At 71.3% G+C, this 228,687-nt stretch carries 187 protein-coding genes and 13 pseudogenes; 96 read left to right on the plus strand and 104 right to left on the minus strand.

Features of this window, described 5'->3' with window-relative positions:
- Positions 1–807 (minus strand): annotated as a pseudogene (locus tag ACIQ7Q_RS09350) (DNA primase); the annotation flags it as partial.
- Positions 808–1,437: 630 nt separating this feature from the next.
- Between ACIQ7Q_RS09350 and ACIQ7Q_RS09355 the strand changes: the two are divergent.
- On the plus strand, positions 1,438–1,662 hold the full coding sequence (locus tag ACIQ7Q_RS09355; RefSeq protein WP_403858273.1) for a hypothetical protein: 225 nt from the start codon (positions 1,438–1,440) through the stop codon (positions 1,660–1,662).
- On the opposite strand, the gene ACIQ7Q_RS09360 is transcribed toward ACIQ7Q_RS09355, so the two are convergent.
- The 13 genes from ACIQ7Q_RS09360 to ACIQ7Q_RS09420 all read right to left on the minus strand — a co-directional run bounded on the left by ACIQ7Q_RS09360 (position 1,656) and on the right by ACIQ7Q_RS09420 (position 16,334).
- Positions 1,656–3,251: a polyamine aminopropyltransferase gene (locus ACIQ7Q_RS09360; protein WP_403858275.1), complete on the minus strand. Its 1,596-nt coding sequence runs from the start codon at positions 3,249–3,251 to the stop codon at positions 1,656–1,658. The two genes, ACIQ7Q_RS09355 and ACIQ7Q_RS09360, sit on opposite strands and share 7 nt — an antisense overlap.
- A 7-nt stretch (positions 3,252–3,258) precedes the next feature.
- Positions 3,259–3,696: a DUF350 domain-containing protein gene (locus tag ACIQ7Q_RS09365; protein WP_403858277.1), complete on the minus strand. Its 438-nt coding sequence runs from the start codon at positions 3,694–3,696 to the stop codon at positions 3,259–3,261.
- Between the two features lie 51 nt (positions 3,697–3,747).
- Entirely contained in the window at positions 3,748–4,152 is a 405-nt protein-coding gene (locus ACIQ7Q_RS09370; RefSeq protein WP_403858279.1) for a DUF4247 domain-containing protein, read from the minus strand.
- A complete protein-coding gene (locus tag ACIQ7Q_RS09375; RefSeq protein WP_403858281.1) occupies positions 4,149–4,643 on the minus strand; it encodes a DUF2617 family protein in 495 nt (164 codons plus the stop codon). The genes ACIQ7Q_RS09370 and ACIQ7Q_RS09375 overlap by 4 nt, the downstream gene beginning before the upstream one ends.
- 191 nt (positions 4,644–4,834) lie before the next feature.
- Positions 4,835–5,605, minus strand: coding sequence for an FkbM family methyltransferase (locus tag ACIQ7Q_RS09380; RefSeq protein WP_403858283.1), 771 nt, complete (start codon positions 5,603–5,605; stop codon positions 4,835–4,837).
- A complete protein-coding gene (locus tag ACIQ7Q_RS09385; protein WP_403858285.1) occupies positions 5,602–5,811 on the minus strand; it encodes a Trm112 family protein in 210 nt (69 codons plus the stop codon). Before ACIQ7Q_RS09385 ends, ACIQ7Q_RS09380 begins: the two co-directional genes overlap by 4 nt.
- A 42-nt stretch (positions 5,812–5,853) precedes the next feature.
- Complete coding sequence (locus tag ACIQ7Q_RS09390) at positions 5,854–6,735, minus strand: hypothetical protein (RefSeq protein WP_403858287.1); 882 nt, start codon at positions 6,733–6,735, stop codon at positions 5,854–5,856.
- Between the two features lie 4 nt (positions 6,736–6,739).
- A complete protein-coding gene (locus ACIQ7Q_RS09395) occupies positions 6,740–7,459 on the minus strand; it encodes a class I SAM-dependent methyltransferase (RefSeq protein ID WP_403858288.1) in 720 nt (239 codons plus the stop codon).
- Complete coding sequence (locus tag ACIQ7Q_RS09400) at positions 7,456–8,775, minus strand: condensation protein (protein ID WP_403858290.1); 1,320 nt, start codon at positions 8,773–8,775, stop codon at positions 7,456–7,458. The genes ACIQ7Q_RS09395 and ACIQ7Q_RS09400 overlap by 4 nt, the downstream gene beginning before the upstream one ends.
- Complete coding sequence (locus ACIQ7Q_RS09405; RefSeq protein ID WP_403859160.1) at positions 8,775–13,262, minus strand: alpha-(1->3)-arabinofuranosyltransferase family protein; 4,488 nt, start codon at positions 13,260–13,262, stop codon at positions 8,775–8,777. Before ACIQ7Q_RS09405 ends, ACIQ7Q_RS09400 begins: the two co-directional genes overlap by 1 nt.
- Positions 13,259–13,978, minus strand: a complete 720-nt coding sequence (locus ACIQ7Q_RS09410; protein WP_403858292.1) for a class I SAM-dependent methyltransferase — start codon at positions 13,976–13,978, stop codon at positions 13,259–13,261. The genes ACIQ7Q_RS09405 and ACIQ7Q_RS09410 overlap by 4 nt, the downstream gene beginning before the upstream one ends.
- Entirely contained in the window at positions 13,975–15,180 is a 1,206-nt protein-coding gene (locus ACIQ7Q_RS09415) for a glycosyltransferase family 4 protein (RefSeq protein WP_403858294.1), read from the minus strand. Before ACIQ7Q_RS09415 ends, ACIQ7Q_RS09410 begins: the two co-directional genes overlap by 4 nt.
- A 170-nt stretch (positions 15,181–15,350) precedes the next feature.
- Positions 15,351–16,334: a DUF3068 domain-containing protein gene (locus ACIQ7Q_RS09420; protein ID WP_403858296.1), complete on the minus strand. Its 984-nt coding sequence runs from the start codon at positions 16,332–16,334 to the stop codon at positions 15,351–15,353.
- Positions 16,335–16,518: 184 nt separating this feature from the next.
- On the opposite strand from ACIQ7Q_RS09420, the gene ACIQ7Q_RS09425 reads away from it, so the two are divergent.
- Both ACIQ7Q_RS09425 and ACIQ7Q_RS09430 read left to right on the plus strand, forming a co-directional pair.
- Positions 16,519–16,671: a hypothetical protein gene (locus ACIQ7Q_RS09425; RefSeq protein WP_403858298.1), complete on the plus strand. Its 153-nt coding sequence runs from the start codon at positions 16,519–16,521 to the stop codon at positions 16,669–16,671.
- Positions 16,668–17,876 (plus strand): helix-turn-helix domain-containing protein, encoded by a 1,209-nt coding sequence (locus tag ACIQ7Q_RS09430; protein WP_403858300.1) that lies wholly within the window; start codon positions 16,668–16,670, stop codon positions 17,874–17,876. Before ACIQ7Q_RS09425 ends, ACIQ7Q_RS09430 begins: the two co-directional genes overlap by 4 nt.
- A 160-nt stretch (positions 17,877–18,036) precedes the next feature.
- Here the strand turns inward: ACIQ7Q_RS09430 and ACIQ7Q_RS09435 are convergent, their stop codons facing one another.
- The 4 genes and pseudogenes from ACIQ7Q_RS09435 to ACIQ7Q_RS09450 all read right to left on the minus strand — a co-directional run.
- Positions 18,037–18,723 (minus strand): HAD family hydrolase, encoded by a 687-nt coding sequence (locus ACIQ7Q_RS09435; protein ID WP_403858302.1) that lies wholly within the window; start codon positions 18,721–18,723, stop codon positions 18,037–18,039.
- A 25-nt stretch (positions 18,724–18,748) separates the two neighbouring features.
- Complete coding sequence (locus tag ACIQ7Q_RS09440; protein WP_403858303.1) at positions 18,749–19,231, minus strand: Lrp/AsnC family transcriptional regulator; 483 nt, start codon at positions 19,229–19,231, stop codon at positions 18,749–18,751.
- A gap of 95 nt (positions 19,232–19,326) precedes the next feature.
- Positions 19,327–22,047, minus strand: coding sequence for a SpoIIE family protein phosphatase (locus ACIQ7Q_RS09445; RefSeq protein ID WP_403858305.1), 2,721 nt, complete (start codon positions 22,045–22,047; stop codon positions 19,327–19,329).
- A 206-nt stretch (positions 22,048–22,253) separates the two neighbouring features.
- Positions 22,254–22,798: pseudogene (locus tag ACIQ7Q_RS09450) on the minus strand (galactose-1-epimerase); the annotation flags it as partial.
- Between ACIQ7Q_RS09450 and ACIQ7Q_RS09455 the strand changes: the two are divergent.
- The 3 genes and pseudogenes from ACIQ7Q_RS09455 to ACIQ7Q_RS09465 all read left to right on the plus strand — a co-directional run.
- Positions 22,778–23,070: pseudogene (locus ACIQ7Q_RS09455) on the plus strand (LamG-like jellyroll fold domain-containing protein); the annotation flags it as partial. The pseudogenes ACIQ7Q_RS09450 and ACIQ7Q_RS09455 sit on opposite strands and share 21 nt — an antisense overlap.
- A 306-nt stretch (positions 23,071–23,376) precedes the next feature.
- Positions 23,377–24,894, plus strand: coding sequence for an FUSC family protein (locus tag ACIQ7Q_RS09460; protein WP_403858307.1), 1,518 nt, complete (start codon positions 23,377–23,379; stop codon positions 24,892–24,894).
- 111 nt (positions 24,895–25,005) lie between these two features.
- Entirely contained in the window at positions 25,006–26,055 is a 1,050-nt protein-coding gene (locus ACIQ7Q_RS09465) for a lactonase family protein (protein WP_403858309.1), read from the plus strand.
- A 167-nt stretch (positions 26,056–26,222) separates the two neighbouring features.
- Here the strand turns inward: ACIQ7Q_RS09465 and ACIQ7Q_RS09470 are convergent, their stop codons facing one another.
- Positions 26,223–27,143 carry a sirohydrochlorin chelatase gene (locus tag ACIQ7Q_RS09470; protein WP_403858311.1) on the minus strand — a complete coding sequence of 307 codons (921 nt, stop codon included), beginning with the start codon at positions 27,141–27,143 and terminating at the stop codon, positions 26,223–26,225.
- 97 nt (positions 27,144–27,240) lie between these two features.
- Positions 27,241–28,221: an N-acetylglucosamine kinase gene (locus ACIQ7Q_RS09475; RefSeq protein WP_403858313.1), complete on the minus strand. Its 981-nt coding sequence runs from the start codon at positions 28,219–28,221 to the stop codon at positions 27,241–27,243.
- A gap of 138 nt (positions 28,222–28,359) precedes the next feature.
- Here ACIQ7Q_RS09475 and ACIQ7Q_RS09480 point away from each other — a divergent pair, with 138 nt between their 5' ends.
- Positions 28,360–29,037 carry a uracil-DNA glycosylase gene (locus ACIQ7Q_RS09480; protein WP_403858315.1) on the plus strand — a complete coding sequence of 226 codons (678 nt, stop codon included), beginning with the start codon at positions 28,360–28,362 and terminating at the stop codon, positions 29,035–29,037.
- A gap of 359 nt (positions 29,038–29,396) precedes the next feature.
- The gene (locus ACIQ7Q_RS09485; protein WP_403858317.1) at positions 29,397–29,771 is read left to right on the plus strand and encodes a hypothetical protein; all 375 of its coding nucleotides are present in this window, start codon (positions 29,397–29,399) and stop codon (positions 29,769–29,771) included.
- A 95-nt stretch (positions 29,772–29,866) separates the two neighbouring features.
- Here ACIQ7Q_RS09485 and ACIQ7Q_RS09490 read toward each other — a convergent pair whose 3' ends face one another.
- Positions 29,867–30,547, minus strand: a complete 681-nt coding sequence (locus ACIQ7Q_RS09490; protein WP_403858319.1) for a hypothetical protein — start codon at positions 30,545–30,547, stop codon at positions 29,867–29,869.
- 302 nt (positions 30,548–30,849) lie between these two features.
- On the opposite strand from ACIQ7Q_RS09490, the pseudogene ACIQ7Q_RS09495 reads away from it, so the two are divergent.
- Together ACIQ7Q_RS09495 and ACIQ7Q_RS09500 are read left to right on the plus strand one after the other, a co-directional pair.
- A pseudogene (locus ACIQ7Q_RS09495) lies at positions 30,850–31,002 on the plus strand (GntR family transcriptional regulator); the annotation flags it as partial.
- A 438-nt stretch (positions 31,003–31,440) separates the two neighbouring features.
- Positions 31,441–31,629: pseudogene (locus ACIQ7Q_RS09500) on the plus strand (cytosine deaminase); the annotation flags it as partial.
- Positions 31,630–31,651: 22 nt separating this feature from the next.
- Here ACIQ7Q_RS09500 and ACIQ7Q_RS09505 read toward each other — a convergent pair.
- The 4 genes from ACIQ7Q_RS09505 to ACIQ7Q_RS09520 all read right to left on the minus strand — a co-directional run bounded on the left by ACIQ7Q_RS09505 (position 31,652) and on the right by ACIQ7Q_RS09520 (position 37,462).
- Positions 31,652–32,884: an NAD(P)/FAD-dependent oxidoreductase gene (locus ACIQ7Q_RS09505; protein ID WP_403858321.1), complete on the minus strand. Its 1,233-nt coding sequence runs from the start codon at positions 32,882–32,884 to the stop codon at positions 31,652–31,654.
- A 769-nt stretch (positions 32,885–33,653) separates the two neighbouring features.
- The gene (locus tag ACIQ7Q_RS09510; RefSeq protein WP_403858323.1) at positions 33,654–34,895 is read right to left on the minus strand and encodes a DUF2993 domain-containing protein; all 1,242 of its coding nucleotides are present in this window, start codon (positions 34,893–34,895) and stop codon (positions 33,654–33,656) included.
- 210 nt (positions 34,896–35,105) lie between these two features.
- Positions 35,106–36,191 carry a WD40/YVTN/BNR-like repeat-containing protein gene (locus ACIQ7Q_RS09515; RefSeq protein WP_403858325.1) on the minus strand — a complete coding sequence of 362 codons (1,086 nt, stop codon included), beginning with the start codon at positions 36,189–36,191 and terminating at the stop codon, positions 35,106–35,108.
- 191 nt (positions 36,192–36,382) lie between these two features.
- A complete protein-coding gene (locus ACIQ7Q_RS09520; protein ID WP_403858327.1) occupies positions 36,383–37,462 on the minus strand; it encodes an NADH:flavin oxidoreductase/NADH oxidase in 1,080 nt (359 codons plus the stop codon).
- A 164-nt stretch (positions 37,463–37,626) separates the two neighbouring features.
- Between ACIQ7Q_RS09520 and ACIQ7Q_RS09525 the strand changes: the two genes are divergently transcribed.
- Positions 37,627–37,977, plus strand: coding sequence for an ArsR/SmtB family transcription factor (locus tag ACIQ7Q_RS09525; protein ID WP_403858329.1), 351 nt, complete (start codon positions 37,627–37,629; stop codon positions 37,975–37,977).
- Between the two features lie 48 nt (positions 37,978–38,025).
- Here ACIQ7Q_RS09525 and ACIQ7Q_RS09530 read toward each other — a convergent pair whose 3' ends face one another.
- Entirely contained in the window at positions 38,026–39,399 is a 1,374-nt protein-coding gene (locus ACIQ7Q_RS09530; protein WP_403858331.1) for an FAD-dependent oxidoreductase, read from the minus strand.
- 150 nt (positions 39,400–39,549) lie between these two features.
- Positions 39,550–40,215 carry a DUF305 domain-containing protein gene (locus ACIQ7Q_RS09535; protein WP_403858333.1) on the minus strand — a complete coding sequence of 222 codons (666 nt, stop codon included), beginning with the start codon at positions 40,213–40,215 and terminating at the stop codon, positions 39,550–39,552.
- A 179-nt stretch (positions 40,216–40,394) separates the two neighbouring features.
- Here ACIQ7Q_RS09535 and ACIQ7Q_RS09540 point away from each other — a divergent pair, with 179 nt between their 5' ends.
- On the plus strand, positions 40,395–41,906 hold the full coding sequence (locus ACIQ7Q_RS09540) for an LVIVD repeat-containing protein (protein WP_403858335.1): 1,512 nt from the start codon (positions 40,395–40,397) through the stop codon (positions 41,904–41,906).
- Here the strand turns inward: ACIQ7Q_RS09540 and ACIQ7Q_RS09545 are convergent.
- From ACIQ7Q_RS09545 to ACIQ7Q_RS09565, 5 genes are all read right to left on the minus strand, one after another.
- The gene (locus tag ACIQ7Q_RS09545) at positions 41,882–42,535 is read right to left on the minus strand and encodes a TetR/AcrR family transcriptional regulator (protein WP_403858336.1); all 654 of its coding nucleotides are present in this window, start codon (positions 42,533–42,535) and stop codon (positions 41,882–41,884) included. The genes ACIQ7Q_RS09540 and ACIQ7Q_RS09545 overlap by 25 nt on opposite strands.
- Positions 42,536–42,726: 191 nt before the next feature.
- The gene (locus ACIQ7Q_RS09550; RefSeq protein WP_403858338.1) at positions 42,727–43,437 is read right to left on the minus strand and encodes an HAD family hydrolase; all 711 of its coding nucleotides are present in this window, start codon (positions 43,435–43,437) and stop codon (positions 42,727–42,729) included.
- Positions 43,438–43,455: 18 nt separating this feature from the next.
- A complete protein-coding gene (locus ACIQ7Q_RS09555) occupies positions 43,456–44,148 on the minus strand; it encodes a phosphatase PAP2 family protein (RefSeq protein WP_403858340.1) in 693 nt (230 codons plus the stop codon).
- A 28-nt stretch (positions 44,149–44,176) separates the two neighbouring features.
- Entirely contained in the window at positions 44,177–45,112 is a 936-nt protein-coding gene (locus ACIQ7Q_RS09560) for a M56 family metallopeptidase (RefSeq protein ID WP_403858342.1), read from the minus strand.
- A gap of 117 nt (positions 45,113–45,229) precedes the next feature.
- Positions 45,230–45,793: a DUF5134 domain-containing protein gene (locus ACIQ7Q_RS09565; RefSeq protein ID WP_403858344.1), complete on the minus strand. Its 564-nt coding sequence runs from the start codon at positions 45,791–45,793 to the stop codon at positions 45,230–45,232.
- 206 nt (positions 45,794–45,999) lie between these two features.
- On the opposite strand from ACIQ7Q_RS09565, the gene ACIQ7Q_RS09570 reads away from it, so the two are divergent.
- Positions 46,000–46,560 (plus strand): GNAT family N-acetyltransferase, encoded by a 561-nt coding sequence (locus ACIQ7Q_RS09570; protein ID WP_403858346.1) that lies wholly within the window; start codon positions 46,000–46,002, stop codon positions 46,558–46,560.
- Between the two features lie 130 nt (positions 46,561–46,690).
- Here the strand turns inward: ACIQ7Q_RS09570 and ACIQ7Q_RS09575 are convergent, their stop codons facing one another.
- Complete coding sequence (locus tag ACIQ7Q_RS09575; protein WP_403858348.1) at positions 46,691–47,374, minus strand: glycerophosphodiester phosphodiesterase; 684 nt, start codon at positions 47,372–47,374, stop codon at positions 46,691–46,693.
- A gap of 388 nt (positions 47,375–47,762) precedes the next feature.
- Here ACIQ7Q_RS09575 and ACIQ7Q_RS09580 point away from each other — a divergent pair, with 388 nt between their 5' ends.
- From ACIQ7Q_RS09580 to ACIQ7Q_RS09595, 4 genes and pseudogenes are all read left to right on the plus strand, one after another.
- Positions 47,763–49,160 carry a DUF6421 family protein gene (locus ACIQ7Q_RS09580; protein ID WP_403858350.1) on the plus strand — a complete coding sequence of 466 codons (1,398 nt, stop codon included), beginning with the start codon at positions 47,763–47,765 and terminating at the stop codon, positions 49,158–49,160.
- A complete protein-coding gene (locus ACIQ7Q_RS09585; protein WP_403858352.1) occupies positions 49,157–49,939 on the plus strand; it encodes an SDR family NAD(P)-dependent oxidoreductase in 783 nt (260 codons plus the stop codon). Before ACIQ7Q_RS09580 ends, ACIQ7Q_RS09585 begins: the two co-directional genes overlap by 4 nt.
- Positions 49,918–50,997 carry a threonine aldolase family protein gene (locus ACIQ7Q_RS09590; RefSeq protein ID WP_403858354.1) on the plus strand — a complete coding sequence of 360 codons (1,080 nt, stop codon included), beginning with the start codon at positions 49,918–49,920 and terminating at the stop codon, positions 50,995–50,997. Before ACIQ7Q_RS09585 ends, ACIQ7Q_RS09590 begins: the two co-directional genes overlap by 22 nt.
- Before the next feature lie 114 nt (positions 50,998–51,111).
- Positions 51,112–51,264, plus strand: a pseudogene (locus ACIQ7Q_RS09595) (cytoplasmic protein); the annotation flags it as partial.
- A gap of 53 nt (positions 51,265–51,317) precedes the next feature.
- Here the strand turns inward: ACIQ7Q_RS09595 and ACIQ7Q_RS09600 are convergent.
- A complete protein-coding gene (locus tag ACIQ7Q_RS09600) occupies positions 51,318–52,040 on the minus strand; it encodes a lysophospholipid acyltransferase family protein (RefSeq protein WP_403858356.1) in 723 nt (240 codons plus the stop codon).
- Between the two features lie 318 nt (positions 52,041–52,358).
- Here ACIQ7Q_RS09600 and ACIQ7Q_RS09605 point away from each other — a divergent pair, with 318 nt between their 5' ends.
- From ACIQ7Q_RS09605 to ACIQ7Q_RS09630, 6 genes and pseudogenes are all read left to right on the plus strand, one after another.
- Positions 52,359–52,649: a TlpA family protein disulfide reductase gene (locus ACIQ7Q_RS09605; RefSeq protein ID WP_403859162.1), complete on the plus strand. Its 291-nt coding sequence runs from the start codon at positions 52,359–52,361 to the stop codon at positions 52,647–52,649.
- 244 nt (positions 52,650–52,893) lie between these two features.
- The gene (locus ACIQ7Q_RS09610) at positions 52,894–53,400 is read left to right on the plus strand and encodes a flavin reductase family protein (protein ID WP_403858358.1); all 507 of its coding nucleotides are present in this window, start codon (positions 52,894–52,896) and stop codon (positions 53,398–53,400) included.
- A 194-nt stretch (positions 53,401–53,594) separates the two neighbouring features.
- A complete protein-coding gene (locus tag ACIQ7Q_RS09615) occupies positions 53,595–54,380 on the plus strand; it encodes an electron transfer flavoprotein subunit beta/FixA family protein (protein ID WP_403858360.1) in 786 nt (261 codons plus the stop codon).
- A gap of 55 nt (positions 54,381–54,435) precedes the next feature.
- Positions 54,436–55,398: an electron transfer flavoprotein subunit alpha/FixB family protein gene (locus ACIQ7Q_RS09620; RefSeq protein WP_403858362.1), complete on the plus strand. Its 963-nt coding sequence runs from the start codon at positions 54,436–54,438 to the stop codon at positions 55,396–55,398.
- A gap of 168 nt (positions 55,399–55,566) precedes the next feature.
- Positions 55,567–56,856, plus strand: coding sequence for a DUF6986 family protein (locus ACIQ7Q_RS09625; protein ID WP_403858364.1), 1,290 nt, complete (start codon positions 55,567–55,569; stop codon positions 56,854–56,856).
- A 495-nt stretch (positions 56,857–57,351) separates the two neighbouring features.
- Positions 57,352–57,582, plus strand: a pseudogene (locus tag ACIQ7Q_RS09630) (serine/threonine protein kinase); the annotation flags it as partial.
- A gap of 19 nt (positions 57,583–57,601) precedes the next feature.
- Here the strand turns inward: ACIQ7Q_RS09630 and ACIQ7Q_RS09635 are convergent.
- A complete protein-coding gene (locus tag ACIQ7Q_RS09635; protein ID WP_403858366.1) occupies positions 57,602–58,582 on the minus strand; it encodes a LacI family DNA-binding transcriptional regulator in 981 nt (326 codons plus the stop codon).
- A gap of 236 nt (positions 58,583–58,818) precedes the next feature.
- Between ACIQ7Q_RS09635 and ACIQ7Q_RS09640 the strand changes: the two genes are divergently transcribed.
- The gene (locus ACIQ7Q_RS09640) at positions 58,819–59,778 is read left to right on the plus strand and encodes an ROK family protein (protein WP_403858368.1); all 960 of its coding nucleotides are present in this window, start codon (positions 58,819–58,821) and stop codon (positions 59,776–59,778) included.
- 100 nt (positions 59,779–59,878) lie between these two features.
- Here ACIQ7Q_RS09640 and ACIQ7Q_RS09645 read toward each other — a convergent pair whose 3' ends face one another.
- On the minus strand, positions 59,879–60,058 hold the full coding sequence (locus ACIQ7Q_RS09645) for a hypothetical protein (RefSeq protein ID WP_403858370.1): 180 nt from the start codon (positions 60,056–60,058) through the stop codon (positions 59,879–59,881).
- A gap of 159 nt (positions 60,059–60,217) precedes the next feature.
- Between ACIQ7Q_RS09645 and ACIQ7Q_RS09650 the strand changes: the two genes are divergently transcribed.
- Positions 60,218–61,255: an NUDIX domain-containing protein gene (locus ACIQ7Q_RS09650; RefSeq protein WP_403858372.1), complete on the plus strand. Its 1,038-nt coding sequence runs from the start codon at positions 60,218–60,220 to the stop codon at positions 61,253–61,255.
- A gap of 194 nt (positions 61,256–61,449) precedes the next feature.
- On the opposite strand, the gene ACIQ7Q_RS09655 is transcribed toward ACIQ7Q_RS09650, so the two are convergent.
- On the minus strand, positions 61,450–62,814 hold the full coding sequence (locus ACIQ7Q_RS09655; RefSeq protein WP_403858374.1) for a dipeptidase: 1,365 nt from the start codon (positions 62,812–62,814) through the stop codon (positions 61,450–61,452).
- A gap of 146 nt (positions 62,815–62,960) precedes the next feature.
- Between ACIQ7Q_RS09655 and ACIQ7Q_RS09660 the strand changes: the two genes are divergently transcribed.
- The 3 genes from ACIQ7Q_RS09660 (at position 62,961) to ACIQ7Q_RS09670 (ending at position 66,445) form a co-directional block, all read left to right on the plus strand.
- The gene (locus ACIQ7Q_RS09660) at positions 62,961–64,190 is read left to right on the plus strand and encodes a geranylgeranyl reductase family protein (protein WP_403858376.1); all 1,230 of its coding nucleotides are present in this window, start codon (positions 62,961–62,963) and stop codon (positions 64,188–64,190) included.
- A 363-nt stretch (positions 64,191–64,553) separates the two neighbouring features.
- On the plus strand, positions 64,554–65,783 hold the full coding sequence (locus tag ACIQ7Q_RS09665) for a sensor histidine kinase (protein WP_403858378.1): 1,230 nt from the start codon (positions 64,554–64,556) through the stop codon (positions 65,781–65,783).
- The gene (locus ACIQ7Q_RS09670) at positions 65,780–66,445 is read left to right on the plus strand and encodes a response regulator (RefSeq protein ID WP_403858380.1); all 666 of its coding nucleotides are present in this window, start codon (positions 65,780–65,782) and stop codon (positions 66,443–66,445) included. Before ACIQ7Q_RS09665 ends, ACIQ7Q_RS09670 begins: the two co-directional genes overlap by 4 nt.
- Positions 66,446–66,584: 139 nt before the next feature.
- Here ACIQ7Q_RS09670 and ACIQ7Q_RS09675 read toward each other — a convergent pair whose 3' ends face one another.
- A complete protein-coding gene (locus ACIQ7Q_RS09675; RefSeq protein WP_403858382.1) occupies positions 66,585–68,063 on the minus strand; it encodes an MFS transporter in 1,479 nt (492 codons plus the stop codon).
- Between the two features lie 87 nt (positions 68,064–68,150).
- Between ACIQ7Q_RS09675 and ACIQ7Q_RS09680 the strand changes: the two genes are divergently transcribed.
- Complete coding sequence (locus ACIQ7Q_RS09680; protein ID WP_403858384.1) at positions 68,151–68,561, plus strand: MarR family winged helix-turn-helix transcriptional regulator; 411 nt, start codon at positions 68,151–68,153, stop codon at positions 68,559–68,561.
- Positions 68,562–68,602: 41 nt separating this feature from the next.
- On the opposite strand, the gene ACIQ7Q_RS09685 is transcribed toward ACIQ7Q_RS09680, so the two are convergent.
- The 3 genes from ACIQ7Q_RS09685 to ACIQ7Q_RS09695 form a co-directional block, all read right to left on the minus strand.
- Positions 68,603–69,346 (minus strand): maleylpyruvate isomerase family mycothiol-dependent enzyme, encoded by a 744-nt coding sequence (locus ACIQ7Q_RS09685; protein WP_403858386.1) that lies wholly within the window; start codon positions 69,344–69,346, stop codon positions 68,603–68,605.
- A 71-nt stretch (positions 69,347–69,417) separates the two neighbouring features.
- The gene (locus ACIQ7Q_RS09690; protein WP_403858388.1) at positions 69,418–69,762 is read right to left on the minus strand and encodes an SCO4225 family membrane protein; all 345 of its coding nucleotides are present in this window, start codon (positions 69,760–69,762) and stop codon (positions 69,418–69,420) included.
- Positions 69,763–69,827: 65 nt separating this feature from the next.
- Positions 69,828–71,051: an MFS transporter gene (locus tag ACIQ7Q_RS09695; RefSeq protein WP_403858390.1), complete on the minus strand. Its 1,224-nt coding sequence runs from the start codon at positions 71,049–71,051 to the stop codon at positions 69,828–69,830.
- A gap of 97 nt (positions 71,052–71,148) precedes the next feature.
- Between ACIQ7Q_RS09695 and ACIQ7Q_RS09700 the strand changes: the two genes are divergently transcribed.
- Together ACIQ7Q_RS09700 and ACIQ7Q_RS09705 are read left to right on the plus strand one after the other, a co-directional pair.
- On the plus strand, positions 71,149–72,363 hold the full coding sequence (locus tag ACIQ7Q_RS09700) for an ROK family protein (protein WP_403858392.1): 1,215 nt from the start codon (positions 71,149–71,151) through the stop codon (positions 72,361–72,363).
- A 142-nt stretch (positions 72,364–72,505) separates the two neighbouring features.
- Positions 72,506–73,351, plus strand: coding sequence for a YhjD/YihY/BrkB family envelope integrity protein (locus tag ACIQ7Q_RS09705; RefSeq protein WP_403858394.1), 846 nt, complete (start codon positions 72,506–72,508; stop codon positions 73,349–73,351).
- A gap of 106 nt (positions 73,352–73,457) precedes the next feature.
- Here the strand turns inward: ACIQ7Q_RS09705 and ACIQ7Q_RS09710 are convergent, their stop codons facing one another.
- The 5 genes from ACIQ7Q_RS09710 to ACIQ7Q_RS09730 form a co-directional block, all read right to left on the minus strand.
- On the minus strand, positions 73,458–75,863 hold the full coding sequence (locus tag ACIQ7Q_RS09710; protein ID WP_403858396.1) for an ATP-binding cassette domain-containing protein: 2,406 nt from the start codon (positions 75,861–75,863) through the stop codon (positions 73,458–73,460).
- 219 nt (positions 75,864–76,082) lie between these two features.
- Positions 76,083–76,499: a VOC family protein gene (locus tag ACIQ7Q_RS09715; RefSeq protein ID WP_403858398.1), complete on the minus strand. Its 417-nt coding sequence runs from the start codon at positions 76,497–76,499 to the stop codon at positions 76,083–76,085.
- Between the two features lie 5 nt (positions 76,500–76,504).
- Entirely contained in the window at positions 76,505–76,930 is a 426-nt protein-coding gene (locus ACIQ7Q_RS09720; RefSeq protein ID WP_403858400.1) for a helix-turn-helix transcriptional regulator, read from the minus strand.
- 83 nt (positions 76,931–77,013) lie between these two features.
- Entirely contained in the window at positions 77,014–79,407 is a 2,394-nt protein-coding gene (locus tag ACIQ7Q_RS09725) for a glycoside hydrolase family 65 protein (RefSeq protein WP_403858402.1), read from the minus strand.
- Complete coding sequence (locus ACIQ7Q_RS09730) at positions 79,404–80,147, minus strand: HAD family hydrolase (RefSeq protein ID WP_403858404.1); 744 nt, start codon at positions 80,145–80,147, stop codon at positions 79,404–79,406. Before ACIQ7Q_RS09730 ends, ACIQ7Q_RS09725 begins: the two co-directional genes overlap by 4 nt.
- A 143-nt stretch (positions 80,148–80,290) precedes the next feature.
- Here ACIQ7Q_RS09730 and tkt point away from each other — a divergent pair, with 143 nt between their 5' ends.
- The 4 genes and pseudogenes from tkt to ACIQ7Q_RS09750 all read left to right on the plus strand — a co-directional run.
- On the plus strand, positions 80,291–82,381 hold the full coding sequence (gene tkt / locus ACIQ7Q_RS09735; protein WP_403858406.1) for a transketolase: 2,091 nt from the start codon (positions 80,291–80,293) through the stop codon (positions 82,379–82,381).
- Positions 82,378–83,415, plus strand: a complete 1,038-nt coding sequence (gnd, locus tag ACIQ7Q_RS09740; RefSeq protein WP_403858408.1) for a phosphogluconate dehydrogenase (NAD(+)-dependent, decarboxylating) — start codon at positions 82,378–82,380, stop codon at positions 83,413–83,415. Before tkt ends, gnd begins: the two co-directional genes overlap by 4 nt.
- Positions 83,412–84,878 (plus strand): glucose-6-phosphate dehydrogenase, encoded by a 1,467-nt coding sequence (gene zwf / locus ACIQ7Q_RS09745; RefSeq protein WP_403858410.1) that lies wholly within the window; start codon positions 83,412–83,414, stop codon positions 84,876–84,878. Before gnd ends, zwf (ACIQ7Q_RS09745) begins: the two co-directional genes overlap by 4 nt.
- Before the next feature lie 191 nt (positions 84,879–85,069).
- Positions 85,070–85,314 (plus strand): annotated as a pseudogene (locus ACIQ7Q_RS09750) (hypothetical protein); the annotation flags it as partial.
- 35 nt (positions 85,315–85,349) lie between these two features.
- On the opposite strand, the gene ACIQ7Q_RS09755 reads toward ACIQ7Q_RS09750, so the two are convergent.
- Both ACIQ7Q_RS09755 and ACIQ7Q_RS09760 read right to left on the minus strand, forming a co-directional pair.
- Entirely contained in the window at positions 85,350–85,886 is a 537-nt protein-coding gene (locus ACIQ7Q_RS09755) for an ATP-binding protein (protein ID WP_403858412.1), read from the minus strand.
- Between the two features lie 182 nt (positions 85,887–86,068).
- Positions 86,069–86,392, minus strand: coding sequence for a hypothetical protein (locus tag ACIQ7Q_RS09760; RefSeq protein WP_403858414.1), 324 nt, complete (start codon positions 86,390–86,392; stop codon positions 86,069–86,071).
- 181 nt (positions 86,393–86,573) lie between these two features.
- Here ACIQ7Q_RS09760 and ACIQ7Q_RS09765 point away from each other — a divergent pair, with 181 nt between their 5' ends.
- Positions 86,574–87,710, plus strand: coding sequence for a PLP-dependent cysteine synthase family protein (locus ACIQ7Q_RS09765; RefSeq protein ID WP_403858416.1), 1,137 nt, complete (start codon positions 86,574–86,576; stop codon positions 87,708–87,710).
- A 52-nt stretch (positions 87,711–87,762) separates the two neighbouring features.
- On the opposite strand, the gene ACIQ7Q_RS09770 is transcribed toward ACIQ7Q_RS09765, so the two are convergent.
- The 3 genes from ACIQ7Q_RS09770 to ACIQ7Q_RS09780 all read right to left on the minus strand — a co-directional run bounded on the left by ACIQ7Q_RS09770 (position 87,763) and on the right by ACIQ7Q_RS09780 (position 89,607).
- The gene (locus ACIQ7Q_RS09770) at positions 87,763–88,245 is read right to left on the minus strand and encodes an SRPBCC family protein (protein WP_403858418.1); all 483 of its coding nucleotides are present in this window, start codon (positions 88,243–88,245) and stop codon (positions 87,763–87,765) included.
- A gap of 73 nt (positions 88,246–88,318) precedes the next feature.
- A complete protein-coding gene (locus tag ACIQ7Q_RS09775; RefSeq protein WP_403858420.1) occupies positions 88,319–88,768 on the minus strand; it encodes an SRPBCC family protein in 450 nt (149 codons plus the stop codon).
- Entirely contained in the window at positions 88,765–89,607 is an 843-nt protein-coding gene (locus tag ACIQ7Q_RS09780; RefSeq protein ID WP_403859164.1) for a DeoR/GlpR family DNA-binding transcription regulator, read from the minus strand. The genes ACIQ7Q_RS09775 and ACIQ7Q_RS09780 overlap by 4 nt, the downstream gene beginning before the upstream one ends.
- A gap of 220 nt (positions 89,608–89,827) precedes the next feature.
- Between ACIQ7Q_RS09780 and ACIQ7Q_RS09785 the strand changes: the two genes are divergently transcribed.
- Positions 89,828–92,335 carry a hypothetical protein gene (locus tag ACIQ7Q_RS09785; protein WP_403858422.1) on the plus strand — a complete coding sequence of 836 codons (2,508 nt, stop codon included), beginning with the start codon at positions 89,828–89,830 and terminating at the stop codon, positions 92,333–92,335.
- Here ACIQ7Q_RS09785 and ACIQ7Q_RS09790 read toward each other — a convergent pair.
- From ACIQ7Q_RS09790 to ACIQ7Q_RS09800, 3 genes are all read right to left on the minus strand, one after another.
- A complete protein-coding gene (locus ACIQ7Q_RS09790; RefSeq protein WP_403858424.1) occupies positions 92,305–94,719 on the minus strand; it encodes a right-handed parallel beta-helix repeat-containing protein in 2,415 nt (804 codons plus the stop codon). The two genes, ACIQ7Q_RS09785 and ACIQ7Q_RS09790, sit on opposite strands and share 31 nt — an antisense overlap.
- Positions 94,720–94,874: 155 nt before the next feature.
- Positions 94,875–95,480: a hypothetical protein gene (locus tag ACIQ7Q_RS09795; RefSeq protein WP_403858426.1), complete on the minus strand. Its 606-nt coding sequence runs from the start codon at positions 95,478–95,480 to the stop codon at positions 94,875–94,877.
- 357 nt (positions 95,481–95,837) lie between these two features.
- Positions 95,838–96,290, minus strand: coding sequence for a DUF6643 family protein (locus ACIQ7Q_RS09800; RefSeq protein ID WP_403858428.1), 453 nt, complete (start codon positions 96,288–96,290; stop codon positions 95,838–95,840).
- Between the two features lie 251 nt (positions 96,291–96,541).
- Between ACIQ7Q_RS09800 and ACIQ7Q_RS09805 the strand changes: the two genes are divergently transcribed.
- On the plus strand, positions 96,542–97,798 hold the full coding sequence (locus tag ACIQ7Q_RS09805; RefSeq protein WP_403858430.1) for a TerD family protein: 1,257 nt from the start codon (positions 96,542–96,544) through the stop codon (positions 97,796–97,798).
- A 31-nt stretch (positions 97,799–97,829) separates the two neighbouring features.
- Here the strand turns inward: ACIQ7Q_RS09805 and ACIQ7Q_RS09810 are convergent, their stop codons facing one another.
- Positions 97,830–99,026: a glycosyltransferase gene (locus ACIQ7Q_RS09810; protein ID WP_403858432.1), complete on the minus strand. Its 1,197-nt coding sequence runs from the start codon at positions 99,024–99,026 to the stop codon at positions 97,830–97,832.
- Positions 99,027–99,084: 58 nt separating this feature from the next.
- On the opposite strand from ACIQ7Q_RS09810, the gene ACIQ7Q_RS09815 reads away from it, so the two are divergent.
- From ACIQ7Q_RS09815 to ACIQ7Q_RS09840, 6 genes are all read left to right on the plus strand, one after another.
- Positions 99,085–99,882, plus strand: coding sequence for a glutamate racemase (locus tag ACIQ7Q_RS09815; protein ID WP_403858434.1), 798 nt, complete (start codon positions 99,085–99,087; stop codon positions 99,880–99,882).
- An 83-nt stretch (positions 99,883–99,965) separates the two neighbouring features.
- Complete coding sequence (locus tag ACIQ7Q_RS09820) at positions 99,966–100,526, plus strand: hypothetical protein (RefSeq protein WP_403858436.1); 561 nt, start codon at positions 99,966–99,968, stop codon at positions 100,524–100,526.
- A 90-nt stretch (positions 100,527–100,616) separates the two neighbouring features.
- Positions 100,617–102,248 (plus strand): apolipoprotein N-acyltransferase, encoded by a 1,632-nt coding sequence (lnt, locus tag ACIQ7Q_RS09825; RefSeq protein ID WP_403858438.1) that lies wholly within the window; start codon positions 100,617–100,619, stop codon positions 102,246–102,248.
- Between the two features lie 186 nt (positions 102,249–102,434).
- The gene (locus tag ACIQ7Q_RS09830) at positions 102,435–102,917 is read left to right on the plus strand and encodes an NUDIX hydrolase (RefSeq protein WP_403858440.1); all 483 of its coding nucleotides are present in this window, start codon (positions 102,435–102,437) and stop codon (positions 102,915–102,917) included.
- Between the two features lie 61 nt (positions 102,918–102,978).
- Complete coding sequence (locus tag ACIQ7Q_RS09835; protein ID WP_403858442.1) at positions 102,979–103,800, plus strand: 3-hydroxybutyrate dehydrogenase; 822 nt, start codon at positions 102,979–102,981, stop codon at positions 103,798–103,800.
- A 56-nt stretch (positions 103,801–103,856) separates the two neighbouring features.
- Complete coding sequence (locus tag ACIQ7Q_RS09840) at positions 103,857–105,785, plus strand: helix-turn-helix domain-containing protein (protein ID WP_403858444.1); 1,929 nt, start codon at positions 103,857–103,859, stop codon at positions 105,783–105,785.
- A gap of 183 nt (positions 105,786–105,968) precedes the next feature.
- Here the strand turns inward: ACIQ7Q_RS09840 and ACIQ7Q_RS09845 are convergent, their stop codons facing one another.
- The 4 genes from ACIQ7Q_RS09845 to ACIQ7Q_RS09860 all read right to left on the minus strand — a co-directional run bounded on the left by ACIQ7Q_RS09845 (position 105,969) and on the right by ACIQ7Q_RS09860 (position 110,968).
- Entirely contained in the window at positions 105,969–107,372 is a 1,404-nt protein-coding gene (locus tag ACIQ7Q_RS09845) for an MFS transporter (RefSeq protein ID WP_403858446.1), read from the minus strand.
- 209 nt (positions 107,373–107,581) lie between these two features.
- Positions 107,582–109,543, minus strand: coding sequence for an ABC transporter permease (locus ACIQ7Q_RS09850; RefSeq protein ID WP_403858448.1), 1,962 nt, complete (start codon positions 109,541–109,543; stop codon positions 107,582–107,584).
- 122 nt (positions 109,544–109,665) lie between these two features.
- On the minus strand, positions 109,666–110,469 hold the full coding sequence (gene modA / locus ACIQ7Q_RS09855) for a molybdate ABC transporter substrate-binding protein (protein ID WP_403858450.1): 804 nt from the start codon (positions 110,467–110,469) through the stop codon (positions 109,666–109,668).
- 100 nt (positions 110,470–110,569) lie between these two features.
- Positions 110,570–110,968 (minus strand): molybdopterin-binding protein, encoded by a 399-nt coding sequence (locus ACIQ7Q_RS09860; protein WP_403858452.1) that lies wholly within the window; start codon positions 110,966–110,968, stop codon positions 110,570–110,572.
- A gap of 298 nt (positions 110,969–111,266) precedes the next feature.
- Between ACIQ7Q_RS09860 and ACIQ7Q_RS09865 the strand changes: the two genes are divergently transcribed.
- Complete coding sequence (locus tag ACIQ7Q_RS09865; protein ID WP_403858454.1) at positions 111,267–111,686, plus strand: molybdopterin-binding protein; 420 nt, start codon at positions 111,267–111,269, stop codon at positions 111,684–111,686.
- Between the two features lie 564 nt (positions 111,687–112,250).
- Here the strand turns inward: ACIQ7Q_RS09865 and ACIQ7Q_RS09870 are convergent.
- Positions 112,251–112,790 carry a TetR/AcrR family transcriptional regulator gene (locus ACIQ7Q_RS09870; protein WP_403858456.1) on the minus strand — a complete coding sequence of 180 codons (540 nt, stop codon included), beginning with the start codon at positions 112,788–112,790 and terminating at the stop codon, positions 112,251–112,253.
- Positions 112,791–112,897: 107 nt separating this feature from the next.
- On the opposite strand from ACIQ7Q_RS09870, the gene ACIQ7Q_RS09875 reads away from it, so the two are divergent.
- On the plus strand, positions 112,898–113,809 hold the full coding sequence (locus ACIQ7Q_RS09875) for an oxidoreductase (protein ID WP_403858458.1): 912 nt from the start codon (positions 112,898–112,900) through the stop codon (positions 113,807–113,809).
- Positions 113,810–113,864: 55 nt separating this feature from the next.
- Here the strand turns inward: ACIQ7Q_RS09875 and ACIQ7Q_RS09880 are convergent, their stop codons facing one another.
- The 7 genes from ACIQ7Q_RS09880 to ACIQ7Q_RS09910 form a co-directional block, all read right to left on the minus strand.
- The gene (locus tag ACIQ7Q_RS09880; RefSeq protein WP_403858460.1) at positions 113,865–115,277 is read right to left on the minus strand and encodes an aminobutyraldehyde dehydrogenase; all 1,413 of its coding nucleotides are present in this window, start codon (positions 115,275–115,277) and stop codon (positions 113,865–113,867) included.
- The gene (locus ACIQ7Q_RS09885) at positions 115,270–116,622 is read right to left on the minus strand and encodes a flavin monoamine oxidase family protein (protein WP_403858462.1); all 1,353 of its coding nucleotides are present in this window, start codon (positions 116,620–116,622) and stop codon (positions 115,270–115,272) included. Before ACIQ7Q_RS09885 ends, ACIQ7Q_RS09880 begins: the two co-directional genes overlap by 8 nt.
- A gap of 47 nt (positions 116,623–116,669) precedes the next feature.
- Positions 116,670–117,779 (minus strand): ABC transporter ATP-binding protein, encoded by a 1,110-nt coding sequence (locus tag ACIQ7Q_RS09890; RefSeq protein WP_403858464.1) that lies wholly within the window; start codon positions 117,777–117,779, stop codon positions 116,670–116,672.
- Positions 117,780–117,784: 5 nt separating this feature from the next.
- Positions 117,785–118,633 (minus strand): ABC transporter permease, encoded by an 849-nt coding sequence (locus ACIQ7Q_RS09895; RefSeq protein ID WP_403858466.1) that lies wholly within the window; start codon positions 118,631–118,633, stop codon positions 117,785–117,787.
- Positions 118,630–119,658, minus strand: a complete 1,029-nt coding sequence (locus ACIQ7Q_RS09900; protein WP_403858468.1) for an ABC transporter permease — start codon at positions 119,656–119,658, stop codon at positions 118,630–118,632. Before ACIQ7Q_RS09900 ends, ACIQ7Q_RS09895 begins: the two co-directional genes overlap by 4 nt.
- 4 nt (positions 119,659–119,662) lie before the next feature.
- Entirely contained in the window at positions 119,663–120,805 is a 1,143-nt protein-coding gene (locus ACIQ7Q_RS09905; protein WP_403858470.1) for an extracellular solute-binding protein, read from the minus strand.
- Between the two features lie 229 nt (positions 120,806–121,034).
- The gene (locus ACIQ7Q_RS09910) at positions 121,035–122,261 is read right to left on the minus strand and encodes an aromatic ring-hydroxylating dioxygenase subunit alpha (RefSeq protein WP_403858472.1); all 1,227 of its coding nucleotides are present in this window, start codon (positions 122,259–122,261) and stop codon (positions 121,035–121,037) included.
- Between the two features lie 399 nt (positions 122,262–122,660).
- Between ACIQ7Q_RS09910 and ACIQ7Q_RS09915 the strand changes: the two genes are divergently transcribed.
- The 9 genes from ACIQ7Q_RS09915 (at position 122,661) to ACIQ7Q_RS09955 (ending at position 131,752) form a co-directional block, all read left to right on the plus strand.
- Positions 122,661–123,071, plus strand: coding sequence for a hypothetical protein (locus ACIQ7Q_RS09915; protein ID WP_403858474.1), 411 nt, complete (start codon positions 122,661–122,663; stop codon positions 123,069–123,071).
- A complete protein-coding gene (locus ACIQ7Q_RS09920; RefSeq protein WP_403858476.1) occupies positions 123,068–124,552 on the plus strand; it encodes an NADH-ubiquinone oxidoreductase-F iron-sulfur binding region domain-containing protein in 1,485 nt (494 codons plus the stop codon). The genes ACIQ7Q_RS09915 and ACIQ7Q_RS09920 overlap by 4 nt, the downstream gene beginning before the upstream one ends.
- Positions 124,553–124,575: 23 nt before the next feature.
- On the plus strand, positions 124,576–124,767 hold the full coding sequence (locus ACIQ7Q_RS09925; RefSeq protein WP_403858478.1) for a ferredoxin: 192 nt from the start codon (positions 124,576–124,578) through the stop codon (positions 124,765–124,767).
- A 1-nt stretch (position 124,768) separates the two neighbouring features.
- A complete protein-coding gene (locus tag ACIQ7Q_RS09930) occupies positions 124,769–126,856 on the plus strand; it encodes an acetate--CoA ligase family protein (RefSeq protein ID WP_403858480.1) in 2,088 nt (695 codons plus the stop codon).
- Positions 126,857–126,939: 83 nt separating this feature from the next.
- Positions 126,940–128,112 (plus strand): acyl-CoA dehydrogenase family protein, encoded by a 1,173-nt coding sequence (locus ACIQ7Q_RS09935; protein WP_403858481.1) that lies wholly within the window; start codon positions 126,940–126,942, stop codon positions 128,110–128,112.
- Positions 128,113–128,168: 56 nt separating this feature from the next.
- Complete coding sequence (locus ACIQ7Q_RS09940) at positions 128,169–129,341, plus strand: acyl-CoA dehydrogenase family protein (RefSeq protein WP_403858483.1); 1,173 nt, start codon at positions 128,169–128,171, stop codon at positions 129,339–129,341.
- Between the two features lie 142 nt (positions 129,342–129,483).
- On the plus strand, positions 129,484–130,398 hold the full coding sequence (locus ACIQ7Q_RS09945) for a 3-hydroxybutyryl-CoA dehydrogenase (RefSeq protein ID WP_403858485.1): 915 nt from the start codon (positions 129,484–129,486) through the stop codon (positions 130,396–130,398).
- Positions 130,399–130,533: 135 nt separating this feature from the next.
- Complete coding sequence (locus ACIQ7Q_RS09950) at positions 130,534–131,145, plus strand: TetR/AcrR family transcriptional regulator (protein WP_403858487.1); 612 nt, start codon at positions 130,534–130,536, stop codon at positions 131,143–131,145.
- Between the two features lie 148 nt (positions 131,146–131,293).
- Positions 131,294–131,752, plus strand: coding sequence for an SRPBCC family protein (locus ACIQ7Q_RS09955; RefSeq protein ID WP_403858489.1), 459 nt, complete (start codon positions 131,294–131,296; stop codon positions 131,750–131,752).
- A gap of 96 nt (positions 131,753–131,848) precedes the next feature.
- Here the strand turns inward: ACIQ7Q_RS09955 and ACIQ7Q_RS09960 are convergent, their stop codons facing one another.
- Positions 131,849–132,118, minus strand: coding sequence for a hypothetical protein (locus ACIQ7Q_RS09960; RefSeq protein ID WP_403858491.1), 270 nt, complete (start codon positions 132,116–132,118; stop codon positions 131,849–131,851).
- Between the two features lie 105 nt (positions 132,119–132,223).
- Positions 132,224–133,282 (minus strand): NAD(P)/FAD-dependent oxidoreductase, encoded by a 1,059-nt coding sequence (locus ACIQ7Q_RS09965; protein ID WP_403858493.1) that lies wholly within the window; start codon positions 133,280–133,282, stop codon positions 132,224–132,226.
- A 632-nt stretch (positions 133,283–133,914) separates the two neighbouring features.
- On the opposite strand from ACIQ7Q_RS09965, the gene ACIQ7Q_RS09970 reads away from it, so the two are divergent.
- Positions 133,915–134,352, plus strand: a complete 438-nt coding sequence (locus ACIQ7Q_RS09970; RefSeq protein ID WP_403858495.1) for a nitroreductase family deazaflavin-dependent oxidoreductase — start codon at positions 133,915–133,917, stop codon at positions 134,350–134,352.
- A gap of 211 nt (positions 134,353–134,563) precedes the next feature.
- Positions 134,564–135,109 (plus strand): DUF6328 family protein, encoded by a 546-nt coding sequence (locus ACIQ7Q_RS09975; RefSeq protein ID WP_403858497.1) that lies wholly within the window; start codon positions 134,564–134,566, stop codon positions 135,107–135,109.
- A gap of 219 nt (positions 135,110–135,328) precedes the next feature.
- Here the strand turns inward: ACIQ7Q_RS09975 and ACIQ7Q_RS09980 are convergent, their stop codons facing one another.
- Positions 135,329–136,045, minus strand: coding sequence for a TetR/AcrR family transcriptional regulator (locus ACIQ7Q_RS09980; protein WP_403858499.1), 717 nt, complete (start codon positions 136,043–136,045; stop codon positions 135,329–135,331).
- Between the two features lie 112 nt (positions 136,046–136,157).
- On the opposite strand from ACIQ7Q_RS09980, the gene ACIQ7Q_RS09985 reads away from it, so the two are divergent.
- Positions 136,158–137,369, plus strand: coding sequence for a saccharopine dehydrogenase family protein (locus ACIQ7Q_RS09985; RefSeq protein WP_403858501.1), 1,212 nt, complete (start codon positions 136,158–136,160; stop codon positions 137,367–137,369).
- 155 nt (positions 137,370–137,524) lie between these two features.
- Here ACIQ7Q_RS09985 and ACIQ7Q_RS09990 read toward each other — a convergent pair whose 3' ends face one another.
- On the minus strand, positions 137,525–138,451 hold the full coding sequence (locus ACIQ7Q_RS09990) for a LysR family transcriptional regulator (protein WP_403858503.1): 927 nt from the start codon (positions 138,449–138,451) through the stop codon (positions 137,525–137,527).
- An 84-nt stretch (positions 138,452–138,535) separates the two neighbouring features.
- On the opposite strand from ACIQ7Q_RS09990, the gene ACIQ7Q_RS09995 reads away from it, so the two are divergent.
- The 3 genes from ACIQ7Q_RS09995 (at position 138,536) to ACIQ7Q_RS10005 (ending at position 142,556) form a co-directional block, all read left to right on the plus strand.
- Positions 138,536–139,456, plus strand: a complete 921-nt coding sequence (locus ACIQ7Q_RS09995) for an EamA family transporter (RefSeq protein WP_403858505.1) — start codon at positions 138,536–138,538, stop codon at positions 139,454–139,456.
- 257 nt (positions 139,457–139,713) lie between these two features.
- On the plus strand, positions 139,714–141,819 hold the full coding sequence (locus ACIQ7Q_RS10000; protein ID WP_403858507.1) for a SpoIIE family protein phosphatase: 2,106 nt from the start codon (positions 139,714–139,716) through the stop codon (positions 141,817–141,819).
- Entirely contained in the window at positions 141,816–142,556 is a 741-nt protein-coding gene (locus ACIQ7Q_RS10005) for a flavodoxin family protein (RefSeq protein WP_403858508.1), read from the plus strand. Before ACIQ7Q_RS10000 ends, ACIQ7Q_RS10005 begins: the two co-directional genes overlap by 4 nt.
- A 16-nt stretch (positions 142,557–142,572) precedes the next feature.
- Here ACIQ7Q_RS10005 and ACIQ7Q_RS10010 read toward each other — a convergent pair whose 3' ends face one another.
- Together ACIQ7Q_RS10010 and ACIQ7Q_RS10015 are read right to left on the minus strand one after the other, a co-directional pair.
- Positions 142,573–144,105 (minus strand): flavin-containing monooxygenase, encoded by a 1,533-nt coding sequence (locus ACIQ7Q_RS10010; protein ID WP_403858510.1) that lies wholly within the window; start codon positions 144,103–144,105, stop codon positions 142,573–142,575.
- A gap of 60 nt (positions 144,106–144,165) precedes the next feature.
- A pseudogene (locus ACIQ7Q_RS10015) lies at positions 144,166–144,477 on the minus strand (diiron oxygenase); the annotation flags it as partial.
- Positions 144,478–144,822: 345 nt separating this feature from the next.
- Between ACIQ7Q_RS10015 and ACIQ7Q_RS10020 the strand changes: the two are divergent.
- The 3 genes from ACIQ7Q_RS10020 (at position 144,823) to ACIQ7Q_RS10030 (ending at position 148,793) form a co-directional block, all read left to right on the plus strand.
- Entirely contained in the window at positions 144,823–145,956 is a 1,134-nt protein-coding gene (locus tag ACIQ7Q_RS10020) for a cation diffusion facilitator family transporter (protein WP_403858512.1), read from the plus strand.
- Between the two features lie 329 nt (positions 145,957–146,285).
- Positions 146,286–148,415, plus strand: coding sequence for a SpoIIE family protein phosphatase (locus ACIQ7Q_RS10025; protein WP_403858514.1), 2,130 nt, complete (start codon positions 146,286–146,288; stop codon positions 148,413–148,415).
- Between the two features lie 216 nt (positions 148,416–148,631).
- Positions 148,632–148,793, plus strand: coding sequence for a hypothetical protein (locus ACIQ7Q_RS10030; RefSeq protein ID WP_403858516.1), 162 nt, complete (start codon positions 148,632–148,634; stop codon positions 148,791–148,793).
- Between the two features lie 66 nt (positions 148,794–148,859).
- Here ACIQ7Q_RS10030 and ACIQ7Q_RS10035 read toward each other — a convergent pair whose 3' ends face one another.
- Positions 148,860–149,519: a TOPRIM nucleotidyl transferase/hydrolase domain-containing protein gene (locus ACIQ7Q_RS10035; protein WP_403859166.1), complete on the minus strand. Its 660-nt coding sequence runs from the start codon at positions 149,517–149,519 to the stop codon at positions 148,860–148,862.
- A gap of 219 nt (positions 149,520–149,738) precedes the next feature.
- On the opposite strand from ACIQ7Q_RS10035, the gene ACIQ7Q_RS10040 reads away from it, so the two are divergent.
- Both ACIQ7Q_RS10040 and ACIQ7Q_RS10045 read left to right on the plus strand, forming a co-directional pair.
- Positions 149,739–151,958 carry an NADP-dependent isocitrate dehydrogenase gene (locus ACIQ7Q_RS10040; protein WP_403858518.1) on the plus strand — a complete coding sequence of 740 codons (2,220 nt, stop codon included), beginning with the start codon at positions 149,739–149,741 and terminating at the stop codon, positions 151,956–151,958.
- Between the two features lie 204 nt (positions 151,959–152,162).
- Positions 152,163–152,591 carry a pyridoxamine 5'-phosphate oxidase family protein gene (locus ACIQ7Q_RS10045; protein ID WP_403858520.1) on the plus strand — a complete coding sequence of 143 codons (429 nt, stop codon included), beginning with the start codon at positions 152,163–152,165 and terminating at the stop codon, positions 152,589–152,591.
- A gap of 97 nt (positions 152,592–152,688) precedes the next feature.
- Here ACIQ7Q_RS10045 and ACIQ7Q_RS10050 read toward each other — a convergent pair whose 3' ends face one another.
- Entirely contained in the window at positions 152,689–153,612 is a 924-nt protein-coding gene (locus ACIQ7Q_RS10050; RefSeq protein ID WP_403858522.1) for a glutamate ABC transporter substrate-binding protein, read from the minus strand.
- A 172-nt stretch (positions 153,613–153,784) separates the two neighbouring features.
- Positions 153,785–155,863 (minus strand): neutral/alkaline ceramidase, encoded by a 2,079-nt coding sequence (locus ACIQ7Q_RS10055; protein ID WP_403858524.1) that lies wholly within the window; start codon positions 155,861–155,863, stop codon positions 153,785–153,787.
- Positions 155,864–156,126: 263 nt separating this feature from the next.
- Here ACIQ7Q_RS10055 and ACIQ7Q_RS10060 point away from each other — a divergent pair, with 263 nt between their 5' ends.
- Positions 156,127–157,185 carry an AraC family transcriptional regulator gene (locus ACIQ7Q_RS10060; protein ID WP_403858526.1) on the plus strand — a complete coding sequence of 353 codons (1,059 nt, stop codon included), beginning with the start codon at positions 156,127–156,129 and terminating at the stop codon, positions 157,183–157,185.
- A gap of 62 nt (positions 157,186–157,247) precedes the next feature.
- Here ACIQ7Q_RS10060 and ACIQ7Q_RS10065 read toward each other — a convergent pair whose 3' ends face one another.
- Together ACIQ7Q_RS10065 and ACIQ7Q_RS10070 are read right to left on the minus strand one after the other, a co-directional pair.
- Entirely contained in the window at positions 157,248–157,700 is a 453-nt protein-coding gene (locus ACIQ7Q_RS10065) for an acyl-CoA dehydrogenase family protein (protein WP_403858528.1), read from the minus strand.
- A complete protein-coding gene (locus ACIQ7Q_RS10070) occupies positions 157,697–157,861 on the minus strand; it encodes a hypothetical protein (protein WP_403858530.1) in 165 nt (54 codons plus the stop codon). The genes ACIQ7Q_RS10065 and ACIQ7Q_RS10070 overlap by 4 nt, the downstream gene beginning before the upstream one ends.
- A gap of 153 nt (positions 157,862–158,014) precedes the next feature.
- Between ACIQ7Q_RS10070 and ACIQ7Q_RS10075 the strand changes: the two are divergent.
- A pseudogene (locus ACIQ7Q_RS10075) lies at positions 158,015–158,134 on the plus strand (ATP-binding protein); the annotation flags it as partial.
- Between the two features lie 96 nt (positions 158,135–158,230).
- Positions 158,231–159,334, plus strand: a complete 1,104-nt coding sequence (locus ACIQ7Q_RS10080; RefSeq protein ID WP_403858532.1) for a GyrI-like domain-containing protein — start codon at positions 158,231–158,233, stop codon at positions 159,332–159,334.
- A 229-nt stretch (positions 159,335–159,563) separates the two neighbouring features.
- On the opposite strand, the gene ACIQ7Q_RS10085 is transcribed toward ACIQ7Q_RS10080, so the two are convergent.
- Positions 159,564–162,086: a SpoIIE family protein phosphatase gene (locus ACIQ7Q_RS10085; protein WP_403858534.1), complete on the minus strand. Its 2,523-nt coding sequence runs from the start codon at positions 162,084–162,086 to the stop codon at positions 159,564–159,566.
- Between the two features lie 109 nt (positions 162,087–162,195).
- Here ACIQ7Q_RS10085 and ACIQ7Q_RS10090 point away from each other — a divergent pair, with 109 nt between their 5' ends.
- Positions 162,196–162,672 (plus strand): VOC family protein, encoded by a 477-nt coding sequence (locus ACIQ7Q_RS10090; RefSeq protein WP_403858535.1) that lies wholly within the window; start codon positions 162,196–162,198, stop codon positions 162,670–162,672.
- Between the two features lie 213 nt (positions 162,673–162,885).
- Here the strand turns inward: ACIQ7Q_RS10090 and ACIQ7Q_RS10095 are convergent, their stop codons facing one another.
- Complete coding sequence (locus tag ACIQ7Q_RS10095) at positions 162,886–163,401, minus strand: GNAT family N-acetyltransferase (protein WP_403858537.1); 516 nt, start codon at positions 163,399–163,401, stop codon at positions 162,886–162,888.
- Between the two features lie 149 nt (positions 163,402–163,550).
- Between ACIQ7Q_RS10095 and ACIQ7Q_RS10100 the strand changes: the two genes are divergently transcribed.
- A complete protein-coding gene (locus ACIQ7Q_RS10100; RefSeq protein WP_403858539.1) occupies positions 163,551–164,438 on the plus strand; it encodes a hypothetical protein in 888 nt (295 codons plus the stop codon).
- A gap of 176 nt (positions 164,439–164,614) precedes the next feature.
- Here ACIQ7Q_RS10100 and ACIQ7Q_RS10105 read toward each other — a convergent pair whose 3' ends face one another.
- The 3 genes and pseudogenes from ACIQ7Q_RS10105 to ACIQ7Q_RS10115 form a co-directional block, all read right to left on the minus strand.
- Positions 164,615–165,733, minus strand: a complete 1,119-nt coding sequence (locus ACIQ7Q_RS10105) for an acetate/propionate family kinase (RefSeq protein ID WP_403858541.1) — start codon at positions 165,731–165,733, stop codon at positions 164,615–164,617.
- Entirely contained in the window at positions 165,730–168,057 is a 2,328-nt protein-coding gene (locus tag ACIQ7Q_RS10110; protein ID WP_403858543.1) for a phosphoketolase family protein, read from the minus strand. The genes ACIQ7Q_RS10105 and ACIQ7Q_RS10110 overlap by 4 nt, the downstream gene beginning before the upstream one ends.
- 4 nt (positions 168,058–168,061) lie before the next feature.
- A pseudogene (locus ACIQ7Q_RS10115) lies at positions 168,062–168,668 on the minus strand (flavodoxin family protein).
- Between the two features lie 155 nt (positions 168,669–168,823).
- Here ACIQ7Q_RS10115 and ACIQ7Q_RS10120 point away from each other — a divergent pair.
- Positions 168,824–170,665, plus strand: coding sequence for a thiamine pyrophosphate-requiring protein (locus ACIQ7Q_RS10120; RefSeq protein ID WP_403858545.1), 1,842 nt, complete (start codon positions 168,824–168,826; stop codon positions 170,663–170,665).
- Between the two features lie 137 nt (positions 170,666–170,802).
- Positions 170,803–172,422 carry a cytochrome bc complex cytochrome b subunit gene (locus tag ACIQ7Q_RS10125; RefSeq protein ID WP_403858546.1) on the plus strand — a complete coding sequence of 540 codons (1,620 nt, stop codon included), beginning with the start codon at positions 170,803–170,805 and terminating at the stop codon, positions 172,420–172,422.
- 36 nt (positions 172,423–172,458) lie between these two features.
- Here ACIQ7Q_RS10125 and ACIQ7Q_RS10130 read toward each other — a convergent pair whose 3' ends face one another.
- Positions 172,459–172,848 carry a cytochrome c oxidase subunit 4 gene (locus tag ACIQ7Q_RS10130; protein WP_403858548.1) on the minus strand — a complete coding sequence of 130 codons (390 nt, stop codon included), beginning with the start codon at positions 172,846–172,848 and terminating at the stop codon, positions 172,459–172,461.
- Entirely contained in the window at positions 172,845–174,530 is a 1,686-nt protein-coding gene (gene ctaD, locus ACIQ7Q_RS10135; RefSeq protein ID WP_403858549.1) for a cytochrome c oxidase subunit I, read from the minus strand. Before ctaD ends, ACIQ7Q_RS10130 begins: the two co-directional genes overlap by 4 nt.
- Before the next feature lie 133 nt (positions 174,531–174,663).
- On the opposite strand from ctaD, the gene ACIQ7Q_RS10140 reads away from it, so the two are divergent.
- Positions 174,664–175,776 carry a glutamate--cysteine ligase gene (locus tag ACIQ7Q_RS10140; RefSeq protein ID WP_403858551.1) on the plus strand — a complete coding sequence of 371 codons (1,113 nt, stop codon included), beginning with the start codon at positions 174,664–174,666 and terminating at the stop codon, positions 175,774–175,776.
- On the opposite strand, the gene ACIQ7Q_RS10145 is transcribed toward ACIQ7Q_RS10140, so the two are convergent.
- A complete protein-coding gene (locus tag ACIQ7Q_RS10145) occupies positions 175,763–176,527 on the minus strand; it encodes a 2OG-Fe dioxygenase family protein (RefSeq protein WP_403858553.1) in 765 nt (254 codons plus the stop codon). The genes ACIQ7Q_RS10140 and ACIQ7Q_RS10145 overlap by 14 nt on opposite strands.
- A gap of 485 nt (positions 176,528–177,012) precedes the next feature.
- A complete protein-coding gene (locus ACIQ7Q_RS10150; RefSeq protein WP_403858555.1) occupies positions 177,013–178,713 on the minus strand; it encodes a hypothetical protein in 1,701 nt (566 codons plus the stop codon).
- 298 nt (positions 178,714–179,011) lie between these two features.
- On the opposite strand from ACIQ7Q_RS10150, the gene ACIQ7Q_RS10155 reads away from it, so the two are divergent.
- Together ACIQ7Q_RS10155 and ACIQ7Q_RS10160 are read left to right on the plus strand one after the other, a co-directional pair.
- The gene (locus ACIQ7Q_RS10155) at positions 179,012–179,503 is read left to right on the plus strand and encodes an SRPBCC family protein (RefSeq protein ID WP_403858557.1); all 492 of its coding nucleotides are present in this window, start codon (positions 179,012–179,014) and stop codon (positions 179,501–179,503) included.
- Positions 179,451–181,094 (plus strand): phytoene desaturase family protein, encoded by a 1,644-nt coding sequence (locus ACIQ7Q_RS10160; RefSeq protein WP_403858559.1) that lies wholly within the window; start codon positions 179,451–179,453, stop codon positions 181,092–181,094. Before ACIQ7Q_RS10155 ends, ACIQ7Q_RS10160 begins: the two co-directional genes overlap by 53 nt.
- Positions 181,095–181,096: 2 nt before the next feature.
- On the opposite strand, the gene ACIQ7Q_RS10165 is transcribed toward ACIQ7Q_RS10160, so the two are convergent.
- Entirely contained in the window at positions 181,097–181,480 is a 384-nt protein-coding gene (locus ACIQ7Q_RS10165; protein WP_403858561.1) for a VOC family protein, read from the minus strand.
- 312 nt (positions 181,481–181,792) lie between these two features.
- On the opposite strand from ACIQ7Q_RS10165, the gene ACIQ7Q_RS10170 reads away from it, so the two are divergent.
- Positions 181,793–184,177 carry a SpoIIE family protein phosphatase gene (locus ACIQ7Q_RS10170; RefSeq protein ID WP_403858563.1) on the plus strand — a complete coding sequence of 795 codons (2,385 nt, stop codon included), beginning with the start codon at positions 181,793–181,795 and terminating at the stop codon, positions 184,175–184,177.
- A 71-nt stretch (positions 184,178–184,248) separates the two neighbouring features.
- Positions 184,249–185,253, plus strand: a complete 1,005-nt coding sequence (locus tag ACIQ7Q_RS10175) for a DUF3048 domain-containing protein (protein ID WP_403858565.1) — start codon at positions 184,249–184,251, stop codon at positions 185,251–185,253.
- Positions 185,254–185,271: 18 nt separating this feature from the next.
- Here ACIQ7Q_RS10175 and ACIQ7Q_RS10180 read toward each other — a convergent pair whose 3' ends face one another.
- Positions 185,272–186,534, minus strand: a complete 1,263-nt coding sequence (locus tag ACIQ7Q_RS10180; protein ID WP_403858567.1) for a Tm-1-like ATP-binding domain-containing protein — start codon at positions 186,532–186,534, stop codon at positions 185,272–185,274.
- 225 nt (positions 186,535–186,759) lie between these two features.
- Between ACIQ7Q_RS10180 and zwf (ACIQ7Q_RS10185) the strand changes: the two genes are divergently transcribed.
- The 6 genes from zwf (ACIQ7Q_RS10185) to ACIQ7Q_RS10210 all read left to right on the plus strand — a co-directional run bounded on the left by zwf (ACIQ7Q_RS10185) (position 186,760) and on the right by ACIQ7Q_RS10210 (position 196,108).
- Positions 186,760–188,319 carry a glucose-6-phosphate dehydrogenase gene (gene zwf, locus ACIQ7Q_RS10185; RefSeq protein ID WP_403858569.1) on the plus strand — a complete coding sequence of 520 codons (1,560 nt, stop codon included), beginning with the start codon at positions 186,760–186,762 and terminating at the stop codon, positions 188,317–188,319.
- A complete protein-coding gene (gene opcA / locus ACIQ7Q_RS10190) occupies positions 188,316–189,263 on the plus strand; it encodes a glucose-6-phosphate dehydrogenase assembly protein OpcA (protein WP_403858571.1) in 948 nt (315 codons plus the stop codon). Before zwf (ACIQ7Q_RS10185) ends, opcA begins: the two co-directional genes overlap by 4 nt.
- Before the next feature lie 505 nt (positions 189,264–189,768).
- A complete protein-coding gene (locus ACIQ7Q_RS10195) occupies positions 189,769–189,987 on the plus strand; it encodes a type A2 lantipeptide (protein ID WP_356635802.1) in 219 nt (72 codons plus the stop codon).
- A gap of 154 nt (positions 189,988–190,141) precedes the next feature.
- Positions 190,142–190,948 (plus strand): HlyD family efflux transporter periplasmic adaptor subunit, encoded by an 807-nt coding sequence (locus tag ACIQ7Q_RS10200; RefSeq protein WP_403858573.1) that lies wholly within the window; start codon positions 190,142–190,144, stop codon positions 190,946–190,948.
- Positions 190,945–193,248 carry an NHLP family bacteriocin export ABC transporter peptidase/permease/ATPase subunit gene (locus ACIQ7Q_RS10205; RefSeq protein WP_403858575.1) on the plus strand — a complete coding sequence of 768 codons (2,304 nt, stop codon included), beginning with the start codon at positions 190,945–190,947 and terminating at the stop codon, positions 193,246–193,248. Before ACIQ7Q_RS10200 ends, ACIQ7Q_RS10205 begins: the two co-directional genes overlap by 4 nt.
- A 1-nt stretch (position 193,249) precedes the next feature.
- Positions 193,250–196,108: an NHLP bacteriocin export ABC transporter permease/ATPase subunit gene (locus ACIQ7Q_RS10210; protein WP_403858577.1), complete on the plus strand. Its 2,859-nt coding sequence runs from the start codon at positions 193,250–193,252 to the stop codon at positions 196,106–196,108.
- 59 nt (positions 196,109–196,167) lie between these two features.
- Here ACIQ7Q_RS10210 and ACIQ7Q_RS10215 read toward each other — a convergent pair whose 3' ends face one another.
- A complete protein-coding gene (locus ACIQ7Q_RS10215; RefSeq protein WP_403858579.1) occupies positions 196,168–196,551 on the minus strand; it encodes a hypothetical protein in 384 nt (127 codons plus the stop codon).
- A 328-nt stretch (positions 196,552–196,879) separates the two neighbouring features.
- Entirely contained in the window at positions 196,880–197,803 is a 924-nt protein-coding gene (locus ACIQ7Q_RS10220; RefSeq protein WP_403858581.1) for a MurR/RpiR family transcriptional regulator, read from the minus strand.
- A 119-nt stretch (positions 197,804–197,922) separates the two neighbouring features.
- On the opposite strand from ACIQ7Q_RS10220, the gene ACIQ7Q_RS10225 reads away from it, so the two are divergent.
- Positions 197,923–200,505 (plus strand): SpoIIE family protein phosphatase, encoded by a 2,583-nt coding sequence (locus tag ACIQ7Q_RS10225; protein WP_403858583.1) that lies wholly within the window; start codon positions 197,923–197,925, stop codon positions 200,503–200,505.
- Positions 200,498–201,271 (plus strand): uracil-DNA glycosylase, encoded by a 774-nt coding sequence (locus ACIQ7Q_RS10230; RefSeq protein WP_403858585.1) that lies wholly within the window; start codon positions 200,498–200,500, stop codon positions 201,269–201,271. Before ACIQ7Q_RS10225 ends, ACIQ7Q_RS10230 begins: the two co-directional genes overlap by 8 nt.
- Here ACIQ7Q_RS10230 and ACIQ7Q_RS10235 read toward each other — a convergent pair.
- The 4 genes from ACIQ7Q_RS10235 to ACIQ7Q_RS10250 all read right to left on the minus strand — a co-directional run bounded on the left by ACIQ7Q_RS10235 (position 201,252) and on the right by ACIQ7Q_RS10250 (position 206,507).
- Entirely contained in the window at positions 201,252–203,378 is a 2,127-nt protein-coding gene (locus ACIQ7Q_RS10235; protein WP_403858587.1) for a xanthine dehydrogenase family protein molybdopterin-binding subunit, read from the minus strand. The genes ACIQ7Q_RS10230 and ACIQ7Q_RS10235 overlap by 20 nt on opposite strands.
- Positions 203,375–204,382, minus strand: coding sequence for an FAD binding domain-containing protein (locus ACIQ7Q_RS10240; RefSeq protein WP_403858589.1), 1,008 nt, complete (start codon positions 204,380–204,382; stop codon positions 203,375–203,377). Before ACIQ7Q_RS10240 ends, ACIQ7Q_RS10235 begins: the two co-directional genes overlap by 4 nt.
- Positions 204,379–204,933 (minus strand): 2Fe-2S iron-sulfur cluster-binding protein, encoded by a 555-nt coding sequence (locus ACIQ7Q_RS10245; RefSeq protein WP_403858591.1) that lies wholly within the window; start codon positions 204,931–204,933, stop codon positions 204,379–204,381. Before ACIQ7Q_RS10245 ends, ACIQ7Q_RS10240 begins: the two co-directional genes overlap by 4 nt.
- A 74-nt stretch (positions 204,934–205,007) precedes the next feature.
- Positions 205,008–206,507, minus strand: a complete 1,500-nt coding sequence (locus tag ACIQ7Q_RS10250; protein ID WP_403858593.1) for an FAD-dependent oxidoreductase — start codon at positions 206,505–206,507, stop codon at positions 205,008–205,010.
- Positions 206,508–206,768: 261 nt separating this feature from the next.
- Here ACIQ7Q_RS10250 and ACIQ7Q_RS10255 point away from each other — a divergent pair, with 261 nt between their 5' ends.
- The 3 genes from ACIQ7Q_RS10255 to ACIQ7Q_RS10265 are packed head-to-tail and all read left to right on the plus strand — an operon-like array spanning position 206,769 to position 207,834.
- On the plus strand, positions 206,769–206,924 hold the full coding sequence (locus ACIQ7Q_RS10255) for a hypothetical protein (RefSeq protein ID WP_403858595.1): 156 nt from the start codon (positions 206,769–206,771) through the stop codon (positions 206,922–206,924).
- A gap of 37 nt (positions 206,925–206,961) precedes the next feature.
- A complete protein-coding gene (locus ACIQ7Q_RS10260) occupies positions 206,962–207,324 on the plus strand; it encodes a DUF3040 domain-containing protein (RefSeq protein WP_403858597.1) in 363 nt (120 codons plus the stop codon).
- A gap of 12 nt (positions 207,325–207,336) precedes the next feature.
- Positions 207,337–207,834, plus strand: coding sequence for a DUF6328 family protein (locus tag ACIQ7Q_RS10265; RefSeq protein WP_403858599.1), 498 nt, complete (start codon positions 207,337–207,339; stop codon positions 207,832–207,834).
- A 28-nt stretch (positions 207,835–207,862) separates the two neighbouring features.
- Here the strand turns inward: ACIQ7Q_RS10265 and ACIQ7Q_RS10270 are convergent.
- The 4 genes and pseudogenes from ACIQ7Q_RS10270 to ACIQ7Q_RS10285 all read right to left on the minus strand — a co-directional run bounded on the left by ACIQ7Q_RS10270 (position 207,863) and on the right by ACIQ7Q_RS10285 (position 210,854).
- Positions 207,863–208,539: pseudogene (locus ACIQ7Q_RS10270) on the minus strand (DUF6766 family protein).
- 117 nt (positions 208,540–208,656) lie between these two features.
- On the minus strand, positions 208,657–208,890 hold the full coding sequence (locus ACIQ7Q_RS10275) for a hypothetical protein (protein ID WP_403858601.1): 234 nt from the start codon (positions 208,888–208,890) through the stop codon (positions 208,657–208,659).
- A gap of 252 nt (positions 208,891–209,142) precedes the next feature.
- Positions 209,143–209,535, minus strand: coding sequence for a DUF6479 family protein (locus ACIQ7Q_RS10280; RefSeq protein WP_403858603.1), 393 nt, complete (start codon positions 209,533–209,535; stop codon positions 209,143–209,145).
- Between the two features lie 302 nt (positions 209,536–209,837).
- Positions 209,838–210,854 (minus strand): LacI family DNA-binding transcriptional regulator, encoded by a 1,017-nt coding sequence (locus tag ACIQ7Q_RS10285; RefSeq protein ID WP_403859168.1) that lies wholly within the window; start codon positions 210,852–210,854, stop codon positions 209,838–209,840.
- 413 nt (positions 210,855–211,267) lie between these two features.
- Here ACIQ7Q_RS10285 and ACIQ7Q_RS10290 point away from each other — a divergent pair, with 413 nt between their 5' ends.
- Genes ACIQ7Q_RS10290 through ACIQ7Q_RS10315 form a run of 6 tightly spaced genes read left to right on the plus strand, consistent with a single transcriptional unit; the run spans position 211,268 to position 220,840 of the window.
- Positions 211,268–212,551 (plus strand): ABC transporter substrate-binding protein, encoded by a 1,284-nt coding sequence (locus tag ACIQ7Q_RS10290; RefSeq protein WP_403858605.1) that lies wholly within the window; start codon positions 211,268–211,270, stop codon positions 212,549–212,551.
- 12 nt (positions 212,552–212,563) lie between these two features.
- On the plus strand, positions 212,564–213,535 hold the full coding sequence (locus ACIQ7Q_RS10295; RefSeq protein ID WP_403858607.1) for a carbohydrate ABC transporter permease: 972 nt from the start codon (positions 212,564–212,566) through the stop codon (positions 213,533–213,535).
- A complete protein-coding gene (locus tag ACIQ7Q_RS10300) occupies positions 213,532–214,392 on the plus strand; it encodes a carbohydrate ABC transporter permease (protein WP_403858609.1) in 861 nt (286 codons plus the stop codon). The genes ACIQ7Q_RS10295 and ACIQ7Q_RS10300 overlap by 4 nt, the downstream gene beginning before the upstream one ends.
- A 43-nt stretch (positions 214,393–214,435) precedes the next feature.
- Complete coding sequence (locus ACIQ7Q_RS10305) at positions 214,436–215,734, plus strand: glycosyl hydrolase (protein WP_403858611.1); 1,299 nt, start codon at positions 214,436–214,438, stop codon at positions 215,732–215,734.
- Between the two features lie 31 nt (positions 215,735–215,765).
- Positions 215,766–217,778 (plus strand): endo-beta-N-acetylglucosaminidase, encoded by a 2,013-nt coding sequence (locus tag ACIQ7Q_RS10310; protein WP_403858613.1) that lies wholly within the window; start codon positions 215,766–215,768, stop codon positions 217,776–217,778.
- Positions 217,779–217,810: 32 nt separating this feature from the next.
- Positions 217,811–220,840 carry an alpha-mannosidase gene (locus ACIQ7Q_RS10315; RefSeq protein ID WP_403858615.1) on the plus strand — a complete coding sequence of 1,010 codons (3,030 nt, stop codon included), beginning with the start codon at positions 217,811–217,813 and terminating at the stop codon, positions 220,838–220,840.
- 44 nt (positions 220,841–220,884) lie between these two features.
- Here ACIQ7Q_RS10315 and ACIQ7Q_RS10320 read toward each other — a convergent pair.
- Both ACIQ7Q_RS10320 and ACIQ7Q_RS10325 read right to left on the minus strand, forming a co-directional pair.
- Positions 220,885–221,352: pseudogene (locus ACIQ7Q_RS10320) on the minus strand (hypothetical protein); the annotation flags it as partial.
- Between the two features lie 283 nt (positions 221,353–221,635).
- Complete coding sequence (locus tag ACIQ7Q_RS10325; protein WP_403858617.1) at positions 221,636–222,907, minus strand: DUF6777 domain-containing protein; 1,272 nt, start codon at positions 222,905–222,907, stop codon at positions 221,636–221,638.
- A 160-nt stretch (positions 222,908–223,067) separates the two neighbouring features.
- On the opposite strand from ACIQ7Q_RS10325, the gene ACIQ7Q_RS10330 reads away from it, so the two are divergent.
- Positions 223,068–224,351, plus strand: a complete 1,284-nt coding sequence (locus ACIQ7Q_RS10330) for a streptophobe family protein (RefSeq protein WP_403858619.1) — start codon at positions 223,068–223,070, stop codon at positions 224,349–224,351.
- Here the strand turns inward: ACIQ7Q_RS10330 and ACIQ7Q_RS10335 are convergent.
- Genes ACIQ7Q_RS10335 through ACIQ7Q_RS10345 form a run of 3 tightly spaced genes read right to left on the minus strand, consistent with a single transcriptional unit; the run spans position 224,345 to position 228,558 of the window.
- Entirely contained in the window at positions 224,345–225,379 is a 1,035-nt protein-coding gene (locus ACIQ7Q_RS10335) for a serine/threonine-protein kinase (protein ID WP_403858621.1), read from the minus strand. The two genes, ACIQ7Q_RS10330 and ACIQ7Q_RS10335, sit on opposite strands and share 7 nt — an antisense overlap.
- Positions 225,379–226,158, minus strand: a complete 780-nt coding sequence (locus ACIQ7Q_RS10340; RefSeq protein WP_403858623.1) for a hypothetical protein — start codon at positions 226,156–226,158, stop codon at positions 225,379–225,381. The genes ACIQ7Q_RS10335 and ACIQ7Q_RS10340 overlap by 1 nt, the downstream gene beginning before the upstream one ends.
- A gap of 12 nt (positions 226,159–226,170) precedes the next feature.
- On the minus strand, positions 226,171–228,558 hold the full coding sequence (locus ACIQ7Q_RS10345; protein WP_403858625.1) for an FHA domain-containing protein: 2,388 nt from the start codon (positions 228,556–228,558) through the stop codon (positions 226,171–226,173).
- Positions 228,559–228,687: the final 129 nt, after the last annotated feature.

Below are 228,687 nucleotides of genomic sequence, written 5' to 3' on the forward strand. Positions count from 1 at the left end.
GTGGTCGTCCTTGTCCCAGTCCTTCTTGTCGTAGTCCTTCTTGTCGTGGTCGTCGTCCTTGTCGGACTTCTTGTCGTAGTCCTTGTCGTCCTTGTCGTCCTTGTCGTCCTTGTCGGACTTGGACTCGTCGTCCTTGTTCCAGTCGTCCTCGTTCAGGCCGGCAAGGGCGCCGCCACCGGTGTGGATGCCACCGTTGGGCTTGTCGTTGTCCTTGTCGTCCTTGTCGTCGTCGTCCTTGTCGTCGTCGTCCTTGTCGTAGTCGTCCTTGTCGTGGTCGTCCTTGTCGTGATCGTCCTTCTTGTCGTGGTCGTCCTTGTCCCAGTCCTTCTTGTCGTAGTCCTTCTTGTCGTGGTCGTCGTCCTTGTCGGACTTCTTGTCGTAGTCCTTGTCGTCCTTGTCCCAGTCGTCGGACATGACTCCGGCAAGGGCGCCGCCACCGGTGTCCATGCCACCGTTGGGCTTGTCGTGGTCGTCGTCGTCCTTGTCGTCGTCGTCGTCGTGGTCGTCGTCGTCCTTGTCGTGGTCGTCCTTGTCGTGGTCGTCCTTGTCCCAGTGCTTGTGACCCTTGTCGTGGTCGTCCTTGTCGTAGTCCTTCTTGTCGTAGTCCTTCTTGTCGTGGTCGTCGTCCTTGTCGGACTTCTTGTCGTAGTCCTTGTCGTCCTTGTCGGAGTCGTCCTTGTGCTCGCTGCTGTACGAGGAGTCGTCCTTGTCCCAGTCTTCGCTCACCTGGGCGTAGACGCTGGGGGCTGCGATCGCCATGGCCGCTGTGGCGGTAGCTGCGGCGAGCAGAATGCGGGCAGAGCGCATTTCACGTTTCCTTTCGTCGCGACTGCGTCAGCTGACATCCCGTCGGCTCATCGGTCCGCAGGGGCGACGTGATCCACCGTCAGTCAGCAGGCAAGTCCGCACCACTCGGGATGCTCCTTGTGGGGAAGGTTGTGGGCTCTTCGGGTGACGCCGGCCCGACAGTGCGGCGTGGGACTCGAGCATGGGCGGCGGAGAGCCGATGGCGGGCGGCCGGCGCCGCCCAGCGGTGATGCGCGGGGTCGGATCCAGGCGAAGGCCTCGTCCGGGAAGGGACCTTGACCGGGGCCCAGCGCTCCGTCGGGTCCCGCCACGCGGTCGGACGATTAACCCGTTTGCCGCGACGCGTGGGCCGATATGCGTCTTTCTGCACGATCGGCCGCATCGATCTGCTTGTCTGCTGCGCGTCGACGTCGCTTCCCGGTGGTGTCCGGAACGGGGCGGAGACGTGGATGCGCAAGGCAGCGGTCGCCCTCACGCCGGTCGCCTCGGTGATGGCCGTTCATCCGGCCATGGACGTCGCCCTGCTCCTGAACCACAACTGACATAGGGCGACGCGATCGCGACGACCGGTTGCTCCTGCCGGGGCATCCCTCGGACATCTCGCCATCGGCCCGGAACGCGAGCGACGACATGGGCACACACACCGAGTCCTGGAGCAGCACCCAGATTCCCGGCCTCGAGGTCCGCAAGGACGGAGCAGGGCTGGTCGCCATGAGGCTGTGGGGCTGGGAGGGCGTCCTGCCTCTGTCCCTCATCCGCACGACCAGCGCCCTGTCCACGGATGTCGCGCCCGCCGGTCACACGACCACCCTGCCGAACGGGGACGAGCGCCGGAGCACCGACTCATCTCAGTAGTTCTGCCACTCGTGGCGGGTGTACTCCAGGACCATGGGATCCATCAGCGTGCTGGCACGCACGTCCTGGGGGCGGCGGTCCACGGGGAAGACCGTGGCGGCCTCGAGGACGGCGTCGTCCAGGAAGCGCAGCGGCGGGGCGTCCTTCGCCAGCCGCAGCGGCGGCGGAGCGCCGGCGCCGGGGGTGGCCAGGACGTAGCCCCAGTTCCCGAAGCTCGGGACGTCCACCTGGTACTCGGTGGTGCGGTAGCCGGCCGTGCCGATCGTCTTGGCGATGGACCAGTACGACTTGGGGGCGAAGAACGGGGAGCCGCCCTGCACCACGACCTGGCTTTCCGGCTTCAGAACGTGCTTGAGCAGGTGGTAGAACTCGACGGAGTACAGCTTGGCCAGCGCCGCCGTGTCCGGGTCCGGGAAGTCGATGAGGACCGTGTCGAAGCGCTGGCCGGCGTCCCGCAGCCAGTTGAAGGCGTCGGCGTTGACGGCGGTGACGCGGGGGTCGGCGAGCGCGTCGCCGTTCAGTTCGCTCAGCGGCCCGAACGAGCGGGCGAGCCGCGTCATGGCCGGATCGAGATCGACGAGCGTGACCTTCTCGACGTCGTCGTAGCGCAGGACCTCCCGCAGGGCCAGCGCGTCGCCGCCGCCCAGGATCAGCACGGAGGAACGCTTCTTGGACAGGGCGGGGTGGACGAGCGCCTCGTGGTACCGGTACTCGTCGACCGACGAGAACTGAAGGTCGCCGTTGAGGAACAGCCGGGTGTCCTGCTCGCCCGTGAAGGCGGTGGACCGCGTGACGACGATGTCCTGGTACGGCGTGGTCTCCGCGTGGACGATCGGGTCGCGGTAGAGCTGCTGCCGGGCGGTGACCTCGATGTCGTCCGCCAGCACGTACACCGAGCCGAGCACCGCGAGGACGGCGGCCACCCCGGTGAGCAGCGCGTTCCGCACGGCGCGGCGGGTCTGCCGGCGGAAGATCCACAGGACGACGATCACGCCGGCCACCGCATTGACCGCCCCCACCACCAGGGCGCCCTTGAGCTGGCCGAAGGCCGGCAGGAGCAGCAGCGGGAAGCAGAGACCGCCGACGAGCGCTCCGATGTAGTCCACCGCGAACATGTCGGCAACGGCGCTGCCCGCCTCCTGACGCCTGATGCGCTGAAGCAGTGTCATCAGCAGCGGGATCTCGGCCCCGATGAGCAGGCCCACCAGGAACGAGACCACCACCATCGCCGGCATGTAGATCCGCAGCCAGGCGAACGCCACGTAGAGCACGAGCACCGACAGTCCGCCGGCGAGCGCGAGCAGTGTCTCCACGAGGGCGAAGGCGCCGACCGCGCGGCGTTGCAACGGCTTGGCCGCCAGCGAGCCGATGCCCATCGCGAAGACCATCACGGAGATGACGACGGAGGTCTGCATCACCGAGTTGCCGATGAGGTAGCTGCCCAGCGCGGTCAGTGCCAGTTCGTAGACCAGGCCGCAGGCCGCGCAGAGGAACACCGAGAACAGCAGCAGGAAACGCGCCGCCCGCGAATACGTCACGGGCGGGGGAGGCGCGGCGGGGGTGGTGCGGTCGAGCAGGGTGGTGCCCATGGTGTGGCTACGAGACCGCGGCGCCGACCATGAAGGCCGTGCCGATGTACATGGCAGCCTGGACCCAGGCGGCGGGATGGGGGCGGTCACCGTTGTCGTCGAGCACGGCGTGGCCCAGGCGGCCCGGGGTCAGGAGACCGACGACGACGGAGATGAAGGTCATCACGGCGACACCCGCGAGACCGTACAGCAGGGTGCTGAACAGGCCCAGGCCGAGCCCCTGCTCCGATTCGCTGGCCCTGATGGACTGCTCGATGACAAGACCGATGGCGATGGTCTGACCGGCGAGGAGAACGGCGGCGCCGCGGTTGCGCTCCGTCCACACGACATGCAGGAGTTTGCCGGGGGTCACGAGGTCGAGGGCGATGAAGCCGACCGCCATCACGATGAAGCCGACCAGGCCGTAGAGCAGGGCGTTCCCTGCCGACTCGAAGATCTCTGCCACGGGGATGCCTTTCGGGGACGTCGAGGAGTGCGAACGGATGATCCGGAGGAGTTACTTGCCTTCGCCGGGGCCGCCACCGCGGAAGGCGGCGCTGTCCGGGTCGGGCCACACGGACCGGATGCTGGACTTCCAGCGGTAGTAACCGGTGCCGTAGTCGTCGATCTCGATCCGGCTGCCGCCGCTCTTGTACGGGGTGACCGCGACGATGTCGTCCCGGTAGCGGAGCAGGACCGTGTCCCCGTCGTCGATGCGGTCACGGGCGGAGGTGTGGCCGTCGATCTCCTTGGCGACCTCGGACGTCGAGTCGCTGCTGTCGACGTAGGCGGTGCCGGTGGCGCTGTACTCCTGGCGGATCCAGGACGCCGGCACGCTGTTGCCCTCGTCCGGCTCGCTCGAACAGGCGGTGAGCAGGGCCGTGGCCAGAATCGTCACGCTGATGAGTCGGGCGGTCTTCATCGGGCCTCCAGCCGGGTGTGCGTCGCCACGATCTGGCGGCTCTGCGGGTACGTGTGCCAAGTGCGCCAGCCCAGTCCGGTGCCGTGCCGCTCGACGATCAGGGCGGTGACGGCTTCCGGGGAACCGGGGAACACCCCGTACAGCGCCTCCGGGTCCGCGTCGGAGCGGCTGAGTATCCGCGCCACCTGGTCGCTGAATTCGTCGGCTGCGCAGTGCTGGACGCGGGCACTGAAGCGGTAGTCCCAGGCGTCGAACTCCTGCACCGCCGAGTCCGGCAGGCCTCCCGCCACGCCGGGCAGGCAGGCGACGGTCTCCCCGACCGGCCCTGCGAAGACCTGATGGGAGGCGCCCAGGAGCCTGAGCTGGACGTCGAGTCCGGCGACCGTCAGGTCCCGCACGGCCAGTGCCTCGAGCGGCGGCCGGCCCAGCGTGAAGGAGAGCTGTTCCGCGTCCGTGTCCAGGTAGGGGGTGCCGAGTGCTATACCGCTCACGTGCCGCTGCCCCGGCGGATGTCGGACACCTGCACGGCGGGGCGCTCATCCGGCACGGTCGTCCCCGGGAGGACGGCTCGGACGGCGGCGTGTGCGGCGGCGCCGGGGAGGGCGCGCTCGGACTTCAACGATGATCCCCACGACTTCGGAACGGGCAGTGAGCGCGCTGAGTATGGCACAGGGGTGAGGCGTCACTCACGTCCGGGGAGGCGGTCCTCCGGCAGGAACAGCACCGAGTTGATGTAGCGGCTGCCGCGCGGCACCACGGCCCGGCGCAGCAGCCCCCGGTGCACCAGGTGTTCGGTCCTCGCCTGGTGCGCCGCCAGGTCGAAGTCGTCCAGGGGCGCCCACGAACGAGCGGCCAGGACCCAGCCCCGGTATCCCTGACCGGCCAACAGGGCGACGACCGGCGCGATCGGGCGGATGCGTGCCTCCAACTCGACGAGCAGCGCGGGGCGATCCCGCTGCAGCAGACCCGACGCCCCCAGGAGCGCGGGCAGTTCCCCGCCGTCGACGTCCACCTTGACGAAGCGGACGTCGCGGAGTCCGAGGCTGTCGATCGTGAGGCAGGGGACGTCCAGACTGTGGGCATGGATGTCCCGGCGGGCGAGCGAGGAGACCCCCCGATCCCCTCGGTCGCCCGCCGGAAGCCACAGACAGGCCGTGCCGTTGCGGTCGCCGGCCGCCGCCCGCACCACTCGGGCGTTGCCCGGCAGGGACGCCTCGAGGTACCGGGCCAGATGGGGGACCGGTTCGACGGTGACGACGTGCGCGCAGCGGGCGGCGAGCCGGCGCGACCAGGGGCCGTACCAGCCGCCGATGTCGAGCGCCGTGCCGCCTGCCGGGCAGAAGTCGGCAAGCCGGTCCAGCTCCGGCTCGAAGCGGGGGTAGACCGCGCAGGCGGCGGAGCCGACCCAGCGGGTGGGCAGGCGGGCGGCGACCGCTGCCGCCAGGGTGGTCACTCGGCGGCCGTCCGCAGGTACCTGATGTGGTCCTCCTCCGTGACCCTGCTCCCGGAGGAGGGCAGCAGCTGGGGGATGCCGTCAATGATGGGGTAACTGAGCTGCAGCCGCGGGTTGTACAGCATGTCCTGTTCGGCCAGGAGAGTCAGCGGGCCCTTGTCGAGCGGGCAGGCGAGGATGCGGAGCAGCGGGTCTGCGGGGTCCATGGGAGCTTCCTTGCGGTCGGGGACCAGGGACGGTCGAGCAGGTCAAGGGGACGGGTCGTGGCGTGGAAGGGCGAGCAGTACCGACAGCGCCAGCGCGGTGCCGGCCACCCGTAACGTCAGCAGCAGCGGATCCTCGGGCAGCGTCTCGCCGAAGGTGAGCGTCCCGAGTACCGCCGTGAACAGGCAGGTCACCGTGGTGCAGACCGGCACGATGAGGGAGGCGCGGCAACGCTGCAGCGCCGCCTGGGACATGACCAGACCGGCCGCCGCGGTGAACAGCAGCAGATAGGGGTACGGCGAGGTGAACAGCGCGCGGGCGGTGTCACCGATGTCGGCGCCGGTCAGACGGCTCGACGCGCCCTTGATCGCCAGCGAGCTGACCCCGTAGAGCAGTCCCACGGCCACGCCGTAGCCGATGCCGTTCGTCGGCACCCGGTGCCGCTTGCGGGACTGCTCCTCGACCCGCCCGTACAGCCACACGCCCGCCGCGAGCGTCGGCACGCACACGAGAAGCACCAGTGTCCATGGAGCGCCGCTGCTCACCACGTCCTCGCCCTCACGGACCGAGGCGACGACCATCAGCAGGGCGACGAGCACCGCGCCCAGCGCGTAGCGTTCGCGCCCCGACGGCTGTTCGCCCAGGACGGCGGACGACAGCAACAGGAGCAGGACGAGACCGGAGACGAAGATGCCCTGCGCCGCGGCGATCGGCAGCGCGCGGTAGACGACGAGCTGGGCGGCGAAACCGGCCGCCAGCGCCAGCGATCCGGCGATCCACAGCGGGCTGGTCAGCAGCACCAGGACGACCCGCACCGGCCTGCGCGCGGTCAGGGCGGGCAACCGGCCGAGTGCCCGTTTCTCCAGTACAAAACCCACGCTGTACAGCAGGTTGGCCATCAGCGCGGCGCCCACGCCCCACCACATCGCGTCACCCCCGCCGCGCGTGCGCGAGCAGGATGGACGCCGCACCGGGCACGGCGCACGCCGCCCGGTCCAGAAGTCGCAGCGCACGCGGCACCCCGTGGAACGGTGCCCCTGTGATCCGTACCTCACGGAATCCGGACGCGGACAGGTAGGAGCGGAGGGCACGGGCCGTGTACAGCCGCAGATGGCCGACCACCTGCGTACCGGGCCTGCCGTGGATGCCGCGCAGACTCACCTCGGAGAACACCGGCTGTACGCCGGCCAGTAGCAGGACCCGGTTGTACCAGGCGGCGAGGTTCGGTGTGGACAGCATCAGATGGCCACCGGGCCGCAGGACGCGGCGCAGTTCGTCCAAGGCGTGGTCCGGATCCACGAGATGCTCGATGACCTCGCTGAACAGCACCGCGTCGGCGCATCCGTCGGCGAGCGGCAGTCCGCAGTCGAGCTCGCCGCGCACCACATGGCCCATACGCGGCCGGGCGCGGCGCAGCGCGTCCTGCGACCAGTCGACGCCGACCAGGTCGTGACCGGCGAGCACGGGGGCCGCCGCCCTCGCCGCGGTGCCGTCGCCGCAGCCGACGTCGACGATCAACTGCCCCGGAGTCGCGCCGAGTGCCTGCGCCAGCAGCCGCGCCTGGCGTCTGCTGCGGGCGTCGCCCGATGCGACTGGGACGGCGGGGTCCTCGTAGAAGTCCCGCAGAGTCGGCGAACCGGTGCTGCTCACGGGGCCTCCGTCGTTTCGAGGTGGTGGGCGAACAGGTCGCGGAGGCGTGCGCCGTCGTCGTCGCACAGCAGGGCGCGCGACCAGCGCAGCACCAGATGGAGCCGGCCCCCGGTGGACGCCGTGGTGACGGTGAGTCCGCGCGGCATCCGGGCCGGCGCCGAGAACCAGACCGCGCCGGCCACACCGGCGTCGCCGAAGTCCAGCGGATACGGAACACGGCCGATGTTGCTGAGCAGCGTCGTCGACGTCCATGGTGCGGCGAGCACCCGCAGTGTCCGGGTCACCAGTGCCCGAACGGCGACCGGCGCCACCGGAGCGGTCAGCAGGCCGGCCCCTCGGCCCAGTTGGGGACGCGGCCGGGCCTTGAGCGCCCGGGTCCGTTCCGCGGTACGGCGCAGCAGGGCGGCGATGTCCGCGTCGTCGGCCACCTCCGCGGCCGTGAAAGCGACCTCGACCAGCCGGGTGCCGTTGCCGATCGGCATCTCGGGGCCGCGGCTGCGGTCGTCCACCGGCATGGTGATGCGCAGCGGTCGGTCAGGCACGCCATGGGCTCGGTTCCAGTCGGCGACGGTCAGGGCGGTGGCGACCAGAAGCTGGTCGTTGACGGTGTAGGGCGCGCCCGGCTCCCGTGCCGGGACCGGCAGTTCGGCGACGAGCATCCCGTTCCCCGGCGTGGGGCCCGGCGAGCCGGCCGAGACCCGTGCGGGTCGGCCTGCCCCAGAAGCGCGGGGGGCGCCGTGCGGCGCGGCGGGTACGGACGCCGGACGGGCCGGGGGCGGTACGGCGGGGGCGGGGCGACCGCTGTAGATCTCCGCGGCCGTCGCCGCGACCCGCAGGCACGCCGGACCGTCGAGCGCGGTGTGATGGAGTGTGAACACCAGCACGCAGCCACTGCGTCCCGGCTCCTCGACGACCTCGAGCCGCAGCGGCGGTGACGACGTCAACGACGGCGCCTCGGCGAGCGCGCGCTCGCGGGCCCGGGCGAGCGCGCCGGGGGCGCGCGGCGGAAACGTCACCACCTCGGTGTCCGGCCAGTCGGTCAGCTCCCACTCGTAGCGACGCGCGAGCGGGCCCCGCGCCCGCTCGCGCATCAACGCACGCGGGTGCCGGTCGAGGGCCTCGGCGAACGCGGCCCGAAGACGGTCCGGTTCGACGCGGCCGGGGAGGTGGATCTCGATGTGCACCGTGTTGGGCTCGGTGTCCTGCGCGCAGTGCCGTGCGATCTCGTCGACGACAGGAAACGGCACCCGCGGCAGCTGCCGGCCCGACACGGCGGGAGTGGGGGCGGGGGAGGACGGACGCTGCACGGTCGCCATCAGACGCTCCCTCGGGGGCCCTCGGGCGGCCACGGGCCGCTGCTTCTCTTCCACGGCCCGGGCGCACCGGCCGGCGGCTGAGGGCGGGGACCGTCCGCGACCGCGCCGGGCGGCGGGGCCCCGGGGTGCGGTTGTGAGCGGGGTGCACCGGGCGAGCCGCTTCTGCTGCTCCCGGGCGCGCGGCCCCCGGGACGCACTTCCGAGCCAGGGTCCTCGGGCGCAGCGCCGGCCGCCCGGTTGCCGCCCGGGTATCCGGCCGGTCCCGGTTCGCCGGACGACTGCGACCAGCCCGGCGAGCCTGGATCGTCCGACGAGACGGGATCACCCGACGCCCCAGATGCTGCCGACCCCCCCGGCTCCGTCGCGCGGTGGGCGCCGGTGTGGGCGCCGCGTTCGCGGCCCACGGACACCAGTGCCGCGAACAGCGCCGTCAGCGCCAGGAGTTGGGCCGCAGGCCCGTACGCGCCCTCGCCGAGCGACGGCCGCCCCGCGCTGCCGAGTACGGCCACCGCACCTGCCCCGGCCATCGCCGCGAACGCGAACGGCGCGAGGAACGCCGGGCGCAGCCACGCCACCAGGGCCAGTACGGGCACGGCCACGGCCACCGGTCCGGCGACCGCGACGGCCACGATCGTCAGGGCGACCGTGCCCAGCAGCAGACCGGGACCCGGCGGCGGCGCGACCGGTTCCGGGTCCGGCCGGGTGCGCCGCCCGAAGAGCGCGAGACCCAGCAGCACGACGAGCAGCGCCCCGGCGCCGATCAGCCCAGCTTTGTAGACGGTCGACGGCGCGTACTCGAGCGTGATCGTGCCTCCTTGGCCTGCTGGGATCAGCCAGGCCTGCTGCCAGCCGTCGATCCGCAGCGGCCTCAGCTCCTGGCCGTCCAGCGTGGCCTTCCAGCCCGCGTTGTAGTTCTCATGGACCTGCAGATACGAAGCGTCCCCCGGCCCGACCCGCACCGAGCGCCTGTCGCCGCCGTTCTCGCCGCCCCGGATCTCCATCGGGCGTGCCGCGTCGTCGACAGCCGGCGGGGTGCCGGTGGTCAGGGTGACACCGGTGACGGCGAGGGGGCCCTCGTCCCCCGCCTCGACGGTGTGGGTGCCCTCGTCGAACTGCACACGGCTGCGGTCGGTGCACACACTGACCTCGACGGGCCGGCGTCCGGTCAGGTCCCCGACCCGTCCCTCGGCGCGCGACTCGAGGAACTGTCCGTCGACGGACAGGACCGGTCCTTTGCCGCACGGCAGTGTGAACGTCCGCTCCGGGTCCGGCTGCGGGGCCAGGAACTTCTTCAGCGCGGGGATGTGGACCTCGCTCAGTCCGACCGGCAGTTGCAACTCGTCGTCGGCGACCGGGTTGTGGAGGGTCAGCGGTGCCGCCCGGGAGATCGTGATGTCCATGCGGTCGGTGGTGATGGGAGAGAAGCGGGCCATGCCGTTCTCGTCCACGGCGGCGACCGCTGTTCCGTCGGGCGAGCTGATCTGCACCTGCTCCGGCCGGGTGGACAGTCCGCCGGCCGCCGCGAAGACGATCTCGCCGACCGAGGTCTTCTTCGGCCAGGACAGATGGAGCACGGGCCGCTCACCGGCGATCCAGGCTGTCGTGAGATCGCCGTCCGTGAGGTTGCGCGGGCTGAGATTGGTCCCAAGGTGCGCGGTGGAGTCGGCGCTCACGACGATCTTGTCACGCCGGCCGGTGAGTTCGAACAGCAGCGAGTCGAGAGCGTCGCCGGGCACGGGCAGTGCGGTGGCTCCGACGGTGTACGCGCCGGAGCGGGCGGCGGTGAACTGCCGGTGCAGGCCCACCTCCGACGGCACCGCGGACAGACCGCCGGGGTCGCTGCCGCGCCGCAGGGAGTACACGACGGCGTCCGCGCCGTCCCTGGGCGCGTCCTGCGGAAGCTCCAGCATCCGCGTCACCTGCACACCCGGGACGGCGATGTCGCTGAATCCGGCACCCGTCAGCCCGGGCCGGCCCTGCTGTGACTGAAGGATCGTCACCTTCAGCCAGGTCGCCGTCCCTTCGGGAGCGGCGACCTTCTGCACCGACCCGTCCGGCCTGAGTGGACTCGTCCTGCTGCCGAGATCGGTCTCGACACGGACGACCGTCGGAGCCGCCCGCACGTTCCCGCTGGGCAGCGGCGTCAGCAGCACGGAGGCGGGGACGGCCGTCGGGCCCGTGAAATCGATCCTGACCCATTCGCCCTTCGGGGATCCGGGAGACCCTTCGGCCCACCCGGTGTCCGGGTTGCCGTCGAACGCGTTGACCGGGTCGTACTGCGGCAGATGGAAGAGCCAGTTGCCGACGGACGACGCGCTGACCGAATCGGCGCCTCGCAGCACGGCCGTCGTCTGGTGCCGCGCTGCGGCCAGCGGCAGGATCTGCCGCGGCTCCGCCCCCGGGTCCTGGACCGACTCGGGCGCGTTGCGTTCTTGGCGGCTGTACGTGTGGGACGTGTTGGAGTTGACCAGACCGAAGCGGGTGTCCGCGCGGCGCATCCCGTCGCCCGCCGCGTACATCGCCGGGCGGTCCACTCCCGGATGCCCGTCGCCGGCCAGGACGGTGGGCCGCCCGATGACCGATCCGCCGGCGGACAGCGGCAGCAGCGACTCGGGGCCGCCGCTGACGACCGCCGTGGCCGACACAGGCGCCAGCCTTGCCCGGCCGGGCCGCTGCGTGCCTGCGGGCGGTTCGTAGATCTCCACGGCACGCTGCCGCGGGAACAGGCCCTCCACCTGCACCGGTGTGTCGTCGGCGATCCGCCCTCCGGTCAGCACCGGACCGAAGCCGGTGACACGCCGGTACCCGGACGCCTCGAGGGTGCGTTTCACGGTGGTGGTGGGGATGTGCCCCAGCTGGTCGGGGTCGAGGTCGTTGCGCACGACCACGTAGTGCAGCCCGGCGCGCTGCAGATACGCGCTCAGGCCCGGCACCTCGCCTCCGGTGGTGAGGGCCTGCTCGACGGCGTCCATCGCACGGCGGTTGCCCGGGGTGCCGAAGGGCACGTAGTCGCGCTGCGCCCAGGGCGAGCGGGCCAGGACGTCGAGGGGCTGGTCGATGGGGGAGCCCCAGGTGTAGATGCCGTGGGCGGTCGCGGGCACGACGAGTGCCCGGTCGTCGGCCGAGTTCTCGGCCAGCCAGTCCGCCGTCGTCTCCCAGTACGCGGGCAGTTGCCGGAACGAACCCGGTTGCAGGACCGACCCGTTGACGTACGGCCAGCACAGTCCCGGCAGTACCAGCACGGCGACCGCGGCCGGGGCGAAGCGCCGACCGCGCACACGGGAGGTGCGGGTGAGCACGGCCGTGACGTGCATCAGGCCCAGCACCAGGGCCAGGGCCAGACCGGTCTGGAACTTGTAGACGTTGCGGAACGGCACCAGCGGCCCGTTCAGCCAGTCCTGCACGGTCGTGTGGAACGGGCCGCCCAGCGCCCCGCCGTACCCGGCGAGTGTGACGAGGCCGACCGTCAGCGCGGTCACCACCAGCCAGCGGCGCTCCGGGAGATCGCGCCGGGCGAGACCGGCCAGACCGAGGGCGGCGGCGAGTGCCGAGCAGGTGACGACGACGGCCGAAGTGACCACGGTCCAGCCGGCGGGGAGCCAGGCCTCGCCGAAGTTGAGATGGCCCACCCAGTTCCCCGCGCCGCGCAGCACTTCGGTCGCCGACATGGTGGCGGTGGTGGTCTGCGAGGATTCGACGTAGGGCATGAAGTTCTCGCCGTACGTGCCGAGCAGGAGCAGCGGCACGATCCACCACGCGGTCGCGAGGACCACCGCGGGTGTCCACCAGGCGATGAGCGCCCGCTTGCGGGGCCCGCCCGGCCGGCACAGCAGGTAGAGGCCGACGGGAAGCAGCGAGGCCAGGGTCGACGCCGCGTTCACACCGCCCATCAAGGGGATCAGCAGCGCGGAACGGGCGGCGGCGATCCGCGGGCTGCTCCGCGGGTTCGTCAGCGGCAGCAGCACCCACGGCAGCATCGCCCCGGGCAGCGCCGCCGCGGAGGTCGACCCGACGACGATGGTGTACGTGGGCCACAGGGCGTAGACGGCGGCGCCGAGCAACCTGCTCCGGGCGGAACCGGTCCCCAGCCGCTCGGCCAGCCGCAGGGCGCCCCAGAACGCCGTGGTCACGACAATCGAGAGCCACAGCCGCTCCGCGAGCCAGACCGGTAGGTGCAGCAGATCGGCCACGGCGTGGAACGGCAGCATCGGGATCACGTAGCCGATGTACTGGTCGGCGATGCCGCCGAACCCGGCGCGGTCGTGCCACAACTGGCCCAGGTCGCGCAGGAACTGCCAGGGGTCCGCGACGACGCCCAGCTTCGTCTCGAACGTCATGCGCCCGGGCGACACCGCCAGGAAGGCGACGAACACCGCCGCCCAGAACCCCAGCAACCAGCGGCGGGACCGCGGGCCCGGCGAGCGGTCGGGGGGCGGGCCCTCGGCGGTGGGGCGGGCGGGCGGACGGGTGTGGAGCGCGCTGGTCATGAACACCGCCGGAGAATGAGGAGGAGGTTCCAGGTGGCGAACTCACGCAGCCCGGGCACACGGGGAACGAGCTCGGGGAGGACGGGCCAGTAACGCGAGCGCGCGGAGACCACGTCCACGTCGTCACGGCCTCGCACATGGCGCAGGGCCGGCCCGACACCGATCGCGAACAGGTTCTCGCCGAGCCGGTGCTTGGCGGGCCGTCCCGTACGGCGCTCGTAGCGGGCACGCGCACGCTCGGCGCCCAGATAGTGCCACGGCGCCCACTCGTGGCCGCCCCACGGCGAGAGCCAGTTGGTGTACGAGACGTAGATCAGGCCGCCTGGCCGGGTTACCCGCACCAGCTCGCTGAGGAACGTCCACGGGTCGGCGACGTGCTCCAGCACATTGGAGGAGAAGCAGATGTCGGCCGAGCCGTCGGCGAGCGGGAGGAGGTAGCCGTCGGCGACGACCGTCCCCTCGACCGGTTTCTCGGCCAGCTCGGCGGGATCGGGTTCGAACAGAAAACTGCGCGCGCCGCGCCGTGCGAACTCGGCGGTGAACCAGCCGCTGCCGCCGCCGACATCGGCGACGATCCGGCCGTCGAGCTTCATGTACCGCTCGACCTGGTCGGCGGCGTCGCGGGCGAGCAGCGCGTAGGCGGCGGCGGGGTCGGTCTGTTCCCGCATGAACGCCCGGAACAGAGCGAGGGAGCGGCGCAGCGACGGGTCCTTCACGCGAGCGCACCGCTCGCCGGCGGAGGGGTGCCGTTGCCAGGCGTACGCGTGGCACCCATCGCTTCGGCCGCCACCGTCGCGAACTGCCGTACGGTGCTGCTCCATCGGAACGCCGCGGCCCGTTCGGCGGCGGCCTTCCCCATGTCTTCGCGGCGGTCGTCGTCGAGCGCCAGCGTGCACCATGCCGCGGCGAACGACGACTCGCCACGGGACAGGACGCCCGTGACCCCGTCCTCGACGGAGTCCCGCAGTCCCGGTACGTCGAATCCCAGGGCGGGCGTCCCGCGCGCACCGGCCTCCGTGACGACCAGCCCCCAGCCCTCGACGGCCGCGGGGTGCAGCAGCAGCCAGGACTCGCACAGCAGCCGGTGCTTCTCGGCCTCTGAGACATGTCCGGTGAACTCGACGCCCTCACCGGCGAGTCGCTCGAGGCGCTCGCGCTCCGGCCCGTCGCCGACGACGACGAGTCTGCCGCCGGTCACGGGCCGCACCCGCTCCCACAGGCGCAGCAGCAGATCGATGCGCTTGTAGTCGACCAGCCGGCCGAGCGCCAGGAACAGCGGTGTCCGTGACCGCGGGCTGCGGGCGTCCGGCTCGTGAACTCCGTTGTGGACCACCCGGATCCGCCCGTCCGGCACACCGATCGCCCGCAGGGCGCCGGCTGTGGAAGGGGAGACGGCGACCATCAGGTTGCCGCGGTGGGCACGGGCCAGCGCCCAGTGTTCGAGGAGCCGTCCGGCGCGGGCGAAGGGGGCCGGGAAGCGCATGTCCCAGAGCTCGGTGTGCACATGATTGACCAGGCAGACGGTGGGGCCGCGGTGCCACAGCGGGGTGAGGTACGGCATGCCGTTGCAGACCTCGACCAGCAGGTCGCATTCGCCGACCTGCCGGGCGAAGGCGGAGCGGGCGCCCATGTAGTGGCCCAGCCGGCCGCCCGCCGACACGACGCGGTACGGCCGGTGGACGGCCGGTCCGCCGCAGAGCAGGGTGACGTGGTGACCGAGGTCGGTGAGGCCTTGGGCGAGCTGATGTATCAGCAGCTCGGAGCCGCCGGCGGCGGCGTTTCCCAGGTCGCGGTGGGCGAGGAAGACGATGCGACGAGGCGGCTCGAGTGCGTCCGGTAAGACGGGATGCCGGCCGTGGCGTTGGACCGGCGGGTGGGGCGGTGCCTGGAGCAGTGGGGGAGGTACGTGCTGGGGCATGAGCGCTCCAACTCGTTTCGGGGTGCGGAGGGGATGGGGGGACAGAATCGGGGGAGGGGAAGCGCGGGGGAGGGAGAGGGTGACCGGGGGGCCGTGCTTCGGTGGGGAAAGCCAGTTTTGGACATGCCGTCGGCGGGGGCTACTCACCGGTATGACAACTTCGGCGGCTCTCAGGCGGACGGACTCGTCACCAAGTGAGCATCCGTGCGATCCGGCGCCGGCCTGCGACCCCGCGCCACCAGAGCGGCGCCCACCAGCGCGAGCACCGCTCCGAGCGCCCCGGCACCCGCCGGTGCGGTGGTTCCGAGGGCGGCGAGCTTGTCGCTGTCGCGCGAGGCCAGGCCGACCTGCTGCCGCTGGGTCTCGGCGGTGAACGCGATCCGCTCGCTCTCCAGCAGCACGACCGCGTCCTTGTCCGATCCCGGTGCGCGCAGCGTCTTGCGGGGCCCGATGGCCGCGTACATTATGCGGCCGGTGCGCCGGTCCACGACCAGTTCGATCGCGTTGTTGGCGTACCACTCCTCGGCCAGCACCTGGGGCGTCCGGGCCCTGCCGACCAGCCGTCCCGGCACCTGCCGCACCCCGGTCCTGGTCGGCGGGACGCTGCCGGTGAACCGCAGGCCCTCATAGCCCTCGATCTTCTTGACGCCGCTGTAGCGGAGTTGGACCACGCCGCCGAGCGTGCCGTCCCACCAGCGGTAGGAGCGTTCCTCGACATCGAAGGGGAACTTCAGGTACGCCTCGCCGTCGAAGACGGGCGACTCCCCGCAGCAGTGCACGGGCTCATTGGTGGCGCGGTCGGTCACCCAGCGTTCGAGCGTCCACTGCAGGGAGTCCCGGGTGTCGGAGGCGGGCAGAGTGGCGTCGGTGTCGATGGAGGTGGACACGTCCCACACCGCGTTGCCGCTCTTCTCGCTGTCGGCCACGTCGCCCCGGACCTGCCGGGTCACCGTGATCCTCTTCCCGTGCACCGTTCTCACCTTCGAGGTGTCGAAGTAGCTGCCGGTTCCGGCGAACACGGTGGTGGTGTCGACGTCGATCGGTGTGCGTTTGGCCTGGGGCGTGACGTACCAGGCGATAAGGGGGGCCAGTACGAGCAGGAAGACCCCTGCTCCCAGCAGGAGAAGGGAGGTCGGTGAAGCGGTACGGCGCATCCGGGCACTCCTGGATCGAAGAACTTCACAGGGAGATGCACGGGCCCCGGGCCGGTCAGCCCTCGAGGGTTCACGACAGTAGGCAGCTCTTGACTATCTGTCAATGTACTGTCAACACTGTGCGTCCAGCCGGTGGGGGCCGGCTGACGGGTGGGGGAACTCTCCAGCAAGGAGCTGACCCGACATGCGCAGACTGTTCGCCGCCGCCGTCACAGCGGCGTTGGCCGCGGCGCTCGCCGTGGGCGCCGCCTTAGGGATCGTGGCGCTGCTGAACGCCACTCCCGACCAACCGAACGTCCCTCTGATCAGCTACGACACCGCCCAGCCCGGACGATGACGCGCCCCGCGTGGAGCGAGGTGCCCAAGGAAAAGGTCGACCGGTTCGCCGACATCGCGCTCGGCGAGGCGGGCGAGCTGGCGCAGCGGATCCTTCTCGAGATCCGCCGTGAACATCCCCACCTCAGGCTCGTCGAGGACGACTCGGGGGAGCCCATGGCGCTCGTCGGAATCCGCCGCGCCATCGAAGGGTTCGTACACAATCTGGCGTCGGGCGCCGGCAATCCCCGCGTACCGCCCGAGGTCTTCCAGGAGTTCGGGCGCGGCGAAGGACGCGACGGGCGCAGCCTCGACTCGCTCCAGGCCACCTACCGTCTCGGAGTGAGGCTGGCCTGGCGCCGGTTCGCCGAGATCGGTCAGCAGGTCGACATCGCGGCGCCCGCCATGTACGAGCTCGCCGAATCCGGTTTCGAGTACCTGGACGGCCTCGTGGAACAGTCGGTACGTGGCTACGCCGAGGCCGCCGCCCGCCGGGCCGGTGAACGGCTGCGTCTGCAACGCCAATTGATCGACCGGCTGCTCGTGGAGCACCGCGGTGACCCGGCCGGCACGCTCGCCGAACGGGCGGCCCGCATCGGCTGGGAACTACCCCGGACCATCGCCGTGGGCGTGCTGATGCGCCCCGCCAGGGAAGCCGTCGCCCCCGCGGTGGAGCCGGGCATCCTCCTCGACATGGAGAGCGAGCAGCCGCGCATCGTCATTCCGGAGCCGTGCACCGCCGGCCGCTCCGAGATGCTGCGCCGCGCCACGGCGGGCTGGTCCGGCGCCGTCGGCCCGCCGGTGCCGCTGGCAGCGGCGGCCAAGTCGCTGCGCTGGGCGGAGACGGCGGTCCGGCTCGTCGAGGGCGGCCTGCTGCCGGGCGGCGAGGTGCTGCACTGCACGGAACGCACGGAAGAAATGGTGTTACTGCCGTCCGCGGAGCTCATCGACGCGGCGGCCCGCCGCTGTCTGGCACCCCTCGAGAACACGGGGCCCACCCAGTCCCGCCGTCTGGCGGAAACCCTCCTCGCCTGGCTCGAAACGGCGGGTGGCGCCCCGGAGGTGGCGCACCGCCTGGGCATCCATCCGCAGACGGCCCGCTACCGGCTGCGGCAGATCCGCGAGCTGTGGGGTGAGGTGCTGGTGGACCCCGACCGCCGCTTCGAGATGCTCCTTGTGCTGCGTGCCCGCCGGCTGCGCGGCGAGCTCGGAGCCGACGGCGACTGAGCACAACGGCGGTTGAGCGCACCGGCGGTTGAGCGCACCGGCGACTGATCGCAACGGCGGTTGAGCGCAACGCTTCCGTGTCACGCCGCCTCCATGAGACCGCGCGCCGACGTCACGCCGCTTCCGTGTCGGACCGCGCCGCTGTCACACCGCTCCCGTGTCACACCGCGCCGGTGATCCACCCGTACGCGGCTTCCGCCGTGAACTCCCGCTGCCCGCCCGGGAACAGCAGGTCGGCGGCGAGGAACGCGGGCTCGTCGGCCGTCCCGGCGACATAAGGGACGGCGATGCAGCGCATGCCCGCCGCGTTGGCCGCCGCCGCTCCCGGCGGTGCGTTCTCCAGAACGACGCAGTCGCCGGGCTCCGCGTGCAGACGGCGGGCCGCCTCCAGGAAGACATCCGGTTCGGGCTTGCCCCGGCCGACCTCCTCCGCGGAGACGGTGACGGCCATGTGTGCGGCGAGGCCCGTGCCCTCGAGCACGGCCTCGATGGCGGGGCGGGACGACCCGGAGGCGACCGCCATCGGCACGCCCTCCGCGGACAGACGCTCCACGAAACTGCGCATCTCGGGGAACACATCCGTCGAGACCCGCGCCAGCTCCAGGTAGAAGCGGTTCTTCGCGGCCAGCAGCTCGTCGAGCGGTGCGTCGATGGAGTACCGGGCGCGCAGGATCTCCAGCGTCTCCCGCGTTCCGATGCCGATGAACTCCGTGTGCTCGGCCCAGTCGAAACCGAGCACGCCGTGCGCGGCCAGGACCCGACGCCCCGCTTCGAAGTAGTTCGGCTCGCTGTCCACCAGGGTGCCGTCGAGGTCGAAGATGACCGAAGGGGTGCGCACTGTGCTCATGCCGTCCAGCATGCCAAGCGCCTCTTCAGCGCTGAGCACCGGCCGACCGTCCGACCGATTCCACCAGGGGCAGCAGCCGGTACGGCACCCGCTCGCGCAGCGCCATCTCCGTGCGGGTGCGCACCACACCGGGCAGGTTGATCAGGTGCTGGATGACATCCTCGAGATGCGCGTTGTCCCGTGCCGCGACCCTGGTCAGCACGTCCCCGCCCCCGGTGATCGAGAACGCCTCGATGATCTCCGGCACGGCCGCCAGCGCATCGCCCACCTCATCCAGATGCCCCTGCGTCACCTCGATGTGGACGAACGCCAGCACGGGGTGGCCCAGCGCACCGGGGGAGAGGAACGGACCGGTCCCCGTGATCACACCGTCGCGCTCCAGCCTGTCGATCCTGGCCTGCAGCGTGCCGCGCGCGATGCCGAGGATCCTGGCGTACTCGCGCACGCTCGTGCGCGGCTGCTCGATCAGCAGCCGCAGGATGCGGGTGTCGAGTTCGTCCACCGCCATGGTCCTCGGGGCCCTTTCACGGCGGGATCAGTCACGGACTCCCACAGTACCAACGGTCCAGCCGGTGTCCTGCTCGGCGGACCACTGGCCCCGGATCACCACGCCAGGTCGTCCAGCAGTGCCTCGCCCGCGGGCGCCTGCCCGTCGGACAGGGACTGCTCGGTCCAGATCACCTTCCCGGTCGGCGTGTACCTGGTTCCCCAGCGCGCGGCGAGCCGGGCCACGAGGAACAGGCCGCGCCCGCCCTCGTCGGTGATGGCGGCCTGCCGAAGGTGCGGGGAGGTGCTGCTGCCGTCGGACACCTCGCAGATCAGAGTGCGCTCGTACAGCAGCCGCACGTGGATCGGATCCGATCCGTAGCGGATCGCGTTGGTGATCAGTTCGCTGAGCACCAGCTCCGTGGTGAATCCGACTTCCTCCAGTCCCCACTCGTCCAGCTTGCGGCTGCACTCGCTGCGGACCGGTGCGACGGCCGCGGGGTCGCGGGGGACGTCCCAGGTGGCGACCCGGGCCGGGTCGAGCAGCCGGGTGCGGGCCACGAGCAGCGCGATGTCGTCGCGGCGCGGCGAGGGGACCATGGCGTCGAACACGGCCTCGCAGATCTCCTCGGGCGGCCGGTCGGCGTAGCCGGCCAGGATGGTGCGCAGGACGTCGAGACCGGCATCGATGTCGCGGTCGCGGTGCTCGACGAGTCCATCGGTGTACAGGACGAGCCGGCTGCCCTCCGGCAGACGCATCTCCCTGGTCCCGAACGGCAGGCCGCCGAGGCCCAGGGGAGGGGAAACCGGCACTTCCACGAACTCCACGCCGCCGTCCGGATGCACCAAGGCGGGCGTGAGATGCCCGGCCGTCGACATGCTGCACACGCCGGACACCGGATCGTAGATCGCGTACAGACAGGTGGCTCCAGTGATCCCGTCACCGCCGCCCCCGCCGGGCTCGTCCAGGTCGATTCGGCTCACCAGGTCGTCGAGGCGGGCCAGCAGCTCGTCCGGCGGAAGATCGAGGGTGGAGAAGTTGTGCACGGCGGTACGCAGCCGGCCCATGGTCGCTGCGGCGTGCAGACCGTGGCCGACGACGTCGCCCACGACGAGGGCGACCCGAGCCCCGGGCAGCGGGATGACGTCGAACCAGTCACCGCCCACCCTGGCCTGCGCGGGCAGATAGCGGTAGGCGATGTCCAGCGCGCTCTGACTGGGCAGGACGTGCGGCAGCAGGCTGCGCTGAAGGGTCTCCGCCATGGTGTGCTCGCGCGTGAAGCGGCGGGCGTTGTCGATGGCGACGGCGGCGCGCGTGGTCAGCTCCTCAGCGAAGGACAGATCGTCCTCCTCGAAGGGCTCCGCCCGTTCCGAACGCCAGAAGTTGACCATGCCGAGCACCACACCGCGTGCCTGCACCGGCGCGGTGACCAGCGAGTGGACACCGTAGGCAAGCGCGTTGTCCGCCCCCTCGGGATCCTGTGCCCGCCAGCTCTGGGCGACGGTCAGATCGGCCTCGAGCGTCGCGTGACCCCCGGCCAGGGCGGCCGCCATCGGGGTGTCGCTGGACACGATGCGGATCACATCGCCGACCGGTTGGAAGGGGTGGTCCGCACGGATGCCGCACAACGCGGCCCGGCGCATCTCCGTGGGCACGCCGGACGGCTCGTCACCGTGCAGCACCGGCTCCAGCAGCTCGACGGTGACGAAGTCCGCGAACCGGGGGACCGCCACGCGTGACAGCTCGTCCGCGGTACGGACCACGTCCAGCGTGGTGCCGATGCGCACCCCGGCGTCGTAAAGCATCTTCAGCCGCCCGCGGGCGACCTCGGCCGTTCCGGACAGCGCACGGAGCTCGGTGGTGTCCCGCAGCGTCGCCACATTGCCGGTACCGCCGCCGTACGGTGCCGTCGGCCGTGTGCTCACGGCCAGCAGCCGGTCCCCGGCGGGGTGCACCTCGTCGGTCACCGCACGACCGGATACGAGCAGGTCCGCGATGCCGGCGTCGAGGTCGAGGTCGGCGACCGGGCGTCCGTCGGCGTCCGGCGGCAGCTCGAGCAGCCGACGCGCCTCGTCGTTGGCCAGCATCAGCCGGCCGTCGCCCCCGACGATCAGCACGCCCTCCCGCACGGCGTGCAGGACCGCGTCGTGGTGCTCGTACATCCGGGTCATCTCGGTGGGGCCGATGCCGTGTGTCTGCCGCCGCAGCCGGCGGCTCACCAAGGCGGCGCTGCCCGTGGCCAGGGCGAGCGCCGCGGCGCCCGACGCCAGGAGCACCGGCAGTTGACGGTCCACCGCGTTGCCCACGTTCTCGAACTGCACTCCCGCCCCGACCAGTCCGACGACCGACCCGCCGGCATCCACGACGGGGACGACGGCCCTGGCGGCGTCACTGGGCGCACCCTCGAAGATCTCGGTGAACGCCTCGCCGGCGGCGGCCCGCTCGACGCCCCTGTTCCGCCGGCCGATCAGGTCGGAATCGGTGTCCGCATGCCGGGTACCGTCCGGGGCCATCACGGTGATGAAGTCGACCCCCGAGTCCCGCGCCGCACCGGCCATCAACGGCTGCAGCGCGGCGGTGGGGTCGGCAGACCGCAGCGCCGCCACGATGCCGGGTGCGCGCGCGAAGGACGCGGCGGCCGCCAGCGACCGGTTCTCCGCCTCCTGCTCGCTGTCGTGCCGGGCCTGCAGTACGAGGGCGACCACCGCGGCCACGATCAGCAGCACCGCGACGGCGACCTGCAGGAAGAGGACCTGACCGGCGACGGTGCGTGCCCCCAGCAGGGAGTGCGCTCCCCGCCGCGGACGCCGCGACGTGTCGGGCCTGTGCCCGTTCATAGCGCTCCACTCCGGGGGTCTGGGCGGCGCCGGGCGGACGCACCGGACGAGGGACCGGCTTGCCGCGAACCTGGACTGAACGGACAGTCCGGTCATGCCTCTTTTCTAGCATCCGACGGACTGGTCGGGTCATCTGCGGTCGTGTCGGGAACCGGGCTGCGCGCGCTGATCGCGTCGAGTTCGGGCCGGCCCTCCGTGGGCACTCCCTACGCGGCCGGGCGAGGGAAACGGAAGTCCGTGTGGCTGTGGAACGCCGACCCGGGGCGCAGCACGGTGCTCGGTAGTCGCGGCGGTTGGGGGCGTCGGGGAAGTGCTGTGTCTCCAGGCAGGCCGCGCTGCGGCGCTCCAGGCAGCGGCCGGTGCCGTCCATGAGGGAGCCGTCGAGCTGGTTGGCCGTGTACACCTGCAGGCCCGGTTCCGTGGTCCACACCTCCATGACGCGAGCGGCGCCCGGAGCGGTGAGCCGGGCGGCGCGCCGCAGTGTCCCGGGGCCGGCGTCGGCGGCGGCCTCGGCAAGAACCCAGCAGTGGTCGAAACCGCCGGCCTGCCGGAGCTGGTCGTCCGCCATCAGCATCCGGTCGCCGAGGAGCTGAGGTGACATCAGGTCGAAGGCCGTGTCCGCATGGACGGCATCCCCGACGGCCCGGCCGTCGGGGATGCCGTCCATGCGGACCGGCAGATAGGCGGGGGCGTCGACCTGCAGGGTGTGCCCCAGCACGTCGCCCGTACCGGCCAGGTTGAAGCCCGCGTGGAGACCACGGCGGAACCGGGCCGCTGGTACCACCTTGTAGGTGCGCGGGACAGCGCGAGCGACGACATCAAGCTGTATCTCGACGGCAAGCCGGCGGCGACCGCCGCCGCCGGCCCGGCCGACGTCTGCACCGGCCCCCGTCGGTCGGCCGCGCGAAGTGGGGCGGTGGCAACGTCGACTTCTGGCACGGCCGGGTCGACGAGGTGAAGGCCTACGACAAGGCGCTCACCGCCGGGGAGGTGAGCGCCCTCCACGCCGAGACGACGCCATAGCCGCATCGGCACCACCCGAGATCCCCGGTGACGGTCCACATCCCTCTCGCCGGGGATCTCGCGTCCGCCGGGGATCGTGCGTCCCTCTCCCGCTTCCGGATCCGGCCGGACCGGCCGGCACCCCTGGGCGTGGTCCATTGGCATGCTTCACCACCGGGTGGCCGGTGCTCCCGGAGTGCCAATGGCACAGTTGAGCGAGAGCCGGTTGAGCCACCGGGCCCCCGGATGGTGTCATAGGGGCATCAATGGCGCTGCGGACTCCGCGGCGCCTTTTTCATGCCGACGTCGAACCAGGGGCGGGATGCAGTGCTGAAGAGGATGTTCGTGGCTCCGGATCCGGGGCGGCTGCGACTGCGCAGTGCCGTCCGGGCCGTCCTCGGCACCGGCCTGGCCGTGGCGGTGTGCGGTCTCACGGGCCACACGCTCAACGCGGTCGTCGTCGGCGGCCTCGCCGCGCTCCTCGCCCTCTTCACCGTCACCGACTCGACGGTCCGCAGCCAGATGATCACCACCGCCATGCTGCCCGCCGTCGGCCTTCCCGTACTCGCAGCGGCGGCGTTGCTGCACGACCACGCAGCGCTGCGCGACATCGTCTTCCTCACCGTAGCGGCCGCGGGGGTGTACGTCAGGCGCTGGGGCCCGCGCGGTCACTCACTGGGCGTCTTCGCGTTCATGACGTTCTTCGTCACGCAGTTCCTCCACACCGTCCCCGGGCAGCTGCCGGAGCTGTACTCCGCGGTCCTCCTCGCGGTGACCGCCTCGTCGCTCGTCCGCTTCGGTGTCTGGTGCTACGAGAAGAACGCCGCGCCGATCGTCGTGCCCGCCCTCTCCGGCGGCCGGGGTGTGGCCCGCACCACCACCCGGCAGGCCGTGCAGGTCGCCGCGGGCGGCGCGTTCGCCCTGGTCGTCGGCCAGCTCGTCTCCGGGGACCGCTGGTACTGGGCCGTGGGCGCCACGTGGTGGATCTTCGTCAACACCGCGTCGCGCGGTGAGACCCTGGTCCGCGGCTTCCGACGGGTCCTCGGAACCCTCGCGGGCATCGCGGTGAGTTTCGTCGTGGTGGTGCCCCTGCACGGCGAGCCGGTCCCCACCGCCGCCGTCGTCGCGGTCTGCGTCTTCGGGATCTTCTACACCGCCGCAGTCTCGTACACCTGGATGATGCTCGCCGTGACGGTGATGGTGGGCCTGCTCTACGGGCTCCTCGGCGTGCTGAGCCCGGCCCTGCTCGCGCTGCGTCTGGTCGAGACAGGCGTCGGTGCGCTCGGCGCCGTGCTGGCCGTGACCTTCGTACTGCCTGTCACGACCCACGCCACGACGAACGCCTGGGTCGAGCGCGCCCTCCACTGCGTACACGGCTGCACCACCGCCGCGGCCCGCCGTATCGCGGGCGACCCGGACGCGGACCCGGCCCCGCTCGCTGCCGAGCTCGAGGCCCTGCTCGGCCGTGCCCGGCTCTCCCTGGCCCCGCTCGTGCACCCGCTCAGCCCGCTGCGGGCCCGCAAGGTCCGTGCCCGGCGGGTTCTCGCGCTGCTGGACGACTGCGCGCGGGAGGTACGGGGCCTGGCCGCCGTCGCGGCCGACCCGGACGCCTCCCACGACGCACGCCTGTCCGACGCCTGCCGGCGCGTCGAGGCCGCACTCGTCGCACTGGTCGGGTCCCGCGGCCCGCTCCCGGCACTCGCCCCCGACGTCGGCGCCGGCAGCGCACGGGTGCGCCCGGGTGCCGAAGCCGCGCTGAACCACCTGCACAGCCTGGAACGTGCGCTCGCCGACCTCGCCGTGCCCCTGCGCAGCTCTCCCCGGTCCTCGCTCGCCGGCTCCTGACGGGCGGCCGCCGACGAGCCCGGCTTCCTCGATTGGTATGGACCAGCTGCTACCGTCCGGCGTGGACCGTGCAGGTTGAAGAACCGTGCAGGCTGAAGAGGGGACAACGCAGTGGCCGACCAGAGCCCGGGGCGGGCCCTCATCGGATCGTTCACCTCGGCGGGCGGGCGGGGGATCGTCGCCGCCGCCGTGGACCCCGGGACCGGAGCCTTGGCCGAGACCGGGGCGAGCGACGCCGTCCCCGACCCCTCGTACCTCGCGGCGGTGACCACGACAGCCGGCACCGCCCTCTACGCGGTCTCCGAAACGGCGGACGGTGCAGTGGCGGCGTTCGACGTGACCGGGGCCGCCCCGCGCCCGATCGGCGAGCCGATGCCCGTCGGCGGTGTGGGCCCGACACACCTCGCGGTCTCCCAGGGGCACCTGCTCACCGCCAACTACGGCTCCGGCAGCGTCAGCGTCCTGCCCATCGGCACCGACGGCGCCCCCGGGCCCGTCGGAGGCGTCATGCGGCACGAGGGCAGCGGCCCCGTCAGGGACCGCCAGGACACGCCCCATGCCCACCAGGTGCTGCCCGACCCGTCCGGCCGCTGGGTGCTCAGCGTCGACCTCGGCACCGACTCCGTACGGATCTGCGCGCTCGACACCGCGGCGGACGCGCTGGTGCTCCACGGTGAGACCGCGCTGCGCCCGGGAACCGGACCGCGGCACCTCGCCTTCCACCCGGCCGGACGCCACGCCTACGTGCTCGGCGAACTCGAGCCCACGGTGACCGTCTGCCGCTGGGACGCGGCGGCCGGGATCCTCGAAACGGTCGGCGAGACCGCCGTGCTGCCGGCCGGTACGACCGGCCCCGCCTACCCCTCCGCGCCGGTCGTCTCGCCCGACGGCCGCCGGATCTGGGCCGCGGTCCGCGGCCACGACAGCATCGCCGTGCTGGACCTGGACGAGACGGGGGAGCGGGCGCAGCTGGTCACCACGGTCCCCTGCGGCGGTCACTGGCCGCGCGACCTGGCACTGGACCCGACGGGCCGCCGTCTCTACGCGGCGAACGAGCGCTCCGGCGACGTGACCTGGTTCGCCGTCGACCAGGCCACCGGGATACCGCGGCGAACGGGCTCGCTGAGCGTCGCCGCGGCGTCCTGCATCGTCTTCGCCTGACGATCCGGAGCCGCGGACAGCCCGGACCGCGGGCGGATGCCGTGCCACGGCACGCGGGCCGGGCGCCGTGGAGACGGCACGCAGGGCCCGTACCGGGGACTCTCGTCACCCGCTACGGGCCCTGCGTGTCGATGCTCCTGCCCGGCCGCGACAGCCGTCCCGGCACGTCAGCGGGGCTGCGCCCCCTGCGACTGGGGCGCGATGCCCAGCGCGGTCGTGTACTGCGACAGCACCAGCTTGCCGATGGCCGGGTACGCGCCGAGCGCCTCGGCCGCGGCACAGCCGGCCTCCTTCGCGGCGGCGTCGAGCAGGCCGGCCGGCAGCTCGGGTCCGACCAGGTACGGTGCGAGCGCCAGCTGCACCGAGCCGGAGCCCCTCAGCTGCTCGGCGATGGCAGCGACGGATCCCGGCTCGTCGATCGCGGCGGCCATCACGGGCACGGCCAGGCGCGCGGCGAGCAGCATGCCGGTGATCCCCGCGGCCTGAACGGCCTCCTCGCCGCCGACGGTGGCGAGGATGATGCCGTCGGCCGCGGTGGCAACGGTGAACAGCCTCGCGCGGTCGGCGCGGGCGAGACCGGCCTCGGAGAGGCGGACGTGCACGGCCTCGGCGAGCAGCGGGTGCGGGCCGAGGACGTCGGTCAGCTCGGCGGCGGCGCGGCTGTCCATGACCGCCTGCCGGATGCGGCGCATCAGTGCGTTGTCCGGGCCGGCCAGCAGCGGCACCACGACGGCGGCGGGACCCTCCGGCTCCGCGACGTCACGGCCGGCGGCCTTCGCGATCTCGTACCGCTCGTTCCGCCGGCCGGCGGTGTGCGCGAGCACGGTCTCCAGCGTCGGGTACTCGGCGCCGTCGCCGTCGAGGTAACCGATGCCCACCTCGAGGCCGGGCAGCTCGGACCGGGCGATGCTTATGACCTCTTCGGCAAGGCTGCGCGTCGTGGGCGTCGGGGCGCCGGGCACAGCAAGCACGAGGGCGGGCGCGCCCTCGGGAGCCGCCACGGGCTCCGGGCGACGGTGTCGCCCGGACTGGCGGGGTCGCGGCATTCGTACAGGCAGGCCGGGTGCAGGCCCGGTGGAGGAGCTCATGGCGCCGCATGCTACTGGTTTTGGGGGCGCGGCTGTTCGGGGAGGGGGCGGTCGCGCGTCATCTGTCCATATTTATCCGCTTGACTCTGTGAACGTCTCACCCCCTTCCGTCGGGAACATGCAGCAGGGTCGGATGGGTCGGCAGACGCAGCGCGTCCTCCGCGAGGGCTCCCGCCAGCCGCAGGGCCCCGAAGAGCGGATCACCGTCCGCGGTCACCTGGCGGGCGTGCGGCAGCTGCTCGGCCAACTCGGCGCGCAGCGGGGTGAGAAGCGGCTCGCCGAGCTTCAACAGCCCGCCGGTGAAGGCCACTTCGCAGTCGCCCGGCACTTCGCCGGGCAGCGGGCACACCGCCGCGGCCGATTCGGCGATGTGCCGCGCGGCCTGCTCGAGGATGCCGGCGGCCACCGGGTCGCCCTGCGCGCACCGGGCGACCTCCGGGGCGAACGAGGCGAGTACCGCCGGCCTGTCGGTCCGGGGGTAGAGCAGTCCTGGCACCTCCCCGGCCGGGCCGAGGACCGACTCCATACGTTCCAGGAGTGATGCCGAGCCGCCGCGCCGCCCGTCGTACGCGCGCAGCGCGGCCTCGAGGCCGGCTCTGCCGATCCACGCCCCGCTGCCGCAGTCGCCGAGCAGATGCCCCCACCCGTCGGCGCGGCGCCAGGCGGTCAGGTCCGTGCCCAGCGCGATCATTCCGGTGCCGGCGGCCACCACGGCCCCGGGCCGCCCGTCGAGGGCTCCGGCGTAAGCGGTGACCGCGTCCGCGGCGAGGCCCACCCGTCGTACGCCGAGCGCGCTCTCCAGCGCCCCGGGCAGCTCGGCACGCAGCCGGCCGCCCAACGTCCCCATTCCCGCCGCTCCGACGACCACGGCCGACAACGCGCCGCCGCCGGCCCGCTCCAGCAGCGCCCGCGCCATCGGCACCAACTGGTCGAACATGTGCCCGGCGTCGATCCCCTCGCCGCCGGTGCGCACCGGTTCCCGGGAGGCGGCGGTCTCGGCGTGCTGGAGCTCCGCGGCGGGGGCGAGAGCGGCACGCAGCCCGGAGCCGCCCGAGTCCACGCCGAGGACCAGGCTCATGGGCGACCGCCCGGGCGACCTCACTTGCCTACTCCAGGAAGAAGAGGGATGACGACGGCAGAGAGCCTATCGCCGGCCTCGGCCGTATGGGACCTGCGTGTCCGACCGGGTGTGTGTGGGCCGGTAGGGTGACGTGCTGTGGCAGCACGACCGTTGAGTGAACTGGTGGAGCCCGGCTGGGCCGAGGCGTTGCGTCCTGTGGCGGGGCGTATCGCGGCGATGGGGGACTTCCTGCGAGCGGAGATCGCAGCAGGTCGCACCTACCTCCCGGCAGGGCAGCATGTACTGCGTGCCTTTCAGCAGCCCTTCGACGAGGTCCGCGTCCTGATCGTCGGTCAGGACCCCTACCCCACCCCGGGAATGGCCATCGGCCACAGTTTCGCCGTGGCGCCCGAAGTCCGGCGTCTGCCCGGCAGCCTGGAGAACATCTTCCGGGAGCTTCACACGGACCTCGGCCTGCCGCGCCCTTCCAACGGAGACCTGACGCCCTGGACCCGCCAGGGCGTGCTGTTGCTCAACCGTGCGTTGACCACGGCACCCAGCAAGCCCGGCGCCCACCGGGGCAAGGGCTGGGAGGAAGTGACCGAGCAGGCCATCCGGGCTCTGGCCGGACGTGGCAAGCCGCTGGTGTCCGTGCTGTGGGGGCGGGACGCACGCAATCTGCGCCCGCTGCTCGGCGATCTCCCTGCCATCGAGTCGGCACATCCATCGCCCATGTCCGCGGACCGCGGCTTCTTCGGCTCCCGGCCCTTCAGCCGCACCAACGAGTTCCTCGTCCGGCAGGGAGCACAGACGGTGGACTGGCAGCTGCCGTAGGAACAAGGACGCATGCCCGCAGGCGTCCCGGCGGATCCGACGGGGCCGTCCGCACTAACCGGCCGTCACGGGATCTGTTGACCGGTTCCCCACCGCCACCTGCGCTTTCTCCTTCCGACGGTCTCCGGCGGGGGTGAAGTGGGCGTGCCGTTGCGGGCGATCGTGCCGACTGTTGTGTACGGGAGGCGGATGCCGACGAATCTTTGGCGCCGTGCCGGAGATGCCTCCCGATGAGGAGCGCCATGCGTGTTTCACGAACTTGTACAGGCCTGGCCGGAGCAGCTGCCGTTCTGCTGCTTTCACCCTCTGCGCTCGCGTGGGCGGACGGTCCGACAGCGAGCGGGCCGAGGGATGTGAGAGTGAGTCCGTCGCAGGTGCACCAGGGTGCGACAGTGTCGGTCTCCGTGTCGGGCTGCACCAGCGGCGGCACGGTGAGATCGGCCGCCTTCCCCACTGTGACACTGCCTGCCGGAGCGCGGACATCGGCAACGGCGCGGGTGTACAACACCGCCACCGTCGGTGCCGCCACCCTGAGCGTGCAATGCGGCGGACGCAGCGCGAATGCCACCTTCACCGTTCTCAGGGGCGCCGCCGCGCAGGGTGGTGTCGGTGGTTCCCAGACGCCGAGCGGGGGCGAGATCGCCGCCGGCAGCGCGATGACCGGCCTTGCTGCCTGCGCGGGGGCGTTCCTCCTCGCACGCCGCCGTCGCGGTCACGGCCACGGCCACGGCTGACGGGGGTGTCGCGGCCTGCCGGCTTTTGTCGTGCGGCAGTGGCCGACCGGCCGGGGCGGCAGTCACGCCCCGGTCGAACGGCAGTGTGTCAGGTGTCAGTTGGCAGGGGCCTGGTAGAGACCGCGGCCTGCGCGGTGGGCGCGGGATGTGGCGACCAGACGGTCAAGGGTGCTGCGGACGGTGTTGATGGCGCCCGCGCTGTTGTCACGGCCGAGGGCCTCAGCGACGTCGCGGGCACGCAGCGGGGTGTCGGCGCTGCCGGTCAGGACGGCGATCACCTGCTCGGTGAGACCGCCGGCGTCCTGGACCGAGGTCGCGGCGGCAGCAGGGGCCTTGGCCGTCTTGGCCTTGACCGCCTCGATGGCGGTGGCCTTCTTCTTCGGACGGCGCGTCTCTGCCGCCTTCGGGGCGGGCTTGCGCGGGGCAGCAGCCGCCTTGCGTGTTGTGGAGGGGCGCGGGGCCGCCGACTTCTTCTGTGCGGGCACCGTGACTTCGGCTGCCTGCGGTGCCTCCGCAGCCGGGGCCGGTTCGGGTGCGGCATCGGCGACCGCTTCGGCGGGTGCCTCCTCAACGGTCGGCGCCGCGGCTTCGGCGCGGGGCTGCGGGAGCGTGGTGCCTGCCAGTGCGTTCAGCGCGGTCAGAGCGCCGCGCACGGACTCCAACCGCTCGGTCACCTGTGCCAGTTCCTTCTGCAGCGCCTGCTGGTGTGCTTCCAGTTGGGGCAGTTCGGCCTGGAGCATGGTGGTCGTGTCGGCGAGGCTGCTGGCGCTGGTCATGGTGGGCTCCCTGGGGGTGGGTTGGGCAAGGGGCATTGTTTGTTGTGATGCAGGGTACGGCCGATGCGTTTGATTTGTGGCATGGAGCCCGTGATGTGACCGCCGTCGGTTGGTTTGTGGCAGGACGCCGTGTGCAGCAGCTGTCGATGTGAGATCTTGCTGAGCCGGCCCGTATCGTTGCGACGAGCTCGGCATGCAGCGACCCTCGGGAATGTTGTGAGTTGGCGAAGGGACGGCTCGGACGGAGCCATGCCGTACGGGACATATTCTCCCCGGGGCATGTCGAGCGGAGGGCCGTACAGGTGGCGGAGAGCAGGAAGAGCGTTTCGAGTGGCGCGGACGGCGGTTCGCGTCCCTCCGCCTCGCTCAGCGCGCAGGCGCGTGAGGCCGTCCGGCAGCGCATCGTCGACCGGCGTTACCCGCAGGGCTCCCGCCTGGTCGAGCGCGAAGTCGCGCCCCCGGGGGGACGAAATCCTCGACACCCACGGCCGGTGGATCCTGCCCGGGCTGGACGACGCACACATCCACCTGAGTACCGCCGCCGAAGCCCGCGACGCGGTCCTGGGGGGCGCGACCAGCGCGCGCAGCGGATCGACGACCTTCTACCAGGACATCGCCGTACGGGAACTGGCCCGGCACACTCCCGCGCAGGCGCCCCGGTTGCGGGCCGCGGGCGTCTTCGTCACGCCGCACTCGGCGACACGGTACTGGCCGATCCGGCGCTCAGGCCGCTCGTCCGTCTGCGGGACGGCGTACGTTCGGCGGAGGCGTTGCGCCGGGTTGTCGAAGTGAACCTCGCGCGCGGCGCCGACGTCATCAAGACCCGCGTCAACGAGCGTGCGGGGCTGCCCGACCAGGGCACGCTGACGCAGGTGTACTCACACGAACAGCTCGGCGCGGACATCCTCGGGCTCGCCCACGCGGACTTCGCCCCCGGTGCCCCTGCCGACTTCGTCCTCGTGCGCGGTGAGTGCCTGCCGCAGACCGTGGTGGACATGCCGCGACGCGACATGGTCGTCCACGGTGGACGCGTCGTGGCGCGAGATGGGGAGCTCGTGGGCCCGGGGGTGTCAGGACCGTGAGGTCCTGGCGCGAGGAGGCCGCTCAGCCGAGGAGGTCACCCAGAGGTACGTCGGAATCGGCGAGCCTCGTCGGGTCGACCGGTCGCTCGGAGGTCACGAGGGCGCGGACCGCGTCGGTGACGTCCCAGACGTTGACGTTCATCCCGGCCAGCACCCGACCCTCGGCGAGCCAGAAGGCGATGAACTCTCGGGTGTCCGTCCGGCCGCGGAAGACGACCTGGTCGTAGCCGCCGGGTTCGACGTATCCGGTGTATTCCATGCCCAGGTCGTACTGGTCGGTGAAGAAGTACGGCGCCCGGTCGTACGTCACGTCCTGGCCGAGCATCGCTTTGGCGGCCGCCTGGGGCTGGTTGAGGGCGTTGGCCCAGTGCTCGACACGGATGTGCTTGCCGAGCAGCGGATGGAGGGCGTTGGCGACGTCCCCGGCGGCGAAGATGTCCGGGTGCGAGGTGCGCAGCTGGGCGTCGACGCGGATGCCGTTGTCGACGTCGAGGCCGGCAGCGTCGGCCAGCTGGGTGTTGGGGGTGATGCCGACGCCGACGACGACCGCATCGGCGTCGATGCGGCTGCCGTCGGACAGGAGTACGCCGCTCGCCCGGCCGTCGACTCCGGTGATCTCGGCGACCTGAACGCCGAAGCGCAGGTCGACCCCGTGATCGGTGTGGAGGTCGGCGAAGATCTGGGAAACCTCGCGGCCCAGCACGCGCAGCAGGGGGAGTTCCGCCATCTCCACGACCGTGACCTCGAGACCGGCCGCGCGGGCGGCGGCTGCCGTCTCCAGGCCGATCCAGCCGGCCCCGATCACCGCGACGCGGGACGCGGACGCGAAGGTCTCCTTGATGCGGTCGCTGTCGGCGAGGCGGCGGAGGTAGAGGACTCCGTCGAGGTCGTCTCCGGGCACGGGCAGTCGGCGCGGTGAGGAGCCGGTCGTCAGCATCAGCTTCGTGTAGCCGATGCGGCTGCCGTCGGCCAGAGCCACCTCGTGTCCTGCGGGGTCGATCGCGGTGACGGTGGTGCCGAGGCGCAGGTCGACATCATGCTCGCCGTACCACTCGCGGGGGTGGACGTAGACGACGTCGCGTCCGTCCTTGCCCATCAGGTAGCCCTTGGAGAGCGGCGGGCGTTCGTAGGGGTGCTCGTTCTCCTCTCCGAGGAGAACGACGTCGCCGTCGAAGCCCTCTTCGCGGAGCGTCTGCGCAGCCTTCGCACCGGCCAGGCCGGCTCCGACGATCACGAATGATCCGCTGGCGGTCATGCTCTCTCCTCTGCCGCGTTGGCTCGCCAGGCAATGGCTTCCGCTCGGCGAGCCGGCCCTGCCGTCGCCGTACCTGGCCAGGCCATGGTCCTTGATGGTGCTGCGTTGGAGGCGGTTGGTGGCTTCCTCGGTGTGTCTGCGGATCGGTGTCCGGGCCGCAGGCCGGCGGACGTATCACGGACGGAAGGCCGCTTCACGTCGACTCGCCGACCCTGGCGCCTGCCGGGGGCCTCCAGGAGTCTCCAGGTGACGATCTGATTGCGGTCACACGGTGGTGAGTTGCCTCGGCTGCGTGCCGTCCGTTGAAGCGGATATGGATGGAAGGAAAAACGATTTTGGTGGCGGCTGCGTCCTGTGCGAGGACCTTTTCAGTCGACCGAGGACCAAGCCTGCGGTGCCGGTGCGGGCCTGGTGGGTGCAGGTGCTGGGCACCACGATCGCCGCTGCTCTGATCGTGACCGGCCTGGCGGCCGTGGCCGTCACGGCCCCCTGAGGCGGCTCGCCGGGCTGCGGCTCTCGGATGGTCAGCCGTACACGCGCTTGGTCACCGCGTCACCGGCGGCCGGCGCCTCGAGGTAGAACTTTCGCGTCGCGTCGATGTGCCCCACCGGCTGGTCGACCATCCAGTCCGGAGCGTCACCCGCGAACGCAGTGTGCCCTTGTTTGCTTCAGCAGCGCGTCGGTGTTCTCCCCTTGAAGGAAGCCGGTCGCGACACGACAGACGTCCCTGCCACCGGTTGGACGAACCGGCGGCAGGGGCTGCGCGTCCTTATCGCGTCCTGGGTCGCTCCGGGCTGAGCGCTGCGCCCAAGCTCAAACCGCTGCCGGTGAGATCCACGCGGACACCGTCACGTTCCACGACGATGTCGCGCAGGCGTACGTCTCCCGGCACCGTCTTCGGCAGTGCGACGGACAGAGAGAACCGGTCGGCCAGTTCCGGCAGGCGCAGCTGCAACAGCGCTCCGACGAGGTCCGGGTCGATGCCGACCGTCTCCAGGATCACGGGGTGGTCGACGACAAGGTCGATCAGGTTGACCTTCGTCAGGCTCTGGAGGAACCGGGGTGAGCCCGTGAGCCGATGGAGCTCCTTCTCGCTTCGCAGGGCTCGGTCCATATGGGACTGGGGGATGCCGAGGCGCTCCACGACCGCAGGCAGGTTGAACAGCGCTTTGATGCGGGCTGTTTCGCGGCTGATCCGGCCGGCTGCTTCGGGATGCAGGCGCAGGCCGGCGTGATCGGGATCCTTGCCGGGCCTGTAGGTGAACAGGCGCGGGACATCGAGCCGTATGTTCTCGAGCGTGGTGGACACCGCGCGGTCACCATTTTTGCCGACGCGTGCCTGTGCCGCCACGGTTACCGTGCGGCCGGCGACAGGCAGCGATCCGGCGATGTGAACCGCATCCGGTCCGGAACTGGTGAACTCGAGGCGCGAGGCGCCCAGTTCCCGGTTGAGGTCGTCGAAGGACAGCAGAACATCGCCCTGCATGCGTGCGACGAAGGCACCTTGCACCGAGGTCGGGAGGTCACCGACCAGGCGGATGTCCCTGGCGGCTATATGCACTTCGGCGATGGAGACCTTGTCGGCGGGCAGGTCCGGCAGGTCGAGGTCGGCATGGTCGACCCGGTTGCGGGCCAGTTGCGTCAGGAAAGGGAATCCATTGATGTCGACGTCGGGCTGGGCGGCGAGGCCGAGGGAGTCCTGTATCCCTTCTTCGGCCTTCTCCTCCGCGTAGATCAGGGCGAGGCGGTCGCAGAGGACGAAGAGAGTACCGGCGACGACGACGGCGACGATGAACTTGAGGGTGATGGGGACGGCCGCCAGACGGCTTTTGCCCCGGTGATTGGGCGGAGCCCAGTGCTCTGGCTCGTCATCCGACGGGATGGCCCGGACTGGGGGTAGCCGAGGCGGGCGCCCCGGTGGAAGGATGGAATCCGGTTCTGGATCTGCGAGTTGGGCCAGTTCCTCGTACGGATTGTATGAATGAGTCGATATGCGTGTGGGGGGTCGCATCGGCACATCCCATCACGACGACCATGGTCCACCGCAAATCGGGTCGACGGGGCGCGCGTTGGGCCAGTGGCTTGCGGAGTCGATGCGCCGTGCTGCGTCTCGATGTGAGGCACCCTCCACCGTCGTTGTTCCGAACCCTGTGCCGTGTCCCGCCCCTGATGAATCACGGGCGGTACTCCAACGGCCGCTGGACCTGAGAGAACAGACGCGTCACCGCATGACGGCCGCCCGCACGCACAGCACATCCGGCAGATGCGAGGCGAGCAGCTGCCAGGTGTCGCCGTCGTCCGCGCTCGCGTACACCTCGCCGTTGCGGTTGCCGAAGTAGACGCCGGCCGGGTCCGCGTCGTCCGTGCACAGGGCGTCCCGGAGCACCGTGCCGAAGTGCTCGCCCTCGGGGAGGCCCGCCGACAGCTCGTCCCAGGTGTCGCCCGCGTCACTCGTGCGATAGACGCGGCAGCGGCGCCCCGCCGGGACGCGGTCCGCGTCGGCCGTGATCGGGAAGACGTACGCCGTGTTCGCCCGGTGGGGGTGGGCGGCCATGGCGAAGCCGAAGTCGGACGGCAGCCCCGTCCCGATGTCGGTCCACTTCGCTCCCGCGTCGTCACTGCGGAACACGCCCCAGTGGTTCTGCAGATACAGCCGGTCCGGATCGACGGCGTCCTGCGCGATCTTGTGGACGCACTGGCCGAACTCCGGATTCGGATCGGGCAGGAAGACCGCGGACACACCCTGGTTGGACGGTGTCCAGCTCCGCCCTCCGTCGCGGGAGCGGAACACCCCGGCCGTGGAGACGGCCACCGTCACCGCCTCCGGATCGCGCGGGTCGGTGATCACTGTGTGAACCGCTTCACCGCCGCCGCCCGGCACCCACTGCGAGCGGGTCGGGTGCTCCCACAGGGGCCGGACCAGCTCGAAGGTGCTGCCGCCGTCCTCCGAGCGGAAGAGCGCGGCGGGCTCCGTGCCCGCGTAGACCACCTCTTGGTCCCCCGAGGAGGCCGGGTGCAGCTGCCAGACCCGCTCCAGAGACGCTCCGGTGTCCTTCGGGAACTTGACCGCCGGCTTCTCCGGCTCGATCCAGGTCGCGCCCAGATCGTCGGAGTGGAAGACGGACGGGCCCCAGTGCGCGCTGTCGCCGCCGACCAGCAGCCGGGGGACAGTGCGGCGGGTGTCGATCCCGATCGAGTACACCGCCTGCGCGTTGAAGTGCGGGCCGTTGAACTCCCATGTGCCGCCGCTCCTGCGGCCGATGAAGAGTCCCTTGCGCGTGCCTACGGTCAGCAGAACATCGGTCATGGCCCGATACCTCCAGGACGCCTTTGTCTCGGTTATGGGCCAGTCTGCACCCGACCACTGACAGTGGCCGGTAGGACGCTTCGCGCAGGTCGACCCGGCAATGCAAGTACAGACCGCCTGCCGGGCCGAAACTCATCGGCGAACTCGTCGGCGCGACGTCGTCGCCGCGCGGCGGCGCCCGTCGGTTCTCCTCAGACGGAGCGGTGGTACTGCGGTGGGACATGGACCTCGCCGCCGAGTGCGCGCGCAGCGTGCCGGGCCCAGAAGGGGTTGCGCAGCAGCTCTCGCCCGAGCAGTACGGCATCGGCCTCGCCGTTCGCCAGGATCTTCTCCGCCTGCTGCGCATCGGTGATCATCCCGACGGCGGCGACCGGCAGGTCCGTCTCCGCCTTCACCCGCGCCGCGAACGGCACCTGGTAGCCGGGGCCGGTCGGAATATGGACCCGGACGGCGTTGCCGCCGCTGGAGACGTCGAGCAGGTCGACCCCGTGCGCCTTGAGGAGTGTCGCGAAGCGGACGGTGTCGTCCGGTGTCCAGCCGCTCCCCTCGAGCCAGTCGGTGGCGGAGATACGGAAGAACAACGGCAGCTCCTCGGGCCATACGGCACGCACCGCGTCGACGACTTCGAGTGCGAAGCGGACACGGTTCTCGAACGATCCGCCGTACTCGTCGGTGCGGTGGTTGCTGTGCGGGGAGAGGAACTCCCCGATCAGATAGCCGTGGGCGCCGTGGATCTCCGCGACCCGGAAACCGGCGTCCAGGGCGCGGCGGGCCGCGTCCGCGAACTGCCCGACAATCTCCGCGATCTCGGTGCTCGTGAGTTCGTCGGGCACGGGATGCCCCTCGTCGAAGGCGATGGCGCTGGGTGCGAGCGGCTGCCAGCCGTGCTCCTCGGGCCCGACAGGTGCACCGCCCTTCCAGGGGCGGTCGGTCGATGCCTTGCGGCCTGCGTGGGCGAGCTGGATGCCGGGAACCGTGCCCTGGCTCCCGAGGAACGCGGTGATGCGGCGGAACGCCTGGACCTGGGTGTCGTTCCAGATGCCGAGGTCGGCGGGGCTGATGCGACCCTCCGGGCTCACTGCCGTCGCCTCGACGAGGATCAGGCCCGTGCCGCCCGCGGCACGGGCGGCGTAGTGGGCGAAGTGCCAGTCGCGCACGACGCCCGCGTTCGGACCGAAGACCTCCGCGCTGTACTGGCACATCGGCGCCATCCAGACGCGGTTGGGGACGGTCAGTGACCGCAGGGTGTAGGGCTCGAACAACGCGCTCACGGCGGACTCCATTCGGGGCGGGGCCGGTGTAGTGCTCGTACGATAGCCGTCGTAGTACGGAGTTTGTCAAACTACGAAGTACATCGAACTACGGTACGCGTCGAACTACGAGATGTATCGAACCACGACGTTACGATGGGAACCCCGGACGAAGCGGAGCCGCCGTGACCACCGTGACCAGCCCCCGAGTGCTCGCCCATCCCGCGCGTGACGAGATCCGCCTCGAGGACGTGCTCCACGCGCTTGCGGACCCCATGCGGCTGCGGGTCGTGAGAGAACTCGCGGCCGGTGAGGCCGAACTGACCTGTTCGGACATCGACCTGCCCGTCACCAAGTCGACGACGACCCACCACTTCCGCGTGCTCCGGGAGAACGGCGTGATCCGACAGACCTACCAGGGCACCGCGAAGATGAACGGCCTGCGGCGCGACGACCTCGACGCGCTGTTCCCCGGTCTGCTCGACCGAGTGCTCGAAGGGGCGGAAAGCCAGGCGCGACGCCTCGGCGACGCCTGAGACGCCCCCGCCGCCCCCCGACCGGCCGCCGAGGCGACACCGCCCGCGTCACTGCTCCCGGTCGCCCGGATCGTCCGGCCCCCCGACGTGCGCCGCGCTCAGCAGCCCCGCCCAGTCGGAGATCTTGACGCGCGACCGCCCCAGGCTGCGGCCCAGTGCCGTCTCCGCCTCCTCGATGGCCAGCCATCCCGTCCACCGCACCGGCCGGTGCCCCGAGGCCCACAGCTCGGCCACGGGGTCCGCGGCGACCGGCCGCCGCGCGAGCGCCGACGCGTCGTCGAGCAGCGAGTTCACCGTCTCCTTCGCACACGGCCGGTTGCTGCCGATCACTCCGGTCGGCCCCCGTTTGATCCACCCCGCCACGTACTCGCCGGGCGAGAAGGCGCCGTCCCGCAGTACCCGCCCCGCCGCATTGGGCACCACGCCGCGCTCGGCGTCGAACGGCAGACCTTCCGTCGGCACGCCCTTGTAGCCCACCGCGCGCAGCACCAGCTGCGCCTCCACATCCTCGTACGCGCCGGTGCCGCGGATGCCGCCCGTGCCGTCCGGCACCGTCCGTTCGAAGCGGACGCCGCCGACCCGCCCGTCACGCTCCAGCAGTGCCACGGGCCGAAGGAAGAACCGCACATGGATACGGCGCGGCCGGCCCTGCGGCGGGCGGGCGGCCCATTCGCGTACGACGGTGAGGTTGCGGCGGACGATCGCGGGCACGGCCGCCGGATCGGCGTACGCAGGTTCGAGCGCGAGGTCCGCCGGGTCCACCAGTACGTCCGCGGCGGGCAGGGCGCCCAGCTCCCGCAGTTCCTTGGTGGTGAACTTGGCTCCGGCCGGTCCGCGCCTGCCCACCATGTAGACGTCGCGCACCTGGCTTGCCGCCAGTGACCCGAGTGCGGCCTGGGGGACGTCCGTCGCGCGCAGCTCGTCCGCGCCGCGCGCGAGGATGCGTGCCACGTCCACCGCCACATTGCCCACGCCGATGACGACTGCGGACCGTGCGCCGAGAGTGAAGGCGTCCGGCGCGGCGTCGGGGTGGGCGCTGTACCAGGAGACGAAGTCGGTGGCCGAGTGGCTACCGGGCAGCTCCTCGCCGGGGATGCCGAGTTTGCGGTCCCTGGCGGCGCCGACGCAGTACACGACCGCGTGGTAGAGCTCCAGGAGCTTCATGGGACCGAGGCCGTGCGCGCCCACCTCGACATTGCCCAGGAAGTCGATCCGCTCGTCCTCCAGCACGGACCGCAGATTGTTCTGGAGCGACTTGATCTTCTCGTGGTCGGGGGCCACCCCGTAGCGGACCAGTCCGTACGGGCAGGGGAGACGGTCCAGGATGTGCACCCGGACATCCGGCACGGCGGTCTGCTGGACGAGGGCCTGGGCGGCGTAGACGCCGCTGGGCCCGGAACCGACGACGGCGACGCGAAGCACGGCTGCGCTCCTTCCCGCAGGGGGAACTCCAGCATCGCATCGCATCGCATCGCTGGGGAGCCTTGGGCGGGGTCTCCTTGCGGCGTGTCCGACCCCGGGTGTCCGAGCCCGGTGCCCGCGCGCCGTGCCCGCCCGCCGTGTCCGCCCGTCTCACATCTCGCGCATCCGGCCGATCTCGGCGGTCTGCTGTGCGATCACGTCGTTCGCCATCTCCTCGACCAGGACGTTGTTGCCGTCGGAGAGGACATCGGAGGCCATGGTGATCGCCCCCTGGTGATGAGTGATCATGAGCTTCAGGAAGAGCTCGTCGAAAGCTCCGCCCTTGGCTGCCCGCAGCTGCTTCAGCTGCGCGGCGGTGGCCATTCCGGGCATCGCGCCGTGGTCGTGCGCGTGTCCGCCCGCCTTGGCGTCCCCGCTGTTGTTCTTCAACCAGCCGCGCATCGCGTCCACCTCTGGCTTCTGCGCAGCGGCTATGCGTTCCGCGAGGCGCTTCACCTGTGTCGACTCGGCGCGGCCCGGGACGAGGGCGGTCATCTCCACGGCCTGCTCATGGTGGAGGATCATCATCTGCGCATAGCCGAAGTCCGCCGAATTGGGACTGTCGTCGGGTGCCGCCTTCGCGGCCTCCTCCGCGGACAGGGTCTTGGCCGGCTCGCCGGGCTTCCCGGGCGCCACCACGGAAGGCCCTCCGGATGCCGCCGCCTTGGATGAGCCGTCGGATCCCGACTCGCAGGCGCCCAGGGCGAGTAGAGCCGCGGCGACCGCCGCGCTCACGGCGAAGCTGTGGGCCGGCCTGGTAGGGCGGCGGTTCAACACGGTTACCTCCTGGGGAGTTTGGGCCTCATCGACGACCGCCCTCACTTACTTCACGTGTGTCGTTGATCAGAAACCTTGATGACTTCCGTGTTGCCATCTGTTGAGATGTGCATGCTAGGCAACATACTGCCTGGGTCCGTGAACCGTTCAACCATGAACGGCTACCAGGGGAGGACGCAGTGAATTTGTTGCACACCACCCAAGTGCGACGCAGACGACTGGGTGTCGGCGCGGCCGCGGCCGGACTTCTCGCCACACTGCTGGCGTCGGGACCAGCGGTTGCCGTCCCCGACCCGGGCGACGCGACTGCCCGGGAGAAGGTCTCCGCCGGTCAGGCGGCGGACACCAGGTCGGCCATCCGGAACGGCGAGATACCCGGCGTGGACGAGGTCGTCCACAGCGACAACATCGAGCATGTGACGAACATCCCGAAGGATGCGCTCGCGGGCACCAACTCGGACCTGGCCTTCCAGGGCCGGTACGCCTTCGCAGGCAACTACGACGGCTTCCGCATCTTCGACATCAGCAACCCGAAGAAGCCCACAACCGTTTCGCAGGTCCTGTGTCCGGGGTCGCAGAACGACATCAGCGTCTCCGGTGACCTGCTCTTCCTGTCCACCGACTCCTCGCGGAGCGACAACTCCTGCAACAGCACCTCGCAGCCGGCGACCGAGAAGTCGTCCTGGGAGGGCATGAAGATCTTCGACATCAGCGACAAGCGGAACCCGAAGTACGTCGCGGCTGTCGAGACGGCGTGCGGCTCGCACACGCACACGCTGGTGCCGGAGCGCAGGAACGTCTACGTGTACGTCTCCTCGTACTCGCCGAACGCGGCGTTCCCCGACTGCCAGCCGCCTCACGACGGAATCTCCGTCATCAAGGTGCCGCGCAAGGCGCCGGAGAAGTCGGCCATCGTGAACTTCCCGGTGCTCTTCCCCGGTGAGGGTCCCGACGGCGGCGGCAACCCGGGTTCACCCACCAACCCCGGCGTCTCCAAGACCACCGGCTGCCACGACATCACGGTCCTGCCCTCCAAGGACCTGGCGGCGGGTGCCTGCATGGGTGACGGCATCCTCTTCGACATCGAGGACCCGGAGCACCCGAAGGTCATCGACCGCGTCCAGGACAACGTCAACTTCGCGTTCTGGCACTCGGCGACCTTCAACCAGCGGGCGGACAAGGTCATCTTCACCGATGAGCTCGGCGGCGGCGGCGCGGCCACCTGCAACGCCGAGATCGGCCCGGACCGCGGCGCCGACGGCATCTACGACATCGTGGGCAAGGGCGACCGGCGCCAGCTTGTCTTCCGCAGCTACTTCAAGATCCCGCGCCACCAGGCCGACACCGAGAACTGCGTGGCGCACAACGGCTCGCTGATCCCGGTCAAGGGCCGCGACATCATGGTCCAGGCCTGGTACCAGGGCGGCGTCTCCGTCTGGGACTTCACCAACTCCTCGAAGCCCAAGGAGATCGCCTACTTCGAGCGCGGCCCGCTGAGCGCCACCACCATCTCCAGCGGTGGATCCTGGTCCGCGTACTACTACAACGGCTACATCTACTCGAACGACATGGCCAAGGGCTTCGACGTGCTGAAGCTCAGCGACCGGCGCACCGACGCCGGCAAGAAGGTGCGCATGCACGAGCTCAATGTGCAGACGCAGCCGGACTACTTCGACGACTTCGACGACTGATCCGGGATGTGCCCAGGTGCCCCGCCGGACGGGAAATCGTCCGGCGGGGCGCCGAGCTCCCACTCCAGCCCGTACCGCTGGAACAACTCCGCGCGCAGCCGTGCCCGGGGCATCGGCACGCCGGGCAGCAGCACCGCGAAGACCGCTCCCATCAGCAGCGCACGCAGCAGGGGATAGTCCCTGTCGACGTCCCGCGATCCGTAGCGCTGCACCGTGTCCTTCAGCAGGGCGGCGAGCCGCTGCTGCTCCGGGCACTGCACGAATCCGTCGGCCTGAAGGATCCCCGCCATGTGTGTGCGCATCAGCACGGGGTGGTCGACGGCGAGGCCGAGAATGGCGTCGATGGCCCGCGCCAGCCGCTCACGCCCGTCTTCGGTATGCGGCTCACGTTCCAGCGCCGCTTCGAGCGTCCGGTGCATCAGCCGGTGCACGGCCGACTGAAGCAGCTGACGCTTGCCCGGGAAGTAGTACGAGACCAGCCCGCGTGCGGAACCCGCCCGGTCGGCGATGTCGCCGAGCGTGGTGGCTTCGTAACCGCGCTCGTCGACGAGCTCCACCGTCGCTTGCAGAAGCCGCTCGCGAGAACGTCGACGAAGCTCTTCATTGACCGATGCGCTCCGCGGGGACATGCTTGACTCCTGCGTTGACTGGCTCTCAGCCAATATACTCAGCGCGTCCCGCCGTCCGGCCTTCGGGGCAGGTCGGCGGTCTGCTGCCCGAACCGGGCGACGCGGGGGATCGTCCGGTTCGGGTGGCTTTGTTCTGCCTTCAGTCTCCTACAGCCCCTCGCCGTCTCCTACGGTGCGGCGTTCCGGGTTCCCTACCGCGCGGCGCTCCGGTCCACGGCCTCGAGCACCGGACGGAGCCCCGCGGGCCGCTCCGACGTCGGCAGGTGGTCCACGAAGTGGACCTCGCAGCCCAGATCGGCGGCCCCGCCGTCGGCGCGTCGATCGTCCCCCACCATCAACACCTCGCGCGGATCACGGCCGAGGCCCTCGCACGCCGACCGGAAGATCCGCGCATCAGGTTTCTGCACGCCGTGCTCGAACGACAGCGTGTACGTGTCGACCAGCGGGTCCAGGCCGTGAGCACGGAAGACCGGCCGCAGATCCCAGCCGATGTTGCTGACCACACCGACGCCGACGCCCCGCTCTCGCAGGCCGCGCAGTACCTCGGCCGCGTCGGGGTAGGGATGCCACGCCCGAGCCGTCATATGGCGGTCGTAGAGCGCGTCGTACATGCCGTCGTCCGGCAGGGGCACCTCGCGTGCGAGACCGGTGTACGCGGCCCTGTGCCGCTCCGTACTCGTGTCCCGCACCGCCCACAGGTCAGTCAGAGGGCGGGGTAGGCGCCGGGGAGGGGCCCCTCCCGGCAGTGCGCCGGCCGCCTCCAACCTCACGGCGCACTCGTCCAGTTCGTTCCCCGCCATGGAGTGTCCGCGCTCGTCGAGTACGGCACGCAGCCAGTCGCGCGCCGACTCGATGCGGAACAGCGTCCCCGAGAAGTCGAAGAGCACAGTTTTGAGCACCATGGCCCGATCTTCGGCGGGTCAGCGTCCGCGGGACAAGACCGTGCGCTCGTACGTGGCCACGGCGAGAGCAACGACGCATACGCCGAGCAGCCAGCCGCCGATCACGTCCGAGGGCCAGTGGACGCCCAGGTAGAGCCGGGTGAAGCCGACCCCCGCCACGGAGACGGCGGCGGCCACCACGCACCATGCCCAGACACGTCCCGCGGTGCCCCACCGCCGCGACAGCCAGAGCAGCAGCCCGCACGTGACCACGGCCGTCATCGCGTGCCCGGACGGAAAGGCCGCGTAGTGGGCCGAGTCGACAGGGTCGGGCCACTGGGGCCGATCACGTCCCACGACGGCCTTCACGGCCTGCTGGAGGGCCGTCGCGGCGGTGCTCGTCACCGCCACCCAGGCGGCGAGGAGACGTTCCCTGCGGAGCCACAGCCATACGACGGCCACCGCGGACAGCAACCGCATCGTCCACGGGTCCCACACCCAGTCGGTCAGAACGCGATTGACCTGTGTGAACGTCGGTTCGGTCACGGCGGAGCCGTGGAGCGCGTCCACGACCGCCCGGTCGAAGGACATCAGCGGGGCCCACGAGAGGGCGACGGGCACCAGCAGCAGTGCGGACAGGGCAGCGAACACGGCGCAGACGCGCGCGGGGCCGGCCGCCGGGCCCGGTCGCGTCGTGGGGGAGGAGGTGCGGGTGGGGTGGAGGGAGGACATGAACAGATCCTGTCCCTTTCGTGGTCATCTATCCCAGCGCGCGCAGCCCCGGGACGAAGGCCACCAGCAGCGGCACCACCGGCACCAGGGCGGCGGCGGCCGTCAGCCGCAGCCGACGGGCCGGGGTGAGCCGGGAGACCGGTGCCAGCAGCCGGTTCACCCGGTGCGGCAACTCCGCGTCCGGGGTGGGACACGGCCCGAACACCCCGCGCTCCTCATTCAGGTCCACCAGCGCCAGGGCGATCGTCAGCCGGCCGAAGCGCCGCGAGGCGACGTCGTCCGCCGCCAGCTCGACCAGCCGGTGCATCTCATCACGGAACGCGGCGAACACCGGGATCCGCGGAAAGCCATTGGCCAGGGCGGCGGAGCAGTGCAGCAGCCAGTCGTGCCGGGCCCGGGCATGGCCCTGCTCGTGGGCGAGGACGGCGTCGAGCCGGCGGCCCTCCAGGCGGCGCAACGCGGCCGTGGTGATCACCAGTTGGGGGGCCGGGCCCGGCAGCCACCACGCGTCGGGCCGCTCGCCCTCCAGGACGACCAGCGGCTCGCTGCCGGGCACCTCGCCGGGCATCAGCGGGGAGCGCACGAGGAGCTCGGTACGACGGCGCCTGCGCAGCAGATGGGACCTGCGGATCTCCCGGGCAAGCATGGCGCCGGTCCACAGACCGCCGCAGGCCAGGATCACGGCGAGCACCGCGGACCACGGCTCGCCGGCTCCCAGGGCGTACGCCTCGACGACCCCGGTCGGCGCGGACGCGAAGACACGGCCTCGCACGAGCTGCCACGCGGCGGCCGCACTCAAGGTCATCGACAGCGCGAACGACAGCAGCACGGCAGCCACGATGCACTGCCACACCCAGAGGGCGACTACGGGCTCGCGCTCCGGCCAGTCGGCACGCGACAACAGGCGCGGTGCGACGACGGCGGCCAGTGCGCCGAGCATGAGCAGCGCAAGCGAGACCATCATGGACTGCAGCCTATGAGCGCGGGGCTACTTGCGGGTATGGCCGCGTACGTCAAGTGACGCACGCCACGGTGTGATCGACGCCCTGCCGGGCGGCGCAGCCGGCCGTCGCGGTCCCGCTCAGAGAGCCAGCAGCATTGCCAGCATGGCGATCGCCATCGAGAGTCTGCAGGCGGGCACGAGAGTCGACGGTGACCCCGGGGAGGTCTGAATCACGAGCGCGCCACCCCCGACGGTGGCGAGCGGTATCAGCAGCTGGGGGCCCGATCTCAGCGCGTACACGGTGAAGTAGACGAGCAGTGCGCCCGTGACGACGGGCACTCCACCCGTCGCGTGTCCGCCGTGGCCTCCGTATGTGCCGCCGGTGGCCATGGCCACCGCCATGTAGATCATCGCGAGGCAGCCGACCACATGGTGCAGGTGACGGCCCGCGTGCCGCCGTGGCCGCACGGCCCGAACCGCGGCCGCGCCGAAGACCGCCGCGTACACCACCCAGTGCCACCGCGGCGATGTGAACACGGTGGCGGGAACCGACATCGCGGCCATGCCGAAACCCATCAGCGCCTCCGCTCCGGCCGCCTCCCGCGCCCGCCCGGAGGATCTGCGCATCCGCACCAGGCAGTACGCCCCGGTCGCGGCGCACAGAACCATGAGCAGCCAGCCGGACATCCCTGGTCCGTGCACGGCGCACCTCCCCCTCCGGCCGGCGTTCCACGGCGGTCGAGAACTCGATGCCCCGAGGCGCGCTTCGTACGCGAGCGCACGGGGGTACAGGGGGAGCGCGACGAGGGCGCAGAAGCGCCGCCGCGGCGGTGACCGGCCCGAAGGCCGGGCCGCGGGGCGGGATAGTGTCGTGGCCTCTGCACACAGGGAGAGGGAGGGCCCGCCAGATGGACACCGCACCGCCGAAGGACTCCGGCGAACTCACCTACCGCGACGCGGTCGAGGCCGATGTCCCGGTACTCGTCCCGCTGATCGAGTCGGCGTACCGCGGTGACTCGAGCCGAGCGGGCTGGACCACGGAGGCTGACATCCTCGCCGGGCAGCGCACCGATCCGCAGGGCGTCCTCGAGGTCATCACGGCGCCCGGCAGTCGGCTGATGATCGTGGAACGCGACGGCGTGCCGATCGCCTGCTGCCAGCTCGAGCACCGCGGCGAGGCAGCCTACTTCGGCATGTTCGCGGTGCGCCCCGAACTCCAGGGTGCGGGTCTGGGCCGCCGGATCATCGCGGAGGCGGAGCGCAGCGCGCGCCGGACATGGGGCGTCACGCAGATGCACATGACGGTGATCTCCGTGCGCGAGGAGCTCATCGCCTGGTACGAGCGCCGCGGATACCGTCGTACGGGTCGGATGAGCCCCTTCCCGTACGGCGACGAGCGCTTCGGTATCCCGCAGCGCGATGACCTCGCCTTCGAGCTGCTGGTGAAGGACCTCGTACGGATCGGGTGAAGGCCTCTGGCGAGTGACCTCGTACCGGGCGGTTGAACGCCCCCGGCGAGGGATCTCGTACCGGGCGGTTGAACGCCCCTGGCGAGGGATCTCGTGCGAGGCCGGTGAGGCCTCGCACGGACGGCGGCCGTCAGGCCGTGAAGCGGCCGGTCCGCCGGATCTCGGGGAAGTCGGTCGTCGCGCCGTCCAGCTCGAGAGCGCGCACCAGCCGCAGGTGATCCTGTGTGTTGACCACCCAGCCGATCACCCGCAGCCCTTCGGCGTGGGCTCGCTCGACGGTCTCCAGCGTCAGCCGGCGGATGTTCAACGCCAGGCAGTGCGCGCCCACCGTCTTTGCCCGCTCCACGATGTCGGCTCCCCAGCGGCTGGCGATCAGCACAGTGCGCACACCCGGCACCAGCGCCGAGATCTCGGCGATCGCCTCGTCGTGGAACGAGGACACCTCAACGCGCGGCACCAGATCCCGCCTGTGCATCACCTCGGCCAGCGCGCGCGCCGCGGCCACGTCCTTGATCTCCGCCTGGATCGGGGACTTCACGGCGTCGAGGACCTCCTCGAACACCGGCACCCGCTCGCCCCCGCCCGCGTCGAGCTGGCGCAGTTCGGCGAGGGTCTTCTCGGCGATCGGGCCGTGGCCGTCGGTCGTGCGGTCGACGTCGGCGTCGTGCATGACGGCGAGTGCGCCGTCCTTGCTCAGGTGCAGATCCAGCTCGATGGCGTCCATGCCGGACTCCTCGGCGCGGACGAAGGAACGCAGGGTGTTCTCCGGCTCGACGCCCATGACCCCGCGATGACCGATGGTGAGGAAAGTCAAGATTCTCTCGCTTCCGTCGACGGCGGCTCCCGCGGGGCGCAGCCTGGCGCCCGGCGGTAAGGACGCAGCCTAACGGCCTGTCCCGGTGACGTAACCGCTCTCGCGCGGGGTGTCCGGAAGCCGTGCCCGGGCCGTGTCCGCGCACCGCGGGGGCCCGGCCGTCGGGGCGCTTCACCCGCGGGTGGGCGCGTCCTGAGGCGGATTGACGGAGCGATCACCCTCGGTCCCGACCAGGGCCGCCGATGCAGCCGCCTCACGTGTCTCTCGCCGCAAAAACTGCGGCGATCAGGGGGGTCGCGCAGGATAATTTCCCAAGCCTCTACTTGTGAGAGAGAACCGCGCATGGATACGGTGTCTTGACGCGAGGTTCTCCCGTGAAGGAAGTGACATGACGGAAATTCTTGTGCAGGACGTGGCCGCAGGGGACATATCCCGGGCCGACAGGGTGATCGAGCACCCGAGCTGGCCGACGCTCAAGAATGCCGTCGAGCAGATCCGTCCCTGGCAGTCCAAGGACGGCTCGATCGACTTCGACGCAGAGGATGCGCCGGGCCGAGCCACGGTGGAGGCCGCCCTCGACCGTGTGATCGGCGCCGTGGAGGACCTGTCCCGGCTGCTCCCGCACGACGCCGCGTACCACCGCGCCCTCGTGGCCGACCTGCGCAAGTGGGCCGGTGCGGGCTTCGAGGTGCCGGACTTCCTGGACTCGCTGCTCGCCTTCCACCCGGCAGCGGACCGCGAGGACGGCCTCCAGCACCTGGTCGTCTTCCCGATGTACACGCAGAACGGGAATCCCGACCGCAATCTCGAGGCCGTCGTCCTTCGGATGGTGTGGCCGGAGTGGCTCTCCGAGCTGGAGCGCACCCGGTACGACAACCCGCTCTTCTGCGGCATCACCTTCGAGGACTTCACCGCCGGTTACGACACGAACTCCGCGGTGCTCTTCCCCGAGACCATCGCTGTGCGCGAGGCGCCCGAGCGCTTCACCTGGGGCGGCATCTTCTGCGACCGCGAGGCCGCCCGCTTCCGCGCCGTCACCGAAGAGGCCGTGCGCGTGCTCGCCCTGGAGCTGCCCGACGACATCCGCGAGATGGTCGCCGACCAGAAGCGCTGCGAGCAGGCCTTCGTGCTCTGGGACATGGTCCACGACCGCACCCACAGCCATGGCGACCTGCCCTTCGACCCGTTCATGATCAAGCAGCGCCAGCCGTTCTGGATGTACGGCCTGGAGGAGCTGCGCTGCGACCTCACCGCGTTCAAGGAGGCCGTGAAGCTGGAGGCCGAGGGCAACCAGCACGGCCGCGACGTCCAGTACGCGGTGCTCTTCGACCGGATGTTCCGCTTCCCCGTCTCCGGCGACCGGGTCCGCAACTACGACGGCCTCGGCGGCCAGCTCCTCTTCGCGTACCTGCACAAGCACGATGTCGTCCGCTGGACGGACAACACCCTGAAGATTGACTGGGAGCGTGCCCCGCAGGTCACCAACCAGCTCTGCGGTGAGATCGAGCAGCTCTACCGCGACGGCATCGACCGCCCCAAGCTGGTCCACTGGTTCGCCGCGTACGAACTGGTCTCCACCTACCTGGCGCCCCACCCGGGCTCGCGCTGGGCCAAGGGCCCCGACGCTCTCGACCTGTCCCAGCCGCCCCGCAAGCTCGTCGACGACGTGCTTCCGGACGAGTTTCCGCTGAGCATGTTCTATGAGGCGCTTTCCAAGAAGCTGAAGAACGTGATCGCCTCCACCAAGGGGATCACCGCCGCTTCCGCTTCCGGCGCTGCCGCATGAGCTCTCGCATCCAGGAGGCGACCATGAAGACCAACGGCAGCGGTGCTCTGGACGGCGCAGTGGTCGCAGTGGCGGGTGCGGCCGGCCCGGCCGGCCGGGCCGCGCTGCTGAGGCTGGCGGAGGCGGGCGCCGTCGTCGTCGCCTCCGACGCCGACCCCCAGCGGCTCGCCGAGGCGGTGGACGCCGCCAGGTACGCCCACGGCGGGGCCACTGTCACCGGTGACACCGTCGACCTGCTCGACCTGGACGCCGCCCGCGACTGGGCCAACAAGACGGAGAAGGAGTTCGGGCGGATCGACGGTCTGGTCCACCTCGTCGGCGGCTGGCGCGGCGGTGCCACGTTCGCCGAGACCAACCCCGCGGACTGGGAACTGCTCGAGAAGCTGCTGATCCGCACCGTCCAGAACACCTCGCTGGCCTTCCACGAGGGGCTGCAGCGCAGCGACAAGGGCCGCTATGTGCTGATCAGCGCGGCCGGCGCCTCCAACCCCACCGCGGGCAACGCCGCCTACGCGGCGGCCAAGGCCGCCGCCGAGGCGTGGACGCTGGCCCTCGCCGACGCCTTCCGCAAGGCGGGGGGCGAGCAGGGCCCCACGTCGGCGGCTGCCATTCTGGTCGTCAAGGCACTGGTGCACGACGCGATGCGCGCCGAGCGCCCGAATGCGAAGTTCGCGGGCTTCACCGACGTGACGGAGCTGGCCGAGGCCATCGCCGGAGTCTGGGACCGGCCCGCCCCGGAAGTGAATGGACAGCGTCTGTGGCTGACCCCCAAACCGTGAAGACCGACGCCCGGCGCCACCACGATCCGTCCGTGCGCGGGTTCGCCAGCGACAACTACGCGGGCGCCCACCCCGAGGTGCTCGCGGCGCTCGCCCTCGCCAACGGAGGCCACCAGGTCGCCTACGGCGGGGACGAGTACACCGACCACCTCCGGCGGATCATGCACAGCCACTTCGGCCCGACGGCGGAGGCCTTCCCGGTCTTCAACGGCACCGGCGCCAATGTGACGGCCCTCCAGGCCCTCACCGACCGCTGGGGCGCCGTGATCTGCGCCGAGACCGCACACATCAACGTCGATGAGGGCGGCGCTCCGGAACGGATGGGCGGCCTGAAGCTGCTGACCGTACCGACGCCGGACGGCAAGCTCACCCCCGAGCTCATCGACCGCCAGGCGTGGGGCTGGGACGACGAGCACCGTGCGATGCCGCAGGTCGTGTCGATCACCCAGAACACGGAACTCGGCACGGTCTACACCGTGGACGAGATCCGCGCGATCGTCGAACACGCGCACGGCCACGGCATGAAGGTCCACCTCGACGGGGCACGGATAGCCAACGCCGCGGCCTCGCTGGACGTCCCGATGAGGACGTTCACCAACGCCGCCGGTGTCGACGTCATGACCTTCGGCGGCACCAAGAACGGCATGCTCTTCGGTGAAGCGGTCGTCGTTCTGAACCCGGACGCGGTCAGCCACATGAAACATCTGCGCAAGCTGTCCATGCAGCTCGCCTCCAAGATGCGTTTCGTCTCGGTGCAGTTGGAAGCGCTGCTCGCCAAGGACCTGTGGCTGCGCAACGCCCGCCACTCCAACGAGATGGCCCAGCGGCTCGCCGCCGGTGTGCACCAGGTGGACGGCGTGGAGATCCTCTACCCGGTGCAGGCAAACGCCGTCTTCGCCCGCCTCCCGCACGAAGTGAGCGAGCGACTTCAGAAGCGGTTCCGCTTCTACTTCTGGGACGAGGCGGCCGGCGACGTGCGCTGGATGTGCTCGTTCGACACCACGGAAGAGGACGTGGACGCCTTTGTGCAGGCGCTCAAGGAAGAGATGGCGCGCTAGCCCGCGCTTTCCAGCGTGCAGAGGGGACGGCCGATCGAAAAGTCATTGACTGTCGATCGGCCGTTTTCTTGCGCGGGCCGTTTCCTTGCGCCCGCCTCGACGAAGGTTCAACAGCGTCTCACCGAGGGGTCGGTGAACGGGCTGTTGCTGCTCGAGGGAATGGCTCCGGAGGTGGACGGCGAGCTCGAGGCCGCAGCCGCCGAACTCGCCGGATCGCTGGAGAAGTTGAGCCCGGGGGCGCGAATCACCGTCCACCGCCGGGTCTGACTGCCCCGGGGCGTGTCGGCCGCGGTCCGGGCCGACGTGCGCCCTCGCGGGGTCTAGTGGGCCTCGCGGACCTCTGCAGGCGTCGGGGCCGTACCGCCGAGGTGCGCGGGCACCCACCAGGTGTCGGTCGCGTCCTTGGGGCGCACCGGATAGGCGCGCTGCGCCGCCTCCAGCAGCTCCTGCACCCCCTCGCGCAGCCGGCGGGTGATCGCGCCCGCGTACTGGTCGGCGGGCGCCTCGACGGGCTCGCCCACCCGGATCGTCACCGGGATGTGCGACCGCTTGAAGTTGCGCGGCCGTCCCTTGGTCCACAGTCGCTGGGTGCCCCACAGCGCCATCGGGATGAGCGGCACGCCGGCCTCCTGCGCGAGCCGGGCGGCACCGGACTTGAACGACTTCAGCGTGAACGACTGGGAGATCGTCGCCTCCGGGAAGACGCCGATGATCTCGCCCGAGCGCAGCGAGTCCAGCGCGTGCGCATAGGCCGCCTCGCCCTGCTTGCGGTCCACCGGGATGTGCTTCATGCCCCGCATCAGCGGCCCGGAAATCTTGTGCCGGAAGACCGAGTCCTTCGCCATGAAGCGGACCAGACGCTTCTGCGGCAGGGCGCCGAGGCCGGTGAAGATGAAGTCCAGATAGCTGATGTGATTACTGACCAGCACTGCTCCGCCGGTTCGCGGAATATTCTCCGACCCCTGAGTGTCGATCTTCAGGTCGAGCGCCTTGAACATCGTACGAGCGGCGCCGATGACCGGCCGATAGACGAGCTCTGCCATGGGGGGAGGACCCTTTCGTCATGCCCGGGGAGGGTTCGCCCGGTGGAAGTTACGCCGCCGTAGGTTTGCGGCATAGCGCGATCGTCCCCCATGTGTGGCGTACTGACCAGCCCTGGTGGCCTGCGAGGGCGAGATTCTCATCACGTCGTCCCAGGGAACTCCGGTACGGGTTGAGGGCTGCGGGAATCCTTGCCGCCATGTGAACGCTGCAGTTCCGAGGGAAGAACCCCGGCGAGGGAAAGGACGAAGGTGCGGGCTCAGGACGCGGAACGGCAACTCGGTGGAACAGGCCTGGGCGCGGAACGGCGGCTCGGCCGAATGGACTTGGGCGCGGAACTCGGGGAGCGGGCGACACTCGTCCAGTTCTCCACCGCCTTCTGCCAGCCGTGCCGGGCCACCCGCCGCACCCTGGCCGACGTCGCCGCCATGGTCGACGGGGTCGTCCATGTCGAGGTCGACGCGGAGGAGCGCCTCGCGCTCGTGCGCCGGCTGGACATCGTGAAGACGCCCACCGTGCTGGTCCTCGATGCGGGCGGACGGATTGTCACCAGAGCCTCCGGCGCCCCCCGCAGAGCCGATGTCATCGCGGCGCTCGGGCGGGCGGTGTGACCCGCACCTGGGCAGGCGCCATGGCAACGGGATCGAACGCTCGGTGCGGCATCCGTGACGCTGGTCGCACCTCCCTGTGCGCACTTGACTGTGCACGCCAAGTATCGCCAGGCTGGTCCCGTGCCTCCAGTACTCCTTCAGCACGGGCGGGTCCATGTCGACCTCGCCCGGAACGCGAGCGCGCGTTGTCCGGCTGTCCGAGCAGCCACAGCCGCATGATTCGCACACCCAGAAGGACATCTCGATGACGGCATCGCCCGATCTCGGCACCGCTCGGCTCGCCTCCCCCGACCTCCTCCGCTCCGTTTTCCGACAGCACGCGGCGGGCGTCGCGGTGATCACCGCGGGCGGCTCGCGCCCGGTGGGTTTCACTGCCACCTCGCTCACCTCCGTGGCCGCGGACCCCCCGCTGATCTCCTTCGGTGTCGGAACGGGCTCTTCGAGCTGGCCGGTCGTCGCGAACGCCGAACACGTCGGCGTCCACCTGCTCGGCGAGCACCAGCAGGAGCTGGCCGCCACCTTCGCGCGCAGCGGCGCCGACCGGTTCGCGCCGCCCACGAGCTGGCGCACGGGGCCCGAGGGCGTTCCCGTGCTCGACGGCGTGCTGGCGTGGATGGCGTGCCGCGTCGTCGCCAGGGTGCCCGCGGGGGACCATCGCATCGTGATCGCCGAGGCCGTTGTCGGCGATCCGGCGGGCGGGGGTCGTCCGCTGGTGTACCACCAGGGGCGCTTCACGGCGCTGAGGGACTGAGCCCAGTGGGCCAGCGGTCATGCCGTTGTCAAGGTCACAGTTCAAAGCGCTTGCTTAGCGGGAACGCACTGGGTGTACTGACGAGTAATATTTCGTTCGGAGCGCGGCCCGCCCCGACCGGGATCCGCCCCATCGGACGCCTATGCTGCGTTCACAAGGCAGTCCAGTAGAGACGATGCAGTAGGAGAGCCGGCGTGAGCCTGAGGATCGTTGTCTGTGTGAAGTACGTGCCCGACGCCACCGGCGATCGGCACTTCGCCGATGACCTGACCGTCGACCGAGACGACGTCGACGGCCTGCTGTCGGAGCTGGATGAGTACGCGGTGGAGCAGGCGCTGCAGATCGCGGACGAGGCGGACGACGCCGAGGTCACCGTGCTGACCGTCGGCCCCGAGGACGCCAAGGACGCGCTGCGCAAGGCGCTGTCGATGGGCGCCGACAAGGCCGTCCACGTCGAGGACGACGACCTGCACGGCTCCGACGTGATGGGCACCTCGCTGGTGCTGGCGAAGGCGATCGAGAAGACCGGTTACGACCTGGTCATCTGCGGTATGGCCTCCACCGACGGCACGATGGGCGTGCTGCCGGCGATCCTGTCGGAGCGCCTCGGCGTCCCGCAGGTCACGCTGCTCTCCGAGATCTCGGTCGAGGACGGCACCGTCAAGGGCCGTCGTGACGGCGACACCGCCTCCGAGCAGCTCGAGGCGTCGCTGCCGGCCGTCGTGTCCGTGACGGACCAGTCGGGCGAGGCGCGTTACCCGTCCTTCAAGGGCATCATGGCCGCCAAGAAGAAGCCGGTGGAGTCCCTGGACCTCGAGGACCTCGAGATCGACGCCGAAGAGGTCGGCCTCGAGGGCGCCTGGACCAAGGTCGACTCGGCCGCGGAGCGTCCGGCCCGCACCGCCGGAACGATCGTCAAGGACGAGGGCGAGGGCGGCAAGCAGCTGGCCGAGTTCCTGGCCGGCCAGAAGTTCATCTAAGGCTTCGGCCCCAACCGCCCCCTTCACACTTCGCAAGCAGGAGAGAAGAAGTCCCATGGCTGAAGTTCTCGTCTACGTCGACCACGTGGACGGTGCCGTCCGCAAGCCCACCCTGGAGCTGCTGACGCTGGCCCGTCGTATCGGCGAGCCCGTGGCGGTCGCCCTGGGCGCCGGTGCCGAAAACACCGCCGCCGCGCTCGCCGAGCACGGTGCGGTGAAGGTGCTGACCGCCGACGCGCCCGAGTTCGCCGACTACCTCGTCGTCCCGAAGGTCGACGCGCTGCAGGCCGCGTACGAGGCCGTCTCGCCGGCCGCCGTGCTCGTGCCGTCCTCCGCCGAGGGCAAGGAGATCGCGGCCCGTCTCGCGGTCCGTATCGGTTCCGGCATCATCACCGACGCCGTCGACCTCGAGGCCGGTGACGAGGGCGCGGTCGCGACGCAGTCCGCGTTCGCCGCCTCCTTCACCACCAAGTCCCGTGTCTCCAAGGGCACGCCGGTCATCACGGTCAAGCCGAACTCGGCCGCCGTGGAGGCCGTCCCGGCCGCGGGCGCCGTCGAGGCGCTGTCGGTGTCGTTCTCCGAGAAGGCCACCGGCACCAAGGTCGTCTCGCGCACGCCGCGTGAGTCGACGGGCCGCCCCGAGCTGACCGAGGCCGCGATCGTGGTCTCCGGTGGCCGTGGCGTCAACGGCGCGGAGAACTTCGCGATCATCGAGGCGCTGGCCGACTCGCTCGGCGCGGCGGTCGGTGCCTCGCGTGCCGCGGTCGACGCCGGCTGGTACCCGCACACCAACCAGGTCGGCCAGACCGGCAAGTCTGTCTCCCCGCAGCTGTACATCGCCTCCGGCATCTCCGGCGCGATCCAGCACCGGGCCGGCATGCAGACCTCGAAGACCATCGTGGCCATCAACAAGGACGCCGAGGCCCCGATCTTCGACCTGGTCGACTACGGCGTGGTCGGCGACCTCTTCGAGGTCGTCCCGCAGCTGACCGACGAGGTCAAGACCCGCAAGGGCTGATCTGCGTGTCGTCCGGCCCGGGGCCGCGTGGTGATCTTCACCGCGCGGCCCCGGCTCGTTGAGGCGCACCATTGACGCAGATCACGGCGCCGCATTAACTTCATTCAACAGAATGTTGAATCCGTGATGCGGAAACCACGGGTCCCGAAGTGTGCGGAGGGTGTGGGAATGGGTCAGCAGGAGAAGGTGGCAACGAGCCTCGCGGGCGCGGTCAGCGAGGGCATCAGCGCCTCCCTGGCGACGGTGGACGCGGAACTCGCCCGCCGCTACCCCGGGGATCCGGGCACGCGCCAGCCCGTCCACACCGTCTATGTCCCCGGCAACGACTTCACCGCCGACACGATCCGCTCCTGGGCAGACAAGGCACTCGCCGCCCTCGATGAGCACGCGCCCGACGCCCGTACCTTCGCGCGCGTCCTCGGCCTCTCGGACGAGCTCGCGGAGCCGGTGTACACGCGCGTCCGCGCCAAGCTCGAGCGCGAGCCGATCGAGGACCTGCGCGTCGACTTCGAGGACGGCTACGCGGGCGACGACGAGGACGCCGATGCCGCACGCGCGGCGCGGCTGATCTCCGAGGCGTACGGACAGGGCACCGCCGCCCCGTACATGGGCATCCGGATGAAGTGCATGGAGGCCGCCGTACGCGACCGCGGCATCCGCAGCCTCGACATCTTCCTCACCGGCCTGATGGAGCGCGGCGGACTGCCCGACGGGCTCATCCTGACCTTGCCCAAGGTCACCTACACCGAGCAGGTCACCGCCATGGTGCGGCTCCTCGAGGAGTTCGAGAAGGCCCGCGGTCTGGAGCCCGGCCGCATCGGCTTCGAGATCCAGATCGAGACCAGCCAGTCCATCCTCGGCGCCGACGGCACCGCCACCGTCGCCCGCATGATCGACGCGGCCGAGGGCCGCGCCACCGGACTGCACTACGGCACCTTCGACTACAGCGCCTGCCTCGGCGTCAGCGCCGCCCACCAGGCCAGCGACCACCCCGCTGCCGACCACGCCAAGGCGGTCATGCAGGTCGCCGCCGCGGGCACCGGCGTACGCGTCTCCGACGGATCCACCAACGTCCTGCCCGTCGGCCCCACCGAGAAGGTCCACGACGCCTGGCGGCTCCACTACGGCCTCACCCGTCGCGCACTCGCCCGCGCCTACTACCAGGGCTGGGACATGCACCCCGGCCACCTGCCCACCCGGTACGCCGCCGTGTTCGCCTTCTACCGCGAGGGCTTCGAGCAGGCCGCCGCCCGCCTCGCCGCCTACGCCAACCACGCCGGCGGCGACGTCATGGACGAGCCCGCCACCGCAAAGGCCCTCAGCTCCTACCTGCTCCGCGGTATCGACTGCGGCGCCCTGGACACCGCGGAGGTCGCCCGCCTGACGGGCCTCACCCCCGCCGACCTCGACGGCTTCGCCCGGCCCCGGCGCGGCGACCTGACCGCCACGGCCGGGTGACATTCCCTGCTGCCCCGCGTCGCGACGGTCGTCACGGCGCGGAGCGTTCGCGGCCCTGCGGCCACCGCCCCTGCGCCCGCCCGGTGGCCGTGCCCACGGCGGTGGCGTGGCGGAGACGATCACGGTGACGGCCGGCCACGAGGTGAGGCCAAGGTGCCCCCCACCCGCCACGCACGCCCCCGTCGCCCTGCTCGCCGACCTCTACCGGGAAGCGGCACCACGTCCGCGCCGAGAGGCACGTCCCTGAACAGCCGCGTCGCCGGTGCCCCAGGGGGCTGTCGTCGTGGGCCCCGGACCCGGTGACGGTTCGTGGTGCTCGAGTGCGGTCCCTCGCAGCCAACCCGTCCATCCCCGGAGGGCCTTCCCCGCTACGTCGAGCAGGCTCGTCCCTCCAGGCCGTGATCCGTCACTTTCGGAACCCAGGAGCGGGGCAGCGGTGGCAACGGGGAACAGCGAGCGTCTGGCCGGGCGCTATCTATTGGTCGAGCAAAGCGGACCGCGAACTCCTACAACGACGGCGGCGCCCAGGTCGGCGTCCTCAACTCGGGCACCAACGACTTCTACTGCCAGGCGAATCTGGGCCGCCGTGAGACCTCCGGCCAGTGGACGAACGTCTGGTGGGCCAAGACGGACGACGACAAGGGCAACCACAACGTCTGGGTCAGCGACGTCTACATGCAAGGCGGTGACAACGATCAGCCGGTGCCTGGCCTGCCGGTCTGCTGACGGGGTCCGCCGCACCGGATCACGACGCCGGCGGGATCTCCCCCGAACCGCGCGGAATCAGCACCGTCTCCAGTGCCGTCTGGGCCGGCTCCTCGTTCACTCCGTCGAGCCGGCGGAACAGCCGCTCCGCCGCGGTGCGCCCGAGCGCCGCGGCGTCCTGGGCTATGACGGTGATACCGAGCAGGTCCGCGAGCTCGATGTCGTCGAACCCGACGAGGGCGATGCGCTTCTCGTACGCGGCGAGGGCCCGGACCGCCGTCACGGTGACGCGGTTGTTGCCGGCGAAGATCGCGGTGACCGGTTCGGGCCCCTCCAGCACCGCGGTGACGGCCGCCTGCACCCGCTCCGGAGCCGTCGAGCCGAGCGCGACCCACGAGTCGTCGATCTGGAGACGGGCGTCCTCCATGGCGGCACGGTAGCCGCGGAGCCGCTCCACGGCGGTGTGGATCCGCGGCTGGTCGCCGATGAAGGCGATGCGACGGTGACCATGCGCGATCAGATGCGCCACGCCTGCCCGCGCGCCGCCGAAGCTGTCGGACAGCACCACGTCCGCGTCGATCCGCCCGGCCGGGCGGTCGACGAACACCGTCGCGATGCCCGCCTTGATCTCGGGCTCCAGGTAGCGGTGGTCGTGTCCGGCGGGGATCACGATCAGGCCGTCCACCCTGCGGGCGCACAGCGCCAGCACCAACTCCTGCTCGCGGTCCGGGTCCTCGGCGCTGGAGCCGTTGATGAGCAGCGCGCCGTGGGCGCGGGCGACCTCCTCCACGGCGCGGCTGAGCGGGCCGTAGAACGGGTCGGCGAGGTCCTCCAGCACCAGGCCGATGGAGGCGGTGCGGCCCTTGCGGAGCACGCGGGCGCTGTCGTTGCGGCGGAAGCCGAGGGACTCGATCGCTTCCTGCACCCGGCGCTCGGTGTCCGCGGTGACGCCGGGCTCGCCGTTGACCACGCGGGAAACCGTCTTCAGTCCGACTCCGGCCCGCGCGGCGACATCCTTCATCGTGGGCCGATTCCCGTAGCGGGGCTCGGGGCCGCGAGGGCTGCCCGGGGGCGGCAGGGGGCGGGTCGAATCGGCCACAGTGCGCTGTCCTGTCTGGGTCTTGGCGGTGTCTTGGCGGTCGCGATCGTCGTGTATGTAGCGTGTGGCGTCGAGCATAGGGCCTGGACAACGTTGTCAGGGGAATGGAGACTGTTATCGAAACCGCAGGTCCGACAGCTCCGGGGGATCCCGTACCGATGCATAACAGCCTCGTCGCCGCGCTCGACATCGGTGGCACCAAGATCGCCGGGGCGCTGGTGGACGGCAACGGCGCGATTCTTCTCCGCGCGCAGCGCCCCACACCTGCCCGCGAGGACGGCGACACGGTGATGCACGCGGTCGAGAACGTTCTCGCCGAGCTGACCGCCTCCCCGCTGTGGCCGAGGGCCACGGCGCTCGGCATCGGCAGCGCGGGGCCTGTCGACGCCTCCGCCGGTACGGTCAGCCCGGTCAACGTCCCCGGCTGGCGCGGGTTTCCGCTCGTCGACCGCGTGTCACGGGCCGTGGGCGGGCTGCCGATCACGCTGGTCGGCGACGGGGTCGCCATGACCGCGGCCGAACACTGGCAGGGTGCCGCACGCGGCCACGACAACGCGCTGTGCATGGTCGTCTCCACCGGCGTCGGCGGCGGTCTGGTACTGAACGGCAAGCCGCACGCCGGACCCACCGGCAACGCGGGCCACATCGGCCACATCAGCGTCGACCTCGACGGCGACCTGTGCCCGTGCGGGGCCCGGGGGTGCGTGGAGCGCATCGCCAGTGGGCCCAACATCGCCCGCCGGGCCCTGGAGAACGGCTGGCGCGCCGGACCGGACGGAGACACCTCCGCCGCGGCGGTCGCCGCCGCCGCGCGCGCCGGCGACACCGTGGCCGTGGCCTCCTTCGAGCGGGCCGCCCAGGCCCTCGCCGCGGGGATCGCCGCCACGGCGACGCTCGTCGAGATCGAGATCGCCGTGATCGGCGGGGGAGTCGCCGGGGCGGGCGAGGTGCTCTTCGTCCCGCTGCGCCGTGCCCTGCGGGACTACGCGACGCTGTCCTTCGTGCGGCGCCTGCGCGTGGCCCCGGCTCTGATGGGGACGGACGCCGGGCTGGTGGGTGCGGCCGCCGCGGCGATGCTGGGGTGTGAATCCCGGGCGATTCCCGCGGGGCACGCCTGACGGGACGCCGGGGCATTGCGGTCCGGTGTTGCGGTCCGGGGCGCTGTGCCCCCGGGCGTGGCATCCATGGGGATGCCGGACGAAACCGAGCCCGGCGGCTTCACCAACCGTGGTCCGAGCCCTGCTGCTGGGGGACCACGACCAGGAACGCGTCCGACTCCAGGTCCATGACGACCTCGGCCGCCAGGCCCTCGTCCCTGCGGTGGCGGGCGTACTCCTCCGCCTGCCGACTCCCTCGCGGGTCACCCGCGGGGAACTTCTCCAACACCGTGCGGCGCATGACGCACCCCCTTGTCTCTCCCGCTCCAACGATGCTGTGCGGCCGGTGTCACGGCCCGGCCACAGTTGGGGTGCGTGATCGGCCAACCGGTTCCGGCACGGGGTTTCCGTGGCAGGGTGTTGCGGGCAATCCACTGTGGGCTACGGAAGAGGGGGACCCGTGATCGTCTGGATCAACGGTGCGTTCGGTGCGGGCAAGAGCAGTACCGCGCGCGAACTGATCGACCTGATCCCCAACAGCACACTGTTCGACCCCGAATTGATCGGCAGCGGCATGGGCCGCCTGCTGCCCGCCAAACGCCTGGCCGAGGTGGGCGATTACCAGGATCTGCCGATCTGGCGGCGGCTCGTCGTGGACACGGCCGCCGCGCTGCTCGCCGAGGTGGGCGGGGTGCTCGTGACTCCCATGACGCTGCTGCGGCAGGACTACCGGGACGAGATCTTCGGCGGGCTCGCCGCTCGCCGGATAGCCGTGCGGCATGTGCTGCTGGCGCCTGACGAAACGATTTTGCGCGAGCGGATCGCCGGACGTGAGGCCTTCGGGGACGACCCGACGGAGAGCGAACGCACCCGCCGGTGGGCTTTCGACAACATTGAGCGATACCAGGCCGCGCTCGGCTGGATCACCGCCGACGCCCATGTGATCGACAACAGCCGACTCGGCACCGACGAGACGGCCGCCGCCGTGGCCGAAGCCGTACGCACGGGCTCGGCGGCGGTCAGCGACATCGTTCAGACCCCGGAGCCGGCCGGCGAGACGCTCGCCGCCGGTGTGCTCCTCTTCGACCAGCGGGACCGGGTACTCCTCGTCGACCCGACCTACAAGCCCGGCTGGGAATTCCCCGGCGGCGTCGTCGAGCGGGGCGAGGCACCGGCCCGCGCGGGCATGCGCGAGGTCACGGAGGAACTCGGCATCGAACTCACCGCCGTACCCCGGCTGCTGGTCGTCGACTGGGAGCCCCCGCGTTCGCCCGGCTACGGCGGACTTCGGCTGCTCTTCGACGGCGGCCGGCTCGCGGACGCCGACGCCGCGCGGGTGCTGCTCCCCGGCTCCGAGTTGCGCGGCTGGAAGTTCGTCGCCGAACAGGAGGCGGCGGACCTGCTGCCGCCCGCCCGCTACGAACGACTGCGCTGGGCCCTGCGGGCCCGCGAACGCAGCACGGTCCTCAACCTCGAAGCCGGAGTTCCTGTCGGATAGCCCTTGGGCGCTTTCGGTCTTGGCCCGCTTGCCGACCGAGGCCTGACTGCGGACCGGCCCGCCGGCAGACCCCGCGCGCCCGCGGACCGGGGCTCGGCTACGAACCGGCCCGCCCGCGGACCGGCCCGCCTCCAGGCGGTGCGTCGTAGGACGCGCCGCACCGGAGCGGGACTGCGGGGGATCTGCGCGAGCGCTCAGTGGCGCTTGGACTCCGCGTAGTTGGCCAGGAACAGCGCCTCGGTGACCGACATCCGCTCCAGTTCCTCGGGCGACACGCTCTCGTTCACGGCGTGGATCTGCGCCTCGGGCTCGCTCAGACCGATCAGCAGGATCTCCGCCTGCGGGTACAGCGCGGCGAGCGTGTTGCACAGCGGGATCGAGCCGCCCATGCCGGACGCCTGCATCTCCTCGCCCGGGTACGCCACCCGCATCGCCTCCGCCATCGACATGTACGCAGGGCTCGTCACATCCGCCTGGAACGCCTGGCCCTGGCCGATCTGCTCCATTGCCACCCGCGCGCCCCACGGCGCGTGCGCCTCCAAGTGCGCGGCGAGCAGTTTGGTCGCCTCGGCCGCGTCCTGGCCCGGCGGCACCCGAAGGCTGATCAGTGCACGCGCGCCCGCCTGTACCGACGGTGTGGCGCCCACCACGGGCGGGCAGTCGATGCCGAGCACCGTGACGGCGGGCCGTGCCCAGACGCGGTCCGCGACCGAGCCCTCTCCGATCAGCCCCACACCGTCGAGGACCTTGGCGTCCTTGCGGAACTCCTCCTCGGGGTAGGCGAGTCCGTCCCAGGTCGCGTCGGCGGCCAGCCCGTCGACGGTCGTCGAGCCGTCCTCGGCACGCAACGAGTCCAGTACGCGGATCAGGGCGGCCAGCGCGTCAGGCGCGGCGCCACCGAACTGCCCGGAGTGCAGATTGCCCTCGAGGGTGTCGATCTGGACCCGCAACAGTGTCATGCCCCGCAGACTGGCCGTCACCGTCGGCAGCCCGACGCGGAAGTTGCCGGTGTCGCCGATCACGATGGCGTCCGCGGTCAGCAGATCGGGGTGAGCCTCCGCGTACTGCTCGAGACCGCCCGTGCCCTGCTCCTCCGAGCCCTCCACTATGACCTTGATGTTCACCGGCACTCCGCCGTTGGCCTTGAGAGCGCGCAGCGCGAGCAGGTGCATGATGAACCCGCCCTTGCAGTCGGCGGCACCGCGTCCGTACCACCGGCCGTCGCGCTCGGTGAGCACGAACGGCGGGGAGACCCAGGCCGCCTCGTCCAGCGGGGGCTGCACGTCGTAGTGCGCGTACAGCAGCACGGTCGGGGCGCCGGCCGGGCCGGGCAGGAAGCCGTAGACGGACTGGGTACCGTCCGGGGTGTCGAGGACGGCCACGTCCGTGAACCCCTCCGCCCCGAGCGCCCGCGCCACCCATGCTGCCGCCGCCTCGCACTCGCTCTTCGGGAACTGTGCCGGGTCCGCCACCGATTGGTACGCCACCAGTTCCGTCAGCTCCGCCTTTGCGCGGGGCAGCAGCGATGCGACGGTCTCGGCGATCGGTACGGCGGTCATGGGCACGCTCCTCGTGGGCACGTCGTTGTGCGATGTGTGTACGGCGAATGTGTGGTCGATCCTCCCACAACGGGCGGGACACGACCGCGCCGTAGGATGCCGTCGAGAGCTTGGGCCACAGGTCGGATCGGGAGCAGAAGTACATCGTGAGCAGCGAGAACGATGCCACCGGAGCAGAGGCGGCAAATGAGCTTGGCGACCCCGTCTGGGACGTCGTCGTGGTCGGCGGAGGCCCCGCGGGGGCATCGGCGGCGTACGCGGCGGCGGTGACCGGGCGCAGAGTGCTCCTTCTGGAGAAGGCCGAACTGCCCCGCTACAAGACCTGTGGCGGGGGAATCATCGGACCGTCGCGCGACAGTCTCCCGCCCGGCTTCGAGCTGCCGCTGCGCGACAGGGTGCATGCCGTCACCTTCTCGCTCAACGGCAGGCTCGCACGCACCCGACGCTCCAAGCGGATGCTCTTCGGGCTCATCAACCGGCCCGACTTCGACGCCGGCCTCGTCGAACAGGCGCAGAAGGTGGGGACGGTGCTGCGCACCGGCGCGACCGTCTCCCGTGTCGAACAGCACGGGCCCGCCGTGCCGGACCGGCGTACGGTCGCCGTGGTGCTCTCCGACGGGGAGACGATCCTGACCCGCGCCGTCGTCGGCGCTGACGGCAGCGCCGGCCGGATAGGCGCTCATGTCGGTGTGAAGCTCGACCAGGTGGATCTGGGTCTGGAGGCCGAGATCCCGGTCCCCGCGACGGTCGCGGAGGACTGGGAGGGCCGGGCGCTCATCGACTGGGGCCCGATGCCCGGCAGTTATGGCTGGGTGTTCCCCAAGGGACAGACGCTGACCGTCGGTGTGATCTCGGCACGCGGCGAAGGCGCCGCCACCAAGCGGTATCTGGAGGACTTCATCGCCCGGCTGGGACTCGCCGGCTTCGAGCCCGCCGTCTCGTCCGGCCATCTGACGCGCTGCCGCAGCGACGACTCGCCGCTGTCGCGCGGCCGGGTGCTGGTGTGCGGCGACGCGGCCGGGCTGCTCGAGCCGTGGACCAGGGAGGGCATCTCCTTCGCGCTGCGCTCCGGCCGGCTCGCGGGGGAGTGGGCGGTAAGGATCGCCGAGGCCCACGACGCCGTCGACGCGCGCAGGCAGGCGCTGAACTACGCGTTCGCCGTCAAGTCCGGGCTGGGTGTCGAAATGGCTGTCGGGCGGCGCATGCTTGCTGCTTTCGAGCGCAGGCCGGGGCTGCTGCACGCGGTGCTCACCGGATTCCGGCCCGCGTGGAAGGCGTTCGCGGACATCACCCGCGGGTCGACGACCCTGGCCGGCCTGGTGCGTACGCACCCGTTGGCGCGGCGGGCGCTGGACATGCTGGACAAGCGGGCGTAGCGCGGTCGCCCTGGGGGCGGGACGGGTGGGAGGCACGCGGGCCCGTGCGGGACGGGCGTGCGGCGTGCGGCTGCCCGGCGGGCGCGCTCTGTCCCGGCGGCGCGTCGGGTCAGGCCGGCGCGCCGGCCCGTGGGCGCGTCGGCTCATGCGGGCGCGTTCTGCCACTCCCTCCCGGGCGGCGCGCTCCGTGGGCGGGCCGGGATTCGCGCCCGGCTGGAGCGGCTGGAGCAGCTGAACCGGCTGGAGCACCATCCGGCGGACGCCTGCCGCAGGCCGCCACCCGAGCCCGTACTCCCGAGGGAGTACGCGTGATCGCCACGCCGGGCTGACGCCCACGCCCCCACTCCGATCTAGCGTGGCCGTATGGAACAGCAGCGCACCGGCACCTGCGGAGGTCCGCCCTGGCGACGGGGCGGGCCTTCTTGGATGCACCCGTTCGAGGACCGGCGCGACAGGACCCGCATCCCGTGGGCGTCGACCCTGGCGATCGCCGTGATCGTCATGGTCGGCTCCGGTTTTGCCGCCGAGGGGCAGCCCGAACGCGAACCCCTCGACGCCTTCGCCCGCGTCCTGCTCCTCCTCGGCCCGGCGCTGCTCCTGCTGCGCAACCGGTATCCCGTGTTCACCGTCTTCGGCGTGTGCGGCACGGCCTTCGTCTACTTCGCGGCGGGCTATCCGTACGGGCCGGTCTTCCTCACCATCGCCGTCGCCTGCTTCGCCGCGATCGTCGCCGGACACCGGCGGGCCGCCTGGTGGGCCATCGGCCTGCTGTGGGTGGGGCATCTGCTGATCGCGCACTGGCTGTACCGGTATCTGCCTCCGGCCGGCGACGACGCGGCGCCCTGGGGTCAGGAGGTGTTCATCACCGCCTGGGTGATGGCGATCGTGGCCGCGTCCGAGCTGGTGCGCGTACGCCGCGAGGTGTGGGCGCGGGAGCGCGCCGAGCGCGCCGCCGCGGAGAAGCGCCGCGCGGACGAGGAACGGCTGCGCATCGCCCGCGAACTCCACGACGTCCTCGCGCACTCGATCTCCGTCATCAACGTGCAGGCAGGCGTGGGGCTGGCGCTGCTCGACTCCGACCCCGAACAGGCGCGTACCGCCCTGACCACCATCAAGGCGGCGAGCAAGGAGGCACTGGGCGAGGTGCGGCAGGTCCTCGACACTCTGCGCACCCCCGGCGACGCCCCCCGCGCCCCCGCGCCCGGCCTGGACCGCCTCCCCGAACTCGTCGAACAGGCCGCGGGCGCCGGGCTCACCGTCGACGTGGAAACCGTCGGTGAACCGGCAGCGCTCGCGCCCGGCGCAGACCTCGCCGCGTTCCGGATCGTGCAGGAGGCGCTGACGAACGTCCTGCGGCACTCGGGCTCACGCACCGCGCGGGTACGGATCGCCTACGCGCCGGGCAGGCTCGACCTCCGGATCGACGACGACGGGCCCGCGACCGGCTCGGACGCGGGCGGCAGCGGCAACGGCCTGGCCGGCATGCGGGAACGGGCCGCTGCTCTCGGTGGCACCCTCAAGGCGGGGCCGCGGCCGGACGGCGGCTTCAGGGTCCGAGCCGAACTGCCCGTGCGGCCCAAGGAGACGACGTGATCCGTGTAGTGCTCGCCGACGACCAGATCCTGGTCCGGGCAGGCTTTCGTGCCCTGTTGGGCGCCCAGCCGGACATCGAGGTCGCGGGCGAGGCGTCCGACGGTGAGGAGGCGGTGCGGCTGGTGGGCGAAGTCCGTCCGGACGTCGTGCTGATGGACATCCGGATGCCGAACCTGGACGGACTGGCCGCCACCCGCGGGATCACCGGTGACGAGCGCCTGGCGGACGTGAAGGTGGTCATGCTCACCACCTTCGAACTGGACGAGTACGTCTTCGAGGCCATCCGCTCCGGCGCCTCCGGCTTTCTGGTGAAGGACACGGAACCGGCCGAGCTGCTGCGCGCGGTACGGGCGGTGGTGTCCGGGGACGCACTGCTGTCGCCGGGGGTGACGCGCCGTCTGATCGCCGAGTTCGCGGCGCGTTCCAAGGGGCCCGCCGAGGCGCAGGGACTCGGGGACCTCACGGAGCGGGAGCGGGAGGTGATGGCTCTGGTCGGCATGGGCCTGTCCAACGAGGAGATCGCCCGCCGCCTCTTCGTCAGCCCGCTGACCGCCAAGACGCACGTGAGCCGCACCATGGTGAAACTCGGCGCCCGCGACCGCGCCCAACTGGTCGTGCTGGCCTATGAGTCGGGGCTGGTGCGCCCCGGCTGGCTCGGCTGAGGAGCGCCGCGCGGCCGGGGCCAGGGGTCTGGGCCTCGTTCCGAACACAGGACGGGGCCGTGGCCGGAGGCTCATCGCCCCCAGCCACGACCGCGTCCGGCCGGTCGGTCCCGTCGGCCCCGCCTTCGAGAGCAGCCGGTCAGTCGCCGACGGCCACCCGCTGCGGCTCCTGCTCCGGCAGCGACTTGGCCACCACCACGCCCTCCGTCCCGCGACGGGTGCGCAGCCCGGTCAGCGTGATGAGCAGTCCGGTTGCGGCAATGACGGTGACGACCACCAGACCGGGCCGGAAGCTGTCGAGCACATCCTGCGCGGAGCGGCCCGTCTCGCCGCCCGCCGTGATCACCGCAGTGACGACAGCGAGGAAGATCGCGCCACCGACCTGGATCGAGGTGTTCAGCAGCCCGGAGACCATGCCCTGTTCATGGTCCTCCACCCCGTTGGTGGCCTGGATGTTGAGCGAGGGAAACACCAGCGCGCAGGCCGCGCCCAGCAGCAGCATCGACGGCAGGATGACGGCGGCGTACGTGGGGTTCAGATCGACGCGGAGGAACAGTGCGTATCCGACCACCAGCAGTGCGAAACCAGTGGCGATCACACGTGGCGTGCCGAACCGGTCCACCACGGAGCCGATCTTCGTCGCGGACAGTGCCACCAGCGCACCGGCCGGCAGGAAGGCGAGTGCGGTCTCGAGCGCGGACCAGCCGAGCAGGGACTGCATGTACTGGGTGACGAGGAACTGGAACCCGACGTAGGACCCGAAGAAGAACGCGGCACCGAGGTTGGCCCGGATCTGGCTCCCGGAGCGCAGCACTCCCAGCCTGATCAGCGGGTGCGTGCTGCGCCGCTCGATGGTGACGAAGACGGCGAGCAGCACCGCCGCGGCGAGGAAGGACAGCAGTGTCTGCGCGGAGGCCCAGCCGGCCTCGGGGGCCTGTACGACGGTGAAGACGAGCAGCAGCATGGAGGCGGTGCCGGTGACGGCGCCGGGGAGGTCGTAACCCTTCCCGGAGTCCTCGCGGCTGCTGCGCGGGATCAGCCGGATGCCCGCGACGAGGGCGAGCAGTGCGATGGGCGCGGGAAGCAGCATCGTCAGACGCCAGCTGACCTCGGTGAGCAGACCGGAGAGTACGAGGCCCATCGAGAAGCCGGTCGCGGCGCACGTGGTGTAGATGGACAGCGCGCGGTTGCGCTGCGGCCCCTCCTGGAAGGTCGTCGTGATGATCGACAGACCGGCCGGGGCGGTGAATGCCGCGCTCAGGCCCTTGATGAACCGGCTGGCGATCAGCAGTGGTCCGGAGTCGACCAGCCCGCCGAGCAGAGACGCGACGGCGAAGACGGCGAGGGCGATCAGGAACACACGGCGGCGGCCCAGCAGGTCGGCCGCGCGGCCGCCGAGGAGCAGGAGCCCGCCGTAACCCAGGATGTAGCCGCTGACGATCCACTGCAGGGTCGAAGTGGACAGGTCGAGGTCGGTGGCGATCGAGGGCAGGGCGACGCCGACCATCGACACGTCGAGGGCGTCGAGGAACATCGCGGCGCACAGCACGAGGAGGGTGCCCCACAGACGTGGGCTCCAGCGCTCCTGCGTTTCGGGGACGTTGAGCGGAGAGGTCATGCGCTGCAGATTACATGCGCATGCATTGACTGCAAGCGCATTTAATTCCGGTGCAACAAAGTGCGGCTTTTCTGCTAACGTGCGGTCATGGCTGCGACGAAGTCCGAGCAGGCGCTCGTGGAGCAGTGGCGGGACGTGCTCTCGCTGCACGCACGTACGATGTGCGAGCTCGACCGCGAGCTGCACCGGCACGGACTCGGTGCCAGCGACTTCGAGGTGCTCGACGTGCTCGCCGAGATGCGGGCGGAGGACGCCCGGCCCGGCGACTGCTCGTACCGGGTGCAGGAGCTCGCGTCCCGTGTCCATCTCAGTCAGAGCGCGCTCTCCCGTCTGATCGCCCGGCTGGAGAAGGACGGTCTGGTGACCCGCGGCATGTGTCCGGAGGACCGGCGCGGCGTGCGGGTCGCACTCACCGAGGAGGGCCGCTCGCGGCATGCCGCGGTCAAGCCCGTGCAGCGCGCGGTGCTGTCGAGGATGCTGCCCGAGACCCAGTCCTGACCTCGGGGCACGCCGACGAACGAGGGCTGCCCACCGCCCCACTACGACCAGGTGATGCCCGAACGCTCGCGCCACATCCGTGCGAGCCCGGTGTCGCCGACGACGGCCACCGCGTCGAGCGGCAGTCGGTTCCAGAGCGTCAGATAGAGCCGCTCGGCGGTGCCGCGCAGTTCGCAGTCGGCGGGCTCCCCGGCGGTGCGCTCGGTACGAGGCGGCTCGGCGGACAGTCGTACGGTCCACACGTCTTCCGTGTCCGTCGCCCTGACCCGTAGTACTCGCGGGCTGTCGGTACGGACTCTGCTCCGAGGCCGGGCGTGGAACGCGGACAGAAGTTCGTCGACGCCGTCCACCGCGAGATCCGCCGGCACCTGTCCGAGCTCGCCACCGGCCGCCGCCTGGGCGTCCACACGGTGCACCGCCGTCTCGTGCGCCTGGCGTCGCGCCCAGAAGGCGAGCGGCGACGGCGCCGGCAGGAACGACCAGCAGTTCACATCCGCGGGGGCCTCGCGCAGCGCGCCCACCAGCAGCCCATGGCCCTCGCGGTACCACACCAGCAGTTCGTCCCCGTCGAGGTCGGGCTCGCCCTCGTCGGGGTGGTAATCGGTGTAGCCCTCAGTGACGAAGGCCGCAGCCCAGCGGTGCACCATGCCGGTGTGTCGCAGGAGGTCACGCACCTGCCAGGCGGGGCACGTCGGCACCGCCGCGTCCGGCCCCGCCTCCTCTGCGGACTCGGCCAGCAGACGTCCCTCTCGGACGAGCGAACCGATCAGGGCGGAGGTCTCCATGCCGAAGATTGTGCCAGCGGACGGCGCTCTCCTCGAGAAGAGGGCACGGACAGCCCGGGAGCGGGGGTGCGTCAGGCTCCGTGCGGGCGCGCGGCGCGCTGTCCGCCGGTCAGCATCCGTACGAAGAGACCCAGCGCCAGTGCCTGGATCAGTACCGACAGGGCCAGCGCCGGATAGAGGAAGGCGGCCGACTCGGCCACCGTGTCCCCGAGGAGCGTGCCGACGGCCATGAAACCGAAGATCGTCGGCGCGGCCAGCAGGAAGAGCCAGATCCCCGCGAACGAGGCGTCCTCGTGATGGACGAACGCGGTGTCGATCGCGACGTAGACGGCCGCGACGGCAACCAGCGCCAGATACGCCTGGGCGGCGCGGTTGCCGAAGGCGAGTCGTGCAAGCGTGGTCAGTCGGTCGTGCATGGCCTCTCCCGTGGTCGTGGTGGTTCCATGCTGCGCCCGCGAGCCCGGCGCGCGCCTGAGTACGGCTACTCAACCGCCCTGGGTGCGGCGGCCCCCCGCGCGCCGTACGCGATCACGGCCGCGCCCGCTGCCAGCGCCGCCACCGTCGTCAGTGCCACGGGCAATGAGAACCAGTCGGCGAGGAAGCCGATCGCGGGCGGCCCGAGCAGCATTCCGCCGTAGCCGAGAGTCGACGCGGCGGCGACGCCACCGGGGCCGGCGAGTTCGCCCGCTCTGCCGACCGCGACGGGGAAGATGTTCGCGAGCCCCAGGCCGGCGACCGCGAAACCCGCCAGCGCGGCCCACACGGAAGGGGCGAGCGCACCGATCAGCATGCCCGCGGCGGCTGTTGCCCCGCCGATGACGAGCGTGGGGGTCTGGCCGAGCCGCTCCAGCAGCGCCGTGCCGCTGAGCCGGCCGACCGTCATGGTGAGCGCGAACAGCGAGTAGCCGAGGGCGGCGAGCCCCGGGTGGGCGTGAAGGTCCTGCTCCAGATGGAGCGCGCTCCAGTCCGCCATCGCACCCTCGCCGTAGGCGGTGCACAGGGCGATCACGCCGAAGAGCAACACGAGCCGGCGCGTGCGGCCCTCGATGCGCCGTGGTGCCGTGCGTGCCCGCGTTGTGCCCGTCGAGGGCGCCCGATGACGCAGCAGGACGGGCCCGGCCACCGCGGTCACGAGCAGTCCGATGCCGGTGAGGGCAAGCAGATGGGCGGCGGCGGACAGGCCACCCGCGACCAGGCCGCCGAGGCCCGCGCCGAGCATCCCGCCGAGACTGAACGCCGCGTGGAAGCTCGGCATGACGGGCCGTCGCATGGCCGACACCAGGTCGACGGCTGCGCTGTTCATGGCGACGTTGATGCCGCCGTACGCGGCCCCGAAGACGAGCAGCACGAGGCCGAGCGCGAGGGCGGAGTGCGTCAGGGGCGGGAGCGCCATGCTCAGTGCCAGCAGTACGGCACTGGCGACGGTGACGGGGTGGCTGCCGAAGCGGCGGCAGAGCCTCCCGGTGAGGGTCATCGTCACCACGGCGCCGGCCGACACCCCGAGCAGGGCGAGGCCCAGGTCGCTCGCGGACGAGCCGGTCTGCTGCTTGATGGCCGGGATGCGGACGACCCACCCCGCGAAGAGGAAGCCGTCGAGGGCGAAGAAGACGGTGAGGGCGATGCGGAGGCGGGACGGAGAGGTCGGGGCGGGATCTCCGCCAGGTACCCCCGGTACGGCCGTCCTGACTTTGTTTAGTAGCGGCACAAAAGCAGGATAGGGCCTCGGGGCCCATCCGTTCAAGGCGGCCGGATTACCTCCCGCCGGGGCGGCGCACCACCAGGATCATGGGAGACTCACCTGCATGAACGGCAAGGGGACGACCACCCGGACACGACTGGAGAGAGGTCGCAGCGCGCTCGGCCCCGCCCTGGAACTGGTTCACACCGGGCGGGCGCCCACGCGTGCCGTGCTGACCGCCGAGCTCGGCGTCACCCGTGCGACCGCCGGAGCAGTGGCGGCGGAGCTCGAAGCCCTCGGGCTGATCCGCGTCGACTCCCGGCCCGGTGCCGCCGCCGGATCCCAGGGAAGGCCCTCGCACCGGCTCTCGGTCAACGAGACCGGCCCGGTCGTCCTCGCCGCGCAGGTCCACGCCGACGGATTCCGCGCCGCCCTCGTCGGCCTCGGCGGCAGCATCGTCGCCACCGCGCCCGGCTGCGTCACCGTCCAGGCCGACCCCGCCCAGGTGTTGGGGGAGGTCGTCGAGGCGGGCGCCGAACTGCTGCGCCGCAGCGGCCGCCGCTGCGTGGGCGCCGGACTCGCCGTGCCCTCAGCGGTCGCGGAGCCCGAGGGCACCGCGCTCAACCCGCTGCACCTCGCCTGGCCGGCCGGCGCCCCGGTGCGGGACATCTTCGCCGAGCGGGTGAGCGCCGCGGGCATCACCGGCCCCGCGTTCACCGGCAACGACGTCAACCTCGCCGCACTCGCAGAACACCGCCACGGCGCCGGCAGGGGCGCCCACCACCTGCTGTGCGTCGCCACCGGCCACCGGGGCGTCGGCGGGGCGCTCGTCCTCGACGGGCGGCTGCACAGCGGCAGTTCGGGCCTCGCGCTGGAGGTGGGGCACCTCACCGTCAACCCCGAGGGCCGCCCCTGCCACTGCGGCAGCCGCGGCTGCCTCGACGTCGAGGCCGACCCGCTCGCCTTCCTCACGGCCGCCGGCCGAGCCGCCGGCCCGGAGGTCTCCCTGCTGCAGCAGTCGCGGGACCTGCTCCGGGAGGAGTACGACGATCCCGCCGTCCGGCGCGCGGGCGAGGAGCTCGTCGACCGTCTGGGCCTGGGACTGGCCGGGCTGGTCAACATCCTCAACCCGGACCGGATCATCCTGGGCGGGCTCCACCGCGAACTCCTCGACGCCGACCCGGAGCGCCTGCGTGCCGTCGTCGCCGACCGCAGCCTGTGGGGCCAGAGCGGCGGAGTCCCCATCCTCGCCTGCACCCTCGACCACAACAGCCTCGTCGGGGCGGCCGAACTGGCCTGGCAGCCGGTACTCGACGACCCGTTGGCCGCGCTCGGCTGACGGCCGCGCGCACACGAGCGGAAGGCCCGCCGCCGCAGTTCGGCTTCCAGCCGCGGCGGGCATCCTGCGCCCCGCGGGGACGGCCACCCGTCCGGGGGCATGGTCGGCAGCAGGCGAGACGGTTGCGGGTAGGCCACGACATGTGATCAACGAGCCGGCACGCCCGCACCGCCTTCGGCGCCTGTGGCACAGGCTGGCCGACTCGTGGCTCGGGCTCGCCTGGAAGAGCGGCCGTGAGATCGAGCTGATGCACCGAGCCATGGGCTTCGCCGCGCTCGCGTTCCTGACGCTCGTACCGCTGCTCGTCGTCGTCGCGGCCACCGATCCGGCGAGCGGCCGGGGATTCGCCCTCTGGCTGAGCCAGGCGCTCGGACTCACCGAATCCTCGCAGGACGAGGTCGAGCGGCTCTTCGGCCTGCCGGGGCAGGCGTTGCAGCGCACCACCGCCTTCGGTCTCGCCGCGCTCACCGTCTTCGGCCTGACCTTCGGCTCCGCGGTGCAGACCTGCTACGAGAAGATCTGGGACCTCCCGGCGGCCCGCTGGCACACGATGTGGCGGCATGTCGTGTGGCTGGCGATGCTCATCGCCTATCTGATGATCTTCGTGAGCACGCCGTTGCCCGACGGATCGCTCGTGGCCTCCGCGATCGCCCTCCTGGGCGACCTGGGGGGCACGGTCCTGTTCTTCTGGGCGTCCCAACGCGTCCTGCTGGGCGGACGGGTCCGCTGGCGGGCCCTGCTGCCGGGTGCCCTGGCCACCGCCATCGGCATGCTCGGGCTACGGGTCTTCTCCCAGCTGGTCTTCTCTCCGCTGATCGCCTCGAACGCGGTGACCTACGGCCCGTTCGGCACGGTGCTGGTGATCCAGTCCTGGCTCACCGGCGTCGGGGTGATCGTCTACGGCGGTGCGATCGCCGGACGCCTGGCCCACGACCTGCTGACCTTGCGGCGTTTGTTCCACCACGACAAACCGCCGCGCGCACACTGACACGAAGGACGCGGCCGGACCGCGCCCCCGCCGAGCCCGACCCGGCCCTGCGGGCCCACCGACTGGATGCCCATTCGGCGGGCCCGCAGCGAAGACGCTCCGGTCGTCAGGCGCCGACGTAGTCCGCGAGGTGTTCGCCGGTGAGGGTGGAGCGGGCGGCGACGAGGTCGGCGGGCGTGCCCTCGAAAACGATCTGGCCGCCGTCGTGGCCTGCGCCGGGGCCGAGGTCGATGATCCAGTCGGCGTGCGCCATGACCGCCTGGTGGTGCTCGATCACGATGACGGACTTGCCGGAGTCGACGAGCCGGTCGAGCAGGCCGAGCAGCTGCTCGACATCGGCGAGGTGGAGGCCGGTGGTCGGCTCGTCGAGGACGTAGACACCGCCCTTCTCGGACATGTGCGTGGCCAGCTTGAGGCGCTGCCGCTCGCCGCCGGACAGGGTGGTGAGCGGCTGGCCGAGGCTGAGGTAGCCGAGCCCGACGTCTGCGAGCCGCTGCAGGATCTTGTGCGCCGCCGGCGTGTGCGCATCGCCGGAACCGAAGAACTTCTCGGCCTCGGTCACCGACATGGCCAGCACCTCGCTGATGTCCCGGCCGCCGAGACGGTACTCCAGCACCGATGCCTGGAACCGCTTCCCCTCGCAGTCCTCGCAGGGGGTGGCGACGCCCGCCATCATCGCCAGGTCGGTGTAGATGACGCCGGCGCCGTTGCAGGTGGGGCAGGCGCCCTCTGAGTTGGCGCTGAACAGGGCCGGCTTCACACCGTTGACCTTCGCGAACGCCTTGCGGATCGGGTCGAGCAGTCCGGTGTACGTCGCCGGGTTGCTGCGTCGCGAGCCGCGGATCGGGCTCTGGTCGATCGACACCACACCGGTGTCGGCGGCTCCCGACTGATTCGGAAGCGACCCGTGCAGGAGCGAGCTCTTGCCGGAGCCGGCGACGCCGGTGACGACGGTGAGCACCCCGAGGGGGACGTCGACGTCGACGTCGCGCAGGTTGTTCGCCGACGCGCCGCGGATCTCCAGCGCGCCGGTGGGCTTCCGTACCGTCTCCTTGACGGCGGCCCGGTCGTCGAGATGGCGGCCGGTGACGGTGCCACCGGCCCGCAGCCCCTCGACGGTGCCTTCGAAGCAGACGGTGCCGCCGCCCGTACCGGCACCGGGGCCGAGGTCGACGACGTGGTCGGCGATCGCGATCGCCTCCGGCTTGTGCTCCACGACGAGCACCGTGTTGCCCTTGTCCCGCAGACGCAGGAGCAGGTCGTTCATGCGCTGGATGTCATGGGGGTGCAGGCCGATGGTGGGCTCGTCGAAGACATAGGTGACGTCGGTGAGCGAGGAGCCGAGGTGGCGGATCATCTTGACGCGCTGCGCCTCGCCGCCCGACAGCGTGCCCGCCGGCCGGTCGAGTGCGAGATAGCCGAGGCCGATCTCCACGAACGAATCGAGGGTCCGCTGCAGTGCGGCGAGCAGCGGCGCCACCGAAGGCTCCTCGAGCCCGCGGATCCACTCGGCCAGGTCGCGGATCTCCATCGCGCAGGCGTCGGCGATGCTGATCTGCTTGATCTTCGACGACCGGGCCCCCTCGCTGAGCCGGGTGCCCTCGCACTCGGGACAGGTGGTGAAGGTGACGGCCCGCTCCACGAACGCCCGGATGTGCGGCTGCATCGCCTCCTTGTCCTTGGACAGGAAGGACTTCTGGATCTTCGGGATCAGCCCCTCGTAGGTGAGGTTGACGCCGTTGACCTTCACCTTGGTCGGCTCGCGGTAGAGGAAGTCCTGCATCTCCTCCTTGGTGAACCGGCGGATCGGCTTGTTCGGGTCGAGAAACCCCGACGCGGCGTAGATTCCCACGGTCCACACGTTGTCCGACTTCCAGCCGGGGATGGTGAACGCGCCCTCGGCGATGGACTTGGAGTCGTCGTAGAGCTGTGTGAGGTCGATGTCGGAAACCTTGCCCCGGCCTTCGCAGTGCGTGCACATGCCGCCGGTGCGGTTGTACGTGGCCTTCACGGTCTTCGTCTTGGCGGAGCCGCGCTCGACGGTGATCCCACCACTCGCCCGGACCGAGGCGGTGTTGAAGGAGTAGGCGCTGGGCGGGCCGATGTACGGCTTGCCGAGCCGGCTGAAGAGGATGCGCAGCATCGCGTTGGCGTCCGTGGCGGTGCCGACCGTGGAACGGGGGTCGGCGCCCATCCGCTGCTGGTCGACGGTGATCACGGTGGTCAGTCCGTCGAGGACGTCGACCTCGGGTCGCGCGAGGGTCGGCATGAAGCCCTGCACGAAGGTGCTGTACGTCTCGTTTATCAGCCGCTGCGACTCCGCGGCGATCGTGTTGAACACCAGCGAGCTCTTGCCCGAGCCCGAGACGCCGGTGAACACCGTGAGGCGGCGCTTCGGGATCTCGATGCTGACGTCCTTGAGGTTGTTCTCGCGCGCACCGTGCACACGGATGAGATCGTGGCTGTCGGCAGCGTGCGGCGCAGGCGACTGCGTGCTCGTCCTCTTGGTCATGCTCTTTGTGTCTCCCTCTGTCGGTCGGAGCCGCCTTCGCGGCTCCTCGGGCGTCGCCTGGCTCGATCTGCCCGGCTTCGAGCAGTACGTCTTGATCTCCTGCGCCGGCGTCTGCCGGCCGGGGCGGGTTGCACCGGCCGGGCTCTCCTTCACCTCACGCGCAGCCTGAACGCGGCGCGCGGATCACCGGCAGGGTGGGCCGGTCCGCGGGACCGGAGCTCACTGCTTGCGAGGCTGAGTGAAGCGCAGCATGTTGCCGGCCGGGTCGCGAAAGGCGCAGTCGCGGACGCCGTAGGGCTGGTCGATCGGCTCCTGCAGCACCTCCCCGCCGGCGGCGCGGATGCGCTCGAAGGTCGCGTCGCAGTCGTCGGTCCTGAAGATGACACCACGCAGCAGACCCTTCGCGAGCAGTTCCGCCATGGCCTCCCGGTCGGCGGGCGAGGCGTTCGGGTCCGCAAGCGGCGGCTCGAGGACGATCTCCACATCGGGCTGCGACGGCGAGCCGACGGTCACCCACCGCATCCCCTCGAATCCGACGTCGTTGCGCACCTCCAGGCCGAGAACGTCCCGGTAGAAGGCGAGGGCCTTGTCGTGGTCGTCGACGGCGATGAAGCACTGCGAAAGTGTGATGTCCATGCGCGTCACGCTACGGGCGGGGGGACGGGTTGTGCTTCTCCATTCCTGACCGGTCGCGTGTGGATCTTGGCGATGCAGGCCGGGACGGCGGCGCCCTCGTCGTGGCGGCGGGCCCGGTAGGAGCTCGGGCTCTCGCCGACCAGCTCCGTGAACCGCGAGCTGAACGACCCCAGCGAGGTGCAGCCGACCGCGAAGCAGACCTCCGTGACCGCCAGGTCGCCCCGCCGCAGCAGCGCCTTGGCCCGCTCGATCCGCCGCGTCATCAGGTAGCTGTACGGCGTCTCCCCGAATGCGGCGCGGAAGCTGCGGGAGAAATGGCCCGGCGACATGAGGGCGATGCGGGCCAGCGCCGGAACGTCGAGCGGCTCGGCGTATGCGCGGTCCATCAGGTCACGGGCCCGGCGCAGCCGGACGAGGTCCTCCAGTGTCACGCGACCACCATCGCACAGCGCCGGGTGCCGCGGGGTGGGCTCTGTGGAGGCGGGCTGCGCCGGGGCACGGAGCGCCGAGGTCCTCAGGCAGGTGCGTCGGCCTCCGGGCCCAGCACTCCGCCGAAGCGGTCGCCCTGCCTGTCCGCGGGGCGACGTGTCCTCGGCTGTTCCGGCTCGGTCCGGGCCGCCACCGGGGGCAGTGGCCGCTCGGCCGGTGCGGCGGCAGCGACCGTCAGCGCTTCGCCATGGTGATGGATGTCCAGCGGCTCGCCGTGGACAAGGGTGTAGCGGGCGAGGCCGCCACCGATCTCCACGCGCAGCCGCCGTCCCAGCACCACGACGCTGAAGGCCAGCCGGGACAGCTGCTCGGGCAGCCGGGGCGCGAAGCCGAACACCCCGTCCCGTAGCCGTAGACCGCCGAAGCCGAGGACCAGAGAGATCCAGCTGCCGGCCAGGGAGGCGATGTGCAGCCCGTCGCGGGTGTTGTGCTCCAGGTCCTCCAGATCCATCAGGGCCGCCTCGCCCAGATACGCGTAGGCCAGCCGAAGGTGGCCGGTCTCCGCGGCCATCACGGATTGCGTGCACGCCGAGAGGGAGGAGTCGCGCACCGTCAGCGCCTCGTAGTAGGCGAAATTGCGGGCCTTCTCCTCGGCGGTGAAGGCGTCCCCGCGCATCTGCATGGCGAGCACCAGGTCGGCCTGCTTGACGACCTGCTTGCGGTAGAGGTCGAAGTACGGGAAGTGCAGCAGCAGCGGGTACTGCTCCGTTTCAGTGGCGTCGAAGTCCCACTGCTGGCAGCGGGTGAAGCCCTCCGCCTGCTCGTGTACTGCGAGTGCCTCGTTGTACGGGATCGCGACCGCCGCCGCCGCGTCCCGCCAGGCCGCGGTCTCCTCCTCGTCGACTCCCAGTTCACGGGCCCGGTCCGGGTGCCGTACGGCGGCCTCCGCCGCCGCCATCAGATTCTGCTGAGCCATCAGATTCGTGTAGAGATTGTCGCGCGCCACGGCACTGTACTCGTCGGGCCCGGTGACGCCGTCGATGTGGAAGGTGCCCTGGGAGTCGTGGTGGCCGAGCGAGTGCCATAGCCGGGCCGTGTCCACCAGCAGATCGAGACCCGGCCCTCTTTCGAACACCTCGTCGCCGGTGGCGCTCACATAGCGCTGCACCGCGTCGGCGATGTCCGCGTTGACGTGGAAGGCCGCCGTTCCGGCCGGCCAGTACGCCGAGCACTCCTGCCCGGTGATGGTCCGCCACGGGAAGGCAGCCCCGGCGAGACCGAGCTGACGCGCCCGCCGACGGGCGATCGGGAGCGTCGAATGACGCCACCGAAGCACCGGAGCGACCGCCCTCGGCGCCGTGAACGTGAGCACCGGCAGGACGAAGGACTCGATGTCCCAGAACGAGTGGCCGTCGTAGCCCGTCCCCGTCAGCCCCTTGCCCGGGATGGCTCGTTCCTCGCCCCGAGCGGCCGCCTGCAGCACGTGGAAGAGGGCGAACCGCACTGCCTGCTGGATCTGGGCGTCGCCGTCCACCTCGACGTCGGCGCCCGCCCAGAAGTGGTCCAGATAGGCACGCTGTTCGGCGAGCAGGCCGTCCCACCCAGTGGCGCGCGCGGCTGCGAGCGCGGCATCGACCTGGTCATGGACGGCCGGCAGGGACCGCTGGCCGGACCACCCGTACGACACGAACTTCACCAGCCGCAGCCGTCGGCCGGGCGCCAGCGAGCTGATGACGGTGAGCCGGCTGATGTCCGGCTCGCTGTGGGCGGCCCAGGTGGTGCCCTCCGGCCCCTCGACCAGATGGTCCGCCGCCGCTCCCACGAGCAGTCTGCTTCGTTCGGTGCAGTGCACCAGCCGAAGCCGGGTGCCCTGCGCGTAGTGCTCCTGCGAGCGGAGCGGGGAGTCGATGGCGGCGGCGATCCGCGGGTCGTTTCCGCTGGCCGGCAGCTTCTCGTTGGCCACGAGTTCTGACTGGAGGACGACACGTGCGTCGCTGTCCAGCGGCTCCACCTCGTACGCGACCGCTGCGACCGCCCGCTGGGTGAGTGACACCAGACGGGTGGAGGTGATGCGCAGTGAGCAGCCGTTCGGCGTGGTCCACTCGGCGGTACGGGTGAGCAGCCCGGAGCGGAAGTCGAGGACCCGTTCGTGGGCCGTCAGTTCGCCGTAGCGCAGGTCGAACGGCTCGTCGTCGACGAGCAGCCGGATGATCTTCCCGTTGGTGACGTTGATCATCGTCTCGCCGGATTCCGGGTAGCCGTAGCCGGCCTCCGCGTACGGCAGCGGGTGCAGTTCGTGCACACCATTGAGGTAGGTGCCCGGGAGCCCGTGCGGCTCGCCCTCGTCGAGGTTGCCGCGCCAGCCGATGTGCCCGTTGGCCAGGGCGAAGACCGACTCGCTCTGGGCCAGGACATCCAGATTCAGCTCGGCCTCACGCAGCCGCCACGGTTCCACCGCGAAGCTCGGGTGGCTGATCATCGGACCTCCAGGAGCTCGGCGAGGTCGTCGACCACGGTGTCGGCGCCGTGCCGGCGCAGTGCGTCGGCCTGCCCGGCCCGGTCGACACCGACGACGAGCCCGAACCCTCCGGCCCGCCCGGACTCCACGCCGGCCAGCGCGTCCTCGAACACGGCGGCCTCGCCCGGTTCGACGCCCAGCGCGCGAGCCGCCGCCAGATAGGTGTCCGGCGCCGGCTTCCCGCGCAGGTGCTGCTCCGCGGCCACGATCCCGTCGATGCGCTCCTCGAACAGGTCGGCGATGCCCGCGGCGACCAGCACGTCATGGCAGTTGGCGCTGGAGGAGACCACCGCGCGCCGCAGACCTGCGTCCCGTACCGCCCGGACGAACGTCACCGAGCCCTCGTACGGCTGCACGCCCTGCTCGTGGATCAGCCGGAGCACCAACTCGTTCTTGCGGGTGCCCAGGCCGTACACCGTCTCGGCATCCGGCGGATCGTCGGGCGTCCCCTCGGGCAGCTCCACGGAGCGCGAGGCAAGGAAGGTGCGGACTCCGTCGGCGCGCGGTCTGCCGTCCACGTACTCGTCGTAGTCTCGCACCTCGTCGAACGGGACGAACGGCGTGCCGTCGCGTTCCGCTCTGCGGCGCAGGAAATCGTCGAACATCTCTTTCCACGCCGCCGCGTGGACGGTCGCGGTCCGAGTGAGGACGCCGTCGAGGTCGAACAGACACGCACGCACATGATCCGGGAGCCCCAGCATGCGACGAGTCTAGGAGCGGCTCCACCACCCGGCACGGCGGTACGGCCAGCCGGTGGAGTCGCCGGTCGAGTGCCGGAATGCAGGTCGTCGTGAAGCGGCGTGTACTGGACTGGCCGGATCTTGCCGAACATCAGGGAAGGCCCATGACCGACCTGGACGCTCTGTCGGTGAACACCGTCCGAGGCCTCTGCATGGACGCCGTGCAGCAGGCCGACTCCGGCCATCCGGGTACGCCGATGGGCATCGCGCCCGTCGCGTACACGCTGTGGCAGAGGTTCCTGCGGTTCGACCCGCAGGACCCCATCTGGCCCAACCGCGACCGCTTCGTTCTCTCCGAGGGACACGCGTCGGTGCTGCTGTGGTCGCTGCTGTATCTGACCGGCGTCCGTGCGGTCGACCCCGACTACGAGGTGCTGGGACGCCCGTCGGTCACGCTCGACGACCTGAAGTCGTTCCGCCAGCTCGACTCCCGTTGCCCCGGCCACCCCGAGTACCGGTGGACGAGCGGTGTCGAGACCACGACCGGGCCGCTCGGTCAGGGGGTCGCCACCTCCGTGGGCATGGCGATGGCGGGCAGGTGGCTGGCCGGGAGGTACAACCGGGACGACTTCCCGCTCTTCGACTTCGACGTGTACGCGCTGGCCGGCGACGGCTGCATGATGGAAGGCGTCGCCTCGGAGGCCGCCTCCCTCGCCGGGCACCTCGGGCTGTCCAACCTGTGCTGGATCTACGACTCCAACCGGGTCACCATCGAGGGCCACACGGACATCACGTTCACGGAGGACGTCGCCGCCCGGTTCCTCGCCTACGGCTGGAACGTGACCACCGTCGCCGATGCGAATGAACTCGACGCCGTTGAGCGCGCGTTCCACTCCTTCCGGGCGGAGAGCGAGCGGCCCACCCTGATCGTCGTGCACAGCCACATCGGCTACGGCTCACCCGTCGAGGACTCGCCGAAGGCCCACGGTTCGCCGCTCGGGCCCGACGGGGTACGCGCCACCAAACGCTTCCTGGGCATGCCGGAGGACGAGATCTTCTTCGTTCCCGACGGAGTGCGTGACTGGTTCGACCAGGGCATCGGCGCCCGGGGCGCCGCGCTGCGCACCGCGTGGCAGGAGCGGTTCGACGCCTACCGGGCTGCCTGGCCCGAACTGGCCGACGAACTGGAGCGCATGCAGCGCCGCGAACTCCCCGACGGCTGGGACAGTGGGCTGCCCGACTTTCCCGCCGACCCCAAGGGGCTCGCCACAAGGGAGTCCTCCAGCCAGGTTCTCAACGCTCTCGCGCAGCGCGTGCCGTGGCTCATCGGCGGCTCCGCCGACCTCTCGCCGTCGACCAAGACCCGGCTCACCTTCGACGGCGCGGGCGACTTCGAACCCGACAACTGGTCCGGCCGCAATCTGCACCTCGGCATCCGGGAACACGCCTCCGCGGCCGTCGTCAACGGCATGGCGCTGACGAAGCTGCGGCCGTTCTGGTCGGGATTCCTCATCTTCTCCGACTACGCGAAGGCAGCCATCCGGCTGTCCGCGCTGATGGAGATCCCGGCCGTCCACATCTTCACCCACGACTCCATCGGCGTCGGCGAGGACGGGCCCACCCACCAGCCCGTGGAACAACTCGCCGGACTCCGCGCGATGCCGGGTCTGCTGGTGTTCCGGCCCTGCGACGCCGGTGAAGTAGTCGAGACATGGCGAGTGGTCGCGGCGCTCCGCCACGAGCCGGCGGCGCTCGTCCTGTCCCGCCAGGCTCTGCCCACACTCGACCGGTCGCGGCTCGCCGCCGCGTCCGGAGTCGCACGCGGCGGCTACGTCCTGGCCGACGCGCCTTCAGGAGAGCCGCAGCTGATCCTCCTCGCCACCGGATCGGAGGTGTCCCTCGCGCTGTCCGCCCGCGACGAACTCGCCGCGGAGGGCATCGAGGCCCGGGTGGTCAGCCTGCCGTGCTGGGAATTGTTCGACCGTCAGCCGCGGGAGTACCGCGACCAGGTCCTGCCGCCCGCGGTGACCGCACGGATCGGCATCGAGCAGGCATCGACGTTCGGGTGGGACCGGTACGTGGGGGACGGCGGCGCCCTCATCGGTATGCACACCTACGGCGCGTCGGCACCGCTGAAACAACTGCTGACGAAGTTCGGATTCACCACCCAGCGGATCACCGAGGTGGCGCGCGAGTTGCTGGCAGCACGTACGGACGCGGGCACGAGCCGCGGAGAACGAGGAGTTCGGTCATGACCTCTGACACCGGCAGCACACTCCAGCTCGGCATGATCGGGCTCGGCCGGATGGGAGCCAATCTCGTACGCCGGCTGATGCGCGGCGGCCATCGGTGCGTGGTGTACGACCTCGATGCCGCTGCCGTACGGGAGTTGGAGAAGGAAGGAGCGACAGCCGCCTCCTCCCTCGAGGACTTCGTCGAGAAACTGGAGCGTCCCCGGAATCTCTGGCTGATGCTGCCCGCAGGCGTGGTGCAGGGAGCACTCGAACAGCTGACGGGCCTGCTGGACGCGGACGACATCGTCGTCGACGGCGGCAACTCGTACTACCGGGACGACATGGCCCGCGCCCAGGAACTCGCCCGGCACGCCGTCCACTACCTCGACTGCGGCACGTCGGGCGGAGTCTGGGGCCTGGAGCGCGGGTACTGCCTGATGATCGGCGGCGACGCGGACGCGGTGGCCCGGCTGGACCCGGTCTTCCGCACCATCGCCCCCGGCTCCGGCAGCGCCGAACCCACCCCGGGCAGGACCCGCACCGACGGGACCGCCCCCGAGGGCTATCTGCACTGCGGACCCAGCGGCGCCGGCCACTTCGTGAAGATGGTGCACAACGGAGTCGAGTACGGGATGATGGCCGCCGTCGCAGAGGGCCTCAGCATCATCAAGCACGCGGACGCCGGCCTGCGGAAGCGTTCGGTCGACGCGGAGACGGCCCCGTTGCGCGAGCCCGAGGCCTACCGGTACGAGATCGACGTGGCCGAGGTCGCCGAGGTGTGGCGCCGCGGCTCGGTGGTCGGTTCGTGGCTCGTCGATCTCGTCGCCGACGCCCTGGCCCGTTCGCCGGAACTCGACACGTACACGGGCCGGGTCTCGGACTCCGGAGAAGGACGCTGGACCGTCGTGGCGGCGGTCGACGAGAGCGTGCCCGCGCCCGTCATCAGCGCCGCCCTGACACAGCGCTATGAGTCGCGCGGTCTGGGGGAGTTCACCGACAAGGTGCTGTCCGCGATGCGCGGCGAATTCGGCGGCCACGCCGAGAAGGCGGGGTGACTGTGCCGAACTCCGGCTCAAGGACGGGGAAGCACGGCCCACTGCCCGACGATCACGTCATCGTACTGTTCGGCGCAACGGGCGACCTTGCCCGGCGCAAGCTGCTGCCCGGCCTTTTCCACCTGGCCAAAGCGGGACTGCTGCCGGCCCGGTACCGCATCGTCGGCTCGGCTCCGGCCGCCGTCGCGCCCAGCCCCGAGGGCTTCCGCGCACACGCGAGGGACGCGGTCGCCGAGTTCGGCAGATCGAAGCCGGAGGGCCCGGCCTGGCAGCAGTTCGAGGACGCGCTGACCTTCGGAGCGGCCGACCCCGATGCTCTCGAGCCGCTTCTCTCCGCGGTCGAGGAGGCCGAGCGGTCCATCGGCGGCAGTCCACGGCGGCTGTTCCATCTCGCCGTCCCGCCAGCCGCGTTCACCTCCGTCGTCGACATGCTCGGCGCCTCCGGCTTGGCGGACAACGCCCGGCTGATCGTGGAGAAGCCCTTCGGCACGGACCTGCACTCGGCCCAGGCGCTGAACGCGACGATTCACGCCGTCTTCGACGAGTCCCGCGTCTTCCGCATCGACCATTTCCTGGGCAAGGAGTCGGTGGACAACATCCTCGCCCTCCGCTTCGCCAACGGGCTCTTCGAACCGGTGTGGAATCGCGACCACATCAGCCATGTGCAGATCGACGTGCCGGAGAAGATCGCCATCGAGGGCCGCGCCAAGTTCTTCGAAGGGACCGGCACCTTCCGGGACATGATCGTGACCCACCTGTTCCAGCTCCTCGGGTTCGTCGCGATGGAACCCCCGGCCACCCTTGCCGCGCGGCTCCTGCGGGACGAGAAGGAGAAGGTCTTCCAGAGTCTGCGGCCCGTGGACCCCGCCCACGTCGTCCGCGGTCAGTACGACGGCTACCGGGACGAGCCCGGTGTCGACCCGCGTTCCGACACCGAGACGTTCGTCGCCCTGCGCGTGCACGTCGACAACTGGCGTTGGTCGGGAGTGCCCTTCTACCTGCGTTCCGGCAAGGCGTTGGAGCAGGGGCGGCACGTCGTGACGCTCGGCTTCCGGGAACCGGTCCTGCGGATGTTCCCCGCGACCCCGCACGGCGCTCATGCCCCCCGGAACAACGAGCTGGTGATCGACTTCGACGACCCCGGCCGGATCGCCGCCCGCTTCCTGGTCAAGGAGCCGGGCCCCGACATGCGGCTCGGCGAGGCCGAGATGCTGTTCAACTACGCGGAGTCCTTCAACACCAGGCACGCCCTGGAGGGGTACGAACGTCTCATCCTTGACGCGATGGTCGGCGATCAGGCCCTGTTCACGCGCTCGGACGGCATCGAGCGCCTGTGGGAGGCCTCCACCCCGCTGCTGGAGAACCCGCCGCCGGTGCAACCCTACGCACCCGGCTCCTGGGGCCCCGAAGGGATCGACCGCCTCATCGCGCCGCACCGCTGGTTCCTGCCGGACAAACGCTGACGCCGGCCTGTGTGATCGGCCTCGTCGCCCCCGCGTGAGCTCACCAGTGCCTGCCCTGCCGCAGCGCGGTGCGCTCCCGGCTGCGTACGTGGGCTGCCGCTGCCCGTACGACGACTCGGCGCCCCTGTCGGCGGGAGTGCCGACAGCGACAAGGGACAGCACGACCGACGTCACCGAGGAGTTGAGCCGAGATGAACGCACTGGCCAACGTCGGGCCCGGCCCGTGGGTCCTGTTCTTCCCCCTGGTCTGGGCGGCCGTCGTCATCGTCCTGCGCCGCACCGGCCTCTGGTGCGGCCGCCGCACCCGCGGGCAGGGAGTCCGGCCGGCGATCGCCGAGAGTTTCCGATCGCCGTACTCGGCCGCGGCTTCGCGGCGGCCGAGATCGACGACGAGGAGTACTGCGTGTGCCGCTCGTGGTCGGCGCGGTGGCGGAGGCGCCCGAAGACGGCCCGCGCGCCGCGTCCGCTGCGTCAGCCCGCGACGGCCGACCGGACGGAAGCCGCTTCCGTCTCCGGTAGCAGCAGCACGGCCTCGGCCTCCTGGGTGCCGGAGAAGGGGCCGATGGTCGTCGCTCCGTACACCGCCCGGTACGCGGGCAGCGTCACGGGGGACGACGAGGCGGGGAGCGTGAACCAGACGACCTTGCCCGTATCGCCCTGGGGCCGAGCGCCCCAGCTCTCGCTCATGGCCGCCACCAGCGCGAGTCCACGCCCGGATGTGGCGGCCATGCCCGGGTCGCGCACGGTCGGCAGTCGCGGGTCGTGGTCGTGGACGGAGATCGTGAGCCGGTCGAGCAGCAGCTCGACGTCCACGGTGCACATCTTGTCCGGCTGGGCATGCCGGTGGACATTGGTCAGCAACTCGGTGACGCCCAGCGCGGCATGGTCGATCAGAGGATCGAGATGCCAGTAGCGCAGTTGCGCCGAAATGATTCTGCGGACCTGACCGATCCGCGACGGCAGGGCCTGGAGCTCCACCGTGCAGTGCCTGCTTGGCTGGCTGATCACGGCTGCGACTCCCCGAAATAGTCCGGAAGAAGACGAGAAAAGCGATCCAGCAGTCGGCCGACCTGCTGATCAGACCGGCGGGGCTGGATCTCAGCGTGACCGCCGGTGAACCCTGAGTGATGTGGAACCAGCGTGAACCATCGCCCCGTGCCCCGCAACTCGCGGAGCCCACACGCGCGTCCTCAGTGCTCCGAGCCGCCCGCCCCGCGCACCGCTTCCAGGAACCGCCCGGCCAGTGCGCGCCCCTCGGGCCGCCGGCTGCGCTGGCCCATCGTCAGGCGGTACCGCTTGCCGTTCAGCGTCGCCACCGTGCTGTCGTCACCGGCGAACCACGGCCTGCCGGCGGTCACCGCCCGCACGGGCGCGCTCTCGATGACGCGGCCGTAACTGGTCATCAGCGCCAGCCTGCCGTCCTTGATCAGCACCTGGCCGGCCCGGGTGAGCGAGCGGGGCCAGCGCTCGATCCGCACACCCGTGGCGCTGAAATCCGGCTCTGTCATGGCCATCGTGTCCGCCCCCTTCGCAGCAACTCTCCTGGAAGTGTGCACAACTCGCGCCGCACATGCCAGTACGCCTGTCGCCGCTCCGCCACAAGCGACGCCTATGGATACCCAAAGCGAACGTTTACGCAGGTGAGGGGCCTACTGTTACCAGTGGCGGCAGAGTCGGCACAACGAAGGGAACGCAATGGACAGCACGGCGGACCGGAGCGCACCGGGCCGGGCGGTGGCGACCGCCGACGTGGACCGCAGTGATCCGCACTACCGGGCATGGCTCAAAGAGGCCGTACGCAAGGTACAGGCCGACGCCAACCGCTCTGCCGACACCCACCTGTTGCGTTTCCCGCTGCCGGAGGGGTGGGGGATCGACCTCTACCTCAAGGACGAGTCCACCCATCCCACCGGCAGTCTCAAGCACCGGCTCGCCCGCTCGCTGTTCCTGTACGGCCTGTGCAACGGCTGGATCAGACCCGACAAGCCCGTCATCGAAGCGTCCAGCGGTTCGACCGCCGTGTCCGAGGCGTACTTCGCGAAGCTGATCGGTGTCCCCTTCGTCGCGGTCATGCCGCGCACCACGAGCGCCGAGAAGATCCGGCTGATCGAGTTCCACGGCGGCCGGTGCCACTTCGTCGACGACTCGCGGAAGATGTACGAGGAGTCCGCGGCGCTCGCCGACCGGACCGGCGGCCACTACATGGACCAGTTCACCTACGCCGAGCGGGCCACCGACTGGCGCGGCAACAACAACATCGCCGAGTCGATCTACCAGCAGTTGCGTCTCGAGCGCTACCCGGAGCCCACCTGGATCGTCGCCACGGCGGGCACCGGAGGCACCTCGGCGACCGTCGCCCGCTATGTGCGCTACATGCAGTACGACACCCGTATCTGCGTCCCCGACCCGGAGAACTCCTGCTTCTTCGACGGCTGGACGCACGGCGACCCGCACGCCGCCAGCGACTGCGGCTCCCGCATCGAGGGCATCGGCCGGCCCCGTATGGAGCCGAGCTTCGTGCCGGGCGCGATCGACCGGATGATGAAGGTGCCCGACGCGGCCAGCGTCGCGGCCGTACGGGCCCTCGAAGGTGCCATCGGACGCAAGGCGGGTGGCTCGACCGGCACCGGACTGTGGAGCGCGCTGAAGATCGTGGCCGAGATGGTGGCCGCGGGGGACAGGGGGAGTGTGGTCACCCTGATCTGCGACCCGGGCGACCGCTACCTCGACAAGTACTACTCGGACGACTGGCTCGCCGAGCAAGGGCTCGACGTCCGCCCGTACACGGCGGCGATCGAGCACTTCCTCGCCACCGGCGACTGGCCCTGCTGACGGTCCGGGCCTGCCTGCGCCGCCTCGGCGATGCCGAACACTCCGCCGGACGTCAGAGGTCGGCGGAGCGGGCCAGTCTGCGGTCCAGGTTGCGCACGGCGTCCCTGAAGGCTCGGCCGAGACCCGGGCGGCCGAGCCGCAGCGCGATCCGCAGCGGCGCCGGCCCGTCCGCGGCGAACGTCCATTGCACCCGGGCGCCCGTCGCCGTCGGCGTGATCCGCCACTCCTCCAACAGGGCCCGCAGACCAGGGGCGTTGGTCTGGTCCACACGGTACGCGTAACGGGTGTCCGGCTCCCTGGCCAGGATCGTCTCCGTGAACACGGTGCCGCCCTTCAACCGGATCTCCCGGCCCGCGCCCGCGTCGGTGGGCCGTGCCGCGGTCACGGCGGTGAACCAGCCCGGCCAGCCGGCGACATCGTCGGCGAGTGCCGCGTACAGTCCCTTCGGCGACGCGGACACCTGCGTGGAGAAGACCAGGCGCAGCGGGGCGCTCTCCACGAACTCCAGTTCTACGAGGCGGAGTTGACGTGCCATGGGATCGTACCTCCAGCGGCGGGCGAGGGGTGGGCACGCAACCATAGTCGTGGCGCGGCTCGATGTCCGCCCTTCAGCGGGCGGATCCCGCGCCGAGGAGCCCGTCGAGCGCGCGGCCGAACACCCGCCTGCCCACCCGAGCGACCAGCGGGTCGAACACCCCGGGCACCAGCGGGAGCCGCAGCTCCTCCACCCACAGCACCACCGAGCCGGAGCCCTTCGCATGCACCGAGATCTCGGCCCAGCCGGTGATCACCCGTCCGCGTTTCTCCAGTCGGCAGCGGCCCGGCCGGCCGGGCGAGGGCGGCTCCCAGAGCACGACCTCCATAGGGTCGTCGAAGCCGAACCGGCCCAGCGCGCTGCGTGCCACGACCACCGTGCCCACACCGGTGCTCCGCGGGGGCTTCGACACCGAGACCGCGGTCAGCGGCACCTGCGCCGCGTGCGCCGGCCAGTCGGTGACCCGCCGCCAGCACTCCCCGGCGGGCAGCGCGGTGACCCTGCCGATGCGGAACGCGCTCACGCCTGACCGTCCGCGGCTTCCGGTTCACCCGCCACCACGACACCGGTCAGATGCTCCGCGATCTCCTCGCGGGCCGCGGCCGGCAGCCCCGAGTCCGTCACCAGGGTGTCCACCTCGGCGAGCTCGGCGAACGAACTGAGGCCCACCGTCCCCCACTTGGTGTGATCGGCGACCACCACCACACGGCGCGCGGCCTGCACCAGATGGCGGTTGGTCTCGGCCTCCGCCAGATTCGGCGTGGACAGGCCGGCCTCCACCGAGATGCCGTGCACACCGAGGAACAGCACATCGAAGTGGAGCGAGCGGATCGCCTGATCCGCGACCGGTCCCACCAGCGAGTCCGACGGCGTGCGCACTCCTCCGGTGAGGACCACCGTCGCGGCCCCGGGACGCCGCCCGCCCGGCGCGCCGGCCCGCTGCGCCGTGTGGAACACGTCGGCCACCCGCACCGAGTTGGTGACGACCGTGAGGTCCGGAACCTCCAGCAGATGGTGCGCGAGGGCGTACGTCGTCGTGCCGCCGGACAGGGCGATCGCGCTGCCGGGCACGGCCAGCCGGGCCGCCGCCCGCGCGATGTCCTCCTTGGCGCTCAGCTCCAGCGCCGACTTGGCCTCGAACCCCGGCTCATGCGTGCTCGCCTCGACCACCGGCACCGCCCCGCCGTGCACCTTCTCGATCACGCCCTGGCGTGCGAGAGCGTCCAGGTCCCGGCGGACGGTCATGTCCGAGACATTGAGCCTGCGGGTGAGTTCGTTGACCCGGACCCCGCCGCGCCTGCGGACCTCGTCGAGGATCAGAGCACGCCGCTGCTCCGCGAGGAGGTTCTGGTTGTCGCTCACCGCTCGGGCCGGTCCTTCCTTGTTGTCGTCGGCCGTCCAGGCCGCTGTACAGCCCTGGTGGCCAAGGCTTCTCATCCTCGCACGCGTATTGCCGGGCGGGCTCGGGGAGATTCCGTGAGGGCAGTGCCGCGAACCGTCATGATCCGCAATTCTGGCCACGAACCGCCTCCCGGCAGCCGATTCCCGATCGGTAACGGGTCCCGAGAGAGGGAGTCCCCCTGTGTCCCCTGAGACCCCGGCGCCGCGAAGCGGCGGGCCCGCGCTCGAGCTGCTCGTTCACGGCGTCGGCGGAGCCACCCCGCAGGACATGCTCGGCGATCCCCGTACGGTGCGGATAACCGGTGACGAGAAGGCCGCCGTGTACCGCCGCACCGACGACGCGGAGGCCGAGAGCCGCCCGCACGAGTACCGGAACCGGCCGATCCCGGAGGCGTACTGCTGGTCCAACCTCACCTCGGGCAACGGCGCCCGTGCTCTGTGGCTGCTCCTGCTGCCGTTCATGGTCGTCAACCTCGCGCACTGGATGCGGCCCAGGGCCAGGGGCAGGCGCAGGACCACACGGCTCTACGGGGCGCTGGTGCGGCTGGTCGCGCTCAGTCTGACCGTGCTCCTCACGGCCGCGGCCTGCGAAGTCGCGCTCGACCTGCTCGCCTGGCAGTGCGCCGGGTCCCGGCAGTGCAGCGGCGAGCGGTCCTGGCTCGGCTTCATGTCGAGCGCCCAGGGCGGCTGGTGGTCACAGCCGGGGAGGCGTTTGGCGCTCGCCGCGGTGATCCCGGCGGCGCTGGTCGGGCTGCTCTGGTACCTCTCCAACCGGACCTGGAGCGCGTACGAGTCCCAGCGTCCGCCGACCGGCGACGACGCGGTGGTCGTGGACGTCCACGCCGACGCCGACGCCGACGCCGACGCCGACACGGACGAGGACGAGGACGAGGACGCCGGCTGCGACAGCGGCGAAGCGGACGGCCGGGACGACTTCGGGCAGGTGAGCTGCGGTCCCGACGCCACCGAGCCGCCGAAGCCGCACGTACGGCCCGCGCTCGGCAGGCCCGGCTTCTGGTACGGCCGCCGGCTCGTCGCCCGGCTGCGCGCCGCACACACCGCTGCCGGCCTCCTCACTGTCGCCGCCGCGGTCGCCGGCGCCGCCGCCCGTCACGACCGGGCCGCCGACGACGCCCTCCTGAAGATCTGCGGCGTGCTCCTCGAAGCCGCCCTCGTCGTCGGAGCGGCGGCCGTGCTGTGGGTGGTCTTCCACCGCGGCCGCAGCGAGCGGCGGATCGACGCACGCCTCGACCGTGCTGCCGTCCGCTGTCTGCCCGGCGCGGCACTGGCGTTGCTCGTCCTGGCCCTGCTCTACGCCTCCTGGTCGCGGCCGGGCTGGGCCTCGAGCGCCACCCTTCCCGGGGACGTCACCTTCCGCGTCATCGTCCTCGCCCAGGGCGGCCTCGTCGTCGCCCTCGCCGTCACCGCCCGGATCCTGCACCGCCACGCCCGCCATCCGCGCACCGTGCTGCACGGACTCGGCGGGCCGGCCGTCGCCATGCTCGCCTGCGCCCTGGGCGGGGTGATGACCGGCGGGGTGGCCCAGCGCGTCGCCGACTGGCTCGACGGTCCCGGCACCCCCGGCATGGACGGGGAGGGCACCATCCCCGGGCCCCCGGTGCTGCTCAGCTGGCAGGCGTCGGTCATTCCCGTGCTGCTCGTCGTCCTGCTGATTCCCGCCCTGGTGCTGGCGGTACGGACATGGCTCGCCGGCCGCCGCCTCGCTCCGACCGTCGAGGCCGAGTACTTCGACGGGGCGCCCGGCGAAGGCCGCCGCGACGTCGTCCGCACGCGGCGGATCGCGGGCACCCGCGCCCGCGCCGCCCTCACCGATGTCGCGCCGCTGATCGTCGGTGTGGTCTCGGGGGCCACACTGCTGCTCGGAGCCGGGGCCGTCGGCGGCGCGTGGCTGAGCGGCGAGGTACCGGGACGGTCGTTCGGTGACGGTGGCCCCGCGGAGTCCGCCGCGGAGACCGCTCAGGCGCTGGGGTCCTGGCTGGTCGGCTTCGGCTTCATACTGTTCGTCACCATGGGCCGCCGCGCCTATCGCGACGCCTCCGCACGCCGCACCATCGGCATCCTCTGGGACGTCGGCACCTTCTGGCCGCGGGCCGCGCACCCCTTCGCGCCGCCCTGCTACGCCGAGCGGGCCGTCCCCGACCTGACCTGGCGCATGTGCACCTGGACCGCGCGCACGGGCGGCCGGCTCGTGATCTCGGGCCACTCACAGGGCAGCGTGCTCGCCGCGGCCGCCGTGTGGCAGCTGCCCGCCGCCACACGCAAGCGGGTGGCCTTACTGACGTACGGGTCGCCTCTGGAACGCCTCTACGGCCGCTGGTTCCCCGCGTACTTCGGGCCCAAGGCCCTCCTGCAACTCAGCGGCGAACTGGACTGCTGGCGCAACCTGTGGCGGCGTACCGACCCGATCGGCGGGCCGATGCTGATCGCTTCGGGGCGCCAACGGGACGGCGGTGGCTGCGAGGACCCGGCCGACGTCGACCGGGAGGCGCTCAAGGACCCCGTCGTGTACGGGCGTTCGGAGCGGCATCCGCTTCCGGAGCCGATCCTCGGGCACTCCGACTACCAGGCCGACCCGCTGTTCGCCAAGGAACGCGCAGACCTGCTCGAGAGGCTCACGCCGGTCGTCCCCCGGCAGACTCAGGGCAGTTCCGGCAGGTCGTCCGAGTAGAGCAGGGTGAGGTCGTCGGTGCTCACCTCCGCGAGCTCGGCGACCCGCCCGGCATGCCGTTCCACCATCGACTCGAACGTCTGGCGCGCGGTGCGGCCGTTGCCGAAGGCGGGCCCCTTGGGCAATGCGGTGAAGTACTTCAGCAGCGCCTCCGGGGTGCCCTCGGCGAGTCGGTACTCGTGCTCCTCCGCCTGCTGCTCCACGATCCGCAGCAGCTCCTCGGGGTCGTAGTCGCTGAAGGTGATGGTCCGTGAGAAACGGGACGCCACACCCGGATTGACCGCGAGGAAGCGCTCCATCTCCGCCGTGTACCCGGCCACGATGACCACGACGGCGTCCCGGTGGTCCTCCATCAGCTTCACCAGCGTGTCGATGGCCTCCTTGCCGAAGTCCCGCCCCGAGTCCTCCGGCGACAGCGCGTACGCCTCGTCGATGAAGAGCACACCGCCGCGCGCCCGGTCGAACGCCTCCTGGGTGCGGATGGCGGTGGAGCCGATGTGCTCACCGACCAGATCCACACGGGAGACCTCGACGAGATGGCCGCGCTCCAGGACCCCGAGGGAGGCGAGGATCTCGCCGTACAGCCGGGCGACCGTCGTCTTGCCCGTGCCGGGGGAGCCGGTGAAGACCAGATGGCGGCGGACAGAGGCGGCCTTGAGCCCTGCCTCCTGACGGCGCCGGCCCACCTCGATCATGTTCGTGAGCGTACGGACCTCGCGTTTGACGCTGTCCAGCCCCACCAGCGCGTCGAGTTCGCCGAGCACGGCGCCCGGGTCGCGTCCCGGCTCCGCCGGCACGTCCTGCCGGACCGGGGGCGCGGGCTGCGCACTCTGCGCAGGGACGGCCGACAGCAGACCGGGCGACCTGGTCGCCGTCATCACGGCCGGCGCCGCCTCCGCGCCCTGACGAGCCACCCCGCTCTCGTCGCTGGTGCAGTCCTCGACGACCGGGCCTTCCTCCTCGCCGAACTCGTAACCTCCGCGGGAGCAGCGCTCGGTACGGCAGCGGCTCAGCGTCGTACGACAGCCGTCCATCACATGGAAGCCGTAACCACCGCTGCCGGTGACCCGGCAGCCGCGGAACGTGCCGCGGCCCTCCGCCGACACATAGAAACCGGCCTCCGCCGGCGACGTGATGGTGCATCGCTCGATCAAGGGGTCGGCACCTTTGGTGACGATCACGCCGGTCTGGGCGGCGTCGACGGTGCAGGCGTTCAGGGTGCCGCCGCTGCCGTGGTCGCGGAACCAGGCGCCGGTGGACACCTCGCGGATACGGCAGTCGTCGAGCTGCGCCGTCGCGCCGTCGCTCACCGACACCGCCGTGTTGCGGACCTGCGAGAGGTCACTGTCGACGACATCCACGCGCGAGCCGCGGTCCAGGACGAACAGCGCGTCGGGTACGTCATGCACGCGGCACGCGTCCAGCACGGCCGTCGCGCCGTCGCTGACCCAGACCGCCGGGTAGTCACCCGTACTGTCGTGGATCTCGCACTGGTTGGCGTCCACACGGGTTCCCGGGTCCCACACGGACAGGCCGTTGCGCCCGAAACGGCGCACGGTGGAGCGGGTCAGGGTCAGTACCGACCGGGAGCGCAGATCGATCGCGTTCTCCGGGATGTCGTGGATGTCGCAGTCCGAGAGCGTGAGCACCGCGTCCGTGTCGAGGGTGATGCCGTCGGCCGAAGTGCGGTGCACCGAGGAGTCGGTGAGGTGGGCCGCGGCGCGCGACGCGATCTGGACTCCGGTGCCCTTGATCTCGTACACCTCGCAGCCGACGGCCTCCAGGCCGCTGCCCTCGCCGGTGACGGTCAGGCCGGCCCCCGAGGCGTGGTGCACCCGGCACCGCTCCAGCCGAGGGTGCGCACCGCCGCGCACGGAAACGCCGGACTGGCCGGCCGCCACCACCTCGCACTCCTCGAACACACCTCCCGCGCCCTCCAGTACGCCGATCCCGACCCCCGCCGGATTGTCGACGGTGCAACGGCGGACCGTGGGCCGAGCGCCGCCGCGCACTTCGAGGCCGACGGCGGAGCGGGTGACGATCCGCAGGTCCGAGAGCTCGGGTGTGCCGTCCTCGACGAGCAGCGCGGGCGCGGCCGAGTCCTGGCCCTCCACATGCAGGTCCCGCACGACGGCGGAGGCGCGCACGGTCAGCGGCACACCGTCAACCGGGGCAATGCGCACCGATCCGACTGCCCCCTCCGGGCCGCGCAGGGTGACCGCGCGCTGGACCAGGAGATTCTCGCGGTACGTACCGGGGGCCACGGTGAGGATGTCGCCGTCGCCGGCGGCCTCGAGAGCAGCGGCGAGGGAGGCGTACTCGCCTGTGCGGCGCCGCCACCGCGATGTGCCGGTGTGCGTCACCTGGACCGTGCCCTGTGCCATCGTGCTGCCTTGCCCCCACCTCGTGATCCGTGCACCGTCGCGTCGCTGAGGGGGACGCCGCCCCCAGGGCTTCTCTTTCGGATCAGGCCCTGGCCCCGAAGGGGTCGCACCACCGTAGCGCGCGCGGGCCGCGGGAGTTGACGGGATGTGGCAGGTCAGCTTCCCGCGCCGGTCCGTCCCCAGTCCGGCCCCACGGCGGCCCAGGCCCGGTCCAGTGCGGCGTGTCTGTGGCGCACGAGCCGCCACACGACCAGTCTTCTGGTGCATTCGACGAGCACACCCCAGGCCATCGAGGCAGCGACACCCGCGAGTGCGGCATGGACCTCGACCGTGGCCATGTCCATGGGGCGGGGCGCTATTCGGCCGGAATCGTCCGTCCACAGGGAGAATGTGTCGCCGGGGCCCGCGGTCCGCAGGGCGGTGGGAACCGTGCCGGTACGCGTACTTCCGTCTGGGGCGGCCCACTTCGCCCTGACCGCTCTGCGCTCCTCGTTGACCGCGGCCTCGGTGTCGAAGGCGACGGGCCGCGGGGTGGACGCGGCGCCGATCACGGTGGCGGTGGTGGCATGGCGCTGCAGGCACTGCACACGGACCGACTGGCGCAACGACTCCTCCGTCAGCGCGCCGGTGATCCATCCGACGGCGGGCCCGGCCGTGACGACGAGCACGGCGGCGGCAAGCGCCAGCCATGCCTCGAACAGATCGGTCGTACGGCGCAGGGGATTGTGGCGCCAGCGCCAAAGGCCCATTGCTGCACGCACTGTCCGCACCCCCTTCCGCGTCCGTGATAGCCCGATACGGCACGGCACACGCCCGGGAGGCGCGAAGAGAGAGGAACGTCACCTCGGGCAGCGGTCTCCGCGATGTGGCAACGAGTCTGCCACCGCGATCGGTTCCCGCCCTTCGCAGCACGTCCCGAATCGGGTGAACGGCGTGGTCGGCCACGAACGGAGCCGACCCGGCGGTCGCTCTGCGTGATCATGGAACGAGTGAGGAAACGAGCGATGGAGCGTGCGCGGCATTCTGGACTTCGTCGTCCTGGAGTACCGAGCGGTTCGAGCCGGCGGCCCGGCCGCATCCCCCGCGCAAGGAGCGCTCTTGGGACGGGCCGCCCGCTCTCAGTACCCCCGGCCCTGGTACGGGCGGTTGTACGGATCCTCGTAGGGGGCGGGAGTCGGAGCGGGACGTGCCGCCGCCGGCCGCATGGCCTCGTACCCCGTCGCGACCGGCCTTTGCGGCTGGGGCTGCTGGTACTGCTGGCCGGGATAGCCGCGAGGGGCGGCCTGCTGCGGGATGTACGGCGCAGGCGCCTGCTGCAGCGGCACGGGCTGCTGCATCTGCTGCGGATATCCGTAGGCGGGAGCGGAGGAGGAGGGAGCCGCCGGGAGGGCGGGGAGCGCCGAGGGCAGCGCCGGCAGATAGCTGTTGCCGGTGTCGTAGGCGGCAGGGACTCGGATCGGGGCGATCTGAGGGGTGCCCCGCTCCGCGACCAGGGAGTCGTAGATGGGGGTGTCGGGAAACGCCGGCGCGGAGTAGTAACCGCCGCCGTAGGTGGCGCGGGGGGAGGTCATGGCACATAAGTTAAGCCCACGATGTGCTGGTTGGGGAGTCCGATAAGAGGGTTGTTTTGGCTGCAGTGAGTGACTAGGGATCGCCAATGTGAGCGAACTTGGGGAAAACGGACTTCCCGATGTCTCGAGATCGTGTAAAGGGCAAGCTGGGAGAGGGTTACCGACGGGTCGGCCCACCTGTGGGGGACGTTTGCCGAATAGGTTGACGACGAATGAGTTTCCGGGCGCACCGAATCGTGATGGGGGCGAGCATGTCCATGCTTAAGGGAGCCAACACCCCGGTGCAGGCGCAGCGCGTCCGCATCGAGTTGGGGTGGCGCACAGGTCCAGGGGTGCCGGACGTCGACGCGTCGGCCCTCCTCCTGGCGTCCGGCAAGGTCCGCTCGGACAGCGACTTCGTGTTCTACAACCAGCCGTCGCACGCCTCCGGTGCCGTACGGCACGAAGGGAAACGCGCCGGAGCGGACGCCGTGACCGACGTCGTCGCGGTCGACCTCGACCGGGTCGAGGGCGAGATCGAGCGGGTCGTGCTCGCCGCCTCCGCCGACGGGGGCGCCTTCGGGCAGGTCCCGGGCCTCCACATCAGGGTGCTCGACGCCGGGTCCGGCGCCGAGATCGCCAGGTACGACAGTGAGGACGCCACCGTCGAGACCGCCTTCGTGCTGGGCGAGCTCTACCGCCGCCAGGGAGCGTGGAAGTTCCGCGCGGTGGGCCAGGGCTACGGAACCGGACTCGACGGCCTGGCCACGGACTTCGGCATCACGGTCGACGAACCCCAGCAGGCGGCCGCCGCCCCGGCCCCCACTGCCGCCCCTGTCGCCCAGGCCCCCGCTGCCGTCGCGTCGCCTCCGCCTGCCGCACCGGCGGCTCCGGTGCGTCTCACCAAGGTGACGCTGACCAAGGAGACGCCGAGCGTCTCCCTGACCAAGCAGGGCGGCACCTCCGGCGCGTTGCGCGTCAACCTCAGCTGGCAGGTGCGCAAGCAGTTCCAGGGCTGGGGTGCCAAGCTGGGCCGCGCCGTCGCGATGCACGGCGACCTCGACCTCGACCTCTGCGCCCTGTACGAACTCTCCGACGGCCGCAAGGGAGTGGTCCAGGCCCTCGGTAACGCTTTTGGAGCGCTGGACCGACCCCCGTACATCCACCTCGACGGAGACGACCGCACCGGCGGCACCCCGGGCGAGAACCTCACCGTCAACCTCGACCACCGGCAGGGCATCCGCCGCCTCGTCATCTTCGTGACCATCTACGAAGGCGCCCGCAGCTTCGCCGACCTCGACGCCACGGTGACCCTCCAACCGCAGCACGGCGCGGCCATCGACTTCTCCCTCGGCGAGTGCACCGTGCCCTCCACGGTCTGTGCCCTCGCCCTCATCACCAACACCGGCTCGGACCTGGTCGTCCAGCGCGAGGCCCGCTTCCTGGTCCCCGAACGCGGGGTCAGTCCCCAGCGCACCATCGATTACGCCTACGGCTGGGGCATGAACTGGACGCCGGGCCGTAAATAGTCCTCGCCGGTCGGGCGGCTCGGCCGCCCGTCTACTGGTCGGGCGCGGTCTCCGGCCGGGCGTACGTACGCCCCTTCCAAGCCGCGCCCCGCCCCCGGTAGTGCTGCACCGCGGAGTCCACCGTCATCAGGAGGTAGAGCACGGCGGTGAACGGGAGGGTGAGCGCCAGCAGCGGCGGCTGTCGGTAGTAGCGGAGCATCGGCAGGTACGTCCCGGTCATCACGGCCCACGCCAGACCCCCGGCCCACGCGGCCGCCGGGTCATGCGCCCACAGCCCCGCACACAGCGCCGCCGGCGGAGCGAGGTACACCAGCGCCAGCCCGGCCACGGTCCCGGCCAGCAGCGGCGGACTGTGCCGCAGTTGCGCGTAGGCGCTGCGCGACACCATCCGCCACAGGTCCGCGAGCCGTGGGTACGGACGCACACTGTCCACCCGGTCGGCGAGCCCGAGCCAGATCCTGCCGCCCGCACGGCGCACGGCGCGCGCCAGGGAGACGTCGTCGATCACCGCGTGGCGGATCGAGTGGGGCACGTCCGCCCGCGCCGCGGTCTCGGTGCGCAGCAGGACACAGCCGCCGGCCGCGGCAGCGGTCCTCCCACCCGGCCTGTTGACCCACCGGAACGGATAGAGCTGGGAGAAGAAGTAGACGAACGCCGGCACCACCAGCCGTTCCCAGCCGCTCGCCACGCGCAGCCGCGCCATCTGCGACACCAGATCCAGGTCTCCGGTCCGCGCGGCGGAGACCAACGAGCGCAGGCTGTCCGGCTCGTGAGCGATGTCGGCGTCGGTCAGCAGCAGATACTCCGGTTCACCCGTCCTCGCGACGGCCATGCCGTGCCGCAGCGCCCAGAGCTTTCCGGTCCAGCCGTGCTCCGGCTCGCCCGGTGTCACGACCCGCAGGGGCAGGCCCCAGTGCCGTCCGGCGAGCGACCGGGCCAGGTCCCCGGTCCCGTCCGTGCTGTTGTCGTCGACGAGGACGATCTCCGCCCGCCCCGGGTAGTCCTGAGCGAGCAGGGAGGGCAGGCTCAGCGGCAGCACCTCGGCCTCGTCGCGGGCCGGCACCACCACGGCGACATCCGGCCACTGTGCGGGGACGTCGCGGTGCGGCTGTTCGGAGACGCCGCAGTGCGGCAGACGCTGGTCGGTCCGCCAGAACAGACCCTGGCCCAGCAGCAGCCATCCCCAGGCGGTCAGTGATCCCATGGCGATCCAGGCAAGGGCGCTCATTTGCGGCAGTCTGCACCACGCCGGACGGGCCGTGGCGGCGGTCGACTATGGTGACCGGGTGAAGATCGCGCTCATGGATTCCGGTATCGGACTGCTCCCGGCGGCGGCCGCGGTACGCCGCCTGCGGCCCGACGCCGATCTGGTTCTCTCCTGTGACCCCGACGGCATGCCCTGGGGCCCGCGTACGCCGGAGGACCTCACCGAGCGCGCGCTGGCCGTGGCCCGCGCGGCCGCCGCGCACCGCCCCGGCGCGCTGATCGTCGCCTGCAACACGGCGTCCGTGCACACGCTGCCCGCACTGCGTGCGGAGCTGGAGCCGGCGCTTCCGGTGATCGGGACCGTCCCGGCGATCAAGCCGGCCGCCGCCGGCGGCGGCTCGGTCGCCATCTGGGCCACTCCGGCGACCACGGGCAGCCCCTATCAGCGAGGGCTCATCGAGGAGTTCGCCGGCTCCGCCGACGTGACCGAAGTTCCCTGCCCCGGCCTCGCCGACGCCGTGGAACAGGCGGACGAGAGCGCGATCGACAGGGCGGTGGCCGCGGCCGCGGCGCTCACGCCGCGCGACGTGCGGGCCCTCGTCCTCGGCTGCACCCACTACGAACTGGTCGCCGAGCGCATCCGGGCCGCGGTGACACACCCCGACCGCCCGTCCGAGCTGCCGCCCATCGTTCTGCACGGCTCCGCCGGCGCCGTGGCCGCCCAGGCGCTGCGCAGGATCGGGCTCCCGCCCGCCCCCGACGCGGTGCCGAGCAGTCGCCTGACAGTCCTGCTGAGCGGGACGGAATCCCCCCTTCCGGCGGAGGCGCTGAACTACGCCGAGGGCCGGCTGCTGCCGACCGTGACGCCGGTGCGCTGACGCGCGCCACAAACGCTTTCACCCGATTCGACCGGCTGGACTCAGCAGTGCTCGTTCTGCGGATGGTGGGTACTGTCCTAGACATGAGGCACCACTTCCGCCACGAGGGGCGCAGCTCGGAGCCCCTTCCAGAGGTCTGGACCGGCCGGGCGACCAACCGCATGCAGTGGGTCCTCGCGGTGGCGGGTGCGGCCTGTCTGGCGCTCGGCGTCAAACTGGCCGTCGGCGCCACATGGACCACGGGTGCCGCCGCGCTGCTGATGGCCGTGATCGGATGCGTAGCGGCGGGTCTGATGATTCTCTACGGCACGCTCGCCTTCGTGCACGTGACGGTCAAGGTCGACAAGAACGCGCTGGACGTGCGCTGCGGCCACATCGGAGTGCCCCGACGGCACATCCCCCTCACCCAGATGGTCAGCGCCGAGTTCGCCCCCAGGGTGACGCCCCGGCAGTGGGGCGGCTGGGGCTGCCGCTGGCGCCCGGAGCAGGGCACCGCGGTGGTCGTGCGGCGCGGCGAAGGCCTCGTGGTCACCCTCGGCGACGGCGGGAAGTTCACGGTCACCGTCGACGACGCGGAAGCCGCGGTCCGGGTCATTCAGGCCAGGCTCAGCCACATGGAGACGGACGGGGCCACCAAGGCCTGACGGCGTTACCGGGGCCTGGAAGGTGCGGGTCCGGCGGGGTTGATCGGCGCGGCTGCGCCGCTCACAGGCCCCGGCCGTAGAATCCGCCAGGTGAGCGCCACCATGACATCCGTCGACGCCCCCAGGCCCGCCCCCGCCGCAGGCCGGCCGCTGCTGTGGCGCCTCGCCCGCGCGGGCGCCGCCGCGCTCGGTGGCGGACTCCTCTTCGCGAGCTTCCCACCGCGTCCGCTGTGGTGGCTCGCCTTCCCCGCGTTCGCCCTCCTCGGCTGGGCCCTGCGGGGACGCCGGCTGCGGGCGGGCTTCGGTCTGGGCTACCTGGCCGGCCTCGGCTTCCTGCTTCCGCTGCTGGTCTGGACGGGCGAGGAGGTCGGCCCCGGGCCGTGGCTGGCCCTGGTCGCGGCGGAGGCCCTGTTCGTCGCCCTGTCCTGCATGGGGATCGCCGCCGTCTCCCGCCTGCCCGCCTGGCCGGTGTGGGCCGCGGCCGTGTGGATCGTCGGCGAGGCGGCCCGCGCCCGGATGCCTTTCGGAGGCTTCCCCTGGGGCAAGATCGCCTTTGGTCAGGCCGACGGGTTCTTCCTGCCACTCGCGGCTGTCGGTGGCACACCCGTGCTCGGCTTCGCGGTGGTGCTCTGCGGCTTCGGCCTCTACGAGACCGGGCGGCAGGCGCTCGCCTTCCGGCGCACCCGCTCGATGCCGCGCGGCGCGGCTGCCGCGGCCCTCCTCGCTCTGCTCATGCCCATGGCCGCCGCCCTCGCCGCCCGGCCCCTCGTCGACGACTCCGCCGAGGACGGCACGGCGACCGTCGCCGCCATCCAGGGCAACGTCCCCCGCCTCGGTCTCGACTTCAACGCCCAGCGCCGGGCCGTCCTCGACAATCACGCCCGCCGCACCGAGCAGCTCGCGGAGGACGTCGAGGCGGGCAAGGAGCCCAGGCCCGACTTCGTTCTGTGGCCCGAGAACTCCTCCGACCTCGACCCCTACCGCAACGCCGACGCCCGTCAGGTCATCGACGACGCGGTCGAGGCGATCGGCGTGCCCACCGTCGTCGGCGCCGTGGTCACCCCGGAGACCGGCAAACTCCGCAACACCCTGATCGAGTGGGACCCGGCTCGTGGCCCCGTGGACACCTACGACAAGCGCCACGTCCAGCCGTTCGGCGAGTACATCCCGATGCGGTCCCTCGTGCGGATCTTCAACTCCGACGTCGACCGCGTCCGCCGCGACTTCGGGCCCGGGGACGAGGTCGGCGTCTTCGACCTGGCCGGTACGAAGGTCGGCCTCGTCACCTGCTTCGAGGCGGCCTTCGACGACGCGGCGCGCGACACCGTCACCCACGGGGCGCAGCTCATCTCCGTACCGAGCAACAACGCCACCTTCGGCCGCAGTGAGATGACCTACCAGCAGCTGGCGATGTCGCGGGTGCGGGCCGTTGAACACAGCCGGTCCGTCGTCGTCCCCGTCACCAGCGGGGTCAGCGCCGTCATCACCCCGGACGGGGAGATCGTCGAGACGACGGGAATGTTCACCCCGGGCGCGCTCGTCGCCGAGGTGCCGCTGCGCTCGTCGCTCACGCCCGCCACACGGCTCGCCGGGTGGCCCGAGCTGATCGTTGTGCTGCTGGCGGCGGGCGGCCTGGGAACGGTCGCCGCAGGTGCCGTACGGAAGCGGCGCCGGACCGCGGACGAGGGTTCCCGCATGGACGCCGCGGCGGTGAAGCGCTGACGAGGGCCCGCCACCCGCTGCCGGAAGCCCTCGGGGGAGGTGGGCGCCGGGGGTGGCAGAGGCCTTCCGGGCAGACGGGCGCCGGGACGGCCATCGCGTTCCCGGAGGCCCTCCGGGCAGACGGGCTCCGGGGTGGCGAGAGGCCCGTCGGGGCCCACACGGCGTCGGCCCGTTAGGGTCCTGACCATGGGAACTCCCGACTTCATCCGTGACATCCGGGCCAACGCCGGCCACCAGCTGCTCTACCTCCCGGGTGTCAGCGCCGTCGTGTTCGACGACGAGGGGCGGGTGCTTCTCGGCATGCGCGCCGACACGGGCAATTGGTCGATCATCGGGGGTATCCCGGAGCCTGGGGAACAACCGGCCGTGACGGCCGAGCGTGAGGTGTACGAGGAGACCGCGGTGCGCTGCGTCGCCGAGCGGGTGGCCCTCGTCCAGGCACTGCCCAGGCCCGTCACGTACCCCAACGGCGACGTGTGCCAGTACATGGACATCACCATGCGCTGCCGTGCCGTGAGCGGTGCCTCGGAAGCGCGTGTCAACGACGAGGAGTCCCTCGAGGTGGGCTGGTTCCCCGTCGACGCGCTGCCGGAGCTCAAGGAGTTTGCGATCTTCCGGATCAAGCAGGCCCTCATGGAGGGACCAGCATGGTTCCAACCCACCATCTGAGGGTCAAGTATGGGTCGGGACCATATCGGTAGCCAGGTGATCGCTGCCTAGGGTGCCCCACATGACCGCGCCCAGCACACCCCCCGGCACCTCGGGCCCCGCAGCCGGTGCCTCTTCCGTCTCCGTCGATCTCGGCGGCCGTACCGCCCTCGTCACCGGTGCCGCGGGCGGCATCGGCCGTGCGTGCGCGCTCCGGCTCGCTGCCGCAGGCGCGAAGGTCAGAGCCGTCGACAGGGACGCCGAAGGGCTGGCGGCGCTCGCCGGGCCGGCCGAGGGCCTGGCCGGTGCTGTCGAGCCGTACGTCCTCGACCTCACCGAGCTCGACGCCGCCGAGGAGGCGGCGGCCGACGCGGACATCCTCGTGAACAACGCCGGCCTGCAACTGGTCCGTCCCATCGAGGACTTCCCGCCGGACGTTTTCCACACCGTCCTGACGGTGATGCTGGAAGCACCGTTCCGGCTGATCAGAGGCGCTCTGCCGCACATGTACGCGCAGGGCTGGGGCCGTATCGTCAATATCTCGTCCGTGCACGGGCTGCGGGCCTCGGCATACAAGTCCGCCTATGTGGCCGCCAAACATGGCCTCGAAGGTCTTTCCAAGACGGCCGCCCTCGAAGGCGCCCCGCACGGAGTGACGTCCGTCTGCGTCAGCCCCGGATATGTGCGCACACCACTGGTCGAGAAGCAGATCGCCGACCAGGCCGCCGCGCACGCGCTCCCGGAGGACCAGGTCCTCACCGAGGTCCTGCTCAAGGACTCCGCGATCAAACGGCTGATCGAGCCGGAGGAGGTCGCGGACGCCGCTCTCTACCTGTGCTCGCCGCACGCCTCCTTCATCACCGGCACCTCGCTGGCCCTCGACGGCGGATGGACGGCTCACTAGGGATCGTTGTCCACAGGGCTGGTGCGACCACCCGTACGGCAGGTAATCCTGTGTCCATGTCCCACGATCAAGCCCCCTACCTGGAGCTCCTCGCCCGCGGCGCCGCCATCGAGGCGTACGACCGGCCGCTGCTGGTCGCGCGCGCGGACGGTGCGGCGCCCGAGGAGCTGGCCGCGCTCGAGCACGCCAAGCAACTGGCCCTGCGCGTGCGTGCCGAGCTCGAGGGGCGGCGCCGCCGAGAGGCGGAACTGTCCGCCCTCTTCGAGACCGCGCACGACCTCGCGGGTCTGCGTGACCTTGATGCCGTCCTCAGGGCGATCGTGCAGCGTGCCCGGTCACTGCTGGGCACCGAGGTCGCGTACCTCAGCCTCAACGACCCGGCCGCGGGCGACACCTACATGCGGGTCACCGAAGGGTCGGTGTCGGCACGCTTCCAGCAGGTGAGGCTGGGGATGGGGGAGGGGCTCGGCGGTCTCGTCGCCCAGACCGCCCGGCCCTATGTCACCGACAGCTACTTCGACGACGCCCGCTTCGAGCACACCAGGACCATCGACGCCGCGGTCAGGGACGAGGGGCTCGTCGCCATCCTCGGTGTGCCGCTCATGCTCGGCAGCCAGGTCATCGGCGTCCTGTTCGCCGCCGACCGGCGCGCCAGAGTCTTCGAGCGGGAACAGGTCGCGCTGCTCGCCTCCTTCGCCGCGCACGCCGCCGTCGCCATCGACACCGCGAACCTCCTGGCGGAGACCCGCTCCGCGCTCGCCGATCTCGAGCGGGCCAACGCGATCATCCAGGACCACAGCAGCGTCCTCGAGCGGGCGTCCGACGTGCACGACCGCCTCACCGAGCTCGTCCTGCGCGGCGGAGGGGTACACGACGTGGCCGCCGCACTCTCCGAAGTCCTCGATGGCACCGTCGAGTTCACTGAGAGCGGCCCGGACACCACCCGCGCAGGCGGCCACGCCACCCGGCACGGCGACGACTGGGTCGCGGCCGTGTCCGCCGGCGGTGAGGTCTTCGGCGCGCTCGTGCTGCACGGCCACCCCGACCTCGACCCTGTGGACCGCCGCACCCTCGAGCGCGCGGCGCTCGTCACCTCACTGCTGCTGCTCGCCCGGCGGTCCGCCCACGACGCGGAGCAGCGGGTGCGCGGCGAGCTCCTCGACGACCTGCTCGACGCCCCCGACCGGGACCCCAGGATGCTGCGCGAGCGGGCCGCCCGGCTGGGCGCGGACCTGGACGCACCGCATGTTGTGCTCGCCGCGCGTATCGACGGGCCCGTCGGCGAAGCCGCCGCCCGCGACGCGTCGGGCCCCCACGCCGGTCCGGTCACCGGCTCCGACTCGTCCGCGCGTGAGACGGCGGACCGGCAGCGCCTGTGGTCCGCCGCCTCCCACCTGGCCGCGACCCGCTCGGGCCTCGCCGCCGCCCGCGACGGCGGCGCCGTCCTGCTGCTGCCGCTCGGCCGCGACGACAGCCCGGCCGACCTGGCACGCCAGACCGCCCGGCAACTCGGCGGCACGCTGCGGGAGATGGTGACCGTCGGCGCGTCGTCCCCCCTCCCCTCACCGGCGGGTGACCCCACCCCGGTGGCCGACGCGTACGCCCAGGCACGGCGCTGCCTCGACGCCCTGCGCCTCCTCGGGCGCTCCGGACAGGGAGCGGCTGCGCAGGACCTCGGATTCCTCGGGCTGCTGCTCGCCGACCCCGGCGACATCGACGGCTTCGTGCAGCGCACGATCGGCGAGGTCGTCGACTACGACCGCCGGCGCGGCACCGACCTCGTCGGCACCCTGGACGCGTACTTCGCGAGCGGCATGAGTCCGGCCCGTACGAAGGACGATCTGCACGTCCATGTGAACACCGTGGCCCAACGGCTGGAGCGGATCGGGCGCTTGCTCGGCCCCGGCTGGCAGTCGCCGGCGAGGTCCCTGGAGATCCAGCTGGCGCTGCGGTTGCACGCGATGTCGTCGGCGGTCTCGTCCTGAGTGCATGAGTGCGCGTCGGCAGCCAGGGACCCGGCCCCGGACAACTGAACCGGACCCGATGCCGATTCCGGCCCGGGCGCCGGTCTCCGTGCGTCGCGACCCACGCGGAACCGCGCGGACTCCTGTGAGTCCGCGCGGTTCCGCGTGGTTGTGCTCGACGCCCGCCGAATCGGCAGCGCCGGGTCAGACGGTCGGCACGTCGGCGGTCCGTGCGTCCGCGGTCCTCGCGGCCACAGCGCTGTCGGCCGGGTCCGTTCCGGCGTCCATGGCCGTCAGGTCCCGGTCCCTCGTCTCCCGGGCGCAGGCGATGGCCACCACGGTGAGCAGCGCCGCGGCGATGACGTAGAGGGCGATCGGCGCCGACGAGTCGAAGTCGGCCAGCAGCGCCGTCGCGATCAGCGGAGCCGGTGCGCCTGCCGCGACCGAGGAGAACTGAGCGCCGATGGACGCACCCGAGTAGCGCATGCGCGTCGCGAACATCTCGGAGAAGAACGCCGCCTGGGGCGCGTACATCGCGCCGTGCAGCACCAGTCCGACCGTGACCGCGAGCAGCAGGGCGCCGAAGCCGCCCGTGTCGATGAGCGCGAAGAAGGGGAACATCCAGGCCCCGACGCCGATGGCACCGATCAGATAGACCGGCCGCCGGCCGATCCGGTCGGACAGCGCGCCCCACATCGGAATCACCGCGAAGTGCACGGCGGATGCGATGAGTACGGCATTGAGCGCGGTCTGCTTGCTCATCTCCACGGCGGTCGTCGCGTAGACGAGGATGAACGCGGTGATCACGTAGTAGCTGATGTTCTCGGCCATCCGGGCGCCCATGGCGATCAGCACATCGCGCCAGTGGTGGCGCAGTACGGCGACGAGCGGCATCTTCTCCACCTGGCCGGCTTCCGCCTTGCGCTGCTCGGCCTGGGCCAAGGCCGCCTTGAAGACTGGTGATTCATCGACAGAGAGACGAATCCACAAGCCGACGATCACCAGCACACCGGACAACAGGAACGGAATGCGCCAGCCCCATGAGGTGAACGCGGCATCCGAGAGCAGCGCGGTGAGCGCCGACAGCACGGCGGTGGCGAGCAACTGCCCGGCCGGTGCGCCCGTCTGCGGCCAGGAAGCCCAGAAACCACGCCGCTTGGCGTCACCGTGCTCCGACACCAGCAGTACGGCGCCGCCCCACTCGCCGCCGAGCGCGAAGCCCTGCACGAGCCGCAGTACGGTCAGCAGGACCGGAGCCGCGGAGCCGATGGTCGCGTGTGTCGGCAGCAGACCGATCGCGAAGGTGGCGCCGCCCATCAGCAGCAGACTGAGCACCAGCAGCTTCTTGCGCCCGAGTCGGTCGCCGTAGTGCCCGAAGACCAGGGCGCCGAGCGGCCGTGCCGCGAATCCGACGGCGTAGGTGAGGAAGGAGAGCAGCGTGCCGACCAGCGGATCGGATTCCGGGAAGAACAGCTTGTTGAAGACGAGCGCGGCGGCCGAGCCGTAGAGGAAGAAGTCGTACCACTCGATGGTGGTGCCGATGAGGCTCGCGGCGACGATGCGCTTGAGCGAGTTCGGCGCGGGTGGAGCGCTTGCGGGGGCGGCCATGGACACCACTTCCGGACAGTTGGCGGGGACGTTTCCGTGTCGCCACACCGTAGGAAGAGGCAGGTCAGGGTCACATGTGGCGGGGCACCATAGTTACGGGGTCCGGAGTGCGCGTGCCCACCATGGGCCGGGGGCGGGGCCTCCGCGAGGCTCTGGACCGGCCGTAGAAGGGGGCGTCCGAGTTGCCTGATTCCCCACGATTTCCCGTGTCACAGGGCCACGGTGGTCACTTCGGTCGCCTTCACGCTCGTCCACACCGCCGTGCCGTCTGCGAGGCCGAGGTCCGCCGCCGCCTGCGGGGTGATCTCCGCGACGAGGTCGGGGGCCCGGTCGGAGGTGATCAGCACACGGAGCCTGCTGCCCGATGTGGTGATCTCCCGTACGGTGCCGGGCCACACATTCCGTGGGCTTCCGCCGGGCTTGTCGCGGTACACGGACACGGCTTCGGGGGCGATGATCGCCAGCGCTTCGGTGCCTGCCGGCAGCGAGTCCGCGATCACGAGCCGTCCACCGCCGTCCAGTTCGAGCCCTTCGGCCGTGGTCGTGCCCGGCCAGGCGTTCCGTCCGAGCATCCGGGCCACCCAGGGCGAGCGCGGGTGGCGGGCGACCTCGGCGGGCGGGGCGTCCTGGAGGGACCGTCCGTCCTCGAGCACAAGGACTCGGTCGGCGAGGGAGACGGCCTCGACAGGATCGTGGGTGACGATCAGACAGACACCGCCGAAACCGTCGAGATGCCTGCGCAGGGTGTGCCGGACATGGGCCCGGGTGGTCTGGTCGAGGGCGGCGAGCGGTTCGTCGAGGAGCAGCAGCCGTGGGCGTGCGGCGAGCGCGCGGGCGAGAGCCACCCGTTGCGCCTGTCCGCCGGAGACCTGTCCGGGCTTGCGGCGCGCGAGGTGACCGACGCCGAGCCGGTCGAGCCACTGCTGCGCCTCGCGGCGGGCATCGGCGCGGGGGACGCCGTTGGCACGCAGGCCGTACGCGGTGTTGGCGGACGCGGTCATGTGGGGGAAGAGGGCGCCGTCCTGGGGGACCCAGGCCACTCCCCGGCGGTGCGGAGGCCGCGAGGTGACGTCGGTGTCGCCGAGGTGCACGGTGGCGTGCGCGCGCGGGGTGAGGCCGAGGAGGGCGCGCAGGAGTGTGCTCTTGCCCGCGCCGTTGGCGCCGACGACCGCAATCGTGGTGCCCGGCTCGGCGTCCAGGGTCAGTCGGGTGAAGCCCGTGACCTCGGCGTGCAGGGGCCACAGGGTTTCCGGCACCAGCGGTTCGGGATCCGCGGGATGCGCCGCTGTGACCGGGGCGGGCTCGTCCGCCGGGCGTGGGGCGTGCTGAGCCCGGTCGCTCGGCGTTCCGGTCCAACGGCCGCGCAGCGCGACGAGCACGAGCATGGCGATGACGAGCAGCAGGAGCGAGACGGACGTCGCCGCCTCCGGCTGCTCCTGCAGCAGCAGATAGACCTGAAGGGGCAGCGTCTGGGTCGTTCCGGGAAGGTTTCCGGCGAACGTGATGGTGGCGCCGAACTCACCCAGCGCCCGCGCCCAGGTGAGGGCGGCGCCGGCGACCAGCCCCGGAGCGACCATGGGCATCGTCACGGTGAAGAACACGCGTATCGGCGAGGCCCCCAGGGAGGCGGCGGTCTCCTCGTAACGCGGGCGCAGTCCGCCCAGCGCTCCCTCGAGGCTGATGACGAGGAAGGGCATGGCGACGAAGGTCGCGGCGAGAACCGCGCCCGACGTGTGGAACGGCAGGGTGATGCCGAAGGTGTTCTCCAGCCACGGACCGAGAAGACCGCGACGGCCGAAGGCGAGGAGAAGGGCAACTCCGCCAACGGTCGGCGGGAGGACCATCGGCAGCAGGACGAGTGAGCGGATGAACGCCTTGCCGGGGAAGTCCACCCGGGCCAGCAGCCAGGCCAACGGCACACCCAGCAGCAGGGACAGGCCGAGGGCCCAGAGAGAGACGACGAGCGACAGCCGCAGCGCCTGGGTGGTACCCGGGCTGGTCAGATGTGCGCCGAGCTCGCCCCAGGAGGTGCGGACAAGGATCCCGATCAGTGGGAGCAACAGGAACGCGACGGCCAGCAACGCCGGGATCGCCAGGGCGAGCGGCGCGCGAGCCCGCGCGGCACGCGGCCTCTCCGCCGATGTCGGCACAAGGGTGCTGAAACGTTTCATCGAAGGTTCCCGGGCTCACAGGAGGAGGAAAGCGTCGGACAGCCACACTGGGGCTGCCGGGCCCGCAGACCCGGGCACCCCCAGCAGGCGGGCACGGTGCGGTGTAGGCGGGCACGGTGCGGTTACGGCTGCTGGAAGCCGGCGTCCTGGAGGATCTTCTGCGCCTCGGGAGTGCTCAGCCAGGCGACGAACGCGGCGGCGGCCTCGGAGTTCTTCGACGCCTTCAGCGTGGCGGCCGGGTACTCGGCGATCGCGTTCTGGTCGTCGGGGATCGCGACCGCGTCGACCTTGTCGACGGACTTCTCGGCATCGGTCTTGTAGACGAGGCCGACGTCGGCCTCGCCGAGTTCGACCTTGCTCAGGACGGCACGGACGTTCGGCTCCTGGGAGACCGGCTTCACCGTGATCTTCTGGGCGTCGAGGATCTTCTTGCTGTAGCGGCCGGCGGGCACCTCGGGTGCGGCGAGGACGACTTTCAGCTGCGGGTCGCCGAGGTCCTTCAGCTCGTCGACCTTCTTCGGGTTGCCCTCGCCGGTGGCGATGACCAGCCGGTTCTTGGCGATGACGGTCGGCGTTCCGGTGTCGGCCTTCAGTCCGTCCATTGTCTTGGTGTCGGCGGTGATCAGGGCGTCGGCGGGCGCGCCCTGCTTCACCTGCGCGGCGAGCTCCTGCGACCCGGCGAAGGAGAACGTCACCTTCGTCCCCGGGTGCGCCTTCTCGTACGCCGCGCCCGCGGTCTTGAACACATCGGTCAGCGAAGCGGCGGCCAGGACCGTCAGATCGGCCTTGGAGGTGCCGGTGGCGGACTCGGCGGCCTTGGCGCCGGAGTCCTGGGTGTCGTCGTTGCCGCAGGCGGCCAGCGGCATGAGGAGAGCGGCTGTCAGGACGGCAGTGGCGGCACGGCGTCCGGTGAAGTTGAAGGACATGCGGGTGGTTCTCCTCGGCAATGCGGTCGGGGTGGGCCGTCCGGGCGGATGGTGGTGAGCCGCGCCTGTGACGGGTGGCGCCGCTTGTATGCGTGAGGGGTCAGGTGCGGTCGATGTGCACGCTGGTCGACTTCACGCGGGCGGTGGCCTGCATGCCGACTTCGAGTCCCAGTTCCTCGACGGCCTCCCTGGTCAGCAGGGACACCAGACGGTGGGGGCCCGCCTGGATCTCCACCTGCGCCGCCACGTCACCGAGCTTGACCGCGGTCACGATGCCGGGGAACGCGTTGCGCGCGGAGGTGTAGGGGGTGTCCTCGTCGCTGCTCCCGCCGCCCTGGGCGACCTCGATGGAGAAGGCGGCCAGATCGCGGCCGTCGATGAGGCGGCGCCCGCCCTCGTCGCGATGGGTCGCGACTCGGCCGGCGTCCGCCCAGCGGCGGGCTGTGTCCGGGCTGACGCCGAGCAGACGTGCCGCCTGTCCGATGGTGTAGGACTGCATGCGCGCCACCGTAGGGCCCTTGGCCTCTCAAATGCAATTGATTCGTGGATTTCTCACGGCAGATGCCAGCTCGCTTGGAGAAACCGCCAAACAGCGACAGAAGCCCGGATCCTTGTTGCCCCCGGCCTGAACCTCGGGCCGTTGAAACGGCGCGGCGGGGTGAGCTGCACGTGCCAGTCGGTACGCGTCGCCCTCCTCGCGCTTGCGGCGCGCGGTGGGAATGATCCACGGGGTGTGGCTACAGTGCTGAATAGGCGTGCGAAAACCTGCTTTCCAGCACAAATTGGGGCGTTCATTCATGAGCCTGAGCATTCGTAACCAGCTTCCCGGCACCGTCACGTCGGTGACCACCGGCGAAGCCATGGCTACCGTCAAGGTCCGCCTCGAGGGCGGCCAGAACGTCACCGCCGCCGTCACGGCCGACGCCGTCAAGGAACTCGGTCTCGGCGAAGGCGCCACGGTGCGCATCCTGGTGAAGGCCACCGAAGTGGCCCTGGCCACCGGCCCCGTGGACGGAGTGAGCATCCGCAACCAGATGCCCGGCACGGTGAGCGATGTCTCGACCGGTGGCGCCATGGCCAGTGTCAAGGTGGACATCGAAGGTGGCAGTCTCACCGCAGCCATCACCAAGGACGCGGCCTCGGCCCTCGGCCTCGCGGTCGGCACCTCGGTCGTGGCGCTCGTCAAGTCCACCGAGATCTCCCTCGCCAGCGCCTGACGGGACTTGTGGTCGATCGGTGCCCCGCACGTGTCGCGTGCGGGGCACCGCCGCGCCTCACAGTGGCGGGACGGTCGTCGGGCTCCACAGGGCGGGACGGCCGTCGGGCTCCACAGGGCGGGACGGTCGTCGGGCTCCACAGGGCGGGACGGTCGTCCGGCAGCCGGCAGGCGCCGAGCCTGCTGGTGACCGCGCTGATGCAACGGGCGCGAACGAATCAGCCACGGACGACGAGACCAGCAGGCGTCGGCCGGCGCTCAGGGTCGGTGGACGAGCTCTGTCGGGAGGGCGGCGATCAGCACCCAGACTCCGACGCCGAGGAGCCACCACGTGTCGACGGCCGCGCCCATGGCGGTCAGCGCCGGCGCTGATGCCGCGAGGGCGACGGTGGCTCGGCGTACGCCCCGGTCCGGCCGCCAGGAAGAGGCACACCCTTGACCATGCCGGCCCGATCACAGAGAGATCGACGGCCGGGTGGGTTTCTGTCGGCGTCATGGCGCCGCAGGGCGTACGTCAGAGGTCACCCGCGGTGGCCTTGGTGCAGGTTCACGTGCCATGTCGGTGTCAGGCCAGGACGGAGCGGAGCGCCAGTTCGATCCACCGGTCGCGGGCCGCCGCGGGCAGGGTGTCGTCGGGCGCCGTGGCGGCGATGAGGGCGAAGTCCGCCGTGGTGATGTCCGGGCGGAGGAGACCATGGGCGTGCGCGACGGCGGTGATGCGATCCAGTTCGGCGAAACCGCGGCTCTCCATCTCCTGCAGTGCGTCGGAGGCGAGCCCCGTCGCGGCCGCCTTGATCGCCTTGTCGGCGGCGGGTTTGGTGATCAGCCACTCGAGCAGGCCACGGAGTTCCGCGGCCGGGTCGGCGCCGTTCTCCACCCGGTCGGCCGCTGCCCGGACGTCGGCGACCAGCCGCTCCGTGAGTTCGGCCAGGGCCGCGGCGATCAGATCGGATTTTGTGGGGAAGTGGCGGTACAGCGTCCCTACCGCGACCCCGGCCTCCGCCGCTATCTCGTCCATCCCCACGCCTTCGCCCCGGGCGGCGAGCAGAGCGCCGGCGGCGGTGAGGATGCGTTCCCGATTGCGCAGTGAGTCGGCACGGACCACTGGAGCCTCCCACTGGCTGCTTGTTGCCTGCCTGCTGCCTGCTTGACCAAACATGAACTCAGGTTCACTATAGATGGTGAACCAGAGTTCATGTTAGGAGAAGCGCCATGACCGGCTGGACCGAAGAACACGTCCCCCGCCTCGCCGACGGCACCTTCGCCGTGGTGACCGGCGCGAACACCGGACTCGGGCTCCACACCACCCGCGTCCTCGCCCGCCAGGGGGCGACCGTGGTGATGGCCTGCCGCAACAAGGAGAAGGCCGCTGCCGCACGCCAGTCGCTCGTCGGCGTCGGCATTGACCCCACCCGCCTGCGCACGGCACCGCTGAACCTCGCGGACCAGGAGTCGATCGCGCGATTCGCCGAAGACCTGCCGGACGAGCGCGTCGACCTGCTCATCAACAACGCGGGCCTGATGGCCGTGCCCCGCTCCCGGACGGTCGACGGCTTCGAGACCCAGTTCGGCGTGAACCACCTGGGCCACATGGCCCTCACGCTCCGGCTCCTGCCGCGGCTGAACGCCACACCGGGCGCCCGCGTCGTGACCATCACCAGCATGGGACACCGCCCCGGCCGTATCCGGCCGGACGACCCGAACTTCGAGCGCGGCGGCTACAACCGCTGGATCGCCTACTTCCAGTCGAAGCTGGCGAACATGCTCTTCGCCGCAGAACTCGCCCGCCGAAACGAGGGCCGCGGCGCGCTGTCGCTCGCGGCGCACCCCGGCTACGCGGCGACCGAGCTCGGCAAGGACACCGGCGTACAGGCGCGAGTCCTCTCCCTGTTCGACAGGGTCGCCGCGCAGCCCGCCGACGCCGGCGCCTGGCCGACCCTGCGCGCCGCGACCGACCCGGCCGCACGCAACGGCACCCTGTACGGTCCGCGCTGGATCGCCTTCGGGCCCGCCGGACCGGAGACGCCCAGCCGCACCGCACGCCGGCAGGATCTGGCGGCGCAGCTGTGGGACCTCTCCCTCGAGCTGCTCTCGCCGGCCAAGGTGGAGGACCCCCTGCGCTGACACGCGCCGCCACCCGTTCCCGGTGGGTGGTGCCCGTTCACAGCACGGCCTCCGTTCACAGCATCACGTGTTTGACCTGCGTGTAGTCCAGCAGCCCCGCCATCGACAGGTCGCTGCCGTATCCGGAGTGCTGCACGCCACCGTGCGGCATCTCCGACACCGTGGTCCCATGCGTGTTCACCCACACGATGCCCGCGTGCAGCGCCCGCGTCGCCCGCATGGCGCGGTCGTGATCGGCGGTCCAGACGCTCGCCGCGAGGCCGTAGCGGGTGTCGTTCGCGAGACGCAGAGCCTCCTGTTCGTCGGTGAAGGACTGAACGGTGACGACAGGGCCGAAGATCTCCTCCTGCACGATCTCGTCGTCCTGCCGGACCCCGGTGACCACCGTCGCGGCGTGGAAGCAGCCGGGCCCTGCGATCCGCGCACCGCCCAGGGGAACCTTCGCCCGGCCCGGCAGCCTGCTCAGCAGGCCCTCCACGTCGGCGAGCCGGCCCGCGCTGTTGAGCGGGCCGAAGTCGACTCCGGGCCGCAGCGCCGACGCATGGGCTGCGAACGCGTCGACGAAAGCGTCGTGGAGGGACGCGTGGACCAGCAGCCGTGTCGGCGCCGTGCAGTCCTGGCCCGCGTTGTAGTACGCGACTGCCGCGAGTTGCGCGGCGGTCGACTCCACATCGGCGTCGTCGTACACGATGACGGGGGCGTTCCCGCCCAGTTCCAGATGCACGCGCTTCAGATCGGCGGCCGCGGCGGTGGCGATCTCGCGCCCCGCCCGCACGCTGCCGGTAACCGCGATCAGCCGGATCGACGGGTGCGTGACGAGCGCCCGTCCGGTGTTCCGGTCGCCGCACACCACGTTCAGCACGCCCGGCGGCAGGTGCTCCGCGGCGATACGGGCCAGCAGCACGGACGACGAGGGGGTCGTGTCCGCCGGTTTGAGAACACTCGTGTTCCCGGCGGCGATCGCCGGTGCCACCTTCCACACCGCCGTCATCAGCGGGTAGTTCCAGGGGGTGATCTGCGCGCAGACGCCGACCGCCTCGCGGCGCAGCAACGAGGTGCGCCCCTCGGTGTATTCGCCTGCTGCGGCACCCGGCAGGTTCCGGGCGGCGCCGGCGAAGAACCGCACGGAGTCGACGATCGCGGGCAACTCGTCGGAGCGGAACAGTTCCGCCGGCTTGCCGGTGTCCGCCGTCTCCGCGGCCACCAGCTCGTCCGCGTGCGTCTCCAGTGCGTCGGCGATGCGCAGCAGCGCGGTCTGCCGCTCGGCCGGCGTCGTCACCGACCAGCGCTCGTACGCCGAGGCCGCCGCCGCACAGGCGGCGTCGGTGTCCTTCGGCCCCGACAGGGGCGCCGTGCGGCGGGTGGTGCCGGTCGCCGGGTCGGTCAGACGCATGGTCGCACCGGTCGCTGCGGGCAGGTCGTCGCCGCCGATGTGGTTGTGCACGGTGGGGTGTCGTCGCTCAGCCACGGCGCAACGCCTCCCTCGCGGCGCCGCGTCCGGTACGGACCGCGCCCTCCATGTAGCCGGCGACCCACTGGTCCGAACCGCAGACGTAGAAGGGCGGTTCGTGGGTGCCGTGCAGCGGTCCGACCGCCATGACGTCGCCGGGTGTCCACTGCGTGACGTAGCCCTGCGTCCACGGATCGGTGCCCCACATACGGACCCAGCAACGGAGCGGGCGGTGTGCGTCGTCGCCGTACAGGCGGGCGATCTCGGCCAGCAGTTCCCGCTCCCTGCGCTCCTCGGGCGTGCTCAGCAGCACGCCGTACCGTTCGGGCGGGACGAGGGCGGACAGCACGCCCTCGCTCTGCGGCCAGGTGCTGCCGAGGACGCCCTCGCACTCGGAGAGACCGTTGTGCCCGGACTCGCGCCAGAACGGCTTGTCGTACGCGGCGGCGAACTTGGCTGCCACGGCCTGTCGTTGGCGGTGCAGGGAAGCGAGCCGGCGGTCCGACACCCCGGTGACGGCGACGGACCGGAGCGGGCCGACGGGCAGCGCGCTGACCACGGCGTCCGCGGTCAGTCTCTCGCCGCCAAAGAGGTGTACGGAGCAGCCGGCGAGTCGGACGTCGACCGCTTCGACGGGCGCGCCGAGCCTGATGCGTGCGCCCAGTTCGTCCGCCATGCGCAGGGCCACGGCCGCGGAGCCCTCCGCGATCCGCAGGCCCTCCCAGTCCTCGTAGTCGTAGTGCTCGACCGGGTCCGAGGAGTGCCCGCCCGCGGCTGCCCGGTCGCCGCCGGGCACGGCCGCGTGCTTGCGCAGGGCGGACAGCAGGGACGTCCGCTCGTACGACCCGCTCGCGAGGGCGAGTTGGCCGATTTCCCAGAGTCGTACGACGCCGGGGGAGGCGCCTTCGGCCCGCAGCCAGCCGGCGACGGAGACCTCGTCGAGGGCGGGGGCGTCGGGGTGGCTCCAGGGATCGTCGGGGTCGACGGTCCGGGCCAGGGTGGCGAAGGCGCCGGTGACACGGCGGTGGCAGGCGTCGTCGCCGGGGCCGAACCAGTGCGGCGGGTCCCCCGCCGAGACGCCCTCGGGCGTGGCCCTGGCGATGACCCCTGGCTCGGCGACGTAGCTGGGAACCAGCGTGAGGCCCAGTTCGGCGGCCAGGGCCAGATAGGCGGTGTGGGCGCGCCCGACGACCTCGCCGCCGAGCTGGACGAGCCGCCCGTCGGGGAGGGTTGCCTGCTCGACCCGGCCACCGACCCGGTCACGGGCCTCGAGGACCAGCACGTCGGCGCCGCCGGCCGCGAGGTCTCGAGCGGCGGCGAGACCGGCGAGTCCGGCGCCGAGCACGATCACGTCATGATGCATGGAGAAGCGTTCCTTCGTTCGAGCTCGATCCGGGGGAAGAGGGCGCCTCAGTCGAGGACCAGACAGTGTTCCGGCAGCCAGCCGATCTCCACGTGTTCGCCGCCGCTCCAGCGGTCCTCCATCCGCGAACGGTCGGTGTTCTGCTCCAGCACCGACACGGCGACACCCGGCGCGAGTTCGATCAGATAGGTCGTGGTCGGACCCGAGTACACGGTCTCCCGGACGACCCCGTTCACCCGCGCCATCCCAGGCCCGAGGTCGGACAGCCAGATCTTCTCGGGCCGGATCGCGAGATTCACCCGGCTGTCCTCGGCGATTCCCTCCCGAGGACCGACGGGCAGCGCCGGGCCCTCATCCATGACCACCGCACCGGCCCGATAGGTGCCGGGCACCAGGTTGGACGTTCCCATGAAGGAGGCGACGAAGCTGTTCGCCGGCCGCTCGTACACGTCCTCGGGTGTGCCGCACTGCTGCACGCGGCCCTCGTTCATCACCGCCATACGGTCCGACATGGTCAGCGCCTCGTCCTGGTCGTGCGTGACGAAGACGAACGTGATGCCGACCTCCCGCTGGATCTGCTTCAGTTCGACCTGCATCTGCCGGCGGAGCCGCAGGTCCAGCGCCGCCAGTGGCTCGTCCAGCAACAGCACCTGAGGCCGGTTGACCAGCGCCCGGGCCAGAGCGACGCGCTGGCGCTGGCCTCCGGACAAGGTGGCGGGCTTGCGGCCGGTGAGGCTTCCCAGCTGCACCCGGTCCAGCATCGTGGCCACCCGCTCGCGGATCTCGGCCCGGGCCACCCCCTTGCGTTTGAGGCCGAAGGCGACGTTGTCGGCCACCGACAGATGGTCGAAGAGGGCGTAGCTCTGGAAGACGGTGTTGACCTCCCGTTTGTTCGGCGGCAGCGCGGTCACGTCCTTGCCGCTCAGCAGGATCGCGCCCTCGGTGGGATCGGTGAACCCGCCGATCATCCGCAGCGACGTCGTCTTGCCGCAGCCGGAAGGGCCGAGCAGTGAGAAGAACTCGCCCGGCGCGATGTCCAGGCACAGGTCTCTGACGGCGTAGGAGTCGTCGTAGCTCTTGCAGATGTTGTCGAGCCGGACGGCGGGCGCGTCGCCCGTGCCGGCCGTGGCAGCGGTCGTGGTGGTCGTTGTGGTCACGGGTGTCACTTCCCGGAGAGGAGATCGAGGCCGCCGCGCCGGCCGAACAGACGCGGAATGAACAACGCGAGGGCGATGAGCGTGATCGACCCGACGAGCATCAGCGTGCCGACCGCGTTGATGGTCGGCTGCACCCCGAAGCGGATGGCCGAGTAGATGCGCACGGACAGCGGCTGCGGATCGACGCCGGTCGTGAAGTAAGCGAGCACGAAGTCGTCAAAGACCAGCGCGAAGATCAGCACGGCAGACGCCAGAATGCTGGGCAGCAGCGCGGGGAGGGTGACCAGCCGCAACGACTGCCACCGCGTCGCGCCGAGGTCCATCGCGGCCTCCTCCACCTCCGGGTTCAACGCCGCGATCCGGGAGCGCAGGATGACGGTCACGTACGAGATCGAGAAGGTGATCTCGGCCAGCATCACCGTGCCCGTGGACAACGGGATTCCGATGCCCTTGAAGAGCAGCATCGCCGCGACGCCGGTGACGATCTCGGGAGTGACCAGCGGAACAAGCATGATCAGGCCGGCCAGGGAACCGAGGCGGCTGCGGCAGCGGACCAGGCCGAGGGCGAGCGTCACGCCGAGGATCAGCGAGCCCGCCATCGCCACCAGGGACACCCGCAGACTCATGCCGAGCGAGTCGAGCAGCACCTGGTCCCGGAAGAACGCCCCGTACCAGCGCAGGCTGAAGTCCTTGAAGACGGTCAGCGACTTCTGCGAGTTGAACGAGAAGAGCACCACCACGCCGATGGGCAGATACAGCAGTGCGAAGAAGGCGGCGGTGACGGCGATCGCGAACCGCGGCTTGCGGTCGGTGCCGCGGCGCGCCCTCCGGGGGGCGGCGGAACGGGACCTCATCGGACCGCCTCCGCCTCGTCCTTGCGGGTCCGCCGCAGGTAGCCCAGCATGCCGAGGAAGAGCACCGCCATCATCAGCATGGTCAGCGCCGAGCCGAGCGGCCAGTTCTGGCCCTGGAAGAACTTGTCCTGGATCAGGTTGCCGATCATGATCTGGTCGGGACCTCCCATCAACTGGGCACTGACGAAGTCGCCCATGGCGGGCAGGAACACGAGGACACAGCCGGCGGCCGCGCCCTGTCGCGTGGCAGGGAGCGTGACGTGGAAGAAGGTCCGCAACGGGCCGCCATAGAGATCGCGTCCTGCTTCGATCAGGGACACATCCATGCGCTCCAGCGCGGCGTACAGTGGGATGATCATGAAGACGACAAAGCCGTAGACCAGCCCAGCCACAACTCCCGTCCCGGTCTGAAGGATCTTGGTGCCGTCGCCGACGAGCCCGATCGCACGCAGCGCCTTCAGCAGCGGCCCGTCGTCCGACAGGACCACCGACCAGCCGTACATGCGCACGAGGTAGTTGGCGAAGAACGGCACGACGATCGCGGCGATCAGGAGCGTCTTGAAGCGTCCGCCGTGCAGGGCGATCGCGTAGGCGACGGGATACGCCACCACCAGACAGATCAGACAGGTCAGCAGTGCGTATCCGAGTGAGCGCACCATCACGGACCGGTAGGCCGGTTCGGCCAGTGCAGCGAAGTTCTCCGGATTGAAGCCGAAGCGGGGATTGCCGAGCGGGTCGGTGGTACCGAAGGCCAGCGTGGCGACCAAGGCCAGCGAGCCGATGAGGAAAGTGGCCATCCACAGCGTGCCGGGCAGCATCAGCACGGTCCACAGACGGTTGCCCGCGGCGGAGGGGCCGGAGCGTGCGAATGATGCCGCAGTGCCCTTACCGCCGGGTTCGCCGGCGTGCTTCTCGGGAGGAAGTCTGTCGGTGTCGGTGTCGGTGTTGGCGTCGGTGTCGGTGTTGGCGTCGGTGTCGGTGTCGGGGGCGGGCCGCGCCGGGCCCCCTGGCATCTGACGGGCCATGGCGTCAGCCGGCTTTCACTCGGGTCCAGGCGGCGTCACGGGCCCGCTCGCCCTGCGCGTCGCCGTTGCGGAAGTACAGGTCGTCCTTGAGATCGCCGGGTGAGACCACACACTCGGGAAAGGGCTCGACCAGCGCCGTGTAGATGTCCTCTGTTCCCTTGACCGGCATCGGGTAGCCGATGTACTCGATGTTCCTGCGGACGCTCTCCGGCCGGAGCATGTAGTCGATGAAGAGCATCGCCGTGCCGGGGTGGGGGGCGTCGGACGGTATCGCGTAGCAGTCGGAATTGATGGGCGCGCCTTCTTTCGCCACCTGGAAACCGAACACCGACGGGTCCTCGGCCTGGTTCAGCATGGCGGCCATGTCGCCGCTCCAGGCCTGCGTCATGACCGCGTTGCCGGTGAGCAGGTTGTTGTAGCTGTCGCTCGAGAACCCCCGCAGATGCGGACGGAGCGAACGCAGCGTCTCGGTGATCTCGCCGAGGCCGTCCGGGTCTGTGGTGGAGACGTCGAGGCCGAGTTTCAGCGCGGCCATGCCGAGGACCTCGTCACGGTCGTCGAGAACGAAGACACGGCTCTTCGCGCGCGGTGACCACAGGTCGTCCCAGGAGCCGGACAGCTCGTCGCCGATCTTGTCCTTCCGCCAGCCGATGCCCGTCTTGTACATGGTGAACGGCAGAGTGTGACGCGATCCGGGGTCGTACCAGGGATCGGCGAAGTAGTCGTAGTGGGCGAGCACGGCGTCGGCGTTGTGCAGCCGGGAGTGATCGATACGGCGCAGCCGGCGTCCGTCGACGAGCCGCTGGGCCCACTTGGCGGTCGGGAAGATGATGTCGTAGCGGTTGCCCGCGTTGAGCTTGGCGGCCATGCCTTCCATGGAGTCGAAGTTCGACTGCACGACCTTCACGCCGTACTCCTTCTCGAACCCGGCGAAGACCGCCGGATCGACGAAGTCGGCCCAGTTGAAGTACACCAGGTCGCCGTCGACCTTCATCTCGATGGGTTCGTCGCGGACCTCCTGGGAGGCCGGGGCGGCGGAGGTGAACCCGCAGCCGGCCGAGGTCGCGCCGAGACCGAGCCCGACGGCCGCGGCGGAACCGGTGCGCAGGAAGGATCGGCGGGACAGGGGGAGTGCCTCGGGGGACATCGGTGGTCCTCTCCGTGGGGTCCGTGCTGGGGACGGACACGGATTAGGTGAGCGGGGGCCCCTGTGCGCACGTGGGGCGGCGTGGGTCGTGCGGGACCTGGGAGCCGGCGCCGGTCGGGGGCGGTGCCGTTGTGGACGCGGCTCGACATCGGGTGCGGTGTTGTGCCGTGAGGGGTGAGGGTGGGGAAGCCGGTGTGCCGGGGCGGGCGGCGTCGCCTGTGGCAGCGGCTCAGGCCGTGACGTCTGCGGAATCGGCGGTGAGATCCGCCCGTACCCGTCCGGCGAACCAGCCGACCGCCGACTCGCGCCGGGACAGCGGACCCGGTTCGAATCCCGGGGTGGTGAGTCCTTTCTGTACGCGGGCCACGAGCTCGGCGTCCTCGTCGTTGGTGATCCAGCCGATGCGGATGTTGAGCCGCCGCGCGATGCGGGTCCGCAGCGAGGTGCCGCGCCGGGTGTAGAACGCGCCGGGTACGGCGACGCGGTCGACGCCCGTGGGGATCGCGGTCCAGGCAAGCACATGGTCGGGGTAGAAGTCGATGAGTGTGTTCGGATAGATCACCGCGTACCGCCAGACCCGGCGGTCGGCCTCGGTCAGGCCGGGCATGGGAGCGGCGATGCGCTGGTAGAGGCGCTCGGGCCAGTTCGACGAGGGCTTGTCGCGCAGCGGGGAGGCGAACAGCGCGTAGGCCTCGTCGATCTCGCAGGTGTAGCCCTGGTAGTCGAGCAGCCGCATCAGGCCGGGGTGGGCGACTGGTACGTGATAGCCCTCCAGGTAGTTGTCGACGGCCACCTTCCAGTTGGCGTGCTGTACCTCGGCGCCGTCGAGGTCGTGGATACGGCTGCGGCCCACCGGCACCAGGTCGGTCCCCGCGTAGTGCCCCACGGCCTCGGCGAGTCCGGCGCACTGCTCGGCGAGCGGCACGGCGCCGGGGTCGTGGTTCACGAAGACGAAGCCGAGGAACGACTCGACGCGGACCGGGAAAAGCCCGAGCTTCGGCTTGTCCAGGCACGGGATCTGCCGGGCCTCCGGGGCGCCGACGAGCCGCCCGTCGAGTTTGTACGTCCAGCCGTGATAGGGGCAGCGAATGGCCTTGCCGTCCGGCTCGGGCGCCGAGACCAGGCGGGTGCCGCGGTGCCGGCAGACATTGAGATGAGCGGCGAGACCGCCGTCCTCGGTGCGGACGACCAGGACCTCGCGGCCGGCCGCGGTCGCGGCGAGCCGGGCGCCCGGGCCGGGCAGGTCCGACTCGTGGCACACGAGCTGCCAGGACGTGGCGAAAATGTGCCGGTTCTCCTCGGCGGCCACGGCCGGGTCGGTGTAGTAGCGGGCGGCCAGTGCCTCGCCGGGGGAGGGCGGGGCGGCCTCGGTGGCCGGGGGCGGGGGAGGGCCCGGCGGTGCGGCGGGGGCGGGCCCCGTGGTCGCGGGAGCAGTGACGGGGGATTTCGCGTGCATCGGCTGACTCCAAGGTGAGCGCCCAACGCTGACTGATTGGTTAGTTAGCCTGAGGATCTGGCCTGTTTCTTGTCAAGGGTTGCGTGCTGACTAATCAGTTAGTTAGTATTCCGGTTGTCGCCGCGACGGGCCAGCCGCCGTACGCGGCCCGTCCCGGGCGTACCGCCCGGCCTCGCCGCGACCTGTCACGGCCCTTTGCCCCTACTTCTCCCTCCCTTCTCGCGGTGCCCGAGGCGCCCGGCACTTCCGGGCACCCGCCGGCGCCCGGCACTTCCGGGCACCCGCCGGCGCCCGGCACTTCCGGGCACCCGCCGGCGCCCGGCACCCCCGGGCCCTTCGGCACCCCCAGGTCACTCCCGGCATCGACCGGGTTCCGGACACCTCTCCCCGGAGGCACGCATGAGCGGTCGTCGGAGTCTGGTCTGGCTCGGCCTCACGCCCGAGCCGGAACGGGAACTGCCCGCGAACGTGGCGGCCCTGCGCAGCCCGCCGACGGCATCCGCCGCCGAAAACCGCCGGGTGCAGCGTCTGATCCTGCACGGCAGCGAACGCAGCTGGCTGCAGTACCTCGCCGAAGTCACCGACCTCGTGACCGCTGTCGCGGACGGCACCCGGCCGGGCGACCGCCGCGCGGCCCGGATTGCCGCCGAGGTGGTCCTCGACCACCACCACATGCTCATCGGCTTGCCGGGCAGCGCCTACGCCCGCACGGCCCGACAGCGCCACGCCCTGGAGTCGGCGCTCCGCGCCCTGCGCGCCGGTGACCCAGCCGACCACCCCGCCACCCCACACCCCGGAGAGCGCGCATGACCACGACGCGAGCCCTCACGCTGATGCGGACCGCCGTCCGCTCCCTGATGCCCGCCGTCCGCCCCATGACCGAAGTGCACGGCCACGGTCCTGTGCCCGGGCCCTGCCGGGGCTCCGTAACCGAAGTGCCCGATCACGGCCCGGTAACCGAGGCGCCCGCCCACCTCAGCACGGTCCTCGGTACGCGGCCCGACCGCCTCGAGACCGCCGCCGCGTACATCGCCCTGGGCGGATACGGCGCGGCCACCACTCCCGACGCGTTGCTCGGGCACCTTGCCGCGACCGGGCTGCGCGGCCGCGGCGGTGCCGGCTTCCCGGCCGCCACCAAGCTGGCGGCCGTGTGCGACGCCGGCGGTGCCCCCGTCGTCGTCGCCAACGGCGAGGAAGGGGAGCCCGGCTCCGTCAAGGACCGCTGGTTGCTCCGGGCCCGCCCCCACCTCGTGCTCGACGGACTCACACGAGCCGCCGCCGTCGTGGGGGCCCGGCGCGCGTACGTCTACCTCGCCGACCCCCTCGCGGCCGTTCGCGTGCGACGTGCCCTCGCGGAGCATCCGCCGCCCCTGCCCGTAGAGGTCGTCGAGACCGAGCACACCTATGTCGCCGGCGAGGAGACCGCGGTGGTGCGCCGCATCAACGGCGGCCCGGCGCTGCCGCTTGCCAAGCCGCCCCGGCCCTTCCAACGAGGCGTCGGCGACGAGCCCACTCTCGTCTCCAACGTCGAGACACTCGCCCGCATCGCGCTCATCGCCGCCCGCCCGGATCTCGGCCGCCGGATCGCCGACGCCACCCTGATGACCCTCTCCGGGGCCGGCGCCGCCCCCCTGCTCACCGAGGTCCCCTACGGCACCACGCTGCGCAGCCTGGCGATCGCCCACGGCGGCTCGGACGTCCACGCCGCGCTCATGGGAGGTCTGTTCGGCGGTCTCGTCGCCGAACGCTCACTCGACCTGCCGGTCGACCCCGGCCGCCTCGCGGACGCGGGCACCGCCCTGGGCTGCGGCGCCGTCCACTTCCTCGGCCCGCACGACTGCCCCGTCACCGCCGCCGCAGAGGCCGCCGCGCACCTCGCCGCCGAGAGCGCCCGCCAGTGCGGTGTCTGCGTCGCCGGCTCGGGATCGATCCGCGACGCCCTGCAGAGGCTGTCCGCCGGGACCGCCGCGGACGACGTCGTCGGCGCGCTGGGGCGCTGGGCCGCGGGGTTGCCCGGCCGCGGCGCCTGCGGCCTCCTCGACGCCGCAGCCGGCACCGCGGGCAGCCTGCTCCACACCTTCCCCGCCCTTGTCGACGCCCACCTCGCCGCACCCTGTCCCGCCTGCGCCGCTGCCGCCGACACGTCGCGAGCGCATGCGGGTGCAGACGCGGAAGCACATCCGGCGACCCCCGTCCCCCGCCTCACCGTCCCCGTGCCCGAAGTGTCTGAAGTGTCCGACACTCTCCCGCCCGTCCCCGTCCCCACGGCCGCGCCCGCCCGCCGTCCCTGAGACGGACCGTCGAAAGGACCACCGTGAAACTCCTTTTGGACTCCACCCGGTGCCAGGGCTACGGCCTGTGCCGGGAACACGCCCCCGACCGGATCGAACTCGACGAGTGGGGCTATGCCTCCGTCGTCGCCACAGACGTCCCGCCCGGCGAGGAGAACGCCGCCCGCGCCTGCGCCGACAGCTGCCCCAACTCCGCGCTCCGGCTGGAGAAGTGACATGCCCCGCCGTGAGATGGCCCGCACCCCCGGCCGGGACCTGACGTCCCTCTTCGACCCCAAGTCCGTCGCCGTGGTCGGCGCCAGCGACGACCCCGCCAAGTACGGCCACGCGATCGCCTCCCAGGCCCTGCGCGCCCCCGGGCGCCGCCCCGTCCACCTCGTGAACCGCCGCGGCGGCACCGTGCTGGGCCGTACCGCGGCCACCAGCGTCGCCGCCATCGGCGAGCCGGTCGACCTTGCCGTCATCTCCGTTCCCGGTGCCGGGTTCGAGGCAGCCGTCGACGACGCGCTGGCGTGCGGCGCCCGCGCCCTCGTGGCCATCACCGCCGGGTTCGCCGAGACCGGCGCCGCCGGCCTCGCCCGACAGCACGCGATCACGGCCCGCGTCCGCGACGCCGGAGCCGTCCTTGTCGGCCCCAACTGCCTCGGCATCGCCGACAACACCACCGAGCTGTATCTCGCCTCCGACACCTTCGCCCCCGGCGGTGTCGCGCTGCTCAGTCAGAGCGGCAACCTCGCCCTCGAACTCCAGCTCCGGCTCGCCCCGCACGGCTCCGGCTTCTCCCGTTTCGTCTCCCTCGGCAACCAGGCCGACATCACTCTCGTCGATCTCGTCGACGACTGCGCCCACCACGACGGCACCTCCGCCATCGCCGTGTACGCCGAGGACTTCGGCGACGGCCGCGCGTTCGCAGAGGCCGCTGCCGCCGCGGGCAAGCCCGTCGTGCTGCTCACCGCGGGACGCGGCACCGCGTCCGCCCGCAGCGCCCAGTCCCACACCGGCGCCCTGACGACCTCCGCCGACGTCGTCGCCGCCGCCTGCCGCGACGCGGGCGTCCACCTCGTCCACACACCCCGGGAGATGACGGTCGTGCTGGCCGCCCTCGACGCCCAGCGACCCGGGGCCGGGCGGCGCACCGCGATCCTCACCGACGGCGGCGGCCACGGCGCGATCGCCGCCGACGCGGCAGAAACCGCCGGACTCGACGTCCCCGAACTCGGCGAGGGCACCCAGAACCGACTGCGCACCGTGCTGTGGGAGCAGTCCGCCGTCGGCAACCCCGTGGACCTGGCCGGCATGGGCGAGCAGGATCCCCGCTCGTATGCCGCCACCGCCGGCGCCCTGCTGGCCACCGACGAGACGGACGCGGTCCTCATGACCGGCTACTTCGGGGGCTACGCCGCCTCGGCGGGCGGTCTCGGCGGCGGCGGAACGGCCCTGTCCGAGGGCGAGGTTCGGGCCGCCCGAGAGATCGCCCGGCTGCGCTCCGAGCGCCCCAAACCCCTCGTCGTGCAGTCCATGTACCCCGCGTCACCCAGCTGCCGGATCCTCGCCGATGCAGGCATCCCCGTTTTCGGCGCCACCGAGGACGCGGCGCGCGCACTTGCCGCGCTCACCGTCACCGAGCCCGCCGGGTCGACCGGGATCCCGCCGCTGCCGCCGCCCTCAGTGCCCCTGACCGATCCCGGCTACCACTCCGTCCGGACGCTCCTCGCCGCCGCCGGCGTACGCTTCCCCGCAGCCCGCGAGGTCACCGACGAGGCCCAACTCCTCTGCGTGGCAGCTGAGTTCGACGGCCCGTACGTCCTCAAGGCGCTGCACGTGCTGCACAAGTCCGACGCGGGCGGTGTCGCCCTGCGGCTGCCCGACGCGGCCGCGCTGCTGGCCGCGTACCGGGAGATGCACGCCAGGCTCGGCGCGCCCTCCTACTCGGTCGAGGCCATGGCCGACCTCACCGACGGCGTCGAGCTGATCGTGGGCGTCGACCGGGATCCCCGCTTCGGCCCCGTCGCGATGGTCGGACTCGGAGGCATCCTGACCGAGACCCTGCACGACGTCGCGTTCGCGCTGGCTCCCGTACCACCGGCGCGCGCGGAGGGGTTGCTGCGGGGGCTGCGCACCGCCGGGCTGCTCGCGGGTGTCCGCGGCCGGCCGGCAGTCGACATCGCCGCGGCCGCCGACGCCGTCGCCCGTATCACGGAAGTCGCAGCGGCCCACCCCGAGTTCGCCGAACTCGAGGTCAATCCCCTCCTGGCCCGCCCGGACGGCGTGCTCGCCCTGGACGCCCGCGCCGTACTCGCCTGACCAGCCTGACCAGCCTGACCAGCCGTAATCGCCGTACCGCCTGACCCGCCCGACCACCGTCACCCACGCCCCGAAGGACGCCCATGGACTTCCGTTACTCCCCCCAGCAGGCCGATCTCAAGGCCCGGGCCGCCGCCTACTCCCAGCGGCTCATGGAGTACGAGAACGAGTCGGAGGAGGCCGGCGGACCGCTGCCCGCCGACACCGTTCGCGAGCTGACCCGCGAGGCCATCGACGCCGGCGTGTTCGCGATCAACATGCCCGCGGAGTGGGGCGGCGCCGGACTCAGCCTGCTCGACCAGGTCATCGTCGAGGAGGAGTTCGGCAAGGTCACCAACTGCCTGTGGGACATCCCCTGGCGCCCGGCCAACGTCCTGGCGTACGGCACACCGGCACAGCGCGAGAAGTACCTGCTGCCCGTCATCCGCGGTGAACGCTTCGACGCCTTTGCCGTCACCGAGCCCGGCGCCGGATCGGACCCCGGCTCCGGCACCAGCACAGCCGACCGGGTCGAGGGCGGCTGGCTGCTCAACGGTGAGAAGTGGTTCGTCACCTGCGGCGACATCGCGGACTTCCTGCTGGTGCAGGCCGACGCGGGACCCGAGCGGCAGCCGACGCTCTTCTTCGTCGACAAGCAGGCGCCGGGCGTGCGGATGACCCGCGTGCCGCGGTTCATGCACTCCGCTGTCAACGGCCACCCGGAGTTCGTCTTCGAGGACGTGTTCGTCGCCGACGAGGACGTGCTGGGGGGCGTCGGAAACGGCTACGAACTCACCAAGGAGTGGTTCACCGACGAACGGCTCATGATCGCCGCCCGCACTATCGGCGCCGCGGAGCGTGCGCTGGAGCTGGCCCGTGAATGGGCCCTCGAGCGGCGCCAGTTCGGCTCGCGGATCGCCGACTTCCAACTGATCCAGGGCATGCTCGCCGACTGCGCCGTCGACATCGCCGTCAACCGCGCCTACACCCACCAGGTCGCGTGGGAGGCGGACCAGCCGGACACCGACCGCAAGACCCTGCACGCCAAGGCCTCGACGGCCAAGCTCGCGGCGAGCGAGGCGGCCGGCCGGGTGGTGGACCGCTGCCTGCAGATCTTCGGCGGCCGCGGCTACGACCGTTCCTACCCGGTCGAACGTCTCTATCGCGAGCTGCGCGTCGACCGGATCTGGGAGGGCACCTCGGAGATCCAGCGCCTGATCATCGCCAACGAACTGATCAAGCGCGGCACCCGGGCCCTCGCCCTGCCTCGTCACTGATCGCTCCGGCCGTCAAGCCCCACCCCGCCAGCCACCTGCCACCCCCGAGGACCGACATGGACTTCCGCCTCACCGCCCGCCAGCAGGAACTCAAGGCCGCCGCCCGCCGGCTCACCGACGTCATCACGGCGTACGAACTCGACTGCGAGGAGAACAACGGCCTGTCGCCGCAGGCACACGCCGACATCCGCGACGCCGTGCTCGACAGCGGCCTCCAGGCCGTCAACATGCCCGCCGAATGGGGCGGAGCCGGGCTCACCATCTTCGAACAGGCCGTCGTGCAGGAGGAGCTGGGCCGGCTCACCGGCGCCCTGTGGGACATGGTCTGGCGCCCCGCCAACGCCCTCCGCTTCTGCACCCCCGAGCAGCGCGAACGCTTCCTCGTCCCCGTCATCCGGGGCGAGCGCCGCGACTGCTACGCCGTCACCGAGCCGGGAGCCGGCTCCGACCCGCAGAACCTCATGACGACCGCGACCCGAACCGCCGACGGGCAGTGGGTGCTCAACGGTGAGAAGTGGTTCGTCACCGTCGGCGACCACGCCGACTTCCTGATCGTTCTCGCGGCGGCGGGCGAGGACCGGGCCCCGACCCTCTTCCTCGTCGACAAGGACACCCCCGGCATCGAGATGACGCGCGTGCCCCGCTTCATGCACACCTTCGTCTACGAGCACCCCGAGTTCACCCTCACCGACGTGCGGGTCCCGGACGACGCCGTGCTCGGCGGCGTGGGCAACGGCTACGACATCACCCGCTCCTGGTTCACCGAGGAACGCCTGATGATCGCCGCCCGCACCATCGGCGCCGCGGAGCGTGCGCTGGAGCTGGCCCGTGAGTGGGCCGTCGAGCGGCGCCAGTTCGGCTCGCGGATCGCCGAGTTCCAGCTGATCCAGGGCATGCTCGCCGACTGCGCCGTCGACATCGCCGTCAACCGCGCCTACACCCACCAGGTCGCCTGGGAGGTGACCGAGGGCACCGTCGACCGCAAGACCCTGCACGCCAAGGCGGCCATCGCCAAGCTGGCGGCGAGCGAGGCGTCGGGCCGTGTCGTCGACCGCTGCCTGCAGATCTTCGGCGGCCGCGGCTACGACCGTTCCTACCCGGTCGAACGTCTCTATCGCGAACTGCGCGTCGACCGGATCTGGGAGGGCACCTCGGAGATCCAGCGGCTCATCGTCGCGGGCGAACTCGTGAAGCGCGGCACCGGCGTTCTCCAACTCCCGTCCGCCTGAGAGCCGCTGAAACCGGCGGCCCCGGCCCCTCCCGCCGGGGCCGCCACCCCCTCGGGCACGGCCCTCGTCCGGTGCCGTCACTCCTCGCACACGTGCCGCCCCGGGCTTCCGGTGCCGCCGACCGCTCGGAAAGGAGCAACACATGACCGGGACCGAGCCCCTCACCGCAGAACGCGAGCCCGGGCCCTCGGAAAGCCGGGCCCCCGTCGAACGCGTCGGCGTCGTGGGCTGCGGCCTGATGGGTTCCGGCATCGCCGAGGTGTGTGCCCGCGCCGGACTCGACGTCGTCGTCGCCGAATCCGGCGCCAGGGCCGCGGACGCCGGCCGGTCCCGAATCGCCGCATCCCTCGCACGCGCGGCCGCCGCGGGCAAGTTCACCACGATGGACCGGGACGCCGCCCTGGCACGGATCACCGTCACCGACGACCTGGAACGGCTGGCGGACCGGGACCTCGTCGTCGAGGCGGTCGCGGAGGACGAGGCGGCGAAGGTGGAGGTGTTCACGCGGTTGGACGCCCTGGTACGGCGCCGGGACGCCATCCTCGCGACCAACACCTCATCCATCCCCGTCATCCGCCTCGCCGCCGCCACCTTGCGGCCCGAACAGGTCGTGGGCCTGCACTTCTTCAACCCCGTGCCCGTCCTGGCGCTGGTGGAACTGGTGCCGTCCCTGCTCACCGGAGAGACCACCGCCCGCCGCGCCGAGGCCTTCGCCTCCGGCGTGCTGGGCAAACAGGTCGTACGCGCCCGCGACCGGTCGGGCTTCGTCGTCAACGCCCTGCTCGTGCCCTATCTGCTCGCGGCCGTCCGCATGGTGGAGTCGGGAACCGCGTCGGTCGAGGACATCGACCGGGCGATGACGCTCGGCTGCGCCCACCCGCTCGGCCCGCTCGCCCTCATCGACCTCATCGGACTCGACACCACCCAGGCCATCGCCGAGTCGATGTACGACGAGTTCCGCGAGCCCCTTCACGCCCCACCGCCGCTGCTGGCCCGCATGGTCGACGCGGGCCTGCTCGGCCGGAAATCGGGCCGGGGATTCCACACCTACCACTGACCGTCCATCGACCGACCTGCCACTGACCGCACACCGCCCCGTCCAGCCCCCGCGCCGATGCGGGAAGATGGGACACGGCGGAGGCCGGCGCACTCCCGGCCACCGCACCGACAGACCGACCAGGGGAGCACGCACGTGTCCAGCGCCGAACGCACTCGCGAGACACGCGAGCGGATCCTTGTCGCCGCGATCGAAGTGATCGCAGAGGTCGGCTTCGAGAAGATCCGCATGCGCATGGTCGCGGAGCACGCCGGGGTCTCGACGGCGCTGCTCCACTACCACTTCGAGAACCGCGAGAAGCTCTTCGCCGAGGCGATGACGCACTCCTTCGCCCACACGAGCACCGAACTCGAACGGGACGCCGACTCGGTGCCCGCTTCCGTCATCCTCGCCCGCATCCTGCACAGTCTCCTGCCGACCGACCCGGAACTGCGCCAGGACTGGCGGCTGTGGCAGGAACTGTGGGTACGGGCACTGCGCGACGAGACCGCCCAGCGCCTGGCCGTCGACCTCTACGACCAGCTGCACACCTGGGTGGGCCAGGCCCTCAAGCGCGGCATCGATGCGGGCGAGTTCGCCGACTTCGACGTCGACGCCGTCAGCACCACACTGCTCGCCCTCTGCGACGGTTTCGGCATTCGACTGATGCTGGGCGACCCGCGGGTCACCGTCGAGTCGGCGCAGGCCGTGATCTGGGCGACGGCAGCCAGGGAGCTGAAGGTCGCCCCGGAGTTCCCGCAGCTGTGATGCCTTCGACGACGACCACGGAGGCGGCGCCGCTGACGGAGCCCAAGTGCGCGGGCATCATCGCGTGAGCCCTGGGTACCCGCCTTCTCGTCACCGACCGCGCGGCGGAAAGCCCCCGCGTGACGGTCGAGCGGGAGGAGGCACAACGATGAGCATGGTGAAGGAAACCGTGGACGTGGACGTCCCGCTTCACACCGCTTACAACCAGTGGACGTTGTTCGAGGAGTTCCCCCAGTTCATGGAGGGTGTCGAAGAGGTCAGGCAGATCGACGACCGGCACAATCACTGGACGACGAAGATCGGTGGGGTACGCAGGGAGTTCGACACCGAGATCATCGACCAGCTGCCCGACGATCGAATCGCCTGGCGTACCATCAGCGGCGACACCCGCCAGATGGGCATGGTCCGCTTCCAGCCTCTGGACGACAGCCACACCCGTGTGGAGCTCGTCATGGACGTCGAACCCCACGGTATGGCCGAGAAGGCCGCCAGCGCGTCCGGCATGATCGACCGACGCGTCAAGGGCGACATGAAGCGTTTCAAGGAGTTCATCGAGCACCAGGGCGGAGAGTCGGGCGGCTGGCGCGGCCGCGTGACTCCTGGGTGAGCGCCGGACCGTAGGACCTGACGCACGTGCCGGGGTTCCCACCGCGCGGTGGGAACCCCGGCACGCGTACGGGGGAGGCGGCTCCAGGCTCGGCTGTCAGGGGCTGTCGCCCTCCCAGTCGAATCGCCGCGCATCCGCGATACGCGGCCCGTACAGTGCCCGACCGCCGGCGCCGTAGCGGCCGAGTTCGGTGGGCAGGGCCGCGCCTTCGTGGAACTGCCCGGCCGTCCAGCCGGTGACGTCCAGCAGCAGCCCGTCGAGCGGCCCGCCGACCAGTTCGACGTAGGCGCGCCCCGGTCGGGGCCCAGGATCCGGATCGTCGTGATCGGCTCCGTAGACACGCCCCCGCATGATCTGCTCGTCCATGCATGGAAGCATCGCAGCCACCACTGACAGAGCGGTGAGCTCCGGGTTCAGTGCCGTCGCGGCCGCGACGGGAACAGGACCGTCACCGATGGACGCGTTCCGCTGTCACAGACCGTGGCGACGATCGCCCGTCGCCAGTACGCCGACGCGTGCTTCGTTCTCCGCCGAGAACGGGTTCCGGTAGGCGGCCACCGCCTGCCGGGTCTCCTCCGCGATCAGGTCGGCGTTGATCTGGGCGGCTGCGGCAGCACCCGCCGCCGCGGCCGCGCCGACCTGGGCGGCCGGGTCGGTGACGTTGCCCGCGACCCACACCCCGGGAGCCTCGGTACGGCCCCCGGCGTCGCACGGGATGTGCTCACCGGCCCCCGACGGGTGCTGCTCCGGCCGCAGCCCGAGGTCCGCCAGGAATCCGGCGCGCGCCACCATCCGCGGCGCGACCGCGACGGCTTCGCGGCCGACGACCGTGCCGTCGCTCAGTCGTACGCCCACGAGCCGGTCGTCGACGATCTCCAGTGACGCCACCTCGCCGTCCACCACGCGGATGCCGCGGGCGGCCAGTTGCTCCGCCTGCTCGGCGGTCGGCGGAGCCGTGGTGTGGGAGAAAATCGTGACGTCGTCGCTCCACTGCCGGAACAGCAGCGCCTGGTGAACGGACAGCGGCCCGGCGGCCAGCACTCCGATGGCCTGGTCGCGGATCTCCCAGCCGTGGCAGTACGGGCAGTGCACCACGTCCCTGCCCCAGCGGGCCCGCAGCCCGGCAATGTCCGGCAGCTCGTCGACCAGACCGCTGGCCACCAGCAGCCGGCGGGCCCGGACGGACCTGCCGTCGGCCAGCGTCACCTCGAAACCTTGCTCGGAGGGTTCCCCGCCGTGACGGGTCACCGCGGCGACCTCACCGGACACCACATGACCGCCGTATTCGCGGGCCTCCGCGCGGCCGCGCGCCAGCAGCTCGGCCGGCCGCATACCGTCCCGGGCCAGCAATCCGTGCACGCCCGCCGCCGGGGCGTTGCGCGGAGCGCCCGCGTCGATCACCGCCACCGACCGCCGTGCCCGGGCGAGCATCATCGCCCCACTCAGCCCGGCGGCCCCGCCGCCGAGTACCACCACGTCATACCCGTCTCTCAGCTGATCGGTCACCTTGACCACCTCCACGACGACCATGCTCGCTTGCCGGTCATGACGGCAAGCGTACTTGCTGTTCTGGCAAACGAATGGGAGGGGTGGGGTCCCGGCCGACCATTCACCGCCGCCGCGCCATGGCTCCGCCGCATCAGCGGGCCGCGTACTTCAAGAACGCAACCTCGGTCCCAGGGCGGGCTGTTGCCATCGCCGCGTCCCGGCGTCATGACTCAGCGGCTCCGGCTACGCCACCGACCGCCGTTCGCCGGCGGGCTGGGTCGAGACCGGCCGCAGGCCGGCCCCCGCTTCCGTGGCTACGGCTGTGGCGCTGCCGAGTACCTACGGCACGGACTGCTTCTTCGAACCCGCCTACCGGCCGGGACGCCATGAGTCGCGGGTATGTCCCCTCCCACCGACCGCCACTGGCCGGCGATGACCGCCGCCCCGGAAGAAGCATGGAGCCACCGCGACGACATCGACATCGAGCCCTGACCGCACTGCCGACGCTGCTTCACTGGCGCCCTGCGGTGCAACGCACCACCCCAGGGCGGGACTTGCGCGGCACAGCCCTGTGGGACCCTTGATCCGCAGTCGCGTGGCCGCGGGGCCCCCGGGCAGGGCGGCTGTGCGAGGGAGCGGGACGTGGAGTGCGGCGGCGGAAACGAGGAACGGTGATGGCGAAGACCTACCGGATCGGTGCGGGGACGAAGGCCGTGAACGCTGTGTTCCGCGCGATGACGCGCCTGGGGCTGGGGAAGGGATACCGGCATGTGCTGACCGTGGTGGGCAGGAAGACCGGCCGTCCGTACGCGATTCCGGTCGACGTCATGGCGGCCGACGGGCGTCGCTGGCTGGTGGCGGCCTACGGAGTCACGAGCTGGGTACGCAATGTGCGGGTGAACGGCGACGTCACCCTCGGCCGGGGTGGCCGCTCGGAGCGTCTGCGCGTCGTGGAGCTGGATGCGCAGCAGAGCGTCCCGGTGCTGAGGCAGTACCTTCGGGAGGTCCCGGTGACCCGTCCGTACTTCGATGTGAACGCGACTTGTACGGACGAGGAGTTCGCCACCGAGTCCAGGCGCCATCCGGTCTTCCTGCTCCTTCCGCCGATGTGAGCCGTGTGAGCCGTGCCGACCATGTCCGGCACGGCTCGGGCATGGCGCCGTTCCGGCCGTTCCGGATGCCGAATGGGCCGCGAGGCCGGACCACCCAATCAGTGGCTGTGTGTGCGGGAGAGAAGCGGCACCGGGCGTGACTGCCCGCCATATGCGCAGGTCGGCGTACGACGCGGACGTGCGGGTACACGCGCACCACCGAGGAGGTTCTATGGCCATGCTGGAACGGTCCGCGACCATCACGAGCCGAACGGGGGACGCGCCCGACGAAACCGCTGACAACGGTTGCCCGCCCGAGAGTTCGCGCGAGCGGGTCAATCGCCGGTGGAACGAAATCCTTCAGGAGACGCGGGTCGCACAGACCGGAGTCCAGATTCTGTTCGGCTTTCTGCTCAGTCTGGCCTTCACACCGGCCTTCCGTGACCTCGCCACCTTCGACCGCAGCGTTTACGTCGTCACCGTGGTACTCGGCGCCTCGGCGACGGGGGCGCTGATAGCACCGGTGTCGATCCATCGCTTCCTGTCCGGGCTGCGGATGAAGCACGAGGTCGTCGAGGCCGCAAGTCGGCTGATGGTCTGCGGCATGGTCCTGCTCGCCCTCACCATCGGCTGCACCCTGCTGTTGATCCTCCACGTCGTACTGCCGAGCCTCCTGGCCGAACTGCTCGTCGGCGGCGTCATGTTGTGGTTCGTACTGTGCTGGTACGTGCTGCCCCTGCGTCTTCGCCGCAAGGCTCAGCGGCGGGGCAGGGGCTGACCTCCGGCGGCCGAAAACGTAGCGCCCAGGGCCTGTCCGAGTGCGACTCGTCGGACAGGCCCTGGGCTCAGACGGAGCGTTGGGCTCAGACGGAGCGCTCCCACGACGGGCGCGCCCCGCGGCGGAAATTGACGTCATGTCAAGGTGAAGTCAGCGCTCAGCGATACACGTCCGGGCCGTGATCACCTCACCGCCGGACCGCCGGACCGCCGGACCGCCTCACCGCCGGACCGCCGTGAGCGCCGTGAGCGTCGCCTCGGCGCTGTCCAGAAGCATGTCCAGCGCGTGCGGATACGCGCTCTCGTTCATGCGGGCGACGAGCAGCGGCGCAGTGGCGGCGATGTTCGGATGGGTGTCCGCCGGCAGCCGGGCATAGGTCGCCTGCCAGACCGTCTCGTCAGCGGTCCGCGCCGTGTCCGGAAGAGCGAGGCTCGCAGCGTCGAGCGCCGCGAAGGCGAGCGTCTGGTCGATGAAGGCCTGGTAGATCCGCACCGCTTCCGGATCGGGGAATCCGGCCGAGCGCAGTACGTCGAGGATCGTCTCGTCGGCGGCGATCTCGTTCGCACGGCCACTGACCCGACTCGCCGTGAGGACGGCGGCCTGGGGGTGCGCGAGATAGGCGGAGTGGATCCGCAGCCCGAGATCTCGCAGATCGCCCCGCCAGTCGCCCACGGGCCGCCGCCCCCGCATCGCCCGGCCCATCAGCTCGTCGGCTATCGCCAACGTCAGATCGTCGGTGCCGCGGAAGTACCGATACAGGCTGCTCGGGTCGGCTCCCAGCGCGGTGCCGAGGCGCCGCACCGTCAACCCCTCCCGGCCGTGCTCCTTCAGCATCCGCAGCGCCGTCTCCACGATCAGCTGCTCCGAGAGAACGACGCCGTTCTTCGTCGGCCGCCTGCGCCGGCGCGCCGATTCCGTCACCACCCGCTTCGCCACGAGGGCTCCCTCCGTCTCCGTCGAGCTTATGCCAACGCGATTGACGTGTTCCGGCGAGGGCGCGTTTCATGGCGGCACCAGGGCCCCTGGCCCCCGACGAAAGGCGTTCCTCATGCGAGTACTGCTGATCGGCGTCGGCGGTGTGGGCACCGCGATCACCCGGATCGCCGCCCGCCGCTCCTTCTTCGACCACATCCTCGTCGCCGACTACGACCTGTCGCGCGCCGAGGCGGCGGTCGCCGCGCTCGACGAGGACGGGGCCCGTTTCACCGCGGTCCGGGTCGATGCCTCCGACCGGGAGGCGGTCACCGCGCTGCTCGTGGCCGAACGGTGCGACGTGCTGCTGAACGCCACCGATCCGCGGTTCGTGATGCCGCTCTTCGAGGCCTCGCTCGAGGCGCGGGCCCACTACATCGACATGGCGATGTCGCTGTCGTATCCGCACCGCGACCGCCCCTACGAGGAGTGCGGGATCAAGCTCGGCGACGCGCAGTTCGAGCGTGCCGCGGACTGGGAGAAGGTGGGGCGGCTGGCGCTCGTCGGCATGGGGGTCGAGCCGGGGCTCTCCGACGTGTTCGCCCGGTACGCGGCGGACGAACTGTTCGACACGATCGACGAGATCGGCGTCCGCGACGGAGCGAACCTCACCGTCGACGGCTACGACTTCGCCCCCTCCTTCTCCATCTGGACCACCATCGAGGAATGTCTCAACCCGCCGGTGATCTGGGAGAAGGACCGGGGCTGGTTCACCACGGCACCCTTCAGCGAGCCCGAGGTCTTCGACTTTCCCGAGGGCATCGGCCCGGTCGAGTGCGTCAACGTCGAGCACGAGGAGGTTCTGCTGATCCCGCGCTGGGTGGACGCCGGCAGGGTCACGTTCAAGTACGGGCTCGGTGACGACTTCATCGAGACCCTGAAAACGCTGCACAAGCTCGGCCTCGACCGGACGGACAAGGTGACCGTCCCGGGCGGGGCACAGGTGTCCCCGCGCGACGTCGTCGCCGCCTGCCTGCCGGACCCGGCCACGCTCGGCGACCGGATGCACGGCAAGACCTGCGCCGGCACGTGGGTGAAGGGAACCAAGGACGGCGCTCCGCGCGAGGTGTACCTGTACCACGTGGTCGACAACCAGTGGTCGATGCGCGAGTACGGATCGCAGGCGGTCGTCTGGCAGACGGCGATCAACCCGGTCGTCGCCCTGGAACTCGTCGCGAGCGGTGTGTGGGCGGAAACCGGCGTCCGCGGCCCGGAAGCCCTCCCGCCGGTGCCCTTCCTCGACCTGCTGAAGGAGTACGGCTCTCCCTGGGGCCTGCGCGAGCAGTGAGAGCAGTGACCGGACGCCCGGTGCCGGGGGTCGGACGAGTGCCGGGTCAGGCGCGCTGAGAGGCGCGGCCCGTGCTCAAGGGGCAACTGATCCCGCAGGCCCTCTGCGATCGGCCTCGGTCGCGTCCGTCCGACGACCCGGGTCGCCCCGGGCGGTCACCGTCGGCCGTCCGTGATGGCCTCGGCAAGAGCAGCGATCGGTGGCCATGACCACTGGCCTGCACGTGCCAGCAGGGAACTGCGGCGCATGCCGGCCAGCGGGTCCAACGGCCGGAAGGCGACGTCCGTCCGGTGCCGTTCGATCCCCGACCGGGCCAGCAGTGCCACCCCGAGGCCGGCTCCCACCAGGCTGTTGACCAGGTGCAAGCTGTCCACGCGGTGAGCGATCCCGGGAACGAATCCGGCGATCGCACACACCCGGTGCACCAGTTCGTCGTCATCAGTGCCGCGCGAGTTGGCGATCCAGCCCGTTCCGGCGAACTCCGCGAGTTCGGACACGGCGACGGGACGGTCGGCATCGGGGCGGCCGGCGGGGACGGCGAGGTGGAGCGGCTGTTCCTCGAACGGGCGGGCGCTCAGCTCGGGCGGCACCGTCCGCGGCACCAGGCTGTAGTCGTACACGACACCCAGGTCGATGCCGCCTGAGCGCAGCAGACGTGCCGTGTGCTCCGGCTCGTGCTCGTGGACCTCCACGGTGACCCGCGGATACAGCTGCCGCAGGCGCGCCAGCGCCGGCAGCACCACCGGCTCGACCGCCGTGTAGAAGCTCGCCAATCGCACGCGTCCGACCGGCTCCGCCGTCCCGCGCAGCTCCGCCTGGGCTTCCTCCACCGCCGCGAGGATGCCCACCGCGTGCTCGACCAGACGCTCGCCGGCGGGTGTCAGCTGCACCCGGCGGCCGTCCGGGGTCAGCAGCCGCACACCGACTTCCTGTTCCAGGACGGCCAGATGTTTGGACACGGCCGATGTCCCGTAACCGGTACTCGCGGCCACCGCCGCCATGGTGCCCAGTCGGTGGAGCTCGACCAGCAGCCGCAGCCGCCCCAGGTCGGGCAGGTTCTCTGTGCCGCTGTCCGCAGTCATGGCGGCATTGTCCACCAATGGTGGCTGATCGATCCACTTTCAGCCCGTGGACAGAAACATAACGTGCCCGGTCCAATGGGCCCGGTGACCGCCACCAACACACCCGCCCCCGACGCCGCCGCCGTCCCGGCCCCGACGGCCACCGGCCCCGCGCCCGCCCCTCGCCGTCTGCCGGGGCCTGCGCTCGTTCTCGTCGCCATGGTCGTGCTGCACACCGGCAGCGCCCTGGCGACGGAGCTGTTCCAATCCCTGGGCCCCGCAGGCACGACATGGCTGCGGCTGACCTTCGCCGCGCTCTTCCTCGTCGCGTTCGCCGGCAGGTCGCTGTGGCGGACGCTGCGAGCCACCCCGCGCGGCGATCTGCTGGTCACCGGCCTGCTGGGCGTGGTCAGCGCCGGGATGATGCTGTTCTTCTCCGAAGCCGCCGCGCGTCTGCCCCTGGGCACCGCCACCGCGCTGGAATTCCTCGGCCCGCTCGCCGTCGCGGTCGTCGCGTCCCGCCGGCGCAAGGACCTGGTCTGGGTGGGGCTCGCCGCAGCCGGCGTGGTCCTGCTCACCTCGCCGTGGAGCGGAGACACAAGCCTGACCGGTGTCCTCTTCGGTCTGGGCTCGGCGGCCTGCTGGGCGCTCTATGTCGTCGGCACCGCGCACGTCGGAAGCCGCTTCTCCGCACCGCACGCACTGGCCGTGTCCCTGGCGGTCGCCGCGGTCGTCGCCGCGCCGTTCGGCGCGCCGGGCGCCCTGGCGGCCCTCACCTGGCAGACGGCCGCCGCGGCGGCGGGCATCGCCGTGCTCATGCCGCTGGTGCCGTTCCTGCTGGAGATGAAGGCGCTCCAGCGCATCGGCAAGACCACCTACGGCACGCTCGCCGGCCTGGAGCCCGCCGTCAGCCTGCTGGCCGGCATGGTCCTCATCGCGCAGACGCCCGCGATCCTGCAGGTGGCCGGCACCGCATTGGTCGTCACCGCCGGTATCGGCGCCACCCGGGCCGAGTCCCGTCGCTGAACGGCTCGCCCACAACGAGCGCGGCAAGGCACGTGCCCCAGGACGAGCGCGGCACGGCACGTGCCCCAGGACGAGCGCGGCACGGCACCGGCCTCGGCAACAGCGCGGCACGGCACCGGCCCCACCTCGGGGCGGCGTCCTCGGTTACGCGCAGGCTTCGACCTCTGCACAATGGACGAAAAGGACGTCTTGCCCCCGCCCCGCCTCCCGTGGGCACGGCAGGGGCCCAGGCGCCGTGCAGCAGAAGGGACAGTCACGTGCCGTCAGACCGGGCGGGGAACGCGCAGGGCCCCCCGCCGCTCTGGTCCGAGCACGGGACACTGTTGGAGCACATCCCGGTCGCCGTCTTCGGAATGGATGAGCACGACCGGATCTGCTATTGGGGCCCCGGCGCGAAGGACCTCTTCGGGCACGACGCCGCCTCGGCGCTCTCCCGGCCCGCCGGCATGCTCTTCCCCAAGCCGCCCCGGGGGGAACCGCCCGCGTCCGTGCGGCTGGGGGAGCGGGGCAGGACACTCGGATACTGGCGGGTCCGGCTTGCCGCCCGGCACCGGGACGGCACGGTCTTCCCGTGCGGCTTCCGGGCCTTCCCCGTGACCGGCGCCGGCACCGGTTCCGTCGTCATGGTCCTGGCGAGCCGCGGCGATGAGCTCGACCGGGTGAAGACCAACCTGGTCTTCCTCGACGCCCTTTTCGAGACCTGCCCCATAGGCCTGGTCAGGCTCGACGAGGAGCTGCGGTACGTCCACCTCAACCATGCGCTCGCCGAGATGGACGGTCTCCCCATCGAGGAGCACCTCGGCCGGCGCATGGACGAGGTCATGCTCACCACTGACGGAGAAGAATTTCTTCGGATGCTCCGCGCAGTCGCCGCCGGCGGCCCGCCTGTCGTGGGCGCGCTGGTCGGTCTGCGCACCCCGGGCCACCCCGATCGCGACCAGGTTCGGTCGGTGAGTCTGTTCCCCCTGAGCCAGGCGGGCGACACCCGGCCCGGAGTGGGCGGGCTGCTGGTGGACGTGACCGACCGCGAACAGGCCATCGTCGAAGCGACGGCGACCCGGCAGAGGCTGGCACTGCTCGACCGCGCCACGGCCCGCATCGGCACCACCCTCGACGTGGAGGTGACTGCCCGGGAACTCGTCGAGGCCGCGGTACCGGACTTCGCCGACGCCTGTGTCGTCGAAGTCGTGCAGTGGATGGACGAGTCCGAGGTGTTCGACCCGCAACTACCACTGGTCACCCACAGAATCGCCTCAGGAACGGTCCTGCCGCCGCCCGCCACCGAGCTCGTGAGCGGTCTCGAGACGGTGACGTACCCGCCGGGCTCCAGCATCCACCGGATGCTGCGCACGGGCAGGCCCGTCTCCGTCGCGGTGAACGCGGACTTCGTCACCACGACCGTGATGCACCAGGACCGGGCCCGGCTCCTGATCGACAGCGGTCTGAAGTGCATCCTCCTCGCACCCCTCGTCGCCCGGGGCACGGTCCAGGGCGTCACCATGTTCGGCCGCTCCGCCGCCCGCCCGCCCTTCACGGAGCAGGACCTCACTCTCGCCGGGGAGCTCGCCTCCCGTGCCGCGCTGTGTCTCGACAACGCGCGGCTCTACAGCCGGGTCCAGCACATCGCGCTCACCCTCCAACGCGCGCTGCTGCCCACTGCCCTCGCGGCCAGCTCCTACGTCGACGTCGCCCACCGCTATGTACCGGGCAGCCATATCACCGAGGTCGGCGGCGACTGGTACGACGTGATCAACCTGCCGGACGACCGCGTCGCACTCGTCGTCGGCGACGTCATGGGACACGGAGTTCCCGCCGCCGCGGCCATGGGCAGGCTGCGCATCACCGCCAAGGCACTCGCCAGGAGCAACCAGGAACCGGACGCTCTCCTCGGCGAACTGGACGCCTGCGCCCAGGAGGCAGGCATCGAACTGGCGACCTGCCTCTACATCCTCTACGACCCCGAGACCGGCCGCGCCCGCATCGCCAACGCCGGCCACCCGCCGCCGCTCGTCCTTCACCCGGACGGCACGGTCAGGACGATCAGCGAGGTGCTGGGAATCCCCCTCGGGGTCGGCGGCCTTCCCTTCGGCACGACGGACATCGACCTGCCCGACGGTGCTGTTCTCGCGCTGTACACCGACGGCCTCATCGAAGACCGCGGCCGGGACATCGAGGGCGGCATGGCCGCGGCCCGCGCCGAACTGCAACGCGCACCGGCCGACCTGGAGGAAGCGGCGGACACCATCCTGTCCCGTCTGCGGCCCGACCCTCCCGACGACGACACGGTGCTCGTCCTCGCACGCGTGCGCCGCCGGCGACAGTACGCTCCCGACGGCAGCCCCACCCCAGGAGCGACTCCATGACCGTCCCCGCCGCCTCGCCGTCCACCGACGGCGGCCTGCGCTACGACGACCTGCGCGCGCTGTTCGTCAACTGCACCCTCAAGCGCTCCCCGGAGGTCAGCAACACCGGGGGGCTCATCGACAAGAGCCGCGCGGTGATGGAGGCCAACGGCGTCACCACCGAACTCGTCCGGGCCGTCGACCACGACATCGCGACCGGCGTCTGGCCGGACATGACCGAGCACGGCTGGGCCACGGACGCGTGGCCTGCGCTCTACGAGCAGGTGCTGGCCGCCGACATCCTGGTCCTCGCGGGGCCGATCTGGCTGGGTGACAACAGCTCGGTGACGAAACAGGTCGTCGAACGGCTCTACTCCTGCTCGAGCCTGCTCAACGACCGTGGGCAGTACGCCTATTACGGCCGCGTCGGCGGCTGTCTGATCACCGGCAACGAGGACGGCGTCAAGCACTGCGCGATGAATCTCCTCTACAGCCTCCAGCACCTCGGTTACACCATTCCCCCGCAGGCCGACGCGGGGTGGATCGGTGAGGCGGGGCCGGGACCCTCGTATCTCGACGAAGGTTCCGGAGGCCCGGCGAACGACTTCACCAACCGCAACACCACCTTCATGACCTGGAACCTGATGCATCTGGCGGCCATGCTCAAGCGCGCAGGTGGCATCCCCGCCCACGGCAACCAGCGGTCCGAGTGGGACGCGGGCTGCCGATTCGACTTCCCCAATCCCGAACACCGCTGAACGCTTCCCGGGCCGGTCACGCCCGTACGCCACCGGGCCGGCGCACGGCGTCCGCAGGAGTGGGCGCGAGGGTCCTGTGCAGGTTGGCGCGCATCGTCGTCGCGGCATCGAGCACGTAGTTCTGCCTGACCTTCCACGGGCTGCGGTCGCCCTGGCGGGGGAACGCGTCGATGGCGCGCTGGACGTACCCGGAGGCCAGGTCGAGCAGCGGGCGCTCGTTCAGCGTGGTCGTGGGCCGCGGTTCCACCGCCGCGTAGTCGTTGTCGCGCATGTGGTTGAGCACCTTGCACACCAGCCGGGAACTGAGGTCGGCGCGCAGGGTCCACGAGGCGTTGGTGTAGCCGATGCACATCGCGAAGTTGGGGACGCCGGTCATCATCGCCCCGCGCCACACGAACTGCTTGCTCAGCTCAACCGGTTCGCCGTCGACGTGCGGAGTGATGCCGCCGAAGGCCAGCAGCCGCAGCCCCGTGGCGGTCACGACCACGTCCGCCTCCAGGACACGGCCGGACCGCAGCCGGACGCCCTCGGGGACGAACCGGTCGATGTGGTCGGTGACGATCGCGGCCGTACCCGTCTTCAGCGCCTTGAACAGATCGGCGTCGGGGACGGCGCACAGCCGCTGGTCCCATGGGTCGTAGGTGGGCGTCAGATGGTCCTCGACCAGCCGGTCGTCCTGAACGATGCGCTTGTTGATCCCTGTCAGCAGGCGTCGCGCCGCCTTCGGGTTGCGCCGGCAGAACTGATAGAGGCCGATGGCGAAGAGGATGTTCTTGGTCCGCACCAGCCGATGCGCAGCGCCCGCGGGCAGTACGGCGCGGATGCCGTCGGCCAGCCTGTCCCGTGACGGGAGCGAGCCGATCCAGGTCGGCGTGCGCTGCAGCATGGTGACATGCGCGGCGCTCTCCGCCATCGAGGGCACCAGAGTGACGGCGGTGGCGCCGCTGCCGATGACCACCACCCGCTTGCCCGCGTAGTCCAGCCCGTCGGGCCAGAACTGCGGGTGCACCACCGTGCCTTCGAACGCGTCGATCCCCGCGAACTCGGGCGCGTGTCCCCGGTCGTAGTCGTAGTAGCCCGCGCAGCAGTACAGGAAGTCGCACGTCAGGGTGGTCAGGGTGACGCTGCCGTCCGCACCGGTGCGCTGGAGGGTCAGGGTCCAACGGCCCGTCTCGGTGGACCAGTCGGCGCCGACCACCTTGGTGCCGTAGCGGATCCTGCGGTCGATGCCGAACTGCGCCGCCGTCTCCTCGATGTAGCTCAGGATGGACCTGCCGTCGGCGAGCACCTTCGCAGCCCGCCACGGCTTGAACGGGTAGCCCAACGTGAACATGTCGGAGTCGGAGCGCACACCCGGGTAACGGAACAGGTCCCAGGTTCCCCCCATGGAGTGCCGCGCCTCGAGGATCGCGTACGAGCGCTCCGGGCACTCCGTCTGGAGCCGGTACCCCGCGCCGACGCCGGACAGACCGGCGCCCACGACGACGACGTCGATGTGCTCGGCGGGGGCGTCGGAGCCGGCGGTGGAGGTGTCTGCGGTGTGCGTCATGCTTCCCAGTGTCCGGAACCACATTCAGTAACAATTGGCCTGACGCGACAGATCCTTGACCCTGGACGACATGTCCGTGATCAGATCCGCCGGTCTGCGCGGCTCGAACCAGATGCCGGTGCCGGCGACGGACGCGGCCTCCTGGCGCGTCAGCGCCTTGCGCTGCGCATCGGTGAGTTCGTGCCAGTAGGGCGTGCCGTACAGCGTGCTCCACTCGGGGCTCGCGCCGTGGAAGTCCTCGTCCGGCGGCGTCTCCCAGTCGACCTCCGTGGCGGGGTCGTACGCCAGCGTCGCGGCCGAGTCGAGCAGTCGCCGGGCGACGTCGTCGTCGAGTCGGCTCCGGTCCTGCGGCCGAACGGTGCTGCTTGCCATGCTGGGGCTCCTCGATTCGGGTGTGTGACGTTCCTTGTTCGCTGTGGTGTACGGGGCGTTGTCACGGGCGTCGGTCGTTCCGTGCTGCCCCGCTCGGCGGGACGGAGGCAGCGGAGTGGAGCGGTCCGGTTGTGCCGGCCGCTTGTTAGACGGACTGTATAGCAAGGGCGTCGGGCCGGCCTACCCCCGAGTAAGAAATCCGTCGGCGGAAATCCGGGGACCGTCCGCCGCACGGGGCCCTCGGCGGCGAGCAGTTCGCCCGCCGTGCCCCTTCGGGCGGATCCGGCCGGATAATGGGTGGCGCAGCCCCACGTCGACCTCAGCCTCGCGTCGGAAGGCGATTTCGTGAGCGATCACCACGGAAGCACCCACCACCACGGGCACCACGAGCACGAGCGCCACCAGCACCACGACCACCACGAGCACGGTCGTAACCCCGGGCACGCCCATCACGACGGCCGAACCCACGACCACGATCGTGTGCCGGGCCGCCGGGCGTCGTGGCGGCACCGGCTGGGCCACCTGCTGAAGCCTCACACGCACGACGCGTCGGACAAGGTCGACAGCGCCCTGGAATCCTCCGCCAAGGGCATGAGCGCCCTGTGGATCTCCCTGGGCGTTCTGGGGATCACGGCTGCGGCGCAGGCCGTCGTGGTGGTGCTCTCCGGGTCGGTCGCCCTGCTCGGCGACAGCGTGCACAACGCCGCGGACGCCCTCACCGCCGTACCCCTCGGCGTGGCCTTCGTCCTCGGCCGCCGCGCTGCCAACAGGCGTTTCACGTACGGCTACGGGCGAGCGGAGGACCTGGCCGGAATCGTCATCGTGCTGACCATCGCCGCCTCCGCCGGGTTCGCCGCCTGGACGGCCGTCGACCGGCTGCTGAACCCGCGCGAGATCGGCTACCTGCCCGCCGTTGCCGCGGCGGCCGTCATCGGATTCCTCGGCAACGAGTGGGTGGCCCGCTACCGGATCCGCGTCGGCCGGGAGATCGGTTCGGCCGCACTGGTCGCGGACGGCCTGCATGCCCGTACGGACGGATTCACGTCCCTCGCAGTCCTGTTGGCCGCGACCGGTACGGCCCTCGGCTGGCGGGTGGCCGACCCCGTGGTCGGCCTCGCCATCACCGCCGCGATCCTGTTCGTGCTGCGCGACGCCTGCCGCGAGGTGTTCCGGCGCGTGATGGACGCGGTGGATCCCGCACTTGTCGACGCGGCCGAGCGGGCGCTCCGCGAGGTGCCCGGCGTACAGGCGGTGAGTGAACTCAGGCTGCGCTGGACCGGGCACCGGCTCCGTGCCGAACTCGTCGTCGTCGTCGACGGCGAACTGAGCGTACGGCAGGCCCATCAGGTCGCCGTCGACGCCGAGCACGCGCTGCTGCACGCCGTGCCGAGACTCACCGCGGCCCTGGTCCACACCGACCCCGCCCCGACCCCGGACGCCCCCGACCCCCACCTGCTCCTCGCGCATCACGGAGCCTGAGCGGCCGGGTGGTCGCGCAGCGCCCGCGCGGCTCCGGCGGTCGTAGCAGGGGACGCGGGCAGGACGTCAGGCGCACGCGCCGAGGCGTACTCCAGTCGGCCCATCGCGCCCGTCGGTCCGACGTCGGCCGCTGCCCCTGGGCTCATCGCGGGTGAGCCCTCTCGCAGCACAGCGGGAGGCGAAGCCCGGGCCGGGCTCCGTGCGTCGAGGCCGCCCTGATGTCCGGAACCGGCAGTTGAGCGGGCAGCGGCGCGGGAGCATGCTGGGAGAGCCGGGAGCGGTTCCTGGGACAGTGTGCGGCGCGGTGCGAGAGGGCGAGTGGAGACCCGATGGCCCAACACGTGACCGGTCCGCCGGACGACAGCGCCGGGCGGAACCCGGTGCTGCCCGGCCCGGAACTGCAGCGGCGGATCCTGGAGCAGTTGCCCGTCCCCGTCACGTTCTTCGACCGCAACCTGCGGCTCGTCGCCGCCAATACGGCAGCCTGCGGCAGGGCAGGCAGACCGGTGGAGCAGCTGATCGGTCTGCGAACGGGCGAGGTGGCCCCGGGCGCCCTGGCCGACGGCGCGGAAGGCCTCGAAGAGGCCATGGAGCAGGTGATGAGGATCGGCGAGCCCCGGACCCACGCGACCTGCCTGCGTCCCGTCGGCAGCCCGGAGGACGCGAGCGTGGTCGTTCTGTCCCCTGTGAAGGACGACACGGGCGCCGTCCAGGGGGTGGCGATGGTTTCGCAGGACACCACGGAGCAGTACCGGGCGCGGCAGCGCATGGCCGTGCTGAACGAGGCCAGTCGGCGCATCGGCAGCACGCTCGATCTGGGCCGTACCGCGGAGGAGCTCGCGGAGCTCGCCACGGAGAACTTCGCCGACTTCGTCGCCGTCGACCTGCTCGCCTCGGTCCTCGTGGGCGAGGAAGGACGGCCGGTCGGCGGCACGGACACCATCGTCTTCTGCCGGACGGCCCAGGCGTCCGTGCTGGAGGACTGTCCGGAGGCGGTGGTTCCGCTGGGGGCGACGCACTCCTTCGACCGCGACTCGGCCGTGGGCCGCGCGCTGGCCCGGGGGGAGGCCGCGAGACACGCCGTCGACGAGGAGGTCCTGCGCACGTGGAGCGGAGCCGACCCCCAGCGGGTCCGCAGCATGCGCGACCACCGGATCCACTCCGCGATCATGGCACCGCTCCAGGCTCGGGGCACCACCCTCGGCATGGCCTTGTTCTGCCGCCACCGCAGGCCGGATCCGTTCGACGAACGCGATCGGCAACTGGCCGCGGAACTCGCGGCCCGCGCCGCCGTGTGCGTCGACAACGCCCGCCGCTACACCCGCGAGCGCGCCACGGCCCTCGCCCTGCAGCGGAGTCTGCTGCCCCGCCGGACGGCGCGGCAGCGGGCGGTGGAAGTTGCTTCCCGCTATCTGCCGAACTCCACGGGCGCCGGCATCGGAGGGGACTGGTTCGACGTCATCCCGCTGTCGGGGGCCAGGGTCGCCCTCGTCGTCGGCGATGTCATCGGCCACGGTGTCCAGGCCTCGGCGACCATGGGACGTCTGCGCACCGCCGTACGGACCCTGGCCGAGGTGGACCTGGCTCCGGACGAGCTGCTCACCCAGTTGGACGACCTCGTCCAGAAGCTGGACCGCGAGGAGGCGGGGGACGCCGCCGACAGCTCGCCCGTGGCGGGGGCGACGTGTCTGTACGCGGTGTACGACCCGGTCTCGGGGCGCTGCACCATGGCGAGCGCCGGCCATCCCGAGCCGGTACTCGTCCGGCCCGACGGCGCCGCGCCCCTGCTCGGCCTGCCGAGCGGCCCGCCCCTGGGCGTCGGGGGGCTGCCGTTCGAAGCGGCGGAGTTCGAGCTGCCGGAGGGCACCCTGCTCGCCCTGTACACCGACGGCCTGACCGAGGCGTCGGGGCGGGACGTCGACACCTCGCTCGCCCTGCTGCGCAAGACCCTCGCCCGTCCGCCGGCGTCGCTCGAGGAGACCTGCGACACCGTCATGGGCGCCATGCTGGTGGAGAGCCCGCCCGACGACGTCGCCCTGCTCCTTGCCCGCAGCCACCGGCTGGACGCCCACCGCCACGCCTCCTGGGACCTGCCCGCCGATCCCTCGGTCGTAGCCGACGCCCGCAGGCACGCCTCGGCCCAGCTGGAGGAGTGGGGCCTGGGCGACGCCGCCTTCACCACCGAACTGGTCGTCAGCGAACTCGTCACCAACGCCATCCGCTACGGCGGCGACCCCATCCGACTGCGCCTCATCCGGGATGCCTCGCTCATCTGCGAGGTGTCCGACGGCAGCAGCACCGCGCCCCATCTGCGCCGGGCCCGGATCTTCGACGAAGGCGGACGCGGACTGCTGCTCGTGGCGAGTCTCACCGACCGCTGGGGGACCCGGCACAGCCCCTCGGGGAAGACGATCTGGGCCGAGCAGGCCCTCCCGGAATCCGACGCGACCGCTCTGTGAGACAGCTCCTGACCCCGCCCACTCGCCCTCGCCGGGTACCCTGACCGCCGTTCTCCCAGGTCACAGCGGTGAGGGAGGAGTCGCGCGGGCCAGCGGCGGCAGCGGGGGAAAGGGGTGCCGCAAGGAGCGCACACGCCACCTCCTACACTCGGTCACTGCTCTCGGCCGTCGCCAATGGCGGCACGAAGCGACCCCTGGGAAAGGACCCTGTTCGAGATGAGTTCCGCAGACCGCACCGAGGCACCGATCTACGCGGATCTGGTGGACGAGCGGGGCGATGTGCCCGCCGACGTCCGACGCACCGCCGAGGAGACGCTGCGCGAGATGGGGCGGATCTTCGACTTCGGCGACGGCATGGCCTCCGCCGGCCGCCGCTAGGGTCTTTCGCCGGAGGCCTTCGTGCCTTTGCCTCCGTGCCCTGTCCGGCCCCGTCGGCCGTTTCGCTCAGACCTGGTCGAGCAATCGGCGCAGCGGCCCTGGGACGCGCTCCTCGTCCAGTTCCTCGACGAGCATGCGGGCATAGTGGATCTTGCGTCCGCTGTGGGTGCCCATGAAACGCCGAAGCTGCCTGTGAACGGTCCGCTCCCGCTGAGCGGGCTGTTTCTGGAAAGTACGGAACGACCGCAGATCGCCCTGGACGGCAAGCACCCGCTCCACGGCGTCGGCCCCCAGGGCGCGCAGGAGCTCGTCCTCGAGGTCCGCGTCGCATACCTGGAAGCCGCGCCGTTGCAGCGCGTCACGGTCGGGCTGGGCGCCAAGGCCCGCCCGCTCCAGGGCGCGGCGGAAGAAGCGCTCCTCCGCGGCGTCGCACAGCCCCGCGAGCTCGACGTCGAGCCCTCCTGGGCCGAGCAGCTCCAGGAAGCGGCCGATGTTCGTCGCACCGCCCATGGGGACGACACTGACGCCCTCCGCGTCGAGATCGCGTCCGTGGCGCAGCGCCAGCGCCTCGACCGCGGCCCTGTCGCTGCGGCCCTCGACGAGCACGAGCGTGTGCAGTCCGGCGGCCACGGCCAGCTCATGCGCGGCCGCTGCCGCCGCATGGGCGCCCGGTCCGCCGGCCGCCCATGCGACGACGGCCGAGCGGAAACCGTCCTTGCTCGTCACGTCCACGGAGCCGGAGCCTACGCGCGCCGAGCCCGTCGGCCCACCGCTTTACGGCCTCACCACGATCCTGTCGTGCCACCACGACACCCTTGCGGGCGCCCCGGAACTCCCGTGCGGTCCGGGTGGCGCCGCCGCGAGGCAGGGCCCTGTCGAGTGGGGAGCGATCACGGGATATCTTGATGTCGAGCAATGTTGCAGACGTGGAGAGCGGAGCACCCGGTGACTGACTCGACCATCATTTATACGCACACTGACGAGGCGCCCGCCCTGGCGACGTACTCGTTCCTGCCTGTGATCCAGGCGTACGCATCGACGGCCGGTGTCACCGTGGAGACCCGTGACATCTCGCTCGCGGGACGGATCATCTCCCAGTTCCCCGAGTACCTCGAAGAGGGCCAGCGCATCGACGACGCCCTCGCCGAGCTCGGGGCGCTGGCCAAGACGCCCGAAGCGAACATCATCAAGCTGCCGAACATCTCGGCCTCGATCCCGCAGCTGAAGGCCGCCGTCGCCGAACTCAAGGAGCAGGGCTACGCGCTGCCGGACTACCCGGACGACCCGAAGACCGACGAGGAGCGCGACATCCGCGCCCGCTACGACAAGGTCAAGGGCAGCGCCGTCAACCCGGTCCTGCGCGAGGGCAACTCCGACCGCCGCGCCCCCGCCTCGGTCAAGAACTACGCCAAGGCCCACCCGCACCGCATGGGCGCTTGGACCCCCGAGTCGAAGACGAACGTCGCCACCATGGGCGTGGACGACTTCCGCTCCACCGAGAAGTCCGCGGTCGTCGCCGAGGACGGCACCCTGCGCATCGAGCTCAAGGGTGACGACGGCTCCACGACCGTGCTGCGCGAGTCGGTCCCGGTCCTCGCGGACGAGGTCGTCGACGCGTCCGTCATGCGCGTCGCCGCCCTGCGCGAGTTCCTCACCGCCCAGGTCGGCCGCGCCAAGGCGGAGGACGTGCTGTTCTCCGTGCACCTGAAGGCCACGATGATGAAGGTCTCCGACCCGATCATCTTCGGCCACGTCGTACGCGCCTTCTTCCCGAAGACCTTCGCCCAGTACGGCGAGGCGCTCGCCAAGGCCGGCCTGACCCCGAACGACGGCCTCGGCGGCATCTACAAGGGCCTCGAGGCCCTCCCCGAGGGTGCCGAGATCAAGGCTTCCTTCGACGCCGAGATCGCCGAGGGCCCGGCCCTCGCGATGGTCGACTCCGACCGCGGCATCACCAACCTGCACGTGCCGTCCGACGTCATCGTCGACGCCTCCATGCCGGCGATGATCCGCACCTCCGGCCACATGTGGGGCCCCGACGGCCAGGAGGCCGACACCCTCGCGGTCCTGCCGGACAGCAGCTACGCGGGCGTCTACCAGGTCGTCATCGACGACTGCCGCGCCAACGGCGCCTTCGACCCGTCGACGATGGGCTCCGTGCCGAACGTCGGTCTGATGGCGCAGAAGGCCGAGGAGTACGGCAGCCACGACAAGACCTTCGAGATCCCCACCACGGGCACGGTCCGCGTCGTCGACGCCGCCGGCAACGCGGTGCTGGAGCAGGTCGTGAGCGCCGGTGACATCTTCCGGATGTGCCAGACCAAGGACGCTCCCATCAAGGACTGGGTCAAGCTCGCCGTCACCCGCGCCCGCGCGACCGGCGTCCCGGCCGTGTTCTGGCTCGACGAGGGCCGCGCCCACGACGCGCAGCTGATCGAGAAGGTCAAGACCTACCTGGCCGAGCCCGACACCGAGGGCCTGCAGATCGAGATCATGGCTCCGGTCGAGGCGACCGCGTTCTCCCTCGAGCGCATCCGCCGCGGTGAGGACACGATCTCCGTGACCGGCAACGTGCTGCGCGACTACCTGACCGACCTGTTCCCGATCCTGGAGCTCGGCACGAGTGCCAAGATGCTCTCGATCGTCCCGCTGATGAACGGCGGCGGACTGTTCGAGACGGGCGCCGGCGGCTCGGCCCCCAAGCACGTGCAGCAGCTCATCAAGGAGAACTACCTGCGCTGGGACAGCCTCGGCGAGTTCCTCGCGCTGGCCGTCAGCTTCGAGCACCTCGCGACGACCACGGGCAACGCCCGCGCCCAGGTCCTCGCCGACACGCTCGACCGCGCCACCGGCACCTTCCTCAACGAGGACAAGTCCCCGAGCCGCAAGCTGGGCGGCATCGACAACCGCGGCAGCCACTTCTACCTTGCCCTGTACTGGGCCCAGGAGCTGGCCAAGCAGTCCGAGGACAAGCAGCTCGCGGAGGCGTTCGCGCCGCTGGCCAAGACGCTGGGCGAGCAGGAGCAGACCATCGTCGACGAGCTGATCGCGGTGCAGGGCTCCCCGGCCGATATCGGCGGCTACTACCAGCCGGACGTCGCGAAGGCCTCGGCCGTCATGCGTCCGTCGAAGACCTTCAACCAGGCTCTGGCGACCCTCAGCTGACAAAGGCTCGGGCGGTCCGCCGCCCCTCGCACCGCCCCGGCCGGCACTTCTGCCCGGCCGGGGCGGTCGTGTCTGCGGCCGCGATCGAGTCTGTCCGGCCAGGGCGGGAACACGGCACTGCGGGGCTGCTGTTGACACAGGGGAGGAGAGCCGGAATGGGCACCACCCGCCCGGCGCGCGGCCGAACCGTACGAAGGAGTCACCATGGCGCTCACCCGTGAAGACCGTGAGAAGTTCCTGGCAGAGCCGCATGTCGCAGCACTCGCGGCCGATGCCGGCGAGGAGAACCGGGCTCCCCTCACGGTGCCGATCTGGTATCAGTACGAACCCGGCGGCGACATCTGGATCATGACCGGCCGCGACTCGCGGAAGGCGCGGGCGATCGCGTCCGCCGGCCGGTTCTCGCTGATGGTCGACCGCGTGGAACCGACGATCCGCTACGTCTCGGTCGAGGGCCCCGTCGTCGAGACGGTCGCGGCGACCCGTGAGCAGCTGGTGGAGATCTCGGCGCGCTATCTGGAACCGGGGAAGGTCGAGGCCTACGTCGACTTCGCCTGGCAGAACCACGGTGAGCAACTGGTCATCCGGATGCGCCCGCAGCGCTGGATCAGCTCGGACCTGGGGGAGGCCTGAGGGAGCGCGGTCCGAGCGGGCCGCGTGGGGCAGGTCGGACCGGGACAGCCCCGCCCGAGCGGGCGGTGCGCCGATGCGCCCCGCCCGCCGGCCGGCGTCAGGGGCGCAGCACCATCGGCGGGCCCACGTAGTGCGAGCCCGAGAGGCCGAGCGTCGCGTCGTACGCCATCTTGTAGTCGCCGTTCTCGTCGTGCGCCACGATGGCGTCGGAGACGGCATCGCGGAGGGCCTTGTCGCCCTTGGCCATGCCGATGCCGTAGGGCTCCTCCGTGAACGGGCGGCCGACGACCTTCAGTTGGCCCGGGTGCTGGGCGGCGTAGCCCTTGAGGATGGCGTCGTCCGTGGTGACGGCGTCGACCTCGGACTCGAGCAGCAGCCGGACGCACTCGGTGTACTTGGCGGTCTCGACCGTCGTGGTGTTGTACTCGGGCTTCTTGATCTCCCGGAGCGCAGTCGAACCCTTCGCGGAGCAGACCTTCTTGCCCTGCAGGGAGAACGGTCCCGCGATGGTCCTGTCGTCCTCGCGGATCAGCAGGTCGGCGCCGGCCATGTAATAAGGGCCGGCGAACCCGACCTTCTTCCTGCGCTCGTCGTTCATGGTGTACGTGCCGACGTACAGATCGACCTCGCCGTTGGAGATGGCCTGCTCGCGGACGCCGGTGTCGACCGTCTTGAACTCGATCTTGTCGGCGGGGAAACCGAGGTCGGCCGCGACCATCTTGGCGATCTCGATGTCGAAGCCGGAGCGCTTGCCGGTCTCGTCCTCGAAGCCGAGGAAGGGCTGGTCGTTCTTGGCGCCGATGACCAGCTTGCCGGCCGCCTGGGCCTTCTTCAGGGTCGGGGAGTCGATCTCGACGTTCCTGGCGACCGTGTAGGTGGGCAGCTTCGGAAGGTCCCTCGCGTCCGCGCGGGTCGTCGGCCCGTCACCGGAGGTCTCGGAGTCGCCACCACAGGCGGTTGCGGTGAGGGCGACGGTGAGCACGGTGACAGCCGCGGTCGCGGCGGACTTGTAGGCCTTCATGGTGCGACATCCTTCACTCGATTTTGCGAGGAGAGTAAGGAGTCGCAGGGCGCAGCGTCATTACATCTGAGCTGAAATTGAGCATCACATTCCGGATACGGCGGCCGGGTTGCGCTCCCGATCGTCGCGGGGGTGCGCACCCGGCGCGAACACCGGGTGCGCACCAGCACACTCAGCCGACCGTGAACGTCCCCGTCGCCCCGCTGAACGCGGTGATCCTGCCGAGGAGGCTCTTCGCGTCTGCGTGGTGCACGATCCGGTACGTCCCCGCCGGTGTGCCGGGAGCGATCTTCCAGGTGACGACGGCCTTGGAGGTGCCCGTCAGGCCGTTGAGCCGGACCCAGCGATACGTGGTGTCCCAGTCGCCGTCGTCCAGGTGGCGGACCCAGGAGCCGTTCACCTGGCGCTGCACCTCGAGGAAGGTCCCGTTGCGGTGCAGGTCGTTCTTGGGATGCCCGGTCACGAACTCGGCCGTCACCGTGGCGCCCCGCGTGTAGGAAGCCGCAGGACCGCTCAGTACGTCACCGAACTTCTTGCCCGAGGGCGGGTTGTCCATCACCACGCCGGTCTGCAGCGAGACCTGCCGGTTCGACTGGTCGGGCGGCGTCGGGCCCTGGTCGACGGACGTGCCGTCCCGCAACGAGGCGGCAAGAGAGGCGAACTCCTGCTGGTGCGCGGGCAGTGTGTGACGTCCGAAGAGCGTCGAGCCGCCCTCGTACTGTTGCAGGTCGTACTCCTCCGGTGTCGTCACGTACTGGCTGTAGGCGTTCGCGTATCCCTGCATCAGCACGTTCTCGAGCGGCACGCCCAGTTCCCCGGCGACCGAGCGGCGGATGCGCAGCCCCGAGACGATCGTGTACTCGGCGGGCCCGGCGACCAGGTAGAACTGGCCGATCTTGACGATCTGCACGGGCAGGATCGTGGGGGTCGTGGGCGTAACCGCGTTGACCAGCCCGGTGGGGACCAGACTCGCCTTCGGATACTGGCAGCTCACCAGCCACTCGGGCGGATCGATGTCGAACGGCTTCAGCAGCTCGGCCACCGGGCTGTTCATGCCCTCGGTGAAGCCGGGGATCGCGGGACCGTCCTCGACGCTGCCCGCGAGGGTCGAGGCGCCCACCACGGCAGGGCAGGTGCGGTGCTCCTTGCCGTCCGGGGTGTACTTCCCGGCGACGGTGACCTCTTCCATGTTCACGTACCGCAGGCGGGAGTCGACGCTGCCGCTGACCGGGGTGGCCGCCCCGGCGTAGATCTCCTGTGCCTTGCGGAACTGCCGGTCGCCGATGATGCGCGTGTTCTCGAACTCGTCCTCCGTCGGCCCCGAGCCGGGCTTCAGGTTCAGGTTGGGCGACATGTCGCCGGCGTTGGTGTTGGGGAACGCCGCGACGAAGCCCTTCCGGTTGTCGAGGTAGCGCACACCCTTCTCGTCGTGCTCCCACTCGTACGCCGCGTAGCCCTTGTTGTCGGGGCTGAGGAGGGTGTTCTTGTTCGTGAGCGACGTGTTGTGCGTGGCGAACCAGCTGATGGCACCGATGTCGCTGTCGCCCTGCCGGAAGCGGAGCACGGTCATCGCGGGGTCGATGGCGCCCGGGAAGGCCGCCTTGTCGCCGGCGGGGTTCTCGTCGAACGCGGTTCTGGAGCGGTTCACGCTCGCGTTCGTCAGTTCGCCTCTGCCCAGCGTGATCGTGCCCGGTGCGAGGTCCTCGTGTGCCTCGGCCACCGACTCGACGATGCCGTCGACGATCGACCGGTAGGTCTCCTTCTGGAAGCCGAGCGAAGCCAGGTTGTACGCCAGGTGGTGCGAATGGCCGCCGGAGCCCGCGTGGGTGTGCGTCGCGGAGAGCAGGACGTTCTGCTCCCCGTAGAGCGAGCCGTAGCGTTCCCGGAGCTTCGCGAGGACACCCTGCCGCACGGACTGGAAGATCATGGCCAGGTCGGCGTTGACGTACACGACGCGGCTGCCGCTGGTCCGGTCCGCCACGATGAACGCCCGTGAGCGCTGCCGTTGATGGATGCCGCTCGCCTTCTGGTCGAAGCTCGAGTAGCCCATCATGCCGACTTCCGCGGCCTCCCCGGTGACGTCGGAGATGCCCCGGCCGACGAGATAGGTCGTCGGCTCGGCGGCTGTCGCCTCTGCCGGAGCCGCGCCCGCGGGGACGGCTCCCGGCACGGCCGCCAGGGTCAGTGCGCCGAGCGATGCCGCCAGCAGCAGGGAGAGCGCCTTCGCGTCCGAACCGGGGAACAACCGCATGTCCACTCCCTCGTGCTGCAATCCGTGCCGACCGAGTGTGCGGCGGCCCGTGTCGTGGGTGAAGCGCCGCGTCGTGCCCTGCCGTTCGAGCCATGCCGTTCGTGACAGGTGTGACCGACGGTAAGGGGGGCGGGAGGCCGGTGGAGAGGACTCAACCGGCCAGTAACGGGACTTCAGCGGCCACGGGCCCTGTCCTCCCGCTGCCGAAATCCCTACAGTGGCCGCCCGGAGGTGAGGCCACGGTGCCGCACACAACGGGATGGATGCCCGCACCGGGGCAGTTGCCGGCGAGCCTCGCCGACCCGCGGTGCGGATCCGCGACCATCACGCCCCATCTCCTGCGGTATCTCTCCCTCGTGGCCGCCGAGCGCGGTCACGACCTCGGCCCGGCCCTCGGTCGCGCCGGACTCAGCGAGGCAGCTCTCAGCTCCGTCGGCCTGCGGGTGTCCTACCGGCAGGGCAGCTCGGTGATCAGGGCGGCAGTGCGGGACCTCGGCGACCCCGCCCTCGGCCTGGCGGTGGGCCGCCGTCAGCGGGTGACCGCGTGGGGGCTGGTCGGCCTCGGTCTCCAGGCCAGCGCCACGCTCGGCGATGCCGTCGAGCTCGGAGTCCGTCACCACGGCGTCACCGGATCCATGCTCGACTACCGCCTCGAGACCGTGCCGGCCGGCGCCGCGATCCTGGCGACCGCCCGGTACACCGACTCCGAACTGCGGGCGTTTCTCCTCGAAGAGGCGTTCGGCAGCATCGTGGCCCTGATCAGGGACGCCTGGCGGGAGGAGTTCACGCCGCACTCCGTCGCCGTACGGCACCACCGCCCGGCGTACGGAGACGAGTACGAGCGGCACTTCCGCTGCCCCGTCACCTTCGATGCCCCCGACGACCGCCTCGTGTTCGCCGCAGATGATCTGCGCAGCCCCCTGCCCGGCGCGGACGCGTACACCCTCGCCCAGGTGGTCGGACTGCTCGACGCGGCGCGCACGCACGGACGCGAACGCCAGGACCTGGTGCAGGGACTGGAAGTCTCCGTCGCCCGCGGCCTGCCCCACGTGCCGCCGCTTGCACAACAGGCGCTGGCCCGGGGGATGAGCGAACGGACTCTGCGCAGAAGGCTCGCCGAACACGGCACGACCTACGAGGCGCTCGTCGACTCGGTCCGTCTGGTCCGGGCCGAGGAACTTATGATGACCAGCGACCTGCCGCTGCACAGGATCGCGAGGATGCTCGGATTCAGTGACGCGCGGACCCTGCGGCGTGCAGTGGCACGCTGGTTCGGCACGAGCCCCTCCGCGATGCGCGACGCCGCCTCCCGTCTGCGATGACCCGCGGGACCCGCGGGACCCCCGCGGCCCGCAGCCCGGACACCCCGCTCGCGCGGGCGCGGTCAGGGGTGCCGGGCGAGCCCGGGGCGCGTCCCGTTGAGGTAGTGGTCGCCGATGTCCCGCAACCGGTGGGCCTCCGGGACGCGGAGGGTCAGCGCGCGTGCGTCCCGCCAGAACCTGTCGAACCCCTGGGTGCTGTGACAGGCGGCGCCGAACGCCCCGGTGAGCTCGAGGACTCGGGTGGTGATCCGTACGGCCGACCGGGCGGTGACCGTCTCGGCCGCCGAGACAAGGGCGGCGATGTCGGCGCAGTCGTCCACCGCGAGGTCCGGTCCGGTGAGCAACCCCTGCGCGACGGCGTCCGTCGCCCGTTCGACGACTGCCACGGCGGCGTGGAAGGCGGTGGCGAGCTCTCCGTAGGCGAGGAGGACGTACGGGTCCTCGCCCTGCCGGTTGCCGAAGCTGCCGTCGTCCATGGTGGCGGAGGGCGGTGCGGCACTCGCGGCGCGGCTCACGTCCCGAGAGGGGCAAGTGCCGCGCCGGGCCGCACGGCGTGCTCGTCGCGGGACGCGGAGCCGAGGATGTGCTCCGCCGGGACCGCGACACGATCGAAAAGGACGCTGCCCGCCCCGGTGAGGCGCTGCCCGACGAGGTCGTGCGCGTCCTGCGTGGACACCCCGGGACCGGCGGGATCCACCAGGGCGATCAGCCGGTCGCCGCTGACGGGAGCAGCGCGCGCCGATGACCAGCCGGTCGGCGACGCCGACGCCGGCCGGCAGATCCTGGCGCCCGTCGAGGACGTACCCGCCCTCGGCCGGCGACAGAGTACGACGAAGGCGGCCGGGGACTTCAGCTCATCAACATGCTCTGCCGCCGCTGGCGTTCCTGCCGGACCTCCCACGGCAAGGTCGTCTGGGCGGAACAGGACATCGTGCCGGCATCCGCGTGAGAGTCCCGGGGTCGTGCGGCCGGAGCGGAACCAGGACCGGCCGGGCGTCGTGGTACCAGCGAAAGCGTAAGGGTGCCGGGAGAAGGGGAGTTCGCCATGGCCGAGAGCGCCGTGCGGATCGAGGGAAACAGCCTGCTGCTGGGCGACGGAGTGCGGGTCCGGTTCATCAGGACGCTGCGCCTGCCGGAATCGGGCACACATCCGCTGCCGCCGGGGCTGGGCGAGTTCCCGGTACGGCGCGTCGAGGACCACGCAGGCACCGTGCCGCCGCAGATGCTCGAGCGGGGCGGCGTGATGCTGCCCGTGTATCTGCGCGAGGCCATGTGGCTCAGCTTCGCCGGCACCACCGAGCCCGCCGCGCTCCAGGTCGGCGTCGGCAAGGTGTGCGCCGTCTCCGGCGAACCGTGGCGCGGGAAGCTGACGCGAAAGCCGCAGAACTACGTGGTGCTGCCCTGCCAGCCGTGGCTGGACGGCATCAACTCCGGCAAGGGCACGGTTCGTCAGTTCGTCGCCGTCCCGCTGGGACTCGGCGCCACCGTGGAGGGCCAGGTCACCGGCGAGGAGACGTGGGGCGGCGTCCAGTTGCAGGCGTTCGGGCTGTCGGGCTCGGCGCTGGCGGCCTGGCGCGAGGAGGAGCGCGTACGCGCGGAGCGTGCGGCGCGGACCGCGTGGTCCGCGGCGGGAGCGCCGCCCGCCGCGCCGCAGGCGCCCGGTGCCCCGCCCGCCCCGCCCGCGGCGTACGGGGCCGCACCCCCGGCGCCCGGTGCGGTCGTCCCACCTGCCCAGTTCGGCGGGCCGCCGCCCGCGCGTGCCGCGGCGATGGGTCTCGGCGTGGGCGGCTCCATGCGGCAGGAGGTCCACCGCGACGACCGGCGTTTCTCCGACTGGGCGAAGGAGCCGGCCGGCCGGGTGTTCGTCCACCTGGTGACCCCGCCCGAGTGGCGCCGCATCACTGGCGAGGACGCGCCGCCGTCCCCGGTCGACCGTGCCGCCTACACGCGGGCCGGGCTGCCCTGGTTCGAGTACTACGACGAGAACGCCGCCGACCTCCCGCCCACGCAGACCCTGAGCGACGTGCAGCCGGTCGGCGACTGGCTCGGTGACGACCACGTCCCGTGGCAGCCCCCGGCGCCCGGTCAGGTCCTGCCCCTGGGCGACGCCCCCCGGCCGGGCAAGGCGGTCGCCGACGGCGACTGGTGACCCCGTCCGCGGCGAGCCGGGACGCGGCCGCTCGTCGCAGCGGCCACCGGGCTGGGCGAGGTGGTGCTTCTGGCATGGCCGGGTCGAGGGGGCTGGTTCGACTGTGACGGCCCGGCGCGGCCCGAGCCGGCCTTACGAGGCTCCGCCGCGGCTAGGGCACGGCGTCGGGTCGGGGTCCGGGTTCGGGCCCGAGTTCGGGTTCGGGTCGGGGTCGGGTTCGGGCCCGAGTTCAGTTTCGGGTCGGGGTCGGGTTCGGGCCCGAGTTCAGCTGCGGGTCGGGGTCGGGTTCGTGTTCGGGCAGCCCGCTGAGGAGCGACGGCAGCGCCTGCTCGGTCCAGACAGTCTTGCCCTCCCGTGTGTGCCGTGTGCCCCAGCGCGTCGTCAGCTGGGCGACCAGGAGCAGGCCCCGCCCGCCTTCGTCGGTGCTGCGCGCCCGCCGCAGATGGGGGGAGGTGCTGCTCGGGTCGGAAACCTCGCAGATGAGCCGCTGGTGGTGGATGAGCCGCAGCGTCAGGGGACCGCCCGCGTAGCGGTAGGCGTTGGTGATGAGCTCGCTGACGATCAGCTCCGTGGAGAAGACCATCTCCTCCAGCCCCCACGCCACCAGCTGGTCCGTGGTGAGCTGACGGGCGCGCGCCGGAGCGGTCGGCTCCGCCGGGAGCTCCCATGTGGCGACCAACTCCGGTGCCAGTGTGTGAGTCTGAGCCAGCAGCAGCGCGACGTCGTCGGAGGGCCGCTCCGGCAGCAGGCGGTCGACCACCGCCTGCGCGGTGTCCTCCAGTGGCCGGGCCGGCCCCGCCAGCGTCTCGCACAGCTGGGCCAGTCCGGCCTCCATGTCGCGCATCGCACCGTCGACCAGCCCGTTCGTGTAGAGGGCGATGACGCTGCCTTCCTGAAGCGTCAGCTCCGCCGCCTCGAACGGCAGCCCGCCGAGACCGAGCGGGGGCCCGGCAGGCAGATCCGGGACGCTCACGTCTCCCTCGGGCGACACCACCGCCGGCGGCGGATGTCCTGCCCGGGCGAGGGAGCAGCGTTGTGTCACGGGGTCGTACACGGCGTACAGACAGGTCGCGCCCACCACCTGTTCTCCCGGCCCGCCCTCGACGTCCTGCTCCTGTTCCCCGGCCAGCCGGTTCACCAGGTCGTCGAGGTGGGAGAGCACCTCGTCGGGCTCGAGGTCGAGATCGGCCAGCGTGTGCACGGCGGTCCGCAGGCGGCCCATCGTGGCCGCGGCGTTGATGCCGTGCCCGACGACGTCGCCGACGACGAGGGCGACACGGGCCCCGGACAGCGGAATGACATCGAACCAGTCGCCGCCGACGCCGGTCATCCCTCCCGCAGGCATGTAGCGGTGCGCGACGACGACCGCCGGGTGGGCCGGCAGTTCCCGCGGCAGCAGACGCCGCTGCAGCGCGAGCGCGGCCCGGTGCTGCTGGGTGAAGCGGCGGGCGTTGTCCAGGGAGACCGCCGCACGGGCGGCGAGCTCGCTCGCCAGGGTGAGGTCGTCCTCTTCGAACGGCTCGGGCAGCCGCCAGCGCCACAGGCTGACGAACCCCAGGGCGAGTCCGCGTGCCGTCAGGGGGACCACCATCAGCGAATGGACGTTCTGGAGTCCGGTCGTCCCACCCCGGCCCATGGCTGTGAGGAAGTCGGAGAAGTCGGAGAAGTCGATGTACGGCTTCAGGACGGGCCGGCCGGTGGACAGGCACCGCCCCTGCGGTGTGTCCTTCGGGAACGAGTTCACCGTGCCCACCGGGAAGAGGAGATGGGCGGTCTCGGGCGTGATCGTCCTGTTCGCCGTCCTGCGCACGGGGCCGACGCCGCCGGGGACGGGTTCCTCGCCGCGGCTGACCGGCTCGAGGAGGTCGACCGACACACAGTCGGCCAGGCCGGGTACCGCCGCCCGCACCAGTTCCTCCGCCGTCGTCTCCACGTCCAGCGTGGTTCCGATGGTGGCGCCCGCCTCTGTGAGCAGTGCGAGCCTCCGGCGCGCACGGTGACCGTCGGTGACATCCTCCACGAGCTGTGTCACCCCGAGAACCCGGCCGGCGGAATCCTCCATGCGGAACGCGGACACCGAGACATACCGCTCCCTGTCGGGTCTGCCGGGCCCGCCCGGCACCCGGCACGGCTGCTCCGTGAAGATCATCGGAACACCGGTGTCCAGCACCTTCCGGAGCCCCTCGTCGACGGTCTCCGCGTCCGAGCTGATGAGGAAGTCACCGATGCGGTGGCCCCGCGCCTGTTCGGTGCTGATGCCGCCGATGCGGGCGATCGCCCGGTTGATCCGCAGAATGGTCAGATCGGTGTCGTGCACCGCGAGACCGATGGGCGACCTGCGGAACATGCCGTCCATGACCGAACGGTCGATCTCCCATTGGAGGACCTCCTCGGCGGGCGCGGCCACCAGGTACCACTCCTTGGCCCCCGCCTCGCGTGTCACCCAGCGTGCCCGGATCCCCAGGCCGAGCGTGCTGCCGTCGCATGCCCGCACCGGCACGATCCCGAACCAGCCGCGGTTCCTGATGCACGCGGTGGTGGCCTCCACGACCACGTCCCGGTCGGCCGGGTCCACCAGGGTCTCCATGGCGGAACGGCCGAGCACGTCCTCGGCGGAGTAGCCCGTCAGCGTCCGAGCGAGTTCGCTCCAGCCGGACACCCGGCCGTGCCGGTCGAGCACCACGGCGGCGGCTCGACCGTGCGAGTACGGGTCCTCCGGGCTCTCACTGATCAGGGTCACAGATCCGGTCATCGCTCCTATCCTCCGCCCGGCGCTGTGGCGACGCGAGCGATGAATTCCGGGCGGTGCGATGGTCAGTACCGGAGCAGGGCTCACACCGACCCGACCACCAGGAGCACCGATGCCGCGCATCACCCCGAACCTCTGGTTCGACACCCAGGGCAAGGAAGCCGCCGAGTTCTACGTCTCGGTCTTTCCGAACTCGGAGATCAAGCACATCTCGTACTACGGCGAGGCGGGACCCCGGGCGGCGGGCACCGTGCTGACCGTGGACTTCGTGCTCGACGGCCAGGAGTACACCGCGATCAACGGCGGCCCGGAGTTCACCTTCGACGAGGCGATCTCCCTGCTGATCAACTGCGCGGACCAGGAGGAGGTCGACTACTACTGGGAGAAGCTGGGCGAGGGCGGCCAGGAGGGCCCTTGCGGGTGGCTCAAGGACAAGTACGGCTTGTCCTGGCAGATCGTCCCCGTCGCCCTGGGGGAGCTGCTGACGGACAAGGACGACGCCCGTGCCCAGCGTGCGATGGCGGCCATGCTCGGCATGAAGAAGCTCGACGTGGCCGCGCTCTACGCGGCCGCCGACCGGGCGGAGTGAGCCGCCCGCGGACCCGAGGGGCCGTCCGGCGGGCCCGGCGCCGAGGCGGACGGCCCTGGGGCCGCTCCCGAGTCCTGCGCCGAGGTGGACGGCCCAGGGTCCCGCGCCTGTGGGGCCTCACCGCGCCCGGCCCCGCCCCCAAGCCGCAGGCCGCACCCGCGGAGGGGCCGACACCAGCCCTCAGGCAATCGCGCACATCACCACGGCCCGGCTCTACTCCCGGTGCGGGAACGCGTAGAGGACCTGGGGCTCGTCCCACTCGACGAAGCTGTCCACCAGCGTGGCGCCGAGACGTTCGAGCAGCCGCCTGGACCGGGCGTTGGCCTCCTGCGTCAACGCCGTCACTCCGGGGACGGGAGACGTCACGTTGTTCCGGGCCCAGTCGACGGCGGCGGCGACGGCCTCGCCCCCGTAGCCGTGGCCCCAGTGCTCCGGCAGCAACTGGTACGACACCTCGGTCCTGCCGTCCCGGGCATCGGGCTCCACGCTCACGAGGCCGACGACCGCGTGGTCCGCCCGGCGTGCGACCGCGAACACCCCGCGGGCGCCGACGCACCTCTGCTCGCGGATCCGGACGACGTTGCTGTCCACCGGCCCCCCGAGGTGCCGTCGCACCTCGGGGTCCGTCCACAGACGGGCCATCACCGACACGTCCGCCCGCTCGACGGGACGCAGCGCGAGGCGTCGGGTCGTGAGTGCGGCGGGCCAGACCACGGGAGCGGGAGACATAACGGCGATCATGGCACGGGCGGGCAGCGGTGTGCCGAGGACACCGCTCGTCCGTTGGCACCCGGCGGAGCCCGATGGCGGGGCCGTGCCGGGATGGAATCCTGGGAACCGGCCGGTGTCCGGCGGGGGCGCGGACCGTAAGGAGCACCGTGGAACTGGAAACTGTTCTCGACGAGCTGTACGCCCTGCGCCCCGAGGAGTTCACGGCAGCACGCAACGCGCGTGCGGCAGCCGCCCGCAAGGCGGGGGACCGTGAGTTGGCCGAACGGATCCGGGCGCTGCACAGACCGACGGTGTCTGCGTGGGCGTGCAATCTGCTGGTACGCCGGGAACCGGAGAAGATCCAGCCGCTGATCAGCCTCGGCGAGGGGCTGCGCGCGGCCCACCGCGACCTCGACGGCGAGCAGCTGCGCGAGCTGGGAAGACAGCAGCATCTGCTGGTGGGGGCGCTGGCCAGAGAGGCCCGGCGGCTGGCGGCGGACGCGGGACAGGCCGTCGGCGACAGCGCCCTGCACGAGATCGAGGCCACCCTGCACGCCGTCCTCGCCGATCCCCACGCCGCGCGGGAATGGGCCGCGGGGCACCTCGAGAAGCCGCTCAGCGCACCCGTCGGCTTCAGCGGGCTCGAAGCGAGCGCAGCGGCCGTCGCCACGCCGGCCCGCCCTCGCGCGCAGGCTCCGGTGCCCGCGACGGAGCCGGACGAGGACCGCCGCGACCGGCGTCACCGTGAGCAGCTCGATCGCGCCCGGCAGGAAGCCGAGGCGGCCGAGCGACAGGCCCGCGAGGGCGAGCATGCGCGGGAAGCGGCGGCGGCCGAGCTCGAGCAGGCCCAAGCCGCATTCGAGGAGTCGGGCGAGCGGGTGGCCTCGCTGGAACGGGAGCTGAGACAGGCCCGGAAGCAGCAGCGCCGGACGGAGGACGGGCTGCGGGAGGCTCGCGACCGCGCGGCGGCGGCGGACCGTACGGCACGGGACGCGCGGAACCACGCGAAGAAGACGCAGGCAGCGGTGGAACGACTGTCCGGGCACAGCGCCTGAGCGGGCTTGCCCACCCCGCCAGGCGTGGGGGAGTGCCCCCGGACGAGGTGAAGGTGCCGGCAGCCGCAGGGCCGGCGGCGTTCGAGGCACGGGCGTCCGGGGCAGCGCCCCCGGCTCGGGGAAGGGGCGGGAAGGCGAAACGCCCACCGCGCCCGGTCTCCGGTCCGAACCGGCCGCTACTTCAGTCCGGCACGCCGGGTGAGGAGGGCTCGTGTCTCCAGTGCCACCTGCTGGACCTCGCCCGTCGGCACGACCAGCACGGGTACCCGGGCGCCGGGCGCGCTGACGACGGCGTCCTCCTGCGGGTTGACCGCCCGCAGGCCCCCGTTGATGCCGAGCACGCCCAGCCCGGCGCAGACCGCCTCCCGCACCTCCGGCTGGTCGCCGCCGATCTCGCCGGTGAACACCAACGCGTCGACCCTCTCGAGTGAGGCGGCGACACTCGCGACACCGCGCCGCACCCCCAGGGCGAAGACATCGAGCGCCAGGTCCGCCCGCCGGTCCCCGGCGGCCGCGGCCCGTACGAGATCCCGCGTGTCCCCGGACGTGCCGGACAGGCCCAGCAGCCCCGACTCGCGGTTCAGCGCCTCGGAGATGCGCTCCGCAGACAACCCCGCCGACATCTGCAACCACAGCAGCAGCCCTGGATCGACGCTGCCGCTGCGCTTGCTCATCACCAGACCATCGAGCGGGGTGAAGCCCATGGTGGTGTCCACGCTCCGCCCCTCACGCACCGCACAGGCCGAGCATCCTCCGCCCAAGTGGGTGATCACGAGGTGCAGTTCGTCGGCCCGCCGTCCCAGTACGGCCGCGGCCCGGCGCAGGGCCCACGTGTATGACAGACCGTGGAAGCCGTACCGGCGCAGGCCGTGCCGCTCCGTCCATTCGCGGGGCAGCCCATATGTCCGGGCGGCGGGCGACAACCCGGCGTGGAACGCCGTGTCGAAGCACGCCACATGTGGCACGTCCGGCAGCAGTCTGCGTGTCGCGTCGAGGGCCACGAGCGCCGGCGGTACGTGGAGGGGCGCCAGGTCGGCGGCCTGGTCCAGCTCGGCGCGTACCCCGTCGTCGACCAGGACGGGGCCGAGCAGCCGCGGTCCGCCGTGCACGAGGCGGTGCCCGGTCCCCGCCACGGGCGGCGCTTCGCGCAGCAGTTCCTCGATCACGTCGGGCGTTCCGCTCCCCGGGGCCTCGACGAGATGGCGGGAGCCCAGCTCGCGGCCTTCCTCGTCGAGCACCCTCAGATGGAGGCTGGACGAACCGGCGTCGACGACGAGCAGGTTCGAGGCCGTCACGATCCCCACCTCCAGTCCGTGATCTCGACCGGGTCGACACCGGTACGGCGCAGCTCCTTGCGCAGCCGGTCCCGGTGCAGCGCGTAACGGTCCGCCAGGTCGCCTGTGGCCGCCGCGCGGCCACGCAGATGCCGCAGCGCCGTGATGGCCAGGTCGTGGCGTGAGACCCCGTTGCTCGCGAGCAGGTCGTAGGGAGTGGTCGTCGTGCCCTCCTCGACGTAGCCGCGCACATGGAAGCGATCGGGTCGCGGGCGGCCGTGCAGCAACTGGTGGACGGCGGACGGGTAGCCGTGGAAGTCGAGGACCACCGGGAGTTCCGAGCCGAACAGCGCGTCGAAGTCGGCTGTTGTCATACCGTGCGGATGCCGGTCCGGAGGGGCAAGCGCGCACAGGTCGACGATGTTGACGACGCGGACGCGAGCCTCCGGCAGGTCGCGGCGCAGCAGTTCCGCCGCCGCGAGTGTCTCCACAGTGGGGATGCCGCCCGCGCACGCCAGGACAAGCTCGGGATCCTCGCCGGCGTTCGTGGAGGCCCAGCGCCAGGTCGACGCCCCGGCCTCGCAGTGCCTTCGGGCCTCGTCCAGAGTCAGCCACTGCGCCGCCGGATGCTTGCCCGCGACGATCAGGTTGATCCGCCCGGTGTCCGCGAACAGCCGCTCCGCGGTGACCAGTAGCGTGTTGGCGTCGGGCGGCAGATGGACGCCGGTCACCGTGGCCTTCTTCGTGAGCAGATTGTTGATGAATCCCGGACCCTGATGGCTGTAGCCGTTGTGCTCCTGGCGCCATCCTTCGCTGGTCAGCAGATAGTTGAAGCTGCTGACGGGAGTTCGCCACGAGACCTCACGGGACAGCTTCAGCCACTTCGCGTACTGGTTGAGCATGCTGTCGACAACGGAGGCGAAGGCCTCGTAGGTGGGGAACAACCCGTGCCGGCCGGTCTGGAGATAACCCTGCAGCCAGCCCTGGCAGTTGTGCTCCGAGAGGACCTCCATCACCCGCCCGTCCGGCGTCAGGTCCTCCGCGTACTCCTCGACGGGCCACACGTATCCGCGGCCGGTCGCCTCGAGAACGCCGTCCAGCTTGTTGGAGGCCAGCTCGTCGGGGGACATGATGCGGAAGTCACGGCGCAGCTCCGTCCTGTGCATGATCTCCGTCAGCCAGCCCGCAAGCACCCCGTTGGGACTTGCCCTCACCGCGCCCGGGCCGGCCGTGACGTCGACCGCGTACGGCTCGAGGGGCGGCAGGTCCAGAGGCCGTCGCAGCCGGCCGCCGTCGCCCGCCACCTGCATGCCGATGCGCCGTTCGCCCGAGGGACAGTCGGCGAGCACCTCTTTCGCAGGCCGCCCCTCCTCGTCGAACAACTCCTCGGGGCGGTAGGAACGAAGCCAGGTCTCCAGGGCCGCGAGCTGGATCGGGTCGTCGTGGACGTCGTCCAGCGGCACCTGGTGGGCGTGGAACGTACCTTCGATGCGCTTTCCCTCGACCTCGGCCGGCGCCCCCTGTCCCTTGAGGCTGCGCAGCACGATCATCGGCCAGACGGGACGTTCCGGTGGGCCGCTCTCCCGGGCACGCCGCTGGATGTCGACGACGGCCGTGTGGGCGTCGCGCACCGCTTCGGCGACCGGTTCGCCCTCCGGGCCGGCGGTGACGTCGACGATGCGAGGGTCCCAGCCGTAACCGCGGAAAAGCGAGACGAGTTCTTCGTCGGACATGGTCGCGAAGACGGTGGGCGAGGAGATCTTGTAGCCGTTGAGGTGGAGAACGGGCAGGACGGCGCCGCCGGTCACCGGGTCGAGGTACTTGGACGAGTGCCAGGCGCCGGCCGTCGGTCCCGTCTCCGCCTCGCCGTCGCCGACGATGCACACCACCAGCCGGTCCGGGGCGTCGAGAGCCGCGCCGAACGCCGTGGACAGGGCGTAACCGAGCTCGCCGCCCTCGTGGATGGTGCCGGGCACGGCGGGGGAGAGGTGGCTGGGGAATCCGTCGGGCGCACAGTAGCGCCGGGCCAGCTCGGTCAGGCCGCTCCGGGTCCGGGACAGCGCGGGGTCGTAGTGCTCATGGGTGCCCTCCAGCCACAGGTTGGCGTGGTTGGCGGGTGCGCCGTGCCCCGGGCCGGTCACGAGCAGGACGTCGGTGTCACGCTCGAGGATCAGGGCGTTGAGCGCGTCGTACACCATCGTGATGCCCGGGCAGGAGCCCCAGTGCCCCAGCAGCCGGGGTTTGAGATGCTCGGCGCGCAAGGGCTCGCGCAGCAGAACGTTGTCCTTGAGGAAGATCAGTGCGGCAGCCGCGTAGTCGGCCGCCCGCCGGTACGTCTGAGTCATGGCTTCACTCCGGCGGTGCGCCCAGCGGGTTCGCCGCCAGCGCCTTCGCCGTGCCGAACAGGTTGGCGGCCATCGCACGGCCGGTCTTGTCCGACCAGTCGTGCCCCCGCTCGTCGTCGAGGTAGTCGGGTCCCGCACCCGGCCCCAGATGCCAGTACCTCCATGGCCTGCCCGGGGATCGTGCAGCCGATGTCGGCCAGTGCGCCCGAGATCTCGCTGATCACATGGTGCGCCCCGTCCTCGTTGCCCGTGACGACCCCCGCGACCCTGTTGTAGGCGACCGGACGTCCGTCGTCGTCGGTCTCCGAAAGCATGGCGTCCATACGCTCCAGCACACGCTGGGCGACGGACGAGGGCCGGCCGAGCCAGGTCGGCGAGGCCATGACCAGGATCTCCGCGTCCATCAGCTTCGCGTGCACCTGCGGCCACTGGTCACCGGGGACGACCGCCTCGGTGACGACGCCCGGCCTGATGTCCAGGTCGACCGTCCGGACGAACTCCACCTCCACCCCGTACATCTCGAGTTGGGAGGCGACCACCTGAGCCAGTGCATCGGTGTGGGAGGGATCCGGAGACGCCTTGAGCGTGCAGTTGATCACCAGTGCCTTCATGCGAAGACCAGTACCCGGTGCGTCCCCCGGCACGCCGGGTTCCAGCCTATCGGGTGAGGCGCGATGTTTCCCGCACCCGCGCCCCGGTTACCCGGGGCAGGCCCGGACGACCACGGCGCACACCGCCCGGTCGGACAGTGAGGAGCGCGATCCGGATGGCCAGTACGAAAGTAGCCGACCACATCCTCCAGCGACTGCGTGAATGGGACGTGACGCATGTCTTCTCCTACGCGGGAGACGGCATCAACGGACTGCTCGCCGCGTGGGGCCGTGCGGACAACAAGCCGAAGTTCGTGCAGTCCCGTCACGAGGAGATGTCGGCTTTCCAGGCCGTCGGGTACGCCAAGTTCTCCGGCAAGGTCGGCGTCTGCGCCGCCACGTCGGGGCCGGGCGCGATCCACCTGCTCAACGGGCTCTACGACGCGAAACTGGACCATGTGCCGGTCGTGGCGATCGTCGGGCAGACCGACCGCAGCGCGATGGGCGGCTCCTACCAGCAGGAAGTAGACCTGCAGAACCTCTACAAGGACGTCGCCTCCGACTTCTGCGCGACCGTGACGGTCCCGGAACAGCTGCCCAACCTCATCGACCGAGCCATGCGCACCGCCTACGCCCGGCGCACCGTGACCGCGATCATCGTCCCCGCCGACGTCCAGGAACTGGACTACACCCCGCCGAAGCACGCCTTCAAGATGGTGCCCTCCAGCATGGGCCTCGGCCGCTACGCACCCGTTCCCGTGGACGAGGACCTCGAGCGGGCCGCGGAGATCCTCAACTCCGGTGAGAAGGTCGCCCTGCTCGTCGGCCAAGGCGCCCGCGGAGCACGCGCCGAGGTGGAACGGCTCGCCGACGTGCTCGGTGCCGGCGTGGCCAAGGCACTGCTCGGCAAGGACGTCCTCCCCGACGACCTGCCGTATGTGACCGGCGCGATCGGACTGCTCGGCACCCGCCCCTCCTATGAACTGATGCAGGGCTGCGACACCCTGCTGATGATCGGATCGAGCTTTCCCTACACACAGTTCATGCCCGAGCTCGACCAGGCGCGGGCCGTGCAGATCGACATCGACCCGCACATGATCGGCCTGCGGTATCCCTTCGAGGTGAACCTCGTCGGCGACGCCCGCGAAACACTGCGACGCCTGTTGCCGCGCCTGCACCGCAAGCAGAGCCGCGCATGGCGCGACGAGATCGAGCAGAGCGTCGACCGCTGGTGGGAGGTGATGCAGCGCAGGGCCGCCGTGGACGCCGATCCCGTCAACCCCGAGTACGTGGTGCACGCCCTGGACGGGATGCTGCCCGACGACGCCGTCATCACCGCCGACTCCGGCTCCGCCGCCAACTGGTACGCCCGGCATCTGCGGCTCCGCGGCCGTATGCGGGGCTCCCTGTCCGGGACGCTCGCCACGATGGGCCCCGGCGTCCCGTACGCCGTCGGAGCCAAGTTCGCCCATCCCGAACGTCCCGCGATCGCCCTGGTGGGTGACGGTGCGATGCAGATGAACGGCATGATGGAGATGGTCACGGCTGCGAAGTACTGGCGCGAGTGGTCCGACCCGAGGCTGATCGTGGCGGTGCTGAACAACGGCGACCTCAATCAGGTCACCTGGGAGATGCGGGCCATGTCCGGGGCCCCGCAGTTCGAGGAGTCCCAGCACATCCCCGACCTGCCCTACGCCGACATCGCCGAGCGCATCGGTCTGCGGGGAGTGCGCGTCGAGAAGCCCAAGCAGGTCCAAGCCGCCTGGAAGCAGGCCCTCGCCGCCGACCGTCCCTTCGTGATCGACTTCCGCACCGACCCGGCAGTCCCGCCGATCCCGCCGCACGCCTCGCTCGACCAGATCGAGGCCGCGGCCTCGGCGATCCTGCACGGCGACAGTGACCGCGGCTCGATGATCCGGCAGGGCTTCAAGGCCAAGGTGCAGGAATTCCTGCCAGGAACCCGGCACCGCGCGGACCGGCCGGGTGCGACGAACGACAGTGCGGACGACGACAGGTAGGACAGCCTCGTCAAGCCGTCCGTGGACGGGGGCCGCCTCTCCGGCGACCGTGAGGGACAAACCACCTTTTCCGGGTATGGCTCACGTCGGCCGCAAGGCCGCGGAATGCCGGATCGTCGGTGAGAGGTGCGTGGCGGGTGCTGTCGAGGCGGGAACAACCGAGGCGCAGGGCCGGACGGGCGGCGAAGGACGCGTCCGTCGCCCTCGACGCCCGTCTGCCGCTGTTCGACGGCGGCGCGCTGCTGCGCAAGGCGTTTCCGGATCACTGGTCGTTCCTGCTCGGTGAGCTGGCCCTCTACAGCTTTGTGGTGCTGCTGATCACCGGCGTGTACCTGACGCTGTTCTTCGAGCCGGGCATGGGCGAGGTGGTGTACCGCGGCGCCTTCACACCAATGCTCGGCATCCGCATGAGCGAGGCGTACGCATCGACGCTGGAGATCAGTTTCGCGGTGCGCGGCGGTCTGCTGATCCGTCAGATCCACCACTGGGCCGCGCTGGTGATGGTCGCGGCGATCGGCGTGCACATGCTGCGGGTGTTCTTCACCGGTGCGTTCCGCCGACCGCGCGAGGCCAACTGGGTGATCGGCGTGACCCTTCTGATCGTGACGATCCTGGAGGGATTCGCGGGCTACTCGCTGCCCGACGATCTGCTGTCCGGCACCGGGCTGCGTACGGCCCAGGGGTTCATCCTGTCCGTCCCGATCGTCGGCAGCTATCTGAGCATGTTCGTATTCGGCGGCGAGTTCCCGGGCGAGGACATCATTTCCCGGCTCTACCCGGTGCACATCCTGCTTCTGCCGGGGTTGCTGCTGGCCGCGGTGACGGCGCACCTGATCCTGGTCTTCCATCTCAAGCACACCCAGTGGGCCGCGCGGGGAAGGACCAACGCCAACGTGGTGGGCCGCCCCATGGTCCCGCATTTCACCGCCAAGTCGGGCGGTCTGTTCGCCCTGGTCTTCGGCGTGCTCGCCGCCCTCGGCGGGCTGGCGCAGATCAACCCCGTCTGGGCGTACGGGCCCTACCGTGCGGATCAGGTGTCCACGGGGGCGCAGCCCGACTGGTACCTCGGCTTCATCGAGGGCGCGATGCGTGTCATGCCCGGCTTCGAGACCCGGCTGTGGGGTCACACCGTCCAGTGGAACCCGCTGATTCCGGCGGTCGTGTTCCCCGGTGTGTTCTTCCTCGCCCTGTACGCGTATCCCTTCCTGGAGCGGTGGATCACCGCGGAGCGGGGCGAACAGCATCTGTGCGACCGTCCCCGCGACCGGCCGGTGCGCACGGGGCTGGGCGTCGCCGCCATTGTCTTCTACGGCCTGCTGCTCGTGGCCGGCGGCCAGGACATCGTCGCGTTCACCTTCGACGTCTCGGTGAACGCACTGACGTGGATCATGCGTGTCCTGGTGGTTCTCGGCCCCGTCGCGGCCTTCTGGCTCACCAAACGGCTCTGCCTGGCGTTGCAGGCGCATGAGGCTGAACTGCTGGCCGAGGGGGAGGAGACGGGCGACCTCCGGCAGTCGGTCGAAGGGACCTACGGCGAACGCCATCGCCCGCTGTCTCCCGAGGTGCGGTACGTCATGACCCACCGTGCCCCGCCCAGCCCGCTGCCGGGGGCGGAGGAAGGCGCCGAGGACACCCGGCCGCAACGGGTCCGGCGCGCCCTCAGTACGTGGTTCCACCCCGACAACCGGGCGGACGCCGCACACCGCGCCGGGGGCCCGGCGGAAGAACCGGACGAGGAACCCCGCGCCAGGGCGTAGCCGGGACAGGGGAGACCCGTCGCCGCGCACAACGGCTCACGGCTCGGGGTCGTTGTACTGGAAGACGAAGCCGACGACGCCGGGCGCAAGCAGCCCCGCGCCGATGAGGAACAGCCACAGCCCGTAGACGACGCCCAACGCCAGGACGGCGGTGCCCACCGCGGCGAGCACCGGGTAGTAGCTGCGCGGCGGAAAGAAGGCGAACCGGCCGGCGGTTTCCCGGACCTCGGCCTGCCCGCGGTTCTGCGGGACGGTGCCCAGCCGCCGGTCCTGCCGCCACAGGAAGAACGTGACGAGGGCGGCCATCAGGAACGACACGACCAGCACCGCGGTCCCGGTCGGATCTCCCGCCCACCACCCGTAGATCACGGCGGACGCCGCGAAGAACAGGGCGACTCCGAGGAAGAGCAGGGCTTCCGGCTTCATGACACCTCTTCCGTGCTCTCGCCCGCCCTCTTGGTGCGAGCCGCGGCGACCTGCGGATGGTGCAGGTCGAAGGCGGGGCACTCGGAGCGGATTCTGGGCAGCGCCACGAAGTTGTGGCGCGGTGGCGGGCACGAGGTCGCCCACTCCAGCGACCGGCCGAAGCCCCACGGGTCGTCCACGGTGACCTTCGCGCCGTACCGCCAGGTCTTCCAGACGTTGTAGAAGAACGGCAGCGTCGACGCCCCCAGCAGGAAGGCCCCGATGGAGGAGAGGGTGTTGAGGGTGGTGAAGCCGTCGGCGGCCAGATAGTCGGCGTAACGGCGGGGCATCCCCTCGGCCCCCAGCCAGTGGTGCACCAGGAAGGTGAGCTGGAAGCCCACGAACAGGGTCCAGAAGTGGATCCTGCCGAGCCGCTCGTCCAGCATCCTGCCGGTGAACTTCGGCCACCAGAAGTAGAACCCGGCGAACATGGCGAACACGACGGTGCCGAACAGCACGTAGTGGAGGTGCCCGACCACGAAATAGCTGTCGGTGGTATGGAAGTCGAGCGGCGGCGAGGCAACCAGCACCCCGGTCAGCCCTCCGAAGAGAAACGTCGTGAGAAACCCGATCGCCCACAGCATCGGTGTCTCGAACGACAGCGATCCGTGCCACATGGTTCCGATCCAGTTGAAGAACTTCACCCCGGTCGGCACGGCGATCAACAGCGACGCCAGCGAGAAGAACGGAAGCAACACCGCACCGGTCGCGAACATATGGTGCGCCCACACCACTGCGGACAGACCGGTGATGGTGACGGTCGCACCGATCAGTCCGAAATACCCGAAGACCGGCTTACGGCTGAACACCGGCAGGATCTCGGTGATGATGCCGAAGAACGGCAGGGCCACGATGTAGACCTCCGGATGCCCGAAGAACCAGAAGAGGTGCTGCCACAGCAGGGCCCCGCCGTTCGCCGGATCGAAGACATGGGAGCCGAATCTGCGGTCGGCCTCGAGCGCCAGCAGGGCGGCGGTCAGCACCGGAAAGGCCAGCAGCACCAGGATCGACGTGAACAGCACGTTCCACGTGAAAATGGGCATGCGGAACAGCGTCATACCGGGGGCGCGCAGACACAGGACGGTGGCGATGAAGTTGACCGCGCCCAGGATCGTGCTCAGTCCCGAGACGACCAGACCCATGGCCCACAGGTCGCCGCCGGTGCCCGGCGAGTGCACCGGCCCGTTCAGCGGGGAGTAGGCGAACCAGCCGAAGGAGGCTGCCCCGTTGCTCGTCAGGTAGCCCGAGACCACCATCAGACCGCCGAACAGGAACACCCAGTACGTGAAGGCGTTGAGCCGTGGGAAGGCGACATCCGGCGCACCGATCTGCAGCGGCATCACAGCGTTGGCGAACCCGACGAAGGTCGGTGTGGCGAACAGCAGCATCATCACGGTGCCGTGGATGGTGAACAGCTGGTTGTACTGCTCGTTCGACACGATCTGCAGACCGGGCCTCGCGAGTTCCGCACGCATCAGCATGGCGAGCAGCCCGGCGAAGAGGAAAAAGCCGAACGCGGTCACCAGATACATGTTCGCGATGGTCTTGTGATCGGTGGTCGTCAGCCAGCGAAGCACGGTCGCGCCCGCGGTGTATCGCGTCCCCTTCCGCCCGGACGTCGAACTGCTGTCCACGACCGTCATTCGCTGCTCTCGCTGTCGCACCTGTCGCATACCGAAGCGGGCCACATCAAACCCGTGTAACCGATGTGGACTCGTGGGAAACCTGGGCATTCCCCTGTTCGCACCCCTGCACGATCGGGAGGATTCTGAGGGGATGACGACCACCATCGGCGTGGAGGAGGAGTTCTTCCTCGTCCACACGATCACCCGGACCGTAGAGCCGGCGGGCAGCCGCATCGTGGCACTGGCCCGCGAAACCGTCGGAGACCTGGTGTCCGGCGAGTTCCACGAGGGCCAGCTCGAGGTGCGCACACCACCGTGCGACAACGCCGCAGAGCTGCTTCGGCAGCTGACCGCGGTGCGCAGGGCCGCGGGCGACGCCTCCCGCGCCGACGGCCTCGGCCTGTGCGCCGCGGGAACCCCCGTCATCGGCGGTGCGGGAGCCCGCGTCCTCGGCGACCACCCGCGATACCGCGCGGGCATCCATCAGTTCGGGACGATGATGGACGACTTCACCATCTGCTCCGCCCATGTGCATGTCCATGTACCGGATCGGGAGGTCGCCGTGCTGGCCGCTAACCACCTGCGGCCCTGGCTGCCGCTGTTCGTGGCCATGAGCGCCAATTCACCCTTCTTCGAGGGCCGTGACACCGGCTACGCGAGCTGGCGGACCGTCATCCGCGGCCGCTTCCCCGCGCTGAGCGCCCCTCCTTACGTCGAATCCCTCGCCCACTACGAACGGCTCACGGCCGCACTCCAGGACTCTGAGGCGATGCTGGACGCGAACATCCCCTTCTGGGACGTACGGCCCAACCCCCGGGTGCCGACCATCGAGATCCGTGTGATGGACGTCCCCACCGACCCATCGGACACCGCCGCGCTCACCGCGCTGGTCAGGGCGCTGGTCGTGCGCTCGGTGGAACGGGTCCGGCGTGGGGACCGGGGACCGCACACCTGCGGCGAGCTGCTGCGCGCCGCCTACTGGCGCGCCGCGCGGGACGGCTGGCCGGGCCGCGGGGTGGACCCGCTCACCGAGCAGATCCTGCCTTTCGCGGCACAGGCGGCCCGCCTCGTCGACCACGTGCTCCCGCAGCTGCGGGAGTACGGGGACGTGGACCGCGTGGACGCGTTCCTTCGGCGCCTGGACGAGCACGGCTGCGGGGCGCAGCGGCAGCGGGCCGCCTGGACACGGCGCTCACGGTTGAACGATGTCGTGGACGGCCTTCTCGTCGCCACGGCCGCTCCCGGCAGCGTCAGTCCGGGGTGAGGGTCGTGACGAGGACGTCCCGGTAGGCGGGCAGCCCGGCGTCGACCGGCCGGATCGGCGACACACCGTGCAACGTGGCGCGGTCGTCGGACAGGAGCAGACTCGCCGGCTCGTGCATCGTCGCCGACAGCACCTCGTCGCCCTCGGGCGAGTACACCGTGCTCTCTCCGCCGGTGGCGTTGCCGCGTCCGATCAGCAGTGACGACACGAGCGTCACACCGTCCCGGTGCCGGCCCTCCGGTGTGGGCTCTCCCTTGTCGTCCTCCGTGGCGATCACCCGGAAGGGGTGCACCTTGACGCTCCACCACTGGGGCGAGTGGAGGGCACCGGCCGTCCGGCCCAGCAGCGCGAGGACGGAACGCAGAACGGGGTCGGCTGTGAAAGCGCCGGTCAGAGGCTCGAAGTGACGATCCACCGTCTCGTACAGAGGGTTCGTGTTGTCCGGCTGGACGAAGACCTCGTGCGGCAGGAGCTTCAGCTCTCCGGTCGCGGGCGCGAGAAGGAAATGTCCGTAGCGCCGCAGCCTGCGAGTGCCGCACCGGGCGGCGTACTCGTCCTCCGACAGGTCCTCCCAGTGGGCCGCGAAGCGGGCCCAGGAGGGGGCGTCCGCGCCGACGCAGGCGAGGACGTCGTCCGGGGGCATGAGGTACACGCCCGTGGCCGCGAGCGCTCTGCGGGCCGCGTCGACGGCGCGTCCGGTCCGCGCGGCGGCATCGGCCGCCGCCGCCAGGATGTCGGTGTCGGAATCCATCGGATTGCCATCGCCTTTCTCCGGTAGGGCATGCGATGTCGGGCCCTTGCCATCATCGGCGGGCCGCTGAGCGGCCGCATTCCCGCACGGCCCGCGGCCCATGAGCGGCTCATGATTGGCCCATGATTGGCAGCTTCGTGCCCGGGAACCCGGCGACCCGTGCCATCCGGCTCAGACGGTGAGGAGTTGTCCCATGAGCGAGCAGACACCCTCGCAGGCCGAGGGCGAACGGGAAGACGATCCGGTCCGCGGACAGAACTTTCCCCGCACCACTCCCTCGCAGGCCGAAGGGGAGCGGGAAGAGGAACCCGAACCGGTACGGAAGGAGACGGCTGCTCCCGACCGGCGGGGTCCTGATGGGCACAGTCCCGGGAGGCGCGGTCCCGAAAGGTACGGGCCCCGAAGCTGACCCGCCGCAGGCCTTCCGCGACGGGCGGGCCGTCGTGGAAGGCCGAAAGGCGGCTCTGCGGCGCGGGGCGGGGCGCTCAGCTGTTGGGCGTCGCACCGGCCGTCGGCTGTGGGCGGCGCAGGAGGACGGAGCCGGCGATGACTGCGCCCGTCCCGGCACACAGCACGGCGGCCACTGTTGCCCAGCCGAACGAAGCGCCCAGGCTGCTCTGCAGCAGATTGAGCGTGCCCATGCCCGTCAGGGCGTGCAGCGCGATGATGCCGACCGCCAGTCCGGCGGCGGCGGCCCAGACCAGCACGGTGTCCCGTACGGCCAGCCACAGGGCCACGACCAGGCAGAGCACCATGACGGCAACAGAGAGCGTCTCGGCGTAGCCGCCGGAACGCAGGCCCGCCACATCGGTCGGCAGATGGATGACGCCGCAGGCGAACAGGGCGAGTGACGCGGGCCAGCGCAGCTGCGAACCCATCGCGGGGGAGACGGTGTGGCTGCTCGGACCGGCGGCGAGCGCGCTGTTGAGCGCCACCACGGGCCACGGCGTCGGCTTTTTCGCCTGCTCCGCGGGGGCGGCGGGCGACGCAGACGCGGGGGCGGGGGCGGGGGCCCCCGCAGCAGCGGCCTCCGTGGTGGCGCCGGGGGCCCGGGCAGGGGCCGCCTCGTACAGCGGCTCCGGGCCCTCGGCTGCGGCCTCGTTCGGCGGGCACTGCCACTCGCTCGCGTCCGTGCCGATCATGTTCACGAGCTCCACCACGTCCTCGATGGACCTGCCGACGGCGGCGGCGCGCAGGGTGGTGGCGGCTTCGTGCAGGTCGTTCGGGTGCTCGTTCTTGAGGAGGGCGATCAGTTCCCTGACCTCCTCCAGAGGACGCGAGACCGCCGCTGCTCGAAGGGCCACGTCGCCGGGGCTGTCGACCTCTCCGGTGCGCTTCAGCCGGCTCACCAGCGCGGCGACCTCCGCGATGGGGCGCTCGGTGGCGGCCGTCCACAGCAGCGTCTGGATCGGCTGCTCGCTGTCGTACACCGGGCCGTCCTGGAGCGGGCCCGCGGGCGGTGCGGGTTCCACGTCGTTCCGGGCGTCCACGTCCTCCAGAAGGGAATCCAGGTCGTCCAGGTCACCCCTGTCGTCCGACGCGGGGCGTTCCTCGTCGGCATCCGAGAGGGGGCTCAGCGGGGGCACCGGGGTCGTGCGCAGCGGATGCGGGTCCGCGACCGCGTCGCGCACCGGCGTCGGCTCCGCGGCGATGTCGCGCACGGGCCGGGTTCCGTCGGCCGTGCCGTTCGGCGGGGACGGCGGCTCGGACGTGCCGTTCAGCGGCCGGAAGGACGCGGCGTGCAGGGGCGAGGGCTGCTCGATCGCGGCGGAGGACGGCCTCGGGGCTTCTTCCGCGTCCCGCGGCGGGAACGCGTCGGGCACCGGCCGCGGGCCTTCGTCCGGGTGCCCCGTCCCGGGGGCCGGGTGGACGGGCGCCGGGTGGACGGGCGCGGGGTGGAAGGGGTCCGGGTTGACGGGCGCCGGGTTGACGGGCGCGGGGTGGAAGGGGTCCGGGTGGCCGGGCACAGGGTGGCCGGGATCCGGAGGCCGGGGACCGACCGAGCCGGCGGCCACCGTCGGGGCGGGGGGAAACACCGGTGGGTGCGGAGGGAGCGGGGGTATGGGCGGAACGGCGCGAGTGGCGTGCGGCGGCGCGAGGTGGGCCGCGTCAGAGGTCCTGTCGGGCGGCCGCGGTCGGTCGCCCTGGTAGTCGGACGGGAAGGAAGCGTTGGGGTCGGTGGTCATGGCGCGGGCTCCGTTCGCGGAACATCCGGTGGCTTGCACCGTGTCGTTCGTCGTGCGCCGCCTCAGCGCGCACACTTCGTTACATCTAATGTGCACAAAGCAACATTGCGCCATCCGGGAAAGGCGCCAGTGAGCCGGTCGACGGATTTTCGGCGGACGGCGCCCCGACGAGGATCAGCCGTCCCACTCACCGCGGCGCGACGCGGCTCCCGATGGCCCGCCCCGAGGCCGGTCATGGATCGTGAAGGAATGGGCACCCGCGAGTCCAGGAACGTCACTGCCCTGTGCAGGAGGACTCATGGCCGTCTACCACCAGCTGATCAGAAGGTCACCCGAAGCGGTGTGGTCCGTCCTGGAGGACAGGGACCGCTACAGCGACTGGGTCGTCGGCACCTCGGACAGCAGGCCCGGTCCGGGCGACTGGCCCGACGTCGGCTCCGCTCTCGAGTACACCGTGCGGATCGGCCCGTGGACGCTGAACGGCAGGACGACGGTGCGCCGCTGCGAACCGCCGCGCATCCTTGAACTGGAGGCGGAGAGCGGGCCGCTGGGCAGTGCGCGCATCGCCGTCGACGTCCGGCCCTGGGGCGCGTACGCCCTGGTAATCGTTGACGAGCATCCCCTGACGGGGCCCGGAGGGGCCCTGCACAACGCGGCCTTCGACGCCTTCCTCGTCCTGCGCCATCGCAAGATGCTCAGCCGCCTGGCACACGTCGTCGAGACCTCAGGAGACAGCGATGCCGGACGCAGTGGTCATCGGAGCGGGACCGAACGGTCTCGTTGCGGCTAATCTCCTCGCGGACGCGGGGTGGAGCGTCGAGGTGCTGGAGGCGCAGCCGGAACCGGGTGGCGCCGTGCGCAGCGACCGGGGCGTCCACCCCGACTTCGTGAGCGACGTGTGCAGCGCCTTCTACCCGCTGGCCGCGGCCTCCCCCGTGCTGTCCGCTCTGGAGCTGCAGCGGGACGGGCTGCGCTGGGGCCACGCCCCCCGGGTGCTCGCCCACCCCTTGGCCGACGGCCGGTGCGCCGTCCTGGAACGCCGGGCCGAGGACACCGCGGCCGGCCTGGCTGCCTTCGCCTCCGGCGACGGCCGCGCCTGGCAGGACCTGTACGACGTGTGGGAGCGGCTGCGGCCGGACATCCTGGACGTGCTGTTCACGCCCTTCCCGCCCGTGCGGGCCTCGGCCCGGCTGGCCGCCCGGCTGCATGCCGGAGGCGGACTGCGGCTCGCTCGCACGCTGCTGCTGCCCGTGCGCCGGCTGGGGGAGGAGGAGTTCGGGGCCGAGGCGGCCAGGCTGCTCCTCGCCGGGAGCGCGCTGCACGCGGATCTCGCGCCGGAGGCGGCGGGCAGCGGAGGATTCGGCTGGCTGATGTCGATGCTCGGTCAGAGCCACGGCTTCCCCGTACCCGTCGGCGGTGCCGGGATGCTGACGGCGGCCCTGGTGCGCAGGCTCGAGCACCGCGGCGGTGCGGTGAGATGCGGAGAACGGGCCGTCGAAGTCGTGGTGCGCGCGGGCCGTGCCGTGGCCGTACGGACCGCGTCGGGCGAGTCGGTACCGGCCGGCCGCGCCGTACTCGCGGATGTGTCCGTACCGGCCCTGTACGGGGAGTTGGTCGACGAGCGGCACCTGCCGTCCCGGTTGCTGCGGGATCTGCGGCGCTTCCAATGGGACTTCGCCACCTTCAAGGTCGACTGGGCGCTGGCCGGCGCCGTTCCGTGGACCGCCGCTGAGGCGGCCACCGCCGGTACGGTCCACGTCGCCGACGGCGTCGACGGGCTCACCCGGTTCGCCGCACAGCTGGCGATGGGTCAGGTGCCCGACCGGCCGTTCGTGCTCTTCGGCCAGATGACCGCGGCGGACGCCACCCGCTCACCCGCCGGCACCGAATCGGCCTGGGCGTACACGCATGTCCCGCAGCACACCAAGGGCGACGCGGGGGACAACGGTCTGACCGGCCGGTGGGATCCGAGTGAGCAGGAGCTCATGGCGGACCGGCTGGAGGAGCAGGTGGAGCGGTACGCGCCCGGGTTCCGCACCCGGATCATGGCCCGCCGTATCCTTGCTCCACCGACCCTCGAGGCCCTGGACGCCAATCTGCGCGGCGGAGCGATCAACGGCGGCACGACCGCCGTCCATCAGCAGCTGATATTCCGCCCGATGCCCGGCACCGGCCGCCCCGAGACACCGGTCGCCGGGCTCTATCTGGCCTCGGCGGGGGCGCACCCCGGCGGTGGAGTGCACGGAGCGCCGGGTGCGAACGCCGCTCGTGCCGCGCTGCGCGTGCTGTCCCCCGCCGCGCTGCTGAGCCGTACCCAGCGGGCCCTCGCACGCCGGGACCGCGGCGGGGAGCCGACGGACCGCGGCGTGCGAGGGGTGTGACGTCAGCTTCCGCTGCCGTAGGGCCTGGTGATGACCTCCATGCCGTGGCCGGCGGGGTCGTTGAAGTACATCCCGCGGCCGCCGTCGTTGTGGTTGATCTCGCCCGGACGCTTGCCGTGCGGGTCGGCGTAGTACGTGATCTCCGCGTCCTGGATCCGCTGGAAGACCTCGTCGAACTCCGCCTCCGAGATCAGGAAGGCGTAGTGCTGCAACGGGACGTCGTGATCGACGGTCGCGAAGTCCAGGGTGACGTTGTTGCTGAGGGTGAGGGGGATGAACGGCCCCCATTCCTCGCCGAGTTCGAGCCCCAGAATGTGGGCGAGGAATTCGGCGGACTCCCGGTTGTCCCGGGCCAGAACGATGGTGTGGTTCAACTCTACTGACACTGTGGAATGCCTCCGTAAGGCAAACTCACGGGCACCTCCATGCCTCACCCGGTCGGTGACCGACACGCGATGCCGTGCAGAAGATCCTAAAACTTCCTGGGCTCGCTGTCACGTTCGAATATCAGTCGTGCGACCCCGCGACAAGCAGCGGCTCCGGGCTCGTGTCCGTGCGGTGCCCCGAGCCGACGGGCGGGACCGGGCGCTCTGGCGTTGAATGGAGGCGCGGGGTTTCATACGTCTGCCGCACCGGCGGCGCCGATCTCGGGAGCGCCCCCTGGGAGTGATCGAGGAGTGAGCACAAGCGGCCACATCGTGAGCACGGGATCGGAGCGGCCGGAGGACACGGCGCTGCTCGTCATCGACCACGACGGCGGTGTGATCGCCTGCACCACCGGCGCCGTGGAGCTCACCGGATCGACTGCCGCAGACCTGCAGGGCCGTCCCGTGCAGGACCTTCTCACCGACCCGGGAGCCTGGTCCACCCTCTGTGATCACGCACCCGCCGCCCCCGCCCCGCAGTCGGTGCGCACGTCCCTGAAGTGTGCCGGTGGCCCCCGCGGTGTGCAGCTCGAACTGCTGCCCGTGGACGGTCTCCTGGACGCACGCTTTCTGCTGCGGCTCGTCCCCGTGGACCTCGCCGACCGGCGGGACGAGAACGACGCACTGCTCCGAGCGCTCTTCTCGCAGACCGGTATCGGCCTTGCCGTCCACGACACGGACCTGCGGCTGGTACGGGGCAACAAGCTGCCGAACGACCCCCTGCTGTCCACCACGCCTTCTGGCCGCCGGCTGGAAGAGGTGCTGGTGCCGGAAGACGCGGCGTCCGTGGACGCGCAGCTGCGCCGCGTCGTCGCGACCGGCGAGCCGCTGATCGACTTCGTCACCCCCGCCCGTCTCGCCGAGGCGCCCGAACGCGAGCGGGCCATCTCGCTCTCCGCTCTGCGCCTGGCCGGCCGTGACGGGGTCGTTCGTGGAGTCGCGGTGACCTTCACCGACGTGACCGAACAGGAACGAGCGCGACGGCGCGCGGTGCTCGTGGGGACGGCGTCGTCCGCACTCGGCCGCTCCCTGGAGGTCGGCCGCAACACCCAGGTGCTCGCCGATCTGCTGGTCCCGGCCTTCGCCGATCTCGCCTGCGTGGACATCACGGAGGCCGTGCTCATCGGCGAGGAGACCGGCGAGTTCGCCACCGGCGCACCGCTGCGCCGGGTCTCCACCGTCGCGCACGGCGGCCCGTGGCCGGGGGAGCTGTACCCCCCGGGCTCCGTCATCCGCGTCAAGGCGTACGAGAGCGAACGCCTTCGCGGAGGGTCCGCGGTCATCGTGCCCGACATCGAGGAACTTCGGCCCCGGATCGCGGAGGACCCCGATCGGCGCCGGCTGGTGCTGGCGCCGGGAACCGCCTCCTACATGGTGGTGCCGCTGCAGGCCCGCGGACACGTCCTGGGCGCGGTGTCGCTGTGGCGCACAGCCGAGCAGCCGCCCTTCGACACACGGGACGCCGCCGTCGCGGAGGACATCTGCTCCCGTGCCGCCCTCGCCATCGACAACGCACGCCGCTACACACGCGAGCGTCGCACGGCGGAGACCCTGCAGCGCAGCCTGCTGCCCCGTCCGGCGCTGAAGCTGACGGCGGCCGAGACGGCCGGCGTCTACGTGCCCGGCAGGACGCCGACCGGCACCGGCGGCAGCTGGTTCGACGTCATCACCCTCTCCTCGACCCGGGTGGCGTTCGTGGTGGGGAACGTACGAGGACACGGCCTCAACGCGGCCGTGGCGATGGGCAGTCTGCGCACGGCGGTGCGCACACTGGCCGACCTGGACCCTCCTCCCGACGAACTCCTGACGCATCTGGACGACCTCGTCGTGCGGCTCGCCGACGACGAGCAGCCGGGCGAGTCGGACGGCAGCGTCCGGGGTGCCACCTGTCTGTACGCCGTCTACGACCCGGTGAGCGCGCGCTGCCTGATGGCCGGCGCGGGCCATGCCTCGCCCGTACTGGCCCGGCTGTCCGGGGAGACCGGCCGGGTGGAACTGCAACCGGGCCCGGCGCTCGGCCTCGAGGGCGCGCCCTTCGAGCCGGTGGAGGTCGAGCTGGGGCCCGGCGACCTGCTGGCCTTCACCGCGGGATCGCTGTCCGAGGCGTCCGGCACGGGCGACGGTCATGTCGTGGAGTACCTGCGGGCCACGGCCTCTCGCGCCGGGAGCGCAGGGTGCGCCGGGAGAGCGGTGACCGAGATCGGGCGCGACATGCTCGCCCCGTTCCTGGCACGGCCACCGGACGACGACGCGGCCCTGCTGCTGGCGCGTGTCTCCGCCTCGCCGGCGGGCTCCGTCGTCGCCTGGGAGTTCCCGGCGGACGTGCGGGTGGTGTCGGACGCGAGGGCGCTCGTCACGGAGCGGCTGGCCGGATGGGGGCTGGACGACCTCACGTACACCACGGAACTGATCGTCAGCGAGCTGCTCACCAACGCGATTCGTTACGCCGGAGGCCCGGTGAGCGTACGGCTCATCAAGGACCAGCGACTGGTCTGCGAGGTCTCGGACCCGAGCGAGACCCAGCCGCACCTGCGCCGGGCCCGGCCGACCGACGAGGGCGGACGCGGACTGTTCCTCATCGCCCAGCTGACGCACCGGTGGGGAAGCAGGTACACGGCCTCCGGCAAGACCATCTGGACGGAGCAGCTACTGCCTTGACCGGCCGGTGTCAGGGACTGTCCGCATGCCGCCTTCCGTGGTGCACTGGAAGGCCGGGGGAACGAGGGCCGATGGACACGCACAGCAGCCGCGGACGCAGAGGCGGACCGGGACGGGGCGGCACGACGGTCGCCGCGTCGACCGCTGCCGTACTGGTGCTGTCCCTCTTCGGGTGCACCGATCGGGAGCCTGGCCCCGACGAGAGCGCGTCCCACGAAAAGCAGTTGCGGACCTCGTACTTCACCGGTATGCCCGCACGTCCCGGGCCGGTCCTCGCCGTCAAGATCGACAATGTCTCTCCGGCGCGGCCGCACACCGGACTCGGGGCGGCCGACCTCGTGTACGTCGAGCAGGTCGAGTCGGGACTCACCCGGATACTGGCCGTGTTCTCCTCGCAGTTGCCGCCGCAGGTCGGACCGGTACGCAGCGCCCGTGAGTCCGACATCGCGCTGCTGCGGCAGTTCGGCCGGCCGGCGCTCGCGTACTCCGGCGCCCAGTCGGCACTGAGACCCCTGATCGACGCGGCCCCCATTGCCGCCCTCCCCCAGGGGGAGGCGCCCGGCGCGTTCGTCCGCTCCGGCGACCGCCCGGCACCCCACAACCTCTATGTGCGCCCCGACCGGGCTCTCGCCGCCGCGGACGACGTGAGCGACGCCTCGGACATCGGCATGCGCTTCGGGCCCGCTCCCGACCGGGGCCGACCGCTGGCCGAACACACCGTGCGCTATCCGTCCGCCCGGTTCACGTTCACGTGGTCGGCCGAGCAGAAGCGGTGGCTGGTGGCCATCGACGGCACCGTCGCGCGAACCACGGACGGCGGACCTCTGGGGCCGGCGACCGTCGTCGTGCAGCACACCGAGGTCCGCCCCTCGCAGTTCCATGACCGCTCGGGCAGCGTGTCCCCGTACACCGAGACGGTCGGTTCCGGCACCGCGCTGGTGATGCGCGACGGCCAGGCGCACGACGCCCGATGGCAGCGGACGACCGCCGACGGGGACACGGTGTTCACCGACAGGGCGGGGGAGCGCCTGAACTTCGCCCGCGGTCAGGTGTGGGTGCTGCTCACGGCCCGCTGAGGCCCGCGGCACTCGCCGTCAGCCGACGCCGGCCGCCGCCCTCTCCGCGCCGATCAGCAGGTGCAGACGGTCCGCCGCGGCACGACCGAACGACGGGCTGTTGATGTCCGCGTCATACTCCACCACACCGACGGCGCTGCCCCGCAGCCCCTCCCGCAGGGCCGCGAACAACGCCTCGTCCAACGCCGGATCGTGGTACACGCCGCCCGGCGCTCCCAGCGTCGAGAGCCCCCGCAGCGGCACGCACACCTCGGCGGGACCGGTGGCCGCCCGCAGCTTGGCCGCGATCCGGCGGCCGAGCTCCGCGCACTCCTCCGCCGTCGTACGAACCACGGTGATCGACGGGTTGTGCACCTCCACATGGCGGTCGCGCAGAGCGGGGGAAAGCGTGTCGAGCGGACCGAACTTCACCATGTCGAGGGCGCCCAGGCTCACCACCTGCGGAATACCCCGGCGTCCGGCGGCTGACAGCCGGTCCGGGCCGGCCGTCAGGATGCCGCCGACCAGGTCGTCGGCGAGTTCGCTGAGGGTCAGGTCCAGTACGCCCGCGAACAGACCCTGCCCGGCCAGCGCCTCCAGTGTCCGGCCGCCGGCCCCGCTGACGTGGAACACCAGCACCTCGTAGCCCAGATCGGTCAGCCGCTCGCGCGCCGCGTCGACGCCTTGGGTCGTCACTCCGGCCATGCTCGCCGCCACCAGGGGCCGCGATCCCGCGGCGAGCTCGGTCGGGCGCAGCGCCCTGCGGGCAGCGGCGAAGCCCCTCGCCATGCCGACGACCGCGTCGGCGGCGTTCGCCAGCACCGGGGCGAGGACGCTGTTGACGCCGGCGATGTCGACGACGCTGTACATCATGGTGATGTCGCAGGCGCCCACGTACGCCGACACATCTCCGGCGGCCATGGACGAGACCATCAACTTCGGTACGCCCAGCGGCAGCCCGCGCATCGCCCGGGTCGCTATGGACGTCCCGCCGCTGCCGCCGACGGCGAGGACGGCGTGCAGTCGGCCCTCGTCGTACAGCCGCAGCACCGTCTTCGCCGCCCCCTCCGCCATCGCCGTCACGGCCGCCCCGCGGTCGCCCTCCGCCCGCAGCCTGGCGAGGTCGGCGCCCGCGGCACGGGCCACCTCGGCGCGCGGGACGTCGGCGCGGATACGCGGCTCGCCCGCGACGCCCGCGTCGACGACGACGACCTCGACGCCGCCGGCAAGCAGCCGCTCGCGCAGCCAGCCGTACTCCACACCCTTGGTGTCCAACGTTCCCACCAGCACAACTGTCGCCATGACACGTACTGTTCGCGGATTCTGGGCAGCAGACAAGAGGGCCGGCGGACACCGCCCGCGGCTCCGACCGCCGCAGCGGGCCCGCGCGGCCGGTACGCCGTTCGTGGCGGCGTGGGAATCAATCCCCGCGGGCGCGCGCTGACGTACCCGTACAAGATCAGTGGGAGATGCGATGCTCGGAACGGACCCGTCCGAACGCCGTTCGCGCAAGGAGGCCTGACCCCCATGGCCCAGAACCGGTCGCAGCACACCGCACGGAACAGCGGGTGGACGAATCCGCTGCGGGACTCGCTCGACCGGCGGCTGCCCCGTATCGCCGGACCCTCCGGGCTGGTGATCTTCGGAGTCACCGGTGACCTGTCGCGCAGAAAACTGATGCCCGCGGTCTACGACCTGGCCAACCGGGGGCTGCTGCCGCCCGGCTTCTCGCTCGTCGGCTTCGCGCGCAGGGAGTGGCAGGACCAGGACTTCGCCGAGGTGGTCCACCAAGCGGTCAAGGACCACGCCCGGACCCCCTTCCGCGAGGAGGTGTGGCGGCAGCTGTCGGAGGGGATGCGGTTCGTCCAGGGCGACTTCGGCGACGACGCCGCGTTCGAGCAGCTGAAGGCGACCGTGCAGGACCTCGACAAGGCGCAGGGCACCGGTGGCAACTTCGCGTTCTACCTCTCCGTGCCGCCGAGGTTCTTCCCCGAGGTCGTCCAGCAGCTCAAGGACCACGGGCTGTCGAACGCGCCCGAGGGCTCCTGGCGCCGGGCGGTCATCGAGAAGCCCTTCGGCCACGACATCGACAGCGCGCGTGACCTCAACGAGATCGTGCACGACGTGTTCGCGCACGACGAGGTCTTCCGTATCGACCACTATCTGGGCAAGGAGACCGTCCAGAACATCCTGGCGCTGCGGTTCGCCAACACGCTCTTCGAGCCCGTCTGGAACAGGTCGTACGTCGACCATGTGCAGATCACCATGGCCGAGGACATCGGCATCGGCGGCCGGGCCGGTTACTACGACGGCATCGGCGCCGCCCGTGACGTCATCCAGAACCACCTGCTCCAGCTGCTCGCGCTGACCGCCATGGAGGAGCCCGCCTCCTTCGACGCCGCCTCCCTCGTCACCGAGAAAATGAAGGTGTTCCAGGCCGTCAAGCTGCCGGAGGACCTGGCCCTGCATACCGTGCGCGGGCAGTACACGGCGGGCTGGCAGGGTGGCGAGAAGGCCGTCGGCTATCTGCAGGAAGACGGCATCGACCCCAAGTCGAAGACCGACACCTACGCCGCGATCAAGCTCGAGATCGACAACCGTCGCTGGGCGGGCGTCCCCTTCTATCTCCGCACCGGCAAGCGGCTCGGCCGGCGCGTCACGGAGATCGCTGTCGTCTTCCAGCGCGCGCCGCACTCGCCGTTCGACTCCACCGCCACGGAGGAACTCGGCGAGAACGCGCTGGTCATCCGCGTCCAGCCGGACGAGGGCGTGACCATGCGGTTCGGCTCCAAGGTGCCGGGTACGTCAATGGAGCTGCGGGACGTGACGATGGACTTCGCCTACGGCGAGTCGTTCACGGAGTCCAGTCCCGAGGCGTACGAGCGCCTCCTCCTCGATGTGCTGCTGGGGGACGCGAACCTCTTCCCCCGGACGGAGGAGGTGGAGGAGTCCTGGCGGATCCTCGACCCGATCGAGGACTTCTGGGAGCGCAGCGGCAAGCCGGCACAGTACCCGGCCGGCACCTGGGGCCCGGCAGAAGCGGACGACATGCTCGCACGAGACGGACGGAGCTGGCGGAAGCCATGAAGATCGACCTCACGGACACCACGTCCAGCAAGATCAACAAAGCGCTGGTGCAGGGCCGCCGCGCGATCGGCACCCCGGCCGTCGGCATGGTCCTCACCCTGGTCATCGTCACCGACGAGGAGAACGCCTACGACGCCATCAAGGCGGCGGGCGATGCCTCCCGCGAACACCCCTCCCGCACCCTCGTCGTCATCAAGCGCCACGCCCGCTCGCCGCGCGACCGCAACGACACCCGCCTCGACGCCGAGGTGCGCCTCGGCAGTGACGCCGGTGCCGGGGAGACCGTGCTGCTGCGGCTGCACGGCGAACTCACCCAGCGCGCCGACTCGGTGGTCCTCCCGCTCCTGCTGCCGGACGCCCCCGTCGTGGTGTGGTGGCCGGTGGACGCACCACCCGTGCCGGCCAGGGACCCGCTCGGCGCACTCGCGCAGCGCCGGATCACCGACGCCTACGCGGTGGAGCGGCCGATCGAGGAACTGGACGCCCGTGCCGCCGGATACGAGCCCGGCGACACCGACCTCGCTTGGACCAGGCTCACGCCGTGGCGCTCGATGCTCGCCGCAGCCCTCGACCAGGCCAGGGCCGAGGTCGTGTCCGCCGTGGTCGAGAGCGAGGCCGACAACCCCAGCGCCGAGCTGCTCGCCCGATGGTTCGCCGACCGGCTGAAGGTGCCGGTCGAGCAGGTCGTCACCGACGGGCCGGTCGTCACCGCCGTCCGGCTCCACACCACCGACGGGGAGGTCCACATCGACCGTCCGGAAGGGCCGGTGGCCCGGCTCAGCATCCCGGGACAGCCCAGCAGGGTGCTCGCCCTCAAAGTACGCAGCACCGCGGAGCTCATCGCGGAAGAACTGCGCCGTCTCGACCCCGACGAGGCATATGCGGCGGCGCTGCACGCCCAGATCACCGCACCGACCGGTAAAACCCCGTCCGACACCGTCTGAGGCAACGCTCCGCAATTGGTCGGTAACTCGATTCCCGGAGCGGGCGGAAACTTCTCGCCGTGCCGGTGTGAAGGCTCTGTGAGGCCCCGTCAAACGACCTTCGCCTGCCATGAATCTGCACACCGAATGCGCAGGCGGCACACGGTCTTCCAACCCTGCACCCAACCCTGACCAGCAACTATCTGCGTCTGTGTGGGAATGTCCACTTCGCCGGGCGGCCATCGCCGGTCCGATCCGTTCGGGAGTTGGCGGATCCGGTGAAGATGGTGCTGCCAATTCATGTAGGGGCGTCCACGTAGCGGTAATTCGATGTCGTTCTCGGCCTGGATCCGCTGTTCGCGATTGGCTGCCCAACGGGCTTACGTGCTTTGATCCTTCGCACCGCGGGATTCGTAGAACGGGTTCCCGGATCCGGGAATCCCCCCACGCCCGCTCGGCGGCCGGTCCGCCAATTCGGCGCGGCCGGACGCAGTAATTAGCTATATCCACCCGAAGGGAACTTCTCATGAGCTTCGTCCCCACCCAGGAGATCTCCGACTCCGAGCTCGACAACGTGGCCGGTGGCCTCCACAGCGCCGTGGTGGGCAACGCCACCGCCGCCCTTGACACCATCGCCCCGGTCTCCGGCACCGTTGCCACCGTGACGGGCGTCGTCGAGGGTGCCACCGGCATCAACACCGCCGCCATCACCGGCCCGGTCACCGGTCTCGTCGCCGGTCTGTAAGACCCACGGCTCGCCGGCGCCCCTCTGCCGGCTGTGCCGAGCCGTGTGCCCCGGAGCCGACCAGGTTCCGGGGCGCACGGCCGCACGTGGTTCCCGGCGAACGCCGGACACGTGCGGTTTCCCCGTAATCCCCGGCAGTTGAGGGAAGACCAACGTGCAGTTCCGCCAACAGGCCCTTTCCAAGCTGCAATCGCCGGAACAGATCGACCTTCCGGTGCGCTTCGCCCGCCCGCAGGGTGTGCTCGTACTCACCGTCACGGTGGTCGTCATGATCGCCGCGAGTGTATGGGCCCTGACCGGCAAGGTGTCCTCCACGCTGGACGCCTCCGGCATCCTCACCCACGCGCAGGGCAGTTATGTGCTGCAGAGCCCCGTGGCCGGACAGGTCACCGAGGTGCTCGCCAAGGAAGGCGACCGGGTCCGCGCCGACGCGCCCCTGGTGAAGGTCCGCACCGCGCAGGGCAGCGCGGTCGTCCGCACGATCGCCGCCGGCCGGGTCACCGCACTCGTCGCCACGATCGGCTCCGTCGTCACCACCGGGGCGGACGTCGCCGCGGTCGAACGGATCGACCAAGCGGACGACCCCCTGATGGCCGTGCTGTACGTACCCGCGCAGAACGGCTCGACCGTGCCCGTCGGCGCGAAGGTCGACCTCAGCGTCCAGTCCGTGGCGACGCAGCAGTACGGAGTGCTGCGCGGAAGCGTGAAGGCCGTCGGCAGGACCGCCCAGACCCGGCAGCGGATCACCGCCTTCCTCGGCAGCAGCCAGCTGGGCGAGCAGTTCTCGCAGAAGGGTCAGCCCGTGTCCGTGCTGGTCGAGCTGGAACGCTCGACGCGCACCGAGTCCGGCTACGCCTGGTCCTCCTCCGAGGGGCCGCCGTACGCGCTCGAATCCATGACCCTGACCGGCGGCGCCGTCCACCTCGCCGAGCAGCGCCCGATCGATTGGCTGCTGCCGTGACGTCCACCGACCACAACCCCGCGCCCCAGCAGCAGTTGCCGCCCGCCGGTGGCCGCCGCAGGCACCGACCCGAACCCGCGCCGGGCGGACGGCGCGGCACCCGCCGCGCCGCACCGGCACCGCGCCGCAAGGAACGCAGCGGCCGACGGCCCAGGGCCGTCCGCACACCCACCGTGCTCCAGATGGAGGCCGTGGAGTGCGGCGCCGCCGCACTCGCCATGGTGCTCTCCCACCACGGCCGCCATGTACCGCTGGAGGAACTGCGCATCGCCTGCGGGGTCTCCCGCGACGGCTCGCGCGCCAGCAACGTGCTGAAGGCGGCGCGCAGTTACGGACTGAGCGCCAAGGGCATGCAGATGGAGGCGACGGCGCTCGCCGACGTGCAGGCGCCCGCCATCCTGTTCTGGGAGTTCAACCACTACGTCGTGTACGACGGCATGGGCCGCCGCTTCGGCCGCCGTGGCGTGCACATCAACGACCCGGACAAGGGCCGCCGCTTCGTGTCGGCGGAGGACTTCGACTCGAGCTTCACCGGTGTGGCCCTAATCTTCGAGCCCGACCGGACCTTCCGCAGGGGCGGCCGCAAGCCCGGCGTCATGGCGGCCGTCCCGGCCCGGCTCCGCGGCACCGGGGGGACCCTGTTCGCGGCCTTCCTCGCCAGCCTCCTGCTCGTCGCGGTCGGCGCCGCGGTGCCGGCGCTCAGCCGGACCTACATCGACATGTTCCTGATCGGCGGCCAGACCTCGCTGCTCGGAACGCTGTTCGCCGCGATGGCCGTGATGGTCGCGCTTACCGCCGTACTGACCGGCCTGCAACAGGCGAACCTGCTGCGCGGGCGGATCATCTCCTCCACCCTGAGCAGCGCCCGCTTCCTGCGCCATCTGCTGCGGCTGCCCGTCACCTTCTTCGCCCAGCGCAGCCCGGCGGACCTCGTGCAGCGGCTGCAGTCCAACGACGCTGTCGCCGAGACGCTCGCCCGCGACCTCGCGGCGGCCGCCGTCGACGGCATCGTGGTGATCCTCTACGCCGCGCTGCTGTGGAGCTACGACCCCCAGCTCACCGTCTTCGGCATCCTGATCGCGCTGTTGAACGTGGTGGCGATGCGGATCGTCATCCGGCTGCGCTCGACACACACCCAGAAGCTGCGGGCAGACAGCGCACGCCTCACCAACACGTCGTACACGGGTCTTCAGCTCATCGAGACGATGAAGGCGACGGGCGGCGAGAACGGCTTCTTCCGCCGGTGGGCCGGGCAGCACGCGACCACACTCGACGTGCAGCAGCGCCTCGGTGTGCCCAGCGCGGTCCTCGCCGTCGTCGCCCCCACCCTGGCGACACTCAACAGCGCGCTCATCCTGTGGATCGGAGGACTGCGCGCCGTCGAGGGCCACATATCGATCGGCCTGCTCGTCGCCTTCCAGGCGCTGGTGGCCCGCTTCACCGCACCCATCACCCGGCTCAACGGAGTGGCCGGCCGGATCCAGGACTTCGCCGCGGACGTCGCCCGGCTCAAGGACGTGGAGAGCTTCCCCGTCGACCCGCTCTACTCACGCGAGGAACCCGACCCCAGCAGCCGCAGGCTCAAGGGGCACGTGACACTGGAGAACATCACCTTCGGATACAGCCCGCTCGACCAGCCGCTGCTGAACGGCTTCTCCCTGACGGTGGGGCCGGGCAGTCAGGTGGCGCTCGTCGGCGGCTCGGGCAGCGGCAAGTCCACCGTCTCCCGGCTGATATCCGGCCTCTACAGCCCCTGGGAAGGGACCATCAGCATCGACGGCCGGCGGCTGGAGGACATCCCCCGCGGCGCGCTCGCCGCCTCCGTCTCCTTCGTCGATCAGGACATCTTCCTCTTCGAGGGGACCGTCCGTGACAACGTCACACTGTGGGACCCCTCCATCCCCGACGAGGCCGTCGAGACCGCCCTGCGGGACGCCGCCCTCCACGATGTGATCATGCGCAGGCCCGAGGGCATCCACAGCCGCGTGGAACAGGACGGCCGCAACTTCTCCGGAGGCCAACGCCAGCGCCTGGAGATCGCACGGGCACTGGTGCGCCGGCCGAGCATCCTCGTGCTCGACGAGGTCACCAGCGCCCTGGACGCGGAGACGGAGCGGCTCATCATCGACAACCTGCGCCGCCGCGGCTGCGCGTGCGTCGTGATCGCCCACCGGCTGAGCACCGTGCGCGACAGCGACGAGATCGTGGTGCTGGACCACGGCTCCGTCGTCGAGCGCGGCCGCCACGAGGACCTGGTCGCCGCCCGAGGCGCCTACGCAGAGCTGGTCAAGGAGCACTGACGTGTCATCCGTACACCCGGCCACCACCGGGCCCGTGGACGCCCCGGCGCAGACCGACCCGGTGATCCACGCGCTCGGCGGCCTCGGCGCACCCGTCGACTGCACCGGCCTGCGCAGCCTGCACCTGGAAGGACCGCAGGTGCTGTGGCTGGTCGTGAACGGGACCCTGGACCTGTTCGCCGTGGACGCCGCCGCGCAGGGCCACTGGCACTTCCTCGGCCGTCTCGAACCGGGCACTCTGCTCCTCGGCCCGGTCGAGGGCCCCCAGCACACCCTGACCGGCCGGCCCTCGCAGGACTGCCTGCTCCGCCGCATCCCGCTGCGGGAACTGTACGTACCGGAGTACCCGGAGCAGTACCCGCCGGCGTACCAGGACCCCTACGGCCGGACGGCCGCGACCCAGCTGGAGTACGCCTTCGGGCTCGGTGTCGGCAGGGGACTCGGCGTGCTCTTCGAGGCGCCTCTCGACGGCCGGCCGGCCGCGGAGGAGGCGATGGCCGACGACGACATCCTGTGGATGCAGGTCGAGCCGGGGAGCGTGCAGTACGGCGCCACCTACAGCGCGGAAGCGGCGGGTGACCTGCTCGTCGAGGGCGCCATGTGGCAGGGCATGGTCAACCAGCAGTACCGGCTGCTGTCCGCGGTCGACGGCTGGATCGAACAGCTGGAGCGGGCCCACGAGGACCGTACGGCCGCCGGCATCAAGGCGGGCGCGGACGTCTCGGCGCGGGCCGACGAGGCACTGTTGGCGTCCATCGGCCGGCGGGACCGCGCCGGCCGCGGCCATGCGGGCGCGGACGGCGACGACACGCTCCTCGCCGTGTGCCGGCAGGTCGCGGCGGCCGCGGGGATCACGCTTGCCGATCCGCCCAAGGGAGGACCGGCCGACGAACGCGTCACGCCGGTCGAACGCATCGCGATCGCCTCCCGGATCCGCACCCGGCCGGTCCGTCTCGAGGACCGCTGGTGGCGGAGCGACGCCGGCCCGCTCGTGGGACACCGGGCGGCGTCCGGCGCGCCGGTCGCGCTGCTGTGGCGCCGCGGACGCTACGAGGCGGTCAATCCGCTCACCGGCTCACGAACCCGGATCGGCAAGGACAACGCCGACGAGTTCGAGGCGCGCGCCGTGATGTTCTACCGGCCCCTGCCCGAACTGCCCGCGAGCATATGGCGTCTGGTGCGCTTCAGCCTCCGCGGCACCCGCATGGACCTGCGGAACCTGCTGCTCGGCGGGCTCGTCACCGTCGCACTCGGCGCCCTCGTGCCCATCGCCACCGGACAGATCCTCGGTGTGTACGTGCCGAAGGCGGAGACGGGCCTGATCGTGCAGGTGTCGGTCGCCGTCATGATCGCCGGTATTGTCTCGGCCGCCTTCATGCTGCTGCAGAACCTCACCATCCTGCGCATGGAGGGCCGGATCGAGAGCACCCTCCAACCCGCTGTCTGGGACAGGCTGCTGAGGCTGCCGACCAGGTTCTTCGCCGAACGGTCGACGGGCGAGCTGGCGAGCGCGGCCATGGGCATCAGCTCCATCCGCCGGGTGCTGTCCGGCATCGGACCGGTGGCCGTGCAGTCCACCACCGTCGGCGCGATGAACGTGATGCTGCTCCTCTGGTACAGCGTGCCGCTGGCCCTCGCGGCCATCGGCATGCTGCTGGTCATCGGAACGGTCTTCCTCGTCATGGGGCTCTGGCAGGTGCGCTGGCAGCGCAGGCTCGTCGAACTCGGCAACAAGCTCAACAACCAGGCGTTCCAGACTCTGCGGGGGCTGCCCAAGCTGAGGGTCGCCGCGGCGGAGAGCTTCGCGTACGCGGCCTGGGCACGGCGCTTCGCCCGCTCCCGCGAACTGCAGCAGCGGGTCGGCCGCATCAGAAACCTGACAACGGTGCTGGACGCGATCTATCTGCCGCTCTGCTCGCTCATCATGTTCATGCTGCTGGCGGGTCCGGCCCGCGGGTCCATGTCGGCCGGTGAGTTCCTCACCTTCAGCACCGCCGTCACGATGCTGCTGACCTCCGTCACCCAGCTCACGGGTGTGCTCGTGTCGGCCGCGGCAGCGCTGCCCATGTTCGAGCAGGTGCGCCCCATCCTCGACGAGGCGCCGGAAGTACGCGGCGCGAGCGCGCAGCCCGGCACCCTGTCCGGCGCGATCGAGGCCAGGAAGGTCACCTTCCGCTACGCGGACGACGGACCGCCGGTCCTCGACGACGTCTCCCTGCAGATACGGCCGGGGGAGTTCGTGGCGATCGTCGGCCCCAGCGGATGCGGCAAGTCGACCCTGCTGAGGCTGCTCATCGGCTTCGAGCGGCCCGGCTCCGGCACCGTGCTCTACGACGGCCAGGACCTGGCCGCCCTGGACCCCGGCGCCGTGCGCCGCCAGTGCGGCGTGGTGCTGCAGAACGCACAGCCGCTCACCGGGTCGATCCTCGACTGCATCTGCGGTGCGGAGACGTTCTCCCAGGACGAGGTGTGGGAGGCAGCCGAAATGGCGGGCCTGGCCGACGACATCAAGCGCATGCCCATGGGGCTGCACACCATGATCGCCGGAGGCGGCGCGATCTCCGGCGGCCAGCGGCAGCGGCTGATGATCGCTCAGGCCCTGGTGCGCCGCCCGCGCGTACTCTTCTTCGACGAGGCGACCAGCGCCCTGGACAACGAGACCCAGCGCGTCGTCATCGAGAGCACGCGCCGGCTCGACGCCACCCGTGTTGTCATCGCCCACCGGCTGACCACCGTGATGGACGCGGACCGGGTGATCGTGATGGAGGACGGCAGGGTCGTCGAGGAGGGCCGGCCCGCCGAACTCCTCGCGCACACGGGTGGCCGGCTCCACGAGCTGGTACGGCGGCAGCTGGCGTGACCGGCGGGCGCGGAACCGCGGCCGCGGAGAGTTGCGTTGGCCGCTACCGCAGCGAACCGCTAACGCCTGCGCGGGGAGCCGCCGCCCGCGAGGAGCGCGTCACCGACGAGCCTGACACCGCGGGCGAGCCGCCCGAGCTGCTCGAGCTCCATCGCGTAGAGCCGGATCGTGTTCTCGATGACCGTCTCCGCGACGCCGAGTGTCGGCAGGTCGGTCCGTGACGTCTGCATGGCCACCCGCACCGCCCGCATCTCGTGCTGGATCTGGAGCTGCGCGTGACGCGCGAGCAGGACGGGGTGGCGGGTGAGCGTCGAGTAACCGGCGTAGCGGGCGGGCAGCAGGTCGCGGAGCCAACGGGCCGCCGTGCGCTCCCAGTCGTGGCTGCCGGGCGTCTTCACCTGGCAGGGCCAGTCCGGACCGATCGGGGTGAGGGTGTGGGACATCGTCGTCGCTCCGCATGGTGCCGATGAACTCTGATCGAGAGGGGGCGGCGGTCCCGGCCCAGGGGTTGACCGGGACCGCCGAGGGCGTCCGCGGCGGAATGCGGAGCCCGGTGTGAACACCAGGGGACGGCGCGAGGAGGGAGCGCCGGACCGCGAGTGTTCGGTTGGGGAGGGCGTGGGTACAGCCCTCGTGGCTACGGAGGACACCGGCGCCACACGTAGTAAATATATATACCGTCGAGTAAGCAAGAGTATGAAAAATTTCATGCGCCGCCAGGCATGAAAAAGTCCGGTAAGAGACCGGTTCGGGCTGCAAATGAAAGGCGGATCAGTCGTCGAGGAAGAAGTCGTGCTGGTCCGCCACCTGCTCGTACCCCTCGAGCCTCACCTGAGTCCGCTCCGGGTCGGCATCGGCCATCGCCTGCAGCACGGCCGCCGACAGCACACCCGGCGCCGCGTACGAGTCGAACACCAGCCGCGAGCCCGTCCCCGCGGTGAGCGTCACATCGGCCTCCTCCACCAGCGGCCCGAGCGTCATGTCGGTGACCAGCGCGACCCGCAGTCCGGTGCGGCGGGCCGCCCGCAGCGCCGCCAGCGTCTCGTTGGCGTGCCGGGGCATCGCGAAGGCCAGGACCCAGGTCCCGCCCGCCTCGCGGGACTGCAGCAGAGCGTCGTAGGCAACGCTGCCGCCGCGGGTCACCAGCCGCACATCGGGATGGATGCGCCGCGCGGCGTACGCGAAGTACTCCGCGAGCGAGACCGAGATCCGCAGCCCCAGAATCGTCAGGGGCACCGAACGGGCCAGCTCACGGCCGAGGTCGAGCACCCGGTCGGTGTCGGCGAGGACCCGGCGCAGGTTCTCCAGGTTGTCGATCTCCGCGTCGACGGCGGCCTGCAACTCGTTGCGGCGGATCTCCTCCCGACTCTCCGGGACAGCGGCCACCGCACTCAGTGCGATCGGCTGCAACGCCTCGCGCAGGGCGGGGAAACCGGTGTAGCCGAGCGACGTCGCGAACCGGGTCACGGAGGGCTGACTGACACCGACGCGCTCCGCGAGGTCGGTGATCGACAGGAAAGCGGCCTCCGTCAGATGGTCGATGATGTACTGGGCGATGCGCCGCTGGCCGGGGGAGAGGCGGTGGCCGCCGAGCAGCGCGAGGACCCGCTCCGCCGGAGCGGCCTCCTGCTCCGGGGCAGGTCTGCCCGGGGTGATCGCGGCCGCCTGCGCACGTTCCTGCTGCCCTGATGGCACCGGTGTGCCCCCTTCTATGTCCAGCCCCCTCAACATAGTCCACCAGCTCCCGCCGCCATGAAGATCATCCACGGGGCGGCCACGGGACATTCACCGCCCCGGCGCCCTGCCGCACGGAGATGCGCCGCACGGCCGCCGGGGAGCATCCTTGCAATGTGACCTGGTACGGCATGGCCCCGCGCGCCCCGTCCGGTGAGCTCGGAACCATGCCCGCGCGAGTGACGGATGCGGGCGGCCGAGGCCTCGTCCCGGACGAACTCGCCCTGGTGCTCGCACAGGCCGAGGTGGGCGCCATCGAGGCCGTCGGGGGGTTCGCAGGTACGCTGTTCATGCGCTCCGCCTCACCCGACCTGCTCAGGATGGCCGTCATCGCCGGCCTGCCGGGGCCGCTGTTCAGGCCCTGGTGGCGCATGCACGTGAACCGGCCCTTCCCGGTCGCCGAGGTGTACCGCTCCGGACAGGCCGTCCACCTCGCCGACGCCGAGGAGGCGATGCGCCGCTTCCCGCAGTTCATGGCGGGACTTCCCTTCCCCTTCGGCTCGCTCTACGTGCCGATCTCCCACGGGCGCGAGCGCTTCGGAGTCCTCGCGGTGCTGCGCCCCGCGACCCCCGGGCAGCCGGTCGGCGAGGAGGACCGCCGCCGGCTCCACGAGGCCGGTCTCCGGCTCGGAGAGACGCTCGACGGGCTGGGAGCGGACGACTCCCGCATCGAGTGGGACGGCGAACCGGTGTCCGTCACCCTGCCCGCCCTCACCACACCACCGGTACGGGTGGGCCACTTCGACTGGAACCTCGACCGCGGCACGGTGGCCGGCGACGAAGGACTCTGTGCCATCCTCGGCACCGACCCGGCCGAGTTCCCCGGCACGGTCGAGGCCATGGCCGCCCGGCTCGAACCCGAGGACGCGTACGGGCTGTGGACCGTCGCCCGCCAGGCCGCGGAGTCCGACCGCCCCGTCTCCCGCAGGATGCGCCTGCAGGGTCCGGATGGACGCCCCCACCTGCTCGAGGTGTCCGGCCGCCGGGCCCGGCCGCCCGGTGGCGACACCGACACCCATCTGACCGGATTCCTCGTCGACCTCGGCGCCGGGCCGGTCGTCCCCGAAGCGGCCGACCGGCTTCCGCACGGCGTCTGCACCGTCGACCGGCTCGGCCGGATCACCTACGTCAACCGCCATGCGGAGACGATGCTCGGGCACCCGCGCGGGGAGCTGGCCGGCCGGGTGTTGTGGGACGCGCTGCCGTGGTTCTCCCAGGCCGCCCAAGAAGACCACTACCGGGCCGCGCTGCTGTCCGACGAACCGGTCCACTTCACGGTCCGGCGTTCGGAGGAATGGATGTCCATCTCCATCTTCCCCGGCCACGACGGGCTCACCATCACGCTCTCACCGGGGGAGCGGCCCGCCTACGCCCCCGGTTCGGTCCTCGCATCCGGCGCCGGCCTCGGTTCGCCTGCCGACCGGGCCGTCGCGCTCTACCGCCCCGTCGCCCTCGCCATCGCGCTGACCGAGGCGGTGACCGCCCGCCAGGTCTCCGCCGTGGTCACCGAGGAACTGTTGCCCGCCTTCGGCGGCCGTCAGCTGGCGATCTATCTGCTGAGCAACCGACAGCTCTACCTCTCCTGGGAGACCGGCTTCCCGCGCGGCTTCCTCAGCCGGTTCGACGGCGTCGGGCTCGACGCCCGGCTGCCGGGCGTCGAGACGCTCACCACCGGCCGGCCCCTCTTCTTCGAGTCCATGCAGCATCTCGCCGACGCCTACCCCGGCATCCCCCTGGACGCCCATGTCGGCGCCCGGGCGTTCCTGCCGCTGATCGCCTCGGGCCGGCCCGTCGGCACATGCATCCTCGGCTTCGACCAGCCGCGCGGCTTCAGCCCCGAGGAGCGCACGGTGCTGACCGCGCTCGCCGGACTCATCGCCCAGGCCCTCCAGCGGGCCCAGCGCTACGACTCGGAGGCCGCCCTCGCCCGCGGCCTGCAGGACGCCCTGCTGCCGCACCGACTGCCCGTCGTCGAACGGCTCGACACCGTCGGCCGCTACCTCCCGGGCACCCAGGGCATGGAGGTCGGAGGCGACTGGTACGACGTCGTCGAAACCGGCAGCGGCCTCGCGCTGGTCGTCGGGGACGTCCAGGGCCACGGTGTGGCGGCCGCGGCCACCATGGGCCAACTGCGCAGCGCCGTACGGGCCTTCGCGCTCAGCCGCCATGATCCGCAGGAGGTGATGACCGGCACCAACCGGCTGCTCATCGACCTCGATCCCGGCCAGTTCGCCAGCTGCTGCTACATCGAGCTCGACCCGGTGACCGGCGTGGGGCAGGCCGTGCGCGCGGGCCATCTCCAGCCGCTGCTGCGCCACCCGGACGGTACGACCGACGTCTGCGACCTGGCCGGCGGTATCGTGCTCGGCGTGGATGCCGACGCCACGTATCCCGTGACGGAGATGTGCCTCGAACAGGGCGCGGTGCTCGCCCTGTTCACGGACGGCCTGGTCGAACGGCCCGGCATCGACATCGACTTGGGCATCGAGTGGCTGCGCACCACCCTCGCCGACCTGGGAGCCGCCCGGCTCTCGGACACGGCGGACCGTCTCATCAACGAGGCGCGGCGCTCCGCCGACCGCCCCGACGACATCGCGCTCCTCCTCGCAGCCCGCTCGTCGGAAACCACCGGTCCAAACGAGTACGGGGGCACGGGTGAGTGACGAGGACGACTTTCCCGCCCGTACGGCGCCCCGCTGCACCGGCCTCGGCGCGCTCGACGAACAGGTGACCCGCTGCAGGGCCTGCCCGCGGCTGGTCGTGTGGCGGGAGGCAGTCGCCGAGACGAAGCGGTCGGCCTACTCCGACTGGGAGTACTGGGGCAGGCCCGTACCCGGCTTCGGGCCCCGTGACGCGGCCCTCGCCGTCGTCGGCCTGGCGCCCGCCGCGCACGGCGGCAACCGCACGGGGCGGATGTTCACCGGTGACGACTCGGGTGATGTGCTGTTCGCCGCCCTGCACGCCGTCGGGCTCGCGTCACAGCCCACGTCCACCCACCGCGGCGACGGCCTCGAACTGCGCGGCGTGCGCGTCACCGCGCCCGTCCACTGTGCCCCGCCGGAGAACAGACCCACACCCAAGGAGCGCGACACCTGCCGGCCGTGGCTCGCACGCGAACTGTCCCTGCTGCCGAACCTGCGGGCCGTCGTCGTGCTCGGCGCCTTCGGGTGGCAGGCGCTGCTGCCCGTCCTGGAAGCCACGGGGCGCCGACTGCCCCGGCCCCGGCCCGCGTTCGGACACGGCGCCCACATCGTCCTGCCCGGCGACGGCGGCGGCGACAACGGCGGCGGGGGTCGCGACCGCTCCGAGCTGCACCTGCTCGGCTGCTACCACCCGAGCAGGCGCAATGTCTTCACCCGGCGGCTCACGTTCCCCATGCTCGTCGACGTGCTCCGGCACGCCGCCGACATCACCGGCCCGGGCCGCTGACCGCCGTTCGGTCCTCGAGCCGTTCGAGCACCTTGTCCGGTGTGAGTGGCAGTTCACGCAGCCGCAGACCGGTCGCGTGGTGGACGGCGTTGCCGACGGCCGCGGCCGTGCCGACGATGCCGATCTCTCCGATGCCCTTGCTGCCCATCGGGCTGAGGTGCCGGTCGTCCTCCTCGATCCAGTGCGACTCGATCGAGGTGACGTCGGCGCAGACGGGCACGTGGTACGAGGCAAGGTCGCACTCGGCGAAGTCACCGAACCGCTCGTCCATCGTGCTGCCCTCCATCAGCGCCATGCCGATGCCCATCGTCATTCCGCCGATGAACTGGGAGCGGGCGGTGCGGGGGTTGAGGATGCGGCCCGCCGCGAACACGCCGAGCATCCTGCGCACCTTCACCTCGCCCGTCACCGTGTCCACCTGGACCTCGGTGAAGACGGCCCCGAAGGCGTGCCGGGCATGGGTCTGTTCCTTGCCCGTCTCCTCCTTCGTGTCGGCCTTCGCCGTCAGCCCCTCGGGCGGCAGCTCTCCGCTGTGGTCCGCGAGGCGCCCGGCCAGCAGCGTGGACGCCTTGTGGACCGCCCATCCCCAGGACGACGTGCCGCAGGAGCCGCCGGCCAGCGAGGCCGCCGGCAGGTCGCTGTTGCCGATCTCGATGTCCACCGACTCCAGGGGCACGTCCAGCACGTGCGCGGCGATCTGTGCGAGCACGGTCCGGGCGCCCGTTCCGATGTCGGTCGCGTTGATGCGGATTCGGTAGCGGCCGTCGCGCCCCGCGTGGGCGGACGCGGTGGAAGGGACGATCAGTACGGGGTAGGTGCTCGCCGCGACCCCGGTTCCGAGCAGCAGGTCACCGTCGCGGGAGACCCCGGGGCGCGGATCGCGGTGCTGCCAGTCGAAGAGGCCGGCGCCCCGGCGGAGGCACTCGGCAAGGTTCCTGCTGCTGAAGGGCAGACCGCTGTCCGGCTCGGTCTCCGGCTCGTTGCGCAACCGCAGTTCCACCGGGTCGAGCCCGGCGGCGACGGCGAGTTCGTCCATCGCGGACTCCAGCGCGTACATCCCCGACGCCTCGCCCGGGGCGCGCATCCACGACGGGCTCGGCACGTCGAGGGCCGCCACGCGGTGGACCGTACGGCTGCTGGGGGAGACGTACATGACGCGGGCGGGGACCGCGGCCTGCTCCACGAACTCCTTCACCTGCGACGTCTGGGTGACGACCTCATGGGCGAGAGCCGTGATCCGGCCGTGGGCGTCGACGCCCAGCCGGATGTGATGCAGCGTCGGCGCCCGGTGCCCCACAACGGAGGGCAACTGACGGCGTGGAAGGGCGAGTTTGACGGGCCGCCCGGTGTGGCGGGCAGCCATGGCGGCCAGCACGACGGACGGCCGGGGGGTCCCCTTCGAGCCGAAGCCGCCGCCGACATGCTCGGAGATCGCGGTGATCTGATTCCTTTCGAGGCCGAAAAGCTGGGCGAGGGCGTCCCTGACGGCGCCGGCGCCCTGGCTCGAGTCCCGGACGGTCAGCCGGCCGTCGGACCAGTGGGCCGTGGCGGCGTGCGGCTCCATCGGATGGTTGTGCAGGGCGGTGAGGGCGTACTCGACGTCGACACGGACGTCGGCCGCGGCGAACGCACCGTCGAAGTCGCCCCGTTCACGCACCGCGGGATAGCCCCCGTTGGCCTGCTCCGGGGTGTAGATGCCCGGGTGGTCGGTCGTGAGGCGTACGTCGTGCTCCTCGGCCTCGTAGTCGACGCGCAGCGCCGCCGCGGCCTCGCGGGCGTTCTCGAGGGTGTCGGCGACGACCACGGCGACGTACCAGCCGCGGTGCGGCACGCGGTCGTCCTGGAGAAGCGCGAGTGTCGGATCGTCCGGCTTGCCGAGGCGCTCCGCGTTCTCGTGGGTGAGCACCGCCAGCACTCCCGGCAGATCGAGGACCTCCGCCGTGCCGATCGCACGGACCCGCCCCCTGGCGATCGCGGCGGGCACCGGCCAGGCGTACGCGCAGTCCGACGGCGTGTGCTCGACGGCGTATCGGGCGTGGCCGGCGACCTTGTCCCGGGCCTCGCGCCGGACGGCGTCGGTGCCCAGCGCGCCGGGCGCCCGGGTCATGAGCGACCCTCGTCGCCGCGGGGTCCCGACACGAGGCCGGTCAGCACACTCACCGCGAGATTGCGGGCGAGCCGCACCTTGAAGGCGTTGTCCCGCAGCGGCTGCGCCGCCTCCAGCTCTTCCTCGGCTGCCCGGGCGAACGACTCCCGCTCGGCCGGGGCTCCAACCAGCAGTTCCTCGGCCCGGCGGGCACGCCATGGCCGGTGGGCGAGACCGCCGAACGCGAGCGCCGCGTGCAGGACCTCCCCCTCCTCCACGGCGAGGACAGCGGCCACCGACACCAGGGCGAAGGCGTACGAGGCACGGTCGCGGGCCTTGCGGAACGCCGAGCGTGCGCCGGGCGGCACGGGCGGCAGCTCCACATGGGTGATCAGTTCACCCGGGCGGATCTCGGTGTCCACCTGGGGCCGGTCACCGGGCAGCCGGTGGAAATCGGTGACCGCCAGCGCACGGTCGCCGTCCGTCGAGTGCAGATGGACGGTGGCGTCGAAGGCGGCCAGCGCGACGGCCATGTCGGAGGGGTGCGTGGCGACGCAGTGCTCCGAGTGCCCGAGCACGGCGAGATCACGGTGCACGCCCTCCCTGGCAGGGCAGCCCGTGCCGGGTGCGCGCTTGTTGCAGGGCTTGGAGATGTCCTGGAAGTACGTGCACCGGGTGCGCTGCAGCAGGTTGCCGCCGGTGGTCGCCGCGTTGCGCAACTGCCCGGAGGCCCCGGACAGCAGGGCCTGGGACAGGGCGAAGTAGCGCGTCCGTACGGCCGGGTGGGAGGCGAGGTCGCTGTTGCGCACGGCGGCGCCGACCAGGAGCCCTCCGCCGGGAACGCCCTCGATCGTGTCCAGCGGCAGCCGGCTCACATCGATGAGCACGTCGGGGGTGGCGACGCCGAGCTTCATCAGGTCGACGAGGTTCGTTCCGCCGGCGAGGTACTGGGCGCCGGTGTGCGCGGCGAAGGCGGCGACGGCCTCCGCGGCCGTGCCGGGGCGGACATAGGCAAAAGGCTTCACAGCGTCACGTCCTCGATGGCCGCCACAATGTTGGGGTAGGCGCCGCAGCGGCACAGGTTGCCGCTCATGCGCTCGCGGATCTCCCGCGGGGTCAGAGTCACGGCCCCGCCCTCGCCGGTCACCAGCGAGGGCCGGCCCTCGGCCGCCTCCGCCAGCACCGCGACCGCCGAGCAGACCTGGCCGGGAGTGCAGTAGCCGCACTGGAGGGCGTCTCTTGCGACGAAAGCCTCCTGCACGGGATGGAGCTCGCCGCCCCGTCCGAGACCCTCGGCCGTGGTGATGTGGGCCTCGTCGTGGGACACGGCGGGCATGAGACAACTGTTGACCCGTCGCCCGTCGGCGATCACGGTGCACGAGCCGCACTGGCCGTGGTCGCAGCCCTTCTTCGGACCCGTCAGGTCCAGGTGCTCACGCAGGGCGTCCAGGACGGTGGTGCGGTGGTCGAGCGTCAGTGTGTGCCGGACTCCGTTGACATGCAGGGTGACCGCGGACCGGTGGGCTTCCGCGATGTGCGGCGCGCCCTCGGCCTCCGGTCGGCTCGTCGGTTCCACGCCGCTGTGCCTCTCCGGTCGAACAATGTGTGCTACTTCCTACCAGCCTGGGGCAGATTGTGCGGATCGGCCGCTCAGGAGCCGTCGACATCCCGCTGTTCGAGGGGCCGGACGGCCGGTCCCTGCAGTACGGAACCGTCGACGCCGAAGCGGGAACCGTGGCAGGGACACTCCCAGCTGCGCTCCGCCTCATTGAACGAGACCAGGCACCCCAGATGGGTGCAGCGGGCCGACACCGCGTGGCAGGTGCCGTCGTCGTCGCGGTACACGGCGCAGCGCCGGCCGTGCAGACGCACGACCGCACCGGTCCCCGGCTCGATCTCGGCGGCCGAGTCGACATGCGTCGTACGCAACCGGTCCCCGACGAAATGCCGTCCCACCTCCGCCTGCTGCGAGAGCATGGTGGGCGCCTCTCGCAGCGTGCTCCACATCCGCCGCGGGTCGTACAGGTCCGTCCACGGCGGCTTCACGGCGCAGATCAGACCGGAGAGCAGTCGCCCCGCGAGCACGCCGCTGCTCATGCCCCATCCGCCGAAGCCGGTCGCCACGTAGGTGTGCCGGGCGCCCGGGTGGAAGGGGCCGACGAGGGGCACGGTGTCGCTGGAGTCATTGTCCTGGGCGGCCCAGCGGTAGGCAGTCTCCTCCACGGCGAAGTGCGTGTGCATCCACTCGTCGAGGCGCTCGATCCGTTCGGGGACGTCCCCGGTACCGGGGGTGAAGTTCTCCCCGGTCACGATCAGCAGCCGGCGGCCGTCGCCCAGCGGGGCGGTGCGCACCGACCGTTTGCTGCCGTCCTCGCAGATGTACATTCCGTCCGGGTCCCGGTCCGCGGGCAGCGGTGCCGCCACGACCAGCTCGCGGCGAGGGGACATCCGGGCGAACAGCAGTGCACGGTCGAATACCGGGAAGTGCGTGGCGACGACGACGTCGCGGGCGAAAACAGTGCAGCCGCTCTCCGTCGTGAGCCGGCACGGACTGCCCTCGTGCAGCCCGGTGACCCGGGTCCGCTCATGGATCGTGCTGCCGTAGGCCGTGAGGTCGCGTGCCAGAGCGAGGAGATACTTGCGCGGGTGGAACTGCGCCTGCCCCTCCACCCGCACCGCCCCGGCCACCCAGAACGGCAGCCCGGTGTCCTCGACGTACGCCGCGTCCAGGCCCGCTTCGCGGGTGGCCTCCGCCTCCGCCTGCAGCGCAGAGCGCTGCGCCCCGTCGCGGGAGTAGACGTAGGAAGGGCGGCGTTCCAGTTCGCAGTCGATGCCGAGCGCCGCGGAGACCTCGGCCACGCGCTCGACGGCCTCCTGCTGGGAGTGTGCGTAGAGCCGGGCGCCCTCGGCGCCCCTGGTACGCCGCAGCCGGTCGTAGACCAGCCCGTGCTGTGACGTCACCTTCGCCGTCGTGAAACCCGTGACGCCCGCCGCGATCCGGTCCGCCTCGAGCACCACCACGGACCGGCCGCCTTCTCTGGTCAGTTCCCACGCCGTGCTCAGGCCGGCGATCCCGCCGCCGACGACGGCGACGTCGACGGTGAGGTCGCCGTCGAGCGGCGGGTAGGACGTGGTCTCGCTGGTGTGCATCCAGTGCGAATCCGTCGTGCGGATGGGCGGGTGCCCGGCCGCGTGCGGTGTCGTGTCTTGTGTCGTGCGCGGAGGAAGAGGGTCGTTGGACATGCGCTTCGAGTGCCCGGCCGCGGCCACTCGAAGCCTCCTTCCGATACGGCCGTACGGGGGACTGATGCGGCGCGGACCGGGTACCCGAGACCACAGAAATCCGGCAGCGCCCATGAACCTGGCGCCGTGAACCCGGCCGGTACCGAAGCCCCGAAGGAGTTGTCAGCCGTGGATACCCGGGCCGACACCGAAAGGATCCAGAGTCCCGTCCTTGAGCAGGAGCGGATACGCACCTGCAGACCCGCAGTGGTCACGCAAGGACGCGAACCCGACCGCACGTGGGAGACCGGCCCGGAGGCGAACATCGTCCGGGGCGAGGACTGATCCGCACTCGTCGTCACGCGTATGGGAGGCGCCAGCCATGGACGGAGCCGGACTCTCCGAACCGGAACGTCTGATCCTGGCCGAGATCGAACGGGATCTGCGCGCAGATCGGGCCCTGGACCGGCGACTGCGGACGATGAGCCCCGAACCGCCGCTCACGGGGGCCGGCCACCGAGTCCGGGCCCACGCTCTCGCCGCCGCCGTGAGCGTGCTGGCGGCCCTGACGCTCGTCCTCCTGGTGATGGCCGCCTCCAGCTCGTCACCCGGCCTGATCTGGGCGTTTGCCGCCACCTGGGCACTGACCCTGCTGGGGCTGCTCACGCTCGTATGCCGCTGGTCCAGGCGGCTGGCCGCGCGCAGGCGTGAGGCGGGCCGGAAACCCGCCTCCGGGCCGGCCTGAGCGGGCGGCCCGATGGGGATCGCGCCGAAAGGCCCCGGAGAGCGCCGGGAGAGTCGCGACGAGCGGCTCGATCGGCTGTGGGGTGAACTCCTGCGCGAGGTGCGGATCGCCCTCGCCGGGGTGCAGCTGCTCCTCGTCTTCCTGCTCGCGGTGGCGTTCACCCCGCTGTTCCCGCGCGCCGGTGAGGCCGACCGGATCATGTACGTGGTGAGCCTGCTCCTGGGAGCGGCCGCCACCGCAGCGCTCACGGCGCCCGTGAGCATGCACCGCATGACCCGCGGAGGGGAGACGAAGTACGAAGCCGTCAAGTGGGCGTCGCGTTTCACCCTCGCGGCGCTCGCGCTCTTCGTGGGCATGGGGACGCTCGCCATTCTGGTCGTGCTGCGCGCGGTCCCCGCGATAAGCGACACGACGGCGCTCGTGCTGACCGGGACGGTGGTGGGCGGACTCGTGCTCTGCTGGGTGGTGCCGGCGCTGCTCATGCGGCACCGCAGCGGCCCCGCCCCGTGACCTCGAGCCGCCCCGACCGGCCTGTTGCTCAGCCTTCGACGCTGGTCGCCCGGTGCGAGGAGCCAACCGGCTTCGATTCCGGGGAGCCGCGCTGGCGGAGGTAGACGGAGAGGATGACCATGGACGCGACCGCCAGCAGCTCCGACTGCCAGTTCTGCAGCGTGCGGTCCCAGAAGTCGGCGGAGAGCACGTACTGAGACCAGCTGAGCGGGGCCTGCAGCGTCCGCAGCTGTTCCGCGTTGTGCGCGGCCAGGCCGGCGATGGACTGGGCAGCCACGACAGGACGAAGATCGTGCCCATCACGGCGCCCAGCGAGCGCGAGTACAGCACCTGGCGCAGCCCGCCGGCGGAGGCCCACCGCGGCGAGTCGGGTCGGGCGTACTCGCCCATCCGCTGGTCATGTTCGGTCTCCGGACCCACCCTGTCGAGCTTCTTCGACTCGGGCGACCCTCGCTGGAGCAGCCAGACCGTCCCGAAGATGAACAGGAAGAACTGCAGATACTCCGACTGCCAGTTCTCGGTGACGTTCACCGCGAAATCGGACGAGGTCAGGTAGGCGCCGAAGCCGACCGGATGCAGGCCTTCGGTGACCAGCTCGTTCCCGTCCTGCGAACGCCTGTCCCAGGAGCGCCAGCAGGAACGCGGTGCCGAAGACCAGGGTGAGGCTGTTCTCCCTGAGGGTCCGCCGCAGGGAGCGCCCCCGATGCGTACCGGGTGCGGCCGTCACCGGTGCATCACTCCCACCGCGATGAAGTACGCCAGCCCGCAGACGGCGATCAGCAGACAAAGGACGAACAAGGTCCGCGTCATCCCGTCACCCCGTCATGCCCCCTTGACCAGGCACTTGTACGGCCGCCCCGTTCGGGGCTCGCACCCTGCCGCCGTGATCTTCCAGCCGTCCGGGAACGTCGAAAGGAAGAGGGTGTAGCCGCCGAGTACCACGCGGGCCTCCCCTCCGTACACATCCACCCGTCGGGTCGGTCCGCCGTCGGGCAGACCGGCGTCGGCGAGCGCCCGCGGACAGGCCGACTCCGCCGAGTCCTCCAGTTCCTCCACGGTGCCGGGGGCGAGCGCGGAGCAGGCCTCTCGCCGTCGCCCGCTTCCAGATCGGCCTCGAACCGCTCCACGGCGCGGGCGGCCGCGTCCTCGCGCTCTCCTACCGATACGCAGCCGCACAGCACCTTCCCGGCTGCCCCGGCTGTCAACAGGACGGGCCACCGGCGGATCGAACGTGACAACTCGCCTCCCGTGTGAGCAGGCACGAATGCCGCCGGCCGATGGGCCGGCGGCATTGTGGAGGAACAGGGCTCAGCCGCCGTGACCGCCGCTGCCGAAGGCGCCACCGCTCTCGTCGGAGTCACGGGGCGGCTTCTTCTCCTGCGCGGGGCGTGACCCCATGTTCCCGTAGCCGTGGAGCTCGTGAGGGGTCAGACGCCCCTCGACCACATGACCCTCGCTCGCATCGAACTCGTCGGGCTCCAGACGGCTCTCGAAGTGTGTCTGGTGGTCGGGCCGCTGCGGCTGCTCGTCTTCCCGCGGAGGCCGGTCGCGCCGCCGGCGCGCGCCCACCTGCCAGACGATCCACACGAGCAGCACCAGCAGTCCGATCACGATCAGACTGAAGACGATGACCGCGGGTGCCCCCTCGCCGGCCGCGAGGTCGACGCTGAGGTCCCCGGCCGTGGGGATGATAGTGACCATGCATACCGGGTACCCGTTTTGGCCGGTGTATCCGCGGGTGCCGAGGGTGACGCCTGAATGGACGCTCCTCCGGCGGCCACGCCCGCTCGCGCACGTCCTGGGCGGAGTGGACCTCGTCCTGCGCCCCGGCATCGTCGCCGCCTCGGCCGTCTACGCGATCCTGCTGCCGCGCTGCAGCGGCCGCCTCCGCGGACGCGTGCGCGTGAGCCGACCCGCCGGCGGGCGGATCGCGGAGCAGGGCGAGCTGCGGGCGGACCCCGGACGGCGCCGGTCGGCGTCCTTCTTCCGGACGCCTCGCCCCGTCAGCGGGCCGTCGCGCCGCCGGCAGGAGCGGTACTCTCCCGCTCGATGAGCTCGGGGAGGGGCACCTGAACGGAGCGGGCTGCTCCGCCGTCCAGCAGGGCGGTGAGCTCCTGTGCGGCGATCCGCCCGAAGACGACCGGGTCCCTCGAGAGCGCGGTCAGGAAGGGGTGGACCATTCGGCACAGCACGGAGTCCTCCCACGACACGATCGACACATCGGCGGGAACGGAGAGACCGAGGCCGGTCACAACGGCCGCCCCGGCCGCGGCCATCACGTCGTTGTCGTACACGAGCGCGGTGGGCTGCGTGCCCGTGGTGAGGACCCCGCGGGTCACGGCGGCGCCTTCGGTGTCCGAGTAGTCGGTGGTCACGGAGCGGACCTCGGCCAGGCCGCGGCGGTCCGCCTCGGCGCGAAGGGAGCGGATACGGCGGTCGGTGTGCGCGAGCGAGGGAAGCCCCGCGATGTGCACAATGCGCCGGTGGCCCAGCTCGTGCAGCCGGCCGACGAGGAAGGCCATGGCCCCGGCGTCGTCCGCCCGCACCTCGGACAGGTCGGGGTGTGCCTCGGGGAGGCTGCCGATGACGACCCCCGGCAGACCCAGCTCGTTCAGCAGCCCCGGCCGGGGGTCGTCGGTGCGGGGGTCGACGACCAGTACACCGTCGACGCGGTGCTCCGCCCACCAGCGCCGATAGACCGCGCACTCGGCTTCGACGTCCTCCACCACCTGGAACAGCAGGCCCAACTGGCGCTCGGCCAGCACTTCCTGGATGCCGGAGATCAGCTGAAGAAAGAACGAGTCCACGCCCAGGGTCCTGGCGGGCCGCGCGACGACCAGCCCGACCGTGGCGGCGCCTTCGCCGGACAGGGCCCGGGCCGCGGTGCTCGGCCGCCAGCCGAGCTGCTCGGCGACGCGGCGGACCCGGTCACGGGTGATCTCCGAGACGCCCGGGCGGTCGTTGAGCGCGAACGAGACGGCGCTCTCCGAGACCCCGGCGCGCCGGGCGATGTCCTTCATCGTGGGCCGTCGCGCGGGAGCGCGCCGGACCGGTGAGGTGTCTTTGGCGGACGGGGTGTTGGCAGTCACCCGGACCCCTTCTTCCGTTGTTCCCCGTGCCCGTCGGCGTACCGGGCCGTGAGCATCCTATGGCCTGCGCCGGATGGCCTGGATCAGTCGACGGGTGCACTAATGCGCTTGAGTTGTATCAGGCTAAAGCGCATTAGTCTTTCGAGCAAGAGGTGGATAGTACTGCCTCTGAGCTGCGTATATGTCGGCACGATGGAATTGAGGCGTCGAATCTGTTGACTTTCTTCGGCTGTGCAATGCAAGGTCTGCTGGGCATACGGCAGTCGACCGCCCCGGGTCGACCGCCCCGCAACGTGGCCGCCGTCCCTCTTACGCGTCTTGTCCGAGCAAAGGAGCCGTTCACCGTGCGCATCAACCGCCGGGCAGTCGCCGCTGCCGCCGTCATCGCCGTCGTGCTGCCGCTGAGTGCCTGCGGCGGTTCCGGTTCCGCCTCCTCCGACGCCTCCGGCAAGGTCGAAGGGAAGATCACCTTCCAGACCTGGAACCTCCAGGCCAACTTCAAGGACTACTTCAACGGCGTCATCGCCGACTTCGAGAAGCAGCATCCCGGCACTGAGGTGAAGTGGGTCGACCGGCCCGCGGAGGGGTACGCGGACAAGATCAGCGCCGACGCCGCAGGCGGCACCCTGCCCGACGTCGTCAACGTCTCGCCGGACCTGGTCGCCCCGCTCGCGAAAGCGGGCCTCGCGCTCGACCTGGACAAGGCGGCGCCGCAGTACAGGAAGGAGTATCTGCCGGGCGCCTGGCAGGCGCACGAGATACCGGGCGTGGAGGGGACGTACGCCTTCCCCTGGTACCTCAACACCGGCCCGCTCTTCTACAACAAGCGTCTGTTCAAGGACGCCGGCCTCGACGCGGACAAGCCGCCGACGACGTACGACGAACTCTTCGACGCCGGGCTGAAGCTGGCGGAGAAGAGTGACGGCAAGGTCGCCACCCTCGCCAACGTTCCCACCGTCGAGGACTTCGGCCGCTACGGCGTCCCGTTGATGAACGCCGACGGCACCGGCTTCGCCTTCAACGACGCGAAGGGCGTCGAACTGCTCTCCCACTACAAGGAGTTGTACGACGCCAAGGCCCTCGACCCGCAGGCGCTGACCGCGACCCCGGAGTCCGCCGGGCACAAGTTCCTCACCGAGTCCGTGGCCATGAACCCGGGCAGCGCGCTTGATCTCGGCAACTTCAAGAAGCAGGCTCCGAGCCTCTACAAGAACATCGGCATCACCGACCAGATCACCAGCACCGGCAAGGCCAACATGTACGTCATGGGCGTGATGGTGAACGCGCAGAGCAACCAGAAGCCCGCCGCCGTGGCCTTCGCGCACTTCGTCACCGACGCGACCCGGCAGATGGATTTCGCCAAGCAGGTCGCCATCTTCCCCAGCACTGCCGGCTCGCTCGACAACGCGTACTTCACCGAGGAGGACGGCAGCGACGAGACCCGGGTGCGGGTGGCGGCGGCCAAGTCCCTGAAGACCGCGGTCAACTACACGCCCGTGCTGTTCAGCGAGCAGATGAAGACTGAGCTGCGCAACGCGGTCGCCCGTGCCCTGCAGGGCAAGGAGAGCCCGAAGGAAGCACTTGACAACGCTGTCAAGGCGTGTGACCGCCTTCTCGGGCAGAGTTGATCGACCCCTGCCATGAAGACTTCCACCGCCTCCCGGACGATTCCGTCCGCTGACGTCACGACCGGCCCGGCGAGCGCGAGCCCTACGCCCACGGACCGCCGTCCCGCCTCCGGTATCCGGCGCCATCTGCCGTCCAGTCCCTGGCTGTTCGCGGCGCCCGGACTGCTGGTGGTCGGAGCGTTCAGCCTGTACCCCTTCCTCAGCACGCTGTTCAACGCGTTCACCGACCGGCGCACCCTCGTCCCCGGCGAGTTCGTGGGTCTCGCCAACTTCCGCGAACTCCTCGGCGACGAGATGTTCTGGATCGGCCTGCGCAACAGCAGCCTGTACGTCCTCGGTGTGGTGCCCGCGCTGGTGATCCTGCCGCTGCTGCTGGCGATGCTCGTGCAGCGCCACGTACCCGGCATCGCCTTCTTCCGCTCCGCCTTCTACACGCCGGTCGTGGCGTCGATCGTCGTGGTGGGTCTGATCTGGGTGTGGATGCTGGACGACCGTGGTCTGGTCAACGCGGTGCTGGAGGCGGTGGGGGTCGGACGGATCGGCTTCCTCAGCGACCAGTGGCTTCTGCTGCTGAGCGCGATGGGCGTCACGGTCTGGAAGGGCCTCGGCTACTACATGATCATCTATCTGGCCGCGCTGGCGAACGTGCCCCGCGAGCTCCACGAGGCCGCCGCCGTCGACGGCGCGGGACCCGTCCGCCGCTTCTTCACCGTCACCGTCCCCGCCGTCCGCTCCACGATGGTCCTCGTCGGGGCGCTCTCGTCGGTCGCCGCGTTCAAGGTGTTCTCCGAGGTCTATCTGATGGCCGGGCCCAGCGGCGGTCCCGCCGGCGAGGACACCACACTCGTGATGCTCGTCCAGCGCGTCGGCACGGGGCTGTCCGGCCGCGTCGGCTACGCCTCCGCGATCTCCGTCGTGGTGTTCGTCGTCACCGTCGCGCTGATGCTGCTCGTGCTGCGCGCCGACCGCAAGGAGGACGCGTGAGCGTCATCAACGTCACCGACGCCGACGGCAAGCGGATCCCGCCCCTCCAGCTCGTGCTGTGCTACGTACTGCTGCTGGCCGTACTCGCCCTGACCGTGGGCCCGTTCCTGTGGCAACTGTCCACTTCGCTCAAGGGCCCGCACGAGGACATCTTCAGCTCGCCGCCCATATTCCTGCCCGGCGAGCCGACCCTCGACAACTACTCCCGCGTCGCCGAGACCATCCCCGTCTGGGACTACGCGTTCAACTCGCTGAAGGTCGCCACCGCCAACGTCGTCACCAACTGCGTCGGTGCGGCGCTCGCCGGCTACGCACTGGCACGGATGCGCTACCGGGGCCGGCGGGCCGCCACCCTGGCGTTCATTCTCGCCATGCTCGTCCCCGTCGAGGGCATCATCATCGCCCAGTTCACCACCATGCGGGATCTCGGTCTCAACAACACCCTGCTCGGCGTGCTGCTGCCCGGGTCCATCGGCGCCATGAACGTGCTGCTGATGCGCAACGCCTTCCTGAACCTGCCGCACGAGGTGGAGGAGGCGGCGTACGTCGACGGGGCCAATGTCTGGCAGCGGTTCCTGCGGATCGCGCTGCCCTCCGTCAAGGGCACCCTCGCCGTGGTCGCGATCTTCGCCTTCATGGGCGCCTGGGACGACTTCCTGTGGCCCCTGATCGTGCTCAGCGACCCGGAGAACTTCACCCTCACCATCGGCCTCAACTACCTGCACGGCACCTTCGCCAACGACGAACGCCTCGTCGCCGCGGGCACCATCATCGCCGTGCTCCCGCTGATCGTCCTCTTCGCCTGCCTCCAGCGGTTCTTCTTCCGCGGAGTCGGCGAGGGCGCCGTCAAGGGCTGACGCACGCACCGGAAGCCCACGAGACCTTGGACATCGCCACCCCATGAGCCGCACCCCAAGCCCCACCCAACTGCGCTTCGGCGCCAACTACACGCCCAGCCAAGGCTGGTTCCACCACTGGCTGGACTTCGACCTCGACGACGTACGTGCCGATCTCGACTCGATCGCCGGCCTCGGCCTCGACCACATCCGGGTCTTCCCGCTCTGGCCGCTCTTCCAGCCCAACCGCACCCTCATCCGTCCCCGTGCGGTCGAACAGCTCGTCCAGCTCGCCGACGCGGCCGCCGAACGGGGCCTCGACGTCAACGTCGACGGCCTCCAGGGCCATCTGTCCAGCTTCGACTTCCTGCCCGCGTGGACGCAGACCTGGCACCGGCGCAACATCTTCACCGACCCCGACGTCGTCTCCGGGCAGGCCGAGTACCTGCGGACCCTCGCCGCCGCGCTCGCCGACCGGCCCAACTTCCTCGGCATGACCATCGGCAACGAGATCGCGCAGTTCGCCGCCGGACCCCACCCCGACCCGGACGGTGTCACCCCCCACCAGGCCGGCCGCTGGCTCACCCGCCTCCTGGACGCCTGCGAGACGAGCGCACCCGGCCGGATGCATCTGCACGCCGAGTACGACGCCTCCTGGTACCAGGACGACCAGCCGTTCACCCCCGCGCACGCCGCCCGGATCGGCGCCGTCACCGCCGTGCACTCCTGGGTGTTCAACGGCACCGCCCAGCGCCACGGCCGCACCGCCGTCGCCACCGAGCACCACGCCGCGTACCTCATCGAGCTGTCCAAGGCCTGGGCGCTCCAGCCGCATCGCCCCGTGTGGCTCCAGGAAGTGGGCGCACCCGCACCGCACATCCCGGCCGAGCACGCCGCCGCCTTCACCGAGGCGACCGTCGCGAACGCGCTCGACTGCCCGGACGTGTGGGGCGTGACCTGGTGGTGCTCCCACGACGTGTCCCGCTCCCTCGCCGACTTCCCGGAACTGGAATACGGCCTGGGCCTGTTGACCAACGACCGGCAGCCCAAGCCGGCCGGCCGGGCCATCGCCCGGATCGTCGAGGAACGGCGCGGCCGCGAGCACCGGCCGGCCCCCCGCACCTGCGCCCTCGTCGTCGACGCGGGCGACGACGACACCGCGCCCCGCCGCTCGGTCTGCGGCCCCGGCGGCCCGGTCTTCGAGGCCTTCGCCCGGCTCACCGCCGACGGCGCCCGTCCCACCACCGTGCTCGCGAGCCGCGCCGACGACACGGAGCACCTCGCCGCGCGGGGCATCACCGAGGTGGTCACCCCCGAACAGGCCGGTCTCCGCGGAGAACCGGCCGCCCGCACCGCACCGTAAGCCGTCCACGACACGATACGGAGCACACGTCATGGCCCCCCGACCCAGCAGACGAGCCGTCCTCATGGCATCCGCCGCGGCGGCCCTCACCCCGGTCCTCGCGCCGGGCACGGCCGTCGCCGTGAGGAAGCACGCGCTCGGCGCGCCGTACGCCTCCTACTGGTACCCGGACTCGTTCCCCGCCGGCAGCCCAGGTGAGGGCATCACATGGCGCAGCCTGAAGACTTGGCGCGCCGAGGACGACACCGACCTCGCGTTCAACAAGGCGGCCGTCCCGCTCGCGCGCCGGTTCACCCCGATGCCCGCGAACGCAGCGGCCCGCGCCGGGCAGGCCCGCATCCAGTCCCTGGTCTCCTTCGCGCCCACGGCCGCCAACCCGTCCCAGGGAGCACCGACCGCCGACTACTACGCCACCACCCACTGGGGTTACGTCGACGAACTCGTCTTCTGGGGCGGCTCGTCGGGCGAAGGCCTGGTCCTCGCCCCCAACGCCCCCGTCGTGGACGCCGCCCACCGCCACGGCGTTCCCGTACTCGGCAGCGTCTTCCTGCCACCCGTTGCGTACGGCGGCGATCTGCGCTGGACCCGGGACCTCGTGCAGAAGGACTCCTTCGGCCGGTTCCCCATCGCCGAGCGGCTGGTCGCGGTCGCGACGGCGTACGGCTTCGACGGTTGGTTCGTCAACGCGGAGACCGGCAGCGGCGACAGCGCCCTCGCCGCGGCCATGCGCGGCTTCGTCGCGGAACTCAAGCGGCTCGGCACGGCGAAGGGCCTCCGGGTCACCTGGTACGACTCGATGACGGTGAACGGCTCCGTGAACTGGCAGGGTGCACTCAACGAGCGGAACCGGCCGTTCTTCGAGGCGGCCGACTCCATGTTCGTCGACTTCCGCTGGTCGCGTTCCTCGTTGGCATCCTCGGGGCAGCATGCGCAGCAACTGGGCCGGAACCGCTACGAGTTGTGGGCCGGCGTCGATGTCGAGGCAAGCGGCTGGAACAAGTCCGTCGACTGGGACGCGATCATCCCCGAGAGCGGCGACGACATCGTCTCCGTGGGCTTGTACCGGCCGGAATGGACCCGCAACCACCTGCCCGCCGGTCGCACCCCGGAACAATTCCACGCCGCCGACGACCGTTTCTGGGGCGGCCGTTCGCTCGACCCGTCGAAGCCCGACGCCGACGACAGCTGGCGGGCGCCGGCGCTCTCCGTCGCAGACCGCTCCACCGTCGACAGCGTGCCGTTCGCCACCGTGTTCAACACCGGTCACGGGTTGCGCTGGTACGAGCAGGGCCGGGTGGCCTCGGACCGCCAGTGGAACCACCTGGGCCTTCAGGACCGCATGCCCTCGCGCCAGTGGGTCGTGCGCACCGAAGGCGACCGCCCGGCGGTCGGCTTCGACTTCGGCGACGCCTGGCACGGCGGCAGCAGCCTCCTCGTCGACGGTTCCGCCGACGCGCCCGTCACCGTCGACCTGTACGCGACCCGGCTGCCGGTGGGTGCGGACACCGTCGTCGAGTTCACCCACCGCGCGGAGGCAGGCCAGGTCACCGTCGAACTAGCCGTCGCCACCGCCGAACCCGCAGCGCCGGGCGAGCCCCACCCGTACACGTATCTGCCGGTGGGCAGCGCCGGGACAGGCTGGACCACGGAGACCGTACGGCTCAGCGGCCTGTCCGGGACGGTGCAGGCCCTCGGCGTACGCATCACCGGAGCCGGCGCCGTGAAGTGGCGACTGGGCGCGCTCGCCGTGCGCGCCGGCGCGGCGGCGAGCCCCACGGCCCCGACCGCCCTGCGGATCACCGACGCGCCCGGCGCCGGACTGCGCCTCGCCTGGCAGGGCTCCGCCGGAGCCGCCCGCCACTACACGCTGCACCGTCTGCTGCCGGACGGGACACGGCGCTTCCTCGGCGCGACGTGCCAGCGGGCCTTCTGGGCAGCGGGCCTCGCGCCCGAACAGGGCGAACGCTCGGCGCGATTCGAAGTGCGCGCCGTGGGGGAGCTCTACACCGCGTCCACCGCCGCGACAGCCGTCCATCCCTGGTAACCCGAACCCGCAAGAATCCCGGAGTGCCCCTCATGCATGACGACCGCACCCTCGTCGAAGCCCGCCTCAAGCGTGTCCTCGACGAACGCATCCGACCCGCCGTGTATCCCGAGTCCGTGCCGCTCGACGTCGCCGTGTGGAACGCACCCGGCGAGCCCGTACCGGTCGCCGAGGGACTCGCCGCCGTGCCGGAGCCGGTCGCGGTGGGCGACATGTGGGGTGCCCCGTGGGGCACCAGCTGGTTCACCGTCACCGGCACGGTGCCCCACGAGTGGGCGGGCCGGACGGTCGAGGCGCTCCTCGACCTCGGCTTCGACGAGAACATGCCCGGCTTCCAGTGCGAAGGCCTCGTGTACCGCCCCGACGGCACCCCGGTGAAGGGCCTCAACCCGCGCAACCAGTGGGTCCGCATCGGCGCACCGGCGGCAGGGGGTGAAGAGGTACGGCTGCACATCGAGGCGGCGTCCAACCCCGTGATCCTCGACTACCACCCCTTCGTGCCGACGCGACTCGGCGACAGGGCGACCGCGGGCAGCGACCCGCAGTACAAGCTCACCCGCATGGATCTCGCCGTCTTCGACGAGACCGTGTGGCAGCTCGTCCTCGACCTGGAGGTGCTCGGCGAGCTGATGCACGAACTGCCCGCCGACGGCGCCCGCCGCCACGACATCCTGCGCGCCGTCGGCCGGGCCCTCGACCACGTCGACCTGCAGGACGTCAACGGCACAGCCGCCGCCGCCCGCGCCCAGCTCGCCAAGGTCCTCGCCACCCCCGCACAGCCCTCCGCGCACCGCATCAGCGCCGTCGGCCACGCCCACATCGACTCGGCCTGGCTGTGGCCGCTGCGCGAAACCGTGCGCAAGGTCGCCCGTACCACCTCCAACATGACGGCCCTGCTGGAGGACGAACCCGACTTCGTCTTCGCGATGTCCCAGGCCCAGCAGTTCGCCTGGATCAAGGACCACCGGCCCGAGGTCTGGGCCAAGGTGAAGAAGGCGGTCACGGACGGCAGGTTCGTGCCGTCGGGCGGCATGTGGGTCGAGTCCGACACCAACATGCCCGGCTCGGAGGCGATGGCCCGTCAGTTCGTCCACGGAAAGCGGTTCTTCCTTGAGGAATTCGGCATCGAGAACGACGAGGCATGGCTGCCCGACACCTTCGGGTTCGCCGCAGGGCTGCCGCAGATCATCAAGGCCGCCGGCTCCAAGTGGCTTCTGACACAGAAGATCTCGTGGTCGCAGACGAACAAGTTCCCCCACCACACCTTCCAGTGGGAAGGCATCGACGGCACCCGGATCTTCACCCACTTCCCGCCCGTCGACACCTACAACTGCTCCATGAAGGGAAGCGAGATCGCCCACGCGGCGAAGAACTTCAAGGACAAGGGCGTCGCCAGGCACTCGCTCGCCCCCACCGGCTGGGGCGACGGCGGCGGCGGCACGACCCGCGAGATGGTCGCCAAGGCGGCGCGCCTCCGGGACCTCGAGGGCTCCGCGACCGTGAAGTGGGAGACCCCGGGGGAGTTCTTCACCAAGGCGCAGGCCGAATACCCGAATCCTCCCGTGTGGGTCGGCGAGCTCTACCTGGAGCTGCACCGCGCGACCCTCACCAGCCAGGCGAAGACCAAGCAGGGCAACCGGCGCAGCGAGCACCTGCTGCGCGAGGCCGAACTGTGGGCGGCGACCGCCGCCGTACGGACCGGGGCCGACTACCCGTACCAGCAGTTGGACCGGATCTGGAAGACGGTGCTGCTGCACCAGTTCCACGACATCCTGCCCGGCTCCTCCATCGCATGGGTGCACCGCGAGGCCGAGAAGACCTACGCGGCCGTGGCCGCCGAACTGAACGAGATCATCGACGCCGCCCAGCGCGCCCTCGCCGGTGCCCCCGCCTCCGGCGGCGAGCTGGTGTTCAACTCCGCCCCGCACGAGCGTCACGGCGTGGCGGCCGGGGCCGCGGCCGTCGCCGCCCCCGGCGGCAGTGCCCAGCTGACCGAGCGTGCGGCCGGCGGCTTCGTCCTCGACAACGGCCTGCTCCAGGTCGAGATCGACGCCCGCGGCCTGGTCGTCTCGGTGTACGACATCGGCGCGGAACGCGAGACCGTCGCCCCCGGCCGGGCCGCCAACCTGCTCCAGATCCATCCCGACTTCCCCAACATGTGGGACGCCTGGGACGTCGACGAGTTCTACCGCAACACCGTCACCGACCTCACCGACGCCGACGAGGTCACCGTCGCCGGCTCGGCTTCCGCCGCGGTGCGCGTGGTGCGCAGCTTCGGAGACTCGAGGGTCACCCAGGTGCTCACCCTCCCCGCCGGCGCCAAGCGCCTCGACATCGACACCGAGGTCGACTGGCACGAGACGGAGAAGTTCCTCAAGGCGTCCTTCCCGCTGGACATCCACGCCGAGCGGTACGCCTCGGAGACCCAGTTCGGCCACTTCCACCGGGCCACCCACACCAACACCAGCTGGGAAGCGGCCAAGTTCGAGGCCTGCAACCACCGCTTCGTCCACATGGAGGAGCCCGGCTGGGGCGTCGCCCTCGTCAACGACTCGACCTACGGGCATGACGTCACACGCACCGTACGGGCGGCTGACTCCGGCACCACGACGACCCTGCGGGTGTCCCTGCTGCGCGCCCCGCGATTCCCCGACCCGGAGACCGACCAGGGCGTTCACCGCTTCCGCCACGCTCTCGTGCCCGGCGCCTCGATCGGCGACGCGGTGCGGGAGGGCTACCGCATCAACCTGCCCGAGCGCCGCGTCGGCGGCGACACGGATGTCGCACCGCTGGTCACGGTCGACAACGACGCGGTGGTCGTCAGCGCGGTGAAGCTCGCCGACGACGGGAGCGGCGACGTGGTGGTGCGCCTCTACGAATCCACAGGCGGCCGGGCGCGGGCCCGGGTGGTCCCGGGCTTCCCCGCCGGTGCGGTGGCCGCGACGGACCTGCTGGAGCGCCCTCTCACGGACGTGGCACAGCCCGAACCGCACGGTGGTTCCATCGATGTGACCCTGCGCCCGTTCGAGCTGGTCACCCTGCGGCTGGTCCGCGCGTCCTGACGGAGGCGGCGGCCGCTCTGCGGGTGTCCGGCCTGGACGTCCCCTCAGACGGGGCTCCTGCCCGCCGTGCGCATCCGCAGGTAGGCATAGACGCATCCTGCGAGCGCCAGGTCGGACAGGAGCATCAGCCCGATCGCGTACGACCCCTTCGTGCTGTAGACGGCGCCCATGATCAGGGGCGGCAGGAAGCCGCCGAGTCCACCCATCGCGCCGACGATGCCGGTGACGCTGCCGACCTGCGCCTGCGGCGTGACTCTGGAAAGGAAGATGGCGCCGCTCGCGGTGCCCAGGCCGGCCGCCATCGCGAGGAAGGCGATGGTGCCGATCCAGAACAGCGGTGGGTCGAAGGCCACGACGATGGCGAAGACCGCGACGACGGCGAGGGCCCAGGCGGTGACGACCACCATGACGGCGAGCGCCACGGCGACGGCGATGAACGGCAGGTTCTCCCCGCGTTGGTGGATGCGCGGGGTGAAGAAGCCCGACAGGGCGACGCCGCCGGTGCCCGTACCGGATGCAAGGGGACACGGGCACCGCCTGGTGGGGCACCGGGTTCCTGGTGCTGTCGTTTCTCGTGGTCCTCGGGCTGTGGCCGGCCGACCCGGAGGACCGGTGACCATGTTTGCGCGCACGGCCCCGGACCGGGCCTCGGGTCTTTCGTCTGGCCGGATCAGTGAGGGGCCCCACGTCCGAGGGGCGTAGGGGAGGGTCTGGTGGGGGAGGAGCCATGCCGACCGACGACAACGCGGCGAGGTGCCACGGCACGCGAGCCCGGCACGATGCAAACGAAAGAGCCTAGACGAGCACCGTGCCGAGGAGGGGCCGTGCCGGGTCGGAGAGGCGCGGGGCGTCGCCGCTCATGTCGGACGGCGACTGCGGCGCCTCCTCCGGGGCCGGTCCGTCGGGGGAGCCGACGCCGGTGTCGGGTGCAGGTTCGGACGGCGGGGTGACCGGCTCTGACGGCTCGCCGGGCGCCGGCACCGACTCGGACGGCGGGGCGGGCGGGGGCTCGGAGGCGGGCGGCTCTGAAGGCGGCGGCGTACTGCCGTCGGACGGCGACACGTCCTGGGAGGGCGACGGCTCCCGGGAAGGAGGCCTCGTCTCCTTGTCACGGGAACCCGTGTCCCCCGCCGGGCGTTTGATCCACCCATCGTCGGCACGGAGGACGAACTCCTCGACGGGCCGGGCCGCCGGCGCCACGACGACGACATTCGAGGCACGGTAACCGGGCCACGCGTCGCCAGTGGTGCGCGGCGTCTCCTTCTGCGCCACGGGCGGCAGCAGCGGATTGCCGCAGGCACAGCGCACCCTCGGCACGCCGCGGTCGTCGACCAGCACCGCGGTGCCCGCCTGGAGCACTGCTTGGTAGGCGGTCGGCTCGCCGTCCTTGAGGCCGTGGTTGGTCACCCTCGTGTCCATCCTGAGCTGCACCGGTGTCAGGGAGCGCAGATACGCGGGAACCCGGGGCGGCTCGATCTTCTGGACCCGGGCGAAGGCCCGGTTCGTCGCGGGCTCGGAGGACAAGGCCTTGATCTGCTTCTCCACGTCGCAGCTGGCCGTCCTGCGGGTGCCCCCGTACAGGCCCGGCGTCGAACCCCTCACGCTACGGGTGACGTTCGGGGGATTCGGCGACCCGCTCGGTGCGGCCGTGGGCGTCGACGCAGGCGGAGAACTGTCCTTCGCCGTCGACTCCGTGAAGGGATCGGGCCCGGTCGAACCCGCGGCCTGGAGGAAGACCTCGCCACCGCCACCGCCAGTGCCACCGGGCCCGCCGCCGTCGGGGCGGGTCAGTACGACGGCCAGAACCACGGCCGCCACCAGCACCGCGGCGATCGCCGCGATCCTCGGGGCCGAGCGCCACCAGGGGCGCCCGGGTCCCTCCGGCCCGCCGGGCCCCGCCCCGCCCCTGCCGCCCGGGCCGCTCGGCGGTCCGAGCCCGCCCCCTGACGCGCCGTCCGACGGACCACCGGGCGGGGGCGGCGGCGCGGAACCAGGTTGCGAAGGACCCGAGAGCGGGCCCGAGGGCGGACCTGTCGGGCGTCCGGAGGACGGCGGTTCGGCACTCACGGGCTCTTCTTCCCGGACGTAGGAAGGCGGAAGAGGGGAAGTTCTCCCGCTTTAGGGCTTACCGTGCCTATTGTGTGCCTGGTCTCCGCGCCGGTCGCAAGCCGACGCGGTCGGCCCCACCCGAGGGGCGGGGCTCACCGGCCGTGCATAGCGTGGCAGCGTGAGTCATCAGGCATCGAACCGCCCGCACGGAGCGAGGCGCCCGGCCCACGGCTGGCCCCACGCGCTCGGCGCGGTGCTCGCCGGCCTTGTGACCATGATCGTCACCGCCGCCCTCGGACTGTGGGCGGCCGGCGCGGCGGACCTGCCGGACGGCGGATTCCTGCCGGTTGTCGCGGCCGTCGTCGTGATGGCGGCCTTCGGATCCGTGGAGGTCGCCGGAGACGCCGGAGCGATCGCGGAGACGAGCGCCGGAATCACCGCCCTGCCGCTCTCCGTGACGCTCGTCGGAGCCCTGACGATCGCCGCCGGCTTCCTGCGGCCGCTGCGGCACCGCGCCGTCGCCTCCGCCGGGGAACTGGTCGGTTGGGCCGCCCGATTGGCCGTGCTGTGGGTGCTCGCCCTCCTCGGCCTCGCGGCCCTCGCCCGCCACACCTTCGACATCCCCGTCGAGGACCCGACCGGCGGCCTCATCGAGGACCTGCTGGACATCACCCCCCGCGTCGGCTTCCGCACCGACCTGCCGCTCACCGTCCTGTTCGGGCTGCTCTGGCTGGCCGCCGTTCTCGCCCTGGCCGTCCTCGTCTCCCGCGGCGCCCCACTCCCCGCACGGCTGCTGCCCTTCCAGGAGAGCGTGCGCCCCGCCGCATTCGCCATGGTGACGCTGCTGCTCACCTACGTGGCGATCGGGGCGGTGATCGGCGTCGTCGTCGCGCTGACCCGCGAGCGCACCGCGGAGACCTTCGCCGTGCTCTTGCTGGGCCTGCCGAATCTTGTCTGGCTCGCGCTCACCCTCGGCCTCGGCGCCACCTGGGACGGCAAGGTCGAGGGGCCCTTCGGGCTTCCCATGCCGAGGATCCTCGACGAAGTGCTCCGCACCGGCGACATGGCCACCCTCAATATCTCGGCCCTCGCCGAACGCGACGGGCGCGCCTGGTGGCTTCTTCCGGTCGCCGCGGTGCTCCTGTCGGCAGCGGCGTTCCTGATGGCGGTCCGGTCGCCGGCCCGTGTGCGGCCCTGGGAGCACGCCCTGCACATGGCCGTCGCCCTCGTGCTCACGGTGCTGACCATCTGTCTGCTCGTGCGGCTCTTCGCGCATTACGGCCTGTCGCTGCTGGGCATCGGGGACCTCGGCGGCGACCTGGCCGGGGAAGTGGCACTGCGACCACACCTCTGGACGGCCCTGGGTCTCGCGGCCGCATGGGGACTCGTCACCGGATTCCTCGGTGGTCTCCTCGCCTCGCGGGTCCACCGGCGCGGCGAGGTCGCCGCGCCTCGTCAGTGACGGCCGTTCGGCCCTTCTTGCTGACGCGGGCGCGCCGGACCGGTGAGCACGGGCAGTGCCCAGCGCGGCGGCTCGGGCACAGGGCCGGCGTCGTCGGGCGGCGTTGCGCCACGCCCCGCCACCACCGTGGCCGGACGGCCGACCTCGTCCGTCCCCCCACCGGCCGCCGCCCCACGCAGGCCCGCACGCAACGCGGCCACGAACGCGCCGCACGAGCCGAAGCGGTCCTCGGGGCTCTTGGCGAGGGCCTTCGCCAGGACGCCGTCGACCGCGCCGGGAAGGTCGGGCCGGTGTTCGGTCAGCGGCGGTGGGGCGTCGTACTGGTGCGCCCACAACAGGGCCATGTCGTCGTCGCGCCGGAACGGCGGGCCGCCGCTCAGGGTCTCGTAGACGACGCATCCGAGGCTGTAGACGTCGCACCGGCCGTCCACCGGGCGCCCGGAGATCTGCTCGGGTGCCACATAGTCCAGCGTGCCGACGAACTGGCCAACGGTCGTGAACCCGCTCAGCGACAGGGACTTCTTCGTCAGACCGAAGTCCGTCAGATAGGCGTGCTCGGGATGGTCGCTGTCGATGCCCTCCGCGATCAGGATGTTCCCCGGTTTGACGTCCCGGTGCACCAGGTCGCGGGCGTGCGCGGCGTCCAGCGCGGACGCCACCTGGGAGGCGATACGGCCCGCCGTCGTGGCGGGCAACGGGCCCATGCGGTCGAGCAGCACCCGCAGGTCCTGCCCCGCGACGTAGCGCATGGCGATGTAGAGAAGGCCGTCCGTCTCTCCCGCCTCGAAGATGGGCACGATGTGCGGATGGTCGATGGACGCGGCCACCCGTGACTCGTGCGTGAAGCGCCTGCGGAACGTGTCGTTGCGGGCCAGTTCGGGAGCCAGCAGCTTGAGGGCGACGGTGCGGTCGAGACGCAGGTCCCTCGCGCGGTAGACCACCGCCATGCCACCGCGGCCGATCTCGCGCTCCAGCCGGTAGCTCGCCACCTCCCTGCCGACCAGCTCGGACGGCCCGCCCCCCTGCATCAGCGGTCACCGCCACGGGCGGGCGGCTCCTCGGCCCGCTTGACGACCCGCGGCGCTTCGGGAGGTTCGTCGTCCGTCCCGGGGCCCGGTCCCGCGGGCTGAGCGCCCTCCGGGTCCACGACCTCCGTGAGTTCGTGCCTCGGCCTGTCCGCCGAGCCGGCGTCCCGCACCGGACGCCGGCCGCCAACGGGCCCGTCGGGCCTGCCGACGGCCTGCGTCGCTTCGGGAGATCCGGCGGTGGCCGAGGGCGATCGCGCAGGCTCCGGCCCATCGGCCGGAGCTTCCGGTCGCGAGGCAGGGCCGGACGAGGTCGCGTACGTGGTGAGCCGGAGCCCGTCGCAGTACGCCCAGCGCTCGTGCTCGCCGTCGTAGAGCCACACCGACTCGCCGTCCACCACCAGTCCCACCCGCAGTCCCCGCGTCCGGTCGCGGAAGGTCTCCCCGTCGGACAGCCCGTCCGCCAGGTCCTCCGCGGCACGCCGGTAGCGCGTCAGGGTCTCGCCGACCCGGGCCAGCAGCGGCCGTGGATCCGCCGTACGGGCCACGGGCCGGCCCGCGGCGGGCGGCTCCTGGGGTACGGGGACGAGCAGGCGCGCGTCGACCCACGCGGACCAGCCGTTCGCGCACACGATCTGTCCCCACTCGCCGCGCCGCTCGGCCAGCAGGACCGGCAGCAGCGGGTCGAGCGGGGTCGTCGGCCTGGACACGTCCGGCGACTCCCAGGAGGGCATGCCCGACTGCGGCACGACATGTGTGGCGCGGAAGTCCCGGGTGGTCATGGCGGTCGGCGCCTACTTCCGCATGATGGCGGGCTCGTGCCGACGCAGCAGCCGGGCCACCAGGTATCCGAACACGACCGACAGCACCACCAGCATCCCCATGTCGAGCAGCCACACCCCCGCCGCGTGCTCGAAGAGCGGATCGGCGGTCAACTTGCCGGGGACGATGCGTCCGAGGTCGATCGTGCCCGCCATCGCGCCGAGCGCCCACCGGGACGGGACCAGCCACGCCAGCTGCTCGACGACCACCACGCCGTCCAGCTCGAGCAGGGCGCCGCAGAAGACCACCTGCACGATGGCGAGGAGCACCAGCAGCGGCATGGTGACCTCCTCCTTGCGCACCACGGCGGAGATCAGCAGGCCCAGCATCATCGCCGTGAACGCCAGCAGCGCGACGGCCGCCGTGATCTCGAGGAGCGGCGGCAGCAGCACACCCTTGCCGCTCGGCGCGTCGAGGTCGACGCCGACCAGGGCGACCAGGGTCAGTACGACCGCCTGCAGCACCGTGATCGTGCCCAGGACCACGACCTTGGACATCAGATACGCGGATCTGGACAGACCGACGGCGCGTTCACGCTGGTAGATGGCCCGTTCCTTGACCAGTTCGCGTACCGCGTTCGCCGCTCCCGTGAGCACGCCGCCGACGCAGAGGATGAGCAGGGTGTTGAGCGCCGTTCCCCGGTCGAGCCGGCTGCCGGCCAGTGCGCGGGCCATGGCCCCCATCACGAACGGCAGCGCGATCATGATGACGAGGAACGTCCGGTCGGCGCCGAGCGCGGCCGAGTACCGCCGCACCAGCGTGCGCAGCTGGGCACCCCAGCTCTGCGTCTTCGGCGGCTCCGGCACCGGCCCCACGGCCGCGTCCTCCGCCCGACGCGGCTGCGCCGTGGCACCCACGATGTACCGCCGGTTGAAGCGGGACTCGCGGTACGCCCCCGCCCAATCGCGTTCCCGGTCGTTCTCGAAGGCCTCGAACGCCTCCGGCCACTGAGCGAACCCGAAGAAGCCGAGAGCCTCGTCGGGCGGCCCGTAGTAGGCGATCCTGCCGCCCGGCGCGAGGACCAGCAGCCGGTCGCAGACGTCGAGGCTGAGCACGCTGTGGGTGACCACGACGACCGTGCGCCCGTCGTCGGCCAGGCCGCGGAGCATATGCATGACCGACCGGTCCATGCCGGGGTCGAGGCCGGACGTCGGCTCGTCGAGGAAGAGCAGGGACGGCTTCGTCAGCAGCTCCAGCGCCACGCTGACCCGCTTGCGCTGGCCGCCGGAGAGGCTGTGGATCGGTTGGCCGGCGCGCTGTTCGAGGCCGAGTTCGCGGATCACCTCGGCCACCCGGGCGTCCCGTTCCGCCCGCGCGGTGTCCTGGGGGAAGCGCAGCTCGGCCGCGTAGCCGAGGGCGCGGCGCACGGTCAGCTGAGCGTGCAGGATGTCGTCCTGCGGTACCAGCCCGATGCGCCGGCGCAGCTCCGCGTAGTCGCGGTACAGATCGCGGCCGTCGTAGAGGACCGTGCCGTGCTCGGCGGGGCGCAGCCCGGTGAGCGCGTTCAGCAGTGTGGACTTGCCCGCCCCGCTCGGGCCGACCACCGCGAGCAGGCATTTTTCGCCGACGGGGAACGAGACGTGGTCGAGAAGTGTCCTGCGCCCGTGGTCCACCGACACCGCCAGCCCCTGCACGTCCAGGCAGACCTCGCCGGTGTCCACGAACTCCTGCAGCTGGCCGCCGACCAGAGCGAACGCCGAGTGGCCGATGCCGACGATGTCGCCGGGCGACACCGGAGCCCGGTCGACGGGCCGGCCGTTGAGGTAGGTGCCGTTGTGGCTGTCGAGGTCGACGATCTCGTACGTGCCGTCGGGGAGCGAGCGCAGCTCGGCATGACGGCGCGAGACGACCAGGTCGTCGACGATCAGCTCGTTGTCGGGCGCCCTTCCGATGCGCAGGGTGCGGGTGGGCAGCGGGCGCACGCTGGTCGGCCTGCGAAAGGCGCCGGTCGCGGCGGGCACCGACACGGCGGACGGGCGCTCGGGGGCGGGCTCTGACGGGAGAGGCGGCGGGGCGGGCTCCGAGGGGAGGGGCGGCGGGGCGTGGTCCGTCACCACGGCACGGGGGCCGTCGGAGGCGCTCCCGAACCGGATTTCCGTACCGGGGCAGACGCCCCACGCACGGATCCGCCGGCCTTCGGCGTACGTGCCGTTGGTACTGTCCTCGTCCTCCAGGGTCCAGCGGCCGGCGACGGCGCGGAACACCGCATGGTGCCAGGAGACGCGTGCGTCGTCGATGACAATGTCGCTCAGGGGGTCACGACCGACGTGGTACGCCCGGGTCGGATGGATCACCGTGAAGCCGCTGTCGGTCTCCACGACGAGTTCGGGCGCGGTCGGCGTGCCGGACCGCTCTGCCATGTTCGAATTCTAGCGATGTGTGCACCCTCCCGCCCGGGGGAGCGGCTCGTGGCCGCCGCGCCCAACTGGCACGGGGAGGGGCCGAGTCGATGCCGCGTGTTGCGGGAAACGGATGTCCGGGGCACCCTG

Origin of the sequence: Streptomyces sp. NPDC096176 (genome assembly GCF_044763255.1) — a bacterium.
Lineage (GTDB): Bacteria > Actinomycetota > Actinomycetes > Streptomycetales > Streptomycetaceae > Streptomyces.

What these genes read in the sequence shown, in the direction of transcription:
- ACIQ7Q_RS10280 (WP_403858603.1), bottom strand. Translation starts at nt 209,535, where the DNA reads ATGGTCACTATCATCCCCACGGCCGGGGACCTCAGCGTCGACCTCGCG.
- ACIQ7Q_RS10225 (WP_403858583.1), top strand. Translation starts at nt 197,923, where the DNA reads ATGCGCCGCACGGCCGCCGGGGAGCATCCTTGCAATGTGACCTGGTAC.
- ACIQ7Q_RS10335 (WP_403858621.1), bottom strand. Translation starts at nt 225,379, where the DNA reads ATGCAGGGGGGCGGGCCGTCCGAGCTGGTCGGCAGGGAGGTGGCGAGC.
- ACIQ7Q_RS10060 (WP_403858526.1), top strand. Translation starts at nt 156,127, where the DNA reads ATGCCCGCACCGGGGCAGTTGCCGGCGAGCCTCGCCGACCCGCGGTGC.
- ACIQ7Q_RS10010 (WP_403858510.1), bottom strand. Translation starts at nt 144,105, where the DNA reads ATGACGCACACCGCAGACACCTCCACCGCCGGCTCCGACGCCCCCGCC.
- ACIQ7Q_RS09470 (WP_403858311.1), bottom strand. Translation starts at nt 27,143, where the DNA reads ATGAGCTCCTCCACCGGGCCTGCACCCGGCCTGCCTGTACGAATGCCG.
- ACIQ7Q_RS09770 (WP_403858418.1), bottom strand. Translation starts at nt 88,245, where the DNA reads ATGGCACGTCAACTCCGCCTCGTAGAACTGGAGTTCGTGGAGAGCGCC.
- tkt (WP_403858406.1), top strand. Translation starts at nt 80,291, where the DNA reads ATGACCGACCTGGACGCTCTGTCGGTGAACACCGTCCGAGGCCTCTGC.
- ACIQ7Q_RS10050 (WP_403858522.1), bottom strand. Translation starts at nt 153,612, where the DNA reads ATGAAGGCCTACAAGTCCGCCGCGACCGCGGCTGTCACCGTGCTCACC.
- ACIQ7Q_RS09760 (WP_403858414.1), bottom strand. Translation starts at nt 86,392, where the DNA reads ATGGCCATGACAGAGCCGGATTTCAGCGCCACGGGTGTGCGGATCGAG.
- ACIQ7Q_RS09935 (WP_403858481.1), top strand. Translation starts at nt 126,940, where the DNA reads ATGGACTTCCGTTACTCCCCCCAGCAGGCCGATCTCAAGGCCCGGGCC.
- ACIQ7Q_RS09885 (WP_403858462.1), bottom strand. Translation starts at nt 116,622, where the DNA reads ATGCATCATGACGTGATCGTGCTCGGCGCCGGACTCGCCGGTCTCGCC.
- ACIQ7Q_RS09665 (WP_403858378.1), top strand. Translation starts at nt 64,554, where the DNA reads ATGGAACAGCAGCGCACCGGCACCTGCGGAGGTCCGCCCTGGCGACGG.
- ACIQ7Q_RS10150 (WP_403858555.1), bottom strand. Translation starts at nt 178,713, where the DNA reads ATGACCACCGACCCCAACGCTTCCTTCCCGTCCGACTACCAGGGCGAC.
- ACIQ7Q_RS10160 (WP_403858559.1), top strand. Translation starts at nt 179,451, where the DNA reads ATGCCGGACGCAGTGGTCATCGGAGCGGGACCGAACGGTCTCGTTGCG.
- ACIQ7Q_RS09850 (WP_403858448.1), bottom strand. Translation starts at nt 109,543, where the DNA reads ATGAAACGTTTCAGCACCCTTGTGCCGACATCGGCGGAGAGGCCGCGT.
- ACIQ7Q_RS09715 (WP_403858398.1), bottom strand. Translation starts at nt 76,499, where the DNA reads ATGGACATCACACTTTCGCAGTGCTTCATCGCCGTCGACGACCACGAC.
- ACIQ7Q_RS10030 (WP_403858516.1), top strand. Translation starts at nt 148,632, where the DNA reads ATGAGTTCCGCAGACCGCACCGAGGCACCGATCTACGCGGATCTGGTG.
- ACIQ7Q_RS09445 (WP_403858305.1), bottom strand. Translation starts at nt 22,047, where the DNA reads ATGAACGGGCACAGGCCCGACACGTCGCGGCGTCCGCGGCGGGGAGCG.
- ACIQ7Q_RS09390 (WP_403858287.1), bottom strand. Translation starts at nt 6,735, where the DNA reads ATGTGGTGGGGCGTGGGCGCCGCGCTGATGGCCAACCTGCTGTACAGC.
- ACIQ7Q_RS09990 (WP_403858503.1), bottom strand. Translation starts at nt 138,451, where the DNA reads ATGACTGCGGACAGCGGCACAGAGAACCTGCCCGACCTGGGGCGGCTG.
- ACIQ7Q_RS09730 (WP_403858404.1), bottom strand. Translation starts at nt 80,147, where the DNA reads ATGCTGGGGCTCCCGGATCATGTGCGTGCGTGTCTGTTCGACCTCGAC.
- ACIQ7Q_RS09640 (WP_403858368.1), top strand. Translation starts at nt 58,819, where the DNA reads ATGCATAACAGCCTCGTCGCCGCGCTCGACATCGGTGGCACCAAGATC.
- modA (WP_403858450.1), bottom strand. Translation starts at nt 110,469, where the DNA reads ATGTCCTTCAACTTCACCGGACGCCGTGCCGCCACTGCCGTCCTGACA.
- ACIQ7Q_RS10085 (WP_403858534.1), bottom strand. Translation starts at nt 162,086, where the DNA reads ATGACCGGATCTGTGACCCTGATCAGTGAGAGCCCGGAGGACCCGTAC.
- zwf (WP_403858569.1), top strand. Translation starts at nt 186,760, where the DNA reads ATGGCCCAGAACCGGTCGCAGCACACCGCACGGAACAGCGGGTGGACG.
- ACIQ7Q_RS09840 (WP_403858444.1), top strand. Translation starts at nt 103,857, where the DNA reads ATGTCCCACGATCAAGCCCCCTACCTGGAGCTCCTCGCCCGCGGCGCC.
- ACIQ7Q_RS09835 (WP_403858442.1), top strand. Translation starts at nt 102,979, where the DNA reads ATGACCGCGCCCAGCACACCCCCCGGCACCTCGGGCCCCGCAGCCGGT.
- ACIQ7Q_RS10310 (WP_403858613.1), top strand. Translation starts at nt 215,766, where the DNA reads ATGGCCCCCCGACCCAGCAGACGAGCCGTCCTCATGGCATCCGCCGCG.
- ACIQ7Q_RS10260 (WP_403858597.1), top strand. Translation starts at nt 206,962, where the DNA reads ATGGACGGAGCCGGACTCTCCGAACCGGAACGTCTGATCCTGGCCGAG.
- ACIQ7Q_RS09955 (WP_403858489.1), top strand. Translation starts at nt 131,294, where the DNA reads ATGAGCATGGTGAAGGAAACCGTGGACGTGGACGTCCCGCTTCACACC.
- ACIQ7Q_RS10155 (WP_403858557.1), top strand. Translation starts at nt 179,012, where the DNA reads ATGGCCGTCTACCACCAGCTGATCAGAAGGTCACCCGAAGCGGTGTGG.
- ACIQ7Q_RS09600 (WP_403858356.1), bottom strand. Translation starts at nt 52,040, where the DNA reads ATGGCAGAGCTCGTCTATCGGCCGGTCATCGGCGCCGCTCGTACGATG.
- ACIQ7Q_RS09685 (WP_403858386.1), bottom strand. Translation starts at nt 69,346, where the DNA reads ATGGAGACCTCCGCCCTGATCGGTTCGCTCGTCCGAGAGGGACGTCTG.
- ACIQ7Q_RS09510 (WP_403858323.1), bottom strand. Translation starts at nt 34,895, where the DNA reads ATGCGACCCCCCACACGCATATCGACTCATTCATACAATCCGTACGAG.
- ACIQ7Q_RS09765 (WP_403858416.1), top strand. Translation starts at nt 86,574, where the DNA reads ATGGACAGCACGGCGGACCGGAGCGCACCGGGCCGGGCGGTGGCGACC.
- ACIQ7Q_RS09820 (WP_403858436.1), top strand. Translation starts at nt 99,966, where the DNA reads ATGAGGCACCACTTCCGCCACGAGGGGCGCAGCTCGGAGCCCCTTCCA.
- ACIQ7Q_RS09430 (WP_403858300.1), top strand. Translation starts at nt 16,668, where the DNA reads ATGACGCGCCCCGCGTGGAGCGAGGTGCCCAAGGAAAAGGTCGACCGG.
- ACIQ7Q_RS09915 (WP_403858474.1), top strand. Translation starts at nt 122,661, where the DNA reads ATGAGCGGTCGTCGGAGTCTGGTCTGGCTCGGCCTCACGCCCGAGCCG.
- ACIQ7Q_RS10345 (WP_403858625.1), bottom strand. Translation starts at nt 228,558, where the DNA reads ATGGCAGAGCGGTCCGGCACGCCGACCGCGCCCGAACTCGTCGTGGAG.
- ctaD (WP_403858549.1), bottom strand. Translation starts at nt 174,530, where the DNA reads ATGACGGTCGTGGACAGCAGTTCGACGTCCGGGCGGAAGGGGACGCGA.
- ACIQ7Q_RS10095 (WP_403858537.1), bottom strand. Translation starts at nt 163,401, where the DNA reads ATGTCTCCCGCTCCCGTGGTCTGGCCCGCCGCACTCACGACCCGACGC.
- ACIQ7Q_RS10285 (WP_403859168.1), bottom strand. Translation starts at nt 210,854, where the DNA reads ATGAAGGACATCGCCCGGCGCGCCGGGGTCTCGGAGAGCGCCGTCTCG.
- ACIQ7Q_RS09790 (WP_403858424.1), bottom strand. Translation starts at nt 94,719, where the DNA reads ATGGCACAGGGCACGGTCCAGGTGACGCACACCGGCACATCGCGGTGG.
- ACIQ7Q_RS09875 (WP_403858458.1), top strand. Translation starts at nt 112,898, where the DNA reads ATGACCGGCTGGACCGAAGAACACGTCCCCCGCCTCGCCGACGGCACC.
- ACIQ7Q_RS09905 (WP_403858470.1), bottom strand. Translation starts at nt 120,805, where the DNA reads ATGTCCCCCGAGGCACTCCCCCTGTCCCGCCGATCCTTCCTGCGCACC.
- ACIQ7Q_RS10315 (WP_403858615.1), top strand. Translation starts at nt 217,811, where the DNA reads ATGCATGACGACCGCACCCTCGTCGAAGCCCGCCTCAAGCGTGTCCTC.
- ACIQ7Q_RS10340 (WP_403858623.1), bottom strand. Translation starts at nt 226,158, where the DNA reads ATGACCACCCGGGACTTCCGCGCCACACATGTCGTGCCGCAGTCGGGC.
- ACIQ7Q_RS09620 (WP_403858362.1), top strand. Translation starts at nt 54,436, where the DNA reads ATGGCTGAAGTTCTCGTCTACGTCGACCACGTGGACGGTGCCGTCCGC.
- ACIQ7Q_RS09700 (WP_403858392.1), top strand. Translation starts at nt 71,149, where the DNA reads ATGAACGGCAAGGGGACGACCACCCGGACACGACTGGAGAGAGGTCGC.
- ACIQ7Q_RS10250 (WP_403858593.1), bottom strand. Translation starts at nt 206,507, where the DNA reads ATGCACACCAGCGAGACCACGTCCTACCCGCCGCTCGACGGCGACCTC.
- ACIQ7Q_RS09900 (WP_403858468.1), bottom strand. Translation starts at nt 119,658, where the DNA reads ATGGCCCGTCAGATGCCAGGGGGCCCGGCGCGGCCCGCCCCCGACACC.
- ACIQ7Q_RS09505 (WP_403858321.1), bottom strand. Translation starts at nt 32,884, where the DNA reads ATGACCGCCAGCGGATCATTCGTGATCGTCGGAGCCGGCCTGGCCGGT.
- ACIQ7Q_RS09725 (WP_403858402.1), bottom strand. Translation starts at nt 79,407, where the DNA reads ATGATCAGCCACCCGAGCTTCGCGGTGGAACCGTGGCGGCTGCGTGAG.
- ACIQ7Q_RS09435 (WP_403858302.1), bottom strand. Translation starts at nt 18,723, where the DNA reads ATGAGCACAGTGCGCACCCCTTCGGTCATCTTCGACCTCGACGGCACC.
- ACIQ7Q_RS10305 (WP_403858611.1), top strand. Translation starts at nt 214,436, where the DNA reads ATGAGCCGCACCCCAAGCCCCACCCAACTGCGCTTCGGCGCCAACTAC.
- ACIQ7Q_RS09370 (WP_403858279.1), bottom strand. Translation starts at nt 4,152, where the DNA reads ATGAAGACCGCCCGACTCATCAGCGTGACGATTCTGGCCACGGCCCTG.
- ACIQ7Q_RS10130 (WP_403858548.1), bottom strand. Translation starts at nt 172,848, where the DNA reads ATGAAGCCGGAAGCCCTGCTCTTCCTCGGAGTCGCCCTGTTCTTCGCG.
- ACIQ7Q_RS09655 (WP_403858374.1), bottom strand. Translation starts at nt 62,814, where the DNA reads ATGACCGCCGTACCGATCGCCGAGACCGTCGCATCGCTGCTGCCCCGC.
- ACIQ7Q_RS09865 (WP_403858454.1), top strand. Translation starts at nt 111,267, where the DNA reads ATGAGCCTGAGCATTCGTAACCAGCTTCCCGGCACCGTCACGTCGGTG.
- ACIQ7Q_RS10265 (WP_403858599.1), top strand. Translation starts at nt 207,337, where the DNA reads ATGGGGATCGCGCCGAAAGGCCCCGGAGAGCGCCGGGAGAGTCGCGAC.
- ACIQ7Q_RS09805 (WP_403858430.1), top strand. Translation starts at nt 96,542, where the DNA reads ATGTCCATGCTTAAGGGAGCCAACACCCCGGTGCAGGCGCAGCGCGTC.
- ACIQ7Q_RS09945 (WP_403858485.1), top strand. Translation starts at nt 129,484, where the DNA reads ATGACCGGGACCGAGCCCCTCACCGCAGAACGCGAGCCCGGGCCCTCG.
- ACIQ7Q_RS10005 (WP_403858508.1), top strand. Translation starts at nt 141,816, where the DNA reads ATGACCGTCCCCGCCGCCTCGCCGTCCACCGACGGCGGCCTGCGCTAC.
- ACIQ7Q_RS09385 (WP_403858285.1), bottom strand. Translation starts at nt 5,811, where the DNA reads ATGGACCCCGCAGACCCGCTGCTCCGCATCCTCGCCTGCCCGCTCGAC.
- ACIQ7Q_RS09970 (WP_403858495.1), top strand. Translation starts at nt 133,915, where the DNA reads ATGGCGAAGACCTACCGGATCGGTGCGGGGACGAAGGCCGTGAACGCT.
- ACIQ7Q_RS09420 (WP_403858296.1), bottom strand. Translation starts at nt 16,334, where the DNA reads ATGCGCCGTACCGCTTCACCGACCTCCCTTCTCCTGCTGGGAGCAGGG.
- ACIQ7Q_RS09645 (WP_403858370.1), bottom strand. Translation starts at nt 60,058, where the DNA reads ATGCGCCGCACGGTGTTGGAGAAGTTCCCCGCGGGTGACCCGCGAGGG.
- ACIQ7Q_RS10145 (WP_403858553.1), bottom strand. Translation starts at nt 176,527, where the DNA reads ATGGATTCCGACACCGACATCCTGGCGGCGGCGGCCGATGCCGCCGCG.
- ACIQ7Q_RS09405 (WP_403859160.1), bottom strand. Translation starts at nt 13,262, where the DNA reads ATGACCAGCGCGCTCCACACCCGTCCGCCCGCCCGCCCCACCGCCGAG.
- ACIQ7Q_RS09960 (WP_403858491.1), bottom strand. Translation starts at nt 132,118, where the DNA reads ATGGACGAGCAGATCATGCGGGGGCGTGTCTACGGAGCCGATCACGAC.
- ACIQ7Q_RS09475 (WP_403858313.1), bottom strand. Translation starts at nt 28,221, where the DNA reads ATGAGCCTGGTCCTCGGCGTGGACTCGGGCGGCTCCGGGCTGCGTGCC.
- ACIQ7Q_RS10090 (WP_403858535.1), top strand. Translation starts at nt 162,196, where the DNA reads ATGCCGCGCATCACCCCGAACCTCTGGTTCGACACCCAGGGCAAGGAA.
- ACIQ7Q_RS09570 (WP_403858346.1), top strand. Translation starts at nt 46,000, where the DNA reads ATGGACACCGCACCGCCGAAGGACTCCGGCGAACTCACCTACCGCGAC.
- ACIQ7Q_RS10180 (WP_403858567.1), bottom strand. Translation starts at nt 186,534, where the DNA reads ATGGCGACAGTTGTGCTGGTGGGAACGTTGGACACCAAGGGTGTGGAG.
- gnd (WP_403858408.1), top strand. Translation starts at nt 82,378, where the DNA reads ATGACCTCTGACACCGGCAGCACACTCCAGCTCGGCATGATCGGGCTC.
- ACIQ7Q_RS10025 (WP_403858514.1), top strand. Translation starts at nt 146,286, where the DNA reads ATGGCCCAACACGTGACCGGTCCGCCGGACGACAGCGCCGGGCGGAAC.
- ACIQ7Q_RS09985 (WP_403858501.1), top strand. Translation starts at nt 136,158, where the DNA reads ATGCGAGTACTGCTGATCGGCGTCGGCGGTGTGGGCACCGCGATCACC.
- ACIQ7Q_RS09920 (WP_403858476.1), top strand. Translation starts at nt 123,068, where the DNA reads ATGACCACGACGCGAGCCCTCACGCTGATGCGGACCGCCGTCCGCTCC.
- ACIQ7Q_RS09635 (WP_403858366.1), bottom strand. Translation starts at nt 58,582, where the DNA reads ATGAAGGATGTCGCCGCGCGGGCCGGAGTCGGACTGAAGACGGTTTCC.
- ACIQ7Q_RS09355 (WP_403858273.1), top strand. Translation starts at nt 1,438, where the DNA reads ATGGGCACACACACCGAGTCCTGGAGCAGCACCCAGATTCCCGGCCTC.
- ACIQ7Q_RS09975 (WP_403858497.1), top strand. Translation starts at nt 134,564, where the DNA reads ATGGCCATGCTGGAACGGTCCGCGACCATCACGAGCCGAACGGGGGAC.
- ACIQ7Q_RS10110 (WP_403858543.1), bottom strand. Translation starts at nt 168,057, where the DNA reads ATGACTCAGACGTACCGGCGGGCGGCCGACTACGCGGCTGCCGCACTG.
- ACIQ7Q_RS10235 (WP_403858587.1), bottom strand. Translation starts at nt 203,378, where the DNA reads ATGACCCGGGCGCCCGGCGCGCTGGGCACCGACGCCGTCCGGCGCGAG.
- ACIQ7Q_RS09550 (WP_403858338.1), bottom strand. Translation starts at nt 43,437, where the DNA reads ATGGTGCTCAAAACTGTGCTCTTCGACTTCTCGGGGACGCTGTTCCGC.
- ACIQ7Q_RS09860 (WP_403858452.1), bottom strand. Translation starts at nt 110,968, where the DNA reads ATGCAGTCCTACACCATCGGACAGGCGGCACGTCTGCTCGGCGTCAGC.
- ACIQ7Q_RS09360 (WP_403858275.1), bottom strand. Translation starts at nt 3,251, where the DNA reads ATGGGCACCACCCTGCTCGACCGCACCACCCCCGCCGCGCCTCCCCCG.
- ACIQ7Q_RS09515 (WP_403858325.1), bottom strand. Translation starts at nt 36,191, where the DNA reads ATGACCGATGTTCTGCTGACCGTAGGCACGCGCAAGGGACTCTTCATC.
- ACIQ7Q_RS09545 (WP_403858336.1), bottom strand. Translation starts at nt 42,535, where the DNA reads ATGTCCCCGCGGAGCGCATCGGTCAATGAAGAGCTTCGTCGACGTTCT.
- ACIQ7Q_RS10045 (WP_403858520.1), top strand. Translation starts at nt 152,163, where the DNA reads ATGGCGCTCACCCGTGAAGACCGTGAGAAGTTCCTGGCAGAGCCGCAT.
- ACIQ7Q_RS09425 (WP_403858298.1), top strand. Translation starts at nt 16,519, where the DNA reads ATGCGCAGACTGTTCGCCGCCGCCGTCACAGCGGCGTTGGCCGCGGCG.
- ACIQ7Q_RS09800 (WP_403858428.1), bottom strand. Translation starts at nt 96,290, where the DNA reads ATGACCTCCCCCCGCGCCACCTACGGCGGCGGTTACTACTCCGCGCCG.
- ACIQ7Q_RS10120 (WP_403858545.1), top strand. Translation starts at nt 168,824, where the DNA reads ATGGCCAGTACGAAAGTAGCCGACCACATCCTCCAGCGACTGCGTGAA.
- ACIQ7Q_RS09415 (WP_403858294.1), bottom strand. Translation starts at nt 15,180, where the DNA reads ATGCCCCAGCACGTACCTCCCCCACTGCTCCAGGCACCGCCCCACCCG.
- ACIQ7Q_RS10140 (WP_403858551.1), top strand. Translation starts at nt 174,664, where the DNA reads ATGACGACCACCATCGGCGTGGAGGAGGAGTTCTTCCTCGTCCACACG.
- ACIQ7Q_RS09555 (WP_403858340.1), bottom strand. Translation starts at nt 44,148, where the DNA reads ATGTCCTCCCTCCACCCCACCCGCACCTCCTCCCCCACGACGCGACCG.
- ACIQ7Q_RS10195 (WP_356635802.1), top strand. Translation starts at nt 189,769, where the DNA reads ATGAGCTTCGTCCCCACCCAGGAGATCTCCGACTCCGAGCTCGACAAC.
- ACIQ7Q_RS09610 (WP_403858358.1), top strand. Translation starts at nt 52,894, where the DNA reads ATGACGGCATCGCCCGATCTCGGCACCGCTCGGCTCGCCTCCCCCGAC.
- ACIQ7Q_RS09440 (WP_403858303.1), bottom strand. Translation starts at nt 19,231, where the DNA reads ATGGCGGTGGACGAACTCGACACCCGCATCCTGCGGCTGCTGATCGAG.
- ACIQ7Q_RS10175 (WP_403858565.1), top strand. Translation starts at nt 184,249, where the DNA reads ATGGACACGCACAGCAGCCGCGGACGCAGAGGCGGACCGGGACGGGGC.
- ACIQ7Q_RS09400 (WP_403858290.1), bottom strand. Translation starts at nt 8,775, where the DNA reads ATGGCGACCGTGCAGCGTCCGTCCTCCCCCGCCCCCACTCCCGCCGTG.
- ACIQ7Q_RS10215 (WP_403858579.1), bottom strand. Translation starts at nt 196,551, where the DNA reads ATGTCCCACACCCTCACCCCGATCGGTCCGGACTGGCCCTGCCAGGTG.
- ACIQ7Q_RS10295 (WP_403858607.1), top strand. Translation starts at nt 212,564, where the DNA reads ATGAAGACTTCCACCGCCTCCCGGACGATTCCGTCCGCTGACGTCACG.
- ACIQ7Q_RS09690 (WP_403858388.1), bottom strand. Translation starts at nt 69,762, where the DNA reads ATGCACGACCGACTGACCACGCTTGCACGACTCGCCTTCGGCAACCGC.
- ACIQ7Q_RS09710 (WP_403858396.1), bottom strand. Translation starts at nt 75,863, where the DNA reads ATGACCAAGAGGACGAGCACGCAGTCGCCTGCGCCGCACGCTGCCGAC.
- ACIQ7Q_RS10055 (WP_403858524.1), bottom strand. Translation starts at nt 155,863, where the DNA reads ATGCGGTTGTTCCCCGGTTCGGACGCGAAGGCGCTCTCCCTGCTGCTG.
- ACIQ7Q_RS09605 (WP_403859162.1), top strand. Translation starts at nt 52,359, where the DNA reads ATGGACTTGGGCGCGGAACTCGGGGAGCGGGCGACACTCGTCCAGTTC.
- ACIQ7Q_RS09675 (WP_403858382.1), bottom strand. Translation starts at nt 68,063, where the DNA reads ATGACCTCTCCGCTCAACGTCCCCGAAACGCAGGAGCGCTGGAGCCCA.
- ACIQ7Q_RS09810 (WP_403858432.1), bottom strand. Translation starts at nt 99,026, where the DNA reads ATGAGCGCCCTTGCCTGGATCGCCATGGGATCACTGACCGCCTGGGGA.
- opcA (WP_403858571.1), top strand. Translation starts at nt 188,316, where the DNA reads ATGAAGATCGACCTCACGGACACCACGTCCAGCAAGATCAACAAAGCG.
- ACIQ7Q_RS09490 (WP_403858319.1), bottom strand. Translation starts at nt 30,547, where the DNA reads ATGACCAGCGCCAGCAGCCTCGCCGACACGACCACCATGCTCCAGGCC.
- ACIQ7Q_RS09895 (WP_403858466.1), bottom strand. Translation starts at nt 118,633, where the DNA reads ATGAGGTCCCGTTCCGCCGCCCCCCGGAGGGCGCGCCGCGGCACCGAC.
- ACIQ7Q_RS10080 (WP_403858532.1), top strand. Translation starts at nt 158,231, where the DNA reads ATGGCCGAGAGCGCCGTGCGGATCGAGGGAAACAGCCTGCTGCTGGGC.
- ACIQ7Q_RS09910 (WP_403858472.1), bottom strand. Translation starts at nt 122,261, where the DNA reads ATGCACGCGAAATCCCCCGTCACTGCTCCCGCGACCACGGGGCCCGCC.
- ACIQ7Q_RS09965 (WP_403858493.1), bottom strand. Translation starts at nt 133,282, where the DNA reads ATGGTCGTCGTGGAGGTGGTCAAGGTGACCGATCAGCTGAGAGACGGG.
- ACIQ7Q_RS09625 (WP_403858364.1), top strand. Translation starts at nt 55,567, where the DNA reads ATGGGTCAGCAGGAGAAGGTGGCAACGAGCCTCGCGGGCGCGGTCAGC.
- ACIQ7Q_RS09940 (WP_403858483.1), top strand. Translation starts at nt 128,169, where the DNA reads ATGGACTTCCGCCTCACCGCCCGCCAGCAGGAACTCAAGGCCGCCGCC.
- ACIQ7Q_RS09585 (WP_403858352.1), top strand. Translation starts at nt 49,157, where the DNA reads ATGAGCTCTCGCATCCAGGAGGCGACCATGAAGACCAACGGCAGCGGT.
- ACIQ7Q_RS09560 (WP_403858342.1), bottom strand. Translation starts at nt 45,112, where the DNA reads ATGATGGTCTCGCTTGCGCTGCTCATGCTCGGCGCACTGGCCGCCGTC.
- ACIQ7Q_RS09930 (WP_403858480.1), top strand. Translation starts at nt 124,769, where the DNA reads ATGCCCCGCCGTGAGATGGCCCGCACCCCCGGCCGGGACCTGACGTCC.
- ACIQ7Q_RS09680 (WP_403858384.1), top strand. Translation starts at nt 68,151, where the DNA reads ATGGCTGCGACGAAGTCCGAGCAGGCGCTCGTGGAGCAGTGGCGGGAC.
- ACIQ7Q_RS09830 (WP_403858440.1), top strand. Translation starts at nt 102,435, where the DNA reads ATGGGAACTCCCGACTTCATCCGTGACATCCGGGCCAACGCCGGCCAC.
- ACIQ7Q_RS09580 (WP_403858350.1), top strand. Translation starts at nt 47,763, where the DNA reads ATGACGGAAATTCTTGTGCAGGACGTGGCCGCAGGGGACATATCCCGG.
- ACIQ7Q_RS09845 (WP_403858446.1), bottom strand. Translation starts at nt 107,372, where the DNA reads ATGGCCGCCCCCGCAAGCGCTCCACCCGCGCCGAACTCGCTCAAGCGC.